This window comes from Obesumbacterium proteus, from assembly GCF_001586165.1.
GTDB lineage: Bacteria > Pseudomonadota > Gammaproteobacteria > Enterobacterales > Enterobacteriaceae > Hafnia > Hafnia protea.
Window position 1 is genome coordinate 4,536,674 of the sequence record NZ_CP014608.1, and the last position, 230,686, is coordinate 4,767,359.

Sequence of the window (230,686 nt, forward strand, 5' to 3'; positions counted from 1 at the left end):
TTAACGGTTCTTTTTCTCGCAACGGGCAGCAATAAACCGGGTGTGCCGCGGCCAAAGTCATCACGCCAGAAGGGTGCTGCGGAAATGAAAACGCAGGAACCTGATCGGCGGTAAGATAATTGCTTGTCGCAAATTTGACTAATTCAGGCGTAGTTTGCGCCTCTTGCAAAAGAACCAGCTGCGAGCTTCGACCATATTCTTTTAACACTGATAGCCAGTCTGAACGTTGCTGCTTAAAGATGTTCCACACCATAATGCGTAGAACATTATCTGTTGGAAGAGATTGAGTAACGGGCAATGTTTGCCCCAGCTCATTCATTGCGCCGGGGAATACTCGCTCAGCAGGAAGACCCGCCACATACCTCATGGCATAATTTTTTTTCCGCACTTTCGCCGCCTGTTAGTTAAAACTCATTCAATCATTTCAACAATCGTTCGAGAATTATACGCCTTCCACAACGACATCAAAAATAATCTAAAACACTTAACTTGTTATAGGGACTAATACTAGGAAAAACAACTGTAGCAGAAGAAATGGCGAGTAAAGCTAGGTAAGTTAGGCATGAATTAGCGCTGATTTGGCGTTACCAAAACGCAAATACAAAAAAGCCTGCTATTGCTAGCAGGCTTTTTGCAAATAAGTGGCGGAACGGACGGGGCTCGAACCCGCGACCCCCTGCGTGACAGGCAGGTATTCTAACCAACTGAACTACCGCTCCACCGATTCTTTCTCTCACATCAGCATTCGTCTGATGTCAGTTTGTTCCCGCTATTTTCCGTGTCAGGGAAAAGGAACTAATTTAAAACCTGGCAGTTCCCTACTCTCGCATGGGGAGACCCCACACTACCATCGGCGCTACGGCGTTTCACTTCTGAGTTCGGCATGGGGTCAGGTGGGACCACCGCGCTATCGCCGCCAGGCATATTCTGTTAATTAACCCGTGACCCGTATCTCTACAGCTCACCAGTCAATCCAATCTGTTCACAAGCCTACTCTTTGTGTTTCGCGTCTCTGCGTCTTAAAACACCTTGGGTGTTGTAAGGTTAAGCCTCACGGATCATTAGTACTGGTTAGCTCAACGTATCGCTACGCTTACACACCCAGCCTATCAACGTCTTAGTCTTAAACGTTCCTTTAGGAGACTCAAGGTCTCAGGGAAGACTCATCTCGAGGCAAGTTTCGCGCTTAGATGCTTTCAGCGCTTATCTTTTCCGCATTTAGCTACCGGGCAATGCCATTGGCATGACAACCCGAACACCAGTGATGCGTCCACTCCGGTCCTCTCGTACTAGGAGCAGCCCCTCTCAATCTTCCAACGCCCACGGCAGATAGGGACCGAACTGTCTCACGACGTTCTAAACCCAGCTCGCGTACCACTTTAAATGGCGAACAGCCATACCCTTGGGACCTACTTCAGCCCCAGGATGTGATGAGCCGACATCGAGGTGCCAAACACCGCCGTCGATATGAACTCTTGGGCGGTATCAGCCTGTTATCCCCGGAGTACCTTTTATCCGTTGAGCGATGGCCCTTCCATTCAGAACCACCGGATCACTATGACCTACTTTCGTACCTGCTCGAGCCGTCACTCTCGCAGTCAAGCTAGCTTATGCCATTGCACTAACCTCACGATGTCCGACCGTGATTAGCTAACCTTCGTGCTCCTCCGTTACTCTTTAGGAGGAGACCGCCCCAGTCAAACTACCCACCAGACACTGTCCTCAATCCCGATTAGGGACCGGAGTTAGAACATCAAACATTAAAGGGTGGTATTTCAAGGTTGGCTCCATGCAGACTGGCGTCCACACTTCAAAGCCTCCCACCTATCCTACACATCAAGGCTCAATGTTCAGTGTCAAGCTATAGTAAAGGTTCACGGGGTCTTTCCGTCTTGCCGCGGGTACACTGCATCTTCACAGCGAGTTCAATTTCACTGAGTCTCGGGTGGAGACAGCCTGGCCATCATTACGCCATTCGTGCAGGTCGGAACTTACCCGACAAGGAATTTCGCTACCTTAGGACCGTTATAGTTACGGCCGCCGTTTACTGGGGCTTCGATCAAGAGCTTCGCCTTGCGGCTGACCCCATCAATTAACCTTCCAGCACCGGGCAGGCGTCACACCGTATACGTCCACTTTCGTGTTTGCACAGTGCTGTGTTTTTATTAAACAGTTGCAGCCAGCTGGTATCTTCGACTGGCTTCAGCTCCATCCGCAAGGGACTTCACCTACGCGCCAGCGTGCCTTCTCCCGAAGTTACGGCACCATTTTGCCTAGTTCCTTCACCCGAGTTCTCTCAAGCGCCTTGGTATTCTCTACCTGACCACCTGTGTCGGTTTGGGGTACGATTCAATGTTACCTAGAGCTTAGAGGCTTTTCCTGGAAGCTTGGCATCAACTACTTCATCACCGTAGTGACTCGTCATCACGCCTCAGGGTTAATAAAAGCGCGGATTTACCAACGCTTTCCCCCTACACGCTTAAACCGGGACAACCGTCGCCCGGATAGCCTAGCCTTCTCCGTCCCCCCTTCGCAGTAACACCGAGTACAGGAATATTAACCTGTTTCCCATCGACTACGCCTTTCGGCCTCGCCTTAGGGGTCGACTCACCCTGCCCCGATTAACGTTGGACAGGAACCCTTGGTCTTCCGGCGAGCGGGTTTTTCACCCGCTTTATCGTTACTTATGTCAGCATTCGCACTTCTGATACCTCCAGCAACCCTCACAGGCCACCTTCAACGGCTTACAGAACGCTCCCCTACCCAACAACACCTAAGTGTCGCTGCCGCAGCTTCGGTGCATAGTTTAGCCCCGTTACATCTTCCGCGCAGGCCGACTCGACCAGTGAGCTATTACGCTTTCTTTAAATGATGGCTGCTTCTAAGCCAACATCCTGGCTGTCTATGCCTTCCCACATCGTTTCCCACTTAACTATGACTTTGGGACCTTAGCTGGCGGTCTGGGTTGTTTCCCTCTTCACGACGGACGTTAGCACCCGCCGTGTGTCTCCCGTGATAACATTCTTCGGTATTCGTAGTTTGCATCGAGTTGGTAAGTCGGGATGACCCCCTAGTCGAAACAGTGCTCTACCCCCGAAGATGAGTTCACGAGGCGCTACCTAAATAGCTTTCGGGGAGAACCAGCTATCTCCCGGTTTGATTGGCCTTTCACCCCCAGCCACAAGTCATCCGCTAATTTTTCAACATTAGTCGGTTCGGTCCTCCAGTTAGTGTTACCCAACCTTCAACCTGCCCATGGCTAGATCACCGGGTTTCGGGTCTATACCTTGCAACTTGACGCCCAGTTAAGACTCGGTTTCCCTACGGCTCCCCTATTCGGTTAACCTTGCTACAAAATATAAGTCGCTGACCCATTATACAAAAGGTACGCAGTCACCCCATAAAAGAGGCTCCCACTGCTTGTACGTACACGGTTTCAGGTTCTATTTCACTCCCCTCGCCGGGGTTCTTTTCGCCTTTCCCTCACGGTACTGGTTCACTATCGGTCAGTCAGGAGTATTTAGCCTTGGAGGATGGTCCCCCCATATTCAGACAGGATGTCACGTGTCCCGCCCTACTCATCGAACTCACAACATATGCATTTTCAAGTACGGGGCTATCACCCTGTATCGCCGGACTTTCCAGACCGTTCCTCTGACACATACGCTGATTAAGGTTCTGGGCTGTTCCCCGTTCGCTCGCCGCTACTAGGGGAATCTCGGTTGATTTCTTTTCCTCAGGGTACTTAGATGTTTCAGTTCCCCTGGTTCGCTTCGTTAAGCTATGTATTCACTTAACGATAGTGCAACGAATTGCACTGGGTTTCCCCATTCGGAAATCGTCGGCTATAACGCTTCATATCAGCTTACCGACGCTTATCGCAGATTAGCACGTCCTTCATCGCCTCTGACTGCCTAGGCATCCACCGTGTACGCTTAGTCACTTAACCTCACAACCCGAAGGTGTCTCTTAATGAACGCGGTTACGAACCGGTTCAAGACAGCATTCAAGATTGCAAAAAATTGAGAGACTGCTTAATACAAACTGTGTCAGTGTGTCTCACAGTTGCTTAAGCTTTCAAATTTCAGCTTGTTCCAGATTGTTAAAGAGCAATATCTTAAACACGACTCGTTAGAATCATCTTTAAGATTTTTCGTTCATCAGAACGGGTGATAATGTCTTTCACTCATTATCGGAATGGCGTCCCCAAGGGGATTCGAACCCCTGTTACAGCCGTGAAAGGGCAGTGTCCTAGGCCTCTAGACGATGGGGACACGAAAATACCGACAAAGCTTTCACTTTCTCGTTTCGTATCAGCATGAGTCTTAAAACTCACAACATCAACAGGTGCTCTTGCTCATTAATTTCATCAGACAATCTGTGTGGACACTGCACTTAACGCTATCTTTAGGTAAGGAGGTGATCCAACCGCAGGTTCCCCTACGGTTACCTTGTTACGACTTCACCCCAGTCATGAATCACAAAGTGGTAAGCGCCCTCCCGAAGGTTAAGCTACCTACTTCTTTTGCAACCCACTCCCATGGTGTGACGGGCGGTGTGTACAAGGCCCGGGAACGTATTCACCGTAGCATTCTGATCTACGATTACTAGCGATTCCGACTTCATGGAGTCGAGTTGCAGACTCCAATCCGGACTACGACATACTTTATGAGGTCCGCTTGCTCTCGCGAGTTCGCTTCTCTTTGTATATGCCATTGTAGCACGTGTGTAGCCCTACTCGTAAGGGCCATGATGACTTGACGTCATCCCCACCTTCCTCCGGTTTATCACCGGCAGTCTCCTTTGAGTTCCCACCATTACGTGCTGGCAACAAAGGATAAGGGTTGCGCTCGTTGCGGGACTTAACCCAACATTTCACAACACGAGCTGACGACAGCCATGCAGCACCTGTCTCAGAGTTCCCGAAGGCACTAAGCTATCTCTAGCAAATTCTCTGGATGTCAAGAGTAGGTAAGGTTCTTCGCGTTGCATCGAATTAAACCACATGCTCCACCGCTTGTGCGGGCCCCCGTCAATTCATTTGAGTTTTAACCTTGCGGCCGTACTCCCCGGGCGGTCGACTTAACGCGTTAGCTCCGGAAGCCACGCCTCAAGGGCACAACCTCCAAGTCGACATCGTTTACAGCGTGGACTACCAGGGTATCTAATCCTGTTTGCTCCCCACGCTTTCGCACCTGAGCGTCAGTCTTTGTCCAGGGGGCCGCCTTCGCCACCGGTATTCCTCCAGATCTCTACGCATTTCACCGCTACACCTGGAATTCTACCCCCCTCTACAAGACTCTAGCTGACCAGTTTCAAATGCAGTTCCCAAGTTAAGCTCGGGGATTTCACATCTAACTTAATCAACCGCCTGCGTGCGCTTTACGCCCAGTAATTCCGATTAACGCTTGCACCCTCCGTATTACCGCGGCTGCTGGCACGGAGTTAGCCGGTGCTTCTTCTGCGAGTAACGTCAATCACTGTGGTTATTAACCACAATGCCTTCCTCCTCGCTGAAAGTACTTTACAACCCGAAGGCCTTCTTCATACACGCGGCATGGCTGCATCAGGCTTGCGCCCATTGTGCAATATTCCCCACTGCTGCCTCCCGTAGGAGTCTGGACCGTGTCTCAGTTCCAGTGTGGCTGGTCATCCTCTCAGACCAGCTAGAGATCGTCGCCTAGGTGAGCCATTACCCCACCTACTAGCTAATCCCATCTGGGCACATCTGATGGCGTGAGGCCCGAAGGTCCCCCACTTTGGTCCGAAGACATCATGCGGTATTAGCTACCGTTTCCAGTAGTTATCCCCCTCCATCAGGCAGTTTCCCAGACATTACTCACCCGTCCGCCGCTCGTCACCCAGAGAGCAAGCTCTCTTGTGCTACCGCTCGACTTGCATGTGTTAGGCCTGCCGCCAGCGTTCAATCTGAGCCATGATCAAACTCTTCAATTAAAAGCTTGATTTGCTTAAACAAGTTAAGCGGTGCTCGAAAATTAACTTTCGTAATAATTCAACTAAATGAATTACTGCTTGGTCACTCTTCAAGACTTTAATATTTTATCGTCCGAGGACGTTAGATATTGTCTTGTGAGTGCCCACACAGATTGTCTGATAAATTGTTAAAGAGCAGCGAATTGCGAACATTCGTTCCAGCAACTCGGGAGGTGCATATTACGCTTTCCTCCTGAAGAGTCAAGCTTTTTCTTTTCAGAAATTCGCATTACTGCGATGCTTTTCTCTTCCTCACCGAGCGACGTTTGCGTCGTTGTTCCCGGTCAGTGGTGGCGCATTATAGGGACTTCTGAACGGCTGACAACCCCTAATTTAAAAAAACTTTTCAACCGCGCAAGTTTTAATCAAAAACTCGATTAATGGATGCTTTCTATTCATTAATCGTTTTTATATTCATCAAGCATAAAAAAGGCAGCCTATTGGCTGCCTTTCTATCTATCTTTCTATATAGATAGCTATATCGCTATCTAGAGCCTTTAGAACGCTTCTATTACCTATTATTGCTTGGCAACGATTTGTTCATCAGCAACATCTAGCGTGATGTCTTTGCCCGGAATCAGTTTTCCAGACAAAATTTGCTGTGCCAGCGGGTTCTCGATCTCCTGCTGGATAGCGCGTTTCAATGGACGAGCCCCATAGACCGGATCGAAGCCCGCTTTTGAAAGCTGTTCCAATGCCGCATCGGTGATGGTTACGCTGTAGCCTTTCTCTTCGAGACGTTGATACAGACGTTCCAACTGAATCCGCGCAATCGCCTTGATGTTCTTCTGATCTAATGGATGGAACACAACGGTTTCATCTATACGGTTAATGAACTCAGGGCGGAAGTGGTGTGATACCACACTCATCACCAACTCTTTCATTTCACCATAATCGAGCTGACCGAAGCGATCCTGAATCAAATCAGAGCCAAGGTTTGAGGTCATAATAACCACGGTGTTACGGAAATCGACCGTTCTGCCTTGCCCATCCGTCAGTCGTCCATCATCTAATACCTGCAGCAAGATGTTGAATACATCCGGATGCGCTTTTTCCACTTCATCTAACAAGATGACTGAATAAGGACGACGGCGTACAGCTTCAGTTAGATAACCACCTTCTTCATAACCGACATATCCTGGAGGTGCACCCACTAAACGTGACACAGAGTGTTTTTCCATAAACTCGGACATGTCGATACGCACCATTGCGTCATCGCTATCGAACAAGAAGTTTGCTAACGCTTTGCACAGCTCAGTTTTCCCCACACCGGTTGGACCTAAGAATAGGAAAGAACCAATTGGGCGGTTTGGATCAGACAAACCAGCACGGCTACGGCGGATCGCATTCGAAACCGCTTCTACCGCTTCATTCTGACCGATAACACGTTCATGCAGATCGTCTTCCATACGAAGTAATTTCGCACGCTCGCTTTCTAACATGCGTGATACTGGAATACCGGTCCAACGCGCCAGCACTTCTGCAATTTCAACATCGGTAACTTTATTACGCAGCAGCTTCATCGTCTTACCTTCAGACTGCGTCGCCGCTTCTAACTGTTTTTCCAAGCCAGGCAATTTGCCGTATTGGATTTCAGACATCTTCGCTAAGTCACCGACACGGCGAGCCTGCTCAAGCGCAATTTTCGCCTGTTCGATTTCAGCTTTGATATTCTGCGTACCGCTGAGCGAAGCCTTCTCAGCTTTCCACTCTTCTTCCAGTTCAGAATATTCACGCTCTTTGTGCTCTAACTCTTCGTTGAGCATCTCTAAGCGCTTTTTACTTGCTTCATCAGATTCTTTATTCAGCGCCTGCTGTTCAAGCTTGAGCTGAATAATGCGGCGCTCTAAGCGATCCAACGATTCTGGCTTAGAGTCCATCTGCATACGAATGCTCGATGCTGCCTCATCGATAAGGTCAATCGCCTTATCGGGCAGCTGACGATCCGCAATATAGCGGTGCGACAAATTCGCGGCCGCAACAATCGCAGGGTCAGTAATCTGCACGTGGTGATGCAGTTCATAGCGCTCTTTCAGTCCACGCAAAATAGCAATGGTATCTTCTACCGTTGGCTCAGCGACGAAGACTTTTTGGAAACGACGCTCAAGCGCGGCATCTTTCTCTATATATTGGCGGTATTCATCCAGCGTGGTCGCACCAACGCAATGCAACTCACCACGGGCTAATGCCGGTTTAAGCATGTTACCCGCATCCATCGCGCCGTCGCCTTTGCCTGCGCCAACCATGGTATGCAATTCATCAATAAACAGAATGACGTTGCCTTCCTGTTTTGATAGATCGCTTAATACGGCTTTCAGTCGTTCTTCGAACTCACCACGGAATTTAGCCCCAGCAATCAGTGAACCCATATCTAGGGAAAGAACGCGTTTGTTCTTCAGTCCTTCTGGAACTTCACCGTTGATAATTCGCTGTGCTAAACCTTCAACGATAGCCGTCTTACCGACCCCTGGTTCACCAATGAGAACAGGGTTGTTTTTGGTACGACGCTGTAATACCTGAATAGTACGGCGAATTTCTTCATCACGGCCGATCACCGGATCTAGTTTGCCTTGTTCGGCACGCTCGGTCAGATCGACGGTATATTTTTTCAATGCCTGACGTTGGTCTTCGGCATTCGCATCATCCACTTTTTCTCCTCCACGCATTTGCTCAATGGCGGTACTGACTTTCTGAACGTTGGCACCAGCGGCTTTCAAGATATCGCCTAAATTGCCGCGTTCTTCTAACGCCGCAAGAACAAACAGCTCAGACGAGATAAAAGTGTCATTACGTTTTTGTGCCAGCTTATCGCACAGGTTCAGCACACGAATCAGTTCGTTCGATGGCTGAACATCCCCACCAGCGCCTTCAACCTGCGGCAAACGAGAGATAGCTTGTTCAAGCTCCTGACGTAAGCTCGCGGTATTAACACCAGCAGAAGTTAATAATGGTCGAACCGTGCCCCCATCCTGATTGAGCAACGCGCTCATCAGATGTACCGGCTCTATAAATTGGTTATCACGCCCAAGTGCGAGTGACTGGGCGTCAGCGAGGGCAAGCTGGAACTTACTTGTTAAGCGATCCAGACGCATAATTCCTCCAAGACGTATCAAAGTTTCTACTGAAGAATAAGTAAGGTCTACTCAACACTTTTCAAGGTCAATTAGCACGAAAATGACTACTTTTTGTTATGAGTCAAGTGGCAAACATTAAGTACAGCTTGTGGAAATGAGGATAATTGAATAACAAAAGCCTTAAAAAATAAGGCTATCGAAACCAAATCAGCGCGGCCATTCGCCCGGTAACGGGCTCGCGACGATAAGAAAAGAAACGCGATTTATCGCTTACGGTGCAGAGATCGCCACCAGAGATCGTCTGAACACCAGCACGACGCAAACGCAAACGTGCCAACTGATAAATATCAGCTAAATATTTTTCGCCATGTTCAGTAAAAGCCTGTTCCGCATCGGCGTCTTGCTCAATAAACTTTGCCCTAACCTCGCCTCCGACTTCAAAAGCAGTCGGGCCAATCGCAGGACCAAACCAAGCAAGAATATCTTCTGGAGAAGAATCAAAACATGCCAGAGTTTGCTCCAATACGCCGTCGCATAAGCCGCGCCAGCCAGCATGTGCAGCAGCAACTTCTGTTCCCTGACGATTACAAAAGAGAACAGGCAGGCAGTCAGCGGTCATTACCGCACAAACCTGCCCTGCTATATTAGTATAAGAGGCATCGGCCTGATTATCAGCGCGATCGCTATTCTCATCTAAACGCAAAACGCGAGTGCCATGCACCTGCTCTAACCAAAATGGCTCCGTTGGCGCAGCGATAATGTCCTTCAACCGGCGGCGGTTTTCTGCCACAACAGTGCCATCATCACCAACGTGCGTCCCCAGATTTAAAGCATCATAGGGTTGAGCGCTAACCCCACCCTTTCGGGTGGTGTTAAAAGCAACAACGTTGTTTGGTGCTGGCCACAAAGGTGTGATCAACACACTCATAGCCAATCCATTTCGTCTTTGAACTCTTCAGTATCAGCCTGCAATGCTGAAATCAAATCGACCATATCCTGAGGTAATGGCGCATGCCACTCCATCTGAATACCGCTGATAGGATGGTATAAACGCAACATCGTTGCGTGCAGCGCCTGACGATCAAAGCCGCGCAGAATCGTAATAAACTCTTCCGAAGCACCTTTTGGTGGACGTGGACGGCCACCATATAACGGATCGCCTACCAGCGGATGGCTAATATGCGACATATGCACACGGATCTGGTGAGTACGACCGGTTTCCAGGCGCAAACGCAGACGTGTATGAGCACGGAAATGCTCCATAATGCGGTAATGCGTCACCGCAGGTTTCCCCATCGGGTGAACGGCCATGTGAGTACGTTTGGTTGGATGGCGTGAAATAGGCTCTTCCACTGTTCCGCCCGCCGTCATGGTACCAATTGCTACCGCTTCATATTCACGCGTAATTTCACGTGCCTGTAGTGCCTCAACCAAACGCGTCTGGGCAGGAACGGTTTTAGCCACCACCATCAGACCCGTAGTATCTTTATCTAAACGATGAACAATACCCGCACGCGGTACGTCTACAATTTCTGGATAGTAGTACAGTAAAGCATTCAGGATTGTGCCATCAGGATTACCAGCTCCTGGATGAACAACTAAGTCACGCGGTTTATTGATCACCAAAATATCGCTATCTTCATAAACGATATCTAATGGAATATTCTGCGGTTCCCAGCGAGCTTCTTCCTCAATTAGCGCATCAATGGCAATTTCTTCGCCACCGAGCACTTTTTCTTTTGGCTTGTTGATAATTTTCCCGTTAACCTTGACACGATCGTCAAGGATCCACTCTTTTATACGAGATCGTGAATAATCAGGGAACAATTCGGCCAAAGCCTGATCTAAACGATGACCAAGCTGTGATTCCGTCACCGTTGCGGTTAGTTCTACTTGTTGTGCCATATGGGTTTCTTTCGTTAACGTTGGGTTTTCTCGGCGTTGCCGTTTAAAATAATGTGCTATTGTAGCTGGTCTTTGTCGGGAGCTTAACGGAGAGTCTCCCGGAACAACACAAAAAGGGTAATCAAAACGTCATGACGCGTATGAAATATCTGGTGGCTGCCGCCACGTTGAGCCTGGCGCTGGCAGGTTGCTCCAGTTCCAAAGATGCGGTACCTGATAATCCGCCTTCAGAAATTTATGCTACCGCTCAGCAAAAGTTGCAGGACGGTAACTTTAAAGCCGCTATTACGCAACTGGAAGCGTTAGACAACCGCTATCCGTTCGGGCCTTATTCTCAGCAGGTTCAGTTGGATCTGATCTACGCCTATTACAAATCAGCTGATTTGCCAATGGCTCAGGCGTCTATCGACCGCTTCATGCGTTTGAATCCAACACATCCTAATATTGATTATGTCCTGTACATGCGCGGCCTAACTGATATGGCTTTGGATGACAGTGCACTTCAGGGATTCTTCGGTGTTGACCGTTCTGACCGCGATCCGGAGCATGCCCGTCAGGCATTCCGTGATTTTAGTCAGCTGGTACAGCGCTATCCAAATAGTCAGTACAGCGCAGATGCCACCAAACGCCTTGTCTACCTGAAAGACCGTTTGGCAAAATATGAGCTGTCCGTTGCACGATACTACACCAAACGCGGTGCTTACGTCGCTGTTGTTAACCGTGTAGAGACGATGCTGCGTAACTATCCTGATACTCAGGCAACGCGTGATGCATTACCGTTGATGGAAAATGCGTACAAACAGATGAACCTGACCGCACAGGCTGACAAAGTCGCCAAAATTATTGCTGATAACTCAGCAAAAGCGTAACAGCTCATCCTGTTTGAACAGCAAAAAGGCAGCCACTGGCTGCCTTTTTTGTATTTGATCTACAGGGTTGGAAAAATCAGAGCTCAAGAATGTAATTTTTAGGCCGTAGCAAAGCCGGAGCTTAGCCGTTTTTTCTGTCCCGACTTCCCCACTATGCTTGTTCTTCCGGTCTGACTCAAGCCCTAAATCGCCATGTCTTATTAAAAATCACAAATCGACTTATCTTTGCAAAAAGTGACAAAAATTCGTGATTTTAGTCTCACACTTTCTTGAAAACGGCGTTATTCTAAAATTACCAAGACGGAAAAGACTGAGAGGTATGTATATGACAATTAGTATCACCAGTAAGCAAATGGAAATCACCACTGCCATTCGTCAACATGTCGAGGACCGTCTAAGTAAACTGGAAAAATGGCAAACGCATCTGATTAATCCGCATATCATTTTGTCTAAAGAACCAAAATTGTATGTTGCCGATGCCACGATTAATACGCCTAACGGACAGTTGATTGCCAGCGCAAAACATGAAGACACGTATGCCGCCATCAACGAACTGATTGCTAAACTCGAACGTCAGCTCAATAAAGTACAACATAAAGGTGAAGCGCGTCGCGCAAGTACCAGTGTCAAAGAAGCTAACCTAGAAGAGGCCGACTTAGCAGAGGAAGACGTAGAATAAATCCTTCCCCCAGTTACTCATCGACTAAACGCGCCAGGAGGCGCGTTTTTTGTTGACAGGCCAAAAGTAACACAGGTAAGTTAAGTTCTGATTTTACACTCATCGCTAACCACTACGACAGGCGTTTTACATGACTCAATCTTTGTTTCTCTTCGCATTCTTTTTTACCTTCCCCTGATTGGGAGGCGTTTTTCCGTATAAAGAAAGCATGCGAAGAAAAACAAAAAAGCCTCCCAGTCGGGGGGCTTTTTTCATTTCCACGCTTACAAACTCAACTTCAATACACGATAAGAAAGGCTCGATATGACAACAGACAATCCATTACTGGCATTACGTGAGCAGATCAGCGCCGTCGATAGCAAATTACTGGCGCTATTGAGCGAACGCCGAGAGCTCGCGGAAGCCGTCGCTCGAGCTAAACAAAAAAGTCATCGTCCGATTCGAGATAAAGAGCGCGAGCGAGAACTATTGAACTCTCTGACAGAACAAGGAAAAGCGCTTAATCTTGATGGTCACTACATCACTCGTTTATTTCAGCTCATCATCGAAGACTCTGTCTTAACCCAGCAGGCACTGCTCCAACATCAATACAATCACACCACACAAAAGTCTGCTCGTATCGCTTTTCTCGGGCCAAAGGGTTCTTACTCCCACCTCGCCGCTCGCCAATATGCCGCGCGTCACTTCGAACAGCTGATTGAGTGTGGATGCCATCGTTTTCAGGATATCTTCAATCATGTTGAAACTGGTCAAGCTGACTTTGCCGTATTGCCGATTGAAAATACCAGCTCAGGCTCAATCAACGACGTTTACGACCTGCTGCAACACACTAGTCTGTCAATCGTTGGCGAGCTTACCATTCCTATTGACCATTGCGTGTTAGTCACCGGCGAGACACGTCTCAGTGATATTCAAACGGTTTACAGCCACCCTCAGCCATTCCAGCAATGCAGCCAGTTCCTTAATGCCTATCCTCAGTGGAAAATTGAATACTGTGAAAGCACCGCTGCGGCGATGGAGAAAGTCGCTGCACTCAACTCACCGCATGCCGCGGCGCTTGGCAGTGAGGCCGGTGGCTCGCTTTATGGCTTACAGCCACTGGAACAAAATCTGGCAAACCAGCAACAAAATATCACGCGTTTTATCGTTCTCGCACGTAAGGCCATTGATGTCACCTCGCAGGTGCCTGCAAAAACTACGCTGATTATGGCTACGGGGCAGCAATCAGGTGCGTTGGTAGAAGCGCTGTTAGTCTTTCGTGAGCACAATATTGTTATCACGAAATTGGAGTCTCGGCCTATCAACGGCAACCCATGGGAAGAGATGTTCTATCTGGATGTACAGGCCAATGCCAATGATGCGGCAATGAAAGCAGCGCTGAAAGATTTGCAAGCAATCACTCGTTCACTGAAAACACTCGGGTGCTACCCAAGTGAAAATATCGTTCCCGTTTAATCCCCTGTATAAAACACAAAAGCCTGCATAAGCAGGCTTTTAATATCTAAATTATCGAGTGACTATTTCCGGCTATCATTAGCCTGACGTAATAACGCTCGGCTTTCCGCTTGGAAATGCTGGGCATGATCGCCAAACCAATGCTCCACTTTTTTGAAGCTATCAATAAACGCCGCTTTATCGTGGCTTTCAAGCAAGGCGATAGCCTCACCAAATCGCTGGTAGTAACGTTTAATCAGCGCCAAATTGTTCTCTGATGACATGATGATATCAGCATAGAGTTGCGGGTCCTGCGCAAACAGCCGCCCAACCATCACCAGTTCTAAACGATAAATCGGAGACGAAAGCGCCAGCAGCTGTTCAAGCTGAACATTCTCTTCCGCCAGATGTAAGCCGTAAGCAAAAGTGGCAAAGTGTCGCAGCGCCTGGATGAACGCCATATTCTGATCGTGCTCAACGGCGCTGATGCGATGGAGCCTCGCCCCCCAAACCTGTAGCTGCTCTAACAGCCATTGGTAAGCTTCCGGCTGGCGTCCATCACAATAAACCACCACCTGCTTGGCCAAACTGCCCACGTCAGGCCCAAACATCGGGTGCAACCCTAATACAGGGCCACGATGTGCGGCCAGCATGGCCTGCAATGGTTTATTTTTAACCGATGCCAGATCCACCAATAAACAATCTGCAGGAAGCTTTGGTAAACGCGCAATCGCCTGCTCGGTGAGATGGATAGGTACACTCACGATAACCATACCTGCATCTGCACATAGCGCTTCAGCTTGCGGCCAATCATCCTGTTCAAGAATACGTACTTCATAGCCAGAGAGTTGCAGCATTTTCTCGAACAGGCGCCCCATCTGGCCTCGGCCGCCAACAATGACGACAGGACGTAAATCCGGCTTTAAGCTTTTAAAACCTTTGTCGTTTTCACTGGAGTAAGACTCACGCATCACGCGCCGCAAAACATCTTCAATCAGATCGGGTGGCACACCTAACAGCTCAGCCTCTTTGCGGCGGGATGCCAGCATTGACGCTTCACGTTCTGGAACATAAATCGGTAAACCATAGCGGCTTTTCACTTCTCCCACTTCGGCTACCAGTTGCAGACGGCGCGCTAATAAATCCAGCAGTGCCTTATCAACTTCATCGATTTGATCCCGCAATGCGGTTAGTTCCGCCACCATGATACTTATTCTCCTGCGCTACGGCTGCGTAGCGTTGCGCCTAGTTTTTGATGCATATCACGCAGAAGCGTATCCGTTGTACCCCAATCAATGCAGGCATCTGTTACCGAAACGCCGTATTTCATTTCACTGCGTGGCTGCTCTGAACTTTGGTTACCTTCAAAGATGTTACTTTCTAGCATAACACCAATAATAGACTGATTTCCGGCACTAATTTGCTCAACTACTGACTCAGCGACCGCTGATTGGCGGCGGAAGTCTTTATTTGAATTGCCATGGCTACAGTCGATCATCAGCGCAGGGCGTAATCCTGCTTTTTGCATTTGGATTTCACACTCAGCCACATGCTCCGCAGAGTAGTTTGGCGTTTTGCCACCGCGCAAAATGACATGACCATGAGGGTTACCCTGAGTTTGCAGTAAACACACCTGTCCTGATTGGTTGATCCCCACAAAACGGTGCGCCATAGAAGCTGCTTTCATCGCGTTGATCGCGGTTCCCAAGCTACCGTCGGTACCATTCTTAAATCCAACCGGCATTGACAGTCCAGATGCCATTTCACGGTGCGTTTGCGATTCCGTGGTGCGAGCACCAATCGCCGACCAGCTAAATAGATCGCCTAAAAACTGTGGTGAGTTAGGGTCTAATGCTTCGGTTGCCAATGGCAGCCCCATTTCAACCAAGCTCAAGAGCAGTTCACGTGCTTTGATAAAACCTGCTTCAACGTCAAACGAACCGTCCATGTGAGGATCGTTAATCAGGCCTTTCCAACCCACAGTCGTTCTTGGTTTTTCAAAGTACACGCGCATCACGATATACAGCTGGTCACGCAACTCAGCTGAGATGGACTGCAAACGACGGGCATAATCAAGAGCAGCATCAGTATCATGAATAGAACATGGACCACAGACAACCAACAGACGATGATCTTTACCTTCCAAAATATTCGCAATGTCCTGACGAGAAGCCGCGATCTGTTCTTGCAGCTGCGAACTCAGTGGAAAGCGATTTTTTAATTCTTCTGGCGTAATCAGTATTTGTTCGTCGCTAATGTGCACGTTATTTAATGCGTCTTTTTGCATAATCATGATAGTACCTGCCCTTAATTGAGTGATGACGCTCGTGATGATTTAAATCTTTACTGCTTGCGTGAGTGCGTCTGAGAAACACCATATCATGCCATGTAAAGTTTTCAACCCATTAGTGTAAAGAAATAATTACCGTAAACTTTACACTACACTTCTCAACAAAATTTGAGGCAACGCCCAGTTTTGCTATTGCCCTGAAGGCCGTTGGTTTAAGCATGATAAAATGGCGATTACATCATGGAGGACACATGCTTAAAGTCATCATTGTTGACGACGAACAACCCGCGCGCGACGAACTTAATGAGCTATTAACCAAACACGCTCGTATTGAGGTGATAGCCCAGTGCAGCAACGCGCTGGAAGCGATTCCGGCTATTCATAAATTACAGCCAGATGTGATCTTTCTTGATATCCAAATGCCCCGCATTAGCGGCCTAGAATTGGTCTCTATGCTCGATCCCGACACTATGCCATACATCGTTTTTGTTACCGCATTTGATGAATACGCTATTCAGGCATTTGAAAAACACGCCTTCGATTATCTGCTTAAGCCGATTGATAGCAGCCGTTTGAGCAAGACGCTGGAACGCTTGCAAAAAGGAATCAATGTAAAACAAAATTTACATCCATTTAGTGAACCCCAGCTTAAGCACATTCCCTGCCACGGATTAAATCGCATCTTCCTGCTCAAGCTAGATGAAGTTGAATACCTGTCATCCGAGCTTAGTGGTATCCATGTCGTAGGGGTCAACCAAAGCGGATATACGCAGCTAACGCTCAAAACGTTGGAAGAAAAAACGCCCTTTGTTCGCTGCCATCGTCAATACATGGTCAATGCGGATCGCCTCAGCGAAATTCAGCTTTTAGATAATGGCTCTGCCGAAGTGATAACCCACACGGGAAAAAGAATTCCAGTCAGCCGTCGCTATCTGAAAAACTTAAAAGAACGCTTGGGAATTACGTAATAAATACACTTTACTATAAAGATGGCTTATTTCATTTTCCCCAAAACTCCCCCAATAAAGGTGGCGTGATGATAAAAAATCATATCTTTATTTTGTGTCTTGCTCTTTCAGCCTGTACGCAGTATCCGGGTGGTATAGATAAAGGCTCAATGTGGTTTAACGCCGGTTTTGAAGATGCCAGCACGGGGAAAGTCGTACGCGATAACGACGCCTTGACTGAATGGTATGGGAATCCTGACGTTGAGCGGGCCGCCTATTTAGACGGTTACAACCATGGTGCACATCAGCTGTGCCAATCTTTCGCTATTGAACAGTGGGGAGCACAAGGTAAGCCGTTTCCTGCCAGCTGTGACAGCGCCGTAAATATTGCGGAATTACGTCTTAAATGGCAGCAAGGGATAAATAAAACGCTGCCGCGATAGTAGGAAACAATAAAAAGCAACACACCAGAATAGATATGTATCAGTATGTTTATTTAGATCAATTTTATTTGAAATTGCTTCACTAGTTTTTATAAACAGAGATCTCATTCGCAGATTAGCACATAAAGCTCATAGATATTAACCCTAGTACTTTTGGGTTAATTTTAAAAAGGGAACTTATGATAACGCTACAATTTGCGATAATTATTCTTTGTTTATTACTGGGGACGCGCTACGGCGGGATGGGGCTGGGTCTTATCAGTGGGATTGGACTCTTCTGCTTAACCTTTATTTTCGGCCTTGAACCCGGTAAACCGCCGGTTGAAGTTATTCTGACTATTCTCGCCGTCATCGGTTGTGCTTCAGTGTTACAAACCGCAGGCGGCCTGAACGTTATGATGCAGTTTGCAGAGCGCTTGCTGCGCAAACATCCACAGCACATCACGATTTTAGCGCCATTAACAACATGGACGCTGACTTTCCTCTGCGGTACCGGTCATGTGGTTTACACCATGTTCCCGATCATCTCCGATATCGCCTTAAAGAAAGGTATTCGTCCAGAACGCCCGATGGCCGTGGCCTCGGTCGCATCACAAATGGCAATCACCGCATCACCAGTCTCTGTTGCCGTTGTCTCCCTCGTCTCCATTTTGGGTGCCGCTCACGGAATTGGCCACGCCTATAGCATTCTAGAAATCTTGGCAATTTCCGTTCCTGCCTCGCTTTGTGGCGTTATCGTTGCCGCCCTGTGGAGCCTGCGTCGTGGTAAAGACTTGGATAAAGATCCTGAATTCCAAGCAAAAATCAGCGATCCCAAACAGCGTGAATTTATCTATGGCAACAGCGAAACCTTGCTGAACCAGAAATTCGACAAACGCGCCTACTGGTCTACATGGATCTTTTTCGCCGCAATCTTAGTGGTGGTTCTACTGGGGGCATTCTCTGAATTACGTCCATCCTATGAAATGAAAGGCGTAATGAAGCCACTGTCGATGAACCTGGTTATCCAGATGATGATGCTCATCGCTGGTGCCATTATCTTAATGGCTTGTAAGGTGAAACCCGCTGATATCTCGAGCGGTGCCGTATTTAAAGCCGGTATGGTTGCCATCTTCTCAGTATTTGGCGTCGCATGGATGAGCGATACGTTCTTCCAAGCACACATGCAGGACCTTAAGCTTGTTCTCGAGGATGTGGTGAAGTCCCAACCATGGACCTATGCTCTGGTGCTGTTTTTAGTTTCTAAGCTCGTCAACAGCCAAGCAGCGGCGTTAACCGCGATCGCGCCAATGGGTCTGCAACTCGGAGTCGATCCGAAGATGCTCATTGCCTTCTTCCCAGCAGCTTATGGCTACTTCGTTTTACCCACCTACCCAAGCGACTTAGCCTGTATTGGATTCGACCGTTCAGGCACTACCAAAATCGGTAAGTTCATCATCAACCACAGCTTTATCCTGCCTGGCTTTATTGGTGTAATCACCTCCTGCATCGTGGGTTATGTGCTCGTCACATCCTTCATGTAGTTTTCAGCTAGCCGGTATTTGTCACCGCAAATACCGGTTCCTCCATCGGCAATTTCTCGCATATAAATAAAGAGCATAACCTACTGGCGAAAACACAAAAAATAATCTAAATGAACCCGTTCTGGGCCAGCATGCGACCCGCTATAATGTGACGCTTGTCAACTTTGGCATTATCTCGTTACTGGAACCATCATGCTTTCTACACGCGCATACCGCGCAATGCCCCTGTGCCTGTCTATCTTGTCTGCTTTAACTAGCTCTGCTGCTTTTGCCGATACCTCGCTATTCACCGCGATGGATGATCCAACGACGGCAAAGAAGAGTTTCGACGGTAACGTTCAAGCGGGTTATAACTCTCAATCAGGTAACTCTGAGAGCTCGAATCTGCTGGCTAACACTACAATGACTTGGTTTAACCCTGAAACGGCATATAGCCTGTGGGGAACGGCAAATAACACTAAATCAGGTGACACTCGTTCTTCAGAGAAATATCAGGCAGGCGCTCGTTCACGCTATAACCTTAGTCCTGACAACTATATTTTTGGTCAAGGCAGTTGGATTAACGATCGCTATGCTGGCTATGATTCCCGCTCAACAGGAACCTTAGGTTACGGCCGCCAAGTGCTGGCAACGCCAGCGCAAAACCTGCGTGTAGAATTTGGTCCGGGTGTTCGTCACGACGAATATCATGGCGGTGGGCGTGAAACTCAGGCATTAGCCTATGCTGCTGGTAACTACGCTTACCAACTCACCAAAAATACGCAGTTCACGCAGGGTGTTTCTGTTATGGCTAACGATGACACCACGGTCAACTCAGAAACCGCACTGAACGTTGGGATCAATGACGACTTCTCTCTGCGTCTTTCATACAACGTGGTGTACAACACCGAGCCTCCAGCCAGTGCGCCAAAGAAAACCGACACGTCTACAGCCATTACGCTGCAATATAATCTGTAAATATGACGTTATGAGTTAATAGAAAAAGCCCGCTTAGCTGCGGGCTTTTTTGTGGTGTTTAATCATGCGATAACAGCCATAAAAAAAGGGGTTAGCGCAATGCTAACCCCTTTAAAACTAATAACGTTTGGATGTTGCTTACGCTTTAGCGCCCAGACGCTCTTTGATACGAGCTGATTTACCGGTACGCTCACGCAGGTAGTACAGTTTAGCTTTACGAACGGCACCACGACGTTTAACAGTAATGCTGTCGATTACTGGTGAATGAGTCTGGAATACACGCTCAACACCTTCGCCGTTAGAAATCTTACGAACAGTGAATGCAGAGTGCAGACCGCGGTTACGGATTGCAATAACCACGCCCTCGAATGCCTGCAGACGTTTTTTAGAACCTTCAACGACCCATACCTTAACTTCCAGAGAATCACCTGGACGGAATGCAGGTACGTCTTGCTTCATCTGCTCTTGTTCGATCTGTTTAATAATGTTGCTCATAATATGTCTCTTACCCTAGGTAAACTGATATATCGGGTCGTTCAGCCTTGATAAACAAGTCGCTTAAACGTTCCCTTCATGGTCTTGCTGTTCTAGACGATGTTCCTTACGGAACTCGGCTAACAGCTTCGCTTGCTCGTCAGTCAGAGCTAGGCTTTCTAGAAGTTCAGGTCTTCTAAGCCAGGTACGGCCCAGCGACTGCTTCAAGCGCCAGCGACGAATCTCCGCATGATTTCCCGACAGTAAAACCGGCGGTACCTCCATGCCTTCTAACACTTCAGGGCGTGTAAAGTGCGGACAATCCAGCAGTCCGTCGGCAAATGAATCTTCTTCTGCTGAAGCTTGATGACCCAAAACTCCCGGAATAAACCGTGAGACAGAATCAATCAGCGTCATAGCAGGAAGCTCACCGCCGCTAAGTACGTAATCTCCGATTGACCATTCTTCATCAATTTCGGTTTGGATTACACGCTCATCTATACCTTCATACCGACCACAAACCAGAATTAACTTCTTGTTTGTTGCCAGCTCGCAAACGCCTTGCTGGTCAAGTTTGCGACCCTGCGGCGAGAGATAAATCACTTTCGCCCCTTCGCCTGCCGCTGCTTTTGCAGCGTGGATAGCTTCCCGTAAAGGTTGCACCATCATCAACATCCCCGGACCACCGCCATAAGGACGGTCATCAACGGTACGATGCCGATCGTGCGTGAAGTCTCGTGGACTCCAGCACTGCACGCTTAGCAGGCCATTCTTAACAGCCCGGCTAGTTACCCCGTAATCAGTGATTGCGCGGAACATCTCAGGAAATAAGCTAACTATACCGATCCACATAACTCAATCCACATAGCGCCATACCCTTTCAACAACGGATGCTACACGCCTTCCAATAATTGGAGGTTAAAAACCAGGATCCCAATCTACTTCAACAATGCGAGTAGTGAGATCGACTTTCTTGATTACCTGCCCGTCGAGGAACGGAATCAACCGCTCCTTGATACCGAATGCATCTTTCAGGTTTGCCTTAACGACCATTACGTCATTAGAACCGGTTTCCATCATATCGATGATTTTACCCAGCTCGTATCCAGCAGTGGTGACTACCTGGCAGCCCATAAGGTCTTTCCAGTAATAATCGCCATCTTCTAGCTCTGGCAATTGCGACTCTTCCACTACGATCTCACGATTCGTTAGCGCATTCGCCGCATCTCGGTCATCAACACCTTTGATTTTGATAACCAAATCCTGATTGTGGCGCTTCCAGCTTTCTAGCTCGACATGCTGCCACTGACCAGCCTGCTGGATAAACCACGGCTGATATTCAAAAATGCTTTCGGCGTCTTCGGTGGATGAAAACACTCTGAGCCAACCGCGAATACCATATGAAGAACCCAGTTTCCCGAGTACCACGGGATTAGTAAGTTGTTTGCTCATTGTGACCACCGCAACGGATTAAGCAGCTTTCTTAGCTTCTTTGATCAGCGCAGAAACGCGATCAGAAACAGTTGCGCCCAAACCAACCCAGTGGTTTACGCGATCCAGATCCAGACGCAGAGATTCTGCCTGACCTGCTGCCAGCGGGTTGAAGAAACCAACACGCTCGATGAAACGGCCGTCACGTGCATTACGGCTGTCAGTTACTACTACTTGATAGAACGGACGCTTTTTAGCGCCGCCACGAGCTAAACGAATTGTTACCATAACATCCTCATTAGTTAATAGAACACCAGACCCCATCGAGGAACGGAGTCCGGTGTCTGTTGTTCTTAACGAACATAAAAGCCCGAAAATTTTACTCACTTTGGCGCGAAAAGCAACCGAAAGCGTACTTACGCCTCGGTTGCAGTTGCTAAAATAGGCAAAAGGAGGGATTAACGACCAGGGAATCCGGGTGGCATCATACCTTTCATGCCACGCATCATTTTCGACAAGCCGCCTTTCTTCATCTTCTTCATCATACGCTGCATTTCATCAAATTGTTTAAGTAAACGGTTGACGTCCTGCACTTGCATACCAGAACCCTGCGCAATACGACGTTTACGCGAGCCCTTGATAATTTCTGGGTTGGCACGCTCTTTCAACGTCATGGAGCTAATAATCGCCTCCATGCGCACTAAGAGTTTGTCATCCATCTGAGATTTAACGTTTTCTGGTAGTTGCCCCATGCCTGGCATTTTTGCCAGCATTGAGGTCATCCCACCCATGTTACGCATTTGCTTAAGCTGATCCATAAAGTCGGTAAGGTCGAAGCCGTCACCTTTCTTCAGTTTCTGTGCCAGCTTCTCAGCCTGCGCACGGTCAACTTTGCTCTCAATATCTTCGATAAGTGACAGAACGTCGCCCATACCAAGAATACGAGAAGCCACACGGTCTGGGTAGAACGGCTCCAGCGCTTCGGTCTTTTCACCCACGCCCAAGAACTTGATCGGTTTACCCGTGATATGGCGGATAGATAAAGCCGCACCACCGCGCGCATCACCATCGACCTTTGTCAGCACCACGCCGGTTAACGGCAGCGCTTCGTTAAAGGCTTTGGCGGTGTTCGCCGCATCCTGACCGGTCATGGCATCAACAACAAACAGCGTTTCAACCGGATTAATCGCGGCATGAACCTGTTTGATCTCGTCCATCATCGCTTCGTCAACGTGCAAACGACCTGCGGTATCGACGATCAGAACGTCATAGAATTTCTGTTTAGCATGCTGTAAAGCACGGCTAACAATCTCGATTGGCTTCTCTTTAACATCGGACGGGAAGAAATCGATGCTCACTTGCTGAGCCAAGGTTTCTAGCTGTTTAATCGCCGCTGGGCGATAAACGTCGGCAGAAACCACCAACACTTTTTTCTTATGTTTCTCTTTAAGAAACTTACCGAGTTTACCCACGCTGGTTGTTTTACCCGCGCCTTGTAAACCCGCCATCAGCACAACAGCAGGTGGCTGTGCGGCGAGGTTCAGCTCGGTGTTCACTTCGCCCATGGCGTTCGTCAGTTCGTTTTTAACGATTTTGACGAACTCTTGCCCTGGGGTCAGGCTTTTGTTCACTTCGTGCCCTACGGCACTTTCTTTAACACGGTTAATGAAGTCACGGACTACCGGTAGCGCGACGTCCGCTTCCAGTAATGCCATGCGTACTTCACGCAAGGTGTCTTTGATATTTTCTTCGGTCAGCCGCCCGCGGCCGCTGATGTTGCGCAATGAGCGCGACAATCGATCGCTTAAATTTTCAAACATTGTTTCTGCTCAACGTTAAGACTGGCCGTCAAGGCGACGACGTAGATGGCGGCGAGTATAACACGAAGATGGCACCTTTCTCCTCCTTGCTGCGCGGATTGGTTGGAGCGTGACGCTGCTAACGCTATACTGGCCTCATAATTCACTCTGCTAATGCCAAATTCACCATGCCTGCATTTGCCATATTGGCCATGATTTCCTACTTACTCAGCCTCGGCTTAATCATTCCGAGTCTGGTACAAAACAACCGAGCCTATCGCCGCTTGGCACTTTTGTTCGCCGCTATTGCGCTCATTAGCCACGCCGTGGCGCTTCAGGCTCGCGTTTTTGATGTCACCACCGGACAAAATCTCAGCTTACTGAACATTGGTTCGATCGTAAGCCTGATGATCTGTTTTGTGATGACTATAGTCGCCTCACGTGACCGTGGCTGGTTTTTGCTGCCGATTGTATACAGCTTTGCCTTAATTAATCTTGGGCTAGCCAGCTTCGTTCCAGGGGAGTTCATCACCCATCTAGAAACGACGCCTTCTCTGATGATTCACATTGGTCTGGCGCTGTTCTCTTACGCAACGCTGATCATTGCTGCGCTCTATGCCCTACAGCTTGCGCTTCTCGACTATTTATTGAAGAACAAAAAACTCACGTTTACCGCTGATATGCCGCCGCTGATGAGCATTGAACGCAAGATGTTTCATATTACGCAGGTCGGTGTGGTGCTACTGACACTCACTCTGTGCACCGGCATGTTGTACATGGATAACTTGTTCAGCAAAGAGAACGTGCACAAAGCCGTGCTGTCGATTCTGGCATGGTTTGTCTATGTTTTATTATTGTGGGGGCACTTCCGCGAAGGCTGGCGTGGACGCCGCGTCGTATGGTTCAGCTTGCTGGGCGCATTTTTACTGACGATGGCTTATTTTGGCAGCCGTCTTCTTCAGGAAGTCATGGTAAACTAACTCCCCTCCTCTTTTTCGCTCACCCCGTAATATCACGGGGTGAACCGTTCAATCGTTATAAGGAACACCTCCTTGGAGCACGTCTCTACGGGTACACTGATTACCATCCTGGTAATTATGGTCATTGTCTCAGCCTATTTTTCTGCGTCAGAAACAGGGATGATGACACTCAACCGCTACCGCCTCCGCCATCTCTCCAAGCAGGGATTACGTTCCGCTCGTCGTGTTGAAAAACTCCTCAAACATCCCGATCGCCTGATCAGTTTGGTGCTCATCGGCAACAACCTCGTCAATATTTTGGCTTCAGCCTTGGCCACTATTGTCGGGATTCGCTTGTATGGAAACGCAGGCGTAGCCATTGCGACCGGTGTTCTGACCTTCGTAGTGTTAGTCTTTGCTGAAGTGTTGCCAAAAACGTTTGCCGCGCTATATCCCGAAAGAGTCGCTTTCCCAAGCAGCGTGCTATTGCTGCCGCTGCAAAAAATCATGATGCCGTTAGTTTGGTTTTTGAACGGCATTACGCGCATTCTGCTGCGCATGTGTGGGATCCGCGCCACGGCACATCCAAGCGATGCGGTCAGTAAAGATGAACTTCGGTCTATCGTGAACGAGTCCAATTCACAGATTTCACGCCGTAATCAGGACATGTTGATTTCTGTTTTGGATCTTGAAAAAGTAACCGTCGACGACATTATGGTGCCGCGTAATGAAATCGTCGGGATTGATATCAATGACGACTGGAAATCAATCCTGCGTCAGCTGACGCACTCACCACATGGACGTATCGTCTTATATCGCGGCTCACTCGACGATTCGATTGGCATGCTGCGTGTGCGCGAAGCCTATCGTTTGATGATTGAGAAGAAAGAGTTCAATAAAGAGAACTTACTGCGCGCCGCTGACGAAATTTATTACATTCCAGAAAGTACTCATCTCAGCGTCCAACTGCTCAAATTCCAGCGTAACAAAGAAAAAATGGGCATCGTGGTGGATGAATACGGTGATATCAAAGGATTAGTTTCCGTTGAAGATATTCTCGAGGAAATTGTCGGCGACTTCACGACGTCGATGTCGCCTTCTTTGGCAGAAGAAGTCATGCCGCAAAGCGATGGTTCTGTGCTGGTAGATGGAACCGCGAATATTCGCGAGCTTAATAAAGCATTCAACTGGACGCTTCCCGCCGATGGCCCCCGCACAATGAACGGCATGCTGCTTGAGGAATTAGAAGATATTCCACTGCCGGGCGCTCACGTCAACATTGGCCAATACCATATCCAAATTCTTGATGTTCAAGACAACATGATTAAGCAGGTTCGCGTTTCGTCAGTAGCGCGTAAGAAAACGGATGAGGACAGCGAGCGCTATAGCTCGTAGCCCGATTCATCCATTAAAAAAGGCGCATTCAGCGCCTTTTTTGTGTCTTGCGTTTAGAGAAACGAGACTAGATATGCAGCTCGGCCAGCTTTTCTTTAGGCAGGGCAAGATCATCGTTGTGATTAACACCAACGCCTTTCTCTAGGATATGGCGAGCAATTTCATGTGCTTCCTGCAATGAGTGCATGGAATAGGTTCCGCACTGGTATTCATTGAGTTCAGGAATTTTACGCTGGTCAGTTACCTTCAACACATCTTCCATAGCCGCTTTCCACGCATTGGCTACGCGCGACTCTTCAGGCGTGCCAATCAAGCTCATGTAAAAACCGGTACGACAGCCCATTGGAGAGATATCGATAATCTCTACACCGTTACCGTTCAGATGATCGCGCATGAAACCGGCAAACAGGTGCTCAAGAGTATGGATGCCGCGCTCAGGCAGGATCTCTTGGTTCGGATGACAAAAACGCAAATCGAAGACCGTAATGTTGTCGCCATGCGGGGTTTTCATATTTTTTGCTACACGCACCGCAGGTGCCGCCATACGCGTATGGTCTACAGTGAAGCTATCCAGTAGTGGCATTTCGTCACCTCCTCATAAAAAAAATGAATTTTTTTTCGGTTTTATGAAACCTTTTCTAACTCAGCGAGTCTGAATATATGAAAGACGCGCATTTGTTATCATCATCCCTGCTACAGAGATGCTATTTTGGCCACAGGTATTGTGGCCTTTTTCTTTTCTAGCGCCCAGCATGTAAGTGCAGATACTCTTCAAACCCCATAGCACCCGGCATTGAATCCTGAGCTTCCATAGCGGCCTGACGTTTAATCGACGCTTCCACCTGTTGCTGCAACTGTTCTTCGGTTAATACTTCCAACGGCTCTGAGCTCAACTGTTCGCGATAACGCTCTGACAGTTCACGGCCAAATCCACCCACGCCTTTTTCTTTCATCTGCTCCAATACCTGAGCAGAATAGGTCAATGAAGCATCTTCAAAACAGGCTACCAGCTTAGTGCAAACCTGCTGATATTGCTTATTCCCATTGATGCTATCTAATACTTCGGCGACGCGTTGCAAATCAGCAAACAGTTCTTTGCCTACTTTCGCAAGTGGCTGGCGCTCAGTGTCACAGCCAATACCAATAGTCTGGCCAGGCTTGCGCCCTTCAAGGATCACGCGATTCCAGTTTTTACGCGTACACAGCAGTTCGTCACTGCTCATTTCCGGCGCATCAGCCAGTACACACCAAATCAGGAAAAGATCCAAGAAGCGGGATTGCTCAGCGTTAACGCCGATAGCCGTAAATGGATTGATATCCAGAGAGCGCACTTCTATGTATTCAATTCCGCCACGCAGCAGTGCATCGGACGGTGACTCGTCGCCTTTAGTGACACGTTTTGGACGAATCGGCGCGTAGAGTTCATTTTCAATCTGTAAAACGTTGGCATTGAGCTGGCGATAATGACCATCTACCTTCACACCAAGCTTAGCAAACTCAGGTGATGGCGTATGAATCGCTTTTTTCAGCGCGGTGACATAATCAGGCAGATTGTTGAACGTGATGCCTAAATCATTCTGCGATTTATTGGTATAACCTAAATCACTCAAACGCAGCGAGGTTGCATAAGGCAGATACAGCATATGCCCATCACGCTCGAACGGAATATTGGTTTCACGACCGTTCAAGAACGATGAACAGATTGCCGGTGAGGCGCCAAACAGATACGGGATCACCCAGCCAAAGCGATAATAGTTACGGATCAGGCGGAAATAACCCGCCGAGATCTGCTCTTTACCACTTTCTGCATCTTCAACGCCAGCCCATGCACGCCAAAAATCTATAGGCAGCGAGAAGTTATAGTGCACACCAGAAATGGTTTGCATCAGCGCACCGTAGCGATTCTTCAAACCTTCACGGTACAACGTTTTAAATCGACCAACGTTAGATGAGCCATACTGTGCCAGTACAATATCTTCTTCTTTATTGATAAAGCACGGCATACTCATTGGCCACATGCGCTCTGAGCCTAAATTACGCGCTACATAACGATGAATATCCGTTAAGAAGGAAAGCATGTGATCGATGCTGGGATCGACTGGAGTAATAAACTCCAGCAAAGACTCGGCAAAGTCAGTGGTTATCCAAGGATGAGTCAACGCTTTACCCAATATATCTGGGTGACCAGAAGCGGCCAGTTGGCCTTCAGGCGTTACACGAAGCGTTTCACGCTCAATTCCGCGTCGAATTCCGTTAAGAGCATCTGGATGCGACTCCAGCCAAGTCAGTGCTTTAGATACGTCCGGGATCAAGTCGACCTCCCGCTAATCAAATAATAACTGCCAGCATTCATGTTCTGCCGCTGAGCGTTTCCACTCTCGCTTATGACCACCATGACATACCCTGCAGCGTCAGCCATGCTAACACCACATAACGCACCGCTTTCCCAATACTGAGATAAAGCGCCACGGGTACCCACGGCATTCGCAGCCAACCTGCTAACACACAGAGTAAATCACCAATGATGGGCACCCAACTGAGCAACAATGTTACCGCGCCATAGCGTTGTAACCAGCGTAACGACAGCTGCAACCCCCGCTGCGGTTTCATGTCCGGCAGCAGACGACCAATGATGACATTTGTTAATCCGCCCAGAATATTGCCAACAATCGCTGTCAGCACTAACCACCACGGAGAAACCTGCCCCGCTAACAGCAAGGCAGTTAAAACAATTTCTGAATTTCCCGGCAATAGCGTCGCGCTAGTGAAGCTACTGGCAAACATTGCGCCTAATGTCAGGAGAGAGCTCATTACAACTTGCGCACGTCAACCCACGCCATATTGGCGCTTTGAGCCGCTTGGATGCCAAAATCAGCATCTTCGAACACCACACAATCCTTAGGTGCTACGCCGATAAGCTCAGCACAGCGTAAGAATGTGTCTGGTTCTGGCTTATGCCGCTTAACATCATCAGCACCGACGATCGCTTGGAAACAATCGCGCAGTCCCAAATGGCGCAGCAATGCATCTGCCATTCGATGTTCACTTCCGGTTCCCACTGCCATCGGTCTTTTGCCTTTATAGGCCCGTACCACATCGATCAACGGAAGCGGCGTTACGCTATCTAGTAACATGGCTTCTACCGCGGCCGTTTTCAATGCGGCAAGATGATGTGGATCCATATCCGCTTGATTATTTTCTATGATGACTTGGGCAATACGCCAAGTTGGGGAGCCATTCAGTGCCACCATCGCATGTTCATCGTAGGTCATTCCGTATTGGGAAAGCACCTGCCGCCAAGCCAGACGATGCGTAGGCTCGGTATCGAGTAGAGTGCCGTCCATATCAAAAATCAGTCCTTGAAAGCGATCGTACATTGATTGCAGCTCCGTAACGATGGTGAATATATGGAAGGTTACTTTAACGCAAAGCTTTTACGTTGTCGCTCTGAGAGTTTCAGGGGGAATTAATTAAAAAGCCAATGGATATGAGGAAAAATTCTGCCGAAAAAGACTATGCACGGTGGATTTTAGATAAAAAAAAACCCCGTCAATGACGAGGTCTTAAGATGACATATCTGGGAGGTTATTCGGCGCAAGCGCCTCACTCTCTTAGTGTCATCAGTCTCTCTGACTATCATACGACAAGGTATGTTACATCAGAGAAACCAAATATGGTGCACCCAGGAAGATGACTCACGCGAGCGTTTCGCCCTGCGGGCCGTTGCTAAAGCAACGTTATCATCCTTTGTGCTACCGGCAACACTTAACCACTATGCAATTCTGCATTGCGATAAGCATTGTGAAATATGGTGCACCCAGGAAGATTCGAACTTCCGACCGCTCGGTTCGTAGCCGAGTACTCTATCCAGCTGAGCTATGGGTGCACAGGATACTGCTGATATCGTGACGCTGAAAAATCTCTAGCACCACAATCAATAATGGTGCACCCAGGAAGATTCGAACTTCCGACCGCTCGGTTCGTAGCCGAGTACTCTATCCAGCTGAGCTATGGGTGCACAGGATACTGCTGATATTGCGACGCTGATAAATCTCTAGCACCACAATCAATAATGGTGCACCCAGGAAGATTCGAACTTCCGACCGCTCGGTTCGTAGCCGAGTACTCTATCCAGCTGAGCTATGGGTGCACAGGATACTACTGATATCGTGACACTGATAAATCACTGCATCACAACAAAATATGGTGCACCCAGGAAGATTCGAACTTCCGACCGCTCGGTTCGTAGCCGAGTACTCTATCCAGCTGAGCTATGGGTGCAAAATGGCGGTGAGGCGGGGATTCGAACCCCGGATGCAGCTTTTGACCGCATACTCCCTTAGCAGGGGAGCGCCTTCAGCCTCTCGGCCACCTCACCTTACGCATATCTTTCGATGCGTGCTGACTAACTTTGTTTAAGCTCATCGGCACTGCGTGGCGCACATATTACTTTCTGGGGTTTATAAGTCAAACATTTTTTCGAGACTCTGATTCGTTTGTGTAAAACACAGACAAAAAGCGCGATTTTAAGGCAAGCTGTTGATTTAATAATCACGAAATCAGCGTATAGCGTAGCTAAAATCTAAAAATGGATTAGCAGGAAAAACGAAAAGAAGTGCGATGGAGAGAGATAAAACGAAAGAAAATCGAAAAATGGGGATATAGCGAAGGGAGTTTAGAGTGCGAATGACCCGTTTAGCGTTAGCGCCCCGCAATAATACGAGGCGCTACACTAGGATTAGTAAGTCGTCTGTTGAGACTTTTCGGCCTGAATACGTTGGTAAATCTCTTCACGATGGACAGAAACCTCTTTCGGAGCATTTACACCGATGCGAACCTGGTTTCCTTTAACACCTAATACAGTGACCGTTACCTCATCACCAATCATGAGGGTTTCACCCACTCGACGAGTCAAAATTAGCATTCTTTGCTCCTTGAAAGATTAATTAGAGTCGGGTCTCTCAGCTTCCCCCGCCATTATCCATCATCTATTGTGAAAACGTAACCTATAACAAGTTCATAATGTGTAAGCAGATTAGGCTGGTCCACACTGTATGTACAAGTTTAGTCCAAAAGGTATACACCGTAGTAATTTTTATAACAAGTACGTTAACTAAAAAACAAAAAACGCCATACCTGACAATAAGATATGACGTTTGTTTTTTGAACTATCTTAAATTACAGCTTATCTGCAACCCAAGCTTCTACACCAGCCAGCGCCTGAGGTAATGCCGCGGCATCGCTACCACCTGCCATCGCCATGTCAGGACGTCCACCGCCTTTACCGCCAACCTGCTGGGCGACCATACCAATCAGCTCACCCGCTTTCACTTTGCCAGTGAGGTCTTTGGTGACACCAGCAACTAAGCTAACTTTACCTTCAGCGGTAGTTGCCAGAACCACGACGCCAGAACCAAGCTGATTCTTCAGCTCATCAACCATCGTGCGCAGCATTTTGGCTTCTACGTTATCCAGATGGCTTACCAGAAGCTTCACGCCCTTCACATCAACGGCTTTGCTGGAAAGTGATGCACTTTCCTGAGCAGCCTGCTGATCTTTAAGCTGTTGCAGCTCTTTTTCCAACTGGCGAGTTTTATCCATAACGGCACGGATTTTATCCGCAACGCTATGAGCATCGCTCTTCACTAACGCAGCCGCTTCACGTAAAGCATCGGCGTCTTGATGCATAACCGCAATCGCACCTTCACCTGTTACGGCTTCGATACGACGCACGCCAGCCGCGGTGCCCGCTTCAGAAGTGATACGGAACAAACCGATATCGCCCGTCTGACGCGCATGCGTACCGCCACACAGCTCGGTGGAGAAATCACCCATGCTTAACACACGAACGCTTTCATCGTACTTCTCACCAAACAATGCCATCGCGCCTTTCGCTTTTGCTTCATCGAGATCCATGATGTTGGTCTCAATCGGCAGATTGCGTCGAACCTGAGCGTTGACGATATCTTCAACCTGACGAATCTGTTCAGGTTTCATGGCTTCAAAATGAGAGAAATCGAAACGCAGGTTACGATCGCTCACCAATGAGCCTTTCTGGGAAACATGATCGCCCAGCACCTGACGCAAAGCAGCATGCAGTAAGTGCGTCGCTGAGTGGTTCAAACGAATACGGCTACGACGAGCTTCATCAATCGTCGCCTCAACGCTGTCACCCACTTTCAATGAGCCCTGCGCAACTTTCCCCTGATGTCCAATCGCTTGGCCATACTTCTGAGTATCAGTTACGACAAAGCTCACGCCTTGCGCTGTCAGTTCGCCTTTATCGCCAACCTGACCGCCGGATTCAGCATAGAATGGGGTTTCGTTTAGAATAACCACGCCTTCTTCGCCTGCGTTCAGAACGTCAACCGCCTGACCGTCACGGAACAATGCCGTCACGCTTGAATGCTGCTGGTTATGATCATAACCAGAGAACTTGGAAGTACCATCAACACGGATCATGCTGTTATAGTCTGCGCCGAAGCCGCTAGACTCACGCGCACGACGACGCTGCTCTTCCATTGCGCGTTCAAAGCCAATCTCATCGACTTTCAAATTACGCTCACGGCAAACGTCAGCGGTCAGATCCAGTGGGAAACCGTAGGTATCGTACAGACGGAAAGCCGTATCACCGTCCAGCGTATCGCCGGTCAGTTTTGATAGCTCATCATCCAACAGCGCTAAACCGCGTTCCAGCGTGCGAGCAAACTGTTCTTCTTCAGTTTTCAGAACCTGTTCAACCATCGACTGCTGGCGTTTCAGCTCATCAGCGGCAGAGCCCATCACGTCAATCAGTGGGGCAACCAGCTTATAGAAGAAAGTCTCTTTCGCTCCCACCATATTTCCGTGGCGCACAGCACGACGGATAATACGACGCAGAACATAACCGCGGCCTTCGTTAGAAGGCAGTACGCCGTCAGAAACCAAGAACGCACAAGAACGAATGTGGTCAGCAATAACGCGTAGTGACTTGCTAGACAGATCGGTTGCACCGGTCACTTTTGCCGTCTCGGCAATCAGCGTGCGGAACAGATCGATGTCATAGTTAGAATTAACGTGTTGCAGAACGGCCGCAATACGCTCCAATCCCATACCGGTATCAACAGATGGTTTTGGCAACGGCAGCATGGTGCCATCAGACTGACGGTTGAATTGCATGAAGACGATGTTCCAGATCTCAATATAGCGATCGCCATCTTCTTCAGCGCTTCCTGGAGGGCCACCCCAGATGTGGTCACCGTGATCGTAGAAAATCTCGGTGCATGGACCACAAGGACCGGTATCCCCCATTTGCCAGAAGTTATCTGAAGCAAAAGGAGCGCCCTTGTTATCGCCAATGCGAATGATACGTTCGCGTGGTACACCAACTTCGTCAGCCCAAATGTTAAAGGCTTCATCGTCGGTTTCGTACACGGTCACCCACAGTTTTTCTTTCGGCAGGTTGAACCAGTTCTCACCGGTCAACAGCTCCCATGCAAACTGGATAGCATCGTGCTTGAAATAGTCACCGAAGCTGAAGTTGCCCAGCATTTCGAAAAATGTATGGTGACGTGCGGTATAACCGACGTTTTCTAAATCGTTATGTTTACCACCTGCACGCACACAACGTTGAGACGTTGTTGCACGGCTGTAGTTGCGTTTATCGATGCCGAGGAAAACATCCTTGAATTGGTTCATACCCGCATTGGTGAATAACAACGTAGGGTCGTTATTCGGAACCAGAGAACTACTCTCTACGATCTGGTGTCCTTTGCTATGGTAGAAATCGAGAAACGCTTGACGGATCTCAGCGGTACTCTTGCTCATAATTGTCCCGGAGTCAGGCTAAAAGAACTGTAGTGAACAGACCCTCTCGCAATTGACTGCAAGTCGGCCGCGCACAAACATAAAGTGGGAATAAGATAAATTTTCTTCACTGGGAAGTAAAATCCCGCGTGCATTCAATCCGACAAATTGGAGAAAACAGCGTAAATTTCTTCCTGAAAGAAGCCTCGGTACAATAAAAATCGCTGCACCTTCGCTTTTTCTTTCCATTCTTGGGGGAGAGTTTGACCAAACTTACGATGCGCAGTTTGTTTTGCTAATGCGCTCCAATCAATATCTGACGACGCAAAAGCATCATAGATAAGATCGCGCGCAATACCTTTCATGCCTAATTCTTGCTGAATTCGCTGTACGCCATAGCCCTTTTGGCTGCGCATCACGAGATATCGCTCGGCAAACCGACGATCGTCTAGCCAGTTATGCTCATGACAATAAGCGATGGCTTGTTCAACGTCCTTTTCAGAAACGTCTTGCGCCGCAAGTTTGCGGCGCAATTCAGTTTCGCTGTGATCGCGTTGAGCAAGTAACCGCATCGCCCGATTCAGTGTTTCAGTCACTTATTCGTCCTCGAAGCGGTACTCTATACCCGCATTGCGGGTATATTCTCAAGCACGACGCGTGATTACGCGTCGTCTTCCAACAGCTCTTCATCATCTGAAGGCTTATGGTTTGCGTTCTCTGCGGCTGCGTGGCTCAACAACATTTCACGCAGTTTGGTATCTAACTCGGCACGAATAGCAGGGTTTTCCTGCAAGTATTTCATGGAGTTTGATTTACCCTGTCCAATCTTGTCACCGTTATAGGCATACCAAGCACCGGATTTATCCACCAGCTTATGCTTAACACCTAGATCGATCAGCTCGCTTTCTTTAGAAATACCCGCGCCGTAAAGGATCTGGAATTCAGCCTGACGGAATGGTGGAGCAACCTTGTTTTTAACCACTTTCACGCGTGTTTCGTTACCGACGACTTCATCGCCATCTTTAATCGCGCCGATACGACGGATATCCAAGCGAACAGAAGAGTAGAACTTCAGCGCATTACCACCGGTAGTGGTTTCTGGGTTACCGAACATAACGCCGATTTTCATACGGATCTGGTTGATAAAGATAACCAAGCAGTTCGCGTTCTTGATATTAGCGGTCAGTTTACGCAGCGCCTGAGACATCAAACGCGCTTGCAAACCAACGTGGGAATCACCCATCTCGCCTTCAATTTCTGCTTTAGGCGTCAGTGCAGCAACGGAGTCCACGACGATAACGTCAACCGCACCTGAACGTACCAGAGCATCACAAATTTCTAATGCCTGTTCGCCGGTATCTGGCTGAGAGATCAGCAAATCATCAACTTGCACACCTAACTTACCAGCGTAGATTGGGTCCAGCGCATGCTCAGCATCGATGAACGCACAAGTTTTGCCCGCAGCCTGTGCACTGGCAATAACCGACAGCGTCAGCGTAGTTTTACCGGAAGATTCTGGCCCGAAGATTTCAACCACACGGCCCATCGGCAAACCGCCAATGCCCAGAGCAACGTCCAGACTCAGAGAACCTGTAGATACAGAATCAATATCCAACGTCTGGGTATCACCAAGACGCATAATGGAACCTTTACCGAACTGCTTTTCGATCTGGCCTAACGCAGCGGCTAGAGCCCTTTGTTTGTTCTCGTCCATCTGTTACTCCATGCATAGCGAACCTGAAATTGGTGTTGATTATACTGTATAGTCATACAGTATCAAGTATGTTCAGAGAAATTTTTCAATTAGAACACACAGGGCAAACTCTGCCGCCAGTTGGCGTACCTGAAGACGCCCACCGGGGAAATATTGACGAATAGAATATGTACGCCCATCTTTAGCCGCAAAACCAAACCACACGGTACCCGCGGGTTTAGCCGCTGAACCGCCGTCTGGCCCCGCGATGCCGCTTACTGAAACAGCAAAATCTGCGTTTGCCGCGCGGAGTGCGCCCTGTGCCATTTCATTCACAACGGCTTCACTAACGGCGCCATATAACCGCAGCGATTCTAGCGTCACCCCCAGCATCTCATGCTTGGCCTGATTACTATATGTCACATAGCCGCGCTCAAAATAAGCGGAGCTCCCACTGATATCAGTAATCACCTTGGCGATTAACCCCCCCGTGCAAGACTCCGCACAGGTCAACGTGGCGCCTTTTTCCTTTAGGCGTGCTCCCAACGTCGTGCTCAATTCAAGTAACACATCATCCGTCATGTATTCTTCCTATATACGGTTAGAATCGGCTTTTGATGTTAGCACTTTCTTTTAGATGATGTGCTCTGATATGTGACCGTCAAAAATCGGAAATGCGGAATGGATTCCAAGAGAGAAAAAAATCAGCTTCTTAAACGGAAGGTCACTGGCTGCAAAGTCACAACGGTAGAAGCTATGCCATTCTCTCGATAAGGCTGGCAGTGCGCTCCCGCTATCGCGTGCAAAGCGGCATCGTCCAATGCATCTATGCCACTGCTTTTAGCTACAGACTCATTCAGCAGCTCTCCCTGCTCTCCCAACATGAGTTTGACGATAACCGTCCCCTCCTGTTTGAGCCATTTTGCCTTTGCGGGATAGACAGGTGCTGGCACTTGGCAGCGTAAGGCCTGCGCAGAGACAGATAGAGGATGCGATAGCGTTCCATGATTTACCGATGCTGAAACCGCACTCTCATGGGGATCAGCGCTCATCGCCGCTGGTGATGATTGATGAGATACCTGCATGTTAGATACTGAAGAGTGAGAAGGCTCAGGTTTATCTGTTGTCCGGTGCCATAACGTTTTTTTTACGCTCAACCTTTTTGGGCGGAGCTGTCTCTGTCTTCATTGTCTGCATCGCCGAATTTTTCATCTCTGGTTCTTTTTTAGCAACCACTTCAGGCGACGAGGTTGCCGCAGGCACACTGACCACCGGCGTGTGTAGCGAAACCTGCATTGTGGGTATGTCAGCCAAATCGAGCTGTGGCACCGTATGCTGGCGGAACGCAATAACCGCCAACAGAACTAATCCCAGCACATGAACAATCCCTGCGCCCAGCCAAGCACGACGAAGAGATTGAGTGGGTATACTGCCTTGGCGATCGTTAATTCGCTCTTTGTCCAAGTTCTCATCGGGAACTGACCCAAATGCCACTACGCGTCGGTCTTTTATCTCAATATAGCGATGACGGCCCAATGGAGGCGCTGGGTGCTCAACATCCTTGCGCTTCATTGCGGCGCCAGCCCTTGAAGTATTAAAGATGCCTGCTGGGATGACAAAGAGTAATCAAAAAACTGCCGATAAAAGCGCTGTGTGATCAACACCATATCATCTTGCTTTAGCCGTTCAGGATGTAGCTGTTGTGCTGCCCACTGGATCTGCAACGCACTCTCTGTCCCATAGCGATCCCAAGGAAAGACGCCGCTAGGATTACGCACGACCTTTCCATCCTGCACCGCATTCAACACCTGTAACACTGCAGCATCAGGCGCATCATGAATATCGCCCGCATCCGCAGCCAGAATGATAATATCTGGCTGCCATGCTAAAACCTGCTCTGCCGACACCGCCTGCATATTCCCTTTAATGCTTTGAGCCGCGTTTCGCCCACCCGCAATCTGGATCCAATCATTGATAAGCGTATCGCGCCCGTCTACTTTTAGCGGATGTAATGAAGAGATATGCAATACCAGCGGCTTCTGATTTTCTGTAAGCCCTGCGGTAATGGCATGAATACGCGACAACTGCCGATCAAGATATTGGTTGTAGAGTTTGGCTCGCGTCATGGCTGACGGTGTTCCCATCGCCTGCGCCGTATTCAACAGCGTTTGTTTCAAGCCGTTCAGTGTCGTGAAATGCATCTGCATCACGGGCAACCCTACACGCTGCAAAGCCACTACCTGCGGATCGCCAGCCGCGACAAAGACTAGTTGAACCCCATCATTCAGCAATGTTTCAGCGTTAAAGCGCGTACCTTGCACAGCACGCGCCTGATACAGTGAAGGCTGCAGCGTAAACATCCATGGTCGACTTTTCGCATGATTGACAGAATCAACCATGCTACGACCTTCGCCCAACGTCATCATGAGGGATGCATGTGCAAACCATGCGTCAGCAACACGCGTAACATGTGTGGGAACGATAACCGTATTACCAACGTCATCGACCACCGTGCGCGATGTTTCTGTCGATGCCATGGCCACGAAACTGACGGCTGCGACCAAAGCTATCCACCACTGCAACTTCACTTTCATTAGAGTTCCTTCACATCAACTAAAAATCGACCTGCAATGAGGCATAGGCCATACGTGGAGCCCCCATCTGTGCGCTTGCGCTGCCGGTACCGGTATATCCAGTTAATGCTCCGGGTACGATGTTGTCCCAGTAACGACGGTTGGTCACATTGGTCACGCCAACACGCCACGTCAGTTGAGTTTGGGCTAGCGGCATTTGATAGCTGGTGCCGAGATCGACCGTGCTGTAAGAACCGACCCATGAGCTATTGTCGTTCGCCGTTGGACGGCGGCCGGTATAATGCACATTCATGTTCATTCCTAAGCCAGAAACCCAAGGCAGTTGATATTCCACCAGCATATTGGCGCTCATCTTCGGTAGGCCAACGATCTGCTTATTCTCTGTGGCAGAGTTTGCTGAATTACGCAGTTTTGGATCGAGATAAGTCACGCCGCCAAAAATGCGGAGATCGTCGGTGAGATTACCGTCTGCAACAAACTCCAGACCACGGTTGCGCTGTTCGCCTTCCTCAGCAAAGTCACCGTTGGTTTGCACATAGGCATAAGGGCGCTTGATCTGGAATGCGGCTAAGGAAAGGTTAAGGTGATTAACGGCAACTTTCGCGCCTACTTCATACTGTTCACTGCGGTAGGGAGAAAGAATCGAACCTTGGTTATTGGCTCCAGAAGGCGCGGTGTCACCCTGCTGTAAGCTATCTGCGTAGGTGGTATAAAGCGTCAAGATATCAACAGGTTTATATATCAGACTGACTGATTTACTAAAGCCGCTATCGCTTGAATCACTGGTCTGTTTGCCTGTTTTGGCATAGTTGCTGGTATTAAGGTAATTTTGGCTTCCCGTCAGCATCATGCTCCACTGCGGGTTGAAGGTCAGCGTATCTCCCAACACGAAGGCATTTTGTGTACTGGTAGCCGAATGATAACGATGCGTGAAATCAGGGAAGTCAGGTTTATCAAACTCACTGGGGTGGGATAGCGAACCTGTACCTAGCGTGGTTTTCGTACCATCGATCGGATTATAGTTTTTCCAATCAAACCCACGGTATCCCAGAGTCAAATCATGCCGCCAATCTTTGGTCCATACGGTGCCATTCACATCGGCCAAATAGCTGCTGATCGTAAAACGGCTGGCGGTGGTATTGGACACCGTCGAAATATAATCACCCTGATTATTCAACAACGTATTCGTTACCGCCGTAGACTCACGGTCGGCGATCTGACGCAGGAATCCTAAATGCAGCTTCCAGTCATTATCGAACGTATGTTTCAGATGCACACTTCCTGTGTAGGTAGTGTCGTTATCACCCGCAAAATCTTGGCCGTAGTGGCTATGCTTGGGATTGAGCCCCGATGGGAAACTCACGCCGGGTGCCAAAGCAAAATTAGCGGGATTTCCTTTCAATAAATAGTTGTAGTAGCTGAAATTACTTTCCAATACGGTGTTTTCATTGAAATGAAAATCGGTTGCTAACCCAACGAACTGGCGACGTTTTTTACTCTCAGCCCCATAGCTATCACCGTGTTCATCCAACACCGTTAAGCGCGTCTGCAAGCGATCATCAAAACCAATCGGCCCACCGATATCTAGCGAGTTAAAATAGGCGGTTCCGGTTCGTACGCCGGTGGTGACTCGCCCCTGCATGTTGGCCGCTGGGCGCTTAGAGACAAAATTAAACATCCCTGCGGGATTGGCGGGGCCAAACAATGAGCCCGCTAATCCATTCAATACCTGAACATTTTCAAACTGTTCTGCGGGATATTCCGTAGTAGATACAATATTCAGCCCATCGAGCAGGCTATTTTGCACCACGCTCCCCTGCATCCCCCGACTCTGCGGGCGAACACCGGTACCTTGCACCGAAGGAAAATAGCTCAGGATATCCTTTAAGCTGGTCATCTGCTGTTCGGTAATCACGTCATTAGACATAACGTGGACGGAATATGGCGTATCCTGCAATTTACGCTCGCCCAATGGACCGAGGCTTGCCGCTTTGTTCTTCGCCAGCGAAGGATCGGCCGATTCGGGCGTCGCAGTAACAGTAATCGCCTGTAGCGATTGAAGATCTTTATTTTCCGGTGTTGTTGCCGTATTAGCTATTGCATAGCTTGGGGCAATAGCGGCAACCGTCAGTAATAAAGGCACTGACGCAATAACTTCTTTCATCAATTTAGGCATTTTATTTTTTACGCTGTGGAACCGATCTACGGGGTAGAACACGGAACGAAAGTACGCGGTACAAAAAAGCGATAGTGATCGCTGTCGATTTGGCTGACTTCGGTGTGGTAAAGCTGATGGATTAAGGTCGGCGTAATAATCTCTTGAGGAGATCCATCCGCTATCAACCTACCATCCTGAAGCGCCCATACTCGATTCGCCGCAAGCAAGGCATGCTCAGGGCAATGAGTAATCGTGAGAATGCTGCGTCCGCTATCCGCGATACTCCGCAGTCGTTCTAAAAGTCGTAATTGATTGCCGTAATCTAAGCCGTTAGTGGGCTCATCCAACAGAATAAGAGGCGTCTCTTGCAACAGCGCACGCGCCAGTAACACTAATTGGCGCTCTCCCCCCGAAAGTTGGGTATAAACGCGCTCACTCAGATCCGCGATCCCCATCATTTCAAGCGCCAGAGAAACTCGTTCATGTAAATCTGCGTCCATCGAACGAAAAAGTCCCTGCTGTGGCAAACGGCCTTGTTCCACCATTTGCCTGACGGTGAACGGAAAATGCGGAGTGTGCTGCTGTGGGACATAGGCAATGCGCCGAGCAACATCCCGGCGAGCCCACTCGGTTAGCCGTTTGCCCTCAAGATAAATAGCTCCCGAAGTCGCGGGTAAAACGCCCAGCAGCAAACGTAGCAACGTGGTTTTCCCCGCGCCATTAGCTCCCAAAAGCGCAATGCTCTCACCCGGTTCTATTTTTAAATTAATCTTATCGATGAGAACATGATGCCCAATCTGATAGCACAACTCGTGAGCACTCAATATTGCCGCCATCATGCCCCCTGCCGAATTCGACCGATAAGGAAGAGAAAGGCTATGGCCCCCAAAAGCTCAGTCACAACGCCCAGCGGGATTTCAGAAGCCGTCAGCGTTCTAGCCAAACCATCTGAAATCAGTAGGAATAAGCCTCCTAAAGTCGCGCTTAGCGGTAAAATCCAACGGTTTGAAGCGCCAATCAGCAAACGGGCAACATGAGGAATTAACAATCCCACCCATCCCACGACCCCCGCTAAACTCACGGTTAACGCGGAGATCAGCGTGGCAAGCGTAATAACAAAATAGCGGACATAGTTCACCGGGATACCGAGGCTATAAGCTTCGTCATCGCTTAAAGACACCACGTCAAGCACACGCCCCAGCAAGACCAGCAAAATAATTGCCACCGCTAAAACCGGCGCCATGACATACAGCAGCGGCAGAGAAACTGCACTCAGGCTTCCCAATAACCAAAACACAATGCCTGGCAGTTGATCTTGCGGGTCAGCCATATATTTCACGACCGATAACAGCCCAGCAAACAAGGCATTACTAATAATGCCTCCTAAGATCAGCATTAAAATCGAGTCACTACGCATCGCACGAGCAATCATGACACCAACTGCCACCGCGATGAGCCCTGTCGCACACGCCAATAGCGGTGTGCCAACGCTCCCTACGTTAAAAACAATGCCAAGGGATGCGCCAAACGCACAGCCGTTTAGAACTCCCAACAAACCGGGTGAAACTAGCGGATTACGAAAGACAGCCTGAAACGCTGCGCCAGCAACCGACAGCCCTGCCCCAACCATCACGGCAGCACAAACCCGAGGCAGACGAGAATCTAGAATCACAGCATTCAACAAAGCAAAACGCTGCTCCGGCATAGACTCAGCACCCATCAACATTTCTGCCCAACGAAACAGTGTTGCCCCTGAAATCGCATACCGCCCGAGCATCAGCGAACCCAAGCTAGCCACCGCTAACAGCCCCACGCAGGCGAGCATTAACCGTCTTGATCTCTGATTAACAGGCACAAAAAGGCCTCGTCCGCTCGATTTAGAGCGTCGATTTAAAAAATTCATGGGCTTAAAATTCATTCACTGAATCGATATATACAAAACTATACAGCGATCATATATAAATAATCAAAACTTTTCTTAATAAATAATACAAATTAACCAATGAGGAGAATAAAATTAAAATTCAAATTCGATATCAACGAGTTATAAGAACACCACTTTATGGTTACATCCGGTTGAATAACGTATTAAAAATCCTAATAGCTATAGTTAATTTAGCTGATTAACTTTTTTCGATCACAGAGAATTATTTAGGTAATTTTTGAACAATAGAAAAGGTGGGAGGATTCGGCAAATCAAAGAACAATGAAGGTTTAGTCTTGAGAATATTCCTCCCCATAGCGGGGAGGAGGTACAGATGAAATTAGTTACTCTGGAACACGCTGCCTTGGCGAGCAGCCTGACCAACGGCTTCACCTAGCTGCCACACCGCCATCGCATAGTGGGTACTATGGTTATAGCGGGTAATGGTGTAGAAGTTCGGCAAACCGTACCAATATTGGTAACCCGTGCCCATATCAAGACGCAGCAGGCTTGCCTGCTGATATCCATCTAACGAGCTTTGAGGGCTAAGGCCGGCCTCTGCCAACGCAGTAATGGAGTAGTTAGTCTTAAAGCCGTTCTCCAGCGTTGGAGCTTGACCATTAGCTGGTACCGCTACTTTTTTACCTGATTGCCAACCGTGCGCCTTAAAGTAATTGGCCACGCTACCGATGGCGTCCTCAGGATCCCACAGATTGATATGACCATCGCCGTTGAAATCAACCGCATAGCTCTTAAAGGATGATGGCATAAATTGGCCATACCCCATCGCCCCTGCAAATGACCCTTTCAGGTTCAACGGATCGTCGCCCTCTTCACGCGCCATTAATAAAAAGGTTTCTAACTCACCGGAGAAGTATTCCGCACGACGCGGATAAGCGAACGACAGCGTTGCCAAGGCATCAATAATGCGGGTTTTCCCCATGACGCGTCCCCAGCGGGTTTCAACGCCAATAATGCCAACAATAATCTCTGGCGGCACACCATAGACCTGCTGAGCACGCTGTAAGGCATCCTGGTATTGGTTCCAGAACACAACCCCATTTTGTACGTTATCAGGAGTAATAAACTTGCCGCGATAGCGCAGCCAAGCCCCATTAGGCCCCGCAGGCGGGCGCGTAGTTGGCGCTTGTCTATCCATCAATTTGAGAACGTAATCCAAACGTTTGGTCTGCGCCAACACATCGTGCAATTGCTGACGATCAAAACCATGCTCGCTGACCATTTTGTCTACAAAACGGTTCATCGCAGGATCGTAAGCAAAATCCCCCATCTGCACTTGGCCCGAGTGAGAAGGATCCAGTAAAAAACCGCCCTTGGCCGTTTGTGGCGTAGTTTCAGTAACGTCGTTAGACGGTTTTGGCTTGCTGCTACAGGCTGATAGCAAGACCACAATAGGCAGGAGCGCAGCTAGATAACGCATCGAATATCCATCGCAATGCAAGAAAAAGTGACCGATATGTTAGCGCGTTGCCAGAGGGGTGCAAACTGGAATCTCATCCAGCAAGTTAAACAGATGTAGAACACACACCACCATAATTAATGTTTTTTATACCATTTCACGCCTGAACATAAGACCTCATAAAATATAATTAACGTTGAGAAAAATCTTACTTTTCAAAATCGTACAGAACAATAAACTGATTTAACGCTTATTTATGAAATGCTATACCATTAAATCCTTAGGTTATATATTATTTCCATTGATAATAGATATAAGTTATAAATGTCCAACGCTCATCCATGGAACGGAGGACTTATAGCCACTATGAAAACATCTAATTATTTACTTAACGGTTGGCTACGCCAGTAAAACCAATTTATTCATAAGAATATAGCCAATTTCCTGCTGTGCTCATGCACGGTACGACTTTTTACACACTAATTATCACCGCTATGAAGCTGTTCACTGGCAATCGGGGGATGCCATTAGTCGGTGTTAACGAGGTGAATATGTTAGATGACATAAGTTATAAAATTAATGACCTAATTTTATTTACACCAGGAACCAGCGCTTTATCTTTTGTGAAACAGCCGGATATTGAACCTATTCTCATATCCAATATCACTAAGCGATTATTATTGCTGCTAATCACTCATCAAGGCGAAGTTGTTAGTAGAAATCTACTATTTCAGAAGGTATGGGATAATTATGGTTTAATTTCTAGCGATAGTAATTTAAATCAATGCGTTAGCAAATTACGACGTTTGATAAAAAGCATGGGGTTAGATGAAGAGTTCATCACAACCGCGCCTAAAATGGGGTTTATGCTGCGCAGCGAAATACAAATCGAAGCAGAGAAACATGAGCAAGATGAAAATAATTCTCAGCAAGACGCGTCAATTACTGAGAGAACGCACAGCCCTCCAGTTCAACCAATAGAAACGTTCAGTGTACAAAAAGAAGTCAGCGGCAGACGCAGAAAGTGGCTGTTATTGATATATATAGTTGTTGCCTTTGCAATTCTTATTGCGACGTTATCCATTTACTATCTATCTATAAGTAAAGAAATTTACATTGGAAAAGTCGGTGAGTGTAAAACGTTTATTGCGGATAACTCCCTCTATAGCCCTATCACAGAGGATGCTCGCAATAACATACTGGAATTCCTAAAGGCAAAAGAGGTTAACTGCAAACCTGACGACTATATTTTAGTCAACCGCAGCAATAGGGTCAGCAGCTATATTTCTGACATATCGAGAATCTTTGTTGTTAAATGCAAGATTTTGCGTGAAAACAAAATAGAAATATGTGAAAGCATCACTAATGAAAGATCCCTTTAGCTAAATTACGTTATCTTTAGCTTTTCAAATGCCCGTAACTCCTGCGGGCATTTTTTTATTCCTGCAAACGCCATTTAAAAAGCTGAATTCACATTAAAGCGCTTATCACATCAAGTTCCCGTCAATTAACTTCCGCAACAAAACAAAACTTAAAACTTAACCAATATTAATCACCACATAAAATAAGAACAAAAAACTGTAGTAACGCAATTTGCTAGTTTAAAATTCCATTTAAGTTTTATTGAGTTAGGATAAAGACATAGTAATTAAGGGTTATTGATGATTCTGCTTACATGGATGGTTTCTCTGGTCAGAGACATTCCTGAATGGAAGAAAAAGGGAGAATAATTATGAAACAAACACGCCCGTTAAAAATATCAATGCTTGCCAGCTGTATTTCAGCTGCGCTTATTGTTTTTTCTATTCCTGCTTATTCACTGCCGGTTTCATCGTTACCAGACGACATTCGGGCGAAAATCCCCAGCGCAGCAAACACAGAATATAATGCCATCACCGGCACGCCTAACTACGTCTATGTTTGGGCTAATGAAGCGGTAAGAGTCTATGGCGATAACGTGACGCTAAATGGCCCCGGCGGCGAAGCCTTCAAACACACGGTCATGATCAACAATAATACTCAGACCGGTGCCAGCATCGGGGTTATTTTTGGCGATAATTTCACGGCGACCTCTGACGGTACCGACTACGACACCATCCGTACCCACGGTAATGCGAGTACGCCTGATAACCCTATGTTCGTCATTATTGGCGATAACGCCAAGATTTATGCTAAAGGCTCGTCCGGCGACGCTATCAATACCGGCTATACATCCTATAACTCGGGTAATGGTTATTTAGGATCGGCCAACGTGTACGTTGGTAACAACGCCTACATCGAAACATGGGGTCAATCGGGTCATGGCATCTCGGTATCCGCGATGAAAGATGCTTCCGTGGCCGCTAACCGCGTCGTGGTTGAAGACAACGCCACCATTACGACAAACGGCTCTAGCGCCTACGCAATTCGCACCGCTCAATCAGGTTCAAGCATCAAACTGGGGAATGGAGCCAAATTATATACTCATTCCAACAATGCTTATGCGGCTTATGCAGCCACTTCAAGCCTCATTGAATTAGGCAAAAATACGCTGCTCAGCACCGAAGGTAGCTCATCTCACGCGCTGTACGCCACCGGCTCAGCTAAAATCCAAATTGATGATGGCATGAATATCTCTACCACCGGGAATAAATCATCGGGTATTTACAGCGTTAATAAGAGCGAAGTAACAGGTGGTAGTCGTAACACGATTACGACAGGCAATACTGATGCCTACGGGATCTATAGCTATTACGATGGCAACGTAACGCTAGGCCAAACCAATATCATAACCACAGGCAATACGGCCTATGGTATCTATGCATATTCAGGTAAAGCTGCGGTAGGAGATGCGTCGTCTATCATCACAAACGGTGATGGCGCACATGGTGTATACGCACGTTTATACAACACCCGATATACATCGCCAGAAGTAACGCTGGGCGATGGCTCATCTATTCAGGTGAATAGTGCTAATGCAACTCACGGAATTTACAGCGCGGCTGCCAGCCTCGTCACTCTAGAGGGTGGACTCCATGTAGCCACCGCAGGCCGCCAATCTGACGGTAGTTACGCACTCTATGCAGCCGGAGGCACCATCGATGGCTCCACCGGTGGTCAATATAATATTAACGGTGACATCAACGCGGAAGGCACAGACAGCCTGATCGATTTAAACCTAACCAACGGTTCAGTTTGGAACGGCGCAGCCTATCAGAGCAACCTCGGAGAAAGCCGCATAGCACTGACCCATGCCTCATGGAATATGGACGGTGACTCCTCGGTGAGCGCGCTCACGCTAAATACAGGGAGCCAAATCAACTTTACCCACAGCGATGCGGATCCAACATTCAAAACCTTGACCATCACGGGCAACTACCATGGCGATGGTGGCTTGTTGGTTATGAATACCCAACTGGGCGACGATAGCTCACCGACCGATAAATTAGTGATTGCCGGTGATACCACCGGCTCGACTTACGTTGCCGTTAATAACGCGGGTGGTATAGGAGCGCTAACCACTAATGGGATTAAACTCATTGAAGTTCAAGGTGACTCAAGCGGCCAGTTCGTTCAGCAAGGTCGTATTGTCGCAGGCCTGTATGACTATTATTTGCAGCGTGGTGATTCATCCTACACGCCGCCAACCGCCTATGATCCAACGCAGTCAGCGCTAAACGACTGGTATTTGATTTCCAAGCTTCCTCCTGTTGAGCCACCAGAGGAACCTGAACCTCCGGTCGTTGAACCGCCTGAAGAGCCTGAACCTCCAGTCGTTGAACCACCTGAAGAACCAGAGCCTCCAGTCGTTGAACCGCCTGAAGAGCCTGAACCACCGGTAGTAGATCCGAAAGATCCTGAGCCTCCGGTCGTTGACCCGAAAGAACCGGAACCACCGGCAGTACCCAACAAGCCGAAAGATATGGTCGTTCGCCCAGAAGCGGGGAGTTATATTGCCAACCATGCGGCAGGTAATACTTTATTCACCACTCGATTACACGATCGCTTGGGTGAAACTCAATATACCGATGCATTAACCGGTGAAGAAAAAGTGACCAGCATGTGGTTACACCAGATCGGTGGACGTAATAACTTTAAAGATAGCAGTGGGCAGTTGAAAACCAGCACCAATCGCTACGTTATGCAATTAGGCGGTGATATTGCGCAGTGGAGTACGGATGGTCTAGATCGCTGGCACTTAGGCCTGATGGCTGGCTACGCCAATGCGAAAAGCCATACCCATTCGAACAAATCGCGCCATGACTCGCGTTCCAGCATTGATGGCTACTCCGTGGGCGCTTACAGTACTTGGTATAACAACGATGCCGATAAGACTGGGCTCTATGTTGATACCTGGCTGCTGTATAACTGGTTTAAAAACTCGGTAAACGGTGATGATTTACCGTCCGAATCCTATGACTCTAACGGTTTCACGGGATCTGTGGAAAGTGGATATACCTTTAAAGTGCGTGAAAGCGAACGCCGCAAAGTGTTTATTCAGCCTAAAGCACAGTTAACGTGGATGGGAGTCAAAGTGGATCGTCACGTAGAAAGAAACGGCACCCGAGTGGACAGCACGGGCAACAATAATCTGCAAACGCGTCTCGGCGTTCGCGCCTACATGCAGGGCAATGCAACACAGGATGACAATAAAGATCGTACCTTCGAACCCTTTGCTGAGATTAACTGGATCCATAATACCCAGCGGTTCGGCGTAGAGATGAATAATGTCAAACTATCCCAAGACGGCGCACGCAACATTGGTGAAGTGAAAATCGGTATTGAAGGGCAATTCAGCCAACGCACCAGTGGCTGGATAAATATCGCCCAGCAAATCGGCGATGCCGGTTATAACGACACGTCTGGCATGTTAGGGATTAAATATAGCTTCTAAGCTTTGTTCCTAAGTCCTTCGCTAAATACACAGCCCGCCTTTACGGCGGGCTTTTGTTTATCTGTAGAGCGACATACTTATTGCATACCAAACTTGCGAAGCACTTCCAGATATTAGCTATGTCAGTTTGCAGATCCCTACGTTAGTATAGTGCCCTAAAAAATCGTTCCGGATGACCGCTTCTCCAAACGATTTCGTGATGCTTAAACAGAATCTAAAAAATCACGACAATCTTAAAATTCAATATATTAGATATAGAAATTCTATGAGCGACATGACAAACCTAGACTCACACACCCCGATGATGCAGCAGTACTTAAAACTGAAAGCACAGCATCCTGATATCCTGCTGTTCTATCGTATGGGTGACTTCTACGAGCTATTTTATGATGATGCCAAACGCGCCTCTCAGCTCATGGATATTTCGCTAACCAAGCGCGGTGCCTCTGCCGGAGAGCCGATTCCCATGGCGGGCATTCCGCATCATGCCGTTGAAAACTATCTCGCAAAACTGGTACAGCTCGGTGAATCCGTCGCTATTTGTGAACAAATTGGCGACCCAGCAACCACTAAAGGGCCTGTCGAACGCAAAGTAGTTCGTATCGTCACACCGGGTACCATCAGCGATGAAGCGCTACTCAAAGAGCGTCAGGATAACCTGCTAGCGGCAATCTGGCAGGACGCACGCGGCTTTGGCTTTGCGACTCTCGATATTAGCTCTGGCCGTTTTCGCGTTGCCGAACCTGCCGATCTCGAAACCATGGCCGCGGAACTCCAGCGCACTAATCCAGCTGAGCTGCTTTATCCCGAAGATTTTGCCTCAATGCAGTTAATTGAAAACCGCCGTGGCCTGCGCCGCCGTCCGCTTTGGGAGTTTGAGTTAGACACCGCACGGCAACAGCTAAACCTCCAGTTTGGCACCCGCGATCTCAATGGTTTCGGCGTGGAGCAATCCACACAGGCGCTGCGTGCGGCTGGCTGTTTGCTGCAATATGTGAAGGATACGCAACGAACCACGCTGCCCCACATCCGTGGGATTACCATCGAGCGCCAGCAAGACGGCATTATTACGGATGCCGCAACCCGCCGAAATTTAGAGCTCACACAGAATCTCTCCGGCGGCGTTGAAAATACGCTGGCCGCTATTTTGGATTGCACCGTCACGCCGATGGGCAGTCGCATGCTCAAACGCTGGGTGCATATGCCGAGCCGCGATCACAAAGCGCTTAATCATCGTCAACAGGCCATCGAAGCCCTTCAGCCTCTGGTTGAAGACCTTCAACCGCTATTGCGTCAGGTCGGCGATCTTGAGCGAATTCTTGCCCGTTTAGCTCTGCGTACCGCTCGTCCACGTGACCTTGCCCGCATGCGCTATGCGTTCCAACAGCTACCTGAAATTCAGGCGCTCATCGGTGACCATGCCACGCCGCACATTGCCACGCTGGCGAAAAATGCCGGTCAGTTTGAAGAACTGAAAGAATTGTTGGAAAGAGCGGTCGTAGAAACCCCTCCCGTTCTGGTTCGCGACGGCGGAGTCATCGCGCCAGGCTACAACGCAGAGCTAGACGAATGGCGTGCGCTGGCCGACGGTGCTACCGACTACCTCGATCGTTTAGAAATTCGTGAACGCGAGAAGCTTGGTTTAGACACTTTGAAAGTCGGTTTCAACGGCGTGCATGGCTATTACATTCAGGTTAGCCGTGGCCAAAGCCATTTAGTGCCGATTCACTATGTCCGTCGCCAGACCTTAAAAAACGCAGAACGCTATATCATCCCTGAGTTAAAAGAGTATGAAGACAAAGTTCTGACCTCAAAAGGCAAAGCATTGGCGCTAGAAAAGCGTCTCTATGAAGAACTGTTCGACATGCTGTTACCTCATTTGGCCGATCTACAGCAAAGCGCTACCGCGCTGGCCGAACTAGATGTGCTGAGCAATCTGGCCGAGCGCGCTGAAACGCTAAACTATGTCCGCCCAGAGCTCAGCGATAAGCCCGGTATTAAAATCGTTGGCGGACGCCATCCTGTAGTTGAGCAAGTGCTCAAAGAGCCTTTCATTGCAAACCCATTGTCACTTTCACCACAGCGCCGCATGCTCGTGATCACCGGTCCTAACATGGGCGGGAAAAGCACCTATATGCGCCAAGCTGCGCTCATTGTGCTTATGGCGCACATTGGCAGCTTTGTGCCTGCTGAGAAAGCCGTGATCGGGCCTGTCGACCGCATATTCACCCGCGTGGGTGCCGCCGATGATTTAGCCTCAGGCCGTTCAACCTTCATGGTTGAGATGACCGAAACCGCCAATATCTTGCATAACGCCACGGAAAACAGTTTGGTGCTGATGGATGAAATTGGTCGCGGGACATCAACCTATGACGGCTTATCGCTGGCGTGGGCCTGTGCCGAAAATCTGGCCAGCCGCATCAAAGCCATGACGTTATTCGCCACGCATTACTTCGAATTAACCACGTTGCCAGAAAAACTGGAAGGCGTATACAACGTCCATCTCGATGCTCTAGAGCATGGTGACACCATTGCCTTTATGCACAGCGTACAAGATGGCGCGGCCAGCAAAAGCTATGGCCTTGCGGTTGCTGCGCTGGCGGGTGTTCCTCGCGATGTCATCAAGCGTGCAAGACAAAAACTCAAAGAGCTGGAAACTTTATCGGCGCAAACCGGCAATAGCCAAATTGATGGATCACAGCTTCAGCTTCTGGCTGAGCCTGAAGCATCACCGGCCGTGGAAGCGCTGGAAACGCTCGATCCCGATACGCTAACGCCGCGTCAGGCATTGGATTGGCTCTATCGCCTAAAAGGCATGGTTTAAACTCTAAACTTGCAGCATAAAAAAAGGTGAAGCCGCAAAGCTTCACCTTTTTATTTTATGCGTTGTCGAAAGTCTTATTCGCGGAATAAAGCCTCAATGCTCAATCCCTGTCCTTGCAGGATTTCACGCAGACGGCGCAAGCCTTCAACTTGGATTTGACGCACACGCTCACGGGTTAAACCGATTTCGCGCCCAACATCTTCCAAGGTAGCAGCTTCATAACCCAGCAGACCAAAACGACGTGCCAAAACTTCACGTTGTTTCGCGTTAAGCTCAAATAACCACTTAACAATACTCTGCTTCATGTCATCGCTTTGCGTGGTATCTTCCGGGCCACTTTCATTCTCATCGGTGAGAATATCCAGTAAGGCCTTCTCTGAATCGCCCCCCAGCGGAGTATCCACTGAAGTAATACGCTCGTTTAAGCGCAGCATACGGCTAACGTCTGTGACCGGACGATCTAACTGCTCAGCAATCTCTTCCGCGCTCGGTTCATGATCCAGTTTGTGTGAAAGTTCACGTGCGGTTCGCAGATAAACGTTCAACTCTTTGACAATATGAATCGGCAAACGGATTGTACGCGTCTGATTCATGATAGCCCGCTCAATCGTTTGGCGGATCCACCATGTTGCATAGGTAGAGAAACGGAAGCCACGTTCTGGATCGAACTTCTCGACGGCACGGATTAAACCTAAATTGCCTTCTTCGATCAGATCTAACAGCGCAAGGCCGCGATTGCTATAGCGACGGGCGATTTTAACCACCAGACGCAGGTTACTTTCGATCATTCTACGACGAGACGCTTCATCTCCACGTAACGCTCGTCGTGCAAAAAAGACTTCTTCTTCTGCGGTTAGCAGCGGAGAGTAACCGATTTCGCCCAAGTAAAGCTGAGTTGCATCAAGTACACGTTGTGAAACGGCTTGTGCCATCAGTTCATCGGATGAATCAACCTCGGAGGGTTCTTCAACGAGTACCTTCTCGTCAAACGCTTCTTCCCCGTTCTCATCGAAGTCTACTTCTTCATTTGACTCGTTAACTTTCAGCGTATTCTGGCTCATAGCTGTACCCTACCCGTGATATTGCGGGCAGAATACAGCGATTCTGCCCCGACTATCGCTGCGGCAAGTAGCGCAGCGGGTTTACGGATTTCCCCTTGTAACGAATTTCAAAGTGCAATCTTACTGAGCTGGTTCCGGTGCTCCCCATGGTTGCAATTTTTTGACCCGCCTTAACCTCTTGTTGTTCCCGGACCAGCATCGTGTCGTTATGGGCATAGGCGCTCAGGTAGTCATCATTGTGTTTAATGATGATCAGATTTCCGTAACCACGCAGCGCGTTGCCGGCGTATACCACACGACCATCAGCCGTGGCGACCACCGACTGGCCGCGTGAACCCGCAATATCGACGCCTTTATTTCCACCTTCGGCAGAAGAGAAGTTATCGATAATTTTACCGTCAGTAGGCCAGCGCCAGGTTCCAACTGGAGCACTGCTGCTTACGCTACTGGCTGACGAGCTCGGAACTGTAGCTGCAGCAGTCGTTGTCGCCGCTGTAGCTGTAGATGCAGGCAACATTTTGCCAACATTCTGTTTACCCGAATTATCAGAATACGCTGTGGTTGATTGAGAATCAACACCTGTGCTCTTAATTTGACCACTTGATGGTTGCGTTGGAACTCCGCTGGTTCCATCGTTAGCAGCAAGCATGCCGCCGCTGTTGCTGTTGGCGTCTAATTTGATTGTTTGCCCAACATTGAGGCTGTACGGCGCAGGAATGTTGTTTTTCTCTGCAAGATCGCGGAAGTCATTTCCAGAGATCCACGCGATATAAAAGAGCGTATCGCCGCGTTTTACGGTATAAGTGCCGCCGCTATAGCTTCCCTTCGGAATATTCTGATAGCTACGATTGTATACAATGCGACCGCCGTCACCGGTTTGGGCCGTACTGGTATTTCCGCCATTTGACAGCATACGGCCGTTGCCATTGCCGCCACCATTTACCGAGCTTATCGGCGCAGAACTATTATCTGACGAACAACCAGCCAACCATAAAGTAATCAAAGTACACGCCGCTACCCGGCGCCACTTCATCATCGGGCTTCCCATGCTCATGCTTCCCCCATGACAGCAAAATCAGCGATATCCAACATATTCAGTCTCTTATCCGTCTAAATTACCGATAGCCACAGCTTCAAGTAACCAGAACTTTACGCGCTCTGAACCAGCTTGCCCAACCATTGGGCTAGCGAAGAAATACCAAACAAGACAAAAAATCAGGCAAGGTCACGATCAAAAGCCTCGCCCGCTGCATTTAATTTCCAACTATATACTGCAATAAGTAATGAATTGGACACTAAAAACAGAGTGCGGGTCAAATGCGAATCAATAAGAAAAATCGCTATGTAGATTTAACATAGCAGATATGTTCTCGGTTATTCGCCTTGATGCACAAAAACATAGCTGATGCCCGACGGTCAAAAAGGTATGGGGCATAGCTGAAAAATCAGGCTAACTCACCCTGAACGAGTGGCACAAATCTCACGGGTTCAATCGACTCAACGGAGAACTCATTTCCACGCCGTTGTACACAACGTAGCTGCTGAGTTTTATCAAATTCACCCACGGGTAAAACTAAGCGCCCGCCATCGGCTAACTGCGACAGCAATGCCTCAGGGATTTCAGGCGGCGCAGCGGTAACAATAATTGCGTCGAACGGGCCGCGTGATGCCCACCCTTGCCAACCGTCACCGTGACGCGTCGATACATTATGTAAATCCAGCTGCTTAAGGCGTCTTTTAGCCTGCCACTGAAGGCTTTTAATCCGCTCAACAGAAAATACGTGTTGTACCAGATGAGCCAGTACCGCGGTTTGGTAGCCAGAGCCAGTGCCAATTTCCAGCACCTTAGCCTCGGGCCCAACGCGTAACAGCTCCGTCATACGCGCAACCATATAGGGTTGAGAGATCGTTTGGCCTAAGCCTATCGGTAAGGCCGTATTGTCGTAGGCCTTGTGAGACATGGCCTCATCAATGAATTTTTCACGCGGAACTTCAGCCATGGCTTTCAGTACCCGCTCATCACCGATCCCTTGCTGCATCAACTGCTGCAATAAGGTCAGCACACGTCTATCTACCATTCCTCACCGACCTTAGTCTGTTCAAGCCACGAAGAAAGCAAATCCTGCGCGTGATACGCCGTTAAGTCCACCTGTAAAGGCGTAATAGATACGTAACCTTGCTCAACGGCAGCAAAATCAGTATCAGGTCCTGCATCATGTTTCGCGCCCGGAGGCCCAATCCAGTACAGATCGCGGCCGCGTGGATCATGCTGATGAATCACCTTATCAGCCGGATGTCTGCTACCACAGCGCGTCACTTTAATGCCTTTAATCTGTGACAAAGGCAAATCAGGGACGTTCACATTAAGAATGCGCCCCGTGCGTAAAGGGTGCGCCGCCAACGCCTTCAGCAGGCGACATGTCACCTGAGCCGCCGTGTCATAATGCTGAAAACCATCAAGTGAAACCGCCAGCGCAGGAAAACCTAAGTGTCGCCCTTCCATTGCTGCGGCCACGGTTCCCGAATAAATCACATCGTCGCCCAAATTAGGCCCGGCATTAATACCCGATACGACAATTTCTGGATGAGGCCGCATCAAGGCATTCACGCCCAGATAAACGCAGTCGGTTGGCGTACCGTCGATCACGCTGATATCACCGTTCGCCAATGTATCAATACGTAGCGGTGACTCAAGCGTTAATGAATTTGAAGAAGCGCTGCGATTACGATTAGGGGCAACGACCTGCACCTGAGCAAACTCACGCAGCGCTGCCGCCAACGTTTGCAGGCCCGGAGCCATCACGCCGTCATCGTTACTCAGCAAGATCCGCATTAGGGTTTTCCTGATTAAATAACTCACGCACGATGCTGGTAGCAAAGCTGCCTGCCGGAAGCGCAAACTCAACTTCGACCGTTGCATCGTCCCACCAAGACCAACTCATCTCCTGCGGTTTGACCAACATGGCACGACGTGCGGACTCTACGCGCTCACGCTTAACCAGCGCCAGCAGATCGCCGTACTCGGCAATCGCCTGTTGCTCAAACTCTGCGGCTAAATCACGCGTCCCCAGATCGTTATCGCCCGGCAATGCTGCCGTAATTTGTAACTCACCGCTGTCTGTTCGTTGCTGTAGGCTATCAAGCTCTTCGGCATTCGCCACAAACCAACTGCCACGGCCCGTTAACTGCATGGCATCGCCCAGCATCACCTGACGTTGCGAACCCTGCTCCAAACGCTTGTTAGCGATCTGATTGAACATCGCGCTGCGAGCAGCAGACAGATAAAAGCTACGCTTAGGTCGCTCTCTCACCTGAATTTCATTACGCGACCATTTTGCAGCCTGAACCAGATTGTTACCACCGCGGCCAAAGCGCTGAGCGCCAAAATAGTTTGGCGCGCCTTCCGATGCAATGGCCTGCAAACGCTGCTCGACATCGTCACGATCGGTAATATGTCGCAGCACCAAACGGAACGTATTGCCTTTCAGCGTGCCAATGCGCAACTTACGTAAATGGCGCGCACTGCGCACCACTTGGCAGCCTTCTAAGATGAACTGGCTCAAATCCGGTGATTCTTTACCCGGCAGATGTAGACAGAACCACTGCTCGGTAACGGCATGACGGTCTTTTAAGCCAGCATAGCTCACCGAGCGCTGAGGAATTTTGGCAAAGCGAGCCAAATTATCGGCAACAAACTGCGTGTTACAGCCTTCTTTACGAATGCGCACCAGCAGATGCTCACCTTCACCGTCGGGCTCAAACCCCAAATCTTCCGAAACAAAGAAGTCTTCTGGGAACGCTTTTAAAACACCCGTTCCACGCGGGCGTCCATGCAAATAATGAAGTGCATCAAAATCCACGCGTTACTCCTTAATCAACAGTGCAACAGCTTCACAGGCAATGCCTTCACCGCGGCCGGTAAAGCCCAATTTCTCTGTGGTCGTCGCTTTAACGTTGACGTCATCCATATGGCACTCTAAATCTTCTGCCAAATTCACGCGCATCTGCGGGATATGCGGCGCCATCTTTGGAGCCTGAGCAATAATCGTAATATCGAGATTGCCCAAACGGTATCCTTTCGCGCGAATACGGCGATACGCCTCACGCAGAAGCTCACGGCTATCTGCACCTTTAAACGCAGGATCGGTATCTGGGAAAAGTTTACCAATGTCGCCAAGCGCAGCGGCGCCAAGCAGCGCGTCAGTAGCCGCATGCAAAGCAACGTCGCCGTCTGAATGCGCCAGCAAACCAAATTCGTAAGGGATACGCACGCCGCCAATGATCAGAGGGCCTTCGCCACCAAATTTATGAACATCAAAACCGTGGCCAATTCTCATCAAGCATTCTCCTTTGGAGGCAGTGTGGTAGTGAAATAAAACATCGTAGAGTTATCGCAAATGCAAAAAGCCCACGTACCGAACGATTAAGTACGCTGGGATAAATAAAACTCAGCCAAAGCAAAATCCTCTGGCCTTGTTACTTTGATATTATCAGAACGGCCAGACACCAACAGCGGATGATAGCCACAATATTCCAACGCCGATGCCTCATCTGTCACGTTAGCGCCTTCATTAAGCGCACGTTCCAGACACATCATAAGCAATTCGCGGGGGAAAAACTGAGGGGTCAGCGCGTGCCATAGCGCCTCACGATCGACCGTATGCGCAATCGCGCAACCATCGCCTGCTTCTGCGCGCTTCATGGTGTCACGCACTGGCGCAGCCAGAATACCGCCAACTCTAGAGGTATGGCGTAACGCCAATAGCTGGCTGAGATCTTCTTGGTGTAAACATGGACGAGCAGCGTCATGTACCAACACCCATTCGGCATCCGTCGCCGCTTTCAAACCGGCAAAAACCGAATCTGCGCGCTGGGCGCCGCCAAAGACAACCTGAATACGAGGATCGTTTGCTAACGGCAGATCGTTAAAATAGCCATCGTCGGGGCTGATAGAAACAATCACCCGCGCAACCGCGGCATGACATAGCAACGCCGCGATCGAATGCTCAAGGATCGTTTTTCCCGCAATGGTCAAATACTGCTTAGGGAAGGCCGAACGCATTCGGCTGCCAACGCCTGCCGCTGGTACAACGGCAACAATGGGGAGGAGTGTAGACACGTCAGGATCACTCATACTTATCAGTTTGTTCTTATCAAGATTATTGTAATGAAGATCATGGATATGACGTTAGGCCCAATGACATAACTAAACTAACGGACATGATGAGTGAACGAAAAACGATGTTCGAGGCTAGTTTCGTGCCGTAGACGATGAGAACGAAGGCGTTGGAGAAGACTGAGTTGCTCCACCATTATGTTTTGCCTGTTCTGGAACCAGACGATAAAACGTTTCGCCAGGCTTTATCATACCAAGTTCGTTGCGTGCGCGTTCCTCAATGGCTTCTTGCCCGCCATTTAGATCGTCGATTTCTGCAAAGAGTTGATCGTTACGAGACTTCAGCTTGCCATTATTAGCCTGCTGACTCGCAACATCTTCTTTTACGCGCACATAATCATGGATACCATTCTTGCCGATCCACAATGAATATTGCAGCCAGCCCAACAGTATCAATAATAATAGCGTTAGTTTACCCATTCACGCCCCCTGAAAAACCGCACAATCATCCCACAACTTTTAGTGAGACTCCACACTCAAGGGAAAATTACTGCGTTATACAGATTTCTCTTTATCAGATCCGTATAAGAAGAACTCATCACCGTGAATAGTTTAGGATTATTCATAAGCAATAGTTGGAAAATAAAACAAAATAATTACAAGCCACCGCGAATTAAGCCACCCAGCCCACGCCTTTCCATAAAAGCAGCGGTGAGATGACGAACTTCAGTCGACATTTGATTTTCCAGCACTCGCTGAACTAAAAAGCGCGCATCCTCCAGTTCAATCGTTCGCAGCAGATATTTGATTCGCGGAACGCTGTGACCATTCATGCTGAGGTTTCGATAGCCCATACCGATCAATAACAGCGCACCCATAGGATCACCCGCCATTTCACCACATACGCTAATCGGTAAATTCAGACGATCACACTCATTAACCACTTGGTTGAGTACGCGCAGCATAGCCGGATGCAGACTGTCATAGAGCGATGCCACCCGCGTATTATTGCGATCAATGGCCAGCAAATATTGGGTTAAATCGTTGGTGCCCACGGAGATAAAATCTACGCGTTCAGCCAAAAACGGCAGCAAGAAAATCAGCGATGGGACTTCAAGCATGACGCCAATACGCGGCTTCGGCAGCGCATAGCCAATCATCTCTTCCACTTCGCGCCCTGCTCGCTCAATCAGGCGTTTCGCCTCATCCACTTCGCTCAGACTGGTGACCATCGGCAGCAAAATGTTTAAATTGCCGCTGGCCGCGTTAGCACGCAGCATCGCGCGGACCTGAACCAAGAAGATCTCAGGCTGATCGAGCGTGATCCTAATCCCACGCCATCCCAGGCTTGGATTCTCTTCGCTGATCGGCATATAGGGCAGCTGTTTATCCGCACCAATATCCAGCGTGCGCAGCGTTACGGGCTTATTGGGATTGATTTGCAGCATCCCTTGATATTGCGCAACCTGCTCTTCTTCCGATGGGAAACCGCTTTGCAGCATAAATGGTATTTCAGTGCGGTATAAGCCCACCCCATCAACACGGCTATCTTGGCGTTGCTCATGCTCCGCGCTCAAACCGGCGTTAAGCATAACCTGTACGCGTTCACCGCTTTTGAGCTGCGCGGGTTTTTCGGCGTCGTCTTCCGCCATTTTGCTGAGCGCGATCTCTTCACTCACCAAGCGCTGGTATTCATGTACCAACACCGGATCCGGCGCAACCAACACCTCACCGCGATAGCCGTCAACAATCAGTTGACGCTCATGCAATAACGCAGGCTGTATATCAGCCCCCATTACCGTTGGCACGCCCATGGCGCGTACCAGAATGGCAGCATGTGAGTTTGCCGCGCCGTCACGCACCACTACGCCAAGCATCCGCTCCTGTGGAACCTCAGCTAAAAGCGTCGCCGTAAGCTCATCAGCAACCAGAATAAAACGGTCTGGCCATTGATTAATACCGGTCGCGTTATCATCGAGATGGAAAAGCAAACGTTGCCCAAGCGCACGCAAATCGCTGGCGCGCTCACGCATATAAGGATCTTGCAAGCTGGCAAACTGTTCGGCGAAGCGCTCAATCACCTGTTTGACCGCCCATTCAGCCACGGATCCCGCATCGATCTCATTCATGAGCTCGCGTTTAAGCCGCGCGTCATTGATCAAATGCGAATAGAGATCGAAGATGGCCGCGCTGTCTTTCTGCGAGTTAGCCGTAAATCGTTTACTGAAGCGACGAAACTCTGCCGCCGCCTCTTCCAAGGCCTGCGTTAAACGCTCACGTTCACTGGCGCTGTCGAGTGTTGAAGCTTGATAGACATGTTCAAGCGAAGGCTGGCTGACATCCATCCAACCTTCACCCACGGCAATTCCGGGAGAGGCGGCGATCGCACGGATCCTGCTCTGCCGTAGCTTGCCAAATAAACCGTTAAGCTGAGTCTGAGAAAGGATCCCGGCCAACTGAGTCGCCAGCGTCACCAAAAATGACTCTTCGGTTTCATTAAATTGGCGGGATTCACGCTGCTGTACGGCCAGAACGCCGAGCAGCTGGCGGCGATAAATCATCGGCACGCCGAGAAAAGCGCGGTAGCGCTCCTCTTTTACCTTGGGGACATATTTAAAGCTGGGATGGCTTGGTGCGTCAGCCAAGTTAATCGGCTCGGCTAAACGCCCAACTAAACCAACGATACCTTCGTCAAAAGCGAGCGTAACCACACGTCCGCGTGGCTTTTTCAAACCACGCGTCGCCATCAGGTAATAGCATTGACGATCGTTATCAGCCAAATAGATCGAACAGACTTCCGTATCCATTGCCTGACACGTCTCATCAACCAGCACTTCCAATGCATCAGTCAAACTGGTGGCCGCAGCCACCTTCTCAACGATTTCCCGCAAACGCGTGAGCATGATTAAAGCCACTTAACCTCTTTTACGGCGATAAGCAGGAGATGATGGGCGCGTCGTTGGCGGCAACACTTCCTGTAATGGCATGACCACGGGCGAAAATTCTTTCATCACCCGACGATATACATCGCGTTTAAATGAGACAACCTGACGCACTGGATACCAAAAACTGACCCAGCGCCAGCCGTCAAATTCAGGCGTACTACTTCTTTGCATGTTGATTTCAGACTCATTGCACATCAGTTGCAATAAGAACCAACGCTGCTTTTGGCCGATACAAACCGGCTTTGTATCCCAACGCACCAAACGTTTAGGTAATTTATAGCGTAACCAGTTGCGGGTTGATGCAAGAATTTTAACGTCCTTTCGCCCCAGCCCCACTTCCTCAAACAGTTCGCGGTACATCGCCTGTTCGGCGGTTTCTCCCGGATTAATTCCCCCTTGAGGAAACTGCCAAGAGTTCTGACCAAAGCGACGGGCCCAAAGTACTTGCCCCTGCCGATTACAGATTACGATACCCACGTTCGGGCGGTAGCCATCATCATCGATCACTGGACTACCTCAATAGCAAATTCGCAAGATAGGGTGATTGTTTCACACTCCCCTGTGGTGGTAAACCACCGCATGAAATCGGGTAAAAAACGGATAACATTGGGATAACTCACAGATTCATCCATAGTTATAAACATTGTTCCCTCCACAACATCGTTTTTATTCACTTTTTCTGTGGATATATTTGTGTAGAACTTCAGGGGAAGTGATGTAAACCTTTGGATAGCTCAAAACAACTCGTTTTACATATCCTGACATTAATCTTATATATCAGTTAAATAGGTATAACCAATCATATCACTAATAAGCAAAAATGTGACCTATGCACGGTTTGGATCTTAGCTTGTTCAAAGATCGTCCAATGGCGATTTTATCCACAGCTTATTCGCCAAACTTGCACACTGAGGCGACAATTTCCCAAAAAACCCCCTACGTCAAGCCTGTAAATCAAACCAGTGATCGGTAAATAAATGGGTTATCCCAAAAATCTGTGGATAAATAGGTGTAAGATCCTGTTCATTGTCGGTGTCTAGTCTTGCACAACAAATTTTTTAAAATGCCGTACAAAAGAAAATTTCGATAATTTCTTTTATGAATCATGGTATTATTTCCGGCTCGGTGCAAATAACTCGGCACCAAATTTTACTCACAGCGAGCAGTTCATTTTTTAACCACTTCGTGAGTTCTATTAAAATTAGTGAAATTTCAACGATGACAACACCTCAACTCCCCACCACCACGCCTGAAAATGTGCAGCAACTGTTAAATCGCGCCCAGTCGCTGGCCGGTTATACATTAGGTGAACTCGCGGCTAGAGCGAACATCGCTATTCCACGCGATTTGAAGCGGGATAAGGGTTGGGTTGGCATGCTGTTAGAGTTATATCTCGGTGCCAGCGCGGGTAGTAAGCCTGAGCAAGACTTTCCCGAGAGAGGCGTTGAACTCAAGACCATCCCCATCGACAGCCGTGGAAAACCATTAGAAACCACCTTCGTTTGCGTAGCGCCCCTAACGGGAAACAGCGGCGTAACGTGGGAATCAAGCCATGTGCGTCACAAACTACAGCGCGTTCTGTGGATCCCCGTTGAAGGCGAACGGCAAATTCCACTGGAACAGCGTCGAGTGGGTAGCCCGTTATTGTGGACACCCAACGAAGAGGAAAACGAGCAGCTCAAACGCGATTGGGAAGAATTGATGGATATGATCGTGCTGGGTAAAGTGGAGCGCATTACCGCCCGCCACGGCGAAGTGTTACAAATCAGACCTAAAGCGGCCAACAGCCGTGCGTTGACCGAAGCCACAGGTGAACATGGGGAACCCATACTCACGCTCCCACGCGGTTTTTACCTCAAGAAAAACTTCACCGCAGCCCTGCTCGCACGCCACTTTCTGCTATAGCGCCAAGCTCTCCTGAGCATTTCACGACGTTCATAGGATCCCTCAACGGTCAAGAAAGCGTATAATCTTCGTTTATCGTTTATTTAGGTAGTACTGAGTCATGTTTGAATGGATTGTGGATCCCAATGCCTGGTTAGCGCTCGGCACGCTGACTATTCTAGAAATCGTCCTTGGCATTGATAACATTATTTTCTTATCTCTGGTTGTCGCCAAACTTCCTAAAGCACAGCAAAACAAAGCCCGCCGCATCGGCCTGCTGGCGGCCATGGGGATGCGTTTATGCTTGTTAGCTTCCATTGCGTGGGTTGTTCGCTTAACGCACCCACTCTTTAGCGCATTTGGTCATGCCGTCTCTACTCGCGACCTCATTTTGCTATTAGGTGGTTTGTTCCTGATTTATAAAGCGATAAAAGAGATCCACGAAACCATTGAGGGCGGTGGTGAAGACATCACTACCAACGTCCATTCGTTTTTAGGTGCCATCGTACAAATCATGCTGCTGGATATTATCTTCAGCTTGGATTCGGTGATTACCGCCGTCGGTCTGTCCGATCATCTGTTTATTATGATGGCGGCCGTGGTGATTGCCGTAGGCGTGATGATGTTTGCTGCTCGCCCAATCGGCGAATTTGTTGCCCGCCATCCATCGGTAAAAATGCTGGCGCTATCCTTCCTGATACTGGTTGGCTTTACCCTAATTCTTGAAAGCTTCGGCATACATGTACCCAAAGGCTACATCTACTTTGCGATGTTCTTCTCAATGACGGTTGAAGCGCTGAATTTACTGCGTAGCAAAAAAGAAAAAAGCAGCGACTAACATCAGATTAGTCATACAGAAATAAAAAGGAGAACTCTGGTTCTCCTTTTTTATTAGCCTAATCGGTCACAGTCTTTCTTATCCATCACAAAGATATGTTCGAGCTGGTCAACATGATATACGTACATGATTTTCATATTGTAATGGCGAATCCCTTTCTCTTTGCAATGTGCAATAAAGTCATCCTTAGCATGTTTGGCTAAAGTGCTTTCAATCGGCTCATCCGATGGCGGAATAACACGAAAAACAAACACCAGCGTTTTCCCTTCTAGCCTAACCCGACGCAGTTTAAACATACTGTCCGAACTATCAGCTTGCGGAGCCGTATCCACATAGCGTTTCAGCATTTCGCGACGATATTCAATCCATTGCAGTGGATCTTCTTTTTTCTTTTCAATCCAGCGAAACGCATATCCGCTGCTCAGTAAAGCCGCCAGTAAGGCAATCAAACACAATAATCCAACCGGCTTGCACCTGCGCTGCGCCAACCACAGTGGCCGCTCGATGCCACGATAAAACTGAGTATTCGCTACGACACCGAATAAAAAGAATAGCGAAAACAATGTCGATATAACGAGGTTAAACGTTGTGCCATCAATAAATAAATACAACAGCATGGCGTGAAAAGCAGCGAATAATATCCAACTGCATACCGTTGGATATTTAAACATGCCGAGGAGTAAAAGAAGTGTTGCTGGGCCATAAACCAGACAAGCGATGCGATAGGCGTTTTCATGCATGCTTTCCGGATACACCAATACCGTTAGTAAGGTAATAAATACAACACTTGCTGCAGCCATTATCCCGCAAAGTCGATAGAAACGGAGATGTTCTCCAACTTCACTTTCAATAAGGGATTGCTTATCTGCTGGACTATTTTCTTTCATAAGATAACGCGCGACACATACTGCCTATGAAAATACTTATAGCCAAAACATAACATGCAATAAGGTATTACCGCAGAGTTACTTTATCTAAACACTATCTATTTTTTAGGAGGTGCGCCAAGAAACGCCCACCTCCTCACCGTTAAATAGAGATGAACTTCCATCCAATCTCCGGTACTTATCTTTATATAATAAGGATATACCCAAAATAATTCGAGTTGCATCGAGGCGGCAAGTAAGTGATTCGGGTGAGTGAGCACAGCCAACAAAGATACAGCTTGAACTATGATGGATATAAACAGCTACTTAATTCCCATCGCATTACGCATGGTAAAGAACAGATCGGTTTGATCGGTCAAGCCAACCACGTTACCCGCATGTGGCCCATAGGCCGCGACACGAAGCTGAGTTCCGGTGTGTTCCTGCGAATCACCCTCAGAATTGCCGTAGCTAATAGCCATCACCGCGCCATCTTTAGTCGTTAACGCCTGAGTCAGCCCCGGCGCTTTACTGTCAGGTGCAATAATCTGGCTTGAATGGGCATGGTCGGCGGTTACTATCACCAAGGTATTGCCATCTTTACGCGCAAATTCTAATGCTTTTTGTACCGCTTCATCTAAATCAACGGTTTCACCAAATTGCCCACAAGGGTTGGCGGCATGATCTTGTTTGTCGATCGACGCACCTTCTACCTGCAAGAAGAAACCTTTTGGATTCTTATCTAACAACGAAATCGCTTTTTCAGTCATCTGCGCCAACGTCGGCGTAGAAGCACTACGTTCAGGATTAACGCTACAGGTTACCGGCGCACCATCCAGATTCCCATGATAGGTCGCTTTTGGCCCCTGCCAGCGTACCGGCATATTGCCTTCAGAAAAGAGCCCGAGAACCGGCGTTTTCTGGTCTGCAATACTCAGCTTGTTCAGCGCATCCAGATTCGTAACTACCTGATAACCCAGTCCTTCGGCCTGCTGCATCAATGTTTTGTCTTTCCAATCGCCTGAATTTGCCGTTTCAGAGAACGTTTTAGCCCCACCGCCCAGCGTTACGTCGGCACGGGTTTTTAGAAGCTGCTCGGTAATAGAGCCTTCACCGCCATTTTCCAACGCATTCCCTGGGCACAGTTCTAGCGTTTTGCTTGGGCCATAGCATTTCCGTGAGGTTACATGAGATGCCTGTGCCGCAGGCGTAGCGTCCTGCAATTCTGCCGTTGAGACATTACCCGTGGCTTTTCCCGCCGCTTTCGCAATCTCTAATAAGGTGCGATGAGACTTACCGTTCACATCTACACCCAGAGCACCGTTGTAGGTTTTCACGCCGGTGCTCCACGCGGTCGCAGAAGCCGCCGAGTCTGTGACATAGTCAGGTTTATGGCTCTTCTTATCCAAAGAGTAATGCGTGTATTGCCCCGTCAGCGGCAAGGCATCGATCCCTTTAAATTGGCCGCCAGCGCCTTCGGCATAGTTACGCGCAGAGGTAATTTCAGAATCCCCCATGCCGTCACCAATCAACAAAATGACATTTTTGGCCGTTTTATTACTTAAAGAAGCAATGAGTGCGGTCGTTTGATCCTGCGTCATGCGTCGTGCACCGCCAAACTGAGTGATATCGCCTTGGGCTGCTCGCGCCGTTAAATCAGCGACAGCCGGATTAGCGGCCTGCACCGGTGGCATCAACATCATTAGGCTTAACATAGACAACGAAAAAATTTTATTAGAGGCCACTTCACTATCTCCTTGTAAATAAATACTCTGCATATACGCGTCACGCTTCAAGATGCAGGCAGTATAAGAAGGCTCAGTGAAGGTTTTGTGACGGAGTTGTTCTAGAAATATGACAGTGTGGCGTAACCTTGAAATATTGGAGTAGATATATATCCAAAATAATTGGAGTTGCTTCAAGTATGAAGGGTATAGGCCCATATAATCTTGCTAAAGTGGTAGCAGAAATAAAATGAGGATGACGTTCCATCCTCTAAGAACACGTTCCATACATGAAGGATGCTCAGCTATGCAATATCACCGCATTCCACACAGCTCGCTGGAAGTTAGCGAACTGGGTTTAGGAACCATGACGTTCGGGGAACAAAACAGCGAAGCTGATGCCCACGCACAACTCGATCTGGCGATTGCCAGCGGAATTAACCTGATTGATACCGCAGAAATGTATCCGGTGCCGCCTCGCCCAGAAACTCAGGGTCTGACCGAGTCCTATATTGGCAGTTGGCTAGCCAAACGCGGCAACCGTGAGAAAATTGTGCTGGCGACGAAAATCACCGGCCCCGTGCGCAACAACGACAGTGGTATCCGCCCTGAACAAGCTCTCGATCGTAAAAACATTCGCGCCGCGCTGGATGCCAGCTTAAAGCGACTCAATACCGACTATGTCGATCTTTACCAGCTGCATTGGCCACAACGACCAACCAACTGTTTTGGTCAGCTTGGCTACCGCTATACCGAACAGAAGCCGGCGGTCACGATCTTAGAAACCCTAGAAGCACTTTCTGAACAAGTTCGTGCGGGTAAAATTCGCTACATCGGGGTTTCTAACGAAACACCTTGGGGCGTTATGCGTTACCTACAGCTGGCGGAAAAACACGATCTGCCGCGTATCGTTTCCATCCAAAATCCCTACAGTTTGCTCAACCGCAGCTTCGAAGTGGGATTAGCTGAAATCAGTCAATATGAAGGCGTTGAGCTGCTGGCCTATTCTTGCTTAGGCTTCGGCACCTTAAGCGGCAAATACCTTAACGGAGCGAAACCCGCCACGGCGCGTAATACGCTGTTTAGCCGTTTCACTCGCTACACCAGCAAGCAAACCGAAGGTGCCGTTGCTGAATACGTCGCACTGGCGAAAAAACATGACTTAGATCCTGCGCAGATGGCATTGGCGTTTGTACGTCAGCAGCCATTTGTATCCAGCACTTTGCTGGGCGCAACCACGCTGGAACAGTTGAAGAGTAATATTGAAAGCAGAAATTTGGTGCTAAACGAAGATGTGTTGAAGGCTATTGATGAAATTCATAGCCGGTTTACTTATCCGGCGCCGTAAGCGCTAAAGTGGCCCTCCCTTTAGAGGGAGGGCACTTAACATCATTTAAATTTTGCGTTTTCTACGCACCACGTCCCATCCCCAGACGCCCGCGATTGCCAAGGCAAAGACTACGCCGAAACCCACGCCGATACCCACCACAGGGACACCGATTTTCACCACCAGCGAATACAATCCCAGCATCAGCAGCATGGCGGTGTTTTCGCCCAGATTCTGTACCGCGATGGCATTACCCGCGCCCACGCTGTGCCTTCCACGTTCTTGCAGCAACGCATTTAGCGGCACCACAAAGAAGCCGCCGCAAATACCCACCAGCACTAACAGCGCATAGGAAACCGATGGGCTGCTTTGCATTGCAAACCACGCCACCACAACGCCAATCAAAACGCCCGCTGGCAGACAGCGTTTCACCGTAGTGAGCGTCACAAGTTTCGCCGCCGCCGCCGCACCAATCACAATCCCGACCGCCACCATCGCGTTCAGCAAAGTTGGCGTGGTGTTATCCGTGATATTCAGCACTACCGGCACCCACAGCACGAGCAGAAAACGCAGCGTAACGCCTGCTCCCCAGAATAAGCTGGTACCAATCAGCGAGAAACGTGCTTCCTGATTATTCCACAGCACTCGACACGCATTGCCGAAGATCGACACCATACGGGCAGGGTTCCATGACTGCGCAGGATGCGCCGCATTGAGCTTCGGTATGAACCAGTTAGCCGCCACCGCTGCGCCATAAACCAATACGCACAGCGCCAATGCAGCGATCACGTTGAGATCCGCCATCATGCCGCCCGCCACCGACCCAATAAGGATCGCCGCGATCGTGGAGGCCTCCATCAATCCGTTGGCTTTCACCAACTGATCGCCGCTGGTGATCTCGCCGAGAATACCGTATTTAGCCGGAGAGTAGGCCGCTGCGCCAATGCCCACGAGGGTATATCCCAAGAACGGATTAAAGCCAAAACAGATAACCAGCGCGCCCAACAGCTTCAGCGCATTGGCGACCATCATGACTCGGCCTTTGGAGAAGCTGTCGGCAAACTGCCCCACGAACGGGGCAAGAATGATATAAGTCGCCACAAACGCCATCTGTAAAACAGGCTGACTCCAATCGGGATAAAGCTGTTGTTTGATTACCGCAAGCGTGGCAAACAACAGCGCATTATCACCAAACGCAGAGAAAAACTGCGCCAGAATCACCGCCTTCATGCTGCGGTTTAACAGCGGCGCTATCGGACTTACTGCATCACTCATGCTGTTTCTCCGGTGACTGTCTCTTTGTTTTCGGCCATTTCGCGTAGGGTAACAAAATCAATTTTTCCGCTCCCTAATACCGGCAATGGTTTAAGGAAACGAATATCGCGTGGCACGGCAAGCTCTGGCACACCGCTTTCACGCGCCTGTTTTAACAAGCGATCACGGCTTAATTCAGCATCGGTCGTAAACAACACCAACGCTTCGCCTTTGCTGCTGTCACTACGCGACGACGCTGCATGTTCATGATCGGGAGACACTTTTAAGGCCAGCTGCTCCACGCTTTCCAGCGATACCATTTCGCCCGCTAACTTCGCAAAACGCTTAACGCGCCCGCGGATAACGCAATAGCCTCTATCGTCTAACGTGACCACATCACCGGTGTCATACCAGCCCGCTTCCATCACGCCGTCAGCATTTTCCGCCTGCGGAACTTCCAGCACGCCAGGATTCTCAACCCGCAGATAGCCTTTCATGATATTTGGCCCGCGTAGCTGTAAACGCCCGCCTTGCTCTATGCCAGTAATCTTCATTAAGCGGGCTTCCATCGATGGCAAAATTCGTCCAACGCTACCGACCTTCGTCGACATCGGTACGTTAATCGCCACCACCGGCGCACATTCGGTCACGCCATAGCCTTCCAAAATACGAATGCCAAATTTGTCCTGCCAAACCTGCGCCGTATGTGGCGATAGCTTTTCAGCGCCAGCCACCACGTAACGCAAGCGAGCAAAATCATAAGGATGAGCAAAACGTGCGTAGTTCCCCAAGAACGTCGAAGTGCCAAACAGCACGGTACAGTTACGATCGTAGACCAGTTCCGGCACTACGCGATAATGCAGAGGACTTGGATAGAGGAAAACACGGCTGCCGGTCATCAACGGCGTGAACAAGCCAACGGTCAAACCAAAGGCATGGAACAGCGGTAAGGCCGACATAAAACGGTCCGCGGGCGTGAAGTCAGCCACGGTACGAATTTGCTCAACGTTCGCCATCAGGCTAGCGTGAGAATGCACCACGCCTTTCGGATAACCTTCAGAGCCTGAGGTAAACAGGATCAGCGCGGCATCATCCGGCTTTTGGGGAAGCATCGCGCGTTCAGGTCGCAGCAGATGTTTGATAATCCAAATTTTATCATCGCGCGTTACGGTATCTTTTAGATCTTCCAGATAGACCCAGTTAGCCTCGGTCACCTGCTCGGGCAAATGCGTCAGCTTGCCTTTTTCTAAGAACTGGCGCGACGTCACGATGGTTTTGATGTTGGCAGCCAACATGGCATTCTTCACGCCGTTAACGCCCGCGGTGTAGTTCAACAATGCGGGGACGCGGTTACGCATGGTGGCCCCAATAATGGCGGCGGCGGTAATCGTTGCGTTCGGCAGCAACATACCAACGTGCTCACCTTCCGTGGTGAATCGCTCGAGAATACGGCTTACCCCTAACGATTTTTTTAATAGAGTACGGTAGCTATCTTCTTTAAAAGAGATGTCTTCAATAATCGGTTTGGAAGCGCCGTAGCGCGTCATTGCCGCCAGCAGCCCCTGATATAAAGTATGCTGCGGCTGAGAATCCATCCGCGCCTTCATCATGATGTCATGCAGACGCTCACCGGCTAACAAACGACGGTCACGCGCACGCGGTGCTTCGGGCATCGCCAAATGCGTTGGCGGCAAAATATGAATACTGATCTGAGGGAACCAGCGGATTTTGAACAGTCCACGTAGGCGACCAAACGGCGTAAACTCCGCGCCTTCAATTCGAACGGGAATTATTGCCGCACCTGAACGCGCCGCCACAAACGCGGCACCATCATAAATCTTCATCATCGAGCCGGTCACGGTGATACGCCCTTCAGGGAAAATCACCACCGGACGTCCCTGCTCAACCAGACGGATCAGATGTTTAATCGCCATCGGCTTAGTGGGATCGAGCGCCACAATATCCACATACTTGCTGATAAAACGCATATAGCGGCTATCGGCAATCGAGCTATAAACGGCAAAAACCGGCCTAATGGGCAAATAAAGCGCCATTAACACGCCGTCTAAAAATGAGACATGGTTAGGCGTTATGAGCAATCTCTCATGCTTGAAAGAGTGCTCAAGACCGGTAATTTTTATGCGGAATATTAAGCGGAACAAAGCGCGGAAAAAACGGAAAATCATGACATCTCCCTATGTTCAAAGGTTATACGCAATAAGTATCACGTATATTTTCGTTGAGCATACTAAAGCCCTGATATTTTTTCAGGAAACAGATAAGAAATAATCATATTTTAAGAGTATGTAACGCACGATAAGAAGTTACGGCAGGGTTGAGGCAAAAAAAAACCTACGCATCTGCGTAGGTCGGTGTAATTTATTGGCTCAGTAGCAAATGCACTGAAAAACCCACCAATCAATACCTCTGGGACGGCTAATGTAGAAGACATTCGGCTGCATCACTATGCATTTATCGCAAGATAACCATTCAAAATGCAACGATATGTAAAATACCTTTCAAACCCGAAACACCTCAGGACAATGCGGGAAAAACCGTGGGGGAAATATGCAAGACAGCCAACACAGCAGCAGCTTCAAATACGCCAAACTTCCCCAAAGTATTTGGAGTTGCGGCAAGGCGGCAAGAGAGTGAAGCCCGATGAGCTTACATAAGTAAGTGATTACTCGGCCATCCATGGGCCTCGCCCCTTAGGGGTCGCAGTAAACTGCGCTTAAATCTGCTCCAGGCAGATTTATCAGGTGAACGAACGCGGCCAACACAGCAGCAGCTTCAAAGACGAAGGGGAAGCAAAAAAAAACCTACGCATCCGCGTAGGTCGGTGTAAACATTGGCTTCAGTCACAAATGTACTGAAATCGCACCAATCAATACCTCTGGGATATTTAGGTTAAAACGTCGTTCCATTCGCTGCCAGCTGTGAATCGCAACATTCGTGGGCAAAATGTAACTAGCGGTGTTATTTCTGTCGTTCTGAGACATATCCCTGAAAACCGATATCGCACGGGACTTGCGGCGACGGGGGTTTTCCGCAACACTGGCGTGTAACCGCTTCCCCTCACTGTATTTTTGGACAATCCCATGGCTACCATAAAGGATGTTGCCAAACTCGCGGGTGTTTCCGTAGCCACGGTTTCTCGCGTTATCAATAATTCACCTAAAGCCAGCGACAGCTCACGCAATGCCGTGATGTCTGCCATGGAACAGTTGCAATATCATCCCAATGCCAATGCCCGCGCGCTGGCTCAGCAATCAACTGAAACAATCGGTTTGATTGTGTCTGACGTTTCGGACCCCTTTTTTGGCGCGATGGTCAAAGCGGTTGAACAGGTCGCCTATGCCACCGGTAACTTTTTATTAATTGGTAACGGTTACCACAACGCCGATAAAGAACGTCAGGCGATTGAGCAATTAATCCGGCATCGCTGTGCGGCGCTGGTGGTTCACGCCAAGATGATCCCAGACGAAGAGCTGGCGCATCTCATGAAGCAAATTCCGGGAATGGTATTGATTAACCGCACTTTACAGGGATTCGAAACGCGCTGTGTGGCACTGGATGACCGCTACGGTGCTTGGCTCGCTACGCGCCACTTGATCCAGCAAGGGCACAAAAACATCGCCTGTATCTGCTCAAACCACCCCATCTCCGATGCGCACGATCGTCTGCAAGGATATTTAGACGCGTTGCACGAACACCATATTCCGGTTGACGACAGGCTGATTGCCTATGGTTCACCGGATGAAATCGGTGGCGAACAAGCGATGACTGAGCTGCTTGGCCACGGCAAGGCAGTGACCGCCGTGACCTGCTATAACGATCCCATGGCGGCTGGCGCGCTATCTGTGCTGAGCGATAACAGCATTGATGTTCCGGGACAAATTTCGCTAATAGGCTTTGATGACGTGCTGATATCACGCTATCTACGCCCACGTTTAACCACGATCCGTTATCCCGTAGTCGCCATGGCGACGCAGGCAGCAGAACTGGCGCTGGCATTATCAACATCATCCCCGCTGCCAGAAACCACGAATATGTTTAGCCCAACGTTAGTATGTCGTCACTCGGTCTCTACACCGCGTTCGGTATGATAGACTCAAGGTTTTGCGGATAATGCAGAGAACGTATTCATGATAACCATGCTAGATGTATCGCGACAGGCTGGCGTCTCGAAGGCCACTGTTTCCCGAGTATTAAATAATACCGGTCAGGTTAAAGAGAGCACGCGTGTTGCGGTATTTAAAGCGGTCGAAGAGTTGGGCTATCGGCCCAATTTACTGGCGCAAGCATTGGCGAATCAGACCTCCAATACGATTGGTTTAGTCATCTCTAACTTTGATGGCCCCTATTTTGGCCGATTGCTGCGCCAAGCTGCCCAGCTTATTGAAGCCAGCGGTAAACACATGATTGTTACCGATGGCCATGATACGCCTGAAGGCGAACTCGAAGCCGTTCGGCTGCTGATTGATCGCCGCTGCGATGCCATCATTCTCTATACGCGTTTTATGGAAGAACCTGCGCTCATGCAGCTAATCAGTCAGCACCCCGCGCTGATGGTGATTAACCGCGATCTACCTCAGGCTCGCGAGCGTTGTGTGGTCTTCGAACAACAGCAAGCAGCCAGCGAAGTGGTTAACTATCTCATTGCTCACGGCCATCAAGATATCGCCTGTATCACGGCACCTATCAATACCCCAACAGGGCAGTCGCGCTTAGCGGGTTATCGCGAAGCTTTAGAGCAGAATAACATTGCCTATCGCGACGATTTCATTGCCTTTAGCGATAGCAGCATCGCAGGCGGATACCACGCCTGCCGCGAGCTTATCGAAAAGAACCCATCCTTTACCGCCCTTTTCGCCTGTAATGATGATATGGCCATCGGTGCTCTGCGCGCACTCCATCAGGCGGGAAAACGCGTTCCTGATGATGTTTCTCTGTTTGGGTTTGATGACGAACCTAGCGCGGAATATTTACAGCCATCGCTTTCTACGGTGTATTTACCTATCGATAAAATGATTTCCACCGCGATTGAGCAAGCGCTGCGCTTGAGCAATGGCGAAATCGTTGAGCCGGTAGAACCGTTTGTGGGAGAGTTGAAGGTGAGAGAGTCGGTCATTAACCGCAAATAATGAGTCCCCCCTCCCAACCTCCTCCTTCGCAGGGGGAGGGGCCGATCGAGATTCTTACAAACATACCGAACAGTTCCCTCCCCTACCAAGGGGAGGGTTAGGGTGGGGTCATTACCCAAATATACCGAATCGATAGCAGAGTAAGCCCTTCGACACTAATGTCGAACCCTCCTCCAAGTGTCGACAGCGACACACTTCCGACACACAAAAATCGCAAAAAAACTCTTCACATCAATTTGAAAAATAACGATTAAATAAGAAATAAAACCTACTGGCACGTTTTGTGCTTAACAAGGAGGAATTTTACTTTTTGTAGTCTGAACCAGAGGACTGAACATGAACCGCTTTGTTATTGCGGATCCCCGATTATGTATCGGGTGCAACACCTGTATGGCCGCGTGCTCTGAAGAGCATAAGACTTATGGCCTGCAGACTGAGCCGCGTCTGGTGGTGGTTAAAGACAATCACGATTCTGTGCCTGTCATGTGCCATCACTGTGAAGACGCGCCATGCGCACAGGTTTGCCCGGTCAATGCGATTACCCATACCGACGACGCCATTCAGCTAAATGAAAGCCTGTGCGTGAGCTGCAAGCTGTGCGGTATTGCCTGCCCATTCGGTGCTATCACCATGAACGGCAGCAAGCCTTTGCACATTCCAGCCAACAGCAATACGCCAAAAGCCTTGCCTGCACCGCCAAACAAGCGCGGCATCAGCCCATTCTTAGATTGGTATCCCGGTATTCGTAGCATCGCAGTGAAATGCGATTTATGTCAGTTCAGCGAACAAGGGCCAGCCTGCGTTCGTGCCTGCCCTACTCACGCCATCATGCTAGTTGATGATAACCAACTGTCTCAGGCGAGCGCGGCCAAACGCCAAAACGCGATGGACGCAATGGATGCCGATTTGATGATGTTTAGCTCATTCTCAGAGGGGTCCGACGCACAATGAATACCGTTGAATTATTGAGCTTCACGCTCAGCATCTATCTCATTTCAGCCATTCTGGCGTTGCTACTAGGTGCAACAGGTTCAGGCTGGATTGGCGCTCGCGTTGCAGCGCTAGGTGCATTAGTTGCGGGCGTTGCAGGAACCTGGAGTGCTTGCCAAGGGCTCGCTTTTACTCCTGAAATCGTTAGCGCTAACCTGTTTAATCACACGCCGGTGCTGTTCAGCACGCTCAACAGCCTCATGCTGCTGCTGACCTCGGTCGTGAGCCTGCTGTGCGGCATTTATGCGTTTAGCTATCTCAAGGGTTACGCCCCGAAGAAAGCTGCACTGATTGGTTGCTTGATGAACCTGTTGAGCGCTGCTATCAGCCTGTTAGTGCTAACCGATAACGCGGTTATCTTCGTTGCGCTGTTGGAACTGATGACGCTGTTCACCGCGTTGCTGGTGTGGCAATCACAGGATGCCAAAGCGCGTAAAGCGGCAAGCTTATATTGGCTGATGTCGCGTTTGGGCACCGTCCTTATTATTGCCGCTTTTTGGATTATCTACCGTCATAGCGGCACCTTAGCGTTAAGCGAATTCCACCTTGCAAGCCTGAGCCACGGCTTAGCCTCATGGGTCTTCGTGCTGGGCTTAGTCGGCTTTGGCATCGTTTCTGGCTTAGTTCCGCTTCACGGTTGGATCCCACAGGTTCACTCCAGCGCACCAAGCCATGCCGCTACGCTGATTTCTTCCGTGATGCTGAAAGTCGGCCTGTTTGGTTTGCTGAAACTGAGCATCGACTGGCTGGGCATGCCGCAGCTTTGGTGGGGCGCCGCGTTGATGATCGTCGGTGCGTTAACCGCCTTTATCGGTGGTTTGTACGCGCTGATGGAGCACGATATCAAGCGCCTGTTGGCTTATCACACCGTAGAAAACATCGGTATTATTCTGCTGGGCCTTTCCGCCTGTGTGCTCGGCTTAGCGCTGGGTAAACCTACGCTGGCGGTACTCGGTTTGATGGCTGGCCTGTTCCATATGGTTAACCACACGCTGTTTAAAGGTGTGCTGTTCCTCGGTGCCGGAGCGGTTATCCGCAGCACCGGCGCGAAAGATATCGAGAAACTGGGCGGCGTCGCTCGCCGTATGCCGTTAACTGCCACTGCGATGTTAATTGGTCTGATGTCGATGGCGGCACTTCCCCCGCTTAATGGCTTCGTCAGCGAATGGTTCACCTACCAATCCCTATTCTCTCTGAGCCACTCTTCCGCGGTGAGCATGCGAATTATCGCTCCGCTGGTAATGGTGGTTCTGGCCATCACCGGTGCGCTCGCCGTGATGTGCGTAGCGAAAATCTTCGGCGTAACGTTCCTAGGCGCACCACGCAGTGAAGGTGCAGCCAATGCGGGCTGCGCGCCCGCTTCCATGCTTTTCTCTCCGGTATTGTTAGCGATTGGCTGTTTGGCATTTGGTATCGGCGCACCTTGGGTTCTGCCATACATGCTGCAAATGGCGGCAGGCTCTCTGGGCTTGATGCTCGATCCGCATCAGATGACACAGGGCGCGGTGATGATTTCCGGCACCACCAATACCACCCTGCTTTCAACACCGATGATCGCCATTCTGCTGCTGGCCTTCCCTATTCTGCCAATGCTGCTCGTGGGTATGTACAAAAACTCTCGCCTGCCACGCCGTAGCCACGGTGATGCATGGGCCTGCGGTTATGGCCACGAAGCGGAAATGGTGGTTACGGCAACCGGCTTCGCTCAGCCTTTGCGCGTGATGTTTGCCCCGATCTATCGCCTACGTAAAGTTTGCAACCCCGCGCCTCTGTTCGGTGGTCTGCTGCGTGACGGTGCAATGCGCGTTTATCCAGCGTTAGCGGTGATTGAACTCGCCCTGCTGCTAGTGGCGATTTTCGCCTGAGGAGAATGACATGAGTTCGCTTTCTATCCTTGCGCTGGCGTTGATTCAGGCTTTAGCCCTGTTGGCGCTGGCTCCGTTATTTAGCGGAATTTCCCGCGTGCTGCGTGCCAAAATTCACAGCCGCAGCGGCCCTGATATTTTTCAGGATTACCGCGATATTTTTAAACTGTTTAGACGACAAAATATTTCTCCAGCGGCTTCAGGCGTGTTCTTCCAGATGATGCCTTATGTGATGGTTGGCACCATGCTTACCATCGCGACGGCCCTGCCGATTGTCACCGTCATCAGCCCGCTATCACCAATTGGCGATTTGATTACCGTGGTGTATCTGTTTGCCGTCGCGCGTTTCTTCTTTGCGATTGCAGGCTTAGACACTGGAAGTACCTTCACCGGTATCGGCGCTAGCCGTGAATCCATGCTGGGCATTTTAGTTGAACCGATTCTGATGCTAGGCCTTTGGGTTGCCGCGCTATTAGCAGGTTCAACGAATCTGGGTGTGATGAGTTTCCACGTACTGAACTGGGACGTGAATTCCTCACTGGCTCTGGTGTTAGCCCTTCTGGCCTGTGCATTTGCCACCTTTATCGAAATGGGCAAACTGCCCTTCGATATGGCCGAAGCCGAACAAGAATTGCAGGAAGGTCCGTTGACCGAATATTCCGGCTCGGCGTTTGCCGTGCTGAAATTAGGTATCAGCCTTAAGCAGTTAGTTGTTCTGCAACTCTTCATCGGCGTCTTTGTCCCTTGGGGTCAAATGGCCACTTTCAGCGCGGGTGCTTTGGTTCTGGCAATCGTCATTGCCTTTATCAAACTGCTGGTTGGGATTGCCCTTATCGCCCTGTTTGAAAACAGCGTTGCCCGTTTGCGCTTCCTGAAAACGTCTTACACCACCTGGGCCGGTTTCGGTCTGGCGGCAATGGCGTTCTTATCATGGTTAATTGCGTGAGGCCGGTTATGACAACCTTCACTCACCTACTCACTATTTCACCCTCTCAGCTTACGGGGCATCACGGTTTATGAATCAGCAAAAAACAGGTCAACATTACATTCAGGAGCTGCGTCAGCAGTTCCCTTCAGCGATTCTGGACGAAAGCTGGCAAACAGACACTCAGGCAACCATCACCATTAAAACCAATATGTTGCCGGAAGTGGTTGAGTTTCTGTATTACAAACAAGGCGGTTGGTTATCGGTTCTGTTCGGCAATGACGAACGCCCACTGTGCGGCAGCTATGCGGTTTACTATGTGCTCTCCATGGAAACCGGCACCAAATGTTGGATCACCGTAAAAGCATTGGTCGATGAAAGAACGCTAGAGTTCCCATCCGTGACGCCTCGCGTTCCGGCTGCCGTTTGGGGCGAACGCGAAGTGCGTGATATGTACGGTTTAATCCCCGTTGGATTGCCCGATGAGCGTCGTTTGGTGCTGCCAGATGATTGGCCAGATGAGCTGTATCCGCTGCGCAAAGACTCTATGGACTATCGTCAGCGTCCGGCACCAACCACTGACGTTGAAACCTATCCGTTCATCAACGAAAGCAAAAGTGGCAAAATTGTCCCTATCGGACCGCTGCACATCACCTCTGACGAACCGGGTCATTTCCGCTTGTTCGTTGACGGTGAAGATATCGTAGATGCCGATTACCGTCTTTTCTACGTCCATCGCGGCATGGAAAAGCTGGCTGAAACCCGCATGGGTTATAACGAAGTAACCTTCCTGTCTGACCGTGTTTGCGGCATCTGTGGCTTTGCGCACAGCACCGCGTACACCTCTTCAGTAGAAAACGCGATGGGCATTCAGGTTCCTGAACGTGCACAGGCTATTCGTTCTATTCTGCTGGAAGTCGAACGTTTACACAGCCATCTGCTGAATCTCGGTTTATCGTGCCACTTCGTCGGCTTTGACTCCGGCTTTATGCAGTTCTTCCGCGTGCGTGAAAAATCCATGAAAATGGCTGAAATCCTCACCGGCGCACGTAAAACCTACGGTCTGAATCTGATCGGCGGTATCCGTCGCGATCTGCTGAAAGACGACATGATCCAAACCCGCAAGCTGGCCGCTGAAATGCGTGCCGAAGTGAAAACGCTGGTTGATATCCTGTTCAGCACGCCAAATATGGAACAGCGTACCGTCGGCGTGGGTCGTTTAGATCCGCAAATCGCACGTGATTTCAGCAACGTTGGCCCAATGATCCGCGCCAGCGGCCATGCCCGTGATACCCGCGTGGATCACCCGTTTGCGGGTTACGATCTGCTGCCAATGGAAATTCACACGGAAACCGGCTGCGACGTTATTTCTCGCGTCAAAGTGCGCGTCAACGAAGTCTTTACCGCGCTGAATATGATCGACTTCGGTTTAGATAATTTACCGGGCGGCCCGCTGGCCGTTGAAGGCTTCACCTATATTCCAAACCGTTTCGCACTGGGCTTCTCTGAAGCACCACGCGGCGATGATATTCACTGGTCGATGACCGGTGATAACCAGAAACTCTACCGCTGGCGCTGCCGTGCGGCCACCTACTCTAACTGGCCAACGCTGCGCTACATGCTGCGAGGCAACACGGTATCCGATGCACCATTAATCATCGGCAGCCTTGACCCTTGCTACTCCTGTACCGACCGCGTAACGCTGGTCGACGTGCGTAAACGCAAGTCCGTTACCGTACCGTACAAAGAAATCGAGCGCTATGGTCTGGAACGCAAAGACTCACCGCTGAAGTAAGGTCAGGAGAATACCCATGCTGAAATTATTAAAAACGGCGTTTAAGCATCGCAATGCGACGGTGGCTTATCCCGCCAAGCCAATGCAGGTTGATCCGAACTTTCGCGGTAAGCCTGAATACAATCCAGAGCAGTGCATCGCCTGTGGCGCATGCACTGCCGCTTGTCCAGCCAATGCGTTAACCATGGAAACCGATGCGCGTGAAGGTACGCGCACTTGGGCATTACATCTTGGCCGCTGCATTTTCTGCGCACGCTGTGAAGAAGTGTGCCCAACCGCGGCGATCAAGTTGTCACAAGAGTTTGAAATGGCGGTATGGAACAAAAGCGATCTGTTCCAAACCGCGGAGTTCAAAGTCTGCAACTGCGTTGAATGTGGTGCGCCTTACGCGGCACAAAAAGAGATCGACTACGCCATGGCATTACTGGTTCAGGCGGGCAATTTAACGGAAGAGCAGGCCGAAGAGCGCCGCCCTCAGTTTGAAACCTGCCCCAACTGTAAACGTAAAAACAACATTACCCACTCAGCGCGTATCACGCTGGGACGTCACCTGACACAGGAGGCGGCACAATGAGCCAAATCATTACTCAACAGCCAGCCAACGGCTCACCGATTATCGGTCCACGCGACGCCAACGGTTTACCAGTACCTATCACCGTCGATGAGCAGATTGCGAAACTCAAAAGCACGCTGCTGAAGGATATTCGTCGCTCAGCCTACGTTTACCGCGTGGACTGCGGCGGCTGTAACGGCTGCGAAATCGAAATCTTCTCTGCGCTAACGCCGTTATTTGATACCGAACGCTTTGGGATCAAAGTCGTTCCTTCTCCACGTCATGCTGACATTCTGCTGTTTACCGGCGCGGTGACCCGTTCAATGCGTATTCCAGCGATCCGTGCGTATGAATCCGCACCGGATCCAAAAATCGTGATCTCCTACGGTGCCTGCGGTTGCAGCGGTGGGATCTTCCACGATTTGTACTGCGTTTGGGGCGGCACGGACAAAATTGTTCCGGTTGACGTTTACATCCCAGGTTGCCCGCCAACTCCTGCGGCGACCATTTATGGCTTTGCCATGGCGCTGGGTTTGCTCGATCAAAAACTGAAAGGCGAACACCACCAGCAAGCTGAAGATGAGCAGGCCGCTATCTTGCATCCGGCGATCCCACAACAGCTGCGCGTCATGATCGATCGTGAAGCACGCCGTATGTCGGGTTATCGCTATGGCCGCCAGATCGCCGATAAGTTTATGGATCTTCTCGCCCAGCAAAACGATCTCACCGTTGAAGCACGCGTGGCGCAGTTTTTAGCGCACGAAAATGATCCTCGCCTAACCGAGATCATCTCTCGCCTGCAGGCGGTGTGCCATGATGCTGCTCGCGGAGGCAACTTCTAATGACTGACCACGCCCGTAATCAGCCTTATCACGAACAAGACCCGATGGTTGTGTTCTACTCCCTTAGCCGTAAGTTCGTGCAAAAAAAGGAAGATGAGGACAGAACTCCGCAGGAAGCGAAAGAAGTTATCTATTACAGCCTCGCGATTGGCCATCACCTTGGGGTGATCGACTGCCTGAAAACCTGTTTGGAGTGCCCGTTAACGGGTTATCGGGCGTGGGTAGCCAAGCTGCCGGAAGAGAGTACGGCACGCCGCAAACTGGAAGGGCTTCCTCGCTATGGCGAAATCTGTATCGACAGCACGCACACGCATTTGCTGGCTTGCGCTTTAAATAAAGCGCGTCCGCAGATGAATGAGCAAGAACAGACATGGACAGACGCACTGATCGCTGCGCTGCAGATGATCGAAAATGAACCCGCAATCTATCTGATGGTGAAAAGACGCGATGGCTAGTTTTTTAGAAGAGAGTGCTCACCCCGTTAAGAATCTATTGTTATGCGTTGGCAACAGCATGATGGGTGACGATGGCGCAGGGCCATTGTTAGCCGAAAAGGTCACCGATCATCCGATAGCCGGTTGGGCCGTCATCGACGGAGGCACGTCGCCGGAAAGCTATTCCCACGCGATTCGCGAGATGAAACCAGAGCGTTTGATCATCGTCGATGCCACTGAAATGGGATTAGAACCCGGCGAAATCCGCATCATCGACGAAAAAGATATTGCCGAGCTGTTTATCGTCACCACCCATAACCTGCCGCTGAGCTATTTGATCGAGCAACTGCGTGAAGATGTGCCGGATATCACCTTTGTGGGCATTCAGCCCGCCATCGTCGCATTTTATGCCCCGATGATGCAGCCCGTGAAAGACGCCGTCGAAACCGTCTATCAGCGCCTGAATAACTGGGGCGATCAGGGCGGATTTGAACTGCTGGTGGCCTATGAGGATGAGTTTGGGGTGAGTAGCCAGAGCTGATTTTCATTTCCACAAATTCCCTCCCTTTCCTGAACACTTCACGTGATCTGTTCTCCCCCTGCCAAGGGGGAGACTGGAAAGGGGTATCTCATTTCGACAAAACTGTCGAACTCGTCACCGCTTTGATGATGTCGATCAGCACCGCGCTATCCCCTGAGCCCTTATAGTTCAACGTATTAGCCATCACCCGCAAGGGGTATAAAACTGGCACAGTACATGCATATAAAAAGATGAATAAACATTAAATAACGCTCGGCTTACTGAGCGGTATGTATACGAGCCGGATTGTGTCCCTTCCGGCCGCATAAAATAGGAGCAATGTTGATGAAGAAAGTCATCACGGTCTGCCCTTATTGCGCATCAGGTTGCAAAATCAATCTGGTGGTCGATAACGGTAGAATCATTCGCGCTGAGGGTGCGAATGGCGTGACGAACCAAGGCGAGCTGTGCCTGAAAGGGTATTACGGCTGGGATTTTATCCACGATACTAAAATCCTGACTCCGCGCTTGAAGTCACCAATGATCCGCCGTGAACGCGGTGGGAAGCTGGAAAACGTCTCATGGGAAGAAGCGATTGAATTCGCAAGCTCCCGCCTGCTGGCTGTAAAAGAAAAATACGGCCCAGATGCCATCATGACCACCGGTTCTTCCCGCGGTCCTGGTAATGAAACTAACTATGTGATGCAAAAATTTGCTCGCGCAACCATCGGTACTAACAATATCGACTGTTGCGCGCGCGTCTGACACGGCCCTTCGGTTGCAGGTCTGCAGCGATCGGTCGGTAACGGCGCCATGAGTAACTCAATCGTTGAGATTGAAGATACCCAATGCATTTTTGTCTTCGGTTATAACGCCGCAGACTCCCACCCTATCGTGGCTCGCCGTATTATTAAGGCGAAAGCGAAAGGGGCTAAAATTATTGTTTGCGACCCGCGTTTCATCGAAACCGCGCGCATCGCCGACATTCATGTTCCGCTTAAAAACGGTTCTAACATCGCACTGCTGAATGCGCTGGCTCACGTCATCATTGAAGAAAATCTTCATGACCGTGAATTCATCCAACAGCATACCGAAGAGTTTGAAACCTTCCGCGATCTGGTCTTGCCGTATACGCCAGAATCGGTTGAAGAAACCACCGGTATCAGTGCGCAGATGATCCGTGAAACCGCACGTATGTATGCCAAGGCACCAACGGCAACCATTCTGTGGGGCATGGGCGTTACCCAGTTCTATCAGGGTGTCGAAACCGTTCGTACTCTTACCAGCCTGGCGCTGCTGACCGGCAACTTAGGTAAAGCACACGTGGGTGTGGGTCCTGTTCGTGGTCAAAATAACGTTCAGGGTGCTTGCGATATGGGTGCGCTGCCAAACACCTATCCGGGCTATCAGTATGTTACTGATGAAGCCGCCCGCGAGAAGTTTGCCAAGGCGTGGGGCGTTCCTTCCCTACCAGCCCATATCGGCCATGCGCTGAGCGAAGTGCCGCATAACATCGACCATGGTTTGATCAAAGCGCACTACGTTATGGGTGAAGATCCATTACAGACCGAGCCGGATCTGGCAACGATCCGTCGTACCTTTGAGAAGCTGGATATTCTGATCGTTCAGGATATCTTCATGACCAAAACCGCCGCCATTGCAGACGTCGTATTCCCTGCAACGTCGTGGGGTGAGCATGAAGGTGTTTACACCGCAGCCGACCGCGGTTTCCAGCGATTCTACAAAGCCGTAGAGCCTGTGGGTGACGTTAAACGCGACTGGGAGATCATTAGCCTGATGTCCACCGCGATGGGTTACCCAATGCACTACAACAATACGCAGGAAATCTGGGACGAACTTCGCGAACTGTGCCCGATCTACTACGGCGCGACCTATGAAAAAATGGCCGATCTGGCCTACATTCAATGGCCATGCCCAACGCTCGAAAGCCCAGGGACGTCTTATCTGTATGAAGGCGGTAATTTCGATACCCCTAACGGTAAAGGTCAGTTCTATACCTGTGAATGGCGTCCGCCGATTGATAAAGTCAGCGACGAATTCCCAATGGTATTGGCGACCGTGCGTGAAGTGGGTCACTACAGCTGCCGCTCTATGACCGGTAACTGTAAGGCACTGGCTGCACTGGCAGACGAACCCGGCTTTATCCAAATCAATACTGAAGACGCCAAACGCTTTGGCATTCGCGATCAGGAACTGGTTTGGGTGCGTTCACGTCAGGGTAAAGTCATTACCCGCGCCAACGTGAGCAACCGTCCAAACAAAGGTGCGGTCTATATGACGTATCAATGGTGGATCGGTGCCTGTAACGAGCTGGTCGCAGAAAACCTGAGCCCGATTACCAAAACGCCAGAGTACAAATACTGTGCCGTCGCGGTAGATGCCATCAAGGATCAGGAAGACGCCGAGCAGTACGTCGTTCGCGAATACGACAATATCAAACGTCGTCTGCGCGAAACGGCAGAAGGTTAGAGCTAGGTCGTTAAACGTAAATGCCCCGTATTGTTTTCAGCAACGCGGGGCATTTTTATCATTTTGGATTCTCATTTTAAGAACGCTAACGTCCATGAGTTCAGATACCTAAAATCGCAATCCACGCCTTTTTATCAAATCAACACGTCCATTATCACCGCCAAGATCAACGAGTGAGATCTCCATTCCAACGATAATGTTGCCGATGTCGTGTCGCGCAAATTATTCGACACTTATGTCGAATTTCCCTGTCGAGCTTGCAATTTAGTGCGCTATTTTTTGCGTTTAAAAAATAAGATTAGAAAGCAACTCTATAATTTAAAACAAAAAAACACCCATACAAATACAGTTGGCATGATGTGTGCTTACTAGTACCGATAAGCAATCTGAGCATAGGCAGGTTCTTTCTGCCTCACTAAATATAATGAGAAATCAGGAGTTAATTGATGAACCGGTTCGTCATTGCAGATCCTAAAAAATGTATCGGCTGCCGCACCTGTGAAGTCGCCTGCGTCATGGCTCACCGTGAAGACAGCGAACTTCACAACCTGTCCAAAGACAACTTCACCCCGCGCATTCACGTCATTAAAGGGGAAAACGTCAGTACAGCGATCCTGTGTCGCCAATGCGAAGATGCCCCTTGTGCCAACGTCTGTCCAAACGGTGCCATTACTCGCCAAAAAGACTTTATCTATGTGTCACAGGAAAAATGTATCGGCTGCAAAACCTGCGTGGTTGCTTGCCCATACGGCACCATGGAAGTCATCACTTCTCCGGTCGTTCGTCAAAATGGCGCCTCTGCCATGATGGTTTCGTCTAAGGCTGAAGCCAACAAATGCGACCTGTGTCATACCCGCGCCAATGGCCCTGCGTGCGTTGAAACCTGTCCAACTAACGCATTGAAGCTTATTGACCGCAATGTCATGCAAGACATGATCAATGAAAAACGCCGCCGTGCTGCGCTCGATACCACAATCGATTTCATGTTCTAACGGTTTCACATTTTAACGCTTTCATCTCATGCAGTTTTGAATCCTATTGATTGAAGTTGCCGTTTACATGCTGCGACTTCAAAACCAAAAGGCTTGATTAACAACCATTCATTATCCCCGGTTCGGGGTAAGGTCTCGTTATGAATTCACCTACAGTGAATAACTCAATCGTTGTCAATAATCTCGACGTTGTGAAAAGTAAAGTCGTCACCGTCTGCCCCTACTGCGGCGCAGGATGCAAAATCAACCTCTGTGTTGAAAACGGTAAAATAGTCCGTGCCGAAGGCGCAAACGGCGTCACCAATCAGGGTGAGCTTTGCCTGAAGGGCTATTTTGGCTGGGATTTTCTCAACGATACAAAACTGCTAACGCCGCGCTTAAATGAGCCAATGATCCGCCGAGAGAAAGGCGGAAAATTTGAAGTCGTCTCTTGGGATGAAGCCATCAGCTATACCGCGCAGCGCCTAAAAGAAATCAAACAAAAATATGGCGCGAAGTCGATCATGCATACCGGCTCCTCACGCGGAACAGGTAATGAAACCAACTATGTGATGCAGAAGTTTGCTCGCGCAGTGACCGGCAATAACAACGTTGACTGCTGTGCGCGTGTCTGCCACGGCCCGTCGGTTGCAGGCTTGCAGCAAACGCTGGGCAACGGTGCCATGAGCAACTCCATCACCGATATCGAAAACTCCAAATGCCTGCTGGTCTTTGGCTATAACTGCGCAGACTCCCACCCTATAGTGGCGCGTCGCGTGATTAAGGCCAAAGAAAAAGGTGCCAAAATCATCGTTTGCGATCCACGCAAAATAGAAACGGCGCGCATTGCCGATCAGCATCTGCAAATGAATAATGGCACCAATATGGCGCTGGTGAATGCCTTTGCTCACGTACTGATTGAAGAAAATCTTTACGACAAAAACTACGTGGCTAATTTCACCGAAGGCTTCGAGGAGTATCGCCAAATCGTCGCCGACTACAGCCCTGAGGCCGTCGAAAAACTGGTTGGCGTTCCCGCCGAAGATATTCGTCAAGCCATGCGCACCTACGCAGCGGCACCTTCCGCCACCATTATGTGGGGGATGGGCGTCACTCAGTTTGGTCAAGCCGTTGACGTAGTGAAAGGCCTATCCGGTTTAGCTTTACTGACCGGTAATCTAGGTCGTCCTGACGTGGGCGTTGGCCCTGTACGTGGTCAAAACAACGTACAAGGGGCCTGTGATATGGGCGTATTACCTAACGAATTCCCGGGCTATCAGTCGGTGACAAACCCAGAAATTCGCGCCAAATTTGCCAAAGCATGGGGCATCAATGCCGACGATATGGACCCTAACGTCGGCTACCGCATTACTGAAGTGCCGCACTTAGCTCTTGAAGGCAAAGTGAAAGCCTACTACATCATGGGTGAAGATCCCCTGCAAACCGAAGCTGACTTAGGCCTCGTGCGCAAAGGTTTTGACGCCTTAGAGTTTGTGGTGGTGCAAGACATCTTCATGACTAAAACCGCTGAGCAAGCCGACGTTATTTTACCGGCCACCAGCTGGGGCGAACACGGCGGGATCTTCTCCTGTGCCGACCGCGGATTCCAACGTTTCGGAAAAGCCATCGAGCCGAAAGGCAACGTTAAGCGTGACTGGGAAATTATCAGTCTGCTAGCCACCGAGATGGGCTATCCGATGCACTACAACAGCAACGAAGAAATCTGGGATGAACTGCGCGAGCTGTGCCCGCTGTATTACGGCGCAACCTACGAGAAAATTGGGGAAATGGGACACGTACAGTGGCCATGCCCAACGCTCGATCACCCCGGCACTCCTTATTTGTATAAAGACAACCATTTCGACACCCCGACAGGGAAAGGTCAGCTATTCGCGACCGCGTGGCGCGCTCCGGCCGAGATCCCAGATGAAGAGTTCCCTCTGGTGCTGTGTACCGTGCGTGAAGTAGGCCATTACTCATGTCGCTCCATGACCGGTAACTGTGCCGCGCTGCAAACATTGGCCGATGAACCGGGCTTTGTGCAGATGCATCCAGAAGATGCTCAGCGCATGGGAATCTGTGATCAGCAAATCCTGTGGGTTGAATCTCGCCGTGGCAAAGTGATCTCGCGCTGTAACTACAATGAACGCATCAATAAGGGTGCCGTTTATATGACTTATCAGTGGTGGATTGGCGCATGTAACGAGCTGACTCAGGATAATCTGGACCCCGTTTCTAAAACGCCAGAAACCAAATACTGTGCGGTACGCGTTGAGCCTATCATCGATCAGGATTGGGCGGAGAATTACGCCTCTCAGACCTATAACGAAATGAAATCGCGCCTGCGTCATCATGTTGAAGACGCTGAACGCATGATGGTTCATGCCTAATCGTTAGCACTTTTACTATCACCTCTCTCTTTATGGGAGAGGTGATAAAGAAAATACACGCTTTACTAATCCTTTTTGCACACACGCTGCCCCACATCAAAGATGTTTATCGTTTAAATACGGAAAATAGTCATCTTTGATATGACGTAGTCTTCAGGAGCCACCTTGAGTCACAACGCAATCTTGCTGAGAGTAAAAGGCAAAGTCCAAGGTGTTGGTTTTCGTCCATTCGTCTGGCAACTGGCTCAACGGCTTAAGCTGCAAGGCGAAGTAAGCAATGATGCCCAAGGCGTATTAATCGCCCTACGTTTACCCGCAGATATCGCACACTTCTGTCACCTTTTACGTCAGGAATGCCCACCGCTGGCGCGCATTGACACGATCAGTAAGCAAGAATGGCTCGGCGGTGAACTGCCTCATGAGTTCTGTATTATTGAAAGCGGTCAGGGTCAAATGGACACCCAGATTGTGCCCGATGCCGCCACCTGCCCAGAATGTCTGCGCGAGATGAACGATCCGGCCAATCGACGTTTTGGCTATCCGTTTATTAACTGCACCCATTGCGGGCCACGGTTTACCATTATTCAGCGTATGCCATACGATCGCCCTTTCACCGCGATGGCGGTTTTCCCCTTATGCCCGACCTGCGATCAGGAATACCGAAATCCTGCTAACCGGCGTTTTCATGCCCAGCCGACGGCCTGTGCCGCCTGCGGTCCCCATTTGTGGAGCTGCAATAGCGCTGGCGGACAGCCTTTTATGGGTGCGCATGCGTGGAAGGAAGTGATTGATGTACTGCTTAACGGCGGCATAGCGGCCATTAAAGGCATCGGCGGATTCCATCTGGCCTGCGATGCATCAAACCCGCACGCAGTGCAGCTTCTGCGCCAGCGCAAGCGCCGACCGGCCAAGCCTTTAGCCGTCATGTTACCCAATGAAAGCTGGGTACGTGCCTATTGCCGAGATAGCGTTGCAGACGATTTACTCAAGCTGCTGAGCAGCCCTGCTGCCCCCATTGTGTTGCTGCAAAAATCTACCTTGGTATTAGATAACATTGCGCCGCAATTGGATGAAGTTGGCGTCATGCTGCCGTCGAACCCCGTGCATCATTTATTGATGCAAAAAATGGGGCGGCCCTTGGTGATGACATCAGGCAATGCCAATGGCTTGCCTCCCGCATTAAGCAATTCGCAGGCGCTGCACGATCTGGCCGATATCGCAGATATTTGGCTGCTGCATAACCGAGATATCATCCAACGCGTTGATGACTCCGTCATTCGTTGGCAACCGCACGGTAGCGAAATGCTCCGCCGCTCACGAGGCTACGTACCTGACGCGATTGATTTACCAGAGAGTTTCCAATCGTTGCCTGCCGTGGCAGCTGTCGGTGGCGATCTGAAAAATACGTTTTGTCTGCTAAAAGGCAATCGGGCCGTGCTCAGCCAGCATCTCGGTGACTTAAGCGACGAACGCGTACAGCAGCAGTTCGGCCAAACATGGAAATTGCTGCACCAAATCTATCAGTTTAGTTCTGAAGCGATCGCCTGTGATATGCATCCGGCCTATGTCAGTACCCAGTTTGCTCAGAAACAGGCTCAAAAACTGAACGTTGAATGTTTACCTATTCAGCATCATCACGCTCATCTTGCAGCCTGCATGGTTGAGCATGGTATTCCTTTAGATACTCCGCCGCTGATTGGTCTGGCGCTTGATGGTATTGGTTTTGGCGCAGATAACACCCTTTGGGGCGGTGAGTGTTTACGGGTGGATTATCGCCAAATGCAGCGCTTGGGCGGATTACCCGCCGTTGCATTGGCAGGCGGTGATTTGGCCGCTCGTCAGCCGTGGCGAAACCTGCTAGCGCAGTTGCTACGTTTTGTTCCCAACTGGCAAAGTTACCCTGAGGCCAAATTTATTCTTTCTCAGCCTTGGCAAGTTTTGCAGCGGGCGATTGAACGCGGGCTCAATAGCCCACTGGCGTCATCGTCAGGAAGATTATTTGACGCAGCGGCGGCGGCATTAGGAATTTGCCCAGACGCGATCAGCTTTGAAGGCGAAGCCGCCTGTCGATTAGAAGCCTTAGCACAGCAGGCTCAAGAGCGGCACCCGCCGGTATCATTACCGCTGGATGCGCACAACAATCTCGATATGGCCGTTTTCTGGCAACAATGGCTCTGTTGGCAGGCCGCACCGGAAGATCGCGCCTATGCATTTCATTATGCATTGGCTAACGGGCTCGCAGACTTAGTGCGGGTTCATGCGAACGCAGAGAACTGCCGCACGATCGTAATGGCTGGCGGAGTTTTACATAACCGTTTGTTACGCGAGCTGTTACAGCAAAGTTTGACTGAATTCACGCTGTTACTTCCGCAAGCATTACCCGCTGGAGATGGCGCTCTGGCATTAGGGCAGGCGGTCATTGCCGCCGCTCAGCGATGGGATGCGAGGGCGATCGCAAAGGCGTAAATGTTGCGCCATCACTATGCTATCAATCAGCCATCTAATGACGGTAATCAAGGTGCCACGGTGTGTATTCACCGAGGATATGCCCGCCATAAAAAATAAGATAACAACTATGCATGAACTAACCCTATGCCAGAGCGCATTTGACATCATCGAACAGCAGGCTCAAGCCAACAACGTGAAGCGCGTAACCGGTGTATGGCTGGAGATTGGCGCACTCTCATGTATTGAAGAGAGCGCCGTACATTTTTGCTTTGAAATCGTCTGCCGTGGCAGCGTGGCCGAGGGGTGTGAGTTACACATCACGGCCCAACCAGCTCAAGCATGGTGCTGGGATTGTAGTCAGGCCATTACCGTATCAGCGCATGACGCAGGATGCCCACATTGCCAGAGCCATAATCTGCGCGTGGACAGCGGCGACAGCATGCAAATCAAACAAATCGAAATCGAATAGTTTTCGGGAGAGAATTTATGTGTACTACTTGCGGTTGCGCGGCTGGCGAACAGCGCATTGAAGGCGACGATCATCACGATCACGACCATCATCATGAGCACGGACACCATCACGACCATCACCATGGTCATGAACACGGCCATGATCATAGCCATGAACATCATCATGATCACAGCCACGAACATGGCCACCACCATCATGAGCATGAACAGAACCATGAACACGGTCATCATCATGAGCATCAACATCAGCACTCGCAGGATGAACACCCTCAGACCGTAGTCGTGCACCACCATTATCATCACACCGGCGACGTACATCATCACTATAACTACGTACTTGCCTCTGATGCCGAGCTGCATCTTCACGACCACAAGCATAAACACAAGAATAAGAACAAAAATAAGCACGCAGAAAAGCGCCTAGAAAAGCACCTCGATAAACACGACGAAAAATTTACGCCAGAACAGCAAGATAACGATCTCCACTACGGTAAAGGCGAGGCGGGTAGCCATGCGCCCGGCATGACCCAACGCCGTATGCTGCAAATTGAGCAGGACGTTCTCGGCAAAAATAACCATCTGGCCGAGCACAACCGCGAGCATTTTACTCAGCAACATATTGCCGCACTGAATTTAGTCTCAAGCCCAGGTTCAGGCAAAACAACGCTGCTGACGGAAACCCTCAAGCGCATTGCCGATCAATACAGCTGCGCCGTGATTGAAGGCGATCAGCAAACCACCAATGACGCAGAGCGTATTCGCGCAACCGGCGTTCCGGCTATTCAGGTGAATACCGGTAAAGGCTGCCACTTGGATGCACAAATGGTGCACGACGCAATGCATCGCCTAAATCTGCCAGACCGCAGCCTGCTGTTTATTGAGAACGTCGGTAATCTGGTGTGTCCAGCCAGCTTCGATCTTGGCGAACGTCATAAAGTTGCCGTGCTGTCCGTTACCGAAGGCGAAGATAAGCCGCTGAAATATCCACATATGTTCGCCGCCTCTTCGCTGATGATTATTAATAAAATCGATCTGCTGCCGTATCTGCATTTTGACGTCGAAGCCTGCATTGCCAATGCGAAACGCGTTAATCCACAGATCACCGTGATCCAACTTTCTGCCACCAGCGGTGAAGGAATGGATGCTTGGCTTGCATGGTTGGAGACAAACGTATGTGCTTAGGAATTCCAGGTCAGGTCGTTGCCGTAGGCGATGATATTCATCAAATGGCCATGGTCGACGTGTGTGGCGTGAAGCGCGAAGTCAATATCGCGCTGGTATGCGAAGGCTCACCTCAAGAGATGCTTGGGCAGTGGGTGCTGGTTCACGTCGGTTTTGCCATGAGCATTCTCGATGAAGCCGAAGCCAAAGATACGCTAGATGCGCTAATGGCAATGCAAGAAGTTGAAGAGGACGTGGGCTATTTCCTGCGTAACGGCGAACCCGCCCCTCAGGTCAGTGAAAAGTAAGGTGGTATGAGATATGCAGTTTGTTGATGAGTTCCGCGATCCTGAGCTGGCTAAAAAGCTGGTTCAGCGGATTACAGAACGGGTTCGAACCTTACCTTCACACTGCAAACTTCCTCTTCAACTGATGGAAGTTTGTGGCGGACATACTCACGCTATTTTTAAATTTGGCCTAGATCAGCTGCTGCCACCGGAGATTGAGTTTGTACACGGTCCCGGATGTCCCGTTTGCGTTCTGCCAATGGGCCGTATCGACGAGTGTGTTGAAATTGCCAGCCAGCCGGACGTGATTTTTTGTACCTTTGGCGATGCCATGCGCGTCCCTGGGCGCCATGGTTCTCTGCTGGATGCCAAACGCAAAGGCGCTGATGTTCGCATCGTTTATTCGCCGCTGGATTCCCTTGCGCTGGCTCAGCAAAATCCAGACAAAGAAGTGGTGTTCTTCGGCCTTGGTTTTGAAACCACGATGCCAAGCACCGCGGTCACTTTGCAACAGGCGAAAGCGCTGGGTTTAAAAAACTTCTCGGTTTTCTGCCAGCACATTACGATCACACCGACGCTGCGCAGCCTATTGCAGCAGCCGGATGTGCGCATCGACGGTTTTCTCGCGCCCGGCCATGTCAGCATGGTCATTGGCGCTCATCCCTATGAGTTTATCTGCGAAGATTTCCACAAGCCTTTGGTTATCACCGGCTTTGAGCCGCTCGATATCTTGCAGGCACTGGATATGCTGGTAGCGCAGATTGCCGAAGAACGCTGTAGCGTAGAGAACCAATATCGCCGCATCGTTCCCGATCACGGCAACGCGATCGCGCAGAAGGTATTGGACGAAGTGTTTGTCACCAAAGAGAGCAGCGAATGGCGTGGCCTAGGCGAAATCGCCCATTCCGGCGTAGGCTTAAGCCCTGCGTATGCTCAATTTGATGCTGAATTACGCTTCCATCCGCAAGAACAGAAAGTCGCCGATGACCCAAGAGCGCGCTGCGGCGATGTTCTTACCGGTCGCTGCAAGCCGGCCGAATGTCCTCTGTTTGGCGTTGGCTGTAATCCGCAAAACGCATTTGGTGCGCTGATGGTTTCTTCTGAAGGAGCCTGTGCGGCGTTCTATCAATATCGTCGTGGGCTTGAATAAGAGAAGGTACGAAGAATGAGTGAATGGTCTAAAGATGATGTGATAACGATGGCGCATGGCAGCGGTGGTCGTGCGATGCAGCAACTGCTTGATACGCTGTTTTTGCCCCTGTTTAGCAATCCCGCTTTAGATGAACGTGAAGATCAGGCGCGTTTGCCGCTGAGTGTTTTCAACCAGCACGGCGATCGCTTGGCCTTCACCACCGATAGCTACGTGATCGACCCGATATTCTTTCCCGGTGGCGATATTGGCAAGCTGGCCGTGTGCGGTACCGCCAACGATTTGGCGGTAAGTGGCGCTCAGCCTAAATACCTCTCCTGTGGTTTTATTCTTGAAGAAGGGTTACCGCTGGCCGATCTGGAAAAGATCGTGCGTAGCATGGCGGCGACCGCGCGTGCGGCAAATATCCAGATCGTTACTGGCGATACCAAAGTGGTTCAGCGCGGCGCGGCGGATAAGATCTTTATCAACACTGCCGGTATCGGCGCGATCCCTAACGATATTCACTGGGGAACGTCTGAGATCCAGCCTGGTGACAAACTGATCGTCAGCGGCACGCTCGGCGATCACGGTGCCACGATCCTAAATCTGCGTGAACAGCTAGGGCTTGAAGCCGAGCTAACCAGCGACTGCGCGGTTCTGGCTCCGTTGATTGCGCCGCTGCGTAATATCCCTGGCGTGCGAGCCCTACGTGATGCAACCCGCGGTGGCGTAACCGCCATCATGCATGAGTTCGCCAATGCAAGCGGCTGCGGTATCGACGTCATCGAGCAATTACTTCCGGTAAAAAGCGCGGTGCGCGGTATTTGTGAACTCTTAGGGTTAGAACCGCTGAATTTTGCTAACGAAGGAAAGCTGGTGATAGCCGTTGCGCCAGAAGCGGAACAAGCAGTGCTTGATAGCTTACATCTGCATCCATTGGGTGTGGACGCTGCAACGATTGGCGTGGTAACGGAAGGGAAACAAGTTCGCCTAACCGGAATGTATGGCACCTCTCGTCTGCTAGATTTACCGCACAGTGAGCCGCTGCCAAGAATTTGTTGAGATTCGTGATTGTCCCCCTCCCAACCTCCCCCTTCTCAGGGGGAGGAGCCGATCGAGCACTGGATTCATACCGAGAAAGCTTGGAGTGAAATTAACGTATCCATACACCAAGCGTGCACTGAATTAATATCGAAAGCTGAACAGCTCCCTCCTCTGCGAAGTGGAGAGTTGGGGTGGGGCTTACCTTCCCATTAGCCGATCGAGCACTGAATTAATACCGAAAGCCGAACTGCTCCCTCCTCTGCGAAGTGGAGAGTTGGGGTGGGGCTTACCTTCCCATTAGCCGATCGAGCACGGGATTAATACCGAAAGCCGAACTGCTCCCTCCCCTGCAAAGGGGAGGGTTGGGGTGGGGTTTACCTCTCTCCTCAGTAAAAGAAGAGAGGTATTAATCAATGAGCGCCTAACTTTCCTACCAGTAATTCTCGTACCGGCTGGTTAGTGTTCATCGCCTGATACAAGGTTTCATACAGATCGTGGATCTTATCCAGATAGTGTTCCAACACGGCATCCATCGAACGGTTGTTAACCTTGCCATCAATCTGACCATTCTCATCGATGGTTGAATGGCTAATTTCCACAAAATGATCTTCGCCCTGCTCATCGTTCATGCGCAGGCCATACTGGATCTTTTTGCTGTAAAACTCATCTGCCAGCTTCACTTCAACCATAAAGTGATCAAACACCGTGAAGTTAACGCTGTCACCATCGCCGCAGCTGAACTCATGAAAAATCTTCAGCTTAGAAGACGTCGCGGCTTTGATTAGGCTGCTTTTATACAAAGCCCACTGCGCCATTAATTTTTCATTTTTGTCATGGATATAAAGCGACTTTTCGGTTAATTCGCTGACCTTCATACTTCTTTGCCTCGCTCCACATTGTGGGTTGGAGTTTGTTACCTAGGGCATCGCCCCACTGATTGTTTGACGCTCAATCAGGCCGACATTCGGCAGCGTTGAGCGTTTCAATCACTACAAAAGCATAATCCATGCCAAAAAATAAAATAATTAAATAACCAATGTTATTCAGATAATTACAGGAGTTAATCATTAAAAGTGACAAGGTAAACAGACGGGATGGTTCTGGCGAGTGATGACGTTTCGACACTTATGTCGACACAATGACACGGGCGAAAAACGTGCATTTTCGCCCGTGCGAGGAGAGGTTTTTAGTCCTTCGCAGAAATGCCTAAGCGCTGCATACGGGAGATCAGCGTGGTGCGTTTCAGCCCAAGCCGTGCCGCTGCGCCGCGAGGGCCAGCCACAATACCGTTAGATTCACGCAATGCCGACAGAATACGTTCGCGCTCGCTGAATTCACCGCCCTGTGCGGGCTCGTGCAACGCTTTTTCCATAGGCGGTGTCACTGGCCATGAAGAAGGCGTCGCTTGTGCGGGTTTGTGCACTAACGGCGGCGACAGGTGGTATTGCAACTCATTGAGCTGCAGGTTTAATACCGGACCACGCGTTAAGATAACGGCACGCTCAATGATATTTTCCAGTTCGCGGATATTACCCGGCCACGGTAAATCACACAGCATGCGGATAGTTTCTGTTGGAATACTATCGATGGTGCGATTCATACGTTTAGCAATTTTGCGCGTAAAGAATTTCACCAGCAGCGGAATATCTTCTGGGCGTTCACGCAGAGGTGGGATCACAATAGGAAAAACATTAAGGCGATAATAAAGATCGCTGCGATATTCACGATCCAGCACCATCTGTTTTAGATCGCGATTGGTCGCGGCAATGAGGCGCACATCCACCGGAATAATTTTATTCCCGCCCAGTCGCTCAATTTCTCGCTCTTGTAATACGCGCAGCAATTTCGGCTGAAGCTCAAGTGGAATATCCCCCACCTCATCCAAAAATAACGAGCTCTTATTCGCCAGTTCAAAACGCCCCATTCTCTGTGACGTTGCGCCGGTATAAGCGCCCTTCTCGTGGCCGAATAAATCACTTTCCATCAGGCCACTGGGGATCGCCGCGCAGTTCATCTTAACCATGCGCTTTTGATTGCGCGTGCTGAGGTTATGAATTGCCTGAGCGATCAATTCTTTGCCTGTGCCTGTTTCCCCAAGGATCAACACGCTACAGTCGCTCGAGGCCACCATTTCAACCTGTTCCAACACGCTTTTAATCGCTGCGCTTTGGCCAACGATTTCACCAAAGTCGCTGTCTTGGCGAATTTGTTCAGTTAAATATCGGTTCTCATGCACCAAGCTATCTTTCAGGCGCGATATTTCACCGTAAGCCAGCGCATTATCTACCGCGATGGCGATACGTGCCGCAATTTGGCGCAGCAGCTTAAGATTATTGTCACTGAATATCGCAGGCTGGCACTGCGCCAGTTTCAGAACGCCCAGCACTTTATTACCAAAGATCAGCGGCAGTTGGCAGATGGTCTGATGACCAAACGCAAGCATCTGCGCTAGCTGGCGATCCTGCGGAGCGAGGCGCGTGGAATCCTGCAAATCCATTAGCAGCATCTCTTCGCTTTGCACCACCTGTTGGGCAAGTGAACCTTCCAACGGCAAATATTTTTGCTCACGCAGCACCGGCTTTCCACTTTGGTAGCAGGCGACATAGGCTTTAAAGCGATCTTCCTGCTCATCAAAAACTGACAGGCCGATATAGTCGATCCCAAAGAAACGATGGATCTCTTTGGAAACCTCCGCCGCCAGCCCATCGAGCTCAAGCTTAGACGTCACGGCGTTCGTGACATCGACCAAGATGCGGTAGTGATCGCGCTCGCGGCGCAGGCTCTCTTCCTCAAGCTGAACATGTTCACGCTCAAGAATATTTTCTAATACGCTAGCAACCACTTCAGCCAACGGCTGTGCCAGAGCCAGTTCGCTTTCGCTGAACTGCTGATCGCCGTGTTTAATAAATTCAATGCCACCTAATCTTTGGCGCGGCGTGGTCAGCGGCAGCTGATAATAGACGTTTAAATCACGGTACTGCGCGAGTTCCGACACCTGTGGAAATTGCTGAACAAACGCATCGCGTCGGCAGCAAATAGGTTGCTGATCGGCCCAAACTTTTCCCCCTGGCCCTTCAGCTAACAATACGTCATTGGAGCAGCGCATTTGTTTGCTTTCAGGTTCATAGCCGTAGTGAGTAATACGATTATGCAAAGGATCAAGACGCAAGATATTCACGCGATCAAAACGAATAACGGAAAATGACAAGCCGTGAAGGGCCCGCATCAGCTCAGAGAGTGAGCGCTGAGCAAGCAGCGTTTGTGTAGCCTGATGCAGCATATCCTGCCAGACCGGATTCATTCTGGTTGAAGACTGTATTTTGACGGTATTCATAACTGAAGATGATGCGCGTGAAATGATTAGGACCGTTATTCTACGGGAAGCGAAGGTCGGATAGATATGATCTAAACGGTTAAATATGACAATTAATGCTAATGATATCGAAGTAAATAATAACTATTATTCTTTAAACATGTACGTCAACAATTTGCTAACGCACATGAAACTTTTTAGCGCTATACCCAAGTAATACAAGTTGCTTGAAGTATGACGGGTATAATTTAGATATTTTCTAAAGCTAATAACTCTTCAATCGTCTGACGGCGGCGAATTAAACGCGGCTGATTATTTTCAAATAACACCTCAGGCAATAGCGGGCGGCTATTATAATTTGATGACATCGATGCACCGTAAGCGCCGGTATCATGGAAAACTAAATAGTCTCCGACCTGTGCCGCAGGAAGCGCGCGCGTTTCCACTTCTCCACCCGCCTTTTGTGTAAATACGTCGCCAGATTCACACAGAGGGCCGCCAATAACAGATTCAATCAGCGGCTGCCCGTTCACCTCTCGCCCATCTGCTGGCATGAGTGAAATATGGTGATAGCTGCCATACATAGCCGGACGCATCAGGTCGTTAAAACCAGCGTCAACCAGAACAAAATGACGGCTGCCCATATTTTTAACCGAACGAACCTGCGCCACTAAAACGCCGGACTCAGCGACTAAATAGCGCCCTGGCTCGATTTCAAGGTGTATTGGGTGACCAAGATGGCGAGCGATACGTTCGCGAGCGTCGTTCCACAGAGCATAGTAGTTCGACACATTGATGGATTCATCGCCCTGCTGATAAGGGATAGATAAACCGCCACCCGCGGAAATAGCCTGAATATCGTGACCGAGTTCGATCACTTGGCGCGCCATGGTGTCACAAACCTGTGCCAAGTGCTGATAATCCACGCCCGAACCGATATGCATGTGCAAACCAATCAGTTGCAAATCATAACGCTTGATCAGCGCAAGCGCCTGCGGCAGCTCTTCGAACCAGATGCCGTGCTTGCTGTTCTCGCCGCCGGTATTGGTTTTCTGGCTATGACCGTGACCAAATCCCGGATTAACACGCAGCCACACGGGATGGCCCGGCGAACGCTCGCCCAGTTGGGTGAGCATATCGGCTGAACCGGCATTCACTGGAATATTCAATTCAACAACACGCACCAGAGTGGCCTCGTCTAACACATCGGCGGTAAAGACGATTTGGCTTGGGTTTCCACCCGGTTGAAAACCGGCCATCAGCGCACGTTCAATTTCACCTAATGAAACCGCATCAACCTTGACGCCTTGCTCGTGCATCAAACGTAGAATATGAATATTGGAGCAAGCTTTCTGCGCAAAGCGGATCACATCAAACTCACGAAGCTTTTCAATCTGTTGCTTAATGATATCGCCATCATAAGCCCATACAGGGCAGCCAAAGCGTTGCGGTAGCGCCAGCAGATTATCGATATTCAGCGCGGTGGTGCGATCATTTAGGGAACGTGGCATGAGATCCTCTTTGCGGTCAGTCTATTTTTTGTGTTGTTTGATGTTGTTTGATGTTGTTCTCTGATTATTGCCACTGCACATGACTTAAATAAAATATCTATTTAGGGCAAGTCTATTCATTTATGATATAGGCTATTCATCTTTGGAGCCCGCTGACTATGCCGCCTATTTCCCTGCGCCAAATCGAAATTTTTCACGCCGTAATGACAACGGGGAATTTGACCGAGGCCGCAGCGCTGCTCAATACATCACAGCCCACGGTGAGCCGCGAACTGGCTCGGTTTGAGAAACTGCTGCAAATGCCGTTGTTTGATCGGGTGCGCGGTCGGCTAAGACCCACTGCACAAGGGCTTCAGCTGTTTGAAGAAGTACAGCGCTCCTACTACGGCATCGAGCGCATCGTCGATGCCGCCAAACACATCCGTCAGTTCCAACAGGCGCAGCTTTCCGTCGCCTGCCTGCCCGCATTCTCACAGTCGCTGTTACCGAATGTTTGCCGCACATTTTTGAGTGAACACCAAGACGTGAGTTTAAACGTAATCCCACAGGAGTCGCCGCTGTTAGAAGAGTGGCTGTCTGCCCAGCGCTATGACCTTGGCCTAACCGAAAATACCTACACACCGCCAGGCACCGAACGCCAGACCCTAGCCACGTTGAACGAAGTTTGCGTTCTACCCAGCGGGCACCCTTTACTCAGCAAGGCTCGTCTGGCACCAAAGGACTTTGAGAACCAGCGCTATATCAGCCTTTCACCCAATGATAGCTACCGTCAGACGCTTGACGCGCTGTTTCACCGTGAACAGGTGAACCGCCAAATGGTGGTCGAAACGCACAGCGCGGCATCTATTTGCGCGATGGTGCGACAAGGCGTGGGCATTTCTATTGTGAATCCGTTAACCGCGCTCGATTTCGTTGGGCAAGGCGTTGAAATCCGTCCTTTTAGCATTGACGTCCCCTTCACCGTGAGCTTAATTCTGCCCAAGCATCGCCCGTCATCCGTGCTGGTGAGCGCGTTTATTCATCATCTTGAGGGCTATATTGCCGAGGTTTGTCAACGCCTCGAAAAACCATCACGCTAACGCTAAGAATAATCGGTTTTCTCTAGCGCTTTGCCCTCTTTGTCTATACTGAAATCAGTGATTACGGCAATTTCACCTGATAGTAAGGAGCTCAAATGGCAGGTAAACCACCCTATCCAAGGCATGCAGAAATTGTGGAAGTGAGAAAAGGTACGCAGGGCGCAACGGAAATTTGGTACGAGCTACGGGCAGACCATCCGCGCCCCAATACGCTGATTAGCGAGCATCCAACACACCAAGAAGCCCTCGACGCTAAGCGTCGCTATGAAGATGAAAAGAAAGAATAATACGTTTGCGTTTACTCATAAAAAAACTCAGCCAATAAGCTGAGTTTTTTTATGTCATTATCGGCAATAAAACCGTTATTTCGTTAACGCGATAATACCCAACGTTAAGCCAGCAACCGCCGCTGCCCCGCCTGCAATAGCGCCAGCCGTTTCCCAGTTATCCTGAGTTGTGCCTTTCATGCACGTATCGGTATGTACCAAACGACCTTGAGAATCATAGACCGGCACGCAAGGCGAGTTGGTCGCACATCCGGCAAGCAGCGCCGCAACCAACGCCACGCCAATTAACTTTTTCATGATACGCCTCGATGAGCGAATGCTCTAAATCCATATGTTGACGGATAAGACAGTATCACCAGCAAAGATATGAAGTGATGATGAATAATTGCAAAGTATTTGGATTGTAAAGAGTGTGGGGAAAAACGCTTAAATAAGGAGAAATTATGCTGTATTGCATTAGAGCAACGCTCTCATATCTCGATAAACCGTCCTTGCCATCAAACAATGCATTTATCGTCTATAATTTCGTGCACCTAATATCCCAAGGGTGTATTTGCGTTTCAGCAATAACCATTGTATTACCACATCGAACCTTCATCGCCCAAAGTCGGTATTCATTTGGTCTGCATGCTTATCGTTTAGCCTAGGCTAAGTAGCAGGGTTATTGGGTTCCATGTGCCGTTCTATCGCATCTACGAAGCCGTAGTACTCTGCTATGGCATCCGCTTTTATGCACTCTATTGATTGGTTTTATTACCCATTCAAAAGGCGGCTTACATGAATTCACTTTCACGCAGAAATATTTTAAAAATAGGCGCGTTATGGACAATGGGCTCATGGGTAAATCGAGGAATGGCCAACCCAATACCACCGCATCACCAGGAAATTGATCGGTTTATTGCACAATATGCAAAAAAATATAACGTCCCAGGGCTAACCCTTTGTTTTATGAAAGACAATAACGTTGTTTATTCTCAAGCATGGGGGTTAGCAAACCGGAAACGTTTAATCCCAACCAGTAAACAAAGCTTATTTCGCATTGCCAGCAATTCGAAAGCCTTTACGTCCACGGCCATTTTTTTGCTTATTGAGGCCGGAAAACTAAAGCTTACCGATACGGTTTTTGGCCCCAATGGTATATTGTCGCAATATTCTTATACCTCACAGCCACAGGATTGGGTCACCACTATCACCGTCCATCAGTTGCTCACTCACACCGGCGGTGGATGGGGAAAAGAAATCAACGATCCCATGTTTGAAAAGCCTCACCTCAATCACCACGAACTTATCCAATGGACGTTAAATACCCACAAGCTGGAATATCCTCCAGGGCAGCATTATGACTATTCCAATTTCGGTTATTGCCTGTTGGGCAGGGTGATTGAGCAAGTCAGTTCGCAGCCTTATCACACTTTTGTTCATCAGCATATTTTGAGCAAAATTGGCAGTGCGGATATGAGAATTGGCACTAACGAAACCGTCCCAAAGGAGGTGACCTATTATTCACAGGAGGAAATAAAGGCTTATTCAATGCCAATCGCTAGAATGGATTCTCATGGAGGCTGGATTGCCCGTTCAGAAGATATGGCGCAGCTGATGACTCAGCTTTTTATTCCTCTTGATAATCCAGGAACAGCGGGACTGCTGAGCAAAGAAAGCTTAGCGATCATGACACAAGGCACCACGGCATATTCGGAATATGCCTGCGGGCTTGCGGTCAATTCTGCGGGGACTGCTTGGCACGATGGTAGCCTACCGGGTACAACCAGCATCATGGTGCATACCAAAAATGGGCACTGCTGGGCTGGCGTATTGAACACCCGAACCACCACACCAACACAGATTTCAGATTTTGATGCGTTGTTATGGAATATCGCCAGCCTACTCCCAAATTGGAAAATGGATTAGCCTCGTTTAAACTAATTGCCTCTATAAGATGAAACTAAATTTCATATTATAAGATTACACATACACTCTTTATCTTGTTTTCACACCATACACACATATTCGGCTCAGGAGCGCCCTAAGTTACCCATGACTTCTTACAAGGAAAACAGCATGAGTCAGGAAGCACTTTCAATATTTTAATAAAAATGGATTTATCGAGTAATAGTTGAGATAGGCAGACTACAGGGGAAATTGGAGCGGGCGAAGGGAATCGAACCCTCGTATAGAGCTTGGGAAGCTCTCGTTCTACCATTGAACTACGCCCGCATCAATGTGGCGACCATTATAGTCCCTTCTGACACACCATCAAGCAGATTCAAACGCTAAGTGACGAATAATTAAGCGGTTAGATCTTTGAGCGATCACAATTTAGCAAATCAATTCCTAAAAAAATCCCCACGGTTTTAAAACCAGTGGGGATTTTTATTTTGTATACGGCAGGCTAGCTACCGCTTACAAACTTATTTGATTGGACGCATTGCTGGGAACAGGATTACGTCACGGATGGTGTGGCTGTTGGTGAACAGCATCATCATACGGTCGATACCAATACCCAGACCTGCGGTTGGTGGCAAACCGTGTTCCAGAGAAGTCACATAGTCTTCATCGTAGAACATCGCTTCGTCATCACCTTCATCTTTCGCACGAACCTGATCCTGGAAGCGTTCAGCCTGATCTTCCGCATCGTTAAGCTCGGAGAAGCCGTTACCGATTTCACGGCCGCCGATGAAGAACTCGAAGCGGTCAGTGATGAACGGGTTATCATCGTTACGACGAGCCAGCGGAGATACTTCTGCTGGATATTCGGTGATGAAGGTTGGCTGAATCAGGTTTTTCTCTGCGGTTTCGTCAAAGATTTCACACTGAATACGGCCTAAGCCCCAGCTCTTCTCGATCTTAATGCCCAGAGATTCTGCGATTTTGATCGCTTTGTCCAAGTCATCCAAATCTTCCATTTTAATGTCTGGACGATAGTGGTTGATGGACTCTTTCATGGTCATTTTGATGAAAGGTTTGCCGAAGTCGAAAGTCTGGTCGCCGTACTGAACAATGCTGCTGCCCAGAACTTCCTGAGTCAGAGTACGGAACAGATCTTCGGTCAGAACGATCAGGTCTTTGTAATCCGCGTAAGCCATATAGAGTTCCATCATGGTGAACTCTGGGTTATGACGCGGAGAAACGCCTTCGTTACGGAAGTTACGGTTGATTTCGAATACGCGTTCGAAGCCACCCACAACCAGACGTTTCAGGTACAGCTCTGGCGCGATACGCAGATACATATCGATATCCAGCGCATTGTGGTGAGTGATGAATGGACGTGCAGACGCACCGCCAGGGATCACTTGCATCATAGGAGTTTCCACTTCCATGAAGCCTTTGTTCACCATAAAGCTACGGATAGCAGCCAGAGTTTTAGAACGAATACGGAAAGTCTCGCGAGACTCTTCGTTAGCGATCAGATCCAGGTAACGCTGACGATAGCGAGTTTCCTGATCGGACAGACCGTGGAATTTGTCTGGCAGCGGGCGCAGTGCCTTAGTCAGCAGACGAATTTCGGTACAATGGATAGACAGTTCACCCGTCTGAGTGCGGAATACTTTACCGCGCGCACCAATGATGTCACCCAAGTCCCATTTTTTGAACTGGTCGTTGTACAGGCCTTCTGGCAGATCGTCACGTGCAACATACAGTTGGATGCGACCACCCATATCCTGCAGAGTAACGAAGGAAGCTTTACCCATGATACGGCGGGTCATCATACGACCAGCAACAGAAACCTCGATGTTCAGATCTTCGAGTTCTGCTTTATCCTTTTCGTCGTACAGGCTATGCAACTTGTCCGAAGTAGCATCACGGCGGAAATCGTTAGGGAATGCAATCCCTTCCTTGCGCAGCGCGGCCAATTTTTCACGGCGAGACTGCATTTCGTTGTTAAGATCAAGAGCCTGATCGGCACCTTGTGATTGTTGTTCAGACATATTGTTTCCTCATAACCCGGCTTTCAAGCTTGCCTCAATGAATCTATCCAGGTCGCCATCTAACACGGCCTGTGTATTACGCGTTTCAACGCCAGTACGTAAATCCTTAATGCGAGAGTCATCCAGAACGTAAGAACGGATCTGACTCCCCCAACCGATGTCAGACTTGTTGTCTTCCATCACTTGTTTCTCAGCATTTTTCTTCTGCATTTCGTATTCGTACAGCTTAGCTTTCAGCTGACGCATTGCCTGATCTTTGTTCTTGTGCTGAGAACGGTCATTCTGACACTGGGTCACAATGTTGGTCGGAATATGGGTAATACGTACTGCGGATTCCGTCCGGTTAACGTGCTGACCACCGGCACCTGAGGCGCGGTATACGTCAATACGCAAATCGGCTGGGTTGATCTCGATATCAATATCGTCATCTACTTCTGGGTACACAAACGCAGAGCTAAATGACGTATGACGACGACCACCAGAGTCAAACGGGCTTTTACGTACTAGGCGATGAACGCCAGTTTCAGTACGCAGCCAGCCGTAAGCATATTCACCGGAGATTTTTACGGTCGCAGATTTCAGACCAGCCACTTCGCCGTCTGATTCTTCAATAATTTCGGTTTTGAAACCTTTGGCTTCCGCCCAACGCAGGAACATACGCAGCAACATGCTTGCCCAGTCCTGTGCTTCTGTCCCGCCAGAACCGGCCTGAATGTCGATATAACAATCGGCGCTGTCGTATTCACCAGAGAACATACGACGGAATTCTAACTGAGCCAGTTTGGCGTCTAACTGATCCAGCTCAACGACGGCCTCATTGAAGGTCTCTTCGTCGTCGGCTTCGATAGCCAGCTCCAGCAATCCGGATACATCATCCAGACCCTGAGTCATTTGATTGATGGTGTTAACGATTTCTTCTAACGAGGAACGTTCTTTGCCCAGCGCCTGTGCGCGTTCTGGCTCATTCCATACGTCGGGCTGCTCGAGCTCGGCGTTAACTTCTTCTAGCCGTTCTTTCTTGGCATCATAGTCAAAGATACCCCCTCAGAACTTCTGTCCGGTCAGACAGGTCCTGGATACGGCTTTTTACCGGATTAATTTCAAACATATTTTCTTATATCTTTCGTTAAGTGTTCAGCGACGGAACCATGTCATTCCTCTAAAGGAATTCCTAAACCGTCATAAGGAGACGATAAAAATAGCGTTAAGGCAGCGTAATGAACTAAAAAACTGCTTACGCCTAGCTTTCGACTCTATCAAAATGTCCTTACAGAATATAGCAACTCACATCTATAAATGGCAGTCATTCCGCGATTTTCAAGCTCTATTGCTGCAATTTCCGGCGAGGAACGACGCGATTAAAATGTATGGCTTATTGCAGGCTCGCTGTTATTACTTCTTCTTATAAAAGAGCGACGTCTCACTACACTTAATCATCTGAGCAATATAACGAGAACAAAAAGGGGCAGCTTGTGCTACCCCTCATACATTACATGGATTTTTGTTCGAGTGCGTCAGCGCGGCCAAAGGTGCTGAATCATCAGCTGTACACTGCGGTTGCCACGATATTCGTTAATGTCCAGCTTAAATGCCAGCTCCACTTCACGCACGCTCGGATCCGGCCACAGCGTGGTATCCACGTTGAAAGCGATACCATCTAGCAGCGGGCCGCCGCCAACGGGCTCAACCATCAGTTTCAGATGACGTTCACCCACCAGCCTCTGCTGCAAGATTTTGAACTTGCCGTCGAAGGTAGGATCCGGGAACGCCTGCCCCCATGGCCCTGCATCGCGCAGCAACTCTGCGGTTGGCAGCGAAAGCTCGTCCATCGCCAGTTCACCATCAGACCAGATCACGCCTTCAAGCTGAGACGCATCCAGCCATTCGCCCACCAGTTCAGCAAAGCGCTGGCGAAACTCATCAAAGCGCGACTCCTCTAATGACAATCCGGCCGCCATCGCATGACCGCCAAACTTCATGATCAAACCGGGGTTCTGCGAATCAATACGCTCTAGTGCATCGCGCATGTGCAAACCGTGAATGGAACGACCAGAGCCTTTCAAAATGCCATCGCCCGCCGGAGCAAAAGCAATCACCGGACGGTAAAAACGCTCTTTGATACGTGAAGCAAGAATACCCACCACGCCTTGGTGCCATTCAGGATGATACAACGCTAAGCCATACGGCATTTCAACCGTAGTGCGCTCCAGCTCGCTGCAAATCTGTAATGCCTCAACCTGCATGCCCTGCTCTATCTCACGGCGCGTCACGTTTAAACTATCCAGATCGCTGGCAAGCTCGCGCGCTCTTGGCATCTCATCACAGAGTAATAGCTCAACGCCAACCGACATATTATCCAAGCGCCCTGCGGCGTTAAGACGTGGGCCAAGCGCAAAACCTAAATCACTTGCGACTAACTGACGGGCATCACGATTGGCAATTTCCAACAACGCACGGATCCCAACACGACATTTACCCGCACGGATACGATTAAGCCCCTGATGCACCAAAATTCGGTTATTGGCATCCAGCGCCACAACGTCTGCCACCGTGCCTAACGCCACTAAATCGAGCAGGTCAGCTAGATTCGGCGCGGCGATCCCGTGTTGTTCAAACCAGCCGTGCTCATTGAGATGTTTGCGCAGCGCTAACATCAGATAGAACGCCACACCAACACCGGCTAATGACTTCGACGGGAAACCACAGTCATTGAGATTCGGGTTAACCATGGCATCAGCGGCTGGCAAGATTTCGCCCGGCAAATGGTGATCGGTAACCAGTACTTTGATCCCGCGAGCATGCGCATTATCAACGCCTGCATGAGACGATATGCCGTTATCAACGGTCATGATCAGCTCTGCGCCCATGGCAGCGGCCTGCTCAACCACTTCAGGGCTTAGTCCGTAGCCATCTTCAAAACGGTTCGGTACCAGATACTGGACGTTTGCCGCCCCCATGCTGCGCAATGCCAGCATGGAAAGCGCGGTGCTGGTTGCGCCATCGGCATCGAAATCACCGACGATAACAATGCGCTGATGCTCAGACAGTGCCTGATGGAGAAGCTCTACTGCGCGATCGATACCCGATAACGTCTGGTATGAGAGTAAACCTTTAACCCCACGCTCCAGCTCTTGCATGCTAACAATGCCACGGTTGGCATAGACGCGGCGCAATAGCGGATGGAGATCGTCAGGAAGTTCATGATTTTCCACCGCCTCTCGGCGGCGGAGCTGTGTTGATACGATCAAACCAATTAACCTTTAGCCTTGCTCATGGCTGCCTGCGCATCCAACATCGCCAACATCTCTTTCGGCCCCTGATAACCAGGGATCACGGTGCCGTCGTTAAGCACAATGGCAGGAGTTCCCTGCACGCCAAACTGCACGCCGAGCTCATAATGTTTTTTGATATCAACATTACAGGTTGCTGGCTGAGTAGCTTCACCGCTCAACGCTGCATCAAACGCCTTACGACGATCGGCCATGCACCAGATTGACTGCATATCTCTTTCCGCCTGAGAGCTTAAGCCCTGACGCGGGAATGCCAGATAACGCACGGTGATACCCAGATCGTTATACTCTTTCATCTGCGAATGCAGTTTGTGGCAGTAGCCGCAGGTGATATCGGTAAAGACCGTAATCACGTGTTTTTCTTTTGGTGCTTTGTAGACAATCATCTCAGGCACCAGCTTTTGTAAACGGCCAACCAGAATCTGGTTAGTCACGTTAACCGGCACCGCGCCGCTGACGTCATACATCGGACCTTGCAGAATGTGCTTACCATCGCTGGTTACGTAAAGCACGCCGTTGTCGGTAAATACCGTTTGCAAACCAGCAACCGGAGAAGGCTGAATCTCGGCTTTCTGTACGCCCAATGTTTTCAGCGACTGCTGGATTTCAGCATCACCTGCATGTGCTGCGCCAGTGACTGAAGCCGCCAGCAAAGACAGCCAAATTAAACCTTTCTTCATTGCGTAATCCTTGTATTTCCCTGCGCCTTACGCACGGGGATGATGCTGTTGATGTAGCTGCTTCAGTCGTTCGGTAGCTACATGCGTATAAATTTGGGTTGTGGACAGATCGCTATGTCCTAACAACATTTGTACGACACGCAAATCTGCCCCATGGTTCAGCAAATGGGTGGCAAAAGCATGCCTGAGCACATGCGGAGACAGGCGCGAGCTATCAATTCCCGCCAGTACTGCATAATGTTTAATGCGATGCCAAAACGTTTGGCGCGTCATCTGCTGGGCACGATTACTCGGAAACAGCACGTCGATCGTTTGCCCATTCAGCAGCCATGGCCGACCATATTCCAGATAATATTCAATCCAGTAAACCGCCTCTTCACCCAGCGGTACCAGCCGTTCTTTATTACCTTTACCGATAACGCGCACCACCCCCTGACGCAAACTAACATCGGCCTGCGTCAGCCCCACCAGTTCAGAAACGCGTAGTCCGGTGGCATAAAGCACTTCAAGCATCGCCTTATCACGCAATTCTATTGGGTTCTCAACGCTTGGCGTTTGTAGCAACGTATCAACCTGTTCTTCGGTGAGATCTTTCGGTAGCCGCTGCGGTAGCTTTGGCGACGATAATAACGTCGTTGGGTCATCGCTACGCATTTTTTCACGATAGAAATACTGAAACAAACGACGCATAGCGCTAAGTAAACGGGCTGAACTGGTTGCTTTATAGCCGCCATCGACGCGTTCAGCCAAGAAACTTTGCAGCTCAGAAACCTGAGCCTGTAATAAATCGGAATGGTTATGCGCCAGCCATTCAGCCAGCGACCGTAAATCTAGACGATAAGAGGCCAGCGTATTTTCGGCTAAGTTGCGCTCTAACCACAGCGCATCTAAAAATTGTTCTATCAGTGCCTGATCTTGCTCGTGCACCGGCGACTCCATTGATAAAGACTCAAACCAAGGTTTAGTGTGCATTATGCCTGACACGGATTCAAATCTGATACACTCTGCTGTTATGTATTTGTAACCCGACGGCAGCAACTCCCCTGCGCTCTTTACATTACCGCAGCGTTGGCTACCTTCTTTCACCCTGATTGCCGCCTAGTCGCAGCTCGAATGTTTTTAGGTATTACTATGAAGATAGGTCTTTTTTACGGCTCCAGCACTTGCTATACCGAAATGGCCGCTGAAAAAATTCGCGATATTCTCGGCGCCGAGTTAGTCGATTTACATAACATCAAAGACGTTCCCATCCAGCGCATGGAGGATTACGACATTCTGATCCTCGGCATTCCAACTTGGGACTTTGGTGAGATTCAAGAAGACTGGGAAGCCGTCTGGGACGTACTCCCAACGTTGAATCTACAAAACAAAATCATCGCCATGTATGGCATGGGCGATCAGCTTGGTTATGGCGAATGGTTCCTCGACGCTCTGGGTATGCTTCACGATCGTTTACTGCCGCTAGGCGTGCAGTTTGTCGGTTATTGGCCAACAGAGGGCTATGAGTTTACCAGCCCTAAACCGGTGATTGACGATGGCAAGCTGTTCGTTGGCTTGGCTCTCGACGAAGCGAATCAATACGATTTAAGCGACAAGCGCCTAGAACAGTGGTGCGAGCAGATCATGCTGGAGATCGCTGAGTTACTGTAGCCTGATGCTTACTGCATACATTGCATATAAAGAAACAAAAATGCCCGATGGAAACCTCGGGCATTATTCATTAATCACTCTGGTGCGTTTGCATCAGCGTGCGGCGCAAATGACACCATGCTTCTGGCGTCAAACTGTCTGCCGCAATCCATAAACGCTTTTTCTTTCCCTGCTTTTTCACACTTTTCAAAGGTAGCAATGCGCCAAAATCACTAATCCAAGGCGTCTTACATAACTCCCACTCATTGTGCTGCCATAGAATATGATTGTCCGCCAGAAAGCTAAACTCTCCCTGAATCTTAGCGATCTGCTTTTGACTGCGGATACATTCAAACACCACTAAAGTCAGCAACACTAGCCAATAAAAACTGTAGTTTTCCGGCCAGGGTGCTAGCAAAATCAACAAAATCAGAATGCCATGCGTAACCAACAACAAGAGTTGCGTTCGCCATGACACTCGTACATCACAACGCCATTGGTCCACGATCTTTGTTTCGCGTTTGAATAAGTTTAACCATATGCGCTAATTCAGGATCCTTGGGTGAACCGTGGTTCATGAGCCAATTAAAAAGATCGGGATCGTCGCACTCAAGTAAGCGTACAAATGTCTGTTTGTCTGCATCGCTCAGTGAATCATACTCATGTTCGAAAAACGGCATAATGGAGATATCCAACTCACGCATACCGCGGCGGCAAGCCCAATGAATGCGTGATTTATTTCCTATATCCATGATTTACTCGCTCCTGATCAGTTAACCTTATTCTTATAAGATAATCTTGTAAGACACCCCGTAACTCACTGGGTTCCCAGTCGATACGAGATACGCCGCGCCATTTTAGCGCGAATCTAAGGAAGATTTAGAAAATAGGTTCACAAACTGACATATTTATTCGCGCATTATGTACCAGACCGTGCCTTAAACCTCGGCAAATATAAGGTTTATAGAAAAACTCGGAATTCTCCTCTCTCTTTGGTGCCTTATTCCCCCCTATTTGCCACTACGTGTGAGCATTTATACCCACGGCGCAATATTTCCATTTGCAATCCAACCCACCTCTCTTAACATGGTGAGATTCCATTTCGGGATTGCATTAGTAGGGAACCATCATGACTTTGAACTCTCTTTTCGCGCCACGCCAATCGGTAGCCTCTAACCACCTGCCCTTAACGATAATGTTGCTCAACGATTGGCAGTTGGTAAACGTGACGGGGCCTGACGCTAGCAAATATTTGCAGGGCCAGCTAACCGTAGACGTGGCCGCACTCACTGAGCATGAACACACCCTCTGCGGGCATTGCGACGCGAAGGGAAAAATGTGGAGCGATCTGCGTTTATTCCATCGAGCAGAAGGCTTCTCTTATTTGGTACGCCGCAGCGTGGCAGAAAACCAAATCACCGAATTGAAAAAATACGCGGTGTTTTCCAAGCTCACTATCAGCGCAGACAATGATGCAGTGATCCTCGGCGTTGCTGGCTTTAAAGCCGACGCGGCACTTGCAGCCTATTTCCCGCAGTTGCCTGATGCCAACACACCGGCGGTGACACATGAAGACACCACGCTGCTCTATTTATCTCAGCCAGAAGCACGCTATTTACTGATAACCTCTTTATCCACCGCAGAAATGCTTACAGATAAGCTGCGTGATAGTGCGCAGTTCAACAACGGTCAGCAGTGGATTGAGCTTGAAATCGAAGCGGGCCAGCCAGTTATTGACGTCGCTAATAGCGGGCAGTTTATTCCACAGGCCACGAATCTTCAGGCGCTGGATGGCATCTGCTTTAAAAAAGGCTGTTACACCGGCCAAGAAATGGTGGCTCGCGCTAAATATCGCGGTGCCAACAAACGTGCGCTTTATTGGCTGCAAGGCTCTGCTAGCCGCGTGCCGCAGGCCGGTGAGGATTTAGAACTCAAGTTAGGTGAAAACTGGCGACGCACCGGAACGGTATTAGCCGCCGTTCAGCTTAACGACGGAAGTCTAAACGTTCAGGTCGTGCTCAATAACGATTTAGAAGCCGACAGCGTTCTGCGCGTTCGTGACGATGAAGGCAGCATGCTGACGATTCAACCACTGCCATATTCGTTGGTGGAAGGGTAATTCATTCAGCTTCTCTGAATACCCCCTCCCAACCTCCCCCTTCGCAGGGGGAGGAGCCTACCGAGTACGGGATTAATACCGAGAACCATTCAGCCCCCTCCCCTGCGAAGGGGAGGGCTGGGGTGGGGTCAGACGTATGACTAAAATATTCACCCGCGCGCGTATTTGGCCGCATCCAAAAACAGCTCATGATCGGGGCGAATGCCGGTATACAACACAAACTGCTCAACCGCTTGAATAGCAAAAACTTCAGCGCCACTAATCACCGTTTTCCCCTGAGACTTGGCATAACGAATCATCGGCGTTTCTGATGGCAAAGCAACAACATCAAAAATAACCTTCGCACGGTCGATCTCATCTTCGCTAAAGGCCAACGTGTCAGCGTCGGCTCCGCCACTCATGCCGATAGGCGTTGCGTTGATTAACACATCGGCTTCCACGCCCTGCATATCCGGCCGCCACTCATAGCCATACAGTGAAGCCAGCTGCTGTCCGGTTTTTTCATTCTTGGCCACAATATAGCCCTGTTTAAAACCAGCGTCTTTTAACGCACAGGCCACGGCCTTCGCCATTCCACCGCTGCCACGCAGGGCAAACACGTGTTCAGGAGAAACGGCATACTGCGCCAACAGCTGGGCAATCGCTAAGTAGTCGGTGTTATACGCTTTCAGGTAGCCATCGGTATTCACAATGGTGTTAACGGAATCAATGGCTTTAGCTGATGCATCCATCTCATCCACCAGCGGGATAACATCCTCTTTAAACGGCATTGAGATTGCGCAACCCCGGATCCCCAATGCACGTACACCACCAATTGCCGCTTTGATATCTTTGGTCGTAAAGGCTTTGTAGAGATAGTCCAGATCGAGCGCATCATAAAGATAATTATGAAAACGTGTGCCGAAGTTGCTCGGGCGCGCCGCCAGCGACATGCATACCTGAGTATCTTTATTGAGATGTTTAGTCATAGAACCTCTTCGCCAAAAAATGAATCCAGAAAAGCCGCAGAGTGACACCTGCCTTTGCCACTATCATGGACTAAAACAAACAGGGTGAAAATGGCTGAGTTTGTTGTTAACAGTTCCTCTTTTAACCCACGCTCTGGCTGAGCCAAAATGCAAAAAAGGAGCCATTAGGCTCCTTTTGTATAGGCATCAACTTGGTGAAACTTAGAAGTTGTAACCCGCAACCAGGTAGTAACCCCAGCCGGTAGATTTCACGTCAAAGTTACCTTTGCCGAAGTTCAGCTCAGTACCATCCTGCCATTGTCCACCGTTATGGAAATAACGTGCAACGAAGGAGTAGTGCCAGTGATCGTAGTTCAGTGCCAAAATGTGGCTAGATGCGATGGAGTTGCTGCTACGAATACGCTGACCATTCAGTTCGCTGTGGCCAGAGTCTTTACCTAAGTCAGAACCCCAATCGAAGTTGGTGAAGCCGATGTAGCTCAGCTTGCCACCCAATACTTCGGTGATTGGCACGAAGTATTTAACTTTGAAACGGTAGCCGTCCCATTCGTTTTCGTTGGCCGCATTGTAGTTCTGCCACTGGTATTTGGCATACACGTTCATCGACAGGCTCATTGGCAAGCCGGTATCAATGTCGGTACCCAGACCCATGTACCAAGTGCTCTGACGGTTATCGCTGTTACGACCCATATCGTAGATATAGTTATTCGCGAAGTACCATTCTTTGAACGGACCGAAGCTCAGATCGGTGCCGGTCAGCTTATCAATAGAGAAGCGCGGTTCAATTTCCATGAACAGCGGGGAACCGTGGTTCCAGATACCGCGAGAGGTGCTGTCACCGCCGAAGAACATTGGCGCATCCACGTAGCCGTAGAAGTCGAACCAATCTTTCTTAGCAAAAGCTTCGTACTCAAGGTAAGTATCGTCTCTCAGCTGTGGTCCAAAGCGCGTATGGGCGCTGCCCACCACGTTAACGCTTTGATGCCACCAGTCAGAAAGATATTCGCTGTTGTTGTCTGCTGCTACAGCGGTAACGCTGCTTGAAAGTGCAAGCACGGTGCCTGCAGCTAAAATTATTTTTTTCATAATATTGCTACTTACCTTAAGCAAAATTCCCTGCCAGGGAAAAGACCCATGTAAACATCACCACAAATAGCCATCAATTGATCAACAACCCACCTTTCTGGCCGTGCGTATTATAGAAATTATTGCTCACAAAAATCTGTGATCTCTGAATACATTCTTAAATACGTAATCGATTGCGTTCACGTTTGCGATGAAAAAATTCGGAGGGATTCTACAATCTTTGCTGCAATAATCAAATTTAAAACCCGACTATTGATATAGAAATTGCCCTGAAAGGCTTATTCCATAAGGCATTCGCCGATAAACGGCCTCGTTTTTTTGTGTCTGGATGAAAAGTTGCGCAACTTACAAAAGGAAAAAATTGACGAAACTTTGCCGTTGTTACAATGTCGCAGGCCAATAAATGTTTGAATGCTAATAAATCAATCGCTATTTTGTGAAAATCATGACAAGCGCTTTGATGACCTATTTTTCCTAAAGTATTCCAAAAGCCAATCCATTCGCTCTAAAGCCATATAATTATCTGATAAACAAAAATAAAGTCATTCGCATCGTAATTAGCGCAAATATATTTGGGCTTACACGTGTACACTGGAATAATTCTCAGCTAACCTAGCTCTAGTTTTAAGCAACAGCATGATTTCCATTGTTCAACAGAGGTAGTGCCGCACTATGGCAAAGGCAAACATTGTTCAGCAGGGATATTCACTGGCAGAGGAAGTTGCCAACAGCATCAGCCACGGAATTGGTTTCATTCTGGGGATCGTCGGCCTGGTTCTATTGTTGGTTCAAGCCATTGGCACCGGTGCCGATGCCACTGCAATCGCTAGCTATAGCCTTTACGGCGGCAGCATGATTTTGCTGTTTCTTGCATCCACGCTCTATCACGCCATTTCACATCAGAACATCAAACGTTGGCTGAAGGTGTTTGACCACTGCGCCATCTATTTATTGATCGCCGGTACCTACACCCCATTCCTACTGGTTGGATTAGATTCCACCTTAGCCAAATGGTTGATGGGGGTTATCTGGGGTATTGCGCTGTTTGGTATTTTGTTCAAACTCGCGTTTGCCCATCGCTTTGAAGTACTTTCACTTATCACCTACCTCACGATGGGATGGCTGTCATTAATTGTTATCTATCAGTTGGCAACCAAGCTGGCATGGGGGGGCGTAACGCTACTGGCCGTAGGCGGTATTGTTTATACGCTAGGGGTTATTTTCTACGTCAGTAAACGAATTCCATACAACCACGCGATCTGGCATGCGTTTGTGCTGGGCGGATGCGCCTGTCATTTTTTTGCGATTTATTTGTATGTGTAGATCGAAGGGGAGGGTTTTGTTCGCCTATATCTATGCGGTCCTAGTGAAAGGTTTCGTTCGCCTATCAATAACAGCTATCACATATTGCTAGAGTCGAAGGCGACCGATGAGGGGCGCCAGCGCGCGCCCCTTCAATCCTCGCGCTTTTATCCGAGACGCCATCTCCGCGCCGGGTCGGCATGCGCCATCCTTGGCGCCTCCTCCCCTCGTGAAAACATCCTGTTTTCACTGCTCTAAATGCCACGACTTAAACTCAAAAAAAGATAGAGCTTTTGTCTTTTGGGTTTGACCTTTTCCGGCACGTTGTTCTTCAGCCGAATAGAGGAATGTAGGCTAGGATTTGCCGACCGGACGTCGGCAAAAGGGCGACGGAGGCATGGATGCCGATTGTCGCTCGTTCCGTTAAAGCCTAAATGACGAAATGAGGGAACCTGCGAAGCAGGCTGAAGAACGGTGCCAAGCCGGGATGCAAGGCGGCGGCGATTGAGCCGCCTTGCTCGGACGCTGGCACAGTACAGAGGTGAAATTCATAGCCTAAAAGCGTACGAAACCTTACTCGATACTAAAAACCATCAAACCTCTGCACAATACTGATGTAAGACTAGATATTTTGGGGCGGACATAACATCACCACATTTAAGCCTTATTCTCCGCTACCTTCCCACCCACATACTTACTCATCTTAATCACTATCGGCGACAGCAAAATCAACGCTACGAGGTTTGGCAATACCATCAATCCGTTGAACATATCCGCCATATTCCACACCAGCTCGACTTTGAAGAACGAGGCAATAAAGATGAAGGCAATCACCACCAGTTGATAGGCACGTACCGCACGTTGGGAATTGAATAGATAACGAATATTCATTTCACCATAGTAGTACCAGCCAACAATCGTTGAGAAAGCAAAGAAGAACAGCGAAACCGAAATAAACAGGCTGCCAAAATAGCCATAAACATAGGTATACGCTTGCTGAGTCACCGCAATGCCTTGTCCGGTGAATACACCAAGGAAGTTGGTCTGGGTTTTACCACCGAGCTCCCACATGCTCATACCCGATGTGATAATCGCCAATGCGGTTAGCGTGACGATAACGCACACCACAAACACGCCCATCATCGCGATATAGCCCTGTTGTTCTGGACGCTCAACCTTAGCCACCGCGTGAGCATGCGGCGTCGAACCCATCCCTGCCTCGTTGGAAAACAGACCGCGAGCAATACCAAAACGCATCGCCTGCTGAATCGCAATCCCTGCACCACCGCCCAATACCGCCGTTGGATTAAAGGCCGCCACAAAAATCGATTTAAACGCCGGTAAAATATAGTGGCCGTTGTGCACCAAAATCACCAAGGTGCCCAGCAGATAAAACACCGCTTTAATCGGCACCACTTTCTCGGTGAATGAGGCGATGCTGCTGATCCCCCCATAATCACCACGCCGGTGATCACCGCCAATACAATACCGATCACCCAGCCCGGTACGCCCAGAGAGCTATTAAATGCCGCGGCGATAGAGTTGGACTGCACCATATTGCCGATAAAGCCCAGCGCAATAATCACCAACACGGAGAAAATACAGGCCAGCCATTTGCAGTTCAGCCCTTTTTCAATGTAATACGCGGGGCCGCCGACCACTTGGCCGTTTTTATCTTTTGATCTGAATTTTTGCGCCAACATCGCTTCTGCGTAAATCGTCGCCATTCCCAGAAACGAGGAAACCCACATCCAGAAAATCGCACCGGGGCCACCTGCCACTATCGCCGTTGCCGGACCAGCCAGATTGCCGGTACCGACCTGCCCAGCAATAGCCGTTGCAACCGCCTGAAATGAACTCATACCCTGTTTATCAGCCTTCGCGCCCGACAAAGAAATACCGCCGAACAGCGCTTTAAAACCAGAGCCAAAATGACGGATCTGAATGAAACCCAAACGCAGCGTGTAATAAATACCTGTTCCACACAGGAGGAAAATCAGCAGTTCATCCCAAAGCAGGCTGTTCACCTGATTAACCAACTGAGCAATGAATTCCATAATGCCTTACCTGTTTTTATGCCAGTGCGTGTGTTGTCACACGTCATGGTTGTTGTTTTAAACCAATAGTTCACCCGAAGTCTGTATAAGCACCAAGGTGGGTTGCCATAATGAAAAATGCAGATGTATCAACAAATAAGACCAGATAGGCCCCGTTGATCTCGTCTTAAAAAGGGGAACATTTCACGGTGAGAACTCTATCACACTTTTGTCGCCAGACTTGCCCAGAAACCGACCATCAGTAACATGAGTAAAAATGATGATTAGCGTAAGTAATAGGATGCAATAACAATGTAATCATTTAATATTTATAAGTTTTTACATTATCACTCAGCCAAGCTTTAATTGTGGTTATTGGGTTTTGTCATTAGAAAATCTCACCCAAAATTAATGAAAAAAAGTAAGGCTTAAAGATATTCCTGAGCACGATAAATAAAAAAAGCCTCATCAACTAAGCGATGAGGCTGAAACCGAAGAGATGTTATGTCAGACAGCCTTCGGGGTAGGTGAAATAATAAGAAGAAATCTTAAAACAGTTCGCTCATATTCAGTTGGCTCATCAACAGCGCGTTATCGCTGTAATCAACCGGCACGGCAACAACCGCTGGGCCTTGTACGTCCATCGCAGCACGCAGCGTGCTTTCCAATGTTTCTGAAGACGTTACGGCAAATCCTTTGGCACCAAACGCTTCCGCGTAGGCTTTAAAGTCGATCGGGCCAAATTTAACCCCCGACGTGCGGTGGTATTTCTTATCTTCTTGGATCGCTACCATATTGTATTCTTCATCTACCCATATGATATGTAACAGATTCACGCCTAAGCGTACTGCCGTTTCCAATTCCATGCTGGACTGCATAAAACCACCATCGCCGGAAACCGAAACCACCTTACGGCTAGGATCGACCAACGCGGTGCCAATCGCCCACGGTAACGCGACCCCCATCGTCTGCTGCCCGTTTGAAATCAGCACCTGACGCGCACGGAAGCTGTATAAATAGCGGGCGATCCAAATATGAAAGCTCCCCATATCGACGCACAGCGTCACGTCGCTATTCACGATGTCCTGCATGGCTCTCACCAAGCGCAGCGGATGAATGGCAAACTGGGTTAGGCTTCTTCCTTTCTGCGCTAAAAGATCGCGCTGCTGACGGCACTCTTCTAAAATCGCCACCGCGTCGCTGCTTAAATCAAGCGCGGCATGAATATGTTCAGATAGCAGATCTAACGTCTCTGCGATATCCCCCACCAGCTCGATATCCGGCTGATAATCGCTATCGGTTTCGGCAGGCATAATGTCGATGTGAACCAAATCGGCACCATCGTTGTTCCACTGCGCTGGCTCATATTCAATTGGGCTATAGCCAATCGTTATGACCAAATCAGCGTTACGCAGTAAGCGGTCACCCGCCTGATTATTGAAAAGTCCGACACGCCCAGCAAAACGATGGAAGTGAGCCTGATCGATAACCCCAGCGGCTTGATAAGTGCTGGTGACCGGCAGCCCACTTTTATGTAAAAGGCGGCGAATAGCGTCCGCGTTACGCGGCTGGCTTGCCATCAAGCCAAGAAAAATCACCGGATTTTTCGCTTTTTCAAGCCGACGAGCCACCTGCACGATACTTTCAAAAGGAGCCGCGCCCAGAGTAGGATGCTGTGTCGTTAACACCCTGCTGTTGACCGGCTCATTGAGAATATCCATCGGCAAGCTGATAAAACTGGCTCCGGGGCGTCCAAACTCGGCGGCACGAAAACCGTTCGCCAACACTTCAGACAAAGCCGATGCCGAAGTCACCTCGGCGGAATATTTGGTTACCGGACGGAACATCGTCACGGTATCCATCGTCTGATGCACCTGTTTTAGATGATCGGCACGCTTCACCGCCCCGCCCAGCGCCACCAAAGGATCGCCTTCTGAGGTTGCCGTCGCTACGCCGGTAATTAAATTGGAGCACCCAGGTCCCGATGTCACTAAGGCAACACCGGCTTTACCGGTTAAACGCCCAACCGCTCCCGCCATAAATGCCGCGTTGGCTTCGTGGCGAACGGCAATAGTTTCAATGCTGGAATCAACCAACGAGTTAAACACCCTATCAATTTTCGCACCAGGGATACCAAATACGTGTTTAACCCCCTGAGCTTCTAACTGAGCGACGATCAAATCCGCCCCGCACTGCCATGCTTTATTGCTATCAGACTTTTTCATGGAACCACACTCCTCGCAGCCAAAAAGGCTTAACTTTCAACGGAACGAATCGCCGTATCTAAATTTGCAGGGCACAAATCGGCCTGCATAAAATCATCATCATGTGGGAAATCGATCAGTAATTTATCGATAGAGCCAAAGGTCAAAACGCCGCTTTCCACCTGATAATCAAGAATATGGCCACCACAGTCGCGCTCCGCGGTGATGAAGTGCTCGTGATATCCCGCAACGTTGATACCTTGCATATAGTTAGGTGTCAGAAAGCCAATCAACACCCCTTCGCGATGTTCAATGTGGTATGTCGGCTGAGCCTCAATGGCTTCCTGCATTGGTTTGTAAGGGCGGTGCTGCTCCGGCACGGTACGCGTTTCTACGTTGCGGAAAATCCCGTCAATGCGCAGCGCGCAGAAGGCATTTTGGCTGGTGAGCATTTTGTCGATAACCTGATGGATCTCATCTCGGCTATGCAAACGATTGATGCGGTATTCTTCCGTCGGTTGGAAAAAGGTCATCACCGCAAAAGGCGTTTTTTGTTCAGGTTTGGCACGGCGAGCGCTGCCGTCGCCACGTAGCTGGAAAATATTGCGGTTAAACGCAATCATTTCGCCATCAAGATGGTTGAAGGTGCCTAAGCCAAAGTCTCCGTGCTGGAGCAAATCGGCCATCGTTGTCTCCCCTTCATAAACCCCGCTTAATAGCGCACTCATTAGAGAAGTTTGATAAATGACGCGTTCTGGGTGTGCACGTTGCAGCTGCATAGCCGTTTTTGCGATGTCTGCCACGCATGAACAGTCAGAAGGATGTGATTTCATGAGGTGATCCAGTTTTTCAATTATTAGCGTTATTAACTAAAGGTTGACTCCTTTCAGCAATGAGTTCCAATATGATGTTGTGTTCACTTTGAGACGTTTTTGATATGGAACTACGCCATTTACGCTATTTCGTCGCGGTGGCTCAGACAGGTCACTTTACGCGCGCCGCCGAACAGTTGGGGATCTCACAGCCCCCACTCAGCCAGCAAATTCAAAGACTTGAACATGAAGTTGGCACCCCGCTGATTAAGCGTTTAACACGTGGGATTGAGCTAACCGAAACGGGAAAAACACTCTACAAAGACGCCTGTGAAATCATCAAACTCACCGATGCGGCGCTTGAGCGAGCACGCAATGTCGCCCGAGGCATAAGCGGAACGGTCAATATCGGCTTCGCCTGCTCCACGGCGTTTAATCCTGCGGTTTTTTCTTTGCTGCATAGCTTTAGAGAAAACTACCCAATGATGCATCTTCAGCCGCAGGAGAAAGAGATGTCCGGTTTGATGAATGCATTAGAAGAGGGAAATATCGATTTTGCGTTTATTCGCCTGCCGTGCGAACGCAGCAAAGACTTTATGTGTCGCGTCATCGACACCGAAGAGATGATGGTGGCACTCCCTCGCCAGCATCCACTTAGCCGTAACAGCGCGGTTTCACTGATCGATCTCAAAGATGAATCGCTGATCACTTTTCCACGCGAAGTAGCCCCCAGCCTTTACGACCAAACCATTCATGCCTGTGAAGTCGCCGGATTCTCGCCCAATCTAGGCCAGCAGTCGCCTCAATTAACCTCCGCGATCAGCATGGTGGGCGGTGGTTTTGGCATGGCTATCGTGCCTGACTCGTTAAGCAAAATTGATGAGAAAAACGTGGTGTGTTTGAAGCTCAAAGACACTCTGCTAACCAGCGATATTGCCATTGCGTGGCGACGCGGCGACAGCAGCCATATTATTTTGCACTTACTCAATTTGCTGTAACGCTTAGCTCAGTCATAAACGCCCATAAAAAAACCGCCCTGACGCAAGGTTCACGTCAGGGCGGTTTTGTTTAGGCTGCCTATCTAAATGCTATTCGTATTCAGAGATTGGCACACAAGAGCAGAATAAATTACGGTCGCCGTAAACATCATCCAGACGTTTTACGGTTGGCCAGTATTTATTCTCACGCGTGGATTCCGTTGGGAATACGGCCAGTTCGCGAGAATAAGCGTGCTCCCAGTGACTAACCAGTTCAGCCTGAATGTGTGGCGCATTCACCAGCGGGTTATCCGCCAACGTCCATTCGCCGCTGCTCACGCGTTCAATTTCAGCACGGATTGCCAGCATCGCATCGATAAAGCGATCCAACTCGGCTTTGCTTTCAGATTCCGTTGGCTCAACCATTAATGTACCCGCAACAGGGAACGACATGGTTGGGGCATGGAAGCCAAAGTCGATCAAACGCTTAGCAATATCCATTTCGCTAATGCCGGTTTGTTCTTTCAGCGGGCGAATATCCAAAATACATTCATGCGCGACGCGACCATCGCGGCCTGCGTACAGAATCGGATACGCTGATTTCAGGCGCGTGGCGATGTAGTTGGCATTCAGGATAGCGGTCTGGCTAGCTTTCTTCAGCCCTTCTGCGCCCATCATACGGATGTACATCCAGCTAATTGGCAGAATGGAGGCACTACCAAACGGGGCCGCAGAAACCGCGCCTTTCTGGGTGGTTAAACCATCAATTTGCACCACGGTGTGGCCCGGTACAAACGGAGCCAAATGCGATTTCACACCGATTGGGCCCATACCTGGTCCGCCACCGCCGTGCGGGATACAGAACGTTTTATGTAAGTTGAGGTGAGACACATCGGCGCCAATATAGCCCGGCGTGGTGATCCCTACCTGCGCATTCATGTTCGCACCGTCGAGGTAAACCTGCCCGCCGAACTGATGCACGATCTGGCACACTTCGCGGATAGTTTCTTCATACACGCCGTGCGTTGATGGGTAAGTCACCATGATACAAGAGAGCTCGTCGCCCGCCTGTTCGGCTTTAGCACGCAAATCGTGCAGATCGATATTGCCAGAATCATCACAGGCCACCACCACCACGCTCATCCCCGCCATCTGCGCCGAGGCAGGGTTTGTCCCATGCGCTGAGCTTGGAATTAAGCAAATATGGCGCGCAGCGTCGTTGCGGCTTTCGTGATAGCGACGAATGGCCAGCAGACCCGCGTATTCACCCTGTGCACCTGAGTTCGGCTGCATGCACACGGCATCATAGCCGGTTAGCTGAACCAGCCATTGCGACAGCTGGGAAATCATCATCTGATAACCCATGGCCTGCTCTGGTGGGCAGAACGGATGCAGCTCAGCAAATTCAGGCCACGTAATTGGGATCATTTCCGCAGCAGCATTCAACTTCATGGTGCAAGAGCCCAATGGGATCATGGCCTGATTCAACGCCAAATCTTTGCGCTCCAAGCGATGCATATAGCGCATCATCTCGGTTTCGCTGTGATAGCGGTTAAATACAGGATGCGTCAGAATCGGGTCAGTACGCAGCATGTGGGCAGGAATACTGCCCGCGCTGTCTTCAGCAACGAGAGCATCCAGCGTATCGATATCCAGCCCGTGGTTATCACCCAGCAGAATAGCAAACAGTGCTTCAACGTCTTCGCGGCTGGTCGCCTCATCTAAAGAAATCCCCACTGCGCCCGGAATGTCACTGCGCAGGTTAAAACCAAAGCTCAGCGCACGCGCTAATACTTCAGCCTTGTCTTTCACGGCTACCGTGAGGGTATCAAACCAGCTGTGGTTGCGAACGGTCACATCTTTTTGCTTCAGACCCGCAGCCAAGATATCGGTCAAACGATGAATGCGATCGGCGATGCGTTTCAGGCCGACGGGGCCATGATAGACCGCATACAGGCTGGCAATATTCGCCAGCAAGACTTGAGAAGTACAGATATTGGAGTTCGCTTTCTCGCGGCGGATGTGTTGCTCACGCGTTTGCATCGCCATACGCAGTGCGGTATTGCCCGCGGCATCGCGAGAAACCCCAATAATACGCCCTGGCATAGAACGTTTAAACTCATCACGACAGCCAAAGAATGCCGCATGTGGGCCACCGTAGCCCATAGGTACGCCAAAACGTTGCGCAGAACCAAACACGACGTCAGCACCCAATTTACCCGGCGCGGCCAGCAGCACCAGAGCCATCGGATCGGCGGCAACGCAGGTAATCACCTTGCGGCTTTTCAGTTCATTCATCAGATCGGTGTAGTCGTGCAGCTCGCCGTAGGTCCCCACCTGTTGCAGCAATACGCCAAACACGTCCTGATGATCGAGCACTTTATCTGCATCATCAACGATCACATCAAAGCCAAAGGTTTCAGCTCGGGTACGCACCACGTCCAGCGTTTGCGGATGAACATCGGCGGCCACAAAGAAACGATTAGCATCTTTCAGCTTGCTAGCACGCTTCGCCAACGCCATGGCTTCCGCCGCGGCGGTGGCTTCATCCAGTAAGGAAGCTGACGCTAATTCAAGACCGGTGAGATCCTGAGTCAGCTGCTGGAAGTTCAGCAACGCCTCAAGACGACCTTGGGAAACTTCCGGCTGATACGGCGTATAGGCGGTATACCAGCCTGGGTTTTCCAGCATGTTACGCTGAATAACCGGCGGCATTAAAACACCGTGATAGCCCATACCAATAAAGGATTTGTAACGCTGATTCTGACCCGCAATGGCTTTCAGCTCAGCCAACGCCTGATGTTCCGTTACGGCATCACCGACCGCTGGCGGAGTAGGTAACTGAATATCGGAAGGAACGATCTGCTCGATCAATTCATGCAAAGAGCGTGCACCAACGGTTTCCAGCATTTGCTGTTGCTGTTGGGCAGACGGACCGATATGGCGAGCGATAAAGGATTCGCTGTTTTCGAGCTGGCTGAGAGTCTGGGTCATGAGTGACTGATTCCTAAATGTACATACAAAAGAAATGCTGATTTGACACAACTAAATGCGGCACGAACTCACTTTCTCCCCGCTCAAAATACGGGGGGAGAAAGGATGAAGCACGATCAAGCGCGGCTGCGCCCAACACCATTCACAACGCAGGCATTAATCTTCGATTGAAGATTCGTAGGCTGCGGCATCCAGCAAACCAGCAATTTGCGCTTCGTCTGATGCTTTGATGCGGAACAGCCAGCCTTCGGAATACGGAGCGCTGTTGACCAGCTCTGGCGCACCTTCTAGCTCATCGTTGATAGCAACGATTTCGCCGCTAATTGGCGCATAGATATCGGAAGCCGCTTTCACAGACTCGGCCACCGCACAGTCATCGCCCGCATCGAAAGATGTGCCGACTTCTGGCAGATCGATAAAGACCATATCGCCCAGCAGTTCCTGTGCATGCTCGGTGATACCAACGCTATACACCCCTTCGCCTTCTGCACGAACCCATTCGTGAGACGCGGTATATTTCAATTCAGTAGGCACGTTGCTCATCGACATCCTCTCTTAAATGTTTGTTAAATTTTACTTTATAAGTCTGATTCAATTGGCGTAGCGAGCGTAGCCTAGCTAATCAGGCTTTTACCGTTGCGCACAAAACCGGGCTTCACGACACGCACTGGCATTTCACGGTTACGGATCTGCACGATAGCTTCTTCGCCAATGCCTGCTGGCACGCGGGCCAATGCAATACTGACACCTAATGTTGGTGAGAAGGAACCACTGGTGATCACACCTTCTTGAAGATTTCCGTTGGCATCGGTGAAACGCACCGGCAGCTCATTGCGCAGCACGCCTTTTTCGGTCATCACCAAACCAACCAGTTTTTCGGTACCGTTCTCACGCTGCTGCTCTAATGCTTCGCGGCCGATAAAATCACGATCTTCCGGCGCCCAAGCAATAGTCCAGCCCATATTGGCGGCTAACGGCGAAACGCCTTCATCCATTTCCTGACCATATAAGTTCATGCCAGCTTCTAAGCGCAGAGTGTCACGCGCGCCCAAACCGCACGGTTTAACGCCTGCTTTCACCAGCTTCTGCCAGAACTCTGCCGCTTCGCCGATTGGCAAAGCAATTTCATAACCGTTTTCGCCGGTGTAGCCCGTTGTCGCAATAAAGTAGTCGCCAGCCTGCACGCCGAAGAATGGTTTCATACCGCTGATCGCTTGTTTTTGTGCATCAGTAAACAGCGTTGCGGCGCGCTCTTGCGCCTGCGGGCCTTGCACCGCAATCAGCGCCAGATCGTCGCGCACGGTGATTTCAACGTGATAGGGCTCGGCATGCTCGGTGATCCACGCCAAATCTTTTTCTCGCGTGGCGGAGTTAACCACCAAGCGGAAATATTCTTCTTCAAGGAAATAAACGATCAGGTCATCGATAACGCCCGCAGAGGCGTTCAACATGCCGGTATAGAGCGCTTTGCCCGGTACCGTCAGTTTTGCCACATCGTTCGCGAGGAGGTAACGCAGGAACTCACGCGTGCGCGGCCCACGAAGATCGACGATAGTCATGTGCGACACATCGAACATGCCCGCATCCTGACGCACAGCATGGTGCTCATCGAGCTGAGAACCGTAGTGCAGTGGCATCATCCAGCCGTGAAAATCAACCATACGCGCGCCGCAGGCGACGTGTTGATCGAAGAGTGGAGTCTGTTTGGCCATCTTAACCCTCTTTTCCTGAACGTTTGTCATCCGGTACAAGCCATCCGCTATAGAGTCCCGGGCGCGCTAATAAGATATTTTTTGCCTAAAAATGTTGATGTGAACTCTAAAGCTGAACACCTGTAAACATCGTTACGCAAACGATACCCTGCCCCAGACGTTATCACCGATATCAGCGATTAACCATAAGTTAAAATAAGACCAGACTTTATCGATAGTGAAATTTAGAGAAGGGATAATGCAGAAGTTTCATCTACAAAACTGCGTCGAATGGCACAAAATTAACATTTTCACTGCAACTGCATTGCAGTTATATAACGTATATCGCAATTTTATTAGGGAAAATAGCGGATGTTAAATTGCCATGCATGAGAAAAACTAATTCAAAACCAATGGCAACATTAGAATATTTCAAATCAGGTTGGAGGGATAACCAGGAAGAACAAAAAGGGGGAGCGGCTAACATAAATGCATAGCTAGCCGCGAGGCACTATTTTTACAACGTCTATATTTACAGACTCTATTTTTGCAAACTTTCAGGCAAATCCGCTAAGCCCATGGCATGACGAACCAAACGCGGTTTAAGCCCAGGGAGATTATCAGCCAGCGCCATACCGACATCACGCAGCAGTTTCTTGGCTGGGTTATCTCCGTCGAACAGCTGGCGGAAACCTTGCATCGCCGTCAGCATCACGGCAGCACTGTGCTTACGGGTACGCTCATAGCGGCGCAGATACATATAGCGACCAATATCTTTGCCCTGACGCTGTAGACGTTTGATTTCGGAGGCCAATTCAGCCGCATCCATAAAGCCGAGGTTCACACCCTGCCCAGCCAATGGGTGGATGGTATGCGCCGCATCCCCCACCAGCGCGAGTCGGTGCGCGGCAAAACTGCGAGCATATCGCCCAACCAAAGGATGTGACTGTCGAGCGCTGACGACTTCGCACAGACCAAGACGCGTATCAAACGCAACGGCCAACTCACGGTTGAAATCACACTCAGGCAAAGCCTCTAAGCGCTGGGCTTCTTCTGGAGAAACGGACCAAACGATAGAGCATAAATGCCCGTCTTCCAGCGGCAAGAAAGCCAAAATACCGTTTGGACGGAAAATCTGACGCGCACAGCCTTCATGGGGCAATTCGGTTTTGATGGTAGCCACCAACGCATGGTGCCCATAATCCCAAAAAGTCAGCGGAATATCAGCATGCTGACGCAGCCATGAATGCGCACCATCAGCGCCAATCACCAGACGAGCCGTAAGCATCTGTTCATTATCTAACGTGATGAACGCTTCGTTTTCGCCCCACGCTACCTGTTTAAGTGTCGCTGGCGCAATCATCGTGACCTCGGACTGACGGCTCACTTTATTCCACAGCGCCAACTGGATAACACGGTTTTCAATGATATGGCCAAGGTGGGTATGTCCATACTCTTGGGCTCGAAACGCAATACGCCCAAAGCTGTCACTTTCCCACGCTTCCATGCCCTGATAGGCACTCGCTCTCAGGGCGAGGATATTTTGCCAAACGCCCAGATGCTGTAGCAAACGCTCGCTGGCAGCATTAATGGCAGAAACACGCAGCGCAGGTTCAGGCGTTAGCTCAGTGTGCTCGGGGATACGGCTTTCAATCACCGCAATGCGAAGCCCGCTGCCCTGAAGCGCCGCCGCCGTTGCCAACCCCACCATGCCACCACCGGCAATAACCACATCAAAAGATTGCATTGTGATTCTCTGTTCCTGTTAATTAATCATATTCCTTCAATCGCTCAGGCAACTTAAACAGCGCTGAGCACGACAGGAATAAACTTAGCGTTCTACCCAACCAAGGGTGCGCCGCGCCAGTGTTTCACGCAGCGGAGGAACCAACTCCATCGCCATTAAACCAAGATTACGCCCAACAACTAACGGTGCCAGACGATTAGCAAATAGATGAATCAGACCATCGGTCACACCGATTGTGGCCTGCTGGTCGGGTTCTCGGCGCTGTTGATATTGGCTTAATATCTGATAGCTGCCGATATCATTGCCCTGTTGTTCTGCTTGAGCAATGATTTCTGCCAAAGACATAACGTCACGAAGACCAAGATTAAATCCCTGCCCCGCGATGGGATGTAGCGTTTGTGCGGCGTTGCCCACCAGCGCAAGGCGATGGCTGATATGTTGCTGGGCAGACGTTAAGCGCAGCGGATAGCTATGACGTTTCCCCGCTTTCACCATAGCGCCTAAACGCCAGCCAAAAGCCTGCTGCAGTTGGTGTAAAAACTCGGCATCGCTCCAGCTATCGACCTTAGCCTGATCTTCAGCCGCATGACACCACACCAGCGAGCATCGGCCTTCACTCATCGGTAACATCGCCAGCGGGCCGTTGCGGGTGAAGCGCTCAAAGGCTTTCCCCTGATGCGGTAACGAGGTTGTGACGTTGGCGATAACCGCTATCTGACCATAGTCCTCGCTGCGCCAGTCAACGTTGCAGTGCTGTGCTAACGCCGATGATGAACCATCTGCCGCCACCAGTAACTCGCCAGAAAGACGAGTACCGTTATCCAGCGTGATCGTGGCGCTGTGCTGTTGCCGCTCGACGCTGACCACTTTGGCCGGACAGTGCAAGGTGACGCCCGGCGCTTTTTCTAACAGCGTGAACAGCCGCGAACCCGCCTGATGAAGCTCAATAACCTGACCTAAATATGGGATCTGGTAATCTGATGCCTCAAGCCCCACAAAACCAGCATGACCCTGATCGCTGACGTGAACACGTTCAATCGGTGTTCCACACGCTTTCAGCGCGGGCCACACACCAATACGCGCTAATTGCTGGCAGGTGCCGTAGGCTAACGCAATGGCTCGCGCGTCAAATCCCGGATGTTTTCGGCTGTCTGGCGAAACGGCTTCAACCACCTCAACCTGAACGCGTCCTGCGCTCAACGCGGAAACCGCTAACGCCAGCGTTGCGCCCGCCATGCCTCCGCCTACAATGATCATTTTCATGCCGTGTATCGTTCCTCAGCTAGCGGCCTTTGCCTGTGCCATCAGCGCTTCAATATCGTCAGCATGCTTAACCACATCTTTGGTCAGCACCTCAAAGCCATTTTCGGTAATGAGAATATCGTCTTCGATACGGATGCCAATGCCGCGATACTCCGCCGGAACATCGGCATCTGGCGCAATGTATAGTCCTGGCTCGCAGGTCAGAACCATGCCCGGTTCTAACACGCGCTCGCGAGCGGAAGAGCCGTAATCACCGACGTCATGCACATCCAAACCTAACCAGTGGCTCAAACCATGCATGAAGAACTGGCGATGTGCCTGATCGGCAATCAGCTGATCTACGTCGCCCTTCATCACGCCTAATTTGACTAATCCTTCAACCATCACGCGCACCGCTGCGTCGTTAGCTTCACGGATACTGCGGCCTGGGCCAAAGATTTCAAACGCTTTATCCATTGAGGCCAGCACCAGATCGTAGATCTCACGCTGAGGTTGGGTAAATTTGCCATTAACCGGGAAGGTTCGTGTGATATCACCTGCATAGCCTTTATATTCACAGCCCGCATCAATTAACACCAACTCGCCGTCTTTGAGCTCGCTTTCGTTTTCGGTGTAATGCAAGATGCAGCCGTTTTCGCCACCGCCCACGATAGTGTTGTAGGAAGGATAGCGCGCCCCATGGCGGGTGAACTCATGCAGAATTTCACCTTCAAGCTGGTACTCAAACATACCGGGACGGCATTTCTCCATGGCACGAATATGCCCCAACGCGGTGATTTCACCTGCGCGGCGCATCGCGGCAATTTCTTCCTGTGATTTAAACAGGCGCATTTCATGCACCCAAGGACGCCAATCGATAAGCGTAGCCGGTGCGCGGAAATTCTGGCGCATGCCGCGACGTAGTTTTTCTAGCGCAGCAAACGTAATTTGGTCTGCAAAATCATATTGCCCCTGAGCGTGATAAACCACGTCTAGGCCGTTCAACAACAGGTGCAGCTGCTCTTCAATATCGCCATAAGGCAGTGCGCGATCGACACCGAGTTTAGCCGGTGCGGCTTCTTGCCCTAAACGACGCCCAAACCAAATCTCAGCGGTTAAGTCACGCACGCGATTAAACAGCACGCTGTGGTTGTGAGTTTCATCGCTCTTAATCAGGATCAGCAAGGCTTCAGGCTCGTTAAAGCCGGTCAGATACCAGAAGTCGCTGTTCTGGCGATAAGGGTATTCACTGTCGGCGCTGCGGGTGCATTCTGGCGCAGCAAAAAAGAGCGCGGCACTACCGGGTGCCATCTGTGCCAAAACAGCCTGACGGCGACGTTGAAATTCTTGCTGGGTCATGACCTTCTCCTGAAATCGGCAATTGCGGGCATGTAGCGTGGCGAACTCTGAAATGAGCAGCCAACACAGATGCGGCTTCAAGTATGAAGGATATAGACTATCATGCGGATTGCGTAATGGGATAAGCAAGATCAATCAGGCGGTAAGAGTTCCGCCTGATTTCATCGTTGCACTTTTCGTGATGCTTATTTAGTGCAGGGTTGGCTTTTGCATTTCAGCCGCGTTTGGCTTTTCCTGTGAGAATTCGCTGTGGCACAGCATCGCTGCCATACGCACGTATTCCGCAACTTCTTCCAGAGATTGTTCCAGCTCTTCCTGATCTTCGTCTTCTTCGTAGCCTAACTGAGCAATGCTACGCAGATCGTCGATAACCTCGCCGACTTCGCCTTTGATCTGGCCAAGATTTTTTTGCATCATTCCCAAACCTAGCAGGAAATGGTTCACCCAGCCGGAAAGCGCATCGGCACGATCAAATACGGTGACATCATCGCTATCCGGTAAAAGCAGTTGGAAGCCGAAACCATCATCTTCTAACGCATCACGGGTGTGCTGATAGGTTGCCTGAAGTGGCTGTGCGAGCGTTTGCGAAAATGCTTCGCCCTCGTTGGTTAGATCGTGGATCATCGTGCGCCAATTATCGTTCTGATTGCCGCCACACAGTATCCCGCTGATCAAGCCATGCATTTCAGCGGGAGTTAATCCAACGCCTTGCTGCTGCAAAGCCTGAGTAAAAACAGAATATTCGGGTACAGTAATCTCAATTGACATACGTTTTGGTCATCGTTGGCAGATAAAGTTCGTGTTATGCTACCATCAAGATCAGTCGCTATACCAGAAAAGGGCACGCTATAAGGCTTGTCATACCCAAAGTCATTGAAGTTGCATTCACATTTGCGGCTTCGCAACCCAGGGTACATGCCCAAGATAGTTGAAGTTATATCAGGTCGGTAAGCAAACGCAGCCAACACAGATAAATCTTCAAGTATGAAGGGCATGAGTCAAAAGGCTTGTATCTGCATAGCGAGGTATATATAGTTGGCGCCCGATTTAGTGACCCTCGCGGTTTTGAAACTGGCGCAAAATCTAGGCAGGAAGGTGGTATGTCTGCACAACCGGTAGATATTCAAATTTTTGGTCGTTCGTTAAGAGTTAATTGCCCGCCAGAACAACAAGAAGCGTTGAATCAGGCTGCAGAGGATCTTAATCAGCGGTTGCAAGATCTCAAAGTTCGCACTAGAGTCACCAATACGGAGCAACTGGTTTTCATCGCGGCATTAAACGTATGTCACGAACTGGCGCAAGAACGCTTGAAAACTCGCGATTATGCTTCCAATATGGAACAAAGAATTCGCATGTTGCAGCAGACCATCGAACAAGCTCTGCTGGAACAAGGTCGCATCACTGATCGTCAGGGTGCGCAGTTCGAATAAGTGTGACTTATAGTTGTAACATGTTGATTGGCAAACGATTTTTAAAGAAAGTCGTATCATTTTAAGAAAAATGTGATAAGCTAATTAACAGTAAAGGATACAAAATTTCTCTGAGGTGTTCGTGTGCGGGCCAGTCCCCTGAGCCGATATTTAATACCTCAAGAATGCGGCGGATCCGTAATCGGTGAGCACGCTCGGTCTCCGAGAAGCCTTAAGATTGCGTCGTTGCGTTCACCTTGAACCATGGGTTCAAGGGTTACAGCCTGCTGCGGCACCTCGGAGATTCCCTTACACCAAACATCCTTAAACGGGTGTGTCATGTCCAATAATCATTCTGTCAGCACATCTTCTTCAAATTCGGGTCAATCCCGCTCGGATATCCGCCGTTCAGTTCGCCAATTACGTAAAAATCTTAGCGATGATTTCCAACATCATGCCGCACAAGATATTGCGACACGCGTGATGGAACTACCGCGAATTCAAAACTCACGCACCGTTTCCCTGTTTCTCTCTTTCGACGGCGAGCTCAATACCAGACCGCTGATTGAACGTCTTTGGCAGGCGGGAAAATCGGTTTATCTTCCGGTTCTCCATCCCTTCAGCCGCGGTAACTTACTGTTTTTACATTATGGTGCCGAAAGCGAAATGGTTCTGAATCATTTTGGCATTGAAGAGCCACGCCTTAACGTACAACAGGTATTACCGGTGTCTCAGCTAGATATCATTTTTACCCCGCTGGTTGCGTTTGATGCCACAGGACAAAGATTAGGCATGGGAGGCGGATTTTATGACCGAACCTTACAGGATTGGGAAAGTGCCTACGCCCAACAACGCGGGCCATACCCAATAGGATTAGCGCATGACTGTCAGAGAGTCGATGCGCTGCCGGTACAAGAGTGGGATGTTCCACTGCCAGAAATCATCACGCCGAGCACTCACTACCGCTGGTAAGATGACAAAATGCCCCAATAAAAATGGCAGCGATTAGGCTGCCATTTTTGTTAGTGCGAAGAACATCGCGCTTAGAGATTAGTACAGCAAGCGGGCGCGAATTGTTCCCGTAATTTCTTTCATGCGCAGCAACGCCGCTTCCGCACGTTCAGTCTCGGTTTCGATATCAATAACGACATAGCCGATCTGAGCATTGGTTTGCAGATACTGCGCGGCAATGTTGACGCCCTCTTCCGCAAAGATCTGGTTAATCTGCGTCAGTACGCCAGGACGGTTTTCATGAATATGCAGCAGACGGCTGACATTTTCTTCATGCATCGGCAGAGAAACCTCAGGGAAGTTCACCGCTGACAATGAAGAACCGTTATCGGAATATTTCGTGAGTTTACCCGCCACTTCAGCACCGATATTTTCCTGTGCTTCCTGCGTTGAACCGCCAATGTGCGGCGTTAGCAAGACGTTATCGAATTCACACAACGGTGAATTAAACGGATCACTGTTGGTGGCTGGCTCCGTTGGGAACACGTCGATGGCCGCACCCGATAAATGCTTGGAAGATAACGCGTTGCACAGAGCAGGGATATCCACCACGGTGCCGCGTGATGCGTTGATAAGAATGGCTCCAGGCTTCATGAGCGCCAGCTCTTCGGCACCAATCATATCTTTGGTGGAACGCGTTTCAGGCACATGCAATGTCACGACATCGCTCATGTTGAGCAAATCAGAGAGATGACGTACCTGCTGCGCATTACCCAACGGCAGTTTATTCTCGATATCGTAGAAGAAGACGTTCATACCAATGCCTTCAGCCAAAATACCCAGCTGAGTTCCGATATGCCCGTAACCAATAATACCCAGTTTTTTACCACGCGCTTCAAAACAGCCCACGGCCTGTTTATTCCATTCACCGCGATGCGCACAGGCATTGGCCGTTGGGATACCGCGTAGCAGCAACAACAGCTCGCCCAGCACCATTTCGGCTACCGAACGTGTATTAGAGAACGGCGCATTAAATACCGGAATACCACGTTTTGCCGCCGCGGTAAGATCGACCTGATTGGTACCAATGCAGAAACAGCCTACGGCAATCAATTTTTCAGCCGCAGCGAAGATATCTTCGGTCAGATGGGTTCGGGAACGAATTCCAACGAAATGAGCATCACGAATGGATGCCTTCATCGATTCCGAGTCCAGCGCACCTTTATGATATTCGATGTTGGTGTAACCCGCTGCACGTAGATTGTCGACGGTGCTTTGATGAACCCCTTCAACTAAAAGGAACTTAATCCTGTCTTTCTCCAAAGATACTTTTGCCATGACCCGACCCTAACCCCTGTTAATTCGAACCTTAGTGTGGCCGCAACGGAAAACAAAACTCCTGCGGCATGCAGCCAACATAACAAATATTACGCATCCAGCAAGCCAACCGATTGCCTACGAGGGGGTGAGCAACGGGTTGAAAACGTTAAAAGTTGGCGAAAAATGCTACTGCTTTTAATCGTGACAGCGTGAAAGTATCGTCAAGCGCAAATATGTGACATATGTCACCGAATTTAGGGGGTGTGATAAATAAATGGAATTCCATGTTTAAAACGAAGTTAACAAAGAGGGAGAAATAAGATAAAAAACCCAAAGTGCTGCGCATAAAAAAAACAGCCCCGAAGATTCGGAGCTGCTGATTCATCATGGCGGATAATTTAAGCCGTAATGGTTTTCACGCCATCAGCCGAGCCAACCAGCGCAACGTCCGCGCCACGATTTGCGAACAGGCCAACGGTGACCACACCGGCAATACCGTTAATCTGTTTTTCTAACGCAATCGCATCCATAATTTTCAGATTATGCACGTCTAAAATCACGTTGCCGTTATCGGTCAGAACGCCTTGGCGATATTCTGGCTGACCACCTAACTTCACCAGTTCACGCGCAACGTAAGAGCGCGCCATCGGGATCACTTCGACAGGCAGCGGGAAGTTACCCAGAATATCTACCTGTTTAGAAGAATCGACGATACAAATAAATTTCTTCGCCACGGCCGCCACGATTTTCTCGCGAGTCAGTGCCGCTCCGCCGCCTTTGATCATCTGCATGTGGCCGTTGATTTCATCCGCACCATCAACATAAATATCTAACGAATCGACTTCGTTAAGATCGAAAACGGTAATACCCAAACTTTTCAGTTTCTCAGTGGAAGCATCAGAGCTGGATACCGCGCCCTCGATCTGCCCTTTCATGGTGCCCAGTGCATCAATAAAATGCGCAGCGGTTGAGCCCGTGCCCACCCCCACGATGGTGCCTGGTTTTACATACTTGAGCGCTTCCCAACCCACTGCTTTTTTCAGTTCATCTTGAGTCATTACCGAATCCTATGGACTATGCTACGAAAACGTGTGCGTATTATAGAGCAACTGCCCATAAATGGCGTGTCACAGGGCGGCTTTTTCGCCTTACGCGATCACCTTTTCCATGACAAGAGTGTATTTTCTCCTCTTGAAGGGGAAAAAATGTGGCATATTGCAGTTATTAAGATATAAAAATCATAAGAGCAGGGGACGAAGAACAACATGAAACGCCCGGACTACCGGACTTTGCAAGCACTGGATGCGGTAATACGCGAACGTGGCTTTGAGCGTGCGGCACAAAAACTCTGTATAACTCAGTCAGCGGTTTCTCAGCGAATCAAGCAGTTAGAAAACCTGTTCGGTCAGCCTCTGCTGGTTCGTACCGTCCCTCCTCGCCCAACGGAACAGGGGCAGCGTTTACTGGCTTTGTTGCATCAGGTTGAGCTGCTTGAAGAGGAGTGGCTAGGCAACGATAGCAGCACCGATGGCCCGCTGCTGCTCTCTCTCGCCGTTAACGCCGATAGTTTGGCTACTTGGCTGCTGCCCGCCTTAAAACCGGTGCTGGCGGATTCACCGCTACGCTTGAACCTTCAGGTTGAAGACGAAACGCGAACTCAGGAACGACTCCGTCGTGGTGAAGTGGTCGGCGCGGTGAGTATCCAGCCACAGCCATTACCTAGCTGCTTAGTCGACCGCCTTGGTACGCTCGATTACCTGTTTGTGGCGTCACCGACTTTTGCTGCACGTTACTTCCCAAATGGTGTGAACCGCTCTTCACTGTTGAAAGCGCCAGCCGTCGCCTTTGACCACTTAGACGATATGCATCAAGCGTTCTTGCAGCAGAACTTTGACCTACCGCCGGGCAGCGTACCGTGCCATATCGTCAATTCATCTGAAGCCTTTGTCCAACTGGCATTGCAGGGAACCACCTGCTGTATGATCCCGCATCTTCAGATCGAAAAAGAGCTGAAAGAAGGCTCGCTGATAAACTTAACCCCCGGCATGGTTCAGCGCCGAATGCTGTATTGGCACCGATTCGCACCAGAAAGCCGTATGATGCGCCGAGTCACCGACGCGCTGCTTTCTCACGGACACAACGTACTGCGCCAAGATTAAGCTCTTCATCGTGGCAATAAAAAACCATAAAAAAAGCACACCTTGAGGTGTGCTTTTTTACTCTATCAGCAGACGTTATTTATTTAAGCTGAATACCACATCAACCTGATCGTCAAACTGGATCGTTTGCTGTTCATAGGTCTGCGCAGCAGAAGTTTTTGGCATTGAATCAGCAGCCATATACATGCGGCTTACTGGGGCTGGCTGGTAGTTGGATACGTGATACTGAATGCTGTATACCGGACCAAGCACCACACCAAATCCTTTCGCCAGAGACTGAGCCTGACTCACGGCATTTTTAATCGCTTCCTGACGTGCCTGTTCACGATAGGCTTCTGGCTTGGCAACGCCTAGCTCAACGGAACGGATCTCGTTGAGGTTAGCTTTCAATGCACCATCTAATAAACCATTCAGCTTATCCAACTGGCGCAGAGTGACTTGCACGCGGCGGTCGGCACGATAGCCTTTCAGCTCGCTTTTGCCGTCTTTCAGGTAATCGTACTCTGGCTGCGTGCTTAAATTAGCCGCACTGATATCTTTTTTCTCAATACCGTTGGTATTCAGAAAATCAAAATATTTAGCTACACGCTGATCGACCTGCGTCTTGGCGCTCGCCGCATCTTTTGCAGACGCGGTAACTTGGAAAGTCAGCGTCGCAATATCAGGAGTTGCGTCTACGCTTGATGTTCCAGAGGTCGCTAGGTGTGGACCTACTGGCATTTCAGCCGCCTGAGACAGCGCTGGCAACGCGCTTAATCCCATCACTGCAACCATCGCTAAGGCTTTTAGCTTCATGGTGTCTCCTTGTAGACATACTCGATGTTTAGTGGTTTCAACTGCCGGTATCTGGCGCTGAAAGATGAACAACATCCTGAACTAAAAAAAACGCTAACGCATTAGGAACAATCCAGAATTTTATCCACCAACTGCCAACAACACCTTACAAATGTAGCCCATTTCTTGCCAGCTGCAGGGCAATAACCCACATCACGCAGGCAACGAGAAGATTAATCACCCGTTGAGCCTTAGGCGTACTTAACCATGGCGCTAACCACGCCGCGAGCAATGCCAATGAAAAGAACCAAATCGCAGAAGCGCTTACGGCGCCAAAAGCAAACCAACTACGGGCGTCCGCTGCAAGCTGTCCACCTAGGCTTCCCAGCACCACAAACGTATCTAAATAGACATGCGGGTTAAGCCATGTCACAGCCAGCATGGTCACTACAATCCGCCAGCGGCTTTGCTGCACCACCTCAGCCCCCGTTTGAATCCCTTCTTTCGCCATTGCCGCACGAAAAGCGCCCCAGCCGTACCACAGCAAAAATGCGACTCCGCCCCAAGTCACTAACATCAACAACAACGGCGACTGACTCAACAGCGCGCTACCGCCAAAAATACCGCCACAGATCAAAACAATATCGCTAAGCGCGCATAGACAGGCAATCATCAGATGATACTGACGGCGGATCCCCTGGCTTAAGACAAACGTATTTTGTGGGCCCAGCGGTAAAATCATGGCTGCGCTCAAGGCAAAGCCCTGTAAAAAAACAGAAAACATGGGAGGTTCCTCGAAAATATAGCTGCGTCCCAACGAGAGGATGGGCCGGAATGGCAGCGATATTACGCCGAGATGTTAAGAAGAGGAAATGGATGATTCTTATCGGGGATTAGAGTAGCTAATACAGGAGAACCTAGAATCTCCCCTCCCAACCTCCTCATTTGCAAGAAGAGGCTATGGAGGGGAACTTGTTAATGATTATTCCTGCTCAGCCTTGCGCACAGCGGTTTGATACAGATGAACATCCATCTGCGGGAATGGAATTCCAATTTTATTGGCATCCAAACCACGTTTGAAGTTTTCCATCAGATCAAAATAGACCGGCCAGTAATTAGCATTCGTCGTCCACGCACGCACCACGAAATTCAGCGATGAGGCCGCCATTTCATTCAGGCGAATGGTCACACCTTGGTCGTGCATAATACGTTTATCAGCGGCAACAATATCGCCTAATACTTTTTTGACTAGGTCGATATCCGCATCGTAGGCCACACCAACGGTTATATCTACGCGACGATTTGGTTCACGGGAGTAGTTGATAATATTACCCGCAATAATTTTCCCATTGGGAACCACGATAGTTTTATTATCTGCGGTTAACATGGTTGTAGAGAAAATCTGAACATCCTTCACAGTACCGGAAACACCACCCAGATCGACAAACTCTCCTGTGCGGAATGGGCGGAATAGCACCAACAGCACACCTGCTGCAAAGTTAGAAAGCGACCCTTGCAATGCCAGACCAACGGCTAAACCCGCGGCACCAATCACCGCAATAACGGAAGCTGTTTGCACACCGATACGGCCTAATGCAGCGATAATGGTAAACGCCAAAATACCGTAACGAACTAATGCAGAAAGGAAATGAGCCACGGTAAGGTCAACGCCGCGAGCCTTCATTAAACGGGTAATTGTGCCAGAAACAATTTTGGCAATAATCGAACCGACAATGAAAATAACAATCGCAGCAACAATATTGACTGCATACTGAATGAGTAAGTCCTGATTTTTCACTAACCAGTTTCCGGCACTGCTAATACCATCGGCAACGTTCAGGTCTTTCATAAACTGTCCTCCCTTTAACAAATCAAAAGTAGCGCAATATGCTCAAATTATACCGTTTTGTACGGCATGTTTGTGTAAGGTTAACGGACAATATCCTATCCGCCAACTAATCAAAGCCTAAATCGTAAAATTGAGATTAGTCGAATCGGCCATTACGAATATTTTAGTCGTAATAAAAACACAAAAAAAAACACCCTAACGACAACGCTAGGGTGTTTTATTCAGCCATCACGCTAATCAAATTAGCGGGATGCAACAAGCATTACAGAACGTCTTTGCAGTTCAGTTCGTCAAATGCCAGTTCCAGACGAGCAATCATGCTGGTCTGAGCAGCACGCAACCAAACGCGTGGATCGTAGAATTTCTTGTTAGGTTTGTCTGCGCCTTCTGGGTTACCCAGCTGGCCCTGCAGATAGCCTTCATTTTTCTTGTAATAGTTCAGAATACCTTCCCATGTTGCCCACTGGGTATCGGTATCGATATTCATTTTAATTACGCCGTAGCTGACCGCTTCTTTGATTTCTGCAGCAGTAGAACCAGAACCACCGTGGAATACGAAGTTCAGGCTGTTGTGTGGCAGGTTGTGTTTCTTAGAAACGTATTCCTGAGAGTTGTGCAGGATTTTTGGTGTCAGCTGTACGTTACCTGGCTTGTATACGCCGTGTACGTTACCGAAAGAGGCAGCGATAGTGAAACGTGGGCTGATTGCGTTCAGTTTAGTGTACGCGTAATCAACGTCTTCTGGCTGAGTGTACAGCGCAGAGCTATCCATATGGCTGTTATCCACGCCATCTTCTTCACCACCGGTGCAACCCAGTTCAATTTCCAGCGTCATGCCGATTTTAGACATGCGGGTCAGATACTTGGAGCAGATCTCGATGTTTTCTTCCAGAGACTCTTCAGACAGGTCGATCATGTGAGAAGAGAACAGTGGTTTGCCAGTAGCAGCGAAATGTTTTTCACCCGCGTCCAACAGGCCGTCTAACCATGGCAGCAATTTCTTAGCGCAGTGGTCAGTGTGCAGAATAACTGGAACACCGTAGTGTTCAGCCATCTGGTGTACGTGATGCGCACCAGAGATAGCACCCAGGATTGCAGCCCCCTGAGGAACGTCGGTTTTCACGCCTTTACCAGCGATAAATGCAGCACCGCCGTTTGAGAACTGAACGATAACCGGAGCACGTGCTTTAGAAGCAGCTTCCATTACCGCATTGATTGAGTCTGTACCAACACAGTTAACTGCAGGCAATGCGAAATTGTTTTCTTTAGCGATCTGGAAAACTTTCTGAACATCATCACCAGTGATGACACCCGGTTTAACAAAATCAAAAATTTTAGACATGTTACGTCGTCCTGTTTCGTGGGCCGTAAGTAAAAAATAAATCGTCTTCAGCTACTTGCTACACGCTTATCACGAATATCGTAATAAAGCGCCATGTATCCAAATAGATAGAACAACGGGAGGCTCGGCCTCCCGTTACGGTTCATTACTGCTTAGCACGTTCTTCCAGCATCACTACCGCTGGCAATTTTTTGCCTTCAACGAATTCTAAGAATGCGCCGCCGCCAGTAGAGATGTAGGAAATTTTGTCTGCGATACCGAATAGATCGATAGCCGCCAGAGTATCACCGCCGCCTGCGATAGAGAATGCTTCGCTATCAGCGATTGCTTGAGCAACGATCTCGGTGCCTTTGCGGAAGTTAGGGAACTCGAACACACCGACTGGGCCGTTCCACAGAATGGTTTTCGCATTCTTCAGAATTTCAGCCAGCTGGTGTGCTGAAGCATCACCCAGATCCAGAATCTGCTCGTCATCTTTAATGTCGTTGACTGATTTCAGCGTTGCAGCCGCAGTTTCAGAGAACTCGGTAGCAACACGAACGTCGGTAGGAACTGGGATGTCACAGGTTGTCAGCAGTTTTTTCGCTTCATCAACCAGATCGGCTTCGTACAGTGATTTACCGACGTTGTGGCCTTGAGCTGCAACGAAGGTGTTCGCGATGCCGCCACCAACAATCAGTTTGTCAGCGATTTTAGACAGAGAATCCAGAACGGTCAGCTTGGTAGAAACTTTTGAACCACCAACGATAGCAACCATTGGGCGTGCTGGGTTACCCAGCGCTTTGCCCAGTGCTTCCAGCTCTGCAGACAGCAGAGGACCCGCACATGCGATAGGTGCAAATTTACCTACGCCGTGGGTTGAAGCCTGTGCACGGTGTGCAGTACCGAATGCGTCCATGACGTAAACGTCACACAGTGCAGCGTATTTTTTAGACAGGGTTTCGTCGTCTTTCTTTTCGCCTTTGTTGAAGCGAACGTTTTCCAGAACAACCAGTTCACCTTCTGCAACGTCAACACCGTCCAAGTAGTCTTTAGCCAGACGAACTGGAGACTTCAGGTGGTCTTTCAGATAGTTAACAACCGGCAGCAGAGAGTACTCTTCGTTGTATTCGCCTTCGGTAGGACGACCCAGATGGGAAGTAACCATTACACGAGCGCCCTGCTTCAGAGCAGCTTCGATAGTTGGCAGCGATGCACGGATACGCGCATCAGAAGTCACTTTGCCTTCTTTAACTGGAACGTTCAGATCTGAACGGATCAGGACACGTTTACCAGCCAAATCCAAATCGGTCATCTTAATTACAGACATGGTGAACCCTCTCGTTGATTCTCTTAAAGTTGCTTGACCGTCACAGCTGCACAGGCGGCTGTGCCGTACTGGAAACCGCTTGGAACATTGCCAGCGTCGTATCTAACATACGATTGGCAAAACCCCATTCGTTGTCGCACCAGACCAACGTTTTTATCAAGTGTTGACCGCTGACGCGCGTCTGCGTGCCATCAACAATGGCACTGTGCGGGTCGTGATTAAAATCGGTCGAAACCAGTGGTAATTCTGTATAGTCAACTATACCACGAAATGAGGTGCTTGCTGCCTTTTGCAGTAGGTGGTTGACATCACTCACCTTTACTGCGGCCTGCACGCTAACGCTCAAATCGATTGCCGTAACGTTAATCGTCGGCACTCGCACTGAAATCGCCTCAAAGCGATCGCAGAACTTAGGAAAAATGCGGGTGATACCAGCGGCCAATTTCGTGTCGACAGGAATTATCGACTGGCTGGCCGCGCGTGTCCGACGCAGGTCGGAATGGTACGCATCTATCACCGGCTGATCGTTCATTGATGAGTGAATCGTGGTAACCGTACCCGATTCAATCCCAAACGCATCATCGAGCAATTTAATGACTGGGATAATGCAGTTAGTCGTGCAGGATGCGTTAGACACAATGTGGTGTTCTGGCTGCAATTCCTGCTGGTTCACACCATAGACTACGGTTGCATCAAGATCGTGACTGCCGGGGTGGGAGAACAAAACTTTTTTGGCCCCCGCCATAATATGAGCTTCGCCATCGGCTCGACTGCCATAAACACCGCTACAGTCTAGTACGATATCCACACCCAGTTCACGCCACGGCAAATCTGCAATCTGCTTCTCATGCAGCAGACGAATAGTGTCATCGCCCACCCACATCGTATCCCGCTCCTGACGGACATCCCAAGCAAAGCGCCCATGGCTGGAATCGTATTTCAATAAATGAGCCATGCCTTCCGCATTTGCCAATTCATTTATCGCTACCACGGACATCTCTACTCTACGACCGGATTCGTATAACGCGCGTAATACGCTGCGTCCGATTCGACCAAAACCGTTTATTGCGATGCGAATAGTCATATCACTCCCTGCGCCAAACGCAGTTTAAAACGAAAGTTTTAAGGCAAGAGCATAGAGTAATCCAGCATCGAAAACGATGGAAATCCCGTTGTCACATAATCCCGATAATTGATGCTTCATCAATCAACTGAAACGCTTCAGCCAAGAATAAACCAAAGCCTCAACAAAAGAAATAACCGCAATAAAATGGGCGTTATGCCTCGCTTTCTTTCGCTTAAAATGTGCTATAGCTCACAATTTATGGGCGTTAAAGAGTGCCGCTAAGCATAAAAAAACGGGACTGCCCTGCGGCAATCCCGTTTTTATCAGCGATAACTACCAAATTATTTCAGCAGCGCTTTCGCTTTAGCAACAACGTTGTCTACGGTGAAGCCAAACTCTTTGAACAGCAGCTCAGCTGGCGCAGATTCGCCGAAGGTCGTCATACCGACTACGGCACCGTTCAGGCCAACATACTTGTACCAGAAGTCAGCGATACCGGCTTCAACAGCAACGCGAGCGCTAACTGCCGCTGGCAGTACGGACTCACGATAGGCAGCATCTTGCTTATCGAAGACTTCAGTCGCAGGCATTGAAACAACACGAACCTTACGGCCTTCCGCAGTCAGCTGATCCGCAGCGTTCACAGCCAGTTCAACTTCAGAACCGGTCGCAATGAAGATAAGCTCTGGCTGACCAGCGCAATCTTTCAGGATGTAACCGCCGCGAGAGATGTTAGCCACCTGCTCTGGGGTACGATCCATCTGGGCCAGATTCTGACGCGAGAAGATCAGCGCAGATGGGCCATCGTTACGCTGAATAGCGAACTGCCATGCAACCGCAGATTCAACCTGGTCACATGGACGCCATGTGTTCATGTTTGGCGTCACACGCAGGCTAGCCATCTGCTCAACCGGCTGGTGAGTTGGGCCATCTTCACCCAGACCGATAGAGTCATGGGTATAAACGAAGATGTTACGGATTTTCATAAGCGCGGCCATGCGAACGGCGTTGCGTGCATATTCCATAAACATCAGGAAGGTTGCGCCGTATGGCAGGAAACCGCCGTGCAGAGCAATACCGTTCATGATGGCTGACATACCGAATTCACGTACACCGTAATGGATGTAGTTACCGGCCAGATCTTCGTTCAACGGCTTAGAACCAGACCACATGGTCAGGTTACTTGGTGCCAAGTCAGCAGAACCACCTAAGAATTCAGGCAGAACTTTACCGAAAGCTTCCAGCGCATTTTGAGACGCTTTACGGCTCGCGATTTTCGCTGGGTTAGCTTGCAGGTGATCGATGAATTTCTTGGATTCTTCAGCCCAGTTAGCTGGCAGCTCACCGCTTACGCGACGTTTGAACTCAGCAGCCAGTTCAGGGAATGCAGCCTGATAGGCAGCAAATTTCTTATCCCAAGCGCTTTCTTTCGCTTTGCCCGCTTCTTTTGCATCCCACTGAGAATAGATTTCCTGAGGGATTTCAAACGGAGCGTAGTTCCAGCCCAGTGCTTTACGGGTTGCTTCAATTTCAGCAGCACCCAGTGGCGCACCGTGAGCTTCATGAGAACCGGCTTTGTTCGGTGAACCGAAACCGATGGTGGTTTTGCACATCAGCAGAGATGGCTTATCGGTCACTTTACGTGCGTCTTCGATAGCCGCTTTGATTGCGTCGCTGTTGTGACCATCTACGCCACGGATAACGTGCCAGCCGTAAGCTTCAAAACGCTCAGCGGTGTTATCGGTGAACCAGCCTTCAACGTGACCATCGATAGAAATACCGTTGTCATCATAGAACGCGGTCAGTTTGCCCAGCTTCAAAGTACCCGCCAAAGAGCAAACTTCGTGAGAGATGCCTTCCATCATGCAGCCATCACCCAAGAATGCGTAGGTGTGGTGATTAACGATGTCGTGACCAGGGCGATTAAACTGCGCGGCCAAAGTACGTTCTGCAATCGCCATACCCACCGCATTCGCGATGCCCTGACCCAGTGGGCCAGTGGTGGTTTCTACGCCTGGGGTATAGCCGTATTCTGGGTGACCTGGAGTTTTAGAGTGCAACTGACGGAAATTTTCCAGCTCGGTGATTGGCAGATCATAGCCAGTGAGGTGCAGCAGGCTATAAATCAACATAGAGCCATGGCCGTTAGAAAGCACAAAGCGGTCACGATCGGCCCAATTTGGATTGGTCGGGTTGTGATTCATGTAATCGCGCCACAGGACTTCCGCGATATCAGCCATACCCATAGGGGCACCTGGGTGACCAGAATTGGCTTTCTGCACAGCGTCCATACTGAGTGCACGGATCGCATTGGCAAGCTCTTTACGAGAGGACATGTTCTACTCCAAGTCGGATTTAAAGAAACAGGGTTCGGGGTATTTTCTCAGACTACGTATGAAAACAGCAATCCCTAAGGCTAAATGAGTCGATGATGTCTCATTATATTTCTCTTAATAGCAGATTAATCCGCTTTCATACGGGGTCTGTATAGACAGAATACATACTCAATGACAGCCTAATTGGCGCTGGATACACTACCACAGATCGTCATTCAATCTCTGGAAAGACTGCACCCAAGGAAAATAACATGAACAAAATAACACTTCCTCTTATTGCTCTAACAGCCTCTGCCTTCCTCAGCGGCTGTCAAAACATGAATACAGAAGGACTGATGCAGTCTGGCGCACAGGCCTTTCAGGCCGCAACGCTTTCTGATGCCCAAGTCAAAGCCCTGAGTGAACAGTCTTGTGCGGAAATGGACAGCAAAAACCAAATCGCCCCAGCGGATAGCACCTATGCCAAACGCTTAGCAACCATTTCTAAAGCGCTGGGCAGCGATATCAATGGTACCCCAGTCAACTATAAAGTCTATGTGACGAAAGACGTCAACGCGTGGGCGATGGCTAACGGCTGCGTGCGTGTCTACAGTGGACTTATGGACATGATGAATGACAACGAAGTCGAAGGCGTGCTTGGGCATGAAATGGGCCACGTCGCATTAGGCCATTCGCGTAAAGCCATGCAGGTGGCCTACGCCACCACGGCGGCGCGTACCGCTATTGCCGCCAGCAGCGGTATCGGCGCACAGCTATCCCAGTCACAACTTGCCGATCTGGGAGAGAAACTGGTGAATTCGCAGTTCTCGCAAAAGCAAGAAAGTGAAGCTGATGACTACTCTTTCGATCTGCTTAAAAAGCGTGGGATCAACCCGCTTGGGCTAGCCACCAGCTTCGACAAACTGGCCTCTCAGGAAGCAGGACGTCAAAGCAGCATGTTTGACGATCACCCATCCTCTCAGGCCCGTGCTCAGCACATTCGCGATCGCATCGCCGCAGAGCAATAATCCCCCTAGGCTCCGATATCATTTCGGAGCCATTTTTCACGTCGTTCCCGCCCGCAAAATTGCGTCTATGTTAATAGTAAATTAACTACTTCCTGCGAATTCCTAATGATAGTCTCAGGCGATTTTACTGTATGAAAATCATGCAATTAACCTATCATTTGTCAACGGAAGATAAAGATAATGAACATTAAAACGCTTATTGCGATAGCGATCGCATCTGCCGCATTAACCGGCTGTGAGCACATTAATACCCAAATGGCCGCGCAGTCTGGCGTGCAAGCAATTCAGGCGGCAACGCTCAGCGATGCCGATGCCAGATCCCTCGCCAATCAATCCTGCAAAGAGTTGGATAACCAAAGCCAAATCGCCAGCAGCAAAAGCAAATACACCAAACGCTTAAACAAAATTGCGAAGGCGATGGGTAACAACATCAACGGGCTACCGGTTAACTACAAGGTGTACATGACCGATGACATCAATGCGTTCGCGATGGCAAACGGCTGCATCCGCGTATACAGCAGCCTGATGGACATGATGACCGACGATGAAATTGAAGGCGTGCTAGGTCATGAAATGGGGCACGTTGCACTCGGCCACAGCTTGAAAGCCATGAAGGTCGCTTATGGCACCATCGCGGCTAGAACGGCAGTAGCCTCCACCAGCGGCGTGGCCGCCGAGCTGTCACAGACTCAGTTAGCCGATCTGGGCGAAGCGCTGATCAACTCACAATTCTCTCAGCATCAGGAGTCTGAAGCCGATGACTTCTCTTATGATTTCCTGAAAAAACACAAGTTGAACACGCTGGGATTGGCTACCAGCTTTGAGAAACTGGCTGAGCTCGACGGTGGCCGCAAAGGCAGCATGTTTGATTCACACCCACCATCAACCGAACGCGCACAGCATATCCGCGAACGTATCGCTGCAGACAAATAAAATCTGACGCATAAAAAAACCGCAGCTTTACTTTGGCTGCGGTTTTTATTTAACGACTCAAACAAAACGAATTAGTCGTCGGCTTTCTCGCCTTTCACTTCTTTGGCTTCGATTTCACGATACCAGCGCGGGTGATGCTTACGCGCCCAGCGGCGGCTGACTTTACCTTCCACCATGCCTTTGATCGATCCCTTAACCCAGAAAGCCATATACATATGGATCAGGATCGCGTGGATCAGCACGATTGCCGCAGCCGCATGGATCAGCAACGAATAACGTACCATTTCGATCGGGAAGTGCTGGGCAAAATACGGACGCCAGATAATGATGCCGGTAACCAGCAGCACGAAAATCAGGCTCATGATGCTCCAGAACATCATTTTCTGACCGGCGTTATATTTACCCACGTCAGCAACTTCGTGCTCATTACCTTTGAGCACTTCAACGATGTTCACCACCCACGGCACGTCTTCACGTTCAGGAATGTTGTGCTTCACAAAACGGAAGAACATGAACATCAGCGCCACAAAAATCAGCACGCCAAAGAATGGGTGCATGATGCGCCCCATCTGCGGTGTACCAAACGTTTGTGTCAGCCACTGCAACGTTGGGAAGAACAGCGCGATGCCAGATAGCGAAACTAAGAAGAAACAAATTACCACCGTCCAATGACAGGCACGGTCGATGAATTTGGTACGAACGATCATTTTACTTTTACTCATGATGGTTCCCCTTCTCGTCATCACCTTCTTCTTCGTCGCTCACCTCTTTGTTCGGGCCAACGCCAATATAGTGATAAATCAAACCGGCAAAGGTCGCGATAAATCCAGCAACTGACAGCGGCTTCAACACCCCTTTCCACAAACCAACCGCCATATCGATCTTCGGATCTTTCGGCAAGTTGTGATATAGCTCTGGCTTATCCGCATGATGCAGAACATACATCACGTGAGTGCCGCCAACGCCTTCAGGGTTATAAATACCCGCATGCTCAAAGCCACGTTTTTTCAGCTTCTCAACGCGCTCGCTCGCCACTTCCAGCATCTCTTTCTTGCTGCCGAAATGAATCGCACCGGTCGGACACGTTTTCACACAGGCAGGTTCTTGTCCCACGCTCACGCGGTCAACGCACAGCGTACATTTGTACACGCGGTTGTCGTCTGGATTTAAGCGAGGAATGTTGAACGGACAGCCTGCGATGCAATAGCCACAGCCGATGCAGTGTTCAGACTGGAAATCGACGATGCCGTTTGCATACTGAATGATCGCACCCGCCGACGGGCATGCCTTCAGGCAGCCCGGATCGGTACAGTGCATACAGCCATCTTTACGGATGAGCCACTCCAGCTTGCCGTTTTGCTCGACTTCCGAGAAACGCATCAGCGTCCAAGATTTAGCGCTCAAATCGGCAGGGTTATCGTAAACCCCAACGCAGTGCCCTACCTCGTCACGGATATCGTTCCACTCAGAACAGGCTACCTGACAGGCTTTGCAGCCAATACAGGTAGACACGTCGATAAGCTTAGCCACTTCTTCTTTGTAGTCGCGAGCCTGCGGCGGTGGCGTTAAGGCATTAGTCGCCGAACGCTTGATAATGTCTTGTGATTGCATGGACATAAGTTCGGCTCCTTACACCTTTTCCACGTTAACTAAAAACGCCTTGTACTCTGGCGCTTGCGAGTTAGCGTCGCCAACGAACGGAGTCAGGGTGTTGGCGATAAAGCCTTTGCGTGCCACGCCTTCAAAGCCCCAGTGAATAGGAATACCCACGGTATCCACTTCCTGACCATTGACCTGCAAGGTACGCAGACGGCGAGTCACCACTGCTTTCGCTTTGATAAAACCGCGCTTGCTGCTGACTTTCACCGTATCACCGTGCTCAATGCCTTTCGCTTTCGCCAAACCTTCGCTGATCTCCACGAACTGTTCAGGCTGAACGATGGCGTTAAGACGCGCATGCTTCGTCCACGTGTGGAAATGCTCGGTCAGACGATACGTGGTACCGACGTAAGGGAACTCAGTCTTGTTACCCATACGTTTAGCATCCGCCTCATACAAGCGAGCCGCCGGGTTAGAGATAACGTTTGGATGCAGTGGGTTGGTGCCCAACGGTGTTTCAAACGGCTCGTAATGCTCAGGGAATGGCCCTTCCGCCATCTTGTCGATGGCAAACAGACGACCCAAGCCTTCCGGCTGCATGATAAACGGTCCGACGCCGCTGCCCGGTGCGGCGGTGTTGTAGTCTGGAATATCGTTTCCGACCCATTTGCTACCATTCCACTCGATCAGCATGCGCTTAGGATCCCACGGTTTACCCATTGGATCTGCCGACGCACGGTTATAAATAATGCGGCGGTTCAGCGGCCATGCCCAAGCCCAGCCCAGCGTATTACCTAAGCCTGACGGATCGCTGTTATCCCGATTCGCCATCTGGTTGCCCTTGCTGGTCCAGCTACCGGCATAAATCCAGCAGGCGCTTGCCGTGGTGCCGTCATCGCGCAGATGAGCAAAGGTATCCAGCAGTTGGCCTTTCTTGGCTAACAACGTGCCGTTAGCATCGTACAAATCGGCCAACGCATAACCGTTGTTCTCTTTCGCCACTTCTTCAGATTCAGGATGATCTGGCTGCTCATAGCCCCAGCCCATTTTCAGTAACGGCTCAACGCCTTTACCGCCTTCATTCTGATACATGGTGCGCAGGCGATGGTACAGACCGGCAAGAATTTCGCCGTCGTTACGCGCTTCACCTGGGGCGTCTGCGCCTTTCCAGTGCCATTGCAGCCAGCGGCCTGAGTTTGCAATCGAACCGTCTTCTTCGGCGAAGCAGGTTGAAGGCAGACGGAAGACTTCAGTCTGGATCGATGCCGTATCAACCTCGTTCATCTCACCGTGGTTTTGCCAGAAGTTTGAAGTTTCTGTCACCAACGGATCGATAATCACCAGATATTTCAGCTTAGAAAGCGATTCAACGACCTTATTCTTATCTGGGAATGACGCCACTGGGTTAAAGCCTTGGCAGATATAGCCAGTGACTTTGCCCTGATCCATCATCTGGAAGTACTTCATCACGTCGTAGGACTGATCCCACTTCGGCAGCCAATCAAAGCCCCAGTTATTTTCTTTCTGCGCATCGTCACCATAGAAAGCCTTCATCAAGCTGACGAAGAATTTCGGATAGTTACCCCAATAGTTAACCTGACCCGGCAGCGTCGCTTTTGGCGTATTCGCTGCGAGATAGGTTTCTAGATTGGTGTGCTTTTCTGATGGCAGCGTCAAATAGCCCGGCAGGCTGGTAGACAGCAAGCCAAGATCGGTAAGACCCTGAATATTGGAGTGACCACGTAAGGCGTTAACGCCGCCACCGGCCATCCCCATGTTGCCTAACAGCAACTGGATCATCGCCATGGTACGGATGTTCTGCGCACCCACGGTGTGCTGAGTCCAACCCAATGCGTACAGGAATGTCGTTGTACGATCGGCTGCGCTGGTTGACGCTAAGACTTCGCAAACTTTCAGGAAATCTGCCTGCGGCGTGCCACAGATATTTTCCACCACGTCTGGCGTATAGCGACTCACGTGCTCTTTCAGCAAATTCCACACGCAGCGCGGATGCTGCAAGGTGTCATCGCGTTTGGCATAGCCATTTTCGTCGAACTGATAGTTCCACGTGGTTTTGTCGTACTGACGTTTAGATTCGTCATAGCCGCTGAACAAACCGTCTTCAAACGTAAAATCATCCCGCACCAGCAGGCTGGCGTTGGTGTAGTTTTTAACGTATTCAGCGTTAATTTTATTGTTAGAAATCAGGTACAGCAAAACGCCCGACAAGAAGGTAATGTCGGTACCAGAGCGGATCGGCGCATAAATATCCGCAACCGAAGCGGTACGGGTAAAGCGCGGATCGACCACAATCAGCGTGGCGTCATTGTTGTTTTTGGCTTCCATCGCCCAGCGGAATCCGACCGGATGCGCTTCAGCGGCGTTGCCACCCATCACCATAACAACGTTGGCGTTTTTGATATCAACCCAGTGGTTGGTCATCGCACCGCGACCAAATGTTGGAGCAAGACTTGCTACCGTTGGTCCGTGTCAGACGCGCGCTTGGTTATCAACCGCCAACATGCCCAGTGAACGGGCGAATTTTTGCGTGAGCATACCGGTTTCATTGCTGGCCGCAGAGGCGCACAACATACCGGTTGAAAGCCAGCGGTTAACCGTGACGCCTTCGGCGTTTGTCGTTTCAAAATTCTTATCACGGTCGTTTTTCATCAGCTTGGCGATGCGCTCAAAAGCATCGTCCCAGCTAATGCGCTGCCACTTATCAGAGCCTGGCGCACGGTATTCTGGGTAACGCAGACGATTTTCACTGTGGATATAATCCAGCAGGCCAGCACCTTTCGGGCAAAGTGCGCCACGGTTTACCGGATGATCCGGGTCCCCTTCAATGTGAAAAATCGTTGATTTCGCGTTCTTGGCACCATCGCCAAGGCTATACATCAATAACCCACAGCCAACAGAACAATAGGTACAGGAGTTACGGGTTTCTTTTGCACGCAGCAACTTATAGTTACGTGACTCCGCTAGCGCCATAGTAGGAGTGAATCCTAAAACTGCCGCTGTTGTACCAGCCATCCCGCCGGCGCAGATTCTAAAAAACTGTCTGCGACTGACGTCCATTGCCATCCTCATTGCTTCAATGATGTTTTTGTCAGCGGCAAACTAACAGTTACAACCCTGCTCATATTGAGTCAAATCAAAAAATAGAACTATTCACTCAATATTTACCCCTTAATAAGTAGAAAAGGTAACGTTTCGTTAACTCCAGTGGCACACAGAATAAGGATTTGTAGGATTAATCTGCAACCAGATAGTCATTCAAAAATTAGATTAAAAAAGCGATTTACTGTTAAAAAGATAGCTACTTGAGCCACCTCACGGTATCAATAGGCTCATGAGCTGTTGCTATAACAATTGATTACTGGCTTATCGCAACTAAATCAATATGGCGGGCGCTACCCTGTGCATTTTTGACTAAAACACGATTGGTGAACTCAAACACTCGGCCAGTCACATTTATTCTTATTCTATTTCCATCACAGATGATCTTCGCACTGCCAACATCGCTAATTAATACTGGCGCAGGAAGCTGCTTTTTGTCTTTCAACGAAACGACACGATGATCCATCAAGTAATATTGATAGAAAAAGGGAGCTGTCGCGCCGCCAGTGTCGTCAAGCAGCACACTCACGTAAACACCATCACAGGCCTGATATGATTCAACCAGATGGCTCTTATTCAATTGGTCAGGATCAGAAAATAAATATAATAGGGCGACAGCGCCACAAATAACCCCTCCAATAAATAGCATAATTTTAATAGCCATTTTCTCTCGCATAGCGGATACCCGCTTCAATCATGTCTTGATCACTTGGATCGCCACGTCGCCTCGCCTGAGCCATATTTTCATTAATAGATACATTCGGTGGTGCTGTAGGAACTTTGGTCATAAATTATTCCTAAAAAAATGAAATTGATTGTGTTATAAATTATAAAAATAATTTAATAGCACTGTTTCAACGCCATCCTAATTGGATAATCAAATTTAATTCCGCGAGACTAACCTCATATTTTAAAAGTTTTCTTCAGTGTATAAAAAATCTTGTTTACACATTTTTTATCCCGCACCTCCAACGTTTTACCCTGCCTTTATACCGAGCGTCTTATTCTGGTTTTATCGCATGAGTATCCATACAGATGAGGCGAAAATCATGTGCAAAATTATTACGCTACAGCCCATGCATTACTCCCAAATCCTGTGCCAACAGTCTCACAGGGTGGGTGAATCGGTTTTTGCTTCCACCAGCCGCCCAATCAGTATGAAAATATATTTGCTGCTGGCGAAAAAAACTAACCATCCATAACGAAAAAAGGCGACCCAAAGGTCGCCTGATATCAGTAAAAACGCGAAAATTATTCGCCTTTTTTATCTGCCTGAATGTAGAGCATTTCCAGCGCCAGCGTTGCAGCAGCCAACGCTGTAATTTCAGATTGGTCGTAAGCTGGGGCTACTTCCACCACGTCCATACCGACGATATTAAGATCCTTCAGGCCGCGCACCAGTTTGAGCGCACGATCAGAAGTCAGTCCACCGATAACAGGAGTACCTGTACCTGGTGCAAAAGCAGGATCCAAACAGTCGATATCAAAGGTCAGATATACCGGCATATCGCCGACGATCTGTTTGATTTGCGCTAACACATCATCCACGCCACGATCGTTCACCTGCGCGGCGTCCAATACGGTAAAACCATTATCGCGATCGAATTCAGTACGAATACCGATCTGTACCGAGTAGTTTGGATCGATCAGGCCTTCATTAGGCGCATGGAAGAACATCGTGCCGTGATCGAATTTGCTGCCGTTTGCATAGGTATCGGTATGCGCATCAAAATGCACCAACGCCATTTTGCCAAAATGCTTAGCATGCGCGCGCAGCAATGGCAGAGTCACAAAGTGGTCACCGCCAAAAGTTAAACAACGCTTACCGGATTCCAGCAGCTTTTCGGTATGAGCCTGCAAAGAGTCACTCATATCCTGCGCATCACCGAAATTAAATACTACGTCGCCACAGTCAACCACGTTTAAACGATCGCGCAGATCGAAGTTCCACGGCCAGCGATTGCCTTCCCACGCCAGATTAGTGGAGACCTGACGAATTGCCGCTGGGCCATGACGCCCACCAGCACGACCTGAAGTCGCCATATCGAAAGGTACACCGGTGATAACCCAATCAGCATCGCTGTCGTATGGCTGGAAGTTCAGCGGAAAACGCAGGAAGCCAAAGGCGTTAGAAACCAGTGAGTTATCGGGTTTATTGCCCAGGGTGCTCATAATCAATCCTCGTAAAAGGCCGCAGTTATCGCAGGCCGAAGTCAAAGTACCGATGAAAAAAAATCCCTTCCGCGTCGTTAGCCCGACGAGAAAGGGATTCATTGTTCGCTTTAAAAGCTGCTGTAGACGATTATCGCCGTAAAATTTCGACTCTTCAAGCCTGATGTGAGTCTTTGTCTCTACCCGTGAAAAGTACGTCAAGCACGTCGAATCCAAAGCTCAACGCAGACACGCCTTTGCTTCAAACCATCACTGATAAAAATTAAAAATATTATTTACGTATAAAAGTAACTTTTAATTATCGATATTTATTTTTTGTTTTTTATATTTTCTTTAAAAAAATTAATTCAATTTTCTTATTTTAAATCTGCATTTAGCATTGATATTGCACCTCACCATTAATAAAAACAGGAATTAGATATTATGCAAAATAACATTAATATTACCTTCAATGCAAAATGGAAAAATACTTCATCATATGTTGGCGTATTTGAATTTGAACTCACTAACAATACGGATGAGACACTCATCAACCCAGAGATTACAATAGACTTTGGAGAGGATTCATATATTGAATACAATAATGGTATTATGTTTACTCCATCCTATGGAAATTTAGTCGGTTATTTAGAAGAGCCAAACATTGCAGCTAATCAGACCGTAACTTTCTCAGTAATCGCGAATGACTCATGCGGCATGCATCCTGTTGCTTATTGGGTCAATGGCCTAAATGCTATTAATAGTGATGCAGACACTTATACCGACGAAAGAACAGCTCCCACTAATCTAAAATTTTCAAATATCAGCTCTAATAGTTTTAAGTTAAGTTGGGATGCGTCAACTGGATATGTCGATTATTATGCAGTGGCTTATTACGCTACTGAGGATGGCACTGAGAGCGCGCTACAAATCGAGACGGAAGAGACACAAACAACCGTAAATAATCTGATGCCAGCAACGCCTTATACTGTTGGCGTCGCCGCCGTCAATGTATCTGACTATTGGTGGTCATCAATCGTTGAAGCGAGTGTGACGACCGCAGCCCAAACACCTGATACGGCTCCACCTACCGCACCTGGAAATCTGAAATCTACCAACACAAGTGTTAGCAGTATTTCTCTCAGCTGGGATCCTGCTACAGATAACGTCGGCGTCGACCACTATGTTTTGTCTTACCAACCTGTAGGAGATACTAAGGCTGCGCTGGAAATTCAAACAGCAGATACGAATGTTATTTTGAGCAACCTAGTCGCAGAAACGAATTACGCTATCTCACTTGTCGCCGTAGATGCTGCGGGTAATCAATCGCCTGCAACGATGGCGACAGTTGAAACGGCTAAACCCTCTGATGATACCAGCGCGCCTTCTGTACCTAATGGCCTGAGTGTCGGCTCAGTTACCGACACATCTTTAACGCTCACGTGGAAAGCATCCACGGATAACGTTGGGGTCACCGGCTATAGAGTCAAATATACGCCAGCAAATGAAAGCACTATTACCAAGGATGTAACAACCACAACCTGTGTATTAAGCAGCCTCACCGCCAATACAAAATACGATTGTTGTGTCGCCGCCTATGACGCCAACAATAACGTTTCTGACTATTGTGCAATCGTCACTGCAACCACTCAGGCTCCGGCTATCACAACCACCAGCTTCGCGCCTTATATTGATGTCACTATCAACGCAAATTGGGCCACGAACCCTCCGGGAATTAACACAAAATTGATTTCCGATGCGATTTCACTAGGCGTAAAAAAATTCCATCTGGCTTTTCTGGTGCAAGATCGTGCCTCCAACCAACTCGTATGGGGCAACACCTATTTCCCTTACAGTGCGATTAAACCGGTCTGCGATATTATTCACGCTGCGGGCGGCGAACCCATTGCGGCATTTGGCGGAGCCAGCGGTACCGACCCTTCTGTCACGCGTACTCAGTCCGACCTAACCAATATCTATCTCAATCTGAAAAAAGACTTCGGCATCCAGCATATTGATTTTGATTTTGAAACCGCCGGGCAATACAACTACAAAGTCGCATTCCCCGCAGCCTTAGCAGCACAAAAACAAGATCCAACGCTATGGTTTAGCCTGACGCTCCCCGTAATGCCAACTGGATTGACCGGTGAAGGTATTGCCATGATCACTTACGCTAAGCAAATCGGTCTGGCATTGAACGTGCAAATTATGGCCATGGATTACGGCGCATCGGGTCTGGATATGGGAGCCGCAGCGGTGAGCGCCATCGACGCGACGAAAAATAATCTGGCTCGCATTTATCCAGATAGATCTCCAGCGGATCTCTATAAAATGATCGGCGTAATCCCGATGATTGGTCAAAACGATACCGCGGGTGAAATGTTCAGCTTCGCGAACGCGACCAAAACCGCGTTATATGCAAAACAGCAGAACTTAAATCTCGTTTCCATGTGGTCACTTGGACGTGATTTTCCTGGCATGGGCGACCTGTCCACCTGTACGCAAAACCCAGCACAGACCAAAAATTATGAATACACCACAACGTTTTTGAATGCGGTAGGGGGCGGATCTATCCCTGAACCTGAGTCTGATCCTGACCAAAATAATATTTTTCACGTTGAACAACACGGCGATCCTCTCGCACTCAACGATCTACAGCGCCGTCAATCTGTCCCTGCGCCAATCCAGCCAACGGGCTATTGGGCAAAAGCGGGCGACGTGTTAACCGTTGAATATGTTTTATCGGGGAATACGCCAACAGATGCTCCGCAAATTTGGATCCACTGCATCGTTGAGGGAAGCGATTCCGCTCAAGAATCTTATAGTGATAAGCAAAAAGTACCGCTAACCGTGGGTGTCAATAAAATCAACGTTGCACAAACCGGCGTTGTATATATTGCGTCAAATAACATTCCTGACCCTGCGGTAAACATGCAAATCACGCTAGTGAGTGGTGGCAATCTCATGCCAACGTTTGTATTAGGCAGAGATGATGCCAATGCAAAACAATGGCTGCACGATGTTGCTCAGGCCGTCAGTAAAAACACCTCACCTTATGCTGAATTGGTTGGGAAACGTATGATTATCACTCTCCCAATTCACGAATTTAAAAGTAATGTCACCGATCCCGTCGCCATATTAAATTCATGGGATAAAATTATCGATTGGGCTGAAACGCAATACGGGCTGACACAAAATGGTCCATATCCGAATATTGCAACCGCCGTGCGCTATCACTTTTTCACTAAAGCAGACAGCACCGGTGGATACATGAGTTCAGCTAACGAATGGATGGCGACAAATCAGGATGGCATCAAAGATATTACAGATAATATTAATGTATCATGGGGGCCATGGCATGAACTTGGTCATCAGTACGAAGTTCTGGCCTTTCAAACAAAAAGTGAAGTTCTCGAAAATCTAACGTCTTTATATGTTCAGAGAGAACAAGGGCAAACCTCACGCCTGCTGACAGATAACTGTTGGCAACGTACTCGTGATTATCTGAAGCAATCAGGCAATAATTACGACGCTGAAGATGATTTATGGATAAGCGTCACGATGTTCTGGCAGCTTGACCTCACCTTTGGTAAGGATTTCTATCAGCGCCTAACCGATAATATCCGCATGATGCCAATATCTGAGTTACCGGAAACTAATGAAGAAAAAAAATCTTTATTCATTAATTTAGCCAGCAAGGTATCAGGGTTCGATCTATCTCCATTCTTTGAGCAATGGGGATATCGCTCAACCGTGAATACCTCAGCTAATTTAGTAAAAATGAAGTTAAAAAACTAAATGACGCGATTTGGCTTAATGAAGATGAAAAGGTTCTTTATTACTATCCACTCGAACAACAAAGTATTTCAGGACGGCTATCACTGCCATTAACGGTTGAGATCGGAGAGGAGTTTACTGCTCAGGCTATAGTGACAAACCGCCAAAGCGCAGAACTGAGCTACAGCTAGCTAATACCAGAAGGGTTTGAACTCATATCCAGCAATGGCTCAACCGCCACCTTCCGCGCCCCAGCAGAATGCATTGCTAATGCTTACGCTAGTGTAACCTGTGCGGTATCAGATCCAGAAAACACCATGAACATCGGGGCTAAAATTCAGTTAAAATCACCAGGAGAACAGCAACGTCCCGAAATTGCCTACTGTGATGTGATCTTGAAGCGTTATGGCAAAGATAAGATTCACACATGGGATGATAATAACCCAACCGGAACACCCGGTGATATATATCTATACCATAGTGCAGGCATCTACCGATTCTTCCAATTACGGAATGAAAATTATTGGTACTTCCCAACAACGAAAAGCAGCAATAACGACTGGACTTACATTGGTGATTACAATACGGATATGTACCTAACCAATAAATAATTTAATCTTATTTTAAAAATAATAATAAAATCCCAGATTGTCACACCTTCTGGGATTTTTTAGCCATTAGCCATTCAACATAACGATATAAACTTATGCCCGAATGCGTTTTACCATCCGGGCAGAACAGAACTTACTGGCTCACGATATCCAGAAAACGCTTTATCTCTACCAGCTGCTCTGAATTGTATCGACAGGTTCCCACTTCAATTTTGGGTTTGTTACGTCCGTGGAAGTCGCTGCCACAGGTGACATAAGCCCCCTGCTCCAAGGCAAAATCATATAGGCGCTGCGTCAGTTCATCATCATGGTAGCTGGAGAACACTTCAATTCCCGCCACGCCAGATTCCAGCATCAGCTCAAGTATCGCCTCATGTTCTTCTTTCACATTGGCACCGATATGCGCAATAACGGGAATGCCACAGTTGTCGCGGATCAAATCCGCCATCTCTTCCAGAGCCGGATAGGTCACTGGCTGATAGCAGGCTTTACCGGGGCCGAAAAAATCCCAGTAGAAGTTGATTAATGGCATATCGGCGCGCGCACCACCGGAACGATACGGCAGCAATAGCGGGTTATTAGCATTGCGCTCATCTTCAAGAATAGCCTCACCCATTTGCTCTTCCTGAGGCAAACGGCCATTCGCCAGCCGCGCGAGATGCTCGTCGTCAATAAAGAATCCGAACTCACGTAGCTTTGCCAACTTCACGGGCACCAACTCACGTTGGATATCGTTGAAGTTTTCATGCACCTGCGTGAAATCATCCGATGGCGTAAAGCCATAGCCGAGCAAATGAAAGTTACGTCCTTGGAAGGTACAGTCGATTTCAATGCCAGAAATGATATTCAGCGTATCACTCTGCCACTTATCAGATTCAGCAAATGAAAACGCCGAATTGTGATCGGTTATCGCCAGCGTGGTAACGCCCTCACGAACGCAGCGAGCAATCAGTTCTGCAACCGGATAATCTGCGTCATCACTATGATGCGAGTGCATATGCAGGTCGACTTTTTCCATGTGAATACTCCCATTCTTCAGATCGGTGTGATTTCTCACTATACCTCAGCCACAAAAAAGGGTGCCGAAGCACCCTTACACTTTGTGATCTCGATATCTGTTAGATCAACCGATCACTCATCTTCGAGATAGGTATACCCGTAAAGGCCAGACTCAAACTCATCTAAGAACTGGGTTTGCAGCTCAGGTTCGAGATCCGTTTTACGTACCTGATCGCGGAAGCGGGTCAACAACACTTCAGGGTCAAGCTGAACATATTCCAGCATCTCCGCAACCGTATTGCCTTCGTCCGAGTCTTGCACCTCAACGCTGCCGTCTTCAAAGACAAAGACGTCCACCGAAGCCGTATCCCCGAACAGATTATGCATGTTGCCCAGAATCTCTTGATAAGCACCCACCATGAAGAAGCCAATCAACGGCGGATTTTCTGGATCGTACTGCGGCATCGGCATCGTCGTTGCGATCCCATCACCATCGATGTAGTGATCGATGGCGCCATCTGAGTCACAGGTAATATCCAGCAGCACCGCACGACGCTCAGGCGCCTGATCCAAACCGCTCAACGGCAGAACAGGGAACAGCTGATCGATCCCCCACGCATCAGGCATCGACTGGAACAGCGAGAAGTTCACATACAGCTTGTCAGCCATACGCTCTTGCAGCTCATCAATGATCGGACGGTGTGCGCGATTGCTCGGATCAAGGTGTTCTTGGATCTGGCTACAGATCGTTAAATATTGCTGCTCAGCCCATGCACGCTGGGTTAAATCTAAAATACCGTGCGCATACTGGCTGTGCACGTCGTTCAGATCGAGCTGGCTATCGTGCAGCCATTCACGCAATGAACGCTTGGTGTCAGAGTCCTGCATCTCTTCCCACGTAGACCACAGGCTTTGCAGCGCACGAGGCGCATCTTCAGCCGGGGCCACAGGCGCGTGGAATTCGTTACGTTCAACGCCAATCACGTTGGAAACCAGCACCGTATGATGCGCCGTTACCGCACGGCCAGACTCCGTGATCACCGTTGGATGCGGTAAACCGTGCTCATTACAGGCATCGCCGATGCCCCAAATAACGTTATTCGCGTATTCGTTCAGGCCATAGTTCACCGAGCAATCAGACTGGGAGCGAGTTCCTTCGTAGTCCACGCCCAAACCGCCGCCGACGTCAAAGCACTGAATATTCACGCCTAGCTTATGCAGCTCAACGTAGAAACGCGCAGATTCGCGCACGCCGGTGGCGATATCGCGAATGTTCGCCAACTGAGAACCTAAGTGGAAATGCAGCAGTTGCAGGCTATCCAAACGACCCGCTTCACGCAGGGTTTCAACCAGTTGCAATACTTGCGTTGCCGCCAAGCCAAATTTAGATTTCTCACCGCCGCTCGACTGCCATTTACCGGAGCCTTGCGAAGATAAGCGCGCACGCACGCCAAGGCGAGGAACCACGTTCAGGCGTTCAGCCTCTTCCATCACCAGCTTGATTTCAGACATCTTCTCGATAACCAGATACACCTTGTGACCCAGTTTTTCGCCGATTAATGCCAAGCGGATGTATTCACGATCTTTGTAGCCGTTACACACAATCACGGAACGCGTCATACCGGCATGAGCCAGCACCGCCATCAACTCCGCTTTCGAACCCGCTTCTAAACCTAAAGGCTCGCCAGAATTCACTAACGACTCAATGACGCGACGATGCTGGTTTACCTTAATTGGATAAACCAAGAAATAGCCGCCCTCATAGCCGAAAGATTCACGCGCACGCTTAAACGCCGCGTTAATTGAGCGCAGGCGATGTTGCAGGATCTGCGGGAAACAGAACAGCGCAGGCAAACGCTGGTTGCTCTCTTTTTGCAGCTTCGCGACCAGTTGCGTCAGATCGACGCGCGCTTCTGGGACGTCGGGATCTGGACAAACTGAAATATGACCCAACTCGTTGACGTCATAATAGTTGCCACCCCAGTAGGCGACGTTATAAGTACTCAGCATTTTGCTGGCATTACGATCATTCATGGCAACCTCCTGCATAGAACGCAATTGATGATGTCCGGCCGCTTCCTGCGGGCGTTGACGAAGTTCGTTAGACATGACGAACTCCTTGTGCACTGTCGTGGCAAATAATGAAATTATTCACAGCACGGTTATTCACTATCGCAGCAACATCTGCGCTTAACAACCCACACGCCGGGATTTTTGGCGTGACCACAAAGCTCAGCACCGGACAAAATGCCGGACTGATATAAGTATAAGAGCAAAACACGTCGCTAACTCCGTGGGTCGGGGAGTGCATTCTTGAATGCAGGATAAACCCCAATGAAAATTCGCCTGCGCGTTGTTTGGTAGTCATACCACGCTGCAGGTTACCCTTGTTCAGTCATCAGTTGCCGCTATCGGCGTAAGAATCCTGAGTCGCGCCCCATCTTCACCAAAGTGGTGAATAACATCGGGAAAATGCGAGAAATGCAGATAAATAGGAAGGAAGGCGCAAAGCGCGGAACAGCGGAGCGCCATGAAGACGCAAAATATTGCCGGAAGCAATCGTGTGGAACGCGACCGTTGTCGCTGAGATATTCGTGCGGATCATTACCTGAACCACCTCCATGCCTGCGGCTAAAATAACACGCAGATCCAAAAAGTTAACAGTGTGTTGAGACTGACAGTATGAGCAACAACTCATACCCTCCTCGGCCGGAAGTGAGACACATAGCCGCCCCTTATCACCTGTATTTTCAGCAAGTTATCTAAAATTCACTGCTGTTAACACATTTTAGCGATTCGGTTAAAGCGTCATGCACCGGTAAGCCGCGCGCAGTTTATACAATCAACAGGTGGAAATTGCAAAATGAAATTTTGCTAAAAACTGTTTCTGTGGGTTTGCGCAGGTGTATAAAACGGGCTGTAAAGAACGATCTGTAAAGAAAAAAATACTCGTTTGCGAACATGAGATAACAAAAAGACTGGAAAACTACGGCGGGTCTGTCTTAAAATAGCCGTCCAGATGTTAATCCATCTATACTTATTGACTGATAAACTGCTGAACGGCTTTGCCTGAGGGGCGTTGCAGGATGCATCAGGCACCAGAGCTAGCCGCAAGCTAGATACTGATGTACATACCCCAGCATTACGCAGTGACCTTAAACCCGTCTTTTAAAGGTAAAGAACACCATGGCTAAACACCTTTTCACGTCTGAATCAGTGTCCGAAGGACATCCTGATAAGATTGCTGACCAAATTTCTGACGCGGTGCTCGATGCGATCCTCGAACAGGATCCAAAAGCGCGCGTTGCATGTGAAACCTATGTCAAAACCGGCATGGTGCTGGTTGGTGGCGAAATCACCACCAATGCATGGGTAGACATTGAAGAACTGACCCGTAAAACCGTTGCTGAAATCGGCTATGTAAGCTCCGATATGGGCTTCGACGCTAACTCTTGCGCCGTTCTGAGCGCTATCGGTAAGCAATCTCCAGACATCAACCAAGGCGTTGACCGTACCGATCCTTTAGAACAGGGTGCTGGCGACCAAGGTATTATGTTTGGTTACGCAACCAATGAAACCGACGTATTGATGCCTGCGCCAATCACCTATGCTCATCGCTTGATGGAGCGTCAGGCTCAAGTACGCAAAAATGGCACTCTGCCATGGCTGCGTCCAGATGCTAAAAGCCAGGTCACTTTCCTGTACGACGACGGCAAAATTGCCGGTATCGATGCCGTAGTTCTTTCCACTCAGCACGCCGACACCATCAGCCTGCCTGATTTGAAAGAAGCGGTAATGGAAGAAATCATCAAGCCGGTTCTGCCGCCAGAATGGTTGTCTGCCAATACCAAATACTTCATCAACCCAACAGGCCGTTTCGTTATCGGTGGCCCAATGGGTGACTGTGGTTTGACTGGTCGTAAAATCATCGTTGATACCTACGGCGGCGCAGCACGTCACGGCGGCGGTGCATTCTCCGGTAAAGATCCTTCAAAAGTTGACCGTTCAGCGGCATACGCTGCTCGTTACGTAGCAAAAAATATCGTTGCTGCTGGTCTGGCTGATCGCTGTGAGATTCAGGTTTCTTACGCAATTGGTATCGCTGAGCCAACTTCAATCATGATTGAAACCTTTGGCACCGAGAAAATCTCTACCGAGCAACTGACTCTGCTGGTACGTGAATTCTTCGACCTGCGCCCATACGGTTTGATTCAGATGCTGGATCTGATCCAACCAATCTACCGTGAAACCGCAGCCTATGGTCACTTTGGCCGTGAGCACTTCCCTTGGGAAAAAACCGACAAAGCCGCACTTCTGCGTGAAGCTGCTGGCCTGAAATAAGGTCAACCCCAACGAAAAAAGCAGGCCTTTGTGCCTGCTTTTTTATTGTCTAAAAATTGACTCATCAATATTTCCGCCCAAATGAAAGCGATTACATTAAATTCATACTTAAACTAAAAATACGTTTAATGATTAAAAAATACCCACATAAACCAATATAGCACCATTCTGTTTTATGGATTAAATTGTTTAAAAACCAATTAATTAACCACGTAACACTGTAAGTAAATCCATAACCTTGTGACTATTCGCTTTCCGTATGAATGACACATTAGTGTAAACGATTACATTTATGTGATCGGGAGCACTTACATTAGCGCCATAGATTCTTAACATGATAAGCATACAAACGAGTTTCTTTTCGGAGGCAGTATGAGTACTACCGTGAGTACACAATCGGTTCGCAAGACCCGTTCAAATGCCAGTCTAACGTTCTTTGTCTGCTTTTTAGCTGCGCTGGCAGGCTTACTGTTCGGGCTGGATATTGGTGTTATCGCTGGTGCTTTGCCATTTATCAGCGAGACGTTTCAAATCACCAGCTCTCAACAAGAATGGGTTGTGAGCTCTATGATGTTTGGTGCGGCAGTCGGCGCAGTAGGTAGCGGCTGGTTAAATTTCCGCATTGGCCGTAAATACAGTTTGATGATTGGCGCAATCCTGTTTGTGGTCGGCTCCCTGTTTTCTGCCTTCGCACCTGACGTTGAAATTCTGATCCTTTCTCGCGTATTACTGGGATTAGCGGTAGGTATCGCATCTTATACGGCTCCGATTTATCTTTCCGAAATTGCCCCAGAAAAGATCCGCGGCAGTATGATTTCAATGTACCAGTTGATGATCACCATCGGTATTTTGGCCGCTTATCTTTCTGACACAGCTTTCAGCTACACCGGCGCATGGCGTTGGATGCTGGGTGTCATCACTATTCCAGCGATTCTGTTATTGATTGGTGTGTTCTTCCTGCCAGATAGTCCACGTTGGTTAGCCGCACGCGGCAGCGATGAGAAAGCGCGTCGTGTATTAGAAAAACTGCGTGACACCAGTGAACAAGCAAAAAACGAGCTGGATGAAATTCGCGAAAGCCTGAAAGTGAAACAAAGCGGTTGGGCATTGTTTATTAACAATAAAAACTTCCGCCGTGCCGTTTATCTTGGCGTGTTGTTACAGGTGATGCAGCAGTTCACCGGTATGAACGTCATTATGTATTACGCACCAAAAATCTTCGACTTAGCCGGTTTTGCCAGCACGTCACAGCAGATGTGGGGCACGGTTATCGTGGGTCTGGTTAACGTATTAGCCACCTTTATCGCCATCGGTTTAGTTGACCGCTGGGGTCGTAAACCAACCTTGATTCTCGGCTTCATCGTGATGGCGTTAGGTATGGGCACCTTGGGTACGATGATGAACATCGGTATCAGCTCCGTGTTTGCTCAGTACTTTGCCGTTATCATGCTGCTAATCTTCATCGTTGGTTTTGCCATGAGCGCCGGTCCACTAATTTGGGTACTGTGTTCTGAAATCCAGCCGCTGAAAGGCCGTGATTTTGGTATCACCTGTTCAACCGCCACCAACTGGATTGCTAACATGATCGTCGGGGCAACCTTCCTGACCATGCTGAATTCTCTGGGCAGTGCACATACCTTCTGGGTCTATGCCGGTCTGAACGTTATCTTCATCTTCATTACGTTAGCGCTGATCCCTGAGACTAAGAACATCTCTCTGGAGCACATTGAACGTAACCTGATGCAGGGTAAGCCGCTGCGTAAGATTGGGTCTAAGTGATTTAAATTGATGTAATATCGATTCGTAGGTTCTGGACGCTTCCAAAACTGAACGAACAAGGCGGCAATTGTGTCGCCTTGTTCGTTTTTATATTAGAGCGGTGAAGGTTTTCGTCCGCCAATCAGCAAACAGATTTCTATGAAACCGCTGCCATAGGCGTCCGAGAAGAGGTTGCCAGCGCGCAACCTCTTCACTCTCGCGCTTTTTACCGAGCCGTTTGCCCGACCGGTCTCGGAGCGCACATCCTGTACGCCCTCAACCTGCCACCAGCATCCCTGCTGGCGGCTCTAAAATGCACTCTTTAAACATAAAAAAGACAAAAGACATTTTTGTCTTCTTATCTTTTTATTTTATTTCTCTCTTTTCTTTTAATTGTTTAAGTCTTGGTAGGGAGAGCCGCCGGTACAGGGATGTACCGGCGGAGTTTGGGGCGCCCTGGATGGGCGATACCAAACCGGAGCGGAGATGGCGTCTCGGATAAAAGCGCGAGGATTGAAGGGGCGCGCGCTGGCGCCCCTCATCGGTCGCCTTCTACCCAGTTTGTATGTGAATACAGCAGCGGATAGGCGAACGAAACCTTTCACCATCGCCACATAAACGAGAGTCAGACAAAATCTTGCCCCATCGCAAAATCCCCCCCCCCCCCCAGCGAATACAAAAAAGGCCCCTTTTCAGGAGCCTTTAAACGTATTCCAGCTATCCGCTATTACTTAGCAGCAGCTTCTTCCGCATCGCCCAGCAGAACGGATTCCAGCGCGATTTCAATCATGTCGTTGAAAGTGGTCTGGCGTTCTTCAGCAGTAGTCTGCTCGTGGGTACGAATGTGGTCAGATACGGTGCAGATAGTCAGCGCTTTCGCACCAAACTCAGCGGCAACGCCGTAGATGCCCGCAGCTTCCATTTCCACACCCAGAATGCCGTACTTATCCATCACGTCGAACATAGACGGGTCTGGCGTGTAGAACAGGTCAGCGGAGAAGATGTTACCTACGCGTGCATTGATGCCTTTGGCTTTCGCTGCGTCAGATGCGTTACGCACCATATCGAAGTCTGCAATCGCTGCATAGTCGTGGTCTTTGAAACGCAGACGGTTAACTTTAGAGTCAGTACATGCACCCATACCGATAACCACGTCACGCAGTTTAACGTCCATGCGCACTGCGCCACATGAACCCACGCGAATGATTTTTTTCACGCCAAAATCAGTGATCAGCTCTTTCGCATAGATAGAACATGATGGGATACCCATGCCGTGACCCATAACGGAGATCTTACGACCCTTATAAGTACCGGTGAAGCCCAGCATGCCGCGCACGCTGTTTACCTGACGGACGTCTTGCAGGAAAGTTTCAGCAATGTGTTTTGCGCGCAGCGGATCGCCCGGCATCAACACAATGTCTGCAAAATCACCCATCTCGGCATTAATATGCGGCGTAGCCATAATTCGTATCCTTTTGGTATGTAAGTCTAAATATCAAGCTAACTATGAAATGAAACGCCACCCGACTCATCAAAGCCGGGTGGCGCTCAGAAATTAAAACATCACTTTACCGTAATCCATCGGAGACAGACCAAAGTAGTTTGCTACGGTTTGGCCAATATCTGCGAAGGTTTCACGATGGCCCAACGAGCCCGGTTTCACTTTAGGTCCGTAAACCAGAACAGGGATGTGTTCACGGGTATGGTCGGAGCCTTCCCATGTTGGGTCACAGCCGTGGTCAGCGGTGAAGATAATGATATCGTCATCTTTCACCAATTTCAGCATTTCTGGCAGACGGCGGTCAAACAGCTCAAGCGCAGCGGCATAACCTGCGACGTCACGACGGTGGCCGTAAGAGGAGTCGAAATCGACAAAGTTGGTGAACACAATGGTGTTATTACCCGCTTTTTCCATCTCGATAAGCGTTGCATCAAACAGCGCATCAATACCGGTCGCTTTCACTTTCTGCGTGATGCCGACGTTAGCGTAGATATCAGCAATTTTACCGATAGAAACGACTTCGCCGCCCTTCTCATCAACCAGTTTTTTCAGCATGGTTGGTGCCGGTGGCTCAACCGCTAAGTCATGACGGTTGCCGGTACGTTTGAACTCACCCGGTTTGTCGCCTACGAATGGACGCGCAATCACGCGGCCAATGTTGTAACCACCTTTAGTCAGCTCTTCACGTGCTATTTCACACAGCTCGTACAGACGATCCAGCCCGAAGGTTTCTTCATGGCAAGCAATCTGGAATACGGAGTCAGCGGAGGTATAGAAAATCGGTTTACCGGTTTTCATGTGCTCTTCGCCCAACTGATCCAAAATCACGGTACCAGAAGAGTGGCAGTTACCCAGATAGCCAGGCAGGTTGCCGCGCTTAACCAGAATATCTAACAGTTCCTGTGGGAAGCTGTTTTCATGATCGGAGAAATAGCCCCAATCGAACAGAACAGGAACACCCGCAATTTCCCAGTGACCAGACGGAGTATCTTTACCGGAAGAGAGTTCGCTCGCATAGCCATACGCGCCGATGATATCAGCGTTTTTATCTAAGCCCTGCGGGAAACGGCCGGTTGATTCTTCAGCCGCTTTACCTAAGCCTAAACGGCTCAGGTTAGGTAGGGTCAGCGGACCTTTGCGGCCAATGTCTGCTTCGCCGCGCGCGCAGGCATCAGCAATATGACCTAGCGTATCGGAACCCACATCGCCAAAGCGTTCAGCATCTTCACTCGCACCGATACCAAATGAGTCTAATACCATGATAAATGTACGTTTCATCTTACTCTCCTGCGCTTTAGCGCTGTGACCAAAGAGCCGATGCAAACTTGGCGACTCTCTGGTTTTAATTCTAAGGCTGGTTTAACAAACACCCGTTAAGTATGGCGTTTACTCGGTGATACGGCGATAAACTACCGGATTTTCTGCCGGAGCTTTGTCACCCAACACAATTGCGCTGCGTACTGCACGCGCAGCCTGTTGCCAATCTTCTTCATTGGACGCATGCACAATCGCCAATGGACGCTGCGCATCTACGCTGTCGCCCAAACGAACCATATCAGTTAAACCGACGCTGTAATCGATGCTGTCAGTCGCACGGCGACGCCCGCCGCCCAGTCCAACCACTGACATACCCAGTTCGCGGGTATCCATAGCAGTAATAATACCACTGTGTTCAGCAAAGACCGGCTTGCTTAATGTAGCCTGTGGTAAGTAGCTATCGTAGCGCTCAACAAAATCAGCTGGGCCGCCTTGTGCTGCCACCATACGACCAAAGATCTCTGCCGCTTTACCGTTATCCAGCACCGCTTGCAGCTTATTGCGTGCGTCCTGTTGATCTGCGGCCAAATTGCCAGAAATCAACATCTCGGCGCATAAAGCCATCGTCACTTCAAACAAACGCGGGTTGCGGTATTCACCCGCCAGGAACTGCACGGACTCGCGAACTTCAACGGCGTTACCGGCGCTTGACGCCAGAACCTGATTCATATCAGTCAGTAACGCGGTTGTTTTGCAGCCTGCGCCGTTAGCTACGCCAACGATAGACTGCGCCAGCGCTTCGGAGAGCTCGAAAGTAGGCATGAAGGCACCGGAACCCACTTTCACGTCCATCACTAACGCATCCAGTCCTTCAGCCAATTTCTTAGCTAAAATAGACGCGGTGATCAGCGGAATGGAGTCAACGGTCGCGGTAATGTCACGCGTCGCGTAGAAACGTTTATCTGCCGGTGCCAAAGAGTTGGTCTGGCCGATAATAGCCACACCCACTTCAGAAATAATTTTACGGAAACGCGCGTCGTCAGGGAAAATATCAAATCCTGGGATCGCTTCCAGCTTATCCAGCGTACCGCCGGTATGGCCTAAACCACGGCCAGAAATCATCGGAACATAACCACCGCATGCCGCCACCATTGGGCCAAGCATCAATGAAGTCACGTCACCCACGCCGCCGGTGGAGTGTTTATCCACAATCGGGCCGTTCAGATTCAATGATTTCCAGTCCAGAACCGTACCGGAATCTCGCATTGCCATAGTAAGAGCAACACGTTCAGGCATGATCATATCGTGGAAAAAGATGGTCATCGCTAATGCGGCGATCTGACCTTCAGAAACGGTATTGTCACGAATGCCGTTGATGAAAAAACGAATTTCTTCCTCGCTGAGCGCGTGGCCATCACGTTTTTTACGAATAATTTCTTGTGCTAGGAACAAGGTTGTATCCCCCTGCTGATTATATCCTCAGAACTTAGAGCGCATGCTCAAGACATTGGATATGTGTGTAGGTTAAAGAGGTATGTTCTGCGGAACGCCCCGCCCCTTCCTGCTTGAAGTTGCCGCTACGTTGGCTATGTTTGCCGCCTTGATGCAACGTCAATCATTTTGGGTATCGAACAAATAATTTAAATAAAACAATAAGTATCACCGCGACGAAACCGCCGCGGCGAAAAACAGTTAAACCAAAACTGAATTAGTAAGCGCTACCAGTGCCTTTAGCATCGTAGCCCAGCGTTTTCAGCAGGCTTGCCAACAGGCTAGAAGCACCAAAGCGGAAGTGACGGGAATCAGCCCAGTCATCACCCAGCAAACGACCTGCCAGAGCCAGATATTCTGCGGCATCTTCAGCGGTACGAACGCCACCAGCAGGCTTGAAGCCAACGGTTTTACCTACGCCCATATCACGGATCACGGTCATCATGATCTCTGCGCTTTCCAGCGTGGCGTTAACAGGAACTTTACCGGTAGAGGTTTTGATGAAGTCAGCACCCGCTTTGATAGAGATTTCAGATGCTTTGCGGATAAGCGCAGCGTCTTTCAGCTCGCCGGTTTCAATGATCACTTTCAGCAATACGCCAGCTTCGTTACAAGCGTCTTTGCAGACTTTAACCATGTCGAAACCAACCTGCTCGTTGCCCGCCATCAGCGCGCGGTATGGGAATACCACGTCAACTTCGTCGGCACCGTAAGCGATAGCCGCTTTGGTTTCTGCCAGTGCAATAGCGATATCATCGTTGCCGTGCGGGAAGTTAGTCACGGTAGCGATGTGAATTTCAGGGGTGCCCTGCTCGCGCAAAGTTTTACGCGCAATTGGGATGAAACGTGGATAGATGCAAACTGCTGCGGTGTTACCAGCTGGGCTTTTTGCCTGATGGCACAGAGCGATCACTTTTTCGTCGGTGTCGTCTTCGTTCAGGGTAGTCAAATCCATCAACTGTAACGCACGTTTTGCAGCAACTTTTAAATCAGTCATTTTACTCTCCAACTGGGCTGAACTGGCTTTGCCTAGATTCAGACACAATGATTTAGGGCTCGGAGGCTTCACTGTTCACGATAAACGCGAAAGCCTTGAAGGTATCCCAATACGTTGGCGAGCGGACTTGGTTCCTTGAAGATTCTGTTCCGTCATTCTGACCGGAAAGCAACTGAGATCCATCTCACCGCATATGGCCCTTCATGGTCAACATCATATGTTACTATTTGAACACAAACCCTCCGTCACATTTGTGCTCATCGTCACAGTAGATGAAAAACCAACTGTAACAACTCGAGATTATATGTGATTAACATCACGAAATAACCTCTTATATGGATGAAAAACGCATTACCTTCTCACGGCCTATATCAGGATCAATAGTTTGCTTGCTTATCCTCTTTAGAATGACGATAAAACAGCACTATTGCCCGCAGAGAGGCGTTATGACGAATTCCACCGATACTTCTGTACTACCTGCTTTCCTACAGCGCTGCCAGCAAATTGCGACCAGCGAAACGCTTTCTCCAGAGCAAAAACGTCACTTTTTGGCTCTAGAAGCCGAGAACGCCCTGCCGTATCCCAATTTACCACCAGAAGCCCGTCAGGCACTGGATGAGAACGTCATTTGCGATATGTTTGAAGGGCATGCGCCGTACAAACCACGCTACGCTCTGCCGGATTACGTCAAGTTTTTGTCACAGGGCTCCGAATATCTGGAACTGGAACCAGCGCAGGATTTTGACGACGCACTGAATATGCTGTGCATCCTGTACCACCATGTTCCTTCGGTCACCTCTATGCCGGTATTTCTCGGCCATTTAGACAGCCTGTTGCTGCCTTATGTTGGAATTCTAACAGAAAACGAATTATATATCCGCATAAAACGTTTCTGGCGTTATCTGGATCGCACTTTGCCAGATGCTTTTATGCACGCCAACATTGGGCCAAGCGATAACCTACTGACTCGCCTGATTTTACGCGTAGACGCCGAGCTAAAGCAGGTTGCGCCTAACCTTACGTTTATCTACGATCCACAAATTACACCTGAATCTTTGTTGCTTCAGGCGGCTAATAACATTTGTGAATGCAGTAAGCCTCACATCGCCAACGGCCCTGTACATGATAATATTTTCACAAAAGGCGACTACGGGATTGTCAGCTGTTACAATTCTCTGCCACTTGCCGGCGGCGGAAACACGTTAGTTCGTATTAATTTGAAGCAGGTTGCGTTACGCAGCGAGTCTTCACAGGACTTCTTCACTCGCCAGCTACCGTATTATTGTCGCCAGCAAATTAATATTATTGATGCTCGAACCGACTTCCTCTACAACCAATCGCATTTCTTTGAGCAGAGCTTCTTGGTAAAAGAAGGTTTAATCGATCCTCAGCGCTTTGTGCCTATGTTTGGGATTTATGCGCTAGCAGAAGCGGTGAATATTTTGCAGGAGAAAGACGGTTTACCGGGTGTTTACGGTGAAAGCGAACAGGCGAATCAGCTTGGCTACCGTATCAGTGAACAACTGGCCGAGTTTGTGGCACAAACGCCGGTTAAACACGGCTGGAAACAGCGTGCCATGCTGCATGCTCAATCAGGTATTAGCTCTGACATTGGCACCACACCGGGTGCTCGAATTCCTTACGGCACAGAACCCGATCCTGTCACCCATTTGATGGCCGTTGCTCCTCACCATGCGCATTACACCTCGGGCATCAGCGATATTTTAACGCTGGAAGAAACCATCAAACGCAATCCTGAAGCCATGATGCAGCTTTGCCTTGGGGGTTTTGCCGCCGGTATGCGCGAGTTTTCAGCTAACGTCTGCGGTAACGATTTGGTTCGTATCACCGGCTACATGGTACGTCTGTCTGATATTGAAAAATTCAATGCGGAAGGTTCACGCCTAAATACCACGTGGCTAGGAGAGGAAGCGGCCAAGAATACCGGGATCATGCAACGCCAGCCACGAGTGATTAGCCATGAGCAAACGATGCGCCTCGGTAAGTAAGATCTTACCGTTCTCCTGCGTCGATGGGCCAGGCAGTCGCTTGGCCATTTTTCTGCAAGGGTGCAATCTAAACTGTAAGAATTGCCACAATCCTTACACGATTGGTCTTTGTGACCACTGCGGAGACTGTGTCGCAACCTGCCCTCATCAGGCATTAAGTCTGGTGGAGGGAGTCGTGCATTGGGATGAAAAAGCCTGCCAGCAATGCGATACCTGTCTGCAAACCTGTACACGGCAGTCCAGCCCGATGGTGCAGCGCTACAGCGTAGACTCCCTTTTGGCACAGGTAAAACGTAATGCACTGTTTATCAATGGCATCACGGTAAGCGGCGGCGAAGCAACGCTGCAACTGCCCTTTTTATATGATTTCTTTACCGCGATAAAATCCGCGCCAACGCTCAGGCATTTAACCTGCCTGATCGACAGTAACGGTGAACTATCCACGGCAGGTTGGGAAAAAATTGCGCCATGGATGGACGGTGCCATGATCGACCTTAAAGCGTGGGGAAGTGAATGCCACACCGCATTGACGGGGCGAGATAATCAAAGGATCAAACAAAGCATTCAGTGGTTGGCAAAACATGACAAGCTTAGCGAGCTGCGTCTGTTGGTGATCCCACAGCATAGCGATCATCTGCAACATGTTGATGAATTAGCACAATTTATTACCACGCTCGGGGATATCCCTGTACGCCTCAACGCCTTTCATCATCATGGTGTTCGCGGTGACGCGCAGGCATGGCAAAGTGCCACAAAAGAAGATGTTGAAACGCTAGCCGCCGCGCTTACCCAACGTGGCGTAAAACAAATTATCCGCCCTGCGCTGTATTTATGAGAAATCAAAAAGCCCTACTTGTGCATAACGCCGTTCGTTTAAGAGAGCGAGATACACGGGGCTAGCACACCGCGGGGCGCTCCGGCAGCTAAAGCTGCTACGACCCCATCGGTGTACTTCCCCTAAAATCACACTTAAGTGAAAGGTGTTACTGCTTTTGCAGGGCTTTTTTTAACGCTTATCGCGACCGTGCGGAGCATCAAGATCTTGCTTTGGCCCAATCGAAATAATGCCCGTTGGGTTGATGGTTTTATGACTGCGATAATAATGATTACGAATGTGTTCCAGATTAACCGTCTCTTTAATACCTGGCATCTGATAAATATCACGCAGGAATCCATACAGATTCGGGTAGTCGCTAATCCGCTGCCAATCGCATTTAAAATGCGTCACGTATACCGGATCAAAGCGCACTAACGTGGTCCACAAACGAAGATCGGCTTCGGTTAAGCGCTCACCGGTTAAATAACGCTGACGAGAAAGAATGTTTTCCAGCTTATCTAATGAGGAAAATACCGCGTTAACGGCTTCATCATAGGCCTCTTGCGACGTCGCAAACCCTGCTTTATAGACGCCATTATTGACGGTGTCATAAACCCAGCTATTGAGTTCATCAATCTCAGTACGCAATTCCGATGGATAGAAATCCCCTGGCTTTGCGCCCAAATCATCAAACGCAGTATTAAACATACGAATGATATCTGAGGATTCGTTGCTGACGATGGTTTGGGTTTGTTTGTCCCACAGCACGGGAACAGTAACACGCCCGGTATAGTGCGGATCGGCTTGTAGATAGAGCTGATAGAGAAAATCATGGTGATAGAGTTCATCACCGGTCGCCGCAGCGAAGGAGCGCTCAAACGTCCAACCATTTTCCAGCATCAGCGGGCTGACCACGGAAACAGGTATCAGCGCTTCCAACCCTTTGAGCTTACGCACTAACAACGTGCGATGTGCCCACGGACAGGCCAAAGAGACATAAAGATGGTAGCGATCTTTTTCTGCCTTAAATCCTGGTTCGTTATTGGGGCCAACAGATCCATCAGGAGTGACCCAATTACGAAACTGCGCGTTTGAACGCTTAAAACGTCCACCGGTAGATTTGGTGTCATACCAGATATCTTGCCAGATGCCGTCAACGAGTTGTCCCATAAATCCTCCTGATTGTGCCCAATAATTCGCAGAGAAGTGACTTTATACCAAAGCATAAAGGGGCGTTTTCGCCCCTTTACTATCTCACTATAGCCCTTTGACTCTAAATCATTCGAGCTGTAGAAAGGTAGGTCATTACCATTTTTTGTTCAGTAAACGGTCGATGCTGAATGCGCCTGGACCTGCAACTGCCAACACCAAGTATCCACCAGCGATAGTCAGGTTTTTCATGAACATCAGTTGGTTAACACCTTCCGCAAAGTTCGAGTGGAACAGGAATGCGGTCAGAATCGTGAAGCCTGCGGTAAACAGTGCGGTAGTGCGAGTCAGTAAACCGAACAGAACGGCTAAACCACCACCCAGCTCTAACAAAATAGTCAGCGGCAACAGTGCGCCCGGAACGCCCATGGCTTCCATGTATTGCTGCGTGCCAGCGTAGCCAGTGACTTTGCCCCAACCCGCAGAAATAAACAGGATTGGCATCAGGATACGGGCGGCCAGCAGTGCGATATTTTCTAATTTGTTGTTCATTTTCATGCTCCAGACAATTTGATGTTGCCGCTTATGCAGCGCTATTCGGTGTGAGGCGTGCAATCCATGTGGCGTGAGCCGTATTGTGGAGCGCGTTTCTCTCGATGGGCTAATACTAGGACAAAGCATGAAAGAGTGTTAGCGAGTAAAATTGCTGGAATTCTTCAAAAAAACTGAAGTCAAAAAGTTATAAGAAAATAATCAAATACAATAAGTTAAAAGATAGTACGCGAGTAATTTCGCCTGTTATTACTTTTAACGTAGGTAAACACGCAGGAATTTTGTGGGATTTTTATAGCTTGGAAGCGGGGGGAATCTGGCTAGGGTTTTGAGTAAAACGCTTTACGTACCACTTTGACCACGCCCCATACGCTGAATGCGCGGCGCGTCCAGCGAGCGGTTTTAGCCGGATGGCGAGCGCCATAGAGCGCCAGCAGGCTTGAGCCTAGCAGCATAAATTTGCGTAACCGCATCACGGCCGACACACGGTGGTCAAATTTCGCCGTGAGCTGTAACCATGCACGACGCTCACCGGCTAAATCAAGACGTTGCTGCTGAACCTGACGCAGCAGACGCGCTTTCTCTAAGGCGAGTTCTTGACGATTACGGCTCACTTGCGATCCTCTTCCAGTAGCTCTCGGTCAATTTCTAGCTGGCGGCGAGTGGCCCCTAACAGCGTTGAACGTCGAGCTTTGGTGATAGTCCAAATTGCCCCAATTAATGCTAGACCCAGTAAAACTGCGGTGGTGATCCCCAAAGCCATCAAGCGATAGGCCGGATCAATCGCCCAGAAAAGTAAAACCAGCAGCGTCATCAAACCAAATGCAGTGAACAGCAGCGTAATACCCGCCATCATCAGCAATTGAATGACGTTAGCCTTTTCCTCTTCCAGCTCCACCACGGCCAAACGCAGCCGAGTTTCCACCATGCCAACAATAATGGTGACAATGCGCTGAGCGGTACTCAGAGCCCCGCGAGCGGGACCCTGAGAAGTGGTGTTATCAGCAGGCATTAGCGGCGAGCCAATAGAACGCCTAGCACCACACCGACCGCTGCGCCGATGCCTACGCCAGTCCAAGGATTGTCGTGAACATAGCTATCTGCACGATCTGCGATCTCTTTGGTTTGTGCAGCCACTTTCTCACCGGCCGCGTTCAAGCGTGCACGGCTACCTTGCAACGCGCTTTCAGCCTTCGCACGGATTTTTTCCAGCTCGGCCTTCGGCTTGTCGGTAGAAGAGTTCAGCACTTCTTCTAAGGTATCGGCGAGGGACTTCAGTTCGGCACGTAATTGCTCGGAAGTTGAATCGTTAGCCATTCCTAGACTCCTTAACTTTACTGATATGGTCTTTTAACATAGCGAGCTTTTTCCATGAGCGCAAAGGTAATTGCCACATATCCTTCTGTATCTGCCGCATTTGGTATGAAAAAACTCGGCATTTTAGCGACGTTAATTACTGCCCCAACGCCTGCTGTGCCTCTTTCAACTCATCTTGAGCTTCGGCCAGTTTTTTCTCTTTTTTACTGATTTTGTCAGTTTTTCCGGTTTGCTGAGCTTCGCTGAGTTCCTGCTGACGTTCAGCCACTTTTTGCTGTTTTTCTTTTACGTCTTTTTGCAGATCGGCGCGTAGCCCTGCTTCAGTGCAGTTACTTTTCACTTCACTAAGCGCCTTTTGCAAACCGGCGACACGATGCGTGTTGTTGTGCTGCTGGGCATATTGGATCTGTTCTTCAATGCTTTGTTGCTTGCTAGCACAGGTTACCGCCGCCGCATTAGCAGCTGCGCTCATCATACCCAAAGAAGCAACGGTCATAGCAAAAAGTACGGTTTTTTTGAATGTCATGAAAAGTCCTTATTGAGTTTAAAAGTGCCCCACTCCGGGGAAATATATCCTTGTATCATCGAAACAAGCATTCGTTCGATAAGCATTAACGTGGCCGCTGAAGCGCGTCCGACCGTTATAACTATAACCTGTAATTATTAACGATTACTTATCACTATCATTAAATAATAGGTGCTTTACAGTCAAAAAAGGGAGCCGATAATCGAAAAATCAGACAATCCTTAAAAACAAAAACAGAGCCATAAGGCTCTGTTTTTAATGTTTAGCTGCTAAGTCTCGGTTGCCTGGGAGGATCCTTGACGTCACCTTCAGCAGACTGAAACAGCGTGCGTCGATGTGTTTTAGACGCAATGCTATAGCCACGCGGCAGCACCGTTTGTAGCACATGCATTGCCTCATCCTGCTGTTCGGGTTTCGCTAAATGAACCAGCAAACCGTTGCCATCTGGCGTGATGCTTTTAATACTGATGCCGTGCTCATCGAGTTTCTGATAGACAAAAAAACCATCGGGCGTCGCTAAACCAGACTGCGTCGCGCTGATTTGCAGCGTGGTTTCTTTATGTACCAAATGTGGTACAACCCACCACGCAAATGCAGCGACGATCAACGCCAAAAGCAGCAAAGCACGCTTCCATCCAAGCCGTTGAATAAGTAGCAGAGTCACGTTATTTCCTTTGCTCAGGCTGCGTTGTTGCATGTTTTTTACGCCATAAAACAACCAATGACCCCACCAATCCCACCACTAAAAGTACCAGTGGCAACATCATCAGCAGGAACATCAGTTGGTCTTCATAGCGCAGGAACAGCGGCGTTTTACCCAGCACATAGCCTAGCGTTGTCAAAATAATGACCCACAGGAAACCGCTCATCCAGTTAAAGAATTGGAAGCGAGTGCTGCTTAAACCAGAAAGACCCGCAATCAGCGGCAACAGCGTGCGCACGAAAGCGAGAAAACGCCCAACCAACAGCGCCGAAAGGCCGTGTTTGTGGAACAGATGGTGCGAGCGCTGATGATAGTGCGCAGGAAGATGAGAGAGCCACTTTTGCACCAGTCTGGTATTCCCGAGCCATCGCCCTTGGATATACCCGACCCAACAGCCGAGGCTCGCCGCGGTAGTTAGCACAAAAATAGTCATGCCAAAGCCCATAGTACCTTTAGCAATCAGCACGCCGACGAGGATCAGTAAACTATCGCCCGGTAAAAAGGCCGCCGGCAGCAAACCATTTTCCAGAAATAAAATCACAAACAAAATGCCGTAAATCGTCCACACCAGCGATGGATTCGCCAATGTTTCATAGTCCTGTTGCCACAGGGCGTGTATCAATTCGTTAATCATATCCATCGAGTATTCCTAACTGAAAATTCGGAAGGTCCATCCGCCAGCTCATCTCATGGACGTCACAAAGGACGATGGAGTCAGGGAGCTAGCTAAAGTTAACCAACGTGCGCTTGGCATCCGGTTGGTCATACGTCAGCTTGCCTCTGTATAGAATATTACTCTCTTTCCAGCCACCCAGCCGATTTTGATGCGGGGGAAGCTGTAATGTTCGTAATAGAGCAAGAGAAACGCCCTCGCCACTATACTGTCGAGATGCGTCAAAATAGGGAATTTCCGCGCGCAGCGGTAGAGGAGCATCCGGCAACTTAGGCGACATCCGCCCTTGCTCTGAACCCGATTGCATATGAAGACGCAGTAACGCCGTCAGTTTCCGCGTATTCGATTTACGAGAAAGATATTGTTCACGTTCACCCAGCGGCTGCATGACCGGCATGGACAAACTATCTGTGAATATTTCACCTAAATCGCTATCGGCTTTAACAACGTAGGCTGGAATAACATAGTGATTCGCATTGTGCGAATGCCAAGCCGTTTGCTTGCCAGAGGCCATACTGACCCAGCATAACAACAGTAACATAACGGTGGCAGACGAAAGACGCTTCAATATTTTGTTGCTTCCAGACATATGCAGAAAAAAGTCGGCTAACTGTAGCAAAATCACCGTCGAGGAAACAGCAGAAAATACGCATTTATCGCGACGAATCTAGCGATATAGGTGCTTATTTACGTCTGGTTTCCACGATGTTCATGAAAAGGAAACCGGAAGGGAAAAAAGGAGGTATTAGTATGATCAATGAACGTTGCCGTGTTTATCTATTCTTCTCAATAAACACGGCTAGATATGGCTGATACTGATTAACCCGGCATTGATCCACGGCTAATCAACGCATAGCCTGCAGCAACCGCAATCATGCACAGCACCAGATTCAAAATAACGTTCATGGCTGCCCGCAGCCAGAATCCTTGGGTAAACAGCGCCAAGGTATCAAACGAGAACGTAGAAAAGGTGGTTAACGCGCCCAAAAAACCGACCGCAATCAGTGGACGCCAATGAGGAGCAATTAGCGTTCCGGTATTTAGCGCCGCAACCAATAACCCCATGATAAAGCAGCCCACCACGTTCACCGTCAGCGTGGCATAAGGGAATGAATTCCCAAACCAACCGTTGAACCAGTTGGTGATTTGAAAACGGGTAATAGCCCCCACGGCGCCACCAAAGGCAACAATCAGTAGTGTTAAGCCATAGCTCATGGCGTGCTCCTTGATAATAACAAGCATGTTATAGATGAAGACTGTCAGCAGAGGCGATTTGATTGACCACAGGGAGAGGATTTCAGCCCGGCAGCCAAGCACTATCGCTCTGAATAAACAGAGAAATAAAACTCAGACTTCTGCCAGGCGTCATCAGCGAAAAGAGAAGACTCTTTTGGCGGTTTTTAGCTACCGAGAATTCAGTAACCAACGGTGGAGCACCATCACCGATTGAATTATAGATTAAGCCAACGATTCTTTACAACGCACAATCCATTAGATGAATTATTTGGCGTTGGTTACGCCGTCCAAATGCACCACGGGGTTTTCGGCAAACAGATAACGATCGACGTTAAATTCGAAGTCATCGGTGGTCGCTTGGAAAAGCATTTGCTTCGTATTTTCCAAATGTTGCCACATCGCCACTTTCGCGCCGTAGGGATCTTTACGCATCAGTGCTTTGAGGATCTTGTCGTGGTCTTCACACCAGCTTTCGATCGACACATCGTCGATATGTTCATGTAGTTTTAGCCAATACGGGTTATGAATACGCTGGCTCCACATCTGCTCCACAATGGTAGCCATGGCTGAGTTCTGTGTCGCCAAAGCCACCTGTACGTGAAATTTTAAATCCCACTCAGAATCACGGAAACGATCTTCCTGACGCGCATGTTCCTGAATTTCCATCAGTGCCACAATATCCTGCTTGGTGACCTGCGTTGCCGCAAACTCGGCAATATTACTTTCAATCAGCTGGCGTGCTTGCAGCAGCTCAAACGGCCCTGCACTCGCAAACTGAATATTGCGATTAGGCTGAACCAACGTTTTTGGCTGATTACTGATGACATGGATGCCCGAACCTTTACGCACCTCAACATAGCCCTCGACCTCCAGCATGATGATAGCCTCGCGAACCACGGTGCGGCTCACGTTCATCTCTTCGGCGATAAATCGCTCGGCTGGCAGCTTTTCACCGACAGGGTAAACACCTGATTCGACACGCTGTTTCAGCTCTGCGGCTAACTGTTGATACAGTCTTCTGGGTTCTGTGAATTCCATTTATGGTGCTCTATTAGGGTTAAGAGTGGGCAAAGGCTGTGATACATACTGATTTAAATCTGTTATACCACTTTTCCAATATACGTGCCAGAGAGCCCAACGCTCTGGTAGCAGGTTAAAATGCAGGTAAAAAAAATCCGCCGGTAAACGGCGGATTCCAAGGATACGGTCGATAACTTAAACCGCTAGTACATCAAAAAGATCACACCGTCGCTTTCTGATGGTTTGATGCGGCTTCAACTTCTTCCGCCGTGCGGTTTTGCAGCACCGTCCAGATAACCAATGCGCCCAGCAGGTCAAAGACCGCTAATGCTGCAAACAGCGGGCTAAAGCCAATGGTATCTGCCAATGCCCCGACGACTAGCGCAAACATCGTACTCGCGGTCCACGCGGCCATCCCAGTTAAGCCGTTGGCGGTCGCCACTTCATTACGTCCAAAGACGTCGGAAGATAGCGTGATTAATGCGCCAGACAGAGACTGGTGAGCAAAACCACCGACACACAACAGAGCGATTGCCGCATAAGGGCTAGTGAATAAACCGATCATGCCAGGGCCAATCATCAGAACAGCCCCCATGGTGACCACCAACTTACGCGAAACAATCAGGTTTACTTTGAAATATTTCTGGAAAAGCGGAGGCAAATAGCCACCCAGCACGCAACCAACGTCAGCAAACAGCATTGGCATACAAGCAAACATCGCAATTTCTTTCAGGTTGAAGCCGTAAGCTTTAAACATGAATAGCGGGATCCAAGCGTTGAAAGTCCCCCACGCTGGCTCAGCCAGAAAACGTGGCAGAGCGATACCCCAGAACTGGCGGTTACGCAGAATTTCCCATGCAGACATACGCTTAGCGTTGTTGGTTTGGTGATGCGCTTCCTGACCATTCAGGATGTAATCACGCTCTTCATCAGACAGTTTTTTCTGGTCTTTCGGGTGTTTGTAGAAGATTAACCAGCAGATTGCCCAAATCAGGCTGAGTGCGCCGGTAATGATGAACGCCATTTCCCAGCTATGTGCAACGATAGCCCACACCACTAATGGAGGCGCAATCATCCCACCAATCGATGAACCTACGTTAAAGTAGCCAACGGCGATGGAACGCTCTTTCGCAGGGAACCATTCGGATGAGGCTTTCAGCCCCGCAGGGATCATGGCTGCTTCAGCCATACCCACCGCACCACGTGCGATGGCCAAGCCACCCCAGCTACTGGCTAATGCGGTGCCCATGCAGAATACCGCCCACAGGATGGCAAACAGTGCATAACCTACCTTCGTTCCCAGCACATCGAGCACGTAGCCTGCAACAGGCTGCATGATGGTATAACACGCAGAATATGCAGCAATAATATAAGAGTATTGCTGGGTGGTGATATGCATGGTGTCTTGTAAGGTCGGAGCAGCAACAGCAATGGCGTTACGAGTTAAGTAACCCAATACAGTTCCCACGGTAACCAAGGCTATCATGTACCAGCGTAAGCCTTTAATTTTACGCATTTAAACTCTCTCCCAGTATATCCCGCAACGTTCAAGCGACATCAGCATTGGCCGACTTCCGACACCTTGAAATTGTTTGGGCTTAGAACTCTGCCTTGTGGAACGCCTTTGGCGATGTGTGCAAGGCTGCAATGAACCGCGCTTGTGACTGCGCCGCGTAATAACTCTCCATATTGAAACGGTGATAGCGTTACGTGTGAGGTACGCATCTACCTTATTCATCTGCGCTGTGGTTCTAAAACTACGGCCCTAGATGGAAAGTTCGGACGTTCCTGTTCCGACTTTGAATTGGCTTTTTGTTGCTTGATAAATAGATATTGGTCAAACCACTGCTCATGATTGGTTAGGGCAATACTCATTTCGCAGCGGTGGCTAAGATAACTTGTCATACAGATTTAAAAGTTGAGAGCCATCACAAAAACCATTTTTGGATTAAGGAATAATAAACACACACTTTAGCCACGCAGGAAAGTGGCTTCATAAGCGAAAGTGCTGAGTAATTATTCTGTTTTGTCGCTTTCATTACGCTAATCGCGGAAAAAGTTCTGGACGAGCGCCATAATTGGTGTGATAACTTTAGCCGCAAAAGAATAGCTCACCGAAGCGTTACGCTCCTGAGGAACCCGATTATGTCGCAGTTTTTAACCGAAGATTTCTTGCTTGATACCGAGTTTGCGCGCCGCCTGTACCACGGATACGCGGCTGAACAGCCAATTTTTGACTATCACTGTCATCTCCCTCCTGAGCAGATTGCACAGGATTATCGGTTTAAAAACCTGTATGACATCTGGTTAAAAGGCGACCACTATAAATGGCGTGCGATGCGCACCAACGGCGTTGCCGAGCGTCTGTGCACCGGTGACGCAAGCGATCGCGAGAAGTTTCAGGCATGGGCTGAAACCGTTCCTCATACCATTGGTAACCCGCTCTATCACTGGACACACCTAGAATTGCGTCGTCCATTTGGCATTACCGGCACCCTGCTCTCCGGTGCAACGGCTGACGACATCTGGAATCGCTGTAATGCGCTGCTTGAACGCGAAGAGTTCAGCGCTCGCGGTATCATGAAGCAGATGAATGTCAAAATGGTGGGAACGACGGACGATCCTATTGACGATCTGAGCCACCATAAAATCATCGCGGAAGACAGCAGCTTTGACGTCAAAGTGCTGCCGAGCTGGCGTCCAGATAAAGCCTTTAACATTGATGCCGCGATCTTCCCTGAATATATGCAAAAACTGAGCGCAGCCGCTGACGTTGATATCCGTAAATTCAGCGATGTCTGCGATGCGCTTAAAATTCGGATGGACCACTTTGCTGCGCATGGCTGCAAGGTGTCTGACCACGCGCTTGATGTGGTTATGTACGGCGAAGCCGACGAAACCACGTTGAACGATATTCTGACCCGTCGCCTAGAAGGCAAAATGCCAACCGAGCAAGAAGTTGCTCAGTTCAAAACGGCTGTGCTGCTGTTCTTGGGTGCTGAATACCACAAACGCGGTTGGGTGCAGCAATACCACATTGGCGCGCTGCGCAATAACAACTCTCGCATGTTTGAAACCGTTGGTCCTGATATCGGTTTTGACTCTATCCATGACGCACCGGTGGCTTTCGCCCTTTCTCGCTTGCTCGATGCGCAAAGCCGCTCTACTGGCTTAGCGAAAACCATTATCTATTGCCTGAATCCACGTGATAACGAAGTCATCGGCACCATGATCGGTAACTTCCAAGGCGAAGGCATGGCAGGGAAAATGCAGTTCGGTTCCGGCTGGTGGTTCAACGATCAGAAAGACGGTATGCAGCGCCAGATGACTCAGCTCGCCCAACTTGGTTTGCTGAGCCGCTTCGTTGGCATGCTTACCGATAGCCGCAGCTTCCTGTCTTACACCCGCCACGAATATTTCCGCCGCATCCTGTGCCAAATGATTGGCCGCTGGGTTGCCGATGGTGAAGCTCCGGCAGACATCGAATTGCTGGGTAATATGGTGAAAAACATCTGCTTCGATAATGCCAAAAACTATTTTGCGATTGAGTTGTAATTATCCTAGGGCGGTTTAGCCGCCCCTTTTTTTCTATACCCACAATAATTCGAGTTGCAGGAAGGCGGCAACGCAGTGAATCCCTAGGAGCTTACTTGAGTCAGTGACTAGGGTGAGCGAGGAAAGCCAACGCACATGCAACTTGAAGTATGAAGGGTATAACACCCAACGCTTGTTCCTTTTATATGTTGAAGGCCACCAAATCGTGGCCCCTCTGAGGTAGATCCAGAATGCAAACTCTTAATCGTCGTGATTTTCCCGGCCGCCAGCACCCAGACAAAGTGATTCAGTTTGGTGAAGGCAATTTCCTACGTGCGTTTGTAGACTGGCAGTTGGATCTGCTGAATGAGCATACCGATTTGAATGCGGGAGTGGTGGTTGTACGCCCGCTAAATAGCAACTTTCCGCCGTCACTCAGCACGCAGGACGGTTTGTTTACCACGATTATTCGTGGTTTGAACGAACAAGGCGAAGCCGTTCGTGAGTCTCGTATCATTCGTAGCGTGAACCGCGAAATCAATATGTATCAAGACTTTGATGCCTATTTAGCACTGGCACACGATGCCAACATCCGCTTTGTGTTTTCGAACACCACCGAAGCGGGTATCAGCTACGTCGCCGAAGATAAGCTAACCGATACCCCACCGACCAGCTTCCCAGCCAAGCTGACACGCTTACTGTACGAGCGTTTTTGCCATTTCGATGGTGCCGCCGATAAAGGTTGGGTATTGCTGCCATGCGAGTTAATCGACTACAACGGTGAAGCGCTGCGTGAGCTGGTGTTGCGCTATGCTCAGCAGTGGGATTTACCGTCAGAATTCATTCAGTGGTTAGAACAAAGCAACACGTTCTGCTCAACGCTGGTAGACCGTATCGTGACCGGATATCCACGCGACGAAGTCGAAGCATTGACGAACGAGCTGGGCTATCAAGACGCATTTTTAGATACCGCAGAGCACTTTTACCTGTTTGTCATCCAAGGCCCACAGTCACTGGCACAGGAACTTCGTTTAGATGCCTTTGCCAAGGATCATAAGCCGCTAAACATTCGCATCGTGGATGACATCAAGCCCTATAAAGAACGCAAAGTAGCGATCCTGAACGGGGCTCATACCGCACTGGTTCCAGTGGCATTCTTAGCCGGACTCAACACCGTGGGCGAAAGCATGAACGACGCTCAGATAACCGAGTTCGTCGAGAAAGCGATTAGCCAAGAAATCGTGCCAGTGCTCGATATGCCTGCCGATGAACTGAAATCATTTGCTGATGCGGTGCTAAGCCGTTTCCGTAACCCGTTCATTCAGCATCAGTTGTTATCTATTGCGCTAAACGGTATGACGAAATACCGCACCCGTATTCTGCCTCAGGTGCTGGCTTACCAGCAGCAAACGGGCAAGCTGCCTCAGCGTTTATGCTTTGCACTTGCCGCGTTGATCGCGTTCTACCGTGGCGAACGTGACGGCGAAAGCTATCCGTTGCAAGATGATGCGCATTGGCTCGAACGTTATCACTCCGGCTGGAGCGCAGTAAAAGCAGGCAGTGAAAGTTTGGAAAGCTTCGTGCAAAAAATTCTGAGCGACGCCGATCACTGGGGGCAAGATCTTAACCAGATCCCTGAGATGACCCAAACCATCAGCGGATACTTACAGCAAATTGAACAGCACGGTATGCGTTCTGCCGTTTCATCATTATCCGTTACTGCCTGAGCTGAATTGAATTATGCAAAATATGCCAAGCGTTATTAAAATTCATCCGCTGGATAACGTCGCCGTTGCCCTACGCGATCTCAGCGCAGGTGAAACCCTTAGCGTGGAATCACAGTCCATTCATCTACTGAGCGACATTGCTCGTGGGCACAAATTTGCCCTCGCGCCGTTAGCATCGGGTGACATGATTGTGAAATATGGCTTGCCCATCGGTCATGCCTTAACGGCGATTGCCGCGGGTGAGCATATTCATTCGCAAAATGCGAAAACCAACCTTAACGATCTGGATCAGTATCAATACCAGCCAGATTTTGCCGATCTTCCGGCGCAGATGGCCGATCGTGACGTACAGATCTACCGCCGACAAAACGGCGATGTAGGGATCCGTAATGAACTTTGGATCTTACCTACCGTTGGCTGCGTTAACGGTATGGCTCGTCAGATGCTAACCCGCTTTTTGAAAGAAACCGGCGATGCAGAAGGCATCGACGGCGCTTATTTATTTACTCATCCATTTGGTTGCTCACAGTTGGGCGACGACCACATCAATACCCGCACCATGCTACAAAACATGGTGCGCCACCCTAACGCCGGTGCTGTCCTGGTCGTTGGGTTGGGCTGTGAGAATAACCAAATTGCGGCTTTCCGTGACACGCTGGGTGAATACGATGCCAGCCGCGTGCATTTCATGGTATGTCAGCAGCAGGATGACGAAGTTGAAGCCGGTATCGAACATCTGCATCAGCTTTATCAAGTGATGCGCAACGATCGCCGTGAAGCTGGCAAACTCAGCGAGTTGAAATTTGGCTTAGAGTGCGGAGGATCTGATGGCTTATCCGGCATTACCGCTAATCCTCTGCTGGGCCGTTTCTCTGATTATGTGATAGCCAACGGCGGCACCAGCGTTCTCACCGAAGTACCTGAAATGTTTGGCGCTGAGCGCATTCTGATGAGCCGTTGCCGCGATGAATCAACGTTTGAAAAAACCGTCGATATGGTTAACAACTTCAAACAATACTTCATCGAACACAACCAGCCTATTTATGAAAATCCATCTCCGGGCAACAAAGCGGGCGGTATCACCACGCTGGAAGAGAAATCCTTAGGCTGTACACAAAAAGCAGGTCAGAGTCAGGTTATCGACGTGCTGCGCTATGGCGAAAGGTTAAAAACGCCGGGGCTGAATCTGCTGAGTGCACCGGGCAACGATGCGGTTGCCACCAGCGCATTGGCCGGAGCCGGATGCCATATGGTGCTGTTTAGCACCGGTCGCGGTACGCCATACGGCGGCTTCGTTCCAACCGTGAAGCTGGCGACCAATACCGAAATCGCAACCAAAAAACCGCACTGGATCGACTTCGATGCAGGTCAGTTGTTGCATGGTAAAACCATGGATCAGCTGTTGGTTTCATTCATTGATATGATCGTCAATATTGCCAATGGTCATCAGACACGCAACGAAATTAATGACTTCCGCGAACTGGCCATTTTTAAGAGCGGTGTAACGCTGTAAAACCATAGTCATCGTCGCTCGCAAAAACGGCGTTCGTGTGAACGCCGTTTTTCTATATGAAGCGGCATGAAGAAAGGATTAAAGGGAGTTAGATATGCACAGCTACGAGTGGTTTGCGCAGGGCGTGGGCGTTTTTGCTTTTCTGGTGGGTATCACCACTTTCTTCAATCGCAATGAGCTGCGCTTTAAATACCAACTCTCTATTTACTCAGCCATTATTGGCCTGCATTTTTTCCTGATGGGCGCGCATTCAGCCGCTGCTGCCGCCGAGCTTAATGCCATTCGTACCGTGATATCTACCCGCACACGCAGCAATTGGGTGATGTTTATTTTTATTGCCCTCACGCTGGGATTTGGCGGCTATAGCCTACAGCACGCAATGGAGCTGCTGCCAATTATCGGCACCGTTGCCAGTACCTGGGCGCTTTTCCGAACCAAAGGATTAACCACGCGCTGCGTTATGTGGTGCTCCACGGCTTGCTGGGTCACGCACAATATTTGGCTGGGATCGATTGGTGGTTCACTGATTGAAGGAAGTTTTTTGCTGATGAACGGCTTCAATATTATCCGTTTTCGCCGCATGCAGCTGCGCGGTATCGATCCGTTTAAAGTCGAAGGTAAGGCTTAGCGATAGAGACATGCCAGATCGTTTAAGAGATCGAGATACACGGGTCTACCACCCCGCGGGGCGCTCCCCCTAAAATCAGGCTATCAAATAATCGGCATTAATCTATCGAGAGGTCAAAACCTCCAGCCCAACGAGCGGGCTGGAGATTGAGTAGAACCATTACAGCGCGAGGAAGAATCCAGCGATTGTGGCGCTCATCAGGTTTGATAACGTCCCTGCGGCTACGGCTTTCAGACCGAAGCGGGCGATATCATGACGACGCGTAGGCGCCATGCTTCCCAAGCCTCCAAGCAAAATAGCCACCGAGGAGAGGTTAGCAAATCCGCACAGTGCAAAGGAGATAATCGCTTTGGTATGGTCAGAAAGAACCTGTAAGCCCGCGGCGGTCACTTCTGCATCCGCCTTGAGATATTCACCAAAGTTCATGAATGCTACAAACTCATTCACGATAATCTTCTGACCAATGAAGGAACCTGCAATCTGGGATTCACTCCACGGCACACCAATCAGATAAGCAATCGGCGAGAAGACCCAACCTAAGATCAATTCCAGCGACAGCTGTGGATAGTCGAACCAACCACCGATGCCGCCCAGCATGCCGTTGACCAGCGCGATCAGCGCGATAAATGCCAACAGCATGGCACCCACGTTCAACGCCAACTGCATACCGGATGCCGCACCCGCTGCTGCCGCATCAATCACGTTAGCCGGACGATCTTCTTCAGCAATCAGCGCCGCTGCGTCAGTTTTGTCGTGAGTTTTTTCTGTTTCAGGCACAATCAGCTTGGCAAAGAGTAAGCCGCCCGGAGCCGCCATAAATGACGCCGCAATCAGATACTCTAACGGCACGCCCATTTGCGCATAGCCTGCCAATACCGAACCCGCCACCGAAGCTAAACCACCACACATTACGGCAAACAGCTCAGATTGCGTCATAGTGGCGATATAAGGACGAACCACCAGCGGTGCTTCAGTCTGACCCACAAAGATATTTGCGGTTGCAGACAGGGATTCTGTGCGGGAAGTGCCCAACAGTTTCTGTAAACCGCCGCCGAGTAAACGGATAACGATTTGCATGATGCCGAGGTAATACAGCACGGCAATTAATGAGGAGAAGAAAACAATAACGGGCAAAACACGCAGTGCGAATACAAACCCGCCACCGCCGAAGACTTCAAACATTTTGTCAGACACCAGCCCGCCAAAAATAAATGAAATCCCTTCATTTCCGTAGGCAATCACGTTGGCGACGCCGGAGGACATGGCACCCAACACATCCCGCCCAGTGGGAACATAAAGCACGAACGCGCCGATAACGACCTGAATAAGAAATGCGCCAATCACGGTGCGTAGGTTGATAGCACGACGATTGCTCGAAAGTAGCACGGCAATCAGAATGAGTACCGCCATCCCTACCACGCTCATAATAAGTTGCATGGAATAGTCCCTGTAACGCGTTAGATTTTTTGATTGAGTATCGACGAAAGATTCACATTGCCGATGGCGGCGATTATACCGAGGAGAGAAGAATTATTGGTCAGCGCTGTCACAGTTTTATACAACCTGAAGCATCCAAAATCATTAAAATGAGACACACATCACATCAATAAAAATGAATAATTCAGCTGCATTTAGAATAGTTAGCAATGAATCTAAAGCTACGCGGAAATACCGAATAATCTATCAGTATTTACCAATATGGCCTCAGCAATCACTGCAGGAGATTCGGGCCTGAGCTGGCATAGCGTTTCGAACACCTGACGCACGCGTTCAGGGCGGTTGGGCTGGCCTTGATAACCCGCCAATGACATGTCGGGGGCATCGGTTTCCAGCAGTAATGCGCTTAATGGCAATTGGGCAATCACCTGCCGCGTTTTCTGCGCTCGTTCGTAGGTTATCGTGCCACCAACGCCGATAAAATAGCCTAACTTAATGAAAGCCTGTGCCTGAGAAAGGCTGCCAGAAAAACCGTGTACCACGCCACATCGCGGTACCGCTGCATGTCTCAACTCACGGGCTAGCTGATCGTGGGAGCGACGCGAATGCAGGATCACCGGTAAATCATATTGCTTCGCCAGTTTTAGCTGAGCTTTTAGCAATGAAATTTGTCGCTCAAGCTGTGGGTCATCCATAAACAAATCAAGACCAATCTCACCGATTGCCACCAGCTTATTGGGTTTCAGCGCCAATGCTTGTGCCAGAATATCAATGTCCTGCTCACGATGCTGGGCGATATACAGCGGATGAAGGCCTAACGCGGCGTACAGCATCGAGTAACGGTTCGCCAGTTCGAGCACTTGCTGAAAACGCTGTGCGCTGATGGTGGGAACGATGATGCTACGCACTCCCTGTGCGTAGGCTAGCTCAAGGCTTGCAAACTCATTACCGCTAAAGGGCGGGAAATCAAAGTGGCAGTGAGTATCAACGAACTGTGCAGCAGCCATAGGATCTGTCACGTCGAACTGTCCTGCGAAGAAGGTTTATCTGCTTTTTTGGCAGCGCTAGGGTCAATGGTGGTTTGCCGAGTACTTTTATCCAGATGCACGCTGTCAGGCAATATCAGAGACTTCTCCGCCACCATATTGGTTTGCGGTTCCGGCAGAACAATGCCATTTTTAGCTGCCGAGTGCGTTGACGCCACAATCGGCATTTCAGGAGAAATCGTATCTGACGGCTGTAGTAGGCGACGAGAGAACGCCCGTTTGTCTACATTAGGCTGATCTTCTCGTGGCAATAGCCAATGTCCAACGGTGGCTAAGAAATAGCGACCGCAGCGGCGTCCGAGATGATAATCCGCATTTAAGGCAGCAATTTTGCTCCCTAGCGCATGGCTCGCCAACGGCTTCGGCGGATAGATTTCAAACACCCTCACCTTACCCGGCGGTTTCTCAATGAAGCGCTGAATACGACGATAGCTTTTCTCGTGGTACTTCATCATCTTGACCATTTGCTGCAGGCTACTTTCACCCAGCAGGCCTTCCATTCTGCGCATCCATTTTGGGGTATAGAACATTTGCGATGGCACGGTACGTATCACCACAATGGTATCCGCACCGCGTCGGTGAGCTTCACGCACCGGGATCGCATCGCTGATCCCACCATCTTGATAACTCACACCGTCTAATTCAACGCCCCAGCGATAAAACCCTGGGATCGCGCTGCTAGCTTTGATCACATCCAGCCAATTTTTACGCTGAGCAGGAAAATAGGTAGGGGCGAAATCTTCAGTGCGGCTGGCACACATCAATAACTGACGGCCATCGACTAAATGTTGTTCCGCATAATCCATCGCTAACGGCAGATCGTTGGCAGTCGCTTCAATTAACCAATCAAGATCGATTAAGTGCCCACCGCGGACAAAGCGTAACGGATTAAAGAAATCAATAGAGGTGGTATAGCGAGTGATGACGCGCCGAGCGTAGCCCGGTTGGCCACAGACAAAAGCGGAAAGGTTTTGTGCTCCGGCAGAAGTGCCGAGATAGAGATCGAAGGGGTTAAAGCGCGCACGCAAAAATTCATCCAGCACGCCAGCGGTAAAAATACCGCGCTGACCGCCGCCTTCACATACCAGCGCAATTTTACCCGGCTGGTAGGGTTTGTACGCTAGCGGCTCTATATTGCCCAGCGTAATCGGTATTCTGTATCCCAACCATCCATCCTCAATGAGTCTTCACATCCTCCGAGGATACCCTGTCTTGCGCAATTCCGTAATCCTCTTGCAGCAATCCAAGGAGGCAATCATTGTTGCCAGCAAGCCATTCGCCGTCACTGTCAAGCCATTCAGCCAGAGTAGACCTGACTTGACCGCGAATCTGTTTCCACTTACCGACAACAATGTCACCGTTCATATTTACAAACCTTTTGTGCTTTCCATTAAAAATGGATGGCGGATTTGGTCTTGATACCCCTATCGCTCATGTCGAATCATCCTAACAATGAGCGCTAAAGGTATCCTTACCTAAGGACGACGACGTCCTGTAAATAGGCTGACCAAGAACAGAATAATACCCACTACAAACACCACTTTAGCTGCCCACGCCGCTGTACCGGCCAGACCACCAAAACCTAATGCTGCAGCGATTAATGCAATGATTAAAAAGATAATTCCCCAACGAAACATATGCTCTCCTTACCTTGCCTAAAATAAAAATGAAGTGTCGACCAACGACGCTCTTCTCTTTGTTTCTAAAAGGTCTTTGTTTCTCATAGGTAATCACACCGAACGCGCTCATAAGAGATGCGTCCAGGGAAAGCAGATTACTGTTTTACCGTCAGATCATTTTTAACGCTTTTTACACCTTCCACCGCGCTAGCAACACTTTCAGCACGATCGGATTCAGCTTTGGTTTTCACCGTACCGGAAAGCTGTACCAAGCCATTTTCGGTTTCCACTTTCACATTACGTGATGGGACGATGTCATCAGCCAGTAATTTCGCTTTTACTTCGCTAGTGATCGCCGTGTCGCTGGCGTATCCGCTAACGCTGGCCTTGGTGCTATCTTTCACGTGCAGCTTATCGCTCACGGATTTAACGCCTTCAACACCTTTCGCCAGAGTCACTGCGCGTTCTGCCTGATCTTGTGAAGAGACAAAACCGTTCAGGGTAACGACACCTTTGTTGGTATTTACAGAGATATCGTTGCTTTTGATATCTTTGGCATCAACCAGTGCACTTTTAACTTTAGCGGTAATCCCGCTATCGTCCATGTAACCATCAACTTTCTTCATGGAGCTATCGATTTTCGCACCGGTAGAGTCAGCCGCGCTTTGTGCTTTCTGCATTAAGGTTTCTTCTGCCATAGCACTACCGCTAACCAGTACAGAACCTAAAACAATTGCCATCATTGAACGTGCAAACTTGGTATTTTTCATCGATTTCTTCCTTTTGATTTCAGTAACGGCTTAACGCCGTGGGCCGTATTTCTTTCAGCCCTTAATCACATCGTCTCATCGGAGACTCGCTGTGCTAATGCTTAAAAACGTAGCCTGTCGTTCGCCATCGGCTCAGTGAGAAGTAGTCAAACCAGCAATTAACAAACAAACGATTAACAAATCACGGAATGAAAACACGTCTTGTAGACGACACCATCATCCATTTTTCAAACTATCAATCGTTAGTCTGCTGATTCAAAATCAATACGTTATGCATCTACTGTCACCTTGGCAAAGCACTCAACTGTTAAACTAATCTAATCAAACCGATTAATTCTCGGTGTCATGCGCCACTGGAATAACTATAGCCCAGTAACAAAAAAATGCAGTTTAGATCACAATAACCGGCGTTTTTTTGTGCAAAAAAGCGGCTTATTAAGACGATTCTGCGAATTTTGGGTATAAAAAAACCGCACATAAGTGCGGTTTATCAGCAAATTCAGCAGAAAAATTACACGAACAAAACGATTAATGCTCGCGAGTTTTGCGGAATTTCACTTCAGGATAGCGTTCGCTAGCCAGATTAAGGTTAACCATCGTTGGCGCAATATAGGCTAAATTATCACCGCCATCCAACGCCAAGTTCAGCTCATTCTTACGTTTGAACTCTTCGAATTTCTTCACGTCATCGCACTCAACCCAACGTGCGGTTGAAACGTTGACGGATTCGTAGATAGCTTCAACGTTATATTCGCTTTTCAGACGTGCTACCACCACTTCAAACTGCAGCACACCGACTGCACCAACGATCAGATCGTTGTTATGAATTGGGCGGAACACCTGCACCGCACCCTCTTCTGACAGCTGAACCAAACCTTTTAGCAGCTGTTTCTGTTTCAGAGGATCGCGCAGACGAATACGACGGAACAGCTCTGGCGCAAAGTTCGGGATACCGGTGAACTTCATATCTTCACCCTGAGTGAAGGTATCACCAATCTGAATCGTGCCGTGGTTATGCAAACCAATGATGTCGCCCGCATAGGCTTCTTCAAGGTGCGAACGGTCACCGGCCATAAAGGTCAGGGCGTCAGAGATCACCACGTCTTTGCCCGTGCGGACCTGACGCAGTTTCATGCTTTTTTCATAACGGCCAGACACCACGCGCATAAAGGCTACGCGGTCACGGTGTTTAGGGTCCATGTTGGCCTGAATTTTAAACACAAAACCGGTGAACTTCTCTTCATCAGCGCTAACTACGCGAGTATCGGTCTTACGTGGCATTGGCGCAGGAGCCCAATCCACCAAACCATCAAGCATATGGTCAACACCAAAGTTACCCAGCGCCGTACCAAAGAAGACAGGGGTCAATTCACCATTGAGGAAATCGTCCTTATCAAATTCAGCCGCAGCGCCTTTCACCAACTCAAGCTCGCCACGCAGCTGCTCTGCCAGATCGTCGCCAACGGCAGCGTCTAGATCAGGGTTGTCCAAACCTTTAACGATGCGGACTTCCTGAATAGTGTGGCCTTTACCTGTTTGATACAGATAGGTTTCGTCTTTATAAAGGTGATAAACACCCTTAAACGATTTACCGCAGCCGATTGGCCAAGTGATTGGCGCACATACAATACGCAGCTCGTTTTCGACTTCGTCCAGTAACTCCATCGGATCGCGAATTTCGCGGTCGACTTTGTTCATGAAGGTCAAGATCGGCGTATCACGCAGACGCGTAACTTCCATCAGCTTACGGGTACGATCTTCGACACCTTTTGCCGCATCAATTACCATCAAGCAGCAGTCAACGGCGGTCAGGGTACGATAGGTATCTTCAGAGAAGTCTTCGTGCCCTGGGGTGTCGAGCAGGTTTACCAAGCAATCGTGGTAAGGGAACTGCATCACCGAGGTGGTAATCGAAATACCACGTTGTTTTTCCATCTCCATCCAGTCAGATTTAGCATGCTGGTTGGAGCCGCGCCCTTTTACCGTACCCGCGGTTTGAATAGCCTGTCCGAATAACAGAACTTTTTCAGTGATCGTGGTTTTACCGGCATCGGGGTGAGAAATAATTGCGAAAGTGCGGCGTTTAGCCACTTCGCGAGCGTATTCACTAGGAGACATGTTTTTACGTTCTATCGTTAGCCACCCTGCGCCAACGCCCGTAATTCAGACGATTTATTGTTACGCAAAGCGGGAATAAAAAAGGTATAGCGGGCTATTTTCCCTGATTTAGTCAGGTTAGACAACGCGCAATAATGTAATTATCTGAGGAAAGGTCGTCAGCCCAGCGGTAGCGCCATAATACGGGCGTCTTCGCGGCCATCGGCGGTGGGGTAATAATTGCGACGTATTGAAACTTCGTTAAAGCCTAACGACTCATAAAGCGCGATCGCTGCGCGGTTAGAGTCTCGTACCTCTAGCCACAATGTCACGATGTCTTTTTCCTCGAGGCCTGCAATTAACGCATCCAGCAATTCACGGCCAAGTCCCTTGCGTTGGTACGAGGGAGCGACGGCGATGTTGAAAAGCGTGGCTTCATCGAGCACCACCTGCGTAATCGCAAAAGCCGCGAGTTTTCCATCACACTCTAATTTTAGATTGTAATAACGCTCCCCATGATTGCTGAGGAACGTTTTCTCCGTCCACGGAAACGCGTGGCTGGCACATTCGATGTCAAAAGCCGCTGTAAAATCAGCCTCGGTGAGAGGTGAGATCTCACGCTTTAGGGAAGAAATGTTGTTCATCATGACAAATTTGCTGCCATAGCGCGCGTTTAGCGCCTGAGTTATTGTAAAGCGCACTGAGCGCCGGAGAATGCAGCGTAGCGCTTGCGCGTTCGGTAGCCGGAGGATCGCCTAGCCACCAAACATAATATTCCGCACCATCATTAAGCATCGCGTACTGTTCAGGCGTGAGAATAACCGCCTGATCCGGTGTGAGCATCAATGCCTTGAGAACGTCACACAACAAAACGTCGTCGGGAGAAATCGGCTCCGCAGAAACAATTAACAAGCGGGTCGAGCTAGGTACACTCACCGCAATCTCGCCATGCAGCGCCGTTGGACGCCGCAGCACCCACTGAGTAATACCAAGCTGCTGTAAAAGAAGGTCGCGTCGGGTGGCCATACTGTCCTGCTAAAGTGTCAAAATGACGTTAAAGAAACGATATTGCCGCGTATTCTAGCAAAGCTAGCGAACCCGCGTCATTAAAGCTCAATCTCCTTGTTGCACGAAGCGGCGCGGTGTTGGCTGCAACTCCACGTAGTTTGGGTATATACTGCGCGGCTAGTTAACCTAAGGAAACACGTTTAATGTCATTATTTACCCCTGCCAGCGAAGTCATTCTGCGCCACAGCGAGGAATTCGAATCACGCCGAGTCCTCTTTGCAGGCGATTTACAAGATACCCTGCCAGCACAGTTTGAAGCGGCAGAGGTTCGTGTTCACACCAACCAATATCATCATTGGCAGCAACTGAGCCGCACTATGGCAGAGCGCTGCCAGTTTGGGCTAACGGCTGATGCAGAGCTGGTTGCCGATTGCGACACCCTGATTTACTACTGGCCAAAGAGCAAGCAAGAAGCACAGTTCCAGCTGCAAAACCTGTTCTCTTTGCTGCCGGTTGGCACTGAATTGTTTATCGTCGGCGAAAACCGCGCGGGCGTGCGTAGCGCCGAAGGTGTCATCGAAGCGTTTGGCCCGCTGAATAAAATCGACAGCGCGCGCCGCTGCGGTTTGTATCACGGCCGTTTAGAAAAACAGAGTGATTTCAAGCTCGAAGACTGGTGGGAGAACTACCAGACTGGCAGCCTGACTATCGCCACCTTACCGGGTGTATTTAGCCGCGACGGGCTGGATGTCGGCAGCCATCTGCTGCTGTCTTCGCTTGAACCACACATGAAAGGCAAAGTTCTAGACGTCGGCTGTGGTGCAGGCGTGCTGTCTGCCGCAATGGCAAAAATGTCACCGAAAATTAAGCTGACGCTAAGCGATGTCAGCGCTGCTGCGCTTGAATCTAGCCGTGCAACGCTTGCTGCTAACGAAATTCAGGGCGAAGTCATCGCCAGTAACGTCTATTCCGACATTACCGGACGCTTTGACATGATTATCTCGAACCCACCGTTCCATGACGGCATGCAAACCAGCTTAACCGCTGCTGAAACCCTGATCCGCGGCGCGGCTAAACAGCTGCAAATCGGCGGTGAACTGCGTATCGTGGCTAACGCCTTCCTGCCTTATCCGCAGCTGTTGGACGATGTTTTTGGCGCTCACGAAGTGCTTGCACAAACTGGCCGTTTCAAAGTGTATTCAGCGCGCTTAGGCCGTGCAGCCATGGCTAAGAAAAAACGTTAATTTCTGCATTTAGCTGGTAAACCTCGGTTTACCAGCGCCCCCTCCTGCTTTTCTGCATGCCGTGCTATTGATCACGATAATTCATTGTCCTATCGTGATTTACAAAATAAATGCCCACATTTTCAGCAAACGCGCATCAAACAAGCATTGATGGGGAAATAAGTGTTGACGTAACCGCGAAAATCTCTAGAATTCGCCTCCGTGGTTATGTTGCTGCAAAGCGACGTAAACGGTATGCGAAGGTGGCGGAATTGGTAGACGCGCTAGCTTCAGGTGTTAGTGTCCTTACGGACGTGAGGGTTCAAGTCCCTCTCTTCGCACCAAATAACCACAATGATTTATGCTTCACAGCATCTTGCGAAGGTGGCGGAATTGGTAGACGCGCTAGCTTCAGGTGTTAGTGTTCTTACGGACGTGAGGGTTCAAGTCCCTCTCTTCGCACCAAGCTGGTGAGCATAGTCAAACTGCAGTACAGAAAAGTAATCTGATGTGCGAAGGTGGCGGAATTGGTAGACGCGCTAGCTTCAGGTGTTAGTGTTCTTACGGACGTGAGGGTTCAAGTCCCTCTCTTCGCACCAACAGATTGTTTCTTCTTCCTCAGCTAGTCTTCTTCAAATCCCTTTGTTTTACTTTTTATCATTTCCCTTTCAATTCAAATAATTTCTCGCTCGTATATCCGCATATTAAATCCCAAAGTAATTGTAATTTAATGAAATTGTCGCTAATCCTCCCGCCAGAGCCAGCCCTGATGGCAGTAGCACATAGTTGCGCAGACGTGGATTAAACAGCATCGCTAGCGTGACCAACATTGCCAGCACCATCATGCCTTTTAAAAAAGATAAGTTGAGATTGGAAACAATCAGCATCGGGAGCACTAACGTTGGCAAGGTTATCCCCCAAATCCCGCTGAGAGATTTACACGCCCATAAACTTATCCCCCACACCACCAGAAACGCCATCGCAGCAATCAGCATAATCCGCACCATAGATGATAATAATTCCCAATATCATATACCGAGTCATAAACCGTTTCACCCATGAATTATGTATGTGTAAAGGCATAAAAGAGGCAGCTGCCGTGAAGCCATTGTCCGATTTTTACTCAAAAAATGACGATATAACCCACATTGATTACAAGCGCATGACATCTTAGATCAAAGCTGTTAGTTTTATCGCCACATCAGACATCCCTAAGAAAATTCTTGTCTAACAGCTAACTTATCTATGCCATTTTTTATTTTTATTTGAGCGATATTGACAGTCACGAGCCTTATTTAATGAACGCAAAAAACTACGACGACCTATTAAATAGCAAAAGCCATATGACATTTCTGCTATTTATCCTGTTAAATGGAGCTACATCGTTTTATGCGCTGCTCAATCCATTACAGACAGACCCGCCATATACGCTTGCGGGAATTGGCGTTTTTGTCTTTTGCCTATTTTCAGCCTTCTCATTGATATGGCATCGCGACAAATATCTGCTGAAGCTCAACGTCGCGTCGCTATTGCTAGGATTGCTGTGGTCTTTTCATATAGCTGCTAAATATCAGCATGTTGATGCCAACAGCCATGAATTTTTATTGATCAATCTGTTCAGCATATTCTTTATTGCTGCCGTCACGCTTTCTGACAACTTATTAGCGTTCTGCCTTAATGCCGTTCCCGTCGCAATGACCGTTATTGTGCTGGAAGACTTCCACAATATGACGCGCATTTTATTCGTTCTAACATTACCGATCATCGCACTGTCATTGCACCACGCAATGACGCGGCGGCGTGAGGCATTTACACGTAGGTTGGTCACTCAACTAGAACAAGACAGAGCGCGCTTCAGCGATCTCAGCATGATTGACCCCCTTACCACGTTGCTTAACCGCCGTGGTCTTGAGTTTCAATTCCATCATATGGGCAGCGATTGCGACACTGAGCATAAACATTTTGTCGTCATGTTAGATATTGATTTCTTTAAACTCTATAACGATCACTACGGTCATCAATACGGCGATATAGCGCTAAAAAGCATTGCTCAAATTATCAAAGAAGCCGTTCGTACCAGAGATTTGGCTATTCGTTATGGTGGCGAGGAGTTTTTACTTATTTTACGTGATGCGTCTGAAAGCCTCGCAATACAAATATGCGAGCATATTCGTTTGCACGTAGAACAGTTGGCGTTAATCAATGAATACCAGCCAAATGGAAGCAACGTGGTAACAATTTCAGCGGGGCTTTCTGAGATGTACGGCAATAATTTGGAAAATGCCATAACGCGTGCCGATCAGGCGCTGTACATATCAAAGCAGAAAGGTCGTAATAGAGTTTTATTGCAAAAAGAAACCTAATTTCTTTTTATAATCTGCTAGATAGGAAAATATTTTCTATCTAGCTAAGCACAGCCTATCCGCGATCGGTAGATAGGTTGGTTAAAATATAAATTATTATAAAAAATATAGTCCCGCACCGTAACTCACCTTTCCTTACTTGCCTATCTTATGGCGTCCACGATGTTGATGTCATTCATCTAGCTTCGTCATCACTATCGATTTGCGATTTCACCCAATTGGACGCTATGACACATTTCGTTCAATCACCATCTTGCGATTGATAATAGTTATCAGTACTATTGCGTTTTGATACTTAATCTCTAGGGTGTTGTGGTGAAGATAACTGCGCTGACTGAGTTTGATGCCTACTTTCCAGCCGTCTTTCCTGCTTTTCCGCCAGAAGCGGAAGAGCTGACTGCGCTTTTTAGCCAACACTACCCTCATTTTCTCACCACGTTTCTGATTGATGAATCCGCTGCTAACCACGATTTATCCGCTATGCAGTGGTCAGCCGCAGAAACCTACGCCAAGCTCATGGCAAGCTATCAGCAAGAACACTACGCTGAATACCCCGACAAAACGCCGGAAGCCAAACCGTTAGAATCCCTGTGGGCGCAATGGTATTTTGGTTTATTGGTGCCCCCGATGATGCTGTTGCTGCTCCAGCAATCAGCGCCTCTCGACCCGCATATTCGGCAGTTCAAAGTTCGTTTTCATGAAAGCGGGCGCCCTGAGGCATTTATCTATTATCCGCAGTTAATGGCAGGAGATGCCCGTAACAGCACTCCGCTACAGCGTATGGTGTCCTTGGTTGAGCGTCATCTGATCCCAGCGGTAAACGCGATTGCCCGCCAAGGTGTTTTGAACGCCAAGCTGATGTGGAGCAATATTGGCTATGTGATGCATTGGTATTTAGGGGAATTACGCCCCTTGCTTGGCGATGCGCTTTTCTCACAGCTTGAACAAGCTCTCTTTTTCTCTGCCTCTTTCCCCGATGGCCAAGATAACCCACTCTATCGCACCGTACTAATGCGTAACGGCACTATCCAGCGCCGTACCTGCTGCCAACGCTATAAGCTGCCTAAGATGAAAGAGTGCGGTGATTGCCCGCTCACGCTGGGTTAGAAAGACGGAGTCAACTTAAAACATTCTTATCTATTACTACTAAATCAAGTAATAGCTTTCTTGATCGGCGTCAGAAGAACTCCCCCTCCATTACGTATCCTTGTGCGACTTAAAAACAAAGGATATGTTTTCAATGAATTGGTATATCAAGGCATTAAAAGATTACGCTAACTTTAATGGTCGGGCCCGCCGCAAAGAATATTGGATGTTTGGCCTTATCAACGGCATCGTGTGCGGGATCATATTTGCACTAGCACTCATATCAGGCAGCGCTATCATAAACGTTATCCTGATCTTGTATGTACTTGCGGTTGTCATCCCTAGTATGGCGCTCACAGCCAGAAGATTGCATGACACTGAGCATTCTGGCTGGTTTTACTTTGTTAGCTTCATTCCTTTAGTTGGACCAATCATTCTACTGATCTATCTCTGCAAAGCAGGAACCACGGGCGCGAACCGTTATGGCGCAGACCCAAAAGCTGAGCAACCTGCTGGCATCATTCAATAAGATCGCATCACCACTAACCCACCCATCGGTGGGTTAGACTGCCTTATATATAAATAGAATTAATACCTCATCTGTTAATAACCATTACTCGATTAATTTCATTGAGTTATTTATGGTTATTCTTCAACATTCCTTATTAATTCGTGATGAAGATCACAAAGAAAAATAGTTTTCCCTCATCAGCTCGAAGAAAAGCTACCAAAGCTAACGAGAATAATTATCATTCTGTATCGCATTTGATAAAGCGATGTCATTGACTGGTTAACATCCGGCGATGACCAGATTGCTCACAATTAATTATTAGATCTTCGTGCTTTTTCAAGCAGGGATAATTAGATGAAATACAAAGCGTTTATTAACTCTTCGCTGAAAGCGGCATTGCCAATCGGTTGTTTGGTATTCCCTTTGAGCGCCTTTGCGGATACAGCAACTGATGCCGCAGCACCAAACAATGAAGACAAAATCGTTGTCAGCGCCAAATCCAGTCTCCCACCTCTGGGAAGCTACGAAAACACCGGCACCAAATCCGATCTGACCGCGCAGGATACTCCGCAAACCATCAACACCGTTGAAGGCCAAGAGCTTGATGAGCGCGGTATCAGCTCACTGAACGAAGCTTTGCGCTACGTATCGGGCGTAACCACTGAAAACCGTGGTGGCGCGATCACTCGTTTTGATGAATTCACCATTCGCGGATTCAAAAACAGCGAAAACTATCTCGACGGCCTACAACTGCCTTACAACGAATGGAACATTCAAGGCCAAGTTGATACCTACATGCTCGATCGTATCGAAGTTATGAAAGGCCCCGCATCAGTTTTATACGGTAACGCCTCACCCGGCGGTATCGTCAACATGATCAGTAAGAAACCACAGAAAAACCAAAATACCGATGTAGAATTCGATACCGGCAGTGATAATCGTCGCGAAGGGAAAATCGACTCTACCGGTCAAATTGGCGACAGCGACGTTAGCTACCGCTTTGTGGGCTTAGCCGGTGCCGTTGATGGGCAAGCCGAAGGTTCCAAAAATGAACGCTATCTGTTAGCCCCTTCTCTACGTTGGGATATCGACGATAACAATAGCCTGTTGGTACAAGCTTTCTTCCAAAACGATCCTAATGCCGGCGTTTATACCTCTCTGCCAGGCGAAGGCACCTTCAAGTATTCTCCTTACGGCAAACTGCCAACTGACGTTTATCTGGGCGATCACAATTGGGAAGCCTATAAGCGTAAACAAGAGTCTGTCGGCTACCAGTTCGATCACCGCTTCAGCGATGAGTGGTCTTTCACGCAGAAAGCCCGCTTTATGCACATTACGGCCTATCAGGAAAACACCTACAGCACCGGTCTTGCTGATGATGGCCGCACTCTCGGTCGTCGTATGTACATGACCGATGAGAGCATGGACTCCTTCAACATTGATAACCAGATTGCCGGTAAATTTGATACCGCGTTCCTGCGCCACAATGTATTGCTGGGCTTCGATTACCAGTGGCAGAACAACAAAACCGAGTATCAGGATGCCGCTGCGCCAAGCATCGATATCTTCGATCGCAATAACAATGAGATTAACCGCGGCAATATTGCTTGGGATCCGTCACTCGCCACCAACGTGCGCTATTCAATGCACCAGAACGGCTACTACTGGCAGGACTCTATCGATCTCGACAAGCTGACCATCTTGGCCGGTGGTCGCTATGACCAATACGAGAAGCGCACCTACGGCCTGCAATACGGCGCTAATACAGATGAAACCTTCTCTCAAAGCAAATACACCCAGCGCTATGGCGCGATGTATCACTTTGAAAACGGGATCTCCCCGTATGTTGCTTACTCCGAGGGCTTTGAGCCTTTAGCCGGACGTAACAAAAGTGGTGGCTCTTACAAACCAGAAACCAGCAAGATGTGGGAGGGTGGGGTGAAATTTGCCACACCAAGCCAGAACACCATCTTCACGGCCGCTGTGTTTGATATCAAAAAAGAGAACGCGCTGACGTCTAACCCGAACGGCGTTGATCCCTACGAGAAGTATCAAAGTGGCGAAATCGAGTCGAAAGGCTATGAGTTTGAACTGCGCACTTCCCCGCTGGAAAACCTGCTGTTGACGGCGAACTACGCTTATACCGACGTGAAAATTACCGAAGATGCTAACAAGGCATTGATTGGCAATCGTCCGGTACAAACGGCTAAAGACAACGCTAGCGCATGGGCTAACTACACCATTGACGATACTTTCCTGCGCGGACTCACCGTTGGTGCGGGTATCCGTTACATCGGTCGTATGGAAGCTAACCAGAGCAATACTGAACAATTGCCAGCCGTTACGCTGTATGACATGGCAGCGTCATATGAGTTAGGTAACCTAACGCCTGCGCTGGATAACGCCACGCTGAAAATGGCGGTGAATAACATCACTGACAAACGCTACGTCGCAAGCTGCTACGACAGCAATAACTGCTGGTTCGGTGCAGAGCGCTCCGTGGTCGTGGGTGTGAAATATTCCTTCTAAGTACATCTAAAAATAGGGATGCCGAGCATTTCGGCATCCCTGAATAAAAATACCTTTTAAATTAATTCATTGGCGATTTAGCGCCAGATTCACAACCCGTATCCGCAATCTAGAAATTTGGATAAATGCTGAGCATCGAATTTGTACTCCTCGTAATAATCTAAGGTAAGATCTATGACCCAGTTCTCCTTATCCTCTCAGCAGCAGGCTGCCAAACAACCTTATGATTTTATCGCCATTGGTATTGGGCCGTTTAATCTTGGATTGGCATGTCTCACGCAGCCGCTGTCGCAGGTAAACGCGCTATTTCTCGACCAAAACTCAGGCTTTGACTGGCACCCTGGCATGATGCTGGAAAGTGCTCATCTGCAAACGCCGTTTATGGCCGATCTGGTGACGCTGGCAGATCCAACGCACCCACTGAGTTTCCTGAACTACATCAAACAGCAGGGACGTCTGTACTCGTTTTATATCCGCGAAAGCTTCTTTTTGATGCGCAAAGAGTACAACCAGTATTGCCGCTGGGCGACAGAGCGCCTAAGCAACCTACGATTCAATACCAAAGTTGAGCGCGTGGAGTTCGATCAGGATAGCCGCTGCTATCAGGTGCATTGCAGCGATACGCGCAACGGTCAGAAGTTAACGTTTGAAACGCGCCATCTGGTTCTTGGCACCGGCCCTTCGCCGGTTATCCCTGAGTGCTGCCAGCCCTTTGCCGAACGTATGGTGCATTCCGGCCAGTATTTGCATCACAAGGAAGAGCTCCAAACCCGCCGCTCCATAACGGTGGTCGGCAGTGGACAGAGTGCGGCAGAAATTTATTACGATCTCCTCTCAGATATTGATAAGTATGGCTATCAGCTAAACTGGGTCACTCGCGCACCGCGCTTCTTCCCGCTGGAATACACCAAGCTAACGCTGGAAATGACATCGCCGGAGTATGTGGACTACTTCCACCAGTTGCCCGCAGAAAAGCGTGACCAGCTTAATATGCAAAGCCAGCAGCTTTACAAGGGCATCAACAGCAGCCTGATTAACGACATTTTTGATCTGCTATACATCAAACGCTTGGACGGTCATGTGAATACCCGCTTGTTCACCAATACCGCCCTGACCGGCGTACAAAATACCGCTAACCATAAAACCTTGAATCTGGCGCTGCATCAGCATGAACAGGATCAACACTTCGCTATCGACAGCGAGGCTGTGATCCTGTGCACCGGATATCGCCATCAGCCGCCTGCATTTTTACAACCGATCCATGATCGAATCGCGTGGGATGAAAAAGGCCGTTACGACGTTGCCCGCAACTACTCGATCGATACACAGCACCAAGAGATCTTCGTGCAGAACGCTGAGCTGCATACACACGGTTTCGTCACTCCCGATCTTGGTATGGCCTGCTACCGCAACTCATGGATCCTGCGTGAAATCACCGGAACCGAACACTACCCAATTGAAGAACAAATTGCGTTCCAACAGTTTGCCGCCCCGCAAACCGGAGATTTGTTATGAGTTATATATTTAAGCATCAGGTGGAAAACGTGGGCGATTTTGCCCTACGTCCGCTGGATGCGGTTCAAGATGCCGAGCTGCTGCATAGCTGGGTTAGCCAACCCTATGCCCGCTATTGGGGAATGATGGATCAAAGCGTTGAGCAGGTACGGGATTTCTATCTCGATCTGCTTAAACATCATCCCGACGGCGCATTCATCGGCGTGTATCAAGGGAAACCAACGTTTCTATTGGAACGCTATCAGGCGATCCACGATCCGGTCGGCCAATGTTATCCGGCACAAAACAGCGATTATGGTATGCACATTTTGGTCGCGCCAGCGGATAAACCGGTCAGCGGTTTCACCTGGGCTGTGTTCCAAACCATCGTGGCGTTCATGTTTAGCGATGAGCGCGTCGCTCGTATTGTGGTCGAGCCCGATGTGCGTAATGAGAAAATCCATCGTCTGAACAAACGTGCAGGCTTCGTCTATCAACATCAAATCGAACTCGCAAACAAAACCGCATGGCTAGCGTTCTGCGATCGCGAGCAGCACGCCGCTGCGCTGCGCCATGATGCACAATTCCATTCTGTTTCCCGTCAGGAGACCCACGCATGACCGCTCATACTCAGTTTTCTCATTTGCCTGTGGCAGAACAAAACCGTCACGTTATCGCTCACCTGACCCCCGAACTGTGGAGTAAAGCCAACCGCCTACACGTCCGCAAGGCGATTGCCGAATTTGCGCATGAGCGTCTATTTACGCCTGAATGCGTTAGCCAGTCAACGTCAGCCGATGAAATGGCCGATTACCAACTGGCAGCGCCACAGGACGAGGTGATCTATCACTTCCGCGCTCGTCGCCTAGCCTTGGAACACTGGGCCATTGATGCTGACTCTATTCAAAAAACGCAAAATGGCGTTGAGCAAGAGCTGGACTCGCTGCGCTTTATCATTGAATTCAAAGACGTGTTGGGTATTCCACAGGAGATGCTGCCTACCTATATGGAAGAAATCACCAGCACTTTATACAGCAGCGCTTTCAAGCATCTGCGCGAAGGGGTTTTGATTGAGCATCTGCTCGACGCTGATTTCCAAACGCTAGAAGGCGCCATGATGGAAGGCCACCCCGCGTTTGTCGCAAACAACGGACGCATTGGTTTTGATGCATTTGATTATCAGGCCTATGCACCGGAAGCCGCAGCGCCAATCAACTTTGTTTGGCTTGCGGCACACAAAAGCAAAGCGCATTTCGCCAGCATCGATGAGCTCAGTTACCAACAGTTGCTGGCAGAAGAGCTCACGCCAAGCATCGTTGAAGATTTCACTCAGCAATTGATCGCTCAGGATCTTGATCCGAATAACTACATCTTTATGCCCGTGCATCCGTGGCAATGGCAAAATAAGCTAACAGGGATCTTTGCCCCCGATATCGCCAAGCGTGAGCTGGTTTATCTGGGCATTGGCGAAGATAACTATCAGGCTCAACAGTCCATCCGCACCTTTTTCAATACCAGTCATCCACGCAAGCGCTATGTAAAGACTGCGCTATCGATCCTCAATATGGGCTTTATGCGCGGCCTGTCTCCGTACTATATGGCGACAACGCCGGGCATCAACGAATGGCTGGCCGAACTTATCGAAAACGACAGCTGCCTGCGTGATTATGGTTTCCGTATGCTGCGCGAAGTGGCGACCATCGGCTATCGTAATCACTATTATGAAAGCGCGGTGAGCGGCGATACACCATACAAAAAAATGATGGCTGCGCTATGGCGCGAAAGCCCGCTGGCGCTGATTCAGTCAAACCAGCGTGTTATGACGATGGCGGCGCTATTGCATCAGGATCGCGATGGCAATGCGTTGCTGCCAGCCATGATTCAGGCTTCTGGCTTAGAAACCGGTGAATGGTTGAAGCGCTATCTGCAAAGCTATCTCAGCCCGCTGCTGCACTGCTTGTACACCTACGATCTGGCCTTTATGCCACACGGTGAAAACCTGATCCTCGTGCTGGAAAACCATACCCCGGTACATGTCTTCATGAAAGATATCGCCGAAGAGATCGTGGTGATGGATCCCGATGCTGATCTACCTGAGAAGGCCAAGCGCGTTGCGGTATTCGTACCCGATGAGCTTAAAATCCTGTCGATCTTTACCGATGTGTTCGACGGTTTCTTCCGCTTTATGGCTGCAATTCTGCATGAGCAGGGAAATTACCCGCAGGAGAAATTCTGGCAGCGCGTGACCGAATGCGTGACGGATTACCAACAGGCGCATCCTGAGCTGGCCGAACGTTTCGAGCGCTACGACATGTTTAGCCCGGCCTTCACACATTCTTGTTTGAATCGCCTCCAGCTGGCTAACAATCGCCAGATGATCAACCTCAGCGATCCATCACAAAATCTGAAATTTGCGGGCCAGTTGGATAACCCATTGGTGACTTTTAAATAACGCTCAACGCGACTGGCGCTGACACAAAAAGATAGACGGGTTTACCGCAGGGTACGGTTATACAACGCATCCAACGTTCCCCCGAAAATCAGAATTGAACGACTATAGCCCCTGCCATTTCTTTTTCACTGGGAATGCAGGGGCAAACTCTTTACATAAACCGAGTAATCACCCGACATGTCATCCTATATTGCTGCTTCTAAGCTAACTCGCCGTGCCGTGCTGTTTCCTCTCGCGCTGGTGTTGTTTGAGTTCGCGACCTACATCGCCCACGACATGATCCAACCGGGCATGATCCATGTGGTGCGTGATTTCAATGCAGACGTGAGCTGGGTTCCAACCTCATTAACCGCGTATTTGTTCGGTGGCATGATGCTGCAATGGTTGCTTGGGCCGCTATCTGACCGCGTTGGTCGCCGACCAGTGATGCTGACCGGCGTGATGCTGTTTGTCGCCGCCTGTATCGCTACGCTATTCACCAACAGCATTGAACAATTTATTCTGATGCGTTTTATCCAAGGCATCAGCCTCTGTTTTATCGGCGCCGTGGGATACGCCGCCGTGCAGGAAGCCTTCGACCAAACACTCAGCATCAAGCTTATGGCATTAATGGCCAACGTTGCCTTGATAGCGCCATTAATTGGCCCTCTGGCCGGAGCAGCATTTATTCAGTTTGCACCGTGGAAAAGTATGTTTGCCGTATTTGCCCTAGTGGCATTTATTGCATGGCTCGGTCTATGGAAAGGGATGCCAGAAACCGCGCAGTCACAGGGCGAAAAATTACGCTTAACCTCCCTGCTGGCAGATTATCGACAGGTATTTGGCAATCTGCGTTTCGTCTGTGGCGCGGCATCAATCGGTTTTTCGGCCCTGCCGCTGTTGGCGTGGGTCGCGATTTCACCGGTAATACTGATTGACGGTGAAGGGCTAACGCCTGTGGCGTATGGCTGGTTGCAGGTGCCTATTTTTGTTGCCCTTATCATGGGCAATTTAGTGCTGGCACGCATCGCAGGAAAGATGTCGATTGAAAAACCGCTGTGGCTCGGTGCACCGCCAATCATTGCCGGTCTGGCACTGGCCACCTTTGGCACGCTGTTTACCCCACATGCTTACCTGTGGACCATTGCCGGTTTAAGCCTTTACGCCTTCGGCACAGGATTGATTAACGCAGGATTATATCGCCTCACACTGTTTGCCAGCGATATGCGCAAAGGCACCGTTGCCGCCGCGCTCGGTATGACGACTATTGGCATTTATGCCTTGGGCATTGAGATCGCAAAACGTATTTATCTTTGGCAGGGAAGTGGGATCTTTAATTTGTATGGATTAATCAGCGGGCTGCTTTGGCTGGCTCTGATGTGGGTATTTTTGAAGAAGAAGGCCAGTAGCTAATCTCCGCATACTGGCCGTATCGTAACCCTCCCCTTTGCAGGGGAGGAATTTCGTTTGCGGGAACTATCCCACGACGACCGATAACATACTCAGCGACGCCATCACAATGCCGTCCACCGGCACAGAAATCGGCTCTTCACCGTTCCATGCACCAAGCACATATAACAGCGGCAGGAAGTGTTCCGGCGATGGGTTAGATAATTCAGCGCCTTCATGCTGCATAAAGTTAACCAGCGGATGGTTTTCGCCTTTATAGGCCAGATTCTCACGCACAAAATTATCAAAGCTAAATGCCCACGGATAAGGTTCGGCTTCGCCCTGCCACTTAACCATTCGCAGGTTATGTACCACGTTTCCGCTCGCGACAATCATCACGCCTTCATCGCGCCAAGCGGCGAGTTTCTTGCCTAATTCATAGTGATAATCCGCAGGTTGAGTACCATCAATACTCAGTTGGATCACCGGAATATCGGCATCTGGGTACATTTTGATCAAAACGCCCCAAGTACCATGATCCAAACCCCATTCGCTGGTATCCAAATGCACCATTTCTGGAGCCAGTAATTCCTGTACTCGACGAGCAAGTTCAGGCGAGCCAGGCGCTGGATATTGCGTATCGAACAGTGCCTGTGGGAATCCACCAAAATCATGGATTGTCCGTGGCTGCTCCATCGCCGTCACAAACGTGCCACGGGTGTACCAGTGAGCCGAAACAGCAACAATCGCTTTCGGGCGCGGTAGCGTTTTACCTAACTCGCGCCAAGCCGTAGTGTAGTCATTTTCTTCCAGCACGTTCATCGGGCTACCGTGACCGAGAAATAGCGCAGGCATACGAGAGGTAGTCATAACATTATCCTTTTCTTAGTCTGGCGGAGAGCATCGCCTCCGAATGGTTATACATTACTCAGATTTATCTCGATCGTCTGCCGGATAACCATGATGATGATTGTCAGTAAATTTGAATATCAGACCCAGAGGGGGTTGAGTTATTAGAGTCATTGGTAATAACTTTGTATTCGCTATTTACTTAAAGATAGGTTAAAACAATAATAGGAGTCATTATCAACAAGGAGGCGCTATGTCAGTTCCACTTATTCTGACTTTGCTTGCCGGCGGTGCCACATTTGTCGGCGCGTTATTAGCCATTATCGGACAGAAACCCTCCAACCGGGTTTTAGCCTTTGCGCTTGGCTTTGCCGCAGGGATTATGTTGCTGATTTCTTTGATGGAAATGTTACCCGCCGCGCTGGATACCCAAGGTATGTCGCCGATGCTCGGCTATGGCATGTTCATCATTGGTTTGGTGGGCTATTTCATGTTGGACAGAATGTTGCCGCACCAGCATGCACATGACCTAATGGATGCGCCTAAAGCAGGGAAAACACGCAACCTACGCCGTACAGCCATGCTGCTGACGCTCGGTATTAGCCTGCACAACTTTCCAGAAGGCATTGCCACCTTCGTCACCGCCAGCTCCGATCTCGAGTTAGGGATGGGCATTGCGCTTGCGGTTGCCATTCACAATATTCCTGAAGGCTTAGCGGTTGCGGGGCCAGTCTATGCCGCCACGGGTTCAAAAACCAAGGCGCTATGGTGGGCCAGCGTTTCGGGCTTCGCCGAAATTTTAGGTGGGTTTCTGGCGTTCTTCCTGCTGGGACCGGCCATATCTCCGGTGCTAATGGCCTCAATCATGGCTATGGTGGCGGGTATTATGGTGGCGCTATCGGTAGACGAACTGATGCCGCTAGCCAAAGAGATTGATCCGCAGAATAACCCAAGCTATGGCGTGCTGTGCGGTATGACGGTGATGGGCTTTAGCCTGACGCTGTTACAAAGCAGCCCGCTCGGTTAAGACTCTCCAATCTCCAAATAGCAAAAAGGACAGCCTAGGCTGTCCTTTTCGTGCAGAGCTCAGCGAAATTAGCTCGCAATTTTCTCTTGAGACTGACGGTAAGCCACCAAATCATCGATGGTCACGACTGGCATGTTATGTTTGTTAGCAAACACAATCACTTCTGGCGCGCGCGCCATGGTGCCGTCGTCATTGGTCAGTTCACACAGTACGCCCGCAGAACGGAAGCCCGCTAAAGTTACCAGATCGATAGTTGCTTCAGTATGACCACGACGAGTCAGAACGCCGCCGTTTTGAGCGCGCAGCGGGAACACGTGGCCAGGGCGATGCAGGTCAGAAGGCTTAGCGCCTTCAGCGCTTGCGGCACGCACGGTAGTCAAACGGTCTTTGGCGGAAACGCCGGTCGTCACGCCTTCAGCGGCTTCGATAGTCACGGTGAATGCGGTACCGTAATGGCTGGTGTTGTTGCTAACCATCATCGGCAGGTCTAACTGCAAACGACGCTCTTCGGTGATGCACAGGCAAACAATGCCACTACCGTGACGGATGGTCAGCGCCATCTGTTCTTCAGTCATGGTTTCAGCAGGGAAAATCATGTCGCCTTCGTTCTCACGATTTTCATCGTCAAGCACCATAACGCCACGGCCTTCACGCAATGCAGCTAGCGCACGTTCAACACGTTCCATCGGAGTACCAAAATCGGAAAGTAAAGTCTGATTCATGGTAAAAAAACCTCATTAATTATATGGATTACCAGAATCAGGGCAGCTTTGAGGAGTGGCAAACGTAAGCCTACGGCTAACGCGCCTAATAACGCGAGTGGGACAAACCCAACAGGTATCGTTACTCTCTCCCATCCGGACTCTAACCGTCGGCTCCGGAATTACACCGGATCTGCTGTCCTTACACCTTGCAGCATAAGCGCTCGCGGGCTTTTTATGCTGCGCTTGCCGTGAAAGGCATGCGTTATGCATAAATTTACCGCCGGTGGGGACTTCCACCCCGCCCTGAGAATAAGCAGGTCAACTATAACGCTAATGATTAGTTTGGGCAATCGTCATTCCAGATTATCCAAGAGCGATCACAGAGGTTTATCCATTCGCCAACTCGCATTACACTATGCAGCTATAGCTCTGCTATTGTGCATCAGCTCAATATCATCGTCATTCGTTCTGATAGTGGTTCTTAAGCCCTAACGCATGACCATAACGACCAAGGAACACGCCATGATTGACCCGAAGAAAATTGAACAGATTGCCCGTCAGGTGCATGAATCCATGCCAAAAGGACTGCGCGAGTTCGGGGATGATGTCGAGAAAAAAATCCGCCAAATCCTGCAGGCGCAATTTAATCGTATGGATTTAGTGAATCGCGAAGAGTTTGACGTTCAGACGCAGGTTTTGCTGCGCACGCGTGAAAAGCTGGCGATGATGGAACAACGCTTGGCGGCGCTAGAAGAAAAACTGGCAGCAAGCGAAACACCGGCGGCAAAAGACGCTGAATAAGCGAGTCGAACATGAACGTAAAAACGGAAGCCTAGGCTTCCGTTTTTTATTGCTGCTAGCTAGATAGCTAATGGGAGTTTAATCCGCTTTCCATCGCCCGCCGTGGTAACAAAGCCCACAGCGCGGCTAGCATCACGATGGCATAAATGCTTTTCCAGCCAACCATGTAGAGCAATAACAAACACAATACGCTGCCTATCGCCGCCATCAGGCGCGAACGGCCTTTGAGTAGGCGACAACCTGCCAGCATGCATAGCAGATAGATCATGATAAAAATGCCGTTGGCATAAATAATCAGTTCATCCAAAGCCACACCTAGCGCATAAATACCCACCGCGCACAGCAAACAGCAGCCCAGAACAACATTCAGCGCGTTGACCGGTGCCTGACGCGGCGAAAGCTGTGCCAGACGGCTTTGTGGTTTCAACTGAGCCTGTGACCATACCAGTCGAGCAAAGCTTTGGGTGTAAATATTGAGGCTGGCAAAACAGGCCAAATAACCAATAATGCAGGCGACCCATAACGCTTTTTGACCAAATAGCTGTACGACGATCCCTGGCAGCGAGGCAGCTGCGGCTTTTTCCGCACCGAAGGCATTGAAATGCAACACTGCAACCGTACAACCCCAGTACACCACGCCAGCCAGCAACAAGCCGATCATCAATGCACGAGGAAAATCACGCTCGGGATCTTTAAATTCAGAAGCCAAATGGGCAAACGCTTCTAATCCGACAAAACACCAAAACATCACGGCCAAAGCGGAAAAGAGATTATGAGGACTCACATCTGACGGGGCAGGGAATGGAATCTCCGCCGGTGATATTCCGCCACGCCACCAAATGGCTGCGACCAAAGCGACCACCAGTCCGGCGATCAGCGTCTGTAAGTTCGCGCTGGAACCCGCTCCGCGAGTGCCCAAAAACCACACCACCATCAGAGTGCCGATTTCCACCAGCAGCAGTTCCCAACCGTGCCAGCCAAACATAGCCTGCCAAAAGCCAGCCGCAATTTGCAACGCCGCAGGTAAACCAACGGGGATAACGGAAAGAAACAGCCAGCCGGTCACTCGCGCCATATGCGGCCCAAATGCCATACCAACAAAATGAGCGGCACCGCCCGCACTTGGGAAGTGACGCCCTAGCGCAGCGAAACCAATCGCGATCGGAAACACAAGGACAATAAGAATCGGCCATGCCCACAGGCTATCATTGCCAGCCACTAGCGCCGCTAATGCAGGCACAGCAAAGACGCCCGTGCCTAACAGCGATGTGGATAACAGCCCTATTCCCTGAGCCAGTCCTAGCTCTTGCTTTAATCCGCTCACAATATGTTCCGCTTAGCATTCATCGGGAGATTATTCGTGGCCCTGACGAATCGTTTTGATGATATTGGTGGTTGAACAACCATCTTCAAAATTCAGCACACGCACTTCACCACCGGCAGCGATCACTTCTTTCCCGCCCGCAATGTCTTCAGGCTTGTAGTCACCGCCTTTAACCAGCAGATCCGGCAATACCTCAGAGATAATGCGCTGCGGCGTATCTTCTTCAAATGAGATAACCCAATCCACGGCTTCCAGCGCAGCCAGTACGATCATACGCTGTGCTAATGCATTGACCGGACGCTCTTCGCCCTTCAAGCGTTTAGTTGATGCATCGCTGTTTACCGCAACGATCAGGCGATCGCCCAATTTACGTGCGTTAGCCAGATAAGAAACATGTCCCGCATGCAGAATGTCAAAGACACCGTTAGTCATCACCACTTTTTCGCCACGCTGACGAGCGTTGGCAACGGCGGCTTTTAACTCTTCTTGGCTCATAACGCCAAAGCCCGTCTCGCTGCGTCCGCGAATGGCATTTTCCAGCTCGATAGGTGAAACGGTAGAAGTCCCCAGTTTACCCACCACCACGCCTGCGCCCGCATTGGCTAAGAAGCAAGCCTCTTCCAATGACGTTCCTGCGGCGATAGCCGTTGCCAGAACACCAATCACCGTATCGCCAGCACCGGTCACGTCATAAACTTCTTGCGCCTGCGTCGGCATATGTAACGGTGGCTGGTTGTGCTGCAACAAGGTCATGCCCTGCTCAGAACGCGTAACCAACAGCGCGGTGAGCTCAAATTCACGCATCAGTTGTAAGCCGCGCTCAACCAATTCTTCATCGGTTTTACAACGGCCAACCACGGCTTCGAACTCAGACAGATTTGGCGTTAACAGCGTTGCGCCTCGGTAGCGTTCAAAATCGGTACCTTTAGGATCAATCAGCACAGGCACGTTCGCCGCACGCGCTAATTGAATCATCTGTTGAACCGAATTTAATGCCCCTTTGGCATAATCGGATAAAATTAACGCACCCAGTTTTGGCAATGCGTGCTGAATTCTTTCAAAGATTGGCTGAGGATCAATGCTGCCAAAACCCTCTTCAAAGTCGAGACGAATCAGCTGCTGATTACGCGATAAAACGCGCAGTTTAGTAATCGTTGGATGCGTCGGCACAGACACGAAATCGCATTTAACGTTAACTTCACCCAGCTTAGCGCTTAGCGCTCTTGCTGCATCATCGATACCGGTTAAACCCACCAAACGAGCATTCGCGCCAAGCGACGCAATGTTCATTGCCACGTTGGCCGCACCGCCTGGACGCTCCTCGACGGTATCCACTTTAACCACCGGTACCGGTGCTTCAGGTGAAATACGGCTAGTAGGTCCATACCAGTAGCGATCTAACATGACGTCACCCACAACCAGCACGTTGGCATGACGGAAATCAGGTAGGGTTACTTTCATCCCCGGACTCCAAAAAAGACTAAGATTGTGCGCGATATTATCACACCCAGCGCTATTTCTATTACACCCTTCTTGCGGGGTGTAGCTGCTCGCTGACTGCAACTCCACGTAATTTATGTATACAATAGAATCTCAATTCATTCAGCGAGGTTCTGATTTCCCCGTTATGGCTGACAATCATGTTTACCCGAAATTCGAGCGCGAATTACTGCACCCACGTTACTGGTTAACTTGGTTGGGGTTGGGAGTGCTATATATTTTAGTGCTTCTGCCCTATCCATGGCTGTATAAATTTGGAACGTGGTTAGGTAGAACCGCGATGAAATTTATGAAACGCCGGGTAAAAATTTCTCTACGCAATTTAGAGCTTTGCTTCCCCGAAATGAGTGACGCTGAGCGTAGAGCAAAAGTTGCCAAAAATTTTGAGTCCGTTGGTATGGGGCTCATTGAAACCGGTATGGCTTGGTTTTGGCCAACGTGGCGCATTAATCGCTGGTGCAAAGCTGAAGGCCTAGAAAACATCGCTAAAGCTCAGCAAGAAGGCAAAGGTGTATTGCTGATTGGTTTGCACTTCCTAACGTTAGAATTGGGCGCACGTATTTTTGGCGTTCATAATCCTGGCGTCGGTGTTTATCGTCCTAACGACAATAAAGTTGTGGACTGGATGCAAACTTGGGGACGCCTGCGTTCCAATAAATATATGCTCGATCGTAAAGACGTTAAGGGCATGATCCGCGCCCTCAAAGAGGGTGAGATCGTCTGGTACGCGCCCGATCATGACTATGGCCCACGTAGCAGCGTTTTTGTGCCTTTGTTTGCCGTTGAACAAGCTGCCACCACAACCGGCACTTACATTCTGGCTCGCATGGGCAAACCGGCCATTATCCCGTTTAACGCAGTTCGAGCAGAAGACGGCAGCGGCTACACCATGGTGATTCAGCCACGGTTAGAAGATTTCCCATTGGAAAACGAAACCGTCGCCGCTATCGCTATGAATAAAGTCGTCGGGCAAGAGATCTTACGCGCGCCCACCCAATACATGTGGATGCATCGCCGCTTTAAGACTCGCCCCAAAGACATGCCTTCACGCTACTAGCTCAGAGAACTCAAGCTTATTGCTTAAATAGATTTCAAAGAAGATAGGTTTCAGGGAAGAAACCACTAATAACCAAATATTAGAAAATCCATCGCGCCCACGATATCGTCTCGGCAATACCCCAAATCATCGACCTGCTCTCCTAGCTGCGACAGCGCGACTCCAGCCATCTGCGGCGTCATCAATAACACCTCATGTTCTTCGATCTTAAAGCTCAGGATCAGTCGCTCTTGTTCAGCCAACGATGATGCGGTTTTTAGCCCTAATGGGATAACCATTCGGGTCGCCAGCGACGATAAAAAGTCGTGCTGAACATCCAACAGATACGGGAATCGTTTAGCAGAAGTCCGATCTCGGTTTTTATAGACGGCAAACTGGCTCATCAAAAAGACCTCAGGCCATCGCTGAATACGCCATTCTCTTCAACATCCTGATTATAGGCAGCAATGCTTTGTTGATGGTTATCAAGCCACTGTTGCTGCCCTTCTGCGATGACAACCTGCTGCAAAGCCTCTTCCATCACGGCAGATAAATTGATGTTGAGTGCTTTAGCCTGCTGAATCAGTCCCTGATCGATGCTCACATTCACCGCCTTTTTACTTCCCGTCAGAAGCGTTCTACGTTTCATCACGAAACTCCATGCGCATAATTTATGCGCATTATAGAGCAACAAAAAGAGAAACGGTTGAAATTTGCGCACAGCTTCGCAAAGATTTTATTCTCTACTCTAACCACGTCGCCCAGCTACGGCGCACCTGTTCACGCTCAGCAACAAATGCATCCAGCCCGACGGCACCCGACTGCTCTTGCAGAGCTAAATGATGGATCGCATCACGCATCGTCACATAGGCCTGCGTCAGCGCCGCCGCTTCTTCGTCTGACATAATGTTGTAGTTGGCCATTAGCTCAAAAATACGCACGTTGTCTGACCAACGCGTGAGTCGGGGTTCTTGCGAGGCATAGTTAAGCACCAGATATTGAGCGATAAATTCAATATCCGTAATGCCTCCTTCATCGGCTTTAATATCAAACTGGTCGCGATGCTTGCCGCCCAGATGCTGGCGCATTTTTTCACGCATTTCACGGACTTCAGTCTTTAAGGTGTTCGTTTCTCTTGAACGACACAATATCTCATGACGGATCGCATCAAACTGCTGATGGATTTGCACGTCACCATAAACAGGACGAGCACGTACCAAGGCCTGATGTTCCCACGTCCACGCTTCGTTTCTCTGGTACTCGCCAAAGGACTCAACGGTGCTCACCAGCATACCAGAGGCCCCTGAGGGGCGAAGACGGGCATCCACCTCATACAAAATCCCTGATGAAGTCCGCGTGCTAAACAGATGCATAATGCGCTGCGCCAAGCGCAGATAGAACTGACGGCCATCAATGCTGCGCTCGCCGCTGGTCATCACATCAGCAGGACAATCGAGCAAGAAAACAAGATCGAGATCGGAGCTATAACCTAGCTCCCAACCGCCCAGTTTTCCGTAGCCGAGCACCGCAAACCCTCTCCCTTCACGCCCTTGTAGATGCGTCGGCTGACCATAACGCCCAACCATATGTGTCCATGCCTGCTGCACTACCGCATCAATCATCGCCTCAGCAAGGTAGGTGAGATGATCGCTAACTTTCATCACCGGCAGTGCCCCTGAAATATCGCTGGCAGCAATTCGCAGCTGATGCGCATGTTTAAACTGTCTCAGCGCCTCAAGATTCTGTTCTTCATCATCAGCCGGAACCCGCATCAAATATTGGCGCAGCTCATCACGATAGGCATCTTGGGGAACAGGTTGATATAAGGTGTTCGGATCGAGCAATTCATCCAGCAGCAGCGGATAGCGTGCCAGCTGCGTCGCGACCATCGGCGATGCCGCGCACAGGCGAATCAGTTGACTCATCGCTGCGCGATACTCCACCAGCAATTCCAGATACGTGGTGCGCGTGACGATGTTGAGCAATAGCGGAGTTAAACGTTGCAGCACGCGGACCGCGTCCTCTCTGGCACAAACCTCACCAAGTAGCGCTGGCATCAGTTGGCCGAGCACTTCGCGACCACGGGGTCCGATGGTGCGCTTATCCACATCGCTGCGGAAGTCATTGATACAACGCAGCAATAGCTGCCGAGACTCGCTCTCTAACTGCGGCGTGAAGGGGTCGAGATCGCGTTCATCCAGCAAATCTTGCCACAGAGCGGCAAACTGCTCACGCGGTGCTTCCGCACTTTCTTCTTCGCTCTCATCATCGCCAATTAATTCGTTAAAAATAGCCCGCACAGCCAACATCTTTTGCTCTAGCTGCGCCATCAGCTGTGCCCAATCCGCAACGCCCATTCCCCAAGCTAAGCGAGCCTGATTCAGTTCATCGTTGGGCAGCGTTTGGGTTTGTTCGTCATTGATAGCCTGAAGGAGATTTTCCAACCGGCGTAAAAACAGATAACTTTCAGTCAGTTCTGCAACTTGTTCAGTCTTGAGTAAGCCAAGCTGACCAATTGCCAACAGAGAGGGCTGGAGCGCGCGCTGCTGTAAAGACGGTTCACGCCCGCCGCGAATCAGTTGGAAAACCTGCGTGATAAATTCAATTTCGCGGATACCACCAGCACCCAGCTTAATATTATCTTTCAGGCCTCTGCGGCGAACCTCACGGGCAATCATGCCTTTCATGTTGCGCAGCGACTGAATGACGCTGAAATCAATATAACGGCGGAAGACAAATGGGCGCAGAGTACGGCGTAGCTCTTGGCTATAGGCGTCTTCATTGCCGCCCATCAGACGCGCTTTGACCATCGCATAGCGTTCCCAATCACGCCCTTGTTCTTGGTAGTAATCCTCAAGCGCGGCAAAACTCAGCACTAACGGGCCACTATCTCCAAACGGGCGCAGGCGCATATCAACACGATAAACAAATCCATCTACCGTGGGCTGATCGAGCGCTTTGATCAAACGCTGTCCCAAGCGGGTGAAAAACTGGGCATTGTCTAACTCACGCCGTCCACCTTGCGTCACTCCGCTTTCAGGGTAAGCAAAAATCAGATCGATATCCGATGAAAAGTTCAGCTCACCGCCGCCTAATTTCCCCATGCCTAAAATCAACAAGGGCTGTGGTTCACCTTGCACGTTGCACGGCGTACCCCATTCAGCACAGCAGGTTTGATATAAACGATCGCGCGCAGTAATAATCAGCGTTTCAGCCAGTTCGCTTAATTTGCGCAGCGTATCACCCGTTTCACAGAGTTTAAGCGATTGCATCCATGAAATTCGTGACAGCATATGACGCCGAAACAGCCGTAGCACGCGCATCAAACTCACTTCATCATTAGCGTCGATTAATTGTTCATCCAACCAATGAGCATAATTTTTCCACTCATCAGGCTGGGGGGAGTGTCATGCAGTTGCTGCCACCATTCGGGATGCGCGATAAAGTTTTCACTCATGAAATCGCTCAGCGCCAGCGCGCTGCGGTCTTCAAAAGAGGAAATAACCAAACGCTCCGAGATTTGCGCGGCCTGAGCCTCAAGCAAAGGGGGAAGCACGCGAGAAGCAGACTCAGACATAAACACTCCCTGAATAAACGCCTATTTGCAGACGAAAACGATGATGTAGTAAGTTATTCTGTCTCCTCCCTAGCCTCAGGGAGGAGAGCCAATTAGCCTATCCAGCTAGTCGTTGACGGAAGGTTTTTGAGTACCATTTAACCAGAATGTAGGCTGATCCATTGCATGCTTACGTGTAGATTCAATGTAGGCATCTTGCTTCTGAATAATCGCCTGCTGCAGCGTTTGCCAGCCAGATAAATACTCCGCTACAGCTTCTTCAGGGTAGGCCCCTGAAAGCACATGGAACAGCAGCAACTGACGAACCAAACGCACATATTTGTCCTGATACTCGCCGCCGTGCTGTACATGTTCAAAGGCTTCTTTCAATTCAGCACCGGTACGCCCCAGCATGATATCGGCGAAGCGTTTGAACGAGCCATTTAGCTTGGTTTGCGTTTTATCAGTAACGAAAGAACGCCATTCTGCGGTAGCTATCCAGCGAGTAAGCGCTAACTGGGTATTCAGATACAGCGGGCTAAAGCAGACTTTTTTAGCGTCGAGACGCGGCGTTGCCAACTGCTCTTCTAGCTCGGTAAGACCCGCGCGCAGCGCAGTGCTCGCCTTACGCGGCACCAAGCCGCCAAATAACGCAAAAATCTGGCGTAGCAGCTCGATTGCCTCAAGCACGGTTTTTTGGGCTTTACGGTCACCGTGCAGCCAAACTTCTTCATTAGCCTGCCAGTGGCGCAGCGCGAAGGTAAAGGCATCGCTCATGCCCTGTTCAACGCTAGCCTTTGGCGCAACTTTTAGTATGCCTAATGGAACGATCTGTCGATCCGGATTGCCTTTTGCCAAGTGATAACCACGTGCGGCCTTGCTCAAGCTACCTAAACGCAGACCACCTTCTGCCGTGAGTTCTTGGGCAAAAGAGAGCAAATCTTCGCGGCTACCTGATTTCAGCTCCAGTTCGATTTCATATAAAGGCTCGCTGAGCTCACCAGCTTTCACTTCGCCCTGATCCAGCGCCACCTCAATCTCACTCGAACGGTAAGTAACCACCCACTTTTCTCGGGTGAAATGCGTGCTAAACACCGGTGAAAGCGCAGCTTGAAGCGCCTGAAGATCGCAGCCTTCTGGCCATACTTCCGCAGGAAGCAAATGAATGTCTAATTCAGCGGCCTTGAGGTCAACGTTAAATTCAGGGCGCTGATGCAACCCTCCCACGGTTTTGCCCGCGGTTTTAAGCGTCATTTCGTAACGATCGCCGTATCCGCGAATGCGCAAACCTATGTCATAACTACGCAAGGTGTTATCGGCAGTTTCATAATAGATATTGGTGAGTTTTTGCGCCGCAGTATGAACATTTGGCCACGGAGCCAAACGCTGAGAAAGTTGTTCCGCTACTTCAGGAGTAGCGATGAATTTTAGTTCGATTTCGACGTTCATAGCTTCGGTCATAATTGGTTCACATTAAGGTTTTACCGAACTATATCAATAAGTTCAGGCTGAAATACAAAAATGGTGTGCAACATAAAACACATCAGTTAACATGCGCACCCTTCTGACAACTTTTGCGCAGAAAACCATCAAAAGGTGCATGAGTGATGCCAGTAAATACTATATTAGGATTGTTTGCCAAGTCTCCCCTGAAACCACTTCAGGAACATGCCAGCAGCGTGCACCAATGTTGCTCGCTGCTCGTCCCTTTCTTTCAAGCCACGGCTCAACAACAGTGGGAAAATGCTCAACATCTTCGCGAGCAAATTTCCATGCTGGAAAAACAGGCTGATGCGCTAAAACGAGAAATTCGCCTCAAGCTACCACGCGGACTGTTTTTACCGGTGGATCGAACCGATATGCTCGATCTCGTGACTCAGCAAGATCGTTTAGCTAATCGCGCTAAAGATATTGCTGGCCGAGTTATCGGCCGCCATCTCATGGTACCGGAATCAATGCAAACCGACTTCATGGTTTATTTGCAGCGCTGCCTAGATGCTACCACGCAGGCCAATAAAGTGATCCACGAACTGGACGAACTGTTAGAAACCGGCTTCCGCGGGCGCGAAGCATCATTGGTTGAGCAAATGGTGATGGAGTTGGATCACATTGAAGATGATACCGACCATCAACAAATCTTGCTGCGTCAGGCATTGTTGGCGCTCGAGCCACAGTATAACCCTATCGATGTGATGTGCCTGTATCAGGTCATGGAATGGATCGGCAGCCTTGCCGATGAATCACTGCGCGTGGGGTCACGCCTTGAGCTTATGTTAGCTCGCACGTAGTCATGGGTTTCTCACTGTTAATTTTAATCTTTTGATATTTTGGACTAACACAAATGGCAATTATTGCTGACCACGGCACTTTGCTGATTTTCATCGCGGCATTTTTCGGCCTGCTGATGGCGATTGGTATCGGGGCTAATGACGTTGCAAATGCAATGGGCACCTCCGTTGGCGCTCGCGCAATCACCGTCCGTCAGGCGATTATTATCGCCATGATTTTTGAATTTGCCGGAGCCTATCTGGCCGGTGGAGAAGTTACTCAGACCATCCGCAACGGCATCATTGATACCAGCGCGTTCAGCGCACAGCCAGACGTGCTGGTTTTCGGCATGATGGCATCATTGCTGGCGGCGGGGATCTAGCTCATCGTAGCCTCAATGATGGGCTGGCCAGTTTCAACCACGCACTCCATCATTGGCGCTATTATTGGCTTCGCCTGTGTTTCCGTTGGGCCAGACGCCGTGGAATGGGGTGGCGTAAAAGGTATCGTGGGCAGTTGGGTTATTACTCCGCTGATTTCTGGCGTGGTGGCTTACGGTATTTTCCTCAGCGCCCAGCGTTTAATCTTTAATACCGATAATCCTTTCGCCAATGCACGCCGCTATGGCCCGATTTATATGTTTTTGACCTCATTGGTTATTCTGTTGGTCACCATCAAAAAGGGCCTTAAACACGTTGGGCTGCACCTGACCAACGGTGAAACATGGATCATCTCGATTGCGCTATCTCTGTTAGTGATGATCGGTGGTTATTTTTACCTATCCCGTAAATCATTCACCGATACTTCCGATGAGGAAGACCATTTCCGAGGCGTAGAGAAAGTTTTCAGTTTGCTGATGGTGATTACCGCGTGTGCCATGGCATTTGCCCATGGTTCAAACGATGTCGCCAACGCGATTGGCCCATTGTCGGCCATCGTAGCCATTGTGCACGATCCCTTAGCGCTCGCCTCCACGTCACCTATCGTCTGGTGGATATTACCGCTAGGCGGCATAGGCATCGTGGTTGGGCTGGCATTAATGGGGCGACGCGTGATGGAAACCGTGGGCAGCGGCATCACCGATCTTACCCCGAGCCGAGGCTTTGCCGCTCAGTTTGCGACTGCGTCTACCGTTGTGATTGCCTCTGGAACCGGATTACCGATTTCCACCACGCAAACGCTGGTGGGTGCGGTGTTAGGCGTGGGGTTCGCTCGTGGTATTGCGGCGTTAAATCTTAACGTGGTACGCAACATTGTGGCTTCGTGGATTATTACCCTGCCAGCTGGCGCGGGGCTATCTATCGTGCTGTTTTATATTTTACAGGCACTGTTTGGCTAATTCGTGCTTTTCGTCAAACCGTCGATGAAAGCCAAATAAATAGATGAAACATCGGGCTTGATAAGCAATTATCAGGCCCATTAATTTTTAGCCATGCATTCCAAACAGTGTAGCGACCCGCTTTAGAAGTCAGATAGTTCCCATTTCGGATTTTTCATTGCGTCGCCACACTGTTCCCCGTACTATTTTGTCTCTTCACCCACTTAAAAATGAAAATCAGATGCATAAATTTCGCTTAGTTTGTTTAACACTACTCGCCACCTGCTTCACGCTGAATGCTCACGCTGAAGAGAAGCGCTACATTTCCGATGAGCTGAATACCTACGTTCACAGCGGCCCAGGTAATCAGTATCGTATCGTTGGAACATTAAATGCGGGTGAGGAAGTTGAACTACTGAGCGTTAACGCGGACAACAAATATGGTCAAGTGCGCGATGCCAAAGGCCGTACCGTGTGGTTGCCGATGGAGCAGCTGAGCACTGAGCCGAGCTTACGTAGCCGCGTGCCAGAATTAGAGCAGCAGGTCAAAACGCTGACCGACAAACTGACCAATATCGATAACAGCTGGAACCAGCGTACCGCGGAAATGCAGCAAAAAGTGGCCAACAGCGACAGCACTATCAACGGCCTAAAATCAGAAAATCAAAAGCTGAAAGAACAACTCTCCAGCGCACAGAAAAGCGTTAGCGCCATCAACACTCAGCTAGATGATAAAAAGCGCGGCATCATTATGCAGTGGTTCTTATACGGCGGCGGCGTTGCCGGTGGCGGCTTACTGCTAGGCTTACTGTTGCCTCGTTTAATTCCACGACGCAAAAAAGATCGTTGGATGAACTAATCTATTCATAGAAAACGCCGCTTGCGGCGTTTTTTTATTTCAGTGCACGGTGCGTTTGTCGTAACCTGTTTGTCATAACCTATAGTTAACAAATCATCTTATCCAAATAACTGTGTTATGCCTTTCACCTCTCGGATTATCCAATCACGAAGAATGTGAAAGGCGTCTGTGAGGAAGTGAGTTTGAAGATTTTTTTGGTCGGCGGAGCCGTCCGCGATAAGCGGCTGAATTTACCCGTTTATGACCGTGATTGGGTCATCGAAGGTGCAACACCTGAAGAATTAATAGCACAAGGTTTTCAGCAGGTTGGTAAAGACTTCCCCGTTTTTCTGCACCCGAAATCCCGCGAAGAATACGCGCTAGCACGCACCGAGCGTAAATCAGGCCACGGCTATACCGGTTTCGTCACCTATTTCGCACCTGACGTGACCCTAGAGCAAGATTTGTTGCGCCGCGACCTCACCATCAATGCGATGGCTGAAAGCGCTGACGGAACGCTCATCGATCCTTACGGTGGCCTTAACGATCTTAACAACAAGGTTCTACGCCACGTATCAGATGCATTTCACGAAGATCCGCTGCGCGTATTGCGCGTTGCACGCTTTGCTGCTCGCTTTGCTCATCTGGGCTTTCACGTCGCGCCGGAGACAATGGCGTTGATGGCACAGATGACGGCGGATAATGAGCTACAAAATCTGACGCCTGAGCGAGTTTGGCGCGAAACAGAAAAAGCGTTAATCACGCAGAGCCCACAGGTTTATTTCCAAGTGCTGCGTGACTGCGGCGCGTTAGCCGTATTGTTCCCTGAAATCGACAATCTCTTTGGCGTACCGGCCCCCGAAAAATGGCATCCAGAAATTGATACGGGGATTCATACGTTGATGGCATTGGCTATCGCAGCCGAGCTTACCGATGAGATCGACGTGCGTTTCGCTACGCTAACGCATGATTTAGGCAAGGGATTAACGCCGCCAGAGTATTGGCCACATCACCACGGTCATGGGCCTGCGGGCGTGAAATTGGTTGAAGCGCTTTGCCAACGTTTACGCGTCCCCAACGCCATTCGTGAACTGGCAAAAATCGTCGCCGAGTATCACGATCTGATCCATACCGTGGAGAAATTGCGGCCCGTCACGCTGCTTAAGCTATTTGATTCTATTGACGTTTGGCGCAAGCCACAGCGTTTGGAACAAATGATTATGTCCAGCGAAGCTGATGCCCGAGGGCGTACTGGATTTGAAAATAATCCCTACCCGCAAGGCGATTACCTGCGTGCAGCCTGCAAAGTGGCAGAAAGCGTATCTGTTCGTGAAGTTGTTGATGCCGGTTTCAAAGGGCCTCAAATCCGTGAGGAGCTGCAACAGCGCCGTTTAAATGCGCTCAAAGAGTGGAAGCAAGACGTCTCTCCGCAAGAAGAAAACCGCGATTAACGCCCACAAAAAAGGCCTCGGTAAAAACCGTAGGCCTTTTTAGTCACTCAGTACACCTTTTTACAGGAATACCATGTAAACCACCGCGGCAACGATAAAACGGTAAATCGCGAAGGGAACAAAAGAGATCCGTTTAATCACGCTCAAGAACGTTTTGATCGCAATTAATGCCACAATAAACGCCGTAACAAAACCAACCGCAAACATCGGTAAGTCAGCCATAGACAGGAACGGCAGGCTCTTATACAGCTCTAACGCGGTTGCGCCCATCATCATTGGCACCGCCAAAATGAATGAGAATTCAGACGCGGCAAAGCGGCTTACGCCCATTAACATCCCGCCTGAAATGGTCGCGCCTGAACGAGAGAATCCCGGCCAAAGAGCCAAACACTGAAAACAACCAATCATAAATGCCTGACGATAGGTGATATCGTCTAGCCCAACCGCACGAGGCTGCTTTGGTTTAAGCCATTCCGCCGCCAGCAGCAGGAAACCACCGACGACCAGCGCGTACACTACGGTTCGCGGCGCAAACAAGGTTTTTATCGCATCGTGGAACACCAGCCCCAACACCACCGCAGGGATCATCGCAAGCAGGATATGGCCTAATGTCAGATGCCCTTGGGTTTTGCCCTCATGCACCGGTGGCTGACCAAAATGAATGCCAATCAAACCAAAGAGACGACGCCAGAACATCACGACAACCGCCAAAATCGAGCCTAATTGGATGATGACTTCAAAGGTCTTTGCCTTATCACCTTCAAATCCAAGCCAGTGTCCGACGATAATCATATGCCCCGTCGACGATACCGGCAGAAACTCTGTAACACCTTCAACAACCCCAAGAATAAACGCATTGATCAGCAAATGCAGATCCATAAAAGTACTACCCTTTTCAAAAGCGCTACGCACGCAAAAAAGTGACGCAAGAGCGTCACTTATGAAGTATGACTGTGACTAGGCTAAATCAATAAAGTTTCGCCAATATGACATTTAAATCTCATTGAGCTGATTGATTAAACTCGCTTTCCACGCTCAATCTGCACGCCGACACTTTTCGCATGAGCTACGGCACCCGGTTTGCTGACTTTGATGCGAACCCAAGGGCTATTAAATTTATCCATCAGCATCATCGCGACTTCTTCAGCCACGCGTTCAACCAGCGCAAACTGGTTAGGTTCAACATGTTTAATGATAGCGTCACTCACATCGGCGTAGCTAAGGCAGTCTGACACATCATCACTTAACGCCGCTTTGCGGTTATCCCACGCCAGCTCAACGTCGAATACAAGCTTCTGGCGAATGGTTTGTTCCCAGTCATAAACACCGATTGTGGTGATGACGGTTAATTCTTCAATAAATACGATGTCCATCACGTGATTCTCTGTTTTTGCCTTTGGTTGGATACCACTTCTGTTTGAATGTGCGTATTATCCACAGATATGGTTGTTAAAACGACCCTTGCCCTTTATACCCTTTTATATCTTTTGATATATACCCTAAATCATTCGAGTTCAGAAAACGGCAAGCGAAGAGTATAGACATCGCAACGGTAACTTGAAGGGTGATGGGGACAAAACAACATAAGACGGAGCTGAGTTATGAGTGCGACTGCGTTAGGCATGATTATTCTCGCGTATCTGTGCGGCTCCATTTCCAGCGCTATTATGGTCTGTCGTGTCGCAGGCTTGCCCGATCCTCGTGAGAACGGCTCTGGAAATCCGGGAGCCACCAATGTGTTACGCATTGGCGGTAAGGCCGCAGCCGCCGCGGTACTAATTTTTGATGTGCTTAAAGGCATGTTGCCGGTTTGGCTCGCCTATAAGTTTGATGTTGCCCCGCTTTATCTCGGGTTAACTGCTATTGCGGCCTGTTTAGGCCACATCTATCCGGTATTCTTCCATTTTCGTGGCGGGAAAGGCGTGGCTACGGCGTTCGGTGCCATCGCGCCAATTGGCTGGGACCTCACCGGTCTAATGACGGTAACATGGCTGCTGACCGTTGTGCTGAGTGGATATTCTTCCTTAGGCGCCATCGTTAGCGCGCTGGTTGCTCCGTTTTACGTATGGTGGTTCAAGCCACAGTTTACGTTCCCAGTGGCGATGCTTTCCTGCTTAATTTTGATGCGCCATCACGACAATATTCAGCGCCTGTGGCGCGGGCAAGAAACCAAGATCTGGAAGAAGCTCAGGAACCGCAAAAAAGCCGCTACCCCAGCGACAGAAGAAATTCAGGAAGAAAAACCGAGCGACAAATAGCAAAATGGCGACCCTAGGGTCGCCATTTTCATGTTTATTTTTGGGGTTACACCGCAGGCAATTCAGCCAAAGGCCAGCGCGGACGAACCGAGACACTTAAATCCGCATTCACGCCGCTTTTCAAACGCACCAAGCCCGCATAAGCGATCATCGCGCCGTTGTCGGTACAAAACTCAGGGCGCGCATAAAAGACTTCGCCACCGCGTTTTTTCATCATCTCAGCCAAACGAGCACGCAAAGTACGGTTAGCGCTCACGCCACCCGCCATAACCAAACGCTTGAAACCGGTTTGTTCTAAGGCGCGCTTACACTTAATTGCCAACGTATCTACTACGGCATCTTCAAATGCACGGGCAATATCGGCACGGGTTTGATCATCGGATTCGTTATTACGAATCGTATTTGCCGCAAATGTTTTCAAACCGGAGAAGCTAAAATCAAGTCCAGGACGATCGGTCATTGGACGCGGGAAAACAAAGCGCCCTGCTTCACCTTGCTGCGCCATTTTCGACAGCATCGGGCCGCCAGGATAGTCTAATCCAAGAAGTTTGGCTGTTTTATCAAATGCTTCGCCAGCGGCGTCGTCAATGGATTCGCCCAGCAATTCATACTGACCCATACCGGTAACGCTAATCAGCTGGGTATGACCACCTGAAACGAGCAGTGCGACGAAAGGAAACTCAGGCGGATTATCTTCCAGCATCGGCGCCAGCAAATGGCCTTCCATATGATGAACAGGAACCGCAGGTAAATCCCACGCAAAAGCCAGCGCACGCCCAACGGTGGCACCAACTAATAAAGCCCCAACGAGCCCAGGACCGGCGGTATACGCTACACCATCGAGATCTTTTGCCGTTAAATTAGCTTCTTTTAATGCGGCCTGAATCAGGGGAATTGTTTTGCGCACATGGTCGCGAGATGCCAGTTCAGGGACAACGCCACCGTAATCAGCATGTAGTTTTATCTGGCTATACAACTGGTTAGCCAAAATACCTTGTTCATCGTCATAAATGGCGATACCGGTTTCATCACAGGATGTTTCGATGCCCAGAATGCGCATGGCGGCTCCAACAACTTTTCTCCAACAACTAAGGTGGCGCATAATAGCACAATTCGGCTATACTGTTCCGCTTTCGTGCTGTGGCAAATTAACCGACTAAAAACCACCTGCTATCCTTGGTTTAACAACTTGATAGTCAGAATCCTGTGGACATTAGCGCATCATTGCTTTACAAAGCGGTGCTGTTCGGATTAAAATTCCGCACCATTTTTGAACAGCTGACACTAGGTCAGCGAAAAGACCGATTTATATCGAGGTGAGAGGCACATGCCGGTAATTAAAGTACGTGAAAACGAGCCGTTCGACGTAGCTCTGCGTCGCTTCAAACGTTCATGCGAGAAAGCGGGCGTTTTAGCTGAAGTTCGTCGTCGTGAATTCTATGAAAAACCGACTACCGAACGTAAACGCGCAAAAGCGTCTGCAGTAAAACGTCACGCCAAGAAACTGGCTCGCGAAAACGCACGTCGCACCCGTCTGTACTAGTTTGTTCGGGGTGAAAGCCCCAACAAATGGTCCACAGACCATGTTGTTGTCTGTCGGAGTAGTGTTTTAAGTAGCTCTATTTTGATGTGCAGTAACATACGAAGGCCGTGCCTTCCGAAAGGAATGCGCGGCTTGTTCTCGTTTATAGGCTGAAAAATTGTCAACGCTGCTGGCGGTTTTTGCAGTCGCGCAAACAGACTAAATGTAAGGGCTTATGGCAGGACGAATCCCACGTGTATTCATAAATGACTTGCTAGCTCGGACCGATATTGTCGATCTGGTCGATGCGCGTGTGAAGTTAAAAAAGCAAGGCAAGAACTATCATGCCTGCTGTCCATTCCATAACGAGAAAACCCCTTCATTCACCGTGAACGCGGACAAACAGTTTTACCACTGCTTTGGCTGTGGAGCCCATGGTAACGCCATCGACTTCTTGATGAACTACGACAGACTTGAGTTTGTTGAGAGCGTTGAAGAGTTGGCCACTATGGCAGGTTTGGAAATTCCTTACGAAGCAGGAACCGGTCCAAGCCAGATTGAGCGTCACCAGCGTCAAAATCTGTATCAGTTGATGGATAGCCTTAGCGCTTTTTATCAGCAGGCTTTACGTCAACCAAGCAGCCAATCAGCGCAGCAATATTTAATGCAGCGCGGACTGAGCCAAGAAATCATCGACCACTTTGCTATCGGCTATGCACCGCCGGGCTGGGATAACGCGCTTAAACGCTTTGGACGCGATCTCGCAAGCCGCACAGCGCTTAATGATGCCGGTATGCTGGTTAATAATGACAATGGCCGAACTTACGACCGCTTCCGCGACCGCGTGATGTTCCCTATCCGCGATAAGCGTGGACGCGTTATTGCTTTCGGTGGCCGTATATTGGGCGATGGTACGCCAAAATACTTAAACTCCCCCGAAACAGATATTTTCCATAAAGGTCGCCAGCTTTTCGGCCTGTATGAAGCACAGCAACGCCATCCAGAATTGGCTAAGTTGCTGGTTGTTGAAGGTTATATGGATGTGGTGGCACTCGCGCAGTTCGGCATTGATTATGCCGTCGCTTCGCTGGGGACTTCGACAACATCCGAGCACATTCAACTGATGTTCCGCACCACGGATACCGTGGTGTGCTGCTACGACGGCGATAACGCCGGACGTGAAGCCGCATGGCGGGCGCTGGAAACCGCGCTGCCGTTTTTATCCGATGGTCGGCAGTTGAAGTTTATGTTCCTGCCCGATGGTGAAGACCCGGATACGCTGGTGCGCAAAGAAGGCACCGCAGCATTTGAACAACGCATTGAACAGGCCCAGCCGCTGTCAGCATTCTTATTTGATACGCTGATGCCGCAGGTCGATTTGAGTACTCCCGATGGGCGTACTAAGCTGAGTGCTTTGGCCTTGCCGCTGATTGGACAGATCCCAGGTGAAACCCTAAGGTTGTACCTACGGCAGTTTTTAGGTCAGAAGTTAGGCATTCTCGATGATAGCCAGCTTGAAAAACTGCTGCCACGGCAGGCCGAGTCAGCAAATAGTTACCAGCAGCCTCAGCTAAAACGCACGACTATGCGTATA

Annotated in this window: 191 protein-coding genes, 11 tRNA genes, 3 rRNA genes, 1 other RNA gene, 3 pseudogenes, 1 riboswitch and 1 other annotated feature (2 of these 211 cut by a window edge); of the genes and pseudogenes, 80 read left to right on the top strand and 129 right to left on the bottom strand. The window is 49.4% G+C overall.

From position 1 onward, the window contains the following. From DSM2777_RS21230 to rluD, 9 genes are all read right to left on the bottom strand, one after another. Positions 1-367 carry the start of an endonuclease/exonuclease/phosphatase family protein gene (locus DSM2777_RS21230; RefSeq protein ID WP_040047068.1) on the bottom strand. 398 nt of this gene lie to the left of the window's left edge, so only the first 367 of its 765 coding nucleotides appear in the window; its start codon is at positions 365-367; its stop codon lies beyond the left edge, outside the window. Positions 368-642: 275 nt separating this feature from the next. After that, a tRNA-Asp gene (locus DSM2777_RS21235) sits at positions 643-719 on the bottom strand. 86 nt (positions 720-805) lie between these two features. Next, positions 806-921 (bottom strand): 5S ribosomal RNA (gene rrf, locus DSM2777_RS21240). Positions 922-1,040: 119 nt separating this feature from the next. Continuing rightward, positions 1,041-3,949: ribosomal RNA gene (locus DSM2777_RS21245) — 23S ribosomal RNA — on the bottom strand. 249 nt (positions 3,950-4,198) lie between these two features. Further along, positions 4,199-4,274: transfer RNA gene (locus DSM2777_RS21250), tRNA-Glu, on the bottom strand. Between the two features lie 138 nt (positions 4,275-4,412). Continuing rightward, positions 4,413-5,955: ribosomal RNA gene (locus DSM2777_RS21255) — 16S ribosomal RNA — on the bottom strand. Together the 16S, 23S and 5S rRNA genes with 2 tRNA genes alongside form the textbook arrangement of a ribosomal RNA operon. Before the next feature lie 557 nt (positions 5,956-6,512). Continuing rightward, positions 6,513-9,086, bottom strand: coding sequence for an ATP-dependent chaperone ClpB (gene clpB, locus DSM2777_RS21260; RefSeq protein ID WP_061555099.1), 2,574 nt, complete (start codon positions 9,084-9,086; stop codon positions 6,513-6,515). Between the two features lie 175 nt (positions 9,087-9,261). Beyond that, a complete protein-coding gene (gene yfiH, locus DSM2777_RS21265) occupies positions 9,262-9,996 on the bottom strand; it encodes a purine nucleoside phosphorylase YfiH (RefSeq protein ID WP_061555100.1) in 735 nt (244 codons plus the stop codon). Beyond that, complete coding sequence (rluD, locus tag DSM2777_RS21270; protein WP_025801528.1) at positions 9,993-10,973, bottom strand: 23S rRNA pseudouridine(1911/1915/1917) synthase RluD; 981 nt, start codon at positions 10,971-10,973, stop codon at positions 9,993-9,995. The genes yfiH and rluD overlap by 4 nt, the downstream gene beginning before the upstream one ends. A gap of 131 nt (positions 10,974-11,104) precedes the next feature. Between rluD and bamD the strand changes: the two genes are divergently transcribed. The 3 genes from bamD (at position 11,105) to pheA (ending at position 13,976) form a co-directional block, all read left to right on the top strand. Beyond that, on the top strand, positions 11,105-11,842 hold the full coding sequence (bamD, locus tag DSM2777_RS21275; protein WP_061555101.1) for an outer membrane protein assembly factor BamD: 738 nt from the start codon (positions 11,105-11,107) through the stop codon (positions 11,840-11,842). A 325-nt stretch (positions 11,843-12,167) separates the two neighbouring features. Beyond that, entirely contained in the window at positions 12,168-12,521 is a 354-nt protein-coding gene (gene raiA / locus DSM2777_RS21280; RefSeq protein WP_061555454.1) for a ribosome-associated translation inhibitor RaiA, read from the top strand. Between the two features lie 129 nt (positions 12,522-12,650). Further along, positions 12,651-12,776: a sequence feature (Phe leader region), on the top strand. 48 nt (positions 12,777-12,824) lie between these two features. Next, positions 12,825-13,976 (top strand): bifunctional chorismate mutase/prephenate dehydratase, encoded by a 1,152-nt coding sequence (gene pheA, locus DSM2777_RS21285; protein WP_046458348.1) that lies wholly within the window; start codon positions 12,825-12,827, stop codon positions 13,974-13,976. A gap of 62 nt (positions 13,977-14,038) precedes the next feature. Here the strand turns inward: pheA and tyrA are convergent, their stop codons facing one another. Together tyrA and DSM2777_RS21295 are read right to left on the bottom strand one after the other, a co-directional pair. Then, positions 14,039-15,160 (bottom strand): bifunctional chorismate mutase/prephenate dehydrogenase, encoded by a 1,122-nt coding sequence (tyrA, locus tag DSM2777_RS21290; protein WP_061555102.1) that lies wholly within the window; start codon positions 15,158-15,160, stop codon positions 14,039-14,041. Positions 15,161-15,165: 5 nt separating this feature from the next. Next, positions 15,166-16,248 carry a 3-deoxy-7-phosphoheptulonate synthase gene (locus tag DSM2777_RS21295; protein WP_269465576.1) on the bottom strand — a complete coding sequence of 361 codons (1,083 nt, stop codon included), beginning with the start codon at positions 16,246-16,248 and terminating at the stop codon, positions 15,166-15,168. A gap of 248 nt (positions 16,249-16,496) precedes the next feature. Here DSM2777_RS21295 and btsR point away from each other — a divergent pair, with 248 nt between their 5' ends. The 4 genes from btsR to DSM2777_RS21315 all read left to right on the top strand — a co-directional run bounded on the left by btsR (position 16,497) and on the right by DSM2777_RS21315 (position 20,115). After that, positions 16,497-17,213 carry a two-component system response regulator BtsR gene (btsR, locus tag DSM2777_RS21300; protein ID WP_061555103.1) on the top strand — a complete coding sequence of 239 codons (717 nt, stop codon included), beginning with the start codon at positions 16,497-16,499 and terminating at the stop codon, positions 17,211-17,213. A 68-nt stretch (positions 17,214-17,281) separates the two neighbouring features. Continuing rightward, positions 17,282-17,635 carry a DUF2799 domain-containing protein gene (locus DSM2777_RS21305; RefSeq protein ID WP_046458351.1) on the top strand — a complete coding sequence of 118 codons (354 nt, stop codon included), beginning with the start codon at positions 17,282-17,284 and terminating at the stop codon, positions 17,633-17,635. A gap of 179 nt (positions 17,636-17,814) precedes the next feature. Beyond that, positions 17,815-19,158, top strand: a complete 1,344-nt coding sequence (locus tag DSM2777_RS21310; protein ID WP_043491083.1) for an anaerobic C4-dicarboxylate transporter — start codon at positions 17,815-17,817, stop codon at positions 19,156-19,158. 192 nt (positions 19,159-19,350) lie between these two features. Continuing rightward, entirely contained in the window at positions 19,351-20,115 is a 765-nt protein-coding gene (locus DSM2777_RS21315; protein WP_046458352.1) for a DUF481 domain-containing protein, read from the top strand. Positions 20,116-20,253: 138 nt separating this feature from the next. Here the strand turns inward: DSM2777_RS21315 and rplS are convergent, their stop codons facing one another. From rplS to ffh, 5 genes are all read right to left on the bottom strand, one after another. Continuing rightward, complete coding sequence (gene rplS / locus DSM2777_RS21320; RefSeq protein ID WP_004090612.1) at positions 20,254-20,610, bottom strand: 50S ribosomal protein L19; 357 nt, start codon at positions 20,608-20,610, stop codon at positions 20,254-20,256. Between the two features lie 63 nt (positions 20,611-20,673). Further along, entirely contained in the window at positions 20,674-21,441 is a 768-nt protein-coding gene (trmD, locus tag DSM2777_RS21325; RefSeq protein ID WP_046458353.1) for a tRNA (guanosine(37)-N1)-methyltransferase TrmD, read from the bottom strand. A 66-nt stretch (positions 21,442-21,507) separates the two neighbouring features. Further along, positions 21,508-22,041 (bottom strand): ribosome maturation factor RimM, encoded by a 534-nt coding sequence (gene rimM, locus DSM2777_RS21330; protein ID WP_040047199.1) that lies wholly within the window; start codon positions 22,039-22,041, stop codon positions 21,508-21,510. 18 nt (positions 22,042-22,059) lie between these two features. Continuing rightward, positions 22,060-22,308: a 30S ribosomal protein S16 gene (gene rpsP, locus DSM2777_RS21335; RefSeq protein WP_025801540.1), complete on the bottom strand. Its 249-nt coding sequence runs from the start codon at positions 22,306-22,308 to the stop codon at positions 22,060-22,062. A gap of 170 nt (positions 22,309-22,478) precedes the next feature. Then, the gene (ffh, locus tag DSM2777_RS21340) at positions 22,479-23,840 is read right to left on the bottom strand and encodes a signal recognition particle protein (protein WP_025801541.1); all 1,362 of its coding nucleotides are present in this window, start codon (positions 23,838-23,840) and stop codon (positions 22,479-22,481) included. Positions 23,841-24,007: 167 nt separating this feature from the next. Between ffh and DSM2777_RS21345 the strand changes: the two genes are divergently transcribed. Together DSM2777_RS21345 and DSM2777_RS21350 are read left to right on the top strand one after the other, a co-directional pair. Further along, positions 24,008-24,799, top strand: a complete 792-nt coding sequence (locus DSM2777_RS21345) for a cytochrome C assembly family protein (protein WP_046458354.1) — start codon at positions 24,008-24,010, stop codon at positions 24,797-24,799. Between the two features lie 72 nt (positions 24,800-24,871). Beyond that, a complete protein-coding gene (locus DSM2777_RS21350; RefSeq protein ID WP_046458355.1) occupies positions 24,872-26,173 on the top strand; it encodes an HlyC/CorC family transporter in 1,302 nt (433 codons plus the stop codon). Between the two features lie 67 nt (positions 26,174-26,240). Here the strand turns inward: DSM2777_RS21350 and luxS are convergent, their stop codons facing one another. The 21 genes from luxS to mltB all read right to left on the bottom strand — a co-directional run bounded on the left by luxS (position 26,241) and on the right by mltB (position 43,768). Next, the gene (luxS, locus tag DSM2777_RS21355; RefSeq protein ID WP_040047202.1) at positions 26,241-26,756 is read right to left on the bottom strand and encodes an S-ribosylhomocysteine lyase; all 516 of its coding nucleotides are present in this window, start codon (positions 26,754-26,756) and stop codon (positions 26,241-26,243) included. A 157-nt stretch (positions 26,757-26,913) separates the two neighbouring features. Then, positions 26,914-28,485 carry a glutamate--cysteine ligase gene (gene gshA, locus DSM2777_RS21360; RefSeq protein WP_046458356.1) on the bottom strand — a complete coding sequence of 524 codons (1,572 nt, stop codon included), beginning with the start codon at positions 28,483-28,485 and terminating at the stop codon, positions 26,914-26,916. 70 nt (positions 28,486-28,555) lie between these two features. Beyond that, on the bottom strand, positions 28,556-28,984 hold the full coding sequence (locus DSM2777_RS21365; RefSeq protein WP_025801546.1) for a YqaA family protein: 429 nt from the start codon (positions 28,982-28,984) through the stop codon (positions 28,556-28,558). Continuing rightward, entirely contained in the window at positions 28,984-29,550 is a 567-nt protein-coding gene (yqaB, locus tag DSM2777_RS21370; RefSeq protein ID WP_025801547.1) for a fructose-1-phosphate/6-phosphogluconate phosphatase, read from the bottom strand. Before yqaB ends, DSM2777_RS21365 begins: the two co-directional genes overlap by 1 nt. A 432-nt stretch (positions 29,551-29,982) precedes the next feature. After that, positions 29,983-30,059: transfer RNA gene (locus tag DSM2777_RS21375), tRNA-Arg, on the bottom strand. A gap of 55 nt (positions 30,060-30,114) precedes the next feature. Then, positions 30,115-30,191: transfer RNA gene (locus DSM2777_RS21380), tRNA-Arg, on the bottom strand. A gap of 55 nt (positions 30,192-30,246) precedes the next feature. Beyond that, a tRNA-Arg gene (locus tag DSM2777_RS21385) sits at positions 30,247-30,323 on the bottom strand. Between the two features lie 54 nt (positions 30,324-30,377). Further along, positions 30,378-30,454, bottom strand: a tRNA-Arg gene (locus tag DSM2777_RS21390). 4 nt (positions 30,455-30,458) lie between these two features. Next, positions 30,459-30,551 (bottom strand) — tRNA-Ser (locus DSM2777_RS21395). 360 nt (positions 30,552-30,911) lie between these two features. After that, entirely contained in the window at positions 30,912-31,097 is a 186-nt protein-coding gene (gene csrA, locus DSM2777_RS21400) for a carbon storage regulator CsrA (protein WP_004091602.1), read from the bottom strand. 254 nt (positions 31,098-31,351) lie between these two features. Beyond that, positions 31,352-33,979: an alanine--tRNA ligase gene (gene alaS, locus DSM2777_RS21405; protein ID WP_061555104.1), complete on the bottom strand. Its 2,628-nt coding sequence runs from the start codon at positions 33,977-33,979 to the stop codon at positions 31,352-31,354. 134 nt (positions 33,980-34,113) lie between these two features. Next, on the bottom strand, positions 34,114-34,554 hold the full coding sequence (recX, locus tag DSM2777_RS21410; RefSeq protein ID WP_061555105.1) for a recombination regulator RecX: 441 nt from the start codon (positions 34,552-34,554) through the stop codon (positions 34,114-34,116). Between the two features lie 65 nt (positions 34,555-34,619). After that, positions 34,620-35,672 carry a recombinase RecA gene (gene recA, locus DSM2777_RS21415; RefSeq protein ID WP_046458358.1) on the bottom strand — a complete coding sequence of 351 codons (1,053 nt, stop codon included), beginning with the start codon at positions 35,670-35,672 and terminating at the stop codon, positions 34,620-34,622. Positions 35,673-35,744: 72 nt separating this feature from the next. Next, positions 35,745-36,233, bottom strand: coding sequence for a nicotinamide-nucleotide amidase (pncC, locus tag DSM2777_RS21420; protein ID WP_046458359.1), 489 nt, complete (start codon positions 36,231-36,233; stop codon positions 35,745-35,747). A 122-nt stretch (positions 36,234-36,355) separates the two neighbouring features. Then, a complete protein-coding gene (locus tag DSM2777_RS21425; protein ID WP_082790902.1) occupies positions 36,356-36,736 on the bottom strand; it encodes an energy transducer TonB in 381 nt (126 codons plus the stop codon). A 31-nt stretch (positions 36,737-36,767) separates the two neighbouring features. Then, complete coding sequence (locus DSM2777_RS21430; protein WP_061555106.1) at positions 36,768-37,223, bottom strand: hypothetical protein; 456 nt, start codon at positions 37,221-37,223, stop codon at positions 36,768-36,770. Further along, positions 37,220-38,245: an ABC transporter substrate-binding protein gene (locus tag DSM2777_RS21435; RefSeq protein ID WP_061555107.1), complete on the bottom strand. Its 1,026-nt coding sequence runs from the start codon at positions 38,243-38,245 to the stop codon at positions 37,220-37,222. Before DSM2777_RS21435 ends, DSM2777_RS21430 begins: the two co-directional genes overlap by 4 nt. A 19-nt stretch (positions 38,246-38,264) precedes the next feature. Then, positions 38,265-40,421, bottom strand: coding sequence for a TonB-dependent receptor (locus DSM2777_RS21440; RefSeq protein ID WP_071889963.1), 2,157 nt, complete (start codon positions 40,419-40,421; stop codon positions 38,265-38,267). Positions 40,422-40,447: 26 nt separating this feature from the next. Next, positions 40,448-41,242: an ABC transporter ATP-binding protein gene (locus DSM2777_RS21445; RefSeq protein ID WP_061555108.1), complete on the bottom strand. Its 795-nt coding sequence runs from the start codon at positions 41,240-41,242 to the stop codon at positions 40,448-40,450. Next, entirely contained in the window at positions 41,239-42,228 is a 990-nt protein-coding gene (locus tag DSM2777_RS21450) for a FecCD family ABC transporter permease (protein WP_061555109.1), read from the bottom strand. The genes DSM2777_RS21445 and DSM2777_RS21450 overlap by 4 nt, the downstream gene beginning before the upstream one ends. A gap of 439 nt (positions 42,229-42,667) precedes the next feature. Continuing rightward, a complete protein-coding gene (gene mltB / locus DSM2777_RS21455; RefSeq protein ID WP_061555110.1) occupies positions 42,668-43,768 on the bottom strand; it encodes a lytic murein transglycosylase B in 1,101 nt (366 codons plus the stop codon). 530 nt (positions 43,769-44,298) lie between these two features. On the opposite strand from mltB, the gene DSM2777_RS21460 reads away from it, so the two are divergent. The 3 genes from DSM2777_RS21460 (at position 44,299) to mutS (ending at position 51,444) form a co-directional block, all read left to right on the top strand. After that, complete coding sequence (locus tag DSM2777_RS21460) at positions 44,299-45,129, top strand: winged helix-turn-helix domain-containing protein (protein WP_162270910.1); 831 nt, start codon at positions 44,299-44,301, stop codon at positions 45,127-45,129. Positions 45,130-45,479: 350 nt separating this feature from the next. Then, the gene (locus DSM2777_RS21465) at positions 45,480-48,620 is read left to right on the top strand and encodes an autotransporter outer membrane beta-barrel domain-containing protein (RefSeq protein ID WP_061555111.1); all 3,141 of its coding nucleotides are present in this window, start codon (positions 45,480-45,482) and stop codon (positions 48,618-48,620) included. A gap of 265 nt (positions 48,621-48,885) precedes the next feature. Continuing rightward, positions 48,886-51,444, top strand: coding sequence for a DNA mismatch repair protein MutS (gene mutS / locus DSM2777_RS21470; RefSeq protein ID WP_061555112.1), 2,559 nt, complete (start codon positions 48,886-48,888; stop codon positions 51,442-51,444). 74 nt (positions 51,445-51,518) lie between these two features. Here mutS and rpoS read toward each other — a convergent pair whose 3' ends face one another. From rpoS to rppH, 10 genes are all read right to left on the bottom strand, one after another. After that, complete coding sequence (rpoS, locus tag DSM2777_RS21475; RefSeq protein WP_061555113.1) at positions 51,519-52,505, bottom strand: RNA polymerase sigma factor RpoS; 987 nt, start codon at positions 52,503-52,505, stop codon at positions 51,519-51,521. A gap of 52 nt (positions 52,506-52,557) precedes the next feature. Beyond that, positions 52,558-53,541, bottom strand: coding sequence for a murein hydrolase activator NlpD (gene nlpD / locus DSM2777_RS21480; RefSeq protein ID WP_082790931.1), 984 nt, complete (start codon positions 53,539-53,541; stop codon positions 52,558-52,560). A 409-nt stretch (positions 53,542-53,950) separates the two neighbouring features. Further along, positions 53,951-54,583, bottom strand: a complete 633-nt coding sequence (locus DSM2777_RS21485) for a protein-L-isoaspartate(D-aspartate) O-methyltransferase (RefSeq protein WP_046458366.1) — start codon at positions 54,581-54,583, stop codon at positions 53,951-53,953. Further along, the gene (surE, locus tag DSM2777_RS21490) at positions 54,577-55,338 is read right to left on the bottom strand and encodes a 5'/3'-nucleotidase SurE (RefSeq protein WP_025801558.1); all 762 of its coding nucleotides are present in this window, start codon (positions 55,336-55,338) and stop codon (positions 54,577-54,579) included. Before surE ends, DSM2777_RS21485 begins: the two co-directional genes overlap by 7 nt. Continuing rightward, the gene (gene truD, locus DSM2777_RS21495) at positions 55,319-56,365 is read right to left on the bottom strand and encodes a tRNA pseudouridine(13) synthase TruD (RefSeq protein WP_025801559.1); all 1,047 of its coding nucleotides are present in this window, start codon (positions 56,363-56,365) and stop codon (positions 55,319-55,321) included. The genes surE and truD overlap by 20 nt, the downstream gene beginning before the upstream one ends. Before the next feature lie 3 nt (positions 56,366-56,368). Then, the gene (gene ispF / locus DSM2777_RS21500; RefSeq protein WP_025801560.1) at positions 56,369-56,842 is read right to left on the bottom strand and encodes a 2-C-methyl-D-erythritol 2,4-cyclodiphosphate synthase; all 474 of its coding nucleotides are present in this window, start codon (positions 56,840-56,842) and stop codon (positions 56,369-56,371) included. Positions 56,843-56,928: 86 nt separating this feature from the next. Further along, entirely contained in the window at positions 56,929-57,639 is a 711-nt protein-coding gene (ispD, locus tag DSM2777_RS21505) for a 2-C-methyl-D-erythritol 4-phosphate cytidylyltransferase (RefSeq protein ID WP_061555114.1), read from the bottom strand. A gap of 117 nt (positions 57,640-57,756) precedes the next feature. Beyond that, entirely contained in the window at positions 57,757-58,101 is a 345-nt protein-coding gene (gene ftsB / locus DSM2777_RS21510; RefSeq protein ID WP_025801562.1) for a cell division protein FtsB, read from the bottom strand. Positions 58,102-58,277: 176 nt separating this feature from the next. Next, positions 58,278-60,524, bottom strand: coding sequence for a phosphoenolpyruvate--protein phosphotransferase (gene ptsP / locus DSM2777_RS21515; RefSeq protein ID WP_061555459.1), 2,247 nt, complete (start codon positions 60,522-60,524; stop codon positions 58,278-58,280). Between the two features lie 12 nt (positions 60,525-60,536). Continuing rightward, on the bottom strand, positions 60,537-61,073 hold the full coding sequence (gene rppH / locus DSM2777_RS21520; protein WP_025801564.1) for an RNA pyrophosphohydrolase: 537 nt from the start codon (positions 61,071-61,073) through the stop codon (positions 60,537-60,539). 711 nt (positions 61,074-61,784) lie between these two features. Here rppH and mutH point away from each other — a divergent pair. Further along, complete coding sequence (mutH, locus tag DSM2777_RS21525) at positions 61,785-62,471, top strand: DNA mismatch repair endonuclease MutH (protein ID WP_061555460.1); 687 nt, start codon at positions 61,785-61,787, stop codon at positions 62,469-62,471. A gap of 100 nt (positions 62,472-62,571) precedes the next feature. Next, positions 62,572-63,288 carry a TerC family protein gene (locus DSM2777_RS21530; protein ID WP_040045190.1) on the top strand — a complete coding sequence of 239 codons (717 nt, stop codon included), beginning with the start codon at positions 62,572-62,574 and terminating at the stop codon, positions 63,286-63,288. A 53-nt stretch (positions 63,289-63,341) separates the two neighbouring features. Here DSM2777_RS21530 and DSM2777_RS21535 read toward each other — a convergent pair whose 3' ends face one another. Together DSM2777_RS21535 and phoA are read right to left on the bottom strand one after the other, a co-directional pair. Beyond that, positions 63,342-64,175 (bottom strand): hypothetical protein, encoded by an 834-nt coding sequence (locus DSM2777_RS21535; protein WP_061555115.1) that lies wholly within the window; start codon positions 64,173-64,175, stop codon positions 63,342-63,344. A 302-nt stretch (positions 64,176-64,477) separates the two neighbouring features. Then, on the bottom strand, positions 64,478-65,869 hold the full coding sequence (gene phoA / locus DSM2777_RS21540; RefSeq protein WP_156088303.1) for an alkaline phosphatase: 1,392 nt from the start codon (positions 65,867-65,869) through the stop codon (positions 64,478-64,480). A gap of 316 nt (positions 65,870-66,185) precedes the next feature. Here phoA and DSM2777_RS21545 point away from each other — a divergent pair, with 316 nt between their 5' ends. Further along, positions 66,186-67,226 (top strand): NADP(H)-dependent aldo-keto reductase, encoded by a 1,041-nt coding sequence (locus tag DSM2777_RS21545; protein ID WP_061555117.1) that lies wholly within the window; start codon positions 66,186-66,188, stop codon positions 67,224-67,226. A 45-nt stretch (positions 67,227-67,271) separates the two neighbouring features. Here DSM2777_RS21545 and lplT read toward each other — a convergent pair whose 3' ends face one another. Beyond that, positions 67,272-68,480, bottom strand: coding sequence for a lysophospholipid transporter LplT (lplT, locus tag DSM2777_RS21550; protein WP_061555118.1), 1,209 nt, complete (start codon positions 68,478-68,480; stop codon positions 67,272-67,274). Then, positions 68,477-70,645 (bottom strand): bifunctional acyl-ACP--phospholipid O-acyltransferase/long-chain-fatty-acid--ACP ligase, encoded by a 2,169-nt coding sequence (gene aas / locus DSM2777_RS21555; protein ID WP_061555119.1) that lies wholly within the window; start codon positions 70,643-70,645, stop codon positions 68,477-68,479. Before aas ends, lplT begins: the two co-directional genes overlap by 4 nt. A gap of 915 nt (positions 70,646-71,560) precedes the next feature. On the opposite strand from aas, the gene galR reads away from it, so the two are divergent. The 19 genes from galR (at position 71,561) to hypE (ending at position 93,942) form a co-directional block, all read left to right on the top strand. Then, entirely contained in the window at positions 71,561-72,568 is a 1,008-nt protein-coding gene (gene galR / locus DSM2777_RS21560; RefSeq protein WP_040045195.1) for an HTH-type transcriptional regulator GalR, read from the top strand. 39 nt (positions 72,569-72,607) lie between these two features. Beyond that, on the top strand, positions 72,608-73,606 hold the full coding sequence (locus tag DSM2777_RS21565) for a LacI family DNA-binding transcriptional regulator (protein ID WP_061555120.1): 999 nt from the start codon (positions 72,608-72,610) through the stop codon (positions 73,604-73,606). A 336-nt stretch (positions 73,607-73,942) separates the two neighbouring features. Beyond that, a complete protein-coding gene (locus tag DSM2777_RS21570; RefSeq protein WP_025801574.1) occupies positions 73,943-74,557 on the top strand; it encodes a 4Fe-4S dicluster domain-containing protein in 615 nt (204 codons plus the stop codon). Next, positions 74,554-76,461, top strand: a complete 1,908-nt coding sequence (locus DSM2777_RS21575) for a proton-conducting transporter transmembrane domain-containing protein (protein WP_061555121.1) — start codon at positions 74,554-74,556, stop codon at positions 76,459-76,461. The genes DSM2777_RS21570 and DSM2777_RS21575 overlap by 4 nt, the downstream gene beginning before the upstream one ends. Positions 76,462-76,471: 10 nt before the next feature. Continuing rightward, complete coding sequence (locus DSM2777_RS21580; protein ID WP_046449076.1) at positions 76,472-77,407, top strand: respiratory chain complex I subunit 1 family protein; 936 nt, start codon at positions 76,472-76,474, stop codon at positions 77,405-77,407. A gap of 70 nt (positions 77,408-77,477) precedes the next feature. Next, a complete protein-coding gene (locus DSM2777_RS21585; RefSeq protein ID WP_025801577.1) occupies positions 77,478-79,181 on the top strand; it encodes a hydrogenase large subunit in 1,704 nt (567 codons plus the stop codon). Positions 79,182-79,197: 16 nt separating this feature from the next. Beyond that, a complete protein-coding gene (locus DSM2777_RS21590) occupies positions 79,198-79,755 on the top strand; it encodes a formate hydrogenlyase complex iron-sulfur subunit (protein ID WP_040046737.1) in 558 nt (185 codons plus the stop codon). Further along, the gene (locus tag DSM2777_RS21595; protein WP_025801579.1) at positions 79,752-80,576 is read left to right on the top strand and encodes an NADH-quinone oxidoreductase subunit B family protein; all 825 of its coding nucleotides are present in this window, start codon (positions 79,752-79,754) and stop codon (positions 80,574-80,576) included. The genes DSM2777_RS21590 and DSM2777_RS21595 overlap by 4 nt, the downstream gene beginning before the upstream one ends. After that, positions 80,576-81,031, top strand: coding sequence for a formate hydrogenlyase maturation HycH family protein (locus tag DSM2777_RS21600; RefSeq protein ID WP_061555122.1), 456 nt, complete (start codon positions 80,576-80,578; stop codon positions 81,029-81,031). The genes DSM2777_RS21595 and DSM2777_RS21600 overlap by 1 nt, the downstream gene beginning before the upstream one ends. Further along, positions 81,024-81,551 (top strand): hydrogenase maturation peptidase HycI, encoded by a 528-nt coding sequence (hycI, locus tag DSM2777_RS21605; RefSeq protein ID WP_040046735.1) that lies wholly within the window; start codon positions 81,024-81,026, stop codon positions 81,549-81,551. Before DSM2777_RS21600 ends, hycI begins: the two co-directional genes overlap by 8 nt. A 324-nt stretch (positions 81,552-81,875) precedes the next feature. Beyond that, a complete protein-coding gene (gene fdhF / locus DSM2777_RS21615) occupies positions 81,876-84,020 on the top strand; it encodes a formate dehydrogenase subunit alpha (RefSeq protein WP_082790904.1) in 2,145 nt (714 codons plus the stop codon). 446 nt (positions 84,021-84,466) lie between these two features. Then, positions 84,467-85,012 carry an electron transport protein HydN gene (hydN, locus tag DSM2777_RS21620; RefSeq protein WP_061555124.1) on the top strand — a complete coding sequence of 182 codons (546 nt, stop codon included), beginning with the start codon at positions 84,467-84,469 and terminating at the stop codon, positions 85,010-85,012. Between the two features lie 140 nt (positions 85,013-85,152). Beyond that, positions 85,153-87,381 (top strand): formate dehydrogenase subunit alpha, encoded by a 2,229-nt coding sequence (gene fdhF / locus DSM2777_RS21625; protein WP_061555125.1) that lies wholly within the window; start codon positions 85,153-85,155, stop codon positions 87,379-87,381. A gap of 165 nt (positions 87,382-87,546) precedes the next feature. Next, a complete protein-coding gene (gene hypF / locus DSM2777_RS21630) occupies positions 87,547-89,847 on the top strand; it encodes a carbamoyltransferase HypF (RefSeq protein WP_061555126.1) in 2,301 nt (766 codons plus the stop codon). A 109-nt stretch (positions 89,848-89,956) separates the two neighbouring features. Then, a complete protein-coding gene (gene hypA, locus DSM2777_RS21635) occupies positions 89,957-90,298 on the top strand; it encodes a hydrogenase maturation nickel metallochaperone HypA (protein ID WP_061555127.1) in 342 nt (113 codons plus the stop codon). A gap of 17 nt (positions 90,299-90,315) precedes the next feature. Then, positions 90,316-91,482 (top strand): hydrogenase nickel incorporation protein HypB, encoded by a 1,167-nt coding sequence (gene hypB / locus DSM2777_RS21640; protein ID WP_061555128.1) that lies wholly within the window; start codon positions 90,316-90,318, stop codon positions 91,480-91,482. Further along, complete coding sequence (hybG, locus tag DSM2777_RS21645; RefSeq protein ID WP_025801589.1) at positions 91,473-91,769, top strand: hydrogenase maturation factor HybG; 297 nt, start codon at positions 91,473-91,475, stop codon at positions 91,767-91,769. Before hypB ends, hybG begins: the two co-directional genes overlap by 10 nt. Before the next feature lie 13 nt (positions 91,770-91,782). After that, positions 91,783-92,898: a hydrogenase formation protein HypD gene (gene hypD, locus DSM2777_RS21650; protein ID WP_025801590.1), complete on the top strand. Its 1,116-nt coding sequence runs from the start codon at positions 91,783-91,785 to the stop codon at positions 92,896-92,898. A gap of 15 nt (positions 92,899-92,913) precedes the next feature. Then, complete coding sequence (gene hypE, locus DSM2777_RS21655; RefSeq protein WP_046458385.1) at positions 92,914-93,942, top strand: hydrogenase expression/formation protein HypE; 1,029 nt, start codon at positions 92,914-92,916, stop codon at positions 93,940-93,942. Between the two features lie 392 nt (positions 93,943-94,334). Here the strand turns inward: hypE and hycA are convergent, their stop codons facing one another. The 3 genes from hycA to lysA all read right to left on the bottom strand — a co-directional run bounded on the left by hycA (position 94,335) and on the right by lysA (position 98,748). Beyond that, positions 94,335-94,799 (bottom strand): formate hydrogenlyase regulator HycA, encoded by a 465-nt coding sequence (gene hycA, locus DSM2777_RS21660; protein ID WP_040046728.1) that lies wholly within the window; start codon positions 94,797-94,799, stop codon positions 94,335-94,337. A gap of 311 nt (positions 94,800-95,110) precedes the next feature. After that, on the bottom strand, positions 95,111-97,258 hold the full coding sequence (flhA, locus tag DSM2777_RS21665; protein WP_061555129.1) for a formate hydrogenlyase transcriptional activator FlhA: 2,148 nt from the start codon (positions 97,256-97,258) through the stop codon (positions 95,111-95,113). Positions 97,259-97,485: 227 nt separating this feature from the next. After that, entirely contained in the window at positions 97,486-98,748 is a 1,263-nt protein-coding gene (lysA, locus tag DSM2777_RS21670) for a diaminopimelate decarboxylase (protein WP_061555130.1), read from the bottom strand. Positions 98,749-98,906: 158 nt separating this feature from the next. On the opposite strand from lysA, the gene DSM2777_RS21675 reads away from it, so the two are divergent. Together DSM2777_RS21675 and DSM2777_RS21680 are read left to right on the top strand one after the other, a co-directional pair. Then, complete coding sequence (locus tag DSM2777_RS21675; RefSeq protein WP_061555131.1) at positions 98,907-99,827, top strand: LysR family transcriptional regulator; 921 nt, start codon at positions 98,907-98,909, stop codon at positions 99,825-99,827. Positions 99,828-99,922: 95 nt separating this feature from the next. After that, positions 99,923-100,114: a YaiA family protein gene (locus DSM2777_RS21680; protein WP_046459692.1), complete on the top strand. Its 192-nt coding sequence runs from the start codon at positions 99,923-99,925 to the stop codon at positions 100,112-100,114. 75 nt (positions 100,115-100,189) lie between these two features. Here the strand turns inward: DSM2777_RS21680 and DSM2777_RS21685 are convergent, their stop codons facing one another. After that, the gene (locus tag DSM2777_RS21685; RefSeq protein WP_025801597.1) at positions 100,190-100,411 is read right to left on the bottom strand and encodes a putative periplasmic lipoprotein; all 222 of its coding nucleotides are present in this window, start codon (positions 100,409-100,411) and stop codon (positions 100,190-100,192) included. Between the two features lie 480 nt (positions 100,412-100,891). Between DSM2777_RS21685 and DSM2777_RS21690 the strand changes: the two genes are divergently transcribed. Then, entirely contained in the window at positions 100,892-102,022 is a 1,131-nt protein-coding gene (locus tag DSM2777_RS21690) for a serine hydrolase domain-containing protein (RefSeq protein ID WP_061555132.1), read from the top strand. A 232-nt stretch (positions 102,023-102,254) separates the two neighbouring features. Here DSM2777_RS21690 and DSM2777_RS21695 read toward each other — a convergent pair. The 6 genes from DSM2777_RS21695 to xerD all read right to left on the bottom strand — a co-directional run bounded on the left by DSM2777_RS21695 (position 102,255) and on the right by xerD (position 108,949). Continuing rightward, positions 102,255-102,328: transfer RNA gene (locus DSM2777_RS21695), tRNA-Gly, on the bottom strand. A 194-nt stretch (positions 102,329-102,522) separates the two neighbouring features. After that, positions 102,523-104,040, bottom strand: a complete 1,518-nt coding sequence (gene lysS, locus DSM2777_RS21700) for a lysine--tRNA ligase (RefSeq protein WP_046459694.1) — start codon at positions 104,038-104,040, stop codon at positions 102,523-102,525. A 9-nt stretch (positions 104,041-104,049) separates the two neighbouring features. Next, positions 104,050-105,148, bottom strand: a protein-coding gene (gene prfB / locus DSM2777_RS21705) for a peptide chain release factor 2 (RefSeq protein WP_096386376.1) whose coding sequence is annotated in 2 segments (ribosomal slippage) — positions 104,050-105,072 and positions 105,074-105,148 — 1,098 coding nt in all. Because the reading frame shifts where the segments join, the coding sequence is not laid out codon by codon here. 406 nt (positions 105,149-105,554) lie between these two features. Next, positions 105,555-107,288, bottom strand: coding sequence for a single-stranded-DNA-specific exonuclease RecJ (recJ, locus tag DSM2777_RS21710; RefSeq protein ID WP_061555133.1), 1,734 nt, complete (start codon positions 107,286-107,288; stop codon positions 105,555-105,557). Positions 107,289-107,293: 5 nt separating this feature from the next. Beyond that, complete coding sequence (dsbC, locus tag DSM2777_RS21715) at positions 107,294-108,010, bottom strand: bifunctional protein-disulfide isomerase/oxidoreductase DsbC (protein WP_025801619.1); 717 nt, start codon at positions 108,008-108,010, stop codon at positions 107,294-107,296. Positions 108,011-108,037: 27 nt separating this feature from the next. Next, entirely contained in the window at positions 108,038-108,949 is a 912-nt protein-coding gene (gene xerD / locus DSM2777_RS21720) for a site-specific tyrosine recombinase XerD (RefSeq protein WP_418009438.1), read from the bottom strand. A 192-nt stretch (positions 108,950-109,141) separates the two neighbouring features. Between xerD and fldB the strand changes: the two genes are divergently transcribed. Next, a complete protein-coding gene (fldB, locus tag DSM2777_RS21725; RefSeq protein WP_061555135.1) occupies positions 109,142-109,660 on the top strand; it encodes a flavodoxin FldB in 519 nt (172 codons plus the stop codon). 70 nt (positions 109,661-109,730) lie between these two features. Here fldB and DSM2777_RS21730 read toward each other — a convergent pair whose 3' ends face one another. Together DSM2777_RS21730 and sdhE are read right to left on the bottom strand one after the other, a co-directional pair. Beyond that, complete coding sequence (locus DSM2777_RS21730) at positions 109,731-110,144, bottom strand: protein YgfX (RefSeq protein ID WP_046459697.1); 414 nt, start codon at positions 110,142-110,144, stop codon at positions 109,731-109,733. After that, a complete protein-coding gene (sdhE, locus tag DSM2777_RS21735) occupies positions 110,125-110,391 on the bottom strand; it encodes an FAD assembly factor SdhE (protein WP_025801623.1) in 267 nt (88 codons plus the stop codon). The genes DSM2777_RS21730 and sdhE overlap by 20 nt, the downstream gene beginning before the upstream one ends. Before the next feature lie 377 nt (positions 110,392-110,768). Here sdhE and ygfZ point away from each other — a divergent pair, with 377 nt between their 5' ends. Then, complete coding sequence (ygfZ, locus tag DSM2777_RS21740) at positions 110,769-111,758, top strand: tRNA-modifying protein YgfZ (protein WP_061555136.1); 990 nt, start codon at positions 110,769-110,771, stop codon at positions 111,756-111,758. A gap of 149 nt (positions 111,759-111,907) precedes the next feature. Here the strand turns inward: ygfZ and DSM2777_RS21745 are convergent, their stop codons facing one another. Together DSM2777_RS21745 and DSM2777_RS21750 are read right to left on the bottom strand one after the other, a co-directional pair. Then, positions 111,908-112,726, bottom strand: coding sequence for a shikimate 5-dehydrogenase (locus DSM2777_RS21745; RefSeq protein WP_061555137.1), 819 nt, complete (start codon positions 112,724-112,726; stop codon positions 111,908-111,910). 201 nt (positions 112,727-112,927) lie between these two features. After that, positions 112,928-113,812 carry a nucleoside-specific channel-forming protein Tsx gene (locus tag DSM2777_RS21750; RefSeq protein WP_046459700.1) on the bottom strand — a complete coding sequence of 295 codons (885 nt, stop codon included), beginning with the start codon at positions 113,810-113,812 and terminating at the stop codon, positions 112,928-112,930. 672 nt (positions 113,813-114,484) lie between these two features. On the opposite strand from DSM2777_RS21750, the gene trhA reads away from it, so the two are divergent. Further along, positions 114,485-115,135: a PAQR family membrane homeostasis protein TrhA gene (gene trhA, locus DSM2777_RS21755; protein ID WP_046459701.1), complete on the top strand. Its 651-nt coding sequence runs from the start codon at positions 114,485-114,487 to the stop codon at positions 115,133-115,135. Positions 115,136-115,771: 636 nt separating this feature from the next. Here the strand turns inward: trhA and DSM2777_RS21760 are convergent. From DSM2777_RS21760 to budA, 3 genes and pseudogenes are all read right to left on the bottom strand, one after another. Beyond that, positions 115,772-117,171: pseudogene (locus tag DSM2777_RS21760) on the bottom strand (alanine/glycine:cation symporter family protein). A gap of 527 nt (positions 117,172-117,698) precedes the next feature. Further along, positions 117,699-119,375 carry an acetolactate synthase AlsS gene (gene alsS / locus DSM2777_RS21765; protein ID WP_061555138.1) on the bottom strand — a complete coding sequence of 559 codons (1,677 nt, stop codon included), beginning with the start codon at positions 119,373-119,375 and terminating at the stop codon, positions 117,699-117,701. A 29-nt stretch (positions 119,376-119,404) separates the two neighbouring features. Further along, positions 119,405-120,187, bottom strand: coding sequence for an acetolactate decarboxylase (gene budA, locus DSM2777_RS21770; RefSeq protein WP_043490950.1), 783 nt, complete (start codon positions 120,185-120,187; stop codon positions 119,405-119,407). 104 nt (positions 120,188-120,291) lie between these two features. On the opposite strand from budA, the gene DSM2777_RS21775 reads away from it, so the two are divergent. Then, positions 120,292-121,164 (top strand): LysR family transcriptional regulator, encoded by an 873-nt coding sequence (locus DSM2777_RS21775; protein WP_061555139.1) that lies wholly within the window; start codon positions 120,292-120,294, stop codon positions 121,162-121,164. Positions 121,165-121,254: 90 nt separating this feature from the next. On the opposite strand, the gene gcvP is transcribed toward DSM2777_RS21775, so the two are convergent. The 7 genes from gcvP to DSM2777_RS21810 form a co-directional block, all read right to left on the bottom strand. Further along, positions 121,255-124,137: an aminomethyl-transferring glycine dehydrogenase gene (gene gcvP, locus DSM2777_RS21780; protein ID WP_061555140.1), complete on the bottom strand. Its 2,883-nt coding sequence runs from the start codon at positions 124,135-124,137 to the stop codon at positions 121,255-121,257. Positions 124,138-124,293: 156 nt separating this feature from the next. After that, on the bottom strand, positions 124,294-124,680 hold the full coding sequence (gcvH, locus tag DSM2777_RS21785; RefSeq protein WP_025799171.1) for a glycine cleavage system protein GcvH: 387 nt from the start codon (positions 124,678-124,680) through the stop codon (positions 124,294-124,296). A 71-nt stretch (positions 124,681-124,751) separates the two neighbouring features. Next, positions 124,752-125,849 (bottom strand): glycine cleavage system aminomethyltransferase GcvT, encoded by a 1,098-nt coding sequence (gene gcvT / locus DSM2777_RS21790; RefSeq protein ID WP_061555141.1) that lies wholly within the window; start codon positions 125,847-125,849, stop codon positions 124,752-124,754. Positions 125,850-126,369: 520 nt separating this feature from the next. Then, positions 126,370-127,575 carry an FAD-dependent 2-octaprenylphenol hydroxylase gene (ubiI, locus tag DSM2777_RS21795; RefSeq protein ID WP_061555142.1) on the bottom strand — a complete coding sequence of 402 codons (1,206 nt, stop codon included), beginning with the start codon at positions 127,573-127,575 and terminating at the stop codon, positions 126,370-126,372. An 84-nt stretch (positions 127,576-127,659) separates the two neighbouring features. After that, positions 127,660-128,838 carry a 2-octaprenyl-6-methoxyphenyl hydroxylase gene (gene ubiH, locus DSM2777_RS21800; RefSeq protein ID WP_046459060.1) on the bottom strand — a complete coding sequence of 393 codons (1,179 nt, stop codon included), beginning with the start codon at positions 128,836-128,838 and terminating at the stop codon, positions 127,660-127,662. Positions 128,839-128,853: 15 nt separating this feature from the next. Then, complete coding sequence (gene pepP / locus DSM2777_RS21805) at positions 128,854-130,176, bottom strand: Xaa-Pro aminopeptidase (RefSeq protein WP_046459061.1); 1,323 nt, start codon at positions 130,174-130,176, stop codon at positions 128,854-128,856. A 189-nt stretch (positions 130,177-130,365) separates the two neighbouring features. Next, positions 130,366-130,944, bottom strand: a complete 579-nt coding sequence (locus tag DSM2777_RS21810; RefSeq protein WP_040046195.1) for a YecA/YgfB family protein — start codon at positions 130,942-130,944, stop codon at positions 130,366-130,368. Positions 130,945-131,276: 332 nt separating this feature from the next. Here DSM2777_RS21810 and zapA point away from each other — a divergent pair, with 332 nt between their 5' ends. The 3 genes from zapA to DSM2777_RS21825 all read left to right on the top strand — a co-directional run bounded on the left by zapA (position 131,277) and on the right by DSM2777_RS21825 (position 132,557). After that, positions 131,277-131,606 (top strand): cell division protein ZapA, encoded by a 330-nt coding sequence (gene zapA, locus DSM2777_RS21815; protein WP_004846886.1) that lies wholly within the window; start codon positions 131,277-131,279, stop codon positions 131,604-131,606. A gap of 104 nt (positions 131,607-131,710) precedes the next feature. Then, a non-coding RNA gene (ssrS, locus tag DSM2777_RS21820) (6S RNA) lies at positions 131,711-131,893 on the top strand. A gap of 31 nt (positions 131,894-131,924) precedes the next feature. Beyond that, entirely contained in the window at positions 131,925-132,557 is a 633-nt protein-coding gene (locus DSM2777_RS21825) for a 5-formyltetrahydrofolate cyclo-ligase (protein ID WP_061555143.1), read from the top strand. A gap of 78 nt (positions 132,558-132,635) precedes the next feature. Here DSM2777_RS21825 and serA read toward each other — a convergent pair whose 3' ends face one another. Together serA and rpiA are read right to left on the bottom strand one after the other, a co-directional pair. Further along, positions 132,636-133,874, bottom strand: coding sequence for a phosphoglycerate dehydrogenase (serA, locus tag DSM2777_RS21830; protein ID WP_025799158.1), 1,239 nt, complete (start codon positions 133,872-133,874; stop codon positions 132,636-132,638). Between the two features lie 380 nt (positions 133,875-134,254). After that, entirely contained in the window at positions 134,255-134,914 is a 660-nt protein-coding gene (gene rpiA, locus DSM2777_RS21840; RefSeq protein ID WP_025799156.1) for a ribose-5-phosphate isomerase RpiA, read from the bottom strand. 207 nt (positions 134,915-135,121) lie between these two features. Here rpiA and DSM2777_RS21845 point away from each other — a divergent pair, with 207 nt between their 5' ends. Further along, entirely contained in the window at positions 135,122-136,015 is an 894-nt protein-coding gene (locus DSM2777_RS21845; protein ID WP_061555145.1) for a LysR family transcriptional regulator ArgP, read from the top strand. A gap of 75 nt (positions 136,016-136,090) precedes the next feature. Here the strand turns inward: DSM2777_RS21845 and DSM2777_RS21850 are convergent, their stop codons facing one another. The 7 genes from DSM2777_RS21850 to tkt form a co-directional block, all read right to left on the bottom strand. Then, positions 136,091-136,810, bottom strand: a complete 720-nt coding sequence (locus DSM2777_RS21850; protein WP_046459063.1) for an oxidative stress defense protein — start codon at positions 136,808-136,810, stop codon at positions 136,091-136,093. A 145-nt stretch (positions 136,811-136,955) separates the two neighbouring features. Further along, on the bottom strand, positions 136,956-137,573 hold the full coding sequence (gene argO, locus DSM2777_RS21855) for an arginine exporter ArgO (protein WP_025799150.1): 618 nt from the start codon (positions 137,571-137,573) through the stop codon (positions 136,956-136,958). Positions 137,574-137,771: 198 nt separating this feature from the next. Continuing rightward, entirely contained in the window at positions 137,772-138,638 is an 867-nt protein-coding gene (mscS, locus tag DSM2777_RS21860; protein WP_046459065.1) for a small-conductance mechanosensitive channel MscS, read from the bottom strand. Positions 138,639-138,900: 262 nt separating this feature from the next. Beyond that, a complete protein-coding gene (fbaA, locus tag DSM2777_RS21865) occupies positions 138,901-139,980 on the bottom strand; it encodes a class II fructose-bisphosphate aldolase (protein WP_046459066.1) in 1,080 nt (359 codons plus the stop codon). Positions 139,981-140,125: 145 nt separating this feature from the next. Continuing rightward, positions 140,126-141,289, bottom strand: coding sequence for a phosphoglycerate kinase (gene pgk / locus DSM2777_RS21870; RefSeq protein ID WP_046459067.1), 1,164 nt, complete (start codon positions 141,287-141,289; stop codon positions 140,126-140,128). A gap of 40 nt (positions 141,290-141,329) precedes the next feature. Continuing rightward, positions 141,330-142,373 carry an erythrose-4-phosphate dehydrogenase gene (gene epd, locus DSM2777_RS21875; RefSeq protein WP_046459068.1) on the bottom strand — a complete coding sequence of 348 codons (1,044 nt, stop codon included), beginning with the start codon at positions 142,371-142,373 and terminating at the stop codon, positions 141,330-141,332. A gap of 323 nt (positions 142,374-142,696) precedes the next feature. After that, complete coding sequence (gene tkt / locus DSM2777_RS21880; protein ID WP_040046202.1) at positions 142,697-144,691, bottom strand: transketolase; 1,995 nt, start codon at positions 144,689-144,691, stop codon at positions 142,697-142,699. Between the two features lie 251 nt (positions 144,692-144,942). Here tkt and loiP (DSM2777_RS21885) point away from each other — a divergent pair, with 251 nt between their 5' ends. Both loiP (DSM2777_RS21885) and loiP (DSM2777_RS21890) read left to right on the top strand, forming a co-directional pair. After that, entirely contained in the window at positions 144,943-145,698 is a 756-nt protein-coding gene (loiP, locus tag DSM2777_RS21885; protein ID WP_061555146.1) for a metalloprotease LoiP, read from the top strand. Positions 145,699-145,875: 177 nt separating this feature from the next. After that, the gene (gene loiP, locus DSM2777_RS21890) at positions 145,876-146,631 is read left to right on the top strand and encodes a metalloprotease LoiP (protein ID WP_227742313.1); all 756 of its coding nucleotides are present in this window, start codon (positions 145,876-145,878) and stop codon (positions 146,629-146,631) included. A gap of 71 nt (positions 146,632-146,702) precedes the next feature. Here the strand turns inward: loiP (DSM2777_RS21890) and fdnI are convergent, their stop codons facing one another. The 5 genes from fdnI to DSM2777_RS25095 all read right to left on the bottom strand — a co-directional run bounded on the left by fdnI (position 146,703) and on the right by DSM2777_RS25095 (position 152,138). Beyond that, positions 146,703-147,353: a formate dehydrogenase-N subunit gamma gene (gene fdnI, locus DSM2777_RS21895; protein ID WP_061555147.1), complete on the bottom strand. Its 651-nt coding sequence runs from the start codon at positions 147,351-147,353 to the stop codon at positions 146,703-146,705. Then, positions 147,346-148,248: a formate dehydrogenase subunit beta gene (gene fdxH, locus DSM2777_RS21900; protein ID WP_025799133.1), complete on the bottom strand. Its 903-nt coding sequence runs from the start codon at positions 148,246-148,248 to the stop codon at positions 147,346-147,348. The genes fdnI and fdxH overlap by 8 nt, the downstream gene beginning before the upstream one ends. A 12-nt stretch (positions 148,249-148,260) precedes the next feature. Then, positions 148,261-151,308: a formate dehydrogenase-N subunit alpha gene (gene fdnG / locus DSM2777_RS21905; protein WP_156088298.1), complete on the bottom strand. Its 3,048-nt coding sequence runs from the start codon at positions 151,306-151,308 to the stop codon at positions 148,261-148,263. Positions 151,309-151,606: 298 nt separating this feature from the next. Further along, entirely contained in the window at positions 151,607-152,014 is a 408-nt protein-coding gene (locus DSM2777_RS21915) for a hypothetical protein (RefSeq protein ID WP_061555149.1), read from the bottom strand. Next, positions 152,004-152,138, bottom strand: coding sequence for a hypothetical protein (locus DSM2777_RS25095; protein ID WP_257724762.1), 135 nt, complete (start codon positions 152,136-152,138; stop codon positions 152,004-152,006). The genes DSM2777_RS21915 and DSM2777_RS25095 overlap by 11 nt, the downstream gene beginning before the upstream one ends. A 231-nt stretch (positions 152,139-152,369) precedes the next feature. Between DSM2777_RS25095 and DSM2777_RS24620 the strand changes: the two genes are divergently transcribed. Continuing rightward, on the top strand, positions 152,370-152,552 hold the full coding sequence (locus DSM2777_RS24620) for a hypothetical protein (protein WP_156088299.1): 183 nt from the start codon (positions 152,370-152,372) through the stop codon (positions 152,550-152,552). Between the two features lie 49 nt (positions 152,553-152,601). On the opposite strand, the gene speB is transcribed toward DSM2777_RS24620, so the two are convergent. Beyond that, positions 152,602-153,522, bottom strand: coding sequence for an agmatinase (gene speB / locus DSM2777_RS21920; RefSeq protein WP_061555150.1), 921 nt, complete (start codon positions 153,520-153,522; stop codon positions 152,602-152,604). A 423-nt stretch (positions 153,523-153,945) separates the two neighbouring features. Here speB and DSM2777_RS21925 point away from each other — a divergent pair, with 423 nt between their 5' ends. Then, entirely contained in the window at positions 153,946-157,299 is a 3,354-nt protein-coding gene (locus DSM2777_RS21925) for a fibronectin type III domain-containing protein (protein ID WP_061555151.1), read from the top strand. A gap of 296 nt (positions 157,300-157,595) precedes the next feature. Next, positions 157,596-157,889 carry a hypothetical protein gene (locus DSM2777_RS21930; protein ID WP_061555152.1) on the top strand — a complete coding sequence of 98 codons (294 nt, stop codon included), beginning with the start codon at positions 157,596-157,598 and terminating at the stop codon, positions 157,887-157,889. Positions 157,890-158,022: 133 nt separating this feature from the next. On the opposite strand, the gene DSM2777_RS21935 is transcribed toward DSM2777_RS21930, so the two are convergent. The 3 genes from DSM2777_RS21935 to DSM2777_RS23970 form a co-directional block, all read right to left on the bottom strand. Beyond that, entirely contained in the window at positions 158,023-158,907 is an 885-nt protein-coding gene (locus DSM2777_RS21935; protein ID WP_061555153.1) for a PHP domain-containing protein, read from the bottom strand. A gap of 113 nt (positions 158,908-159,020) precedes the next feature. Then, complete coding sequence (gene speA / locus DSM2777_RS21940; RefSeq protein ID WP_046459073.1) at positions 159,021-160,997, bottom strand: biosynthetic arginine decarboxylase; 1,977 nt, start codon at positions 160,995-160,997, stop codon at positions 159,021-159,023. Beyond that, complete coding sequence (locus DSM2777_RS23970) at positions 160,990-161,256, bottom strand: hypothetical protein (RefSeq protein WP_156088300.1); 267 nt, start codon at positions 161,254-161,256, stop codon at positions 160,990-160,992. Before DSM2777_RS23970 ends, speA begins: the two co-directional genes overlap by 8 nt. 818 nt (positions 161,257-162,074) lie before the next feature. On the opposite strand from DSM2777_RS23970, the gene metK reads away from it, so the two are divergent. After that, positions 162,075-163,229 carry a methionine adenosyltransferase gene (gene metK, locus DSM2777_RS21945; RefSeq protein WP_025799120.1) on the top strand — a complete coding sequence of 385 codons (1,155 nt, stop codon included), beginning with the start codon at positions 162,075-162,077 and terminating at the stop codon, positions 163,227-163,229. A 372-nt stretch (positions 163,230-163,601) separates the two neighbouring features. Next, a complete protein-coding gene (locus DSM2777_RS21950) occupies positions 163,602-165,008 on the top strand; it encodes a sugar porter family MFS transporter (RefSeq protein ID WP_046359342.1) in 1,407 nt (468 codons plus the stop codon). 706 nt (positions 165,009-165,714) lie between these two features. Here the strand turns inward: DSM2777_RS21950 and deoD are convergent. The 4 genes from deoD to deoC form a co-directional block, all read right to left on the bottom strand. Continuing rightward, positions 165,715-166,449 (bottom strand): purine-nucleoside phosphorylase, encoded by a 735-nt coding sequence (deoD, locus tag DSM2777_RS21955; RefSeq protein ID WP_061555154.1) that lies wholly within the window; start codon positions 166,447-166,449, stop codon positions 165,715-165,717. 93 nt (positions 166,450-166,542) lie between these two features. After that, on the bottom strand, positions 166,543-167,766 hold the full coding sequence (gene deoB, locus DSM2777_RS21960) for a phosphopentomutase (protein ID WP_046459868.1): 1,224 nt from the start codon (positions 167,764-167,766) through the stop codon (positions 166,543-166,545). A gap of 108 nt (positions 167,767-167,874) precedes the next feature. Beyond that, entirely contained in the window at positions 167,875-169,197 is a 1,323-nt protein-coding gene (gene deoA, locus DSM2777_RS21965; RefSeq protein WP_061555155.1) for a thymidine phosphorylase, read from the bottom strand. Positions 169,198-169,453: 256 nt separating this feature from the next. Then, positions 169,454-170,233, bottom strand: a complete 780-nt coding sequence (gene deoC / locus DSM2777_RS21970) for a deoxyribose-phosphate aldolase (RefSeq protein WP_040046211.1) — start codon at positions 170,231-170,233, stop codon at positions 169,454-169,456. A 446-nt stretch (positions 170,234-170,679) separates the two neighbouring features. Here deoC and DSM2777_RS21975 point away from each other — a divergent pair, with 446 nt between their 5' ends. Next, positions 170,680-172,242 (top strand): YjjI family glycine radical enzyme, encoded by a 1,563-nt coding sequence (locus DSM2777_RS21975; protein ID WP_061555156.1) that lies wholly within the window; start codon positions 170,680-170,682, stop codon positions 172,240-172,242. Continuing rightward, on the top strand, positions 172,214-173,077 hold the full coding sequence (locus DSM2777_RS21980) for a YjjW family glycine radical enzyme activase (RefSeq protein ID WP_061555157.1): 864 nt from the start codon (positions 172,214-172,216) through the stop codon (positions 173,075-173,077). Before DSM2777_RS21975 ends, DSM2777_RS21980 begins: the two co-directional genes overlap by 29 nt. 171 nt (positions 173,078-173,248) lie before the next feature. Here DSM2777_RS21980 and DSM2777_RS21985 read toward each other — a convergent pair whose 3' ends face one another. From DSM2777_RS21985 to DSM2777_RS22040, 12 genes are all read right to left on the bottom strand, one after another. Continuing rightward, positions 173,249-174,229, bottom strand: coding sequence for a glutathione S-transferase family protein (locus DSM2777_RS21985; protein WP_061555158.1), 981 nt, complete (start codon positions 174,227-174,229; stop codon positions 173,249-173,251). Between the two features lie 135 nt (positions 174,230-174,364). Then, positions 174,365-174,760: a DoxX family protein gene (locus DSM2777_RS21990; RefSeq protein WP_061555159.1), complete on the bottom strand. Its 396-nt coding sequence runs from the start codon at positions 174,758-174,760 to the stop codon at positions 174,365-174,367. A gap of 320 nt (positions 174,761-175,080) precedes the next feature. Continuing rightward, entirely contained in the window at positions 175,081-175,374 is a 294-nt protein-coding gene (locus DSM2777_RS21995) for a YqjK-like family protein (RefSeq protein ID WP_046459862.1), read from the bottom strand. After that, positions 175,371-175,772 carry a phage holin family protein gene (locus DSM2777_RS22000; RefSeq protein ID WP_046459861.1) on the bottom strand — a complete coding sequence of 134 codons (402 nt, stop codon included), beginning with the start codon at positions 175,770-175,772 and terminating at the stop codon, positions 175,371-175,373. The genes DSM2777_RS21995 and DSM2777_RS22000 overlap by 4 nt, the downstream gene beginning before the upstream one ends. Beyond that, on the bottom strand, positions 175,772-176,077 hold the full coding sequence (locus DSM2777_RS22005) for an ElaB/YgaM/YqjD family protein (RefSeq protein ID WP_004846778.1): 306 nt from the start codon (positions 176,075-176,077) through the stop codon (positions 175,772-175,774). Before DSM2777_RS22005 ends, DSM2777_RS22000 begins: the two co-directional genes overlap by 1 nt. A gap of 136 nt (positions 176,078-176,213) precedes the next feature. Further along, positions 176,214-176,603, bottom strand: a complete 390-nt coding sequence (locus tag DSM2777_RS22010; RefSeq protein ID WP_046459860.1) for a DUF1090 domain-containing protein — start codon at positions 176,601-176,603, stop codon at positions 176,214-176,216. Between the two features lie 262 nt (positions 176,604-176,865). Continuing rightward, positions 176,866-177,300, bottom strand: a complete 435-nt coding sequence (gene mzrA, locus DSM2777_RS22015) for an EnvZ/OmpR regulon moderator MzrA (RefSeq protein WP_046459859.1) — start codon at positions 177,298-177,300, stop codon at positions 176,866-176,868. Further along, positions 177,269-177,946 (bottom strand): DedA family protein, encoded by a 678-nt coding sequence (locus DSM2777_RS22020; RefSeq protein WP_046459858.1) that lies wholly within the window; start codon positions 177,944-177,946, stop codon positions 177,269-177,271. Before DSM2777_RS22020 ends, mzrA begins: the two co-directional genes overlap by 32 nt. Before the next feature lie 82 nt (positions 177,947-178,028). Further along, positions 178,029-178,520, bottom strand: a complete 492-nt coding sequence (locus DSM2777_RS22025) for a hypothetical protein (protein WP_237087797.1) — start codon at positions 178,518-178,520, stop codon at positions 178,029-178,031. Positions 178,521-178,798: 278 nt separating this feature from the next. Next, complete coding sequence (crcB, locus tag DSM2777_RS22030; RefSeq protein ID WP_046459857.1) at positions 178,799-179,194, bottom strand: fluoride efflux transporter CrcB; 396 nt, start codon at positions 179,192-179,194, stop codon at positions 178,799-178,801. A 285-nt stretch (positions 179,195-179,479) separates the two neighbouring features. After that, positions 179,480-180,253, bottom strand: coding sequence for a transcriptional regulator ExuR (gene exuR / locus DSM2777_RS22035; protein WP_025799089.1), 774 nt, complete (start codon positions 180,251-180,253; stop codon positions 179,480-179,482). A 202-nt stretch (positions 180,254-180,455) separates the two neighbouring features. Continuing rightward, on the bottom strand, positions 180,456-181,751 hold the full coding sequence (locus DSM2777_RS22040; RefSeq protein ID WP_061555160.1) for an MFS transporter: 1,296 nt from the start codon (positions 181,749-181,751) through the stop codon (positions 180,456-180,458). 629 nt (positions 181,752-182,380) lie between these two features. On the opposite strand from DSM2777_RS22040, the gene uxaC reads away from it, so the two are divergent. The 4 genes from uxaC to DSM2777_RS22060 all read left to right on the top strand — a co-directional run bounded on the left by uxaC (position 182,381) and on the right by DSM2777_RS22060 (position 187,637). After that, the gene (uxaC, locus tag DSM2777_RS22045) at positions 182,381-183,790 is read left to right on the top strand and encodes a glucuronate isomerase (protein ID WP_061555161.1); all 1,410 of its coding nucleotides are present in this window, start codon (positions 182,381-182,383) and stop codon (positions 183,788-183,790) included. A 230-nt stretch (positions 183,791-184,020) separates the two neighbouring features. Beyond that, positions 184,021-185,496, top strand: coding sequence for a tagaturonate reductase (locus DSM2777_RS22050; RefSeq protein ID WP_061555162.1), 1,476 nt, complete (start codon positions 184,021-184,023; stop codon positions 185,494-185,496). Between the two features lie 22 nt (positions 185,497-185,518). After that, positions 185,519-187,009, top strand: coding sequence for a UxaA family hydrolase (locus tag DSM2777_RS22055; RefSeq protein WP_046459869.1), 1,491 nt, complete (start codon positions 185,519-185,521; stop codon positions 187,007-187,009). Between the two features lie 94 nt (positions 187,010-187,103). Then, positions 187,104-187,637 carry a YgjV family protein gene (locus DSM2777_RS22060; protein ID WP_025799079.1) on the top strand — a complete coding sequence of 178 codons (534 nt, stop codon included), beginning with the start codon at positions 187,104-187,106 and terminating at the stop codon, positions 187,635-187,637. A 159-nt stretch (positions 187,638-187,796) separates the two neighbouring features. On the opposite strand, the gene DSM2777_RS22065 is transcribed toward DSM2777_RS22060, so the two are convergent. From DSM2777_RS22065 to DSM2777_RS22100, 8 genes are all read right to left on the bottom strand, one after another. Continuing rightward, positions 187,797-189,062, bottom strand: a complete 1,266-nt coding sequence (locus tag DSM2777_RS22065; protein WP_174521889.1) for a NupC/NupG family nucleoside CNT transporter — start codon at positions 189,060-189,062, stop codon at positions 187,797-187,799. 233 nt (positions 189,063-189,295) lie between these two features. Then, positions 189,296-190,081 carry a TatD family hydrolase gene (locus DSM2777_RS22070; protein WP_061555461.1) on the bottom strand — a complete coding sequence of 262 codons (786 nt, stop codon included), beginning with the start codon at positions 190,079-190,081 and terminating at the stop codon, positions 189,296-189,298. A gap of 8 nt (positions 190,082-190,089) precedes the next feature. Beyond that, positions 190,090-191,286, bottom strand: a complete 1,197-nt coding sequence (locus tag DSM2777_RS22075) for a patatin-like phospholipase family protein (RefSeq protein WP_046459852.1) — start codon at positions 191,284-191,286, stop codon at positions 190,090-190,092. 309 nt (positions 191,287-191,595) lie between these two features. Continuing rightward, complete coding sequence (locus DSM2777_RS23980) at positions 191,596-191,757, bottom strand: DUF1328 domain-containing protein (RefSeq protein ID WP_004846733.1); 162 nt, start codon at positions 191,755-191,757, stop codon at positions 191,596-191,598. Positions 191,758-191,894: 137 nt separating this feature from the next. Next, complete coding sequence (gene osmY, locus DSM2777_RS22085) at positions 191,895-192,509, bottom strand: molecular chaperone OsmY (RefSeq protein WP_025799072.1); 615 nt, start codon at positions 192,507-192,509, stop codon at positions 191,895-191,897. 528 nt (positions 192,510-193,037) lie between these two features. Then, complete coding sequence (gene prfC / locus DSM2777_RS22090; RefSeq protein WP_046459851.1) at positions 193,038-194,627, bottom strand: peptide chain release factor 3; 1,590 nt, start codon at positions 194,625-194,627, stop codon at positions 193,038-193,040. A 158-nt stretch (positions 194,628-194,785) separates the two neighbouring features. Next, positions 194,786-195,253, bottom strand: coding sequence for a ribosomal protein S18-alanine N-acetyltransferase (rimI, locus tag DSM2777_RS22095; protein ID WP_082790905.1), 468 nt, complete (start codon positions 195,251-195,253; stop codon positions 194,786-194,788). Then, a complete protein-coding gene (locus tag DSM2777_RS22100; protein ID WP_046459849.1) occupies positions 195,222-195,632 on the bottom strand; it encodes a DNA polymerase III subunit psi in 411 nt (136 codons plus the stop codon). The genes rimI and DSM2777_RS22100 overlap by 32 nt, the downstream gene beginning before the upstream one ends. 185 nt (positions 195,633-195,817) lie before the next feature. On the opposite strand from DSM2777_RS22100, the gene rsmC reads away from it, so the two are divergent. The 4 genes from rsmC (at position 195,818) to DSM2777_RS22120 (ending at position 197,436) form a co-directional block, all read left to right on the top strand. After that, positions 195,818-196,858 carry a 16S rRNA (guanine(1207)-N(2))-methyltransferase RsmC gene (gene rsmC, locus DSM2777_RS22105; protein WP_046459848.1) on the top strand — a complete coding sequence of 347 codons (1,041 nt, stop codon included), beginning with the start codon at positions 195,818-195,820 and terminating at the stop codon, positions 196,856-196,858. A gap of 236 nt (positions 196,859-197,094) precedes the next feature. Further along, a tRNA-Leu gene (locus tag DSM2777_RS22110) sits at positions 197,095-197,181 on the top strand. A 34-nt stretch (positions 197,182-197,215) separates the two neighbouring features. Further along, positions 197,216-197,302 (top strand) — tRNA-Leu (locus tag DSM2777_RS22115). 47 nt (positions 197,303-197,349) lie between these two features. Continuing rightward, positions 197,350-197,436, top strand: a tRNA-Leu gene (locus DSM2777_RS22120). A gap of 105 nt (positions 197,437-197,541) precedes the next feature. On the opposite strand, the gene DSM2777_RS22125 is transcribed toward DSM2777_RS22120, so the two are convergent. After that, the gene (locus tag DSM2777_RS22125; RefSeq protein ID WP_080950923.1) at positions 197,542-197,844 is read right to left on the bottom strand and encodes a DUF1435 family protein; all 303 of its coding nucleotides are present in this window, start codon (positions 197,842-197,844) and stop codon (positions 197,542-197,544) included. Positions 197,845-198,180: 336 nt separating this feature from the next. Here DSM2777_RS22125 and DSM2777_RS22130 point away from each other — a divergent pair, with 336 nt between their 5' ends. The 8 genes from DSM2777_RS22130 to DSM2777_RS22165 all read left to right on the top strand — a co-directional run bounded on the left by DSM2777_RS22130 (position 198,181) and on the right by DSM2777_RS22165 (position 208,664). Next, the gene (locus DSM2777_RS22130) at positions 198,181-199,200 is read left to right on the top strand and encodes a GGDEF domain-containing protein (protein WP_237087798.1); all 1,020 of its coding nucleotides are present in this window, start codon (positions 198,181-198,183) and stop codon (positions 199,198-199,200) included. 315 nt (positions 199,201-199,515) lie between these two features. Beyond that, positions 199,516-200,307 (top strand): siderophore-iron reductase FhuF, encoded by a 792-nt coding sequence (gene fhuF, locus DSM2777_RS22135; protein WP_082790906.1) that lies wholly within the window; start codon positions 199,516-199,518, stop codon positions 200,305-200,307. A 133-nt stretch (positions 200,308-200,440) separates the two neighbouring features. Then, positions 200,441-200,815 (top strand): DUF805 domain-containing protein, encoded by a 375-nt coding sequence (locus DSM2777_RS22140; RefSeq protein WP_061555164.1) that lies wholly within the window; start codon positions 200,441-200,443, stop codon positions 200,813-200,815. 336 nt (positions 200,816-201,151) lie between these two features. Then, positions 201,152-203,326: a TonB-dependent siderophore receptor gene (locus DSM2777_RS22145; RefSeq protein ID WP_046459181.1), complete on the top strand. Its 2,175-nt coding sequence runs from the start codon at positions 201,152-201,154 to the stop codon at positions 203,324-203,326. Positions 203,327-203,500: 174 nt separating this feature from the next. Then, entirely contained in the window at positions 203,501-204,841 is a 1,341-nt protein-coding gene (locus tag DSM2777_RS22150) for a lysine N(6)-hydroxylase/L-ornithine N(5)-oxygenase family protein (protein ID WP_061555165.1), read from the top strand. After that, entirely contained in the window at positions 204,838-205,440 is a 603-nt protein-coding gene (locus DSM2777_RS22155; protein WP_046459183.1) for a GNAT family N-acetyltransferase, read from the top strand. Before DSM2777_RS22150 ends, DSM2777_RS22155 begins: the two co-directional genes overlap by 4 nt. After that, a complete protein-coding gene (locus tag DSM2777_RS22160) occupies positions 205,437-207,272 on the top strand; it encodes an IucA/IucC family protein (protein WP_061555166.1) in 1,836 nt (611 codons plus the stop codon). The genes DSM2777_RS22155 and DSM2777_RS22160 overlap by 4 nt, the downstream gene beginning before the upstream one ends. Positions 207,273-207,449: 177 nt before the next feature. Next, a complete protein-coding gene (locus DSM2777_RS22165) occupies positions 207,450-208,664 on the top strand; it encodes an MFS transporter (protein ID WP_046459185.1) in 1,215 nt (404 codons plus the stop codon). Between the two features lie 63 nt (positions 208,665-208,727). Here the strand turns inward: DSM2777_RS22165 and ygiD are convergent, their stop codons facing one another. Beyond that, positions 208,728-209,510 carry a 4,5-DOPA-extradiol-dioxygenase gene (gene ygiD / locus DSM2777_RS22170; RefSeq protein WP_061555167.1) on the bottom strand — a complete coding sequence of 261 codons (783 nt, stop codon included), beginning with the start codon at positions 209,508-209,510 and terminating at the stop codon, positions 208,728-208,730. Positions 209,511-209,742: 232 nt separating this feature from the next. Between ygiD and zupT the strand changes: the two genes are divergently transcribed. After that, positions 209,743-210,516 carry a zinc transporter ZupT gene (gene zupT, locus DSM2777_RS22175; protein WP_061555168.1) on the top strand — a complete coding sequence of 258 codons (774 nt, stop codon included), beginning with the start codon at positions 209,743-209,745 and terminating at the stop codon, positions 210,514-210,516. A 68-nt stretch (positions 210,517-210,584) separates the two neighbouring features. On the opposite strand, the gene ribB is transcribed toward zupT, so the two are convergent. Continuing rightward, positions 210,585-211,238, bottom strand: coding sequence for a 3,4-dihydroxy-2-butanone-4-phosphate synthase (gene ribB / locus DSM2777_RS22180; RefSeq protein WP_025799042.1), 654 nt, complete (start codon positions 211,236-211,238; stop codon positions 210,585-210,587). Between the two features lie 119 nt (positions 211,239-211,357). Beyond that, positions 211,358-211,535: riboswitch (FMN riboswitch) on the bottom strand. Between the two features lie 207 nt (positions 211,536-211,742). Here ribB and ubiK point away from each other — a divergent pair. Beyond that, entirely contained in the window at positions 211,743-212,021 is a 279-nt protein-coding gene (gene ubiK / locus DSM2777_RS22185) for a ubiquinone biosynthesis accessory factor UbiK (protein WP_040046240.1), read from the top strand. A gap of 67 nt (positions 212,022-212,088) precedes the next feature. Here ubiK and yjeH read toward each other — a convergent pair whose 3' ends face one another. Then, positions 212,089-213,345 carry an L-methionine/branched-chain amino acid transporter gene (gene yjeH / locus DSM2777_RS22190; RefSeq protein WP_061555169.1) on the bottom strand — a complete coding sequence of 419 codons (1,257 nt, stop codon included), beginning with the start codon at positions 213,343-213,345 and terminating at the stop codon, positions 212,089-212,091. Positions 213,346-213,375: 30 nt separating this feature from the next. After that, positions 213,376-214,806: a bifunctional D-glycero-beta-D-manno-heptose-7-phosphate kinase/D-glycero-beta-D-manno-heptose 1-phosphate adenylyltransferase HldE gene (gene hldE / locus DSM2777_RS22195; protein WP_046459188.1), complete on the bottom strand. Its 1,431-nt coding sequence runs from the start codon at positions 214,804-214,806 to the stop codon at positions 213,376-213,378. Positions 214,807-214,972: 166 nt separating this feature from the next. Here hldE and DSM2777_RS22200 point away from each other — a divergent pair, with 166 nt between their 5' ends. Beyond that, the gene (locus DSM2777_RS22200; RefSeq protein WP_061555170.1) at positions 214,973-215,902 is read left to right on the top strand and encodes a Kdo(2)-lipid IV(A) acyltransferase; all 930 of its coding nucleotides are present in this window, start codon (positions 214,973-214,975) and stop codon (positions 215,900-215,902) included. A 65-nt stretch (positions 215,903-215,967) separates the two neighbouring features. Here the strand turns inward: DSM2777_RS22200 and DSM2777_RS22205 are convergent, their stop codons facing one another. The 4 genes and pseudogenes from DSM2777_RS22205 to DSM2777_RS22225 form a co-directional block, all read right to left on the bottom strand. Then, positions 215,968-216,285 carry a CcdB family protein gene (locus tag DSM2777_RS22205; protein WP_046459190.1) on the bottom strand — a complete coding sequence of 106 codons (318 nt, stop codon included), beginning with the start codon at positions 216,283-216,285 and terminating at the stop codon, positions 215,968-215,970. Then, positions 216,285-216,530: a type II toxin-antitoxin system CcdA family antitoxin gene (locus DSM2777_RS22210; RefSeq protein WP_061555171.1), complete on the bottom strand. Its 246-nt coding sequence runs from the start codon at positions 216,528-216,530 to the stop codon at positions 216,285-216,287. The genes DSM2777_RS22205 and DSM2777_RS22210 overlap by 1 nt, the downstream gene beginning before the upstream one ends. A 94-nt stretch (positions 216,531-216,624) precedes the next feature. Further along, positions 216,625-219,458: pseudogene (glnE, locus tag DSM2777_RS22215) on the bottom strand (bifunctional [glutamate--ammonia ligase]-adenylyl-L-tyrosine phosphorylase/[glutamate--ammonia-ligase] adenylyltransferase). Between the two features lie 105 nt (positions 219,459-219,563). Next, the gene (locus tag DSM2777_RS22225; RefSeq protein ID WP_174521890.1) at positions 219,564-220,886 is read right to left on the bottom strand and encodes a CYTH domain-containing protein; all 1,323 of its coding nucleotides are present in this window, start codon (positions 220,884-220,886) and stop codon (positions 219,564-219,566) included. Positions 220,887-221,044: 158 nt separating this feature from the next. Here DSM2777_RS22225 and DSM2777_RS22230 point away from each other — a divergent pair, with 158 nt between their 5' ends. The 4 genes and pseudogenes from DSM2777_RS22230 (at position 221,045) to DSM2777_RS22245 (ending at position 225,312) form a co-directional block, all read left to right on the top strand. Beyond that, the gene (locus DSM2777_RS22230; protein ID WP_046359360.1) at positions 221,045-221,725 is read left to right on the top strand and encodes a TIGR00153 family protein; all 681 of its coding nucleotides are present in this window, start codon (positions 221,045-221,047) and stop codon (positions 221,723-221,725) included. 155 nt (positions 221,726-221,880) lie between these two features. Further along, positions 221,881-223,044, top strand: a pseudogene (locus tag DSM2777_RS22235) (inorganic phosphate transporter). Between the two features lie 220 nt (positions 223,045-223,264). Then, positions 223,265-223,882: a TIGR04211 family SH3 domain-containing protein gene (locus tag DSM2777_RS22240; protein WP_061555174.1), complete on the top strand. Its 618-nt coding sequence runs from the start codon at positions 223,265-223,267 to the stop codon at positions 223,880-223,882. A 182-nt stretch (positions 223,883-224,064) separates the two neighbouring features. Next, positions 224,065-225,312: a multifunctional CCA addition/repair protein gene (locus DSM2777_RS22245; protein ID WP_061555175.1), complete on the top strand. Its 1,248-nt coding sequence runs from the start codon at positions 224,065-224,067 to the stop codon at positions 225,310-225,312. Between the two features lie 60 nt (positions 225,313-225,372). Here DSM2777_RS22245 and bacA read toward each other — a convergent pair whose 3' ends face one another. Beyond that, entirely contained in the window at positions 225,373-226,191 is an 819-nt protein-coding gene (bacA, locus tag DSM2777_RS22250) for an undecaprenyl-diphosphate phosphatase (protein WP_043490814.1), read from the bottom strand. 137 nt (positions 226,192-226,328) lie between these two features. After that, the gene (gene folB / locus DSM2777_RS22255) at positions 226,329-226,685 is read right to left on the bottom strand and encodes a bifunctional dihydroneopterin aldolase/7,8-dihydroneopterin epimerase (protein ID WP_046459197.1); all 357 of its coding nucleotides are present in this window, start codon (positions 226,683-226,685) and stop codon (positions 226,329-226,331) included. Between the two features lie 228 nt (positions 226,686-226,913). On the opposite strand from folB, the gene plsY reads away from it, so the two are divergent. Further along, entirely contained in the window at positions 226,914-227,570 is a 657-nt protein-coding gene (plsY, locus tag DSM2777_RS22260; protein WP_046459198.1) for a glycerol-3-phosphate 1-O-acyltransferase PlsY, read from the top strand. Positions 227,571-227,616: 46 nt separating this feature from the next. Here the strand turns inward: plsY and tsaD are convergent, their stop codons facing one another. Then, positions 227,617-228,630, bottom strand: a complete 1,014-nt coding sequence (gene tsaD / locus DSM2777_RS22265; RefSeq protein ID WP_025799017.1) for a tRNA (adenosine(37)-N6)-threonylcarbamoyltransferase complex transferase subunit TsaD — start codon at positions 228,628-228,630, stop codon at positions 227,617-227,619. Between the two features lie 267 nt (positions 228,631-228,897). Between tsaD and rpsU the strand changes: the two genes are divergently transcribed. Together rpsU and dnaG are read left to right on the top strand one after the other, a co-directional pair. Further along, the gene (gene rpsU, locus DSM2777_RS22270) at positions 228,898-229,113 is read left to right on the top strand and encodes a 30S ribosomal protein S21 (protein ID WP_001144069.1); all 216 of its coding nucleotides are present in this window, start codon (positions 228,898-228,900) and stop codon (positions 229,111-229,113) included. Between the two features lie 214 nt (positions 229,114-229,327). Beyond that, positions 229,328-230,686: the 5' portion of a DNA primase gene (dnaG, locus tag DSM2777_RS22275; RefSeq protein ID WP_046459199.1), read on the top strand. The gene runs 390 nt beyond the window's last position; only the first 1,359 of its 1,749 coding nucleotides appear in the window; it begins with the start codon at positions 229,328-229,330; its stop codon lies beyond the right edge, outside the window.

What these genes read in the sequence shown, in the direction of transcription:
- luxS (WP_040047202.1), bottom strand. Translation starts at nt 26,756, where the DNA reads ATGCCACTACTGGATAGCTTCACTGTAGACCATACGCGTATGGCGGCA.
- DSM2777_RS21580 (WP_046449076.1), top strand. Translation starts at nt 76,472, where the DNA reads ATGAGTTCGCTTTCTATCCTTGCGCTGGCGTTGATTCAGGCTTTAGCC.
- dsbC (WP_025801619.1), bottom strand. Translation starts at nt 108,010, where the DNA reads ATGAAGAAAGGTTTAATTTGGCTGTCTTTGCTGGCGGCTTCAGTCACT.
- DSM2777_RS21775 (WP_061555139.1), top strand. Translation starts at nt 120,292, where the DNA reads ATGGAACTACGCCATTTACGCTATTTCGTCGCGGTGGCTCAGACAGGT.
- recA (WP_046458358.1), bottom strand. Translation starts at nt 35,672, where the DNA reads ATGGACGAGAACAAACAAAGGGCTCTAGCCGCTGCGTTAGGCCAGATC.
- DSM2777_RS23970 (WP_156088300.1), bottom strand. Translation starts at nt 161,256, where the DNA reads ATGACTACCAAACAACGCGCAGGCGAATTTTCATTGGGGTTTATCCTG.
- DSM2777_RS22065 (WP_174521889.1), bottom strand. Translation starts at nt 189,062, where the DNA reads ATGAGCGTGGTAGGGATGGCGGTACTCATTCTGATTGCCGTGCTACTT.
- DSM2777_RS22055 (WP_046459869.1), top strand. Translation starts at nt 185,519, where the DNA reads ATGCCAAGCGTTATTAAAATTCATCCGCTGGATAACGTCGCCGTTGCC.
- ftsB (WP_025801562.1), bottom strand. Translation starts at nt 58,101, where the DNA reads ATGGGTAAACTAACGCTATTATTATTGATACTGTTGGGCTGGCTGCAA.
- DSM2777_RS22025 (WP_237087797.1), bottom strand. Translation starts at nt 178,520, where the DNA reads ATGTTACTGTTGTTATGCTGGGTCAGTATGGCCTCTGGCAAGCAAACG.
- DSM2777_RS25095 (WP_257724762.1), bottom strand. Translation starts at nt 152,138, where the DNA reads ATGACCAAAGTTCCTACAGCACCACCGAATGTATCTATTAATGAAAAT.
- DSM2777_RS21430 (WP_061555106.1), bottom strand. Translation starts at nt 37,223, where the DNA reads ATGAAGCGCAAGGATGTTGAGCACCCAGCGCCTCCATTGGGCCGTCAT.
- DSM2777_RS21745 (WP_061555137.1), bottom strand. Translation starts at nt 112,726, where the DNA reads ATGACTAAACATCTCAATAAAGATACTCAGGTATGCATGTCGCTGGCG.
- mutS (WP_061555112.1), top strand. Translation starts at nt 48,886, where the DNA reads ATGAGCGACATGACAAACCTAGACTCACACACCCCGATGATGCAGCAG.
- rsmC (WP_046459848.1), top strand. Translation starts at nt 195,818, where the DNA reads ATGTCATTATTTACCCCTGCCAGCGAAGTCATTCTGCGCCACAGCGAG.
- tkt (WP_040046202.1), bottom strand. Translation starts at nt 144,691, where the DNA reads ATGTCCTCTCGTAAAGAGCTTGCCAATGCGATCCGTGCACTCAGTATG.
- DSM2777_RS21450 (WP_061555109.1), bottom strand. Translation starts at nt 42,228, where the DNA reads ATGCTCGCCTGCGTGGGGCTGTTAGCGGTGGCTAGCTTGGGTTCGCTG.
- DSM2777_RS21690 (WP_061555132.1), top strand. Translation starts at nt 100,892, where the DNA reads ATGAATTCACTTTCACGCAGAAATATTTTAAAAATAGGCGCGTTATGG.
- fdhF (WP_061555125.1), top strand. Translation starts at nt 85,153, where the DNA reads ATGAATTCACCTACAGTGAATAACTCAATCGTTGTCAATAATCTCGAC.
- rluD (WP_025801528.1), bottom strand. Translation starts at nt 10,973, where the DNA reads ATGGCACAACAAGTAGAACTAACCGCAACGGTGACGGAATCACAGCTT.
- DSM2777_RS21850 (WP_046459063.1), bottom strand. Translation starts at nt 136,810, where the DNA reads ATGAAGCTAAAAGCCTTAGCGATGGTTGCAGTGATGGGATTAAGCGCG.
- epd (WP_046459068.1), bottom strand. Translation starts at nt 142,373, where the DNA reads ATGACTATTCGCATCGCAATAAACGGTTTTGGTCGAATCGGACGCAGC.
- fdxH (WP_025799133.1), bottom strand. Translation starts at nt 148,248, where the DNA reads ATGTCCATGCAATCACAAGACATTATCAAGCGTTCGGCGACTAATGCC.
- trhA (WP_046459701.1), top strand. Translation starts at nt 114,485, where the DNA reads ATGGCAAAGGCAAACATTGTTCAGCAGGGATATTCACTGGCAGAGGAA.
- aas (WP_061555119.1), bottom strand. Translation starts at nt 70,645, where the DNA reads ATGATTTTCCGTTTTTTCCGCGCTTTGTTCCGCTTAATATTCCGCATA.
- bacA (WP_043490814.1), bottom strand. Translation starts at nt 226,191, where the DNA reads ATGGATCTGCATTTGCTGATCAATGCGTTTATTCTTGGGGTTGTTGAA.
- rpsP (WP_025801540.1), bottom strand. Translation starts at nt 22,308, where the DNA reads ATGGTAACAATTCGTTTAGCTCGTGGCGGCGCTAAAAAGCGTCCGTTC.
- rplS (WP_004090612.1), bottom strand. Translation starts at nt 20,610, where the DNA reads ATGAGCAACATTATTAAACAGATCGAACAAGAGCAGATGAAGCAAGAC.
- DSM2777_RS21980 (WP_061555157.1), top strand. Translation starts at nt 172,214, where the DNA reads ATGAGCAAACGATGCGCCTCGGTAAGTAAGATCTTACCGTTCTCCTGC.
- mltB (WP_061555110.1), bottom strand. Translation starts at nt 43,768, where the DNA reads ATGCGTTATCTAGCTGCGCTCCTGCCTATTGTGGTCTTGCTATCAGCC.
- DSM2777_RS21445 (WP_061555108.1), bottom strand. Translation starts at nt 41,242, where the DNA reads ATGATGGCGGCAATATTGAGTGCTCACGAGTTGTGCTATCAGATTGGG.
- raiA (WP_061555454.1), top strand. Translation starts at nt 12,168, where the DNA reads ATGACAATTAGTATCACCAGTAAGCAAATGGAAATCACCACTGCCATT.
- DSM2777_RS21685 (WP_025801597.1), bottom strand. Translation starts at nt 100,411, where the DNA reads ATGAAAAAGTTAATTGGCGTGGCGTTGGTTGCGGCGCTGCTTGCCGGA.
- DSM2777_RS21460 (WP_162270910.1), top strand. Translation starts at nt 44,299, where the DNA reads ATGTTAGATGACATAAGTTATAAAATTAATGACCTAATTTTATTTACA.
- rimI (WP_082790905.1), bottom strand. Translation starts at nt 195,253, where the DNA reads ATGATGAACAACATTTCTTCCCTAAAGCGTGAGATCTCACCTCTCACC.
- plsY (WP_046459198.1), top strand. Translation starts at nt 226,914, where the DNA reads ATGAGTGCGACTGCGTTAGGCATGATTATTCTCGCGTATCTGTGCGGC.
- DSM2777_RS21535 (WP_061555115.1), bottom strand. Translation starts at nt 64,175, where the DNA reads ATGAAAGAAAATAGTCCAGCAGATAAGCAATCCCTTATTGAAAGTGAA.
- hydN (WP_061555124.1), top strand. Translation starts at nt 84,467, where the DNA reads ATGAACCGGTTCGTCATTGCAGATCCTAAAAAATGTATCGGCTGCCGC.
- rpoS (WP_061555113.1), bottom strand. Translation starts at nt 52,505, where the DNA reads ATGAGCCAGAATACGCTGAAAGTTAACGAGTCAAATGAAGAAGTAGAC.
- DSM2777_RS22160 (WP_061555166.1), top strand. Translation starts at nt 205,437, where the DNA reads ATGACCGCTCATACTCAGTTTTCTCATTTGCCTGTGGCAGAACAAAAC.
- hycI (WP_040046735.1), top strand. Translation starts at nt 81,024, where the DNA reads ATGGCTAGTTTTTTAGAAGAGAGTGCTCACCCCGTTAAGAATCTATTG.
- bamD (WP_061555101.1), top strand. Translation starts at nt 11,105, where the DNA reads ATGACGCGTATGAAATATCTGGTGGCTGCCGCCACGTTGAGCCTGGCG.
- galR (WP_040045195.1), top strand. Translation starts at nt 71,561, where the DNA reads ATGGCTACCATAAAGGATGTTGCCAAACTCGCGGGTGTTTCCGTAGCC.
- DSM2777_RS22150 (WP_061555165.1), top strand. Translation starts at nt 203,501, where the DNA reads ATGACCCAGTTCTCCTTATCCTCTCAGCAGCAGGCTGCCAAACAACCT.
- ispF (WP_025801560.1), bottom strand. Translation starts at nt 56,842, where the DNA reads ATGAGAATTGGCCACGGTTTTGATGTTCATAAATTTGGTGGCGAAGGC.
- DSM2777_RS21315 (WP_046458352.1), top strand. Translation starts at nt 19,351, where the DNA reads ATGCTTTCTACACGCGCATACCGCGCAATGCCCCTGTGCCTGTCTATC.
- DSM2777_RS21565 (WP_061555120.1), top strand. Translation starts at nt 72,608, where the DNA reads ATGATAACCATGCTAGATGTATCGCGACAGGCTGGCGTCTCGAAGGCC.
- prfC (WP_046459851.1), bottom strand. Translation starts at nt 194,627, where the DNA reads ATGTCTCCTAGTGAATACGCTCGCGAAGTGGCTAAACGCCGCACTTTC.
- DSM2777_RS21845 (WP_061555145.1), top strand. Translation starts at nt 135,122, where the DNA reads ATGAAACGCCCGGACTACCGGACTTTGCAAGCACTGGATGCGGTAATA.
- DSM2777_RS22205 (WP_046459190.1), bottom strand. Translation starts at nt 216,285, where the DNA reads ATGAGCCAGTTTGCCGTCTATAAAAACCGAGATCGGACTTCTGCTAAA.
- deoD (WP_061555154.1), bottom strand. Translation starts at nt 166,449, where the DNA reads ATGGCTACGCCGCATATTAATGCCGAGATGGGTGATTTTGCAGACATT.
- pepP (WP_046459061.1), bottom strand. Translation starts at nt 130,176, where the DNA reads ATGACCCAGCAAGAATTTCAACGTCGCCGTCAGGCTGTTTTGGCACAG.
- DSM2777_RS21590 (WP_040046737.1), top strand. Translation starts at nt 79,198, where the DNA reads ATGCTGAAATTATTAAAAACGGCGTTTAAGCATCGCAATGCGACGGTG.
- DSM2777_RS21485 (WP_046458366.1), bottom strand. Translation starts at nt 54,583, where the DNA reads ATGGTAGATAGACGTGTGCTGACCTTATTGCAGCAGTTGATGCAGCAA.
- DSM2777_RS21985 (WP_061555158.1), bottom strand. Translation starts at nt 174,229, where the DNA reads ATGGGACAACTCGTTGACGGCATCTGGCAAGATATCTGGTATGACACC.
- fldB (WP_061555135.1), top strand. Translation starts at nt 109,142, where the DNA reads ATGAAGATAGGTCTTTTTTACGGCTCCAGCACTTGCTATACCGAAATG.
- DSM2777_RS21365 (WP_025801546.1), bottom strand. Translation starts at nt 28,984, where the DNA reads ATGAGCTCTCTCCTGACATTAGGCGCAATGTTTGCCAGTAGCTTCACT.
- DSM2777_RS21425 (WP_082790902.1), bottom strand. Translation starts at nt 36,736, where the DNA reads ATGCAGGTATCTCATCAATCATCACCAGCGGCGATGAGCGCTGATCCC.
- rpiA (WP_025799156.1), bottom strand. Translation starts at nt 134,914, where the DNA reads ATGACTCAAGATGAACTGAAAAAAGCAGTGGGTTGGGAAGCGCTCAAG.
- ygfZ (WP_061555136.1), top strand. Translation starts at nt 110,769, where the DNA reads ATGACTTTGAACTCTCTTTTCGCGCCACGCCAATCGGTAGCCTCTAAC.
- tyrA (WP_061555102.1), bottom strand. Translation starts at nt 15,160, where the DNA reads ATGGTGGCGGAACTAACCGCATTGCGGGATCAAATCGATGAAGTTGAT.
- ubiH (WP_046459060.1), bottom strand. Translation starts at nt 128,838, where the DNA reads ATGAAAATGATCATTGTAGGCGGAGGCATGGCGGGCGCAACGCTGGCG.
- DSM2777_RS21680 (WP_046459692.1), top strand. Translation starts at nt 99,923, where the DNA reads ATGGCAGGTAAACCACCCTATCCAAGGCATGCAGAAATTGTGGAAGTG.
- DSM2777_RS21570 (WP_025801574.1), top strand. Translation starts at nt 73,943, where the DNA reads ATGAACCGCTTTGTTATTGCGGATCCCCGATTATGTATCGGGTGCAAC.
- DSM2777_RS21600 (WP_061555122.1), top strand. Translation starts at nt 80,576, where the DNA reads ATGACTGACCACGCCCGTAATCAGCCTTATCACGAACAAGACCCGATG.
- hypD (WP_025801590.1), top strand. Translation starts at nt 91,783, where the DNA reads ATGCAGTTTGTTGATGAGTTCCGCGATCCTGAGCTGGCTAAAAAGCTG.
- rimM (WP_040047199.1), bottom strand. Translation starts at nt 22,041, where the DNA reads ATGAGCAAACAACTTACTAATCCCGTGGTACTCGGGAAACTGGGTTCT.
- DSM2777_RS22070 (WP_061555461.1), bottom strand. Translation starts at nt 190,081, where the DNA reads ATGGCTGCTGCACAGTTCGTTGATACTCACTGCCACTTTGATTTCCCG.
- DSM2777_RS21950 (WP_046359342.1), top strand. Translation starts at nt 163,602, where the DNA reads ATGAGTACTACCGTGAGTACACAATCGGTTCGCAAGACCCGTTCAAAT.
- lplT (WP_061555118.1), bottom strand. Translation starts at nt 68,480, where the DNA reads ATGAGTGATGCAGTAAGTCCGATAGCGCCGCTGTTAAACCGCAGCATG.
- alaS (WP_061555104.1), bottom strand. Translation starts at nt 33,979, where the DNA reads ATGAGCAAGAGTACCGCTGAGATCCGTCAAGCGTTTCTCGATTTCTAC.
- nlpD (WP_082790931.1), bottom strand. Translation starts at nt 53,541, where the DNA reads ATGATGAAGTGGCGCCGGGTAGCGGCGTGTACTTTGATTACTTTATGG.
- ffh (WP_025801541.1), bottom strand. Translation starts at nt 23,840, where the DNA reads ATGTTTGAAAATTTAAGCGATCGATTGTCGCGCTCATTGCGCAACATC.
- DSM2777_RS21595 (WP_025801579.1), top strand. Translation starts at nt 79,752, where the DNA reads ATGAGCCAAATCATTACTCAACAGCCAGCCAACGGCTCACCGATTATC.
- ribB (WP_025799042.1), bottom strand. Translation starts at nt 211,238, where the DNA reads ATGAATCAGACTTTACTTTCCGATTTTGGTACTCCGATGGAACGTGTT.
- DSM2777_RS23980 (WP_004846733.1), bottom strand. Translation starts at nt 191,757, where the DNA reads ATGTTTCGTTGGGGAATTATCTTTTTAATCATTGCATTAATCGCTGCA.
- DSM2777_RS22050 (WP_061555162.1), top strand. Translation starts at nt 184,021, where the DNA reads ATGCAAACTCTTAATCGTCGTGATTTTCCCGGCCGCCAGCACCCAGAC.
- DSM2777_RS22000 (WP_046459861.1), bottom strand. Translation starts at nt 175,772, where the DNA reads ATGCCTGCTGATAACACCACTTCTCAGGGTCCCGCTCGCGGGGCTCTG.
- xerD (WP_418009438.1), bottom strand. Translation starts at nt 108,949, where the DNA reads ATGGAGTCGCCGGTGCACGAGCAAGATCAGGCACTGATAGAACAATTT.
- DSM2777_RS22140 (WP_061555164.1), top strand. Translation starts at nt 200,441, where the DNA reads ATGAATTGGTATATCAAGGCATTAAAAGATTACGCTAACTTTAATGGT.
- DSM2777_RS21810 (WP_040046195.1), bottom strand. Translation starts at nt 130,944, where the DNA reads ATGTCAATTGAGATTACTGTACCCGAATATTCTGTTTTTACTCAGGCT.
- csrA (WP_004091602.1), bottom strand. Translation starts at nt 31,097, where the DNA reads ATGCTAATTTTGACTCGTCGAGTGGGTGAAACCCTCATGATTGGTGAT.
- lysA (WP_061555130.1), bottom strand. Translation starts at nt 98,748, where the DNA reads ATGCCACGTTCCCTAAATGATCGCACCACCGCGCTGAATATCGATAAT.
- osmY (WP_025799072.1), bottom strand. Translation starts at nt 192,509, where the DNA reads ATGAAAAATACCAAGTTTGCACGTTCAATGATGGCAATTGTTTTAGGT.
- speA (WP_046459073.1), bottom strand. Translation starts at nt 160,997, where the DNA reads ATGTCTAACGAACTTCGTCAACGCCCGCAGGAAGCGGCCGGACATCAT.
- DSM2777_RS22210 (WP_061555171.1), bottom strand. Translation starts at nt 216,530, where the DNA reads ATGAAACGTAGAACGCTTCTGACGGGAAGTAAAAAGGCGGTGAATGTG.
- DSM2777_RS22060 (WP_025799079.1), top strand. Translation starts at nt 187,104, where the DNA reads ATGCACAGCTACGAGTGGTTTGCGCAGGGCGTGGGCGTTTTTGCTTTT.
- DSM2777_RS22240 (WP_061555174.1), top strand. Translation starts at nt 223,265, where the DNA reads ATGCATAAATTTCGCTTAGTTTGTTTAACACTACTCGCCACCTGCTTC.
- DSM2777_RS21530 (WP_040045190.1), top strand. Translation starts at nt 62,572, where the DNA reads ATGTTTGAATGGATTGTGGATCCCAATGCCTGGTTAGCGCTCGGCACG.
- pgk (WP_046459067.1), bottom strand. Translation starts at nt 141,289, where the DNA reads ATGTCTGTAATTAAGATGACCGATTTGGATTTGGCTGGTAAACGTGTC.
- DSM2777_RS21465 (WP_061555111.1), top strand. Translation starts at nt 45,480, where the DNA reads ATGAAACAAACACGCCCGTTAAAAATATCAATGCTTGCCAGCTGTATT.
- rpsU (WP_001144069.1), top strand. Translation starts at nt 228,898, where the DNA reads ATGCCGGTAATTAAAGTACGTGAAAACGAGCCGTTCGACGTAGCTCTG.
- gcvH (WP_025799171.1), bottom strand. Translation starts at nt 124,680, where the DNA reads ATGAGCAACGTGCCTACTGAATTGAAATATACCGCGTCTCACGAATGG.
- uxaC (WP_061555161.1), top strand. Translation starts at nt 182,381, where the DNA reads ATGTCGCAGTTTTTAACCGAAGATTTCTTGCTTGATACCGAGTTTGCG.
- loiP (WP_061555146.1), top strand. Translation starts at nt 144,943, where the DNA reads ATGAACAAAATAACACTTCCTCTTATTGCTCTAACAGCCTCTGCCTTC.
- hypB (WP_061555128.1), top strand. Translation starts at nt 90,316, where the DNA reads ATGTGTACTACTTGCGGTTGCGCGGCTGGCGAACAGCGCATTGAAGGC.
- ubiK (WP_040046240.1), top strand. Translation starts at nt 211,743, where the DNA reads ATGATTGACCCGAAGAAAATTGAACAGATTGCCCGTCAGGTGCATGAA.
- DSM2777_RS21345 (WP_046458354.1), top strand. Translation starts at nt 24,008, where the DNA reads ATGCCTGCATTTGCCATATTGGCCATGATTTCCTACTTACTCAGCCTC.
- DSM2777_RS21585 (WP_025801577.1), top strand. Translation starts at nt 77,478, where the DNA reads ATGAATCAGCAAAAAACAGGTCAACATTACATTCAGGAGCTGCGTCAG.
- flhA (WP_061555129.1), bottom strand. Translation starts at nt 97,258, where the DNA reads ATGAATACCGTCAAAATACAGTCTTCAACCAGAATGAATCCGGTCTGG.
- pncC (WP_046458359.1), bottom strand. Translation starts at nt 36,233, where the DNA reads ATGACGGATGATGTGTTACTTGAATTGAGCACGACGTTGGGAGCACGC.
- serA (WP_025799158.1), bottom strand. Translation starts at nt 133,874, where the DNA reads ATGGCAAAAGTATCTTTGGAGAAAGACAGGATTAAGTTCCTTTTAGTT.
- mutH (WP_061555460.1), top strand. Translation starts at nt 61,785, where the DNA reads ATGACAACACCTCAACTCCCCACCACCACGCCTGAAAATGTGCAGCAA.
- DSM2777_RS22200 (WP_061555170.1), top strand. Translation starts at nt 214,973, where the DNA reads ATGGCTGACAATCATGTTTACCCGAAATTCGAGCGCGAATTACTGCAC.
- DSM2777_RS21575 (WP_061555121.1), top strand. Translation starts at nt 74,554, where the DNA reads ATGAATACCGTTGAATTATTGAGCTTCACGCTCAGCATCTATCTCATT.
- zapA (WP_004846886.1), top strand. Translation starts at nt 131,277, where the DNA reads ATGTCTGCACAACCGGTAGATATTCAAATTTTTGGTCGTTCGTTAAGA.
- ygiD (WP_061555167.1), bottom strand. Translation starts at nt 209,510, where the DNA reads ATGACTACCTCTCGTATGCCTGCGCTATTTCTCGGTCACGGTAGCCCG.
- DSM2777_RS24620 (WP_156088299.1), top strand. Translation starts at nt 152,370, where the DNA reads ATGAGTATCCATACAGATGAGGCGAAAATCATGTGCAAAATTATTACG.
- hldE (WP_046459188.1), bottom strand. Translation starts at nt 214,806, where the DNA reads ATGAAAGTAACCCTACCTGATTTCCGTCATGCCAACGTGCTGGTTGTG.
- DSM2777_RS22125 (WP_080950923.1), bottom strand. Translation starts at nt 197,844, where the DNA reads ATGGTGCGGATTATGCTGATTGCTGCGATGGCGTTTCTGGTGGTGTGG.
- DSM2777_RS21310 (WP_043491083.1), top strand. Translation starts at nt 17,815, where the DNA reads ATGATAACGCTACAATTTGCGATAATTATTCTTTGTTTATTACTGGGG.
- DSM2777_RS21825 (WP_061555143.1), top strand. Translation starts at nt 131,925, where the DNA reads ATGTCCAATAATCATTCTGTCAGCACATCTTCTTCAAATTCGGGTCAA.
- DSM2777_RS21990 (WP_061555159.1), bottom strand. Translation starts at nt 174,760, where the DNA reads ATGAACAACAAATTAGAAAATATCGCACTGCTGGCCGCCCGTATCCTG.
- speB (WP_061555150.1), bottom strand. Translation starts at nt 153,522, where the DNA reads ATGAGCACCCTGGGCAATAAACCCGATAACTCACTGGTTTCTAACGCC.
- DSM2777_RS22165 (WP_046459185.1), top strand. Translation starts at nt 207,450, where the DNA reads ATGTCATCCTATATTGCTGCTTCTAAGCTAACTCGCCGTGCCGTGCTG.
- zupT (WP_061555168.1), top strand. Translation starts at nt 209,743, where the DNA reads ATGTCAGTTCCACTTATTCTGACTTTGCTTGCCGGCGGTGCCACATTT.
- gcvP (WP_061555140.1), bottom strand. Translation starts at nt 124,137, where the DNA reads ATGACCCAGACTCTCAGCCAGCTCGAAAACAGCGAATCCTTTATCGCT.
- folB (WP_046459197.1), bottom strand. Translation starts at nt 226,685, where the DNA reads ATGGACATCGTATTTATTGAAGAATTAACCGTCATCACCACAATCGGT.
- DSM2777_RS22040 (WP_061555160.1), bottom strand. Translation starts at nt 181,751, where the DNA reads ATGCGTAAAATTAAAGGCTTACGCTGGTACATGATAGCCTTGGTTACC.
- mzrA (WP_046459859.1), bottom strand. Translation starts at nt 177,300, where the DNA reads ATGCAACAACGCAGCCTGAGCAAAGGAAATAACGTGACTCTGCTACTT.
- fbaA (WP_046459066.1), bottom strand. Translation starts at nt 139,980, where the DNA reads ATGTCTAAAATTTTTGATTTTGTTAAACCGGGTGTCATCACTGGTGAT.
- ptsP (WP_061555459.1), bottom strand. Translation starts at nt 60,524, where the DNA reads ATGCTCACGCGTTTGCGGGAAATCGTTGAGAAGGTGGCTGCGGCCACC.
- yqaB (WP_025801547.1), bottom strand. Translation starts at nt 29,550, where the DNA reads ATGTACGATCGCTTTCAAGGACTGATTTTTGATATGGACGGCACTCTA.
- DSM2777_RS21305 (WP_046458351.1), top strand. Translation starts at nt 17,282, where the DNA reads ATGATAAAAAATCATATCTTTATTTTGTGTCTTGCTCTTTCAGCCTGT.
- btsR (WP_061555103.1), top strand. Translation starts at nt 16,497, where the DNA reads ATGCTTAAAGTCATCATTGTTGACGACGAACAACCCGCGCGCGACGAA.
- DSM2777_RS22100 (WP_046459849.1), bottom strand. Translation starts at nt 195,632, where the DNA reads ATGGCCACCCGACGCGACCTTCTTTTACAGCAGCTTGGTATTACTCAG.
- DSM2777_RS21675 (WP_061555131.1), top strand. Translation starts at nt 98,907, where the DNA reads ATGCCGCCTATTTCCCTGCGCCAAATCGAAATTTTTCACGCCGTAATG.
- hypE (WP_046458385.1), top strand. Translation starts at nt 92,914, where the DNA reads ATGAGTGAATGGTCTAAAGATGATGTGATAACGATGGCGCATGGCAGC.
- surE (WP_025801558.1), bottom strand. Translation starts at nt 55,338, where the DNA reads ATGCGGATCTTGCTGAGTAACGATGACGGCGTGATGGCTCCGGGCCTG.
- DSM2777_RS22130 (WP_237087798.1), top strand. Translation starts at nt 198,181, where the DNA reads ATGACATTTCTGCTATTTATCCTGTTAAATGGAGCTACATCGTTTTAT.
- hycA (WP_040046728.1), bottom strand. Translation starts at nt 94,799, where the DNA reads ATGAAGGTCAGCGAATTAACCGAAAAGTCGCTTTATATCCATGACAAA.
- hybG (WP_025801589.1), top strand. Translation starts at nt 91,473, where the DNA reads ATGTGCTTAGGAATTCCAGGTCAGGTCGTTGCCGTAGGCGATGATATT.
- deoB (WP_046459868.1), bottom strand. Translation starts at nt 167,766, where the DNA reads ATGAAACGTACATTTATCATGGTATTAGACTCATTTGGTATCGGTGCG.
- DSM2777_RS21750 (WP_046459700.1), bottom strand. Translation starts at nt 113,812, where the DNA reads ATGAAAAAAATAATTTTAGCTGCAGGCACCGTGCTTGCACTTTCAAGC.
- sdhE (WP_025801623.1), bottom strand. Translation starts at nt 110,391, where the DNA reads ATGGATATAGGAAATAAATCACGCATTCATTGGGCTTGCCGCCGCGGT.
- DSM2777_RS21545 (WP_061555117.1), top strand. Translation starts at nt 66,186, where the DNA reads ATGCAATATCACCGCATTCCACACAGCTCGCTGGAAGTTAGCGAACTG.
- DSM2777_RS22010 (WP_046459860.1), bottom strand. Translation starts at nt 176,603, where the DNA reads ATGACATTCAAAAAAACCGTACTTTTTGCTATGACCGTTGCTTCTTTG.
- yfiH (WP_061555100.1), bottom strand. Translation starts at nt 9,996, where the DNA reads ATGAGTGTGTTGATCACACCTTTGTGGCCAGCACCAAACAACGTTGTT.
- budA (WP_043490950.1), bottom strand. Translation starts at nt 120,187, where the DNA reads ATGAAATCACATCCTTCTGACTGTTCATGCGTGGCAGACATCGCAAAA.
- ubiI (WP_061555142.1), bottom strand. Translation starts at nt 127,575, where the DNA reads ATGCAATCTTTTGATGTGGTTATTGCCGGTGGTGGCATGGTGGGGTTG.
- trmD (WP_046458353.1), bottom strand. Translation starts at nt 21,441, where the DNA reads ATGTGGATCGGTATAGTTAGCTTATTTCCTGAGATGTTCCGCGCAATC.
- argO (WP_025799150.1), bottom strand. Translation starts at nt 137,573, where the DNA reads ATGTTTTCTGTTTTTTTACAGGGCTTTGCCTTGAGCGCAGCCATGATT.
- exuR (WP_025799089.1), bottom strand. Translation starts at nt 180,253, where the DNA reads ATGGAATTCACAGAACCCAGAAGACTGTATCAACAGTTAGCCGCAGAG.
- DSM2777_RS22155 (WP_046459183.1), top strand. Translation starts at nt 204,838, where the DNA reads ATGAGTTATATATTTAAGCATCAGGTGGAAAACGTGGGCGATTTTGCC.
- DSM2777_RS21915 (WP_061555149.1), bottom strand. Translation starts at nt 152,014, where the DNA reads ATGGCTATTAAAATTATGCTATTTATTGGAGGGGTTATTTGTGGCGCT.
- clpB (WP_061555099.1), bottom strand. Translation starts at nt 9,086, where the DNA reads ATGCGTCTGGATCGCTTAACAAGTAAGTTCCAGCTTGCCCTCGCTGAC.
- metK (WP_025799120.1), top strand. Translation starts at nt 162,075, where the DNA reads ATGGCTAAACACCTTTTCACGTCTGAATCAGTGTCCGAAGGACATCCT.
- DSM2777_RS21935 (WP_061555153.1), bottom strand. Translation starts at nt 158,907, where the DNA reads ATGGAAAAAGTCGACCTGCATATGCACTCGCATCATAGTGATGACGCA.
- DSM2777_RS21435 (WP_061555107.1), bottom strand. Translation starts at nt 38,245, where the DNA reads ATGAAAGTGAAGTTGCAGTGGTGGATAGCTTTGGTCGCAGCCGTCAGT.
- gcvT (WP_061555141.1), bottom strand. Translation starts at nt 125,849, where the DNA reads ATGGCCAAACAGACTCCACTCTTCGATCAACACGTCGCCTGCGGCGCG.
- crcB (WP_046459857.1), bottom strand. Translation starts at nt 179,194, where the DNA reads ATGAGCTATGGCTTAACACTACTGATTGTTGCCTTTGGTGGCGCCGTG.
- mscS (WP_046459065.1), bottom strand. Translation starts at nt 138,638, where the DNA reads ATGAAAGACCTGAACGTTGCCGATGGTATTAGCAGTGCCGGAAACTGG.
- lysS (WP_046459694.1), bottom strand. Translation starts at nt 104,040, where the DNA reads ATGTCTGAACAACAATCACAAGGTGCCGATCAGGCTCTTGATCTTAAC.
- fdnI (WP_061555147.1), bottom strand. Translation starts at nt 147,353, where the DNA reads ATGAGTAAAAGTAAAATGATCGTTCGTACCAAATTCATCGACCGTGCC.
- DSM2777_RS22145 (WP_046459181.1), top strand. Translation starts at nt 201,152, where the DNA reads ATGAAATACAAAGCGTTTATTAACTCTTCGCTGAAAGCGGCATTGCCA.
- DSM2777_RS22225 (WP_174521890.1), bottom strand. Translation starts at nt 220,886, where the DNA reads ATGAACGTCGAAATCGAACTAAAATTCATCGCTACTCCTGAAGTAGCG.
- tsaD (WP_025799017.1), bottom strand. Translation starts at nt 228,630, where the DNA reads ATGCGCATTCTGGGCATCGAAACATCCTGTGATGAAACCGGTATCGCC.
- DSM2777_RS21930 (WP_061555152.1), top strand. Translation starts at nt 157,596, where the DNA reads ATGAACATCGGGGCTAAAATTCAGTTAAAATCACCAGGAGAACAGCAA.
- DSM2777_RS22005 (WP_004846778.1), bottom strand. Translation starts at nt 176,077, where the DNA reads ATGGCTAACGATTCAACTTCCGAGCAATTACGTGCCGAACTGAAGTCC.
- DSM2777_RS22020 (WP_046459858.1), bottom strand. Translation starts at nt 177,946, where the DNA reads ATGGATATGATTAACGAATTGATACACGCCCTGTGGCAACAGGACTAT.
- DSM2777_RS21925 (WP_061555151.1), top strand. Translation starts at nt 153,946, where the DNA reads ATGCAAAATAACATTAATATTACCTTCAATGCAAAATGGAAAAATACT.
- DSM2777_RS21440 (WP_071889963.1), bottom strand. Translation starts at nt 40,421, where the DNA reads ATGCCTAAATTGATGAAAGAAGTTATTGCGTCAGTGCCTTTATTACTG.
- ispD (WP_061555114.1), bottom strand. Translation starts at nt 57,639, where the DNA reads ATGAGTGATCCTGACGTGTCTACACTCCTCCCCATTGTTGCCGTTGTA.
- DSM2777_RS22230 (WP_046359360.1), top strand. Translation starts at nt 221,045, where the DNA reads ATGCCAGTAAATACTATATTAGGATTGTTTGCCAAGTCTCCCCTGAAA.
- pheA (WP_046458348.1), top strand. Translation starts at nt 12,825, where the DNA reads ATGACAACAGACAATCCATTACTGGCATTACGTGAGCAGATCAGCGCC.
- DSM2777_RS21975 (WP_061555156.1), top strand. Translation starts at nt 170,680, where the DNA reads ATGACGAATTCCACCGATACTTCTGTACTACCTGCTTTCCTACAGCGC.
- phoA (WP_156088303.1), bottom strand. Translation starts at nt 65,869, where the DNA reads ATGTTAAGCCTAATGATGTTGATGCCACCGGTGCAGGCCGCTAATCCG.
- deoC (WP_040046211.1), bottom strand. Translation starts at nt 170,233, where the DNA reads ATGACTGATTTAAAAGTTGCTGCAAAACGTGCGTTACAGTTGATGGAT.
- hypA (WP_061555127.1), top strand. Translation starts at nt 89,957, where the DNA reads ATGCATGAACTAACCCTATGCCAGAGCGCATTTGACATCATCGAACAG.
- DSM2777_RS21295 (WP_269465576.1), bottom strand. Translation starts at nt 16,248, where the DNA reads ATGATTATGCAAAAAGACGCATTAAATAACGTGCACATTAGCGACGAA.
- alsS (WP_061555138.1), bottom strand. Translation starts at nt 119,375, where the DNA reads ATGAAAAAGTCTGATAGCAATAAAGCATGGCAGTGCGGGGCGGATTTG.